This is a genomic window from Brevundimonas sp. GW822-FHT03E11, assembly GCF_058801445.1.
On record NZ_JBXANG010000001.1, the window covers coordinates 110,635 to 333,675 of the forward strand.

The 223,041-nt window shown below is 66.9% G+C and carries 215 protein-coding genes and 8 tRNA genes (2 of these 223 cut by a window edge); 85 read left to right on the top strand and 138 right to left on the bottom strand.

Annotated features, from left to right (window positions below):
* From AC1RKE_RS00580 to AC1RKE_RS00605, 6 genes are all read right to left on the bottom strand, one after another.
* Positions 1-95, bottom strand: partial view of a MerR family transcriptional regulator gene (locus AC1RKE_RS00580; protein ID WP_201462735.1) — the beginning only. 325 nt of this gene lie to the left of the window's left edge; only the first 95 of its 420 coding nucleotides appear in the window; its start codon is at positions 93-95; its stop codon lies beyond the left edge, outside the window.
* A 5-nt stretch (positions 96-100) separates the two neighbouring features.
* Positions 101-406 carry an integration host factor subunit alpha gene (locus AC1RKE_RS00585; protein ID WP_054766969.1) on the bottom strand — a complete coding sequence of 102 codons (306 nt, stop codon included), beginning with the start codon at positions 404-406 and terminating at the stop codon, positions 101-103.
* A 77-nt stretch (positions 407-483) separates the two neighbouring features.
* Positions 484-1,461 (bottom strand): beta-ketoacyl-ACP synthase III, encoded by a 978-nt coding sequence (locus tag AC1RKE_RS00590; protein ID WP_152950515.1) that lies wholly within the window; start codon positions 1,459-1,461, stop codon positions 484-486.
* A complete protein-coding gene (gene plsX / locus AC1RKE_RS00595; protein ID WP_395942197.1) occupies positions 1,458-2,534 on the bottom strand; it encodes a phosphate acyltransferase PlsX in 1,077 nt (358 codons plus the stop codon). The genes AC1RKE_RS00590 and plsX overlap by 4 nt, the downstream gene beginning before the upstream one ends.
* 106 nt (positions 2,535-2,640) lie before the next feature.
* On the bottom strand, positions 2,641-3,159 hold the full coding sequence (locus tag AC1RKE_RS00600) for a YceD family protein (protein WP_082382706.1): 519 nt from the start codon (positions 3,157-3,159) through the stop codon (positions 2,641-2,643).
* 4 nt (positions 3,160-3,163) lie between these two features.
* On the bottom strand, positions 3,164-3,688 hold the full coding sequence (locus AC1RKE_RS00605) for a ubiquinol-cytochrome C chaperone family protein (RefSeq protein WP_054765965.1): 525 nt from the start codon (positions 3,686-3,688) through the stop codon (positions 3,164-3,166).
* A gap of 91 nt (positions 3,689-3,779) precedes the next feature.
* Here AC1RKE_RS00605 and AC1RKE_RS00610 point away from each other — a divergent pair, with 91 nt between their 5' ends.
* Positions 3,780-4,259 carry an outer membrane protein assembly factor BamE gene (locus tag AC1RKE_RS00610; protein ID WP_054765966.1) on the top strand — a complete coding sequence of 160 codons (480 nt, stop codon included), beginning with the start codon at positions 3,780-3,782 and terminating at the stop codon, positions 4,257-4,259.
* 61 nt (positions 4,260-4,320) lie between these two features.
* Here AC1RKE_RS00610 and AC1RKE_RS00615 read toward each other — a convergent pair whose 3' ends face one another.
* The 14 genes from AC1RKE_RS00615 to AC1RKE_RS00680 all read right to left on the bottom strand — a co-directional run bounded on the left by AC1RKE_RS00615 (position 4,321) and on the right by AC1RKE_RS00680 (position 16,059).
* Positions 4,321-6,468: a sodium-translocating pyrophosphatase gene (locus AC1RKE_RS00615; RefSeq protein WP_054765967.1), complete on the bottom strand. Its 2,148-nt coding sequence runs from the start codon at positions 6,466-6,468 to the stop codon at positions 4,321-4,323.
* A gap of 177 nt (positions 6,469-6,645) precedes the next feature.
* Positions 6,646-7,077, bottom strand: a complete 432-nt coding sequence (locus AC1RKE_RS00620; protein WP_348683677.1) for a hypothetical protein — start codon at positions 7,075-7,077, stop codon at positions 6,646-6,648.
* A 46-nt stretch (positions 7,078-7,123) separates the two neighbouring features.
* On the bottom strand, positions 7,124-8,113 hold the full coding sequence (gene thiL / locus AC1RKE_RS00625) for a thiamine-phosphate kinase (RefSeq protein WP_348683678.1): 990 nt from the start codon (positions 8,111-8,113) through the stop codon (positions 7,124-7,126).
* On the bottom strand, positions 8,113-8,637 hold the full coding sequence (gene nusB / locus AC1RKE_RS00630) for a transcription antitermination factor NusB (protein ID WP_054765970.1): 525 nt from the start codon (positions 8,635-8,637) through the stop codon (positions 8,113-8,115). The genes thiL and nusB overlap by 1 nt, the downstream gene beginning before the upstream one ends.
* Entirely contained in the window at positions 8,634-9,095 is a 462-nt protein-coding gene (gene ribH, locus AC1RKE_RS00635; RefSeq protein ID WP_191558565.1) for a 6,7-dimethyl-8-ribityllumazine synthase, read from the bottom strand. Before ribH ends, nusB begins: the two co-directional genes overlap by 4 nt.
* Positions 9,092-10,240, bottom strand: coding sequence for a 3,4-dihydroxy-2-butanone-4-phosphate synthase (gene ribB / locus AC1RKE_RS00640; RefSeq protein WP_224762204.1), 1,149 nt, complete (start codon positions 10,238-10,240; stop codon positions 9,092-9,094). Before ribB ends, ribH begins: the two co-directional genes overlap by 4 nt.
* The gene (locus AC1RKE_RS00645; RefSeq protein ID WP_183217193.1) at positions 10,240-10,830 is read right to left on the bottom strand and encodes a riboflavin synthase; all 591 of its coding nucleotides are present in this window, start codon (positions 10,828-10,830) and stop codon (positions 10,240-10,242) included. The genes ribB and AC1RKE_RS00645 overlap by 1 nt, the downstream gene beginning before the upstream one ends.
* A 121-nt stretch (positions 10,831-10,951) precedes the next feature.
* The gene (locus AC1RKE_RS00650) at positions 10,952-11,572 is read right to left on the bottom strand and encodes a RibD family protein (RefSeq protein WP_348683679.1); all 621 of its coding nucleotides are present in this window, start codon (positions 11,570-11,572) and stop codon (positions 10,952-10,954) included.
* Positions 11,572-12,042 (bottom strand): transcriptional regulator NrdR, encoded by a 471-nt coding sequence (gene nrdR, locus AC1RKE_RS00655; protein ID WP_191558567.1) that lies wholly within the window; start codon positions 12,040-12,042, stop codon positions 11,572-11,574. The genes AC1RKE_RS00650 and nrdR overlap by 1 nt, the downstream gene beginning before the upstream one ends.
* 8 nt (positions 12,043-12,050) lie before the next feature.
* Positions 12,051-13,334: a serine hydroxymethyltransferase gene (gene glyA / locus AC1RKE_RS00660; RefSeq protein WP_348683680.1), complete on the bottom strand. Its 1,284-nt coding sequence runs from the start codon at positions 13,332-13,334 to the stop codon at positions 12,051-12,053.
* A gap of 33 nt (positions 13,335-13,367) precedes the next feature.
* The gene (locus AC1RKE_RS00665) at positions 13,368-13,931 is read right to left on the bottom strand and encodes a GNAT family N-acetyltransferase (RefSeq protein ID WP_054765976.1); all 564 of its coding nucleotides are present in this window, start codon (positions 13,929-13,931) and stop codon (positions 13,368-13,370) included.
* Positions 13,932-13,963: 32 nt separating this feature from the next.
* Complete coding sequence (locus AC1RKE_RS00670; protein WP_054765977.1) at positions 13,964-14,152, bottom strand: DUF6898 family protein; 189 nt, start codon at positions 14,150-14,152, stop codon at positions 13,964-13,966.
* The gene (gene hemA, locus AC1RKE_RS00675) at positions 14,149-15,375 is read right to left on the bottom strand and encodes a 5-aminolevulinate synthase (RefSeq protein ID WP_348683681.1); all 1,227 of its coding nucleotides are present in this window, start codon (positions 15,373-15,375) and stop codon (positions 14,149-14,151) included. Before hemA ends, AC1RKE_RS00670 begins: the two co-directional genes overlap by 4 nt.
* A 162-nt stretch (positions 15,376-15,537) precedes the next feature.
* A complete protein-coding gene (locus AC1RKE_RS00680) occupies positions 15,538-16,059 on the bottom strand; it encodes a DinB family protein (protein WP_197273304.1) in 522 nt (173 codons plus the stop codon).
* A 29-nt stretch (positions 16,060-16,088) separates the two neighbouring features.
* Between AC1RKE_RS00680 and AC1RKE_RS00685 the strand changes: the two genes are divergently transcribed.
* Positions 16,089-16,769 (top strand): TetR/AcrR family transcriptional regulator, encoded by a 681-nt coding sequence (locus AC1RKE_RS00685; protein WP_224761196.1) that lies wholly within the window; start codon positions 16,089-16,091, stop codon positions 16,767-16,769.
* A 258-nt stretch (positions 16,770-17,027) separates the two neighbouring features.
* Here AC1RKE_RS00685 and tuf read toward each other — a convergent pair whose 3' ends face one another.
* The 6 genes from tuf to AC1RKE_RS00715 all read right to left on the bottom strand — a co-directional run bounded on the left by tuf (position 17,028) and on the right by AC1RKE_RS00715 (position 22,700).
* Entirely contained in the window at positions 17,028-18,218 is a 1,191-nt protein-coding gene (gene tuf, locus AC1RKE_RS00690) for an elongation factor Tu (RefSeq protein ID WP_183217189.1), read from the bottom strand.
* 107 nt (positions 18,219-18,325) lie between these two features.
* Positions 18,326-20,404, bottom strand: a complete 2,079-nt coding sequence (fusA, locus tag AC1RKE_RS00695) for an elongation factor G (protein ID WP_054765981.1) — start codon at positions 20,402-20,404, stop codon at positions 18,326-18,328.
* 149 nt (positions 20,405-20,553) lie between these two features.
* Positions 20,554-21,027 carry a 30S ribosomal protein S7 gene (gene rpsG / locus AC1RKE_RS00700; protein WP_054765982.1) on the bottom strand — a complete coding sequence of 158 codons (474 nt, stop codon included), beginning with the start codon at positions 21,025-21,027 and terminating at the stop codon, positions 20,554-20,556.
* A gap of 81 nt (positions 21,028-21,108) precedes the next feature.
* Complete coding sequence (gene rpsL, locus AC1RKE_RS00705) at positions 21,109-21,483, bottom strand: 30S ribosomal protein S12 (RefSeq protein ID WP_008260482.1); 375 nt, start codon at positions 21,481-21,483, stop codon at positions 21,109-21,111.
* Positions 21,484-21,758: 275 nt separating this feature from the next.
* Positions 21,759-22,079, bottom strand: coding sequence for an energy transducer TonB (locus tag AC1RKE_RS00710; protein ID WP_152950526.1), 321 nt, complete (start codon positions 22,077-22,079; stop codon positions 21,759-21,761).
* 30 nt (positions 22,080-22,109) lie between these two features.
* The gene (locus tag AC1RKE_RS00715) at positions 22,110-22,700 is read right to left on the bottom strand and encodes a hypothetical protein (protein WP_152950527.1); all 591 of its coding nucleotides are present in this window, start codon (positions 22,698-22,700) and stop codon (positions 22,110-22,112) included.
* Between the two features lie 116 nt (positions 22,701-22,816).
* Between AC1RKE_RS00715 and AC1RKE_RS00720 the strand changes: the two genes are divergently transcribed.
* Both AC1RKE_RS00720 and AC1RKE_RS00725 read left to right on the top strand, forming a co-directional pair.
* Positions 22,817-23,482: a hypothetical protein gene (locus tag AC1RKE_RS00720; protein ID WP_348684339.1), complete on the top strand. Its 666-nt coding sequence runs from the start codon at positions 22,817-22,819 to the stop codon at positions 23,480-23,482.
* On the top strand, positions 23,479-24,303 hold the full coding sequence (locus tag AC1RKE_RS00725; RefSeq protein WP_183217180.1) for a hypothetical protein: 825 nt from the start codon (positions 23,479-23,481) through the stop codon (positions 24,301-24,303). The genes AC1RKE_RS00720 and AC1RKE_RS00725 overlap by 4 nt, the downstream gene beginning before the upstream one ends.
* A gap of 69 nt (positions 24,304-24,372) precedes the next feature.
* Here AC1RKE_RS00725 and rpoC read toward each other — a convergent pair whose 3' ends face one another.
* From rpoC to AC1RKE_RS00740, 3 genes are all read right to left on the bottom strand, one after another.
* Positions 24,373-28,569 carry a DNA-directed RNA polymerase subunit beta' gene (gene rpoC / locus AC1RKE_RS00730; protein ID WP_228184299.1) on the bottom strand — a complete coding sequence of 1,399 codons (4,197 nt, stop codon included), beginning with the start codon at positions 28,567-28,569 and terminating at the stop codon, positions 24,373-24,375.
* Positions 28,570-28,718: 149 nt separating this feature from the next.
* Positions 28,719-32,834: a DNA-directed RNA polymerase subunit beta gene (gene rpoB, locus AC1RKE_RS00735; RefSeq protein WP_183217176.1), complete on the bottom strand. Its 4,116-nt coding sequence runs from the start codon at positions 32,832-32,834 to the stop codon at positions 28,719-28,721.
* 370 nt (positions 32,835-33,204) lie between these two features.
* Positions 33,205-33,885 (bottom strand): type 1 glutamine amidotransferase domain-containing protein, encoded by a 681-nt coding sequence (locus AC1RKE_RS00740; protein WP_054765988.1) that lies wholly within the window; start codon positions 33,883-33,885, stop codon positions 33,205-33,207.
* 124 nt (positions 33,886-34,009) lie between these two features.
* Between AC1RKE_RS00740 and AC1RKE_RS00745 the strand changes: the two genes are divergently transcribed.
* Positions 34,010-34,927 (top strand): CE1 family esterase, encoded by a 918-nt coding sequence (locus AC1RKE_RS00745; protein ID WP_348684379.1) that lies wholly within the window; start codon positions 34,010-34,012, stop codon positions 34,925-34,927.
* Positions 34,928-35,051: 124 nt separating this feature from the next.
* Here the strand turns inward: AC1RKE_RS00745 and rplL are convergent, their stop codons facing one another.
* The 5 genes from rplL to AC1RKE_RS00770 all read right to left on the bottom strand — a co-directional run bounded on the left by rplL (position 35,052) and on the right by AC1RKE_RS00770 (position 38,528).
* The gene (gene rplL, locus AC1RKE_RS00750; protein WP_152950534.1) at positions 35,052-35,438 is read right to left on the bottom strand and encodes a 50S ribosomal protein L7/L12; all 387 of its coding nucleotides are present in this window, start codon (positions 35,436-35,438) and stop codon (positions 35,052-35,054) included.
* Positions 35,439-35,500: 62 nt separating this feature from the next.
* On the bottom strand, positions 35,501-36,016 hold the full coding sequence (gene rplJ / locus AC1RKE_RS00755) for a 50S ribosomal protein L10 (RefSeq protein WP_054765990.1): 516 nt from the start codon (positions 36,014-36,016) through the stop codon (positions 35,501-35,503).
* A gap of 303 nt (positions 36,017-36,319) precedes the next feature.
* Positions 36,320-36,781 (bottom strand): NUDIX hydrolase, encoded by a 462-nt coding sequence (locus AC1RKE_RS00760; RefSeq protein ID WP_054765991.1) that lies wholly within the window; start codon positions 36,779-36,781, stop codon positions 36,320-36,322.
* A gap of 161 nt (positions 36,782-36,942) precedes the next feature.
* A complete protein-coding gene (locus AC1RKE_RS00765; protein ID WP_348684378.1) occupies positions 36,943-38,028 on the bottom strand; it encodes an AI-2E family transporter in 1,086 nt (361 codons plus the stop codon).
* 89 nt (positions 38,029-38,117) lie between these two features.
* Positions 38,118-38,528, bottom strand: coding sequence for a winged helix-turn-helix transcriptional regulator (locus AC1RKE_RS00770; protein WP_183217165.1), 411 nt, complete (start codon positions 38,526-38,528; stop codon positions 38,118-38,120).
* A 52-nt stretch (positions 38,529-38,580) separates the two neighbouring features.
* On the opposite strand from AC1RKE_RS00770, the gene AC1RKE_RS00775 reads away from it, so the two are divergent.
* A complete protein-coding gene (locus tag AC1RKE_RS00775) occupies positions 38,581-39,189 on the top strand; it encodes an NAD(P)-dependent oxidoreductase (RefSeq protein ID WP_348684377.1) in 609 nt (202 codons plus the stop codon).
* A gap of 78 nt (positions 39,190-39,267) precedes the next feature.
* On the opposite strand, the gene AC1RKE_RS00780 is transcribed toward AC1RKE_RS00775, so the two are convergent.
* The 8 genes from AC1RKE_RS00780 to AC1RKE_RS00815 form a co-directional block, all read right to left on the bottom strand.
* Positions 39,268-39,795 (bottom strand): DUF2059 domain-containing protein, encoded by a 528-nt coding sequence (locus AC1RKE_RS00780; protein ID WP_348684376.1) that lies wholly within the window; start codon positions 39,793-39,795, stop codon positions 39,268-39,270.
* 117 nt (positions 39,796-39,912) lie between these two features.
* Positions 39,913-40,602 carry a 50S ribosomal protein L1 gene (gene rplA, locus AC1RKE_RS00785; protein ID WP_054765995.1) on the bottom strand — a complete coding sequence of 230 codons (690 nt, stop codon included), beginning with the start codon at positions 40,600-40,602 and terminating at the stop codon, positions 39,913-39,915.
* Positions 40,603-40,606: 4 nt separating this feature from the next.
* The gene (gene rplK / locus AC1RKE_RS00790) at positions 40,607-41,038 is read right to left on the bottom strand and encodes a 50S ribosomal protein L11 (protein ID WP_054765996.1); all 432 of its coding nucleotides are present in this window, start codon (positions 41,036-41,038) and stop codon (positions 40,607-40,609) included.
* Between the two features lie 360 nt (positions 41,039-41,398).
* Positions 41,399-41,974 (bottom strand): transcription termination/antitermination protein NusG, encoded by a 576-nt coding sequence (gene nusG, locus AC1RKE_RS00795; RefSeq protein ID WP_054765997.1) that lies wholly within the window; start codon positions 41,972-41,974, stop codon positions 41,399-41,401.
* Positions 41,975-41,987: 13 nt separating this feature from the next.
* A complete protein-coding gene (gene secE, locus AC1RKE_RS00800; protein ID WP_182714526.1) occupies positions 41,988-42,287 on the bottom strand; it encodes a preprotein translocase subunit SecE in 300 nt (99 codons plus the stop codon).
* Positions 42,288-42,357: 70 nt separating this feature from the next.
* Positions 42,358-42,433: transfer RNA gene (locus tag AC1RKE_RS00805), tRNA-Trp, on the bottom strand.
* Positions 42,434-42,529: 96 nt separating this feature from the next.
* Positions 42,530-43,864, bottom strand: a complete 1,335-nt coding sequence (locus AC1RKE_RS00810) for a hemolysin family protein (RefSeq protein WP_191554085.1) — start codon at positions 43,862-43,864, stop codon at positions 42,530-42,532.
* A gap of 95 nt (positions 43,865-43,959) precedes the next feature.
* A complete protein-coding gene (locus AC1RKE_RS00815; RefSeq protein WP_255478917.1) occupies positions 43,960-44,094 on the bottom strand; it encodes a hypothetical protein in 135 nt (44 codons plus the stop codon).
* Between the two features lie 132 nt (positions 44,095-44,226).
* On the opposite strand from AC1RKE_RS00815, the gene AC1RKE_RS00820 reads away from it, so the two are divergent.
* Positions 44,227-44,880 carry a DUF938 domain-containing protein gene (locus tag AC1RKE_RS00820; protein ID WP_054766975.1) on the top strand — a complete coding sequence of 218 codons (654 nt, stop codon included), beginning with the start codon at positions 44,227-44,229 and terminating at the stop codon, positions 44,878-44,880.
* On the opposite strand, the gene AC1RKE_RS00825 is transcribed toward AC1RKE_RS00820, so the two are convergent.
* Entirely contained in the window at positions 44,881-45,282 is a 402-nt protein-coding gene (locus tag AC1RKE_RS00825) for a hypothetical protein (protein WP_007445689.1), read from the bottom strand.
* Between the two features lie 421 nt (positions 45,283-45,703).
* Between AC1RKE_RS00825 and AC1RKE_RS00830 the strand changes: the two genes are divergently transcribed.
* On the top strand, positions 45,704-46,474 hold the full coding sequence (locus AC1RKE_RS00830; protein ID WP_152950537.1) for a pseudouridine synthase: 771 nt from the start codon (positions 45,704-45,706) through the stop codon (positions 46,472-46,474).
* On the opposite strand, the gene AC1RKE_RS00835 is transcribed toward AC1RKE_RS00830, so the two are convergent.
* From AC1RKE_RS00835 to crcB, 5 genes are all read right to left on the bottom strand, one after another.
* On the bottom strand, positions 46,460-46,768 hold the full coding sequence (locus AC1RKE_RS00835; protein ID WP_227975960.1) for a transcriptional regulator: 309 nt from the start codon (positions 46,766-46,768) through the stop codon (positions 46,460-46,462). The genes AC1RKE_RS00830 and AC1RKE_RS00835 overlap by 15 nt on opposite strands.
* Positions 46,765-47,217 (bottom strand): hypothetical protein, encoded by a 453-nt coding sequence (locus AC1RKE_RS00840; RefSeq protein WP_227975961.1) that lies wholly within the window; start codon positions 47,215-47,217, stop codon positions 46,765-46,767. The genes AC1RKE_RS00835 and AC1RKE_RS00840 overlap by 4 nt, the downstream gene beginning before the upstream one ends.
* A 79-nt stretch (positions 47,218-47,296) precedes the next feature.
* Complete coding sequence (locus AC1RKE_RS00845) at positions 47,297-48,061, bottom strand: ATP12 family chaperone protein (protein WP_287396098.1); 765 nt, start codon at positions 48,059-48,061, stop codon at positions 47,297-47,299.
* Positions 48,058-49,080 (bottom strand): RluA family pseudouridine synthase, encoded by a 1,023-nt coding sequence (locus AC1RKE_RS00850; RefSeq protein ID WP_336967283.1) that lies wholly within the window; start codon positions 49,078-49,080, stop codon positions 48,058-48,060. Before AC1RKE_RS00850 ends, AC1RKE_RS00845 begins: the two co-directional genes overlap by 4 nt.
* Positions 49,077-49,472 carry a fluoride efflux transporter CrcB gene (gene crcB, locus AC1RKE_RS00855; RefSeq protein ID WP_333897332.1) on the bottom strand — a complete coding sequence of 132 codons (396 nt, stop codon included), beginning with the start codon at positions 49,470-49,472 and terminating at the stop codon, positions 49,077-49,079. Before crcB ends, AC1RKE_RS00850 begins: the two co-directional genes overlap by 4 nt.
* A 139-nt stretch (positions 49,473-49,611) precedes the next feature.
* On the opposite strand from crcB, the gene AC1RKE_RS00860 reads away from it, so the two are divergent.
* Positions 49,612-50,805, top strand: a complete 1,194-nt coding sequence (locus AC1RKE_RS00860; protein WP_333897334.1) for a hypothetical protein — start codon at positions 49,612-49,614, stop codon at positions 50,803-50,805.
* Here the strand turns inward: AC1RKE_RS00860 and AC1RKE_RS00865 are convergent, their stop codons facing one another.
* The 3 genes from AC1RKE_RS00865 to AC1RKE_RS00875 all read right to left on the bottom strand — a co-directional run bounded on the left by AC1RKE_RS00865 (position 50,806) and on the right by AC1RKE_RS00875 (position 53,442).
* The gene (locus AC1RKE_RS00865) at positions 50,806-51,294 is read right to left on the bottom strand and encodes a CC0125/CC1285 family lipoprotein (RefSeq protein ID WP_054766006.1); all 489 of its coding nucleotides are present in this window, start codon (positions 51,292-51,294) and stop codon (positions 50,806-50,808) included.
* 77 nt (positions 51,295-51,371) lie between these two features.
* Positions 51,372-52,097 (bottom strand): RluA family pseudouridine synthase, encoded by a 726-nt coding sequence (locus AC1RKE_RS00870; RefSeq protein ID WP_348684065.1) that lies wholly within the window; start codon positions 52,095-52,097, stop codon positions 51,372-51,374.
* Between the two features lie 16 nt (positions 52,098-52,113).
* The gene (locus tag AC1RKE_RS00875) at positions 52,114-53,442 is read right to left on the bottom strand and encodes a replication-associated recombination protein A (protein ID WP_348684063.1); all 1,329 of its coding nucleotides are present in this window, start codon (positions 53,440-53,442) and stop codon (positions 52,114-52,116) included.
* A 70-nt stretch (positions 53,443-53,512) separates the two neighbouring features.
* Between AC1RKE_RS00875 and AC1RKE_RS00880 the strand changes: the two genes are divergently transcribed.
* Positions 53,513-53,935, top strand: coding sequence for a VOC family protein (locus AC1RKE_RS00880; RefSeq protein WP_348684062.1), 423 nt, complete (start codon positions 53,513-53,515; stop codon positions 53,933-53,935).
* A 500-nt stretch (positions 53,936-54,435) separates the two neighbouring features.
* Here AC1RKE_RS00880 and AC1RKE_RS00885 read toward each other — a convergent pair whose 3' ends face one another.
* From AC1RKE_RS00885 to AC1RKE_RS00900, 4 genes are all read right to left on the bottom strand, one after another.
* Complete coding sequence (locus AC1RKE_RS00885) at positions 54,436-55,839, bottom strand: Do family serine endopeptidase (RefSeq protein WP_182714518.1); 1,404 nt, start codon at positions 55,837-55,839, stop codon at positions 54,436-54,438.
* 74 nt (positions 55,840-55,913) lie between these two features.
* Positions 55,914-56,813 (bottom strand): enoyl-CoA hydratase-related protein, encoded by a 900-nt coding sequence (locus AC1RKE_RS00890; RefSeq protein ID WP_182714517.1) that lies wholly within the window; start codon positions 56,811-56,813, stop codon positions 55,914-55,916.
* Positions 56,814-56,920: 107 nt separating this feature from the next.
* Positions 56,921-58,138: a hypothetical protein gene (locus AC1RKE_RS00895; RefSeq protein WP_152950545.1), complete on the bottom strand. Its 1,218-nt coding sequence runs from the start codon at positions 58,136-58,138 to the stop codon at positions 56,921-56,923.
* A 234-nt stretch (positions 58,139-58,372) separates the two neighbouring features.
* A complete protein-coding gene (locus AC1RKE_RS00900; protein ID WP_483458114.1) occupies positions 58,373-59,965 on the bottom strand; it encodes a carboxyl transferase domain-containing protein in 1,593 nt (530 codons plus the stop codon).
* A gap of 285 nt (positions 59,966-60,250) precedes the next feature.
* Between AC1RKE_RS00900 and rpsF the strand changes: the two genes are divergently transcribed.
* From rpsF to AC1RKE_RS00955, 11 genes are all read left to right on the top strand, one after another.
* Complete coding sequence (rpsF, locus tag AC1RKE_RS00905; protein WP_054766976.1) at positions 60,251-60,640, top strand: 30S ribosomal protein S6; 390 nt, start codon at positions 60,251-60,253, stop codon at positions 60,638-60,640.
* A gap of 12 nt (positions 60,641-60,652) precedes the next feature.
* Positions 60,653-60,931: a 30S ribosomal protein S18 gene (gene rpsR / locus AC1RKE_RS00910; protein WP_054766014.1), complete on the top strand. Its 279-nt coding sequence runs from the start codon at positions 60,653-60,655 to the stop codon at positions 60,929-60,931.
* Between the two features lies 1 nt (position 60,932).
* Positions 60,933-61,517 (top strand): 50S ribosomal protein L9, encoded by a 585-nt coding sequence (gene rplI / locus AC1RKE_RS00915; RefSeq protein WP_183217132.1) that lies wholly within the window; start codon positions 60,933-60,935, stop codon positions 61,515-61,517.
* 347 nt (positions 61,518-61,864) lie between these two features.
* Positions 61,865-64,339, top strand: coding sequence for a TonB-dependent receptor plug domain-containing protein (locus AC1RKE_RS00920; RefSeq protein ID WP_395941951.1), 2,475 nt, complete (start codon positions 61,865-61,867; stop codon positions 64,337-64,339).
* Between the two features lie 160 nt (positions 64,340-64,499).
* Positions 64,500-65,990, top strand: a complete 1,491-nt coding sequence (locus AC1RKE_RS00925) for a replicative DNA helicase (RefSeq protein ID WP_348684734.1) — start codon at positions 64,500-64,502, stop codon at positions 65,988-65,990.
* Between the two features lie 39 nt (positions 65,991-66,029).
* Positions 66,030-67,061, top strand: a complete 1,032-nt coding sequence (alr, locus tag AC1RKE_RS00930) for an alanine racemase (protein WP_191558459.1) — start codon at positions 66,030-66,032, stop codon at positions 67,059-67,061.
* 93 nt (positions 67,062-67,154) lie between these two features.
* On the top strand, positions 67,155-68,534 hold the full coding sequence (gene radA, locus AC1RKE_RS00935) for a DNA repair protein RadA (RefSeq protein ID WP_182715072.1): 1,380 nt from the start codon (positions 67,155-67,157) through the stop codon (positions 68,532-68,534).
* Positions 68,535-68,562: 28 nt separating this feature from the next.
* Entirely contained in the window at positions 68,563-69,159 is a 597-nt protein-coding gene (locus AC1RKE_RS00940; protein WP_054766020.1) for a CvpA family protein, read from the top strand.
* Between the two features lie 27 nt (positions 69,160-69,186).
* The gene (gene purF / locus AC1RKE_RS00945) at positions 69,187-70,692 is read left to right on the top strand and encodes an amidophosphoribosyltransferase (protein ID WP_054766021.1); all 1,506 of its coding nucleotides are present in this window, start codon (positions 69,187-69,189) and stop codon (positions 70,690-70,692) included.
* 10 nt (positions 70,693-70,702) lie between these two features.
* Positions 70,703-71,017 (top strand): hypothetical protein, encoded by a 315-nt coding sequence (locus tag AC1RKE_RS00950; RefSeq protein WP_191558461.1) that lies wholly within the window; start codon positions 70,703-70,705, stop codon positions 71,015-71,017.
* An 88-nt stretch (positions 71,018-71,105) separates the two neighbouring features.
* On the top strand, positions 71,106-71,858 hold the full coding sequence (locus AC1RKE_RS00955) for an SDR family NAD(P)-dependent oxidoreductase (protein WP_348684910.1): 753 nt from the start codon (positions 71,106-71,108) through the stop codon (positions 71,856-71,858).
* A gap of 37 nt (positions 71,859-71,895) precedes the next feature.
* On the opposite strand, the gene AC1RKE_RS00960 is transcribed toward AC1RKE_RS00955, so the two are convergent.
* The 9 genes from AC1RKE_RS00960 to AC1RKE_RS01000 all read right to left on the bottom strand — a co-directional run bounded on the left by AC1RKE_RS00960 (position 71,896) and on the right by AC1RKE_RS01000 (position 79,351).
* Complete coding sequence (locus AC1RKE_RS00960) at positions 71,896-72,522, bottom strand: methyltransferase family protein (protein WP_348684908.1); 627 nt, start codon at positions 72,520-72,522, stop codon at positions 71,896-71,898.
* Positions 72,523-72,730: 208 nt separating this feature from the next.
* Positions 72,731-73,222, bottom strand: a complete 492-nt coding sequence (locus AC1RKE_RS00965) for an NUDIX hydrolase (RefSeq protein ID WP_333897623.1) — start codon at positions 73,220-73,222, stop codon at positions 72,731-72,733.
* 4 nt (positions 73,223-73,226) lie between these two features.
* Positions 73,227-74,846: a ribosome biogenesis GTPase Der gene (der, locus tag AC1RKE_RS00970; protein WP_054766026.1), complete on the bottom strand. Its 1,620-nt coding sequence runs from the start codon at positions 74,844-74,846 to the stop codon at positions 73,227-73,229.
* A 31-nt stretch (positions 74,847-74,877) separates the two neighbouring features.
* A complete protein-coding gene (locus tag AC1RKE_RS00975) occupies positions 74,878-76,257 on the bottom strand; it encodes a PQQ-binding-like beta-propeller repeat protein (protein WP_333897081.1) in 1,380 nt (459 codons plus the stop codon).
* A gap of 23 nt (positions 76,258-76,280) precedes the next feature.
* On the bottom strand, positions 76,281-77,015 hold the full coding sequence (locus tag AC1RKE_RS00980) for a tetratricopeptide repeat protein (protein ID WP_333897080.1): 735 nt from the start codon (positions 77,013-77,015) through the stop codon (positions 76,281-76,283).
* A gap of 79 nt (positions 77,016-77,094) precedes the next feature.
* Entirely contained in the window at positions 77,095-77,931 is an 837-nt protein-coding gene (gene panB / locus AC1RKE_RS00985) for a 3-methyl-2-oxobutanoate hydroxymethyltransferase (RefSeq protein ID WP_333897079.1), read from the bottom strand.
* Between the two features lie 57 nt (positions 77,932-77,988).
* A complete protein-coding gene (locus AC1RKE_RS00990; RefSeq protein ID WP_054766030.1) occupies positions 77,989-78,390 on the bottom strand; it encodes a hypothetical protein in 402 nt (133 codons plus the stop codon).
* Positions 78,380-78,934, bottom strand: a complete 555-nt coding sequence (locus AC1RKE_RS00995) for an RNA polymerase sigma factor (protein ID WP_348684758.1) — start codon at positions 78,932-78,934, stop codon at positions 78,380-78,382. Before AC1RKE_RS00995 ends, AC1RKE_RS00990 begins: the two co-directional genes overlap by 11 nt.
* A 21-nt stretch (positions 78,935-78,955) precedes the next feature.
* Positions 78,956-79,351 (bottom strand): DUF6249 domain-containing protein, encoded by a 396-nt coding sequence (locus AC1RKE_RS01000; protein WP_054766032.1) that lies wholly within the window; start codon positions 79,349-79,351, stop codon positions 78,956-78,958.
* A 185-nt stretch (positions 79,352-79,536) separates the two neighbouring features.
* Here AC1RKE_RS01000 and AC1RKE_RS01005 point away from each other — a divergent pair, with 185 nt between their 5' ends.
* Both AC1RKE_RS01005 and AC1RKE_RS01010 read left to right on the top strand, forming a co-directional pair.
* Positions 79,537-79,776, top strand: coding sequence for a DUF2188 domain-containing protein (locus tag AC1RKE_RS01005; RefSeq protein ID WP_054766033.1), 240 nt, complete (start codon positions 79,537-79,539; stop codon positions 79,774-79,776).
* A 13-nt stretch (positions 79,777-79,789) separates the two neighbouring features.
* The gene (locus AC1RKE_RS01010) at positions 79,790-80,620 is read left to right on the top strand and encodes an endonuclease/exonuclease/phosphatase family protein (protein ID WP_287395128.1); all 831 of its coding nucleotides are present in this window, start codon (positions 79,790-79,792) and stop codon (positions 80,618-80,620) included.
* On the opposite strand, the gene AC1RKE_RS01015 is transcribed toward AC1RKE_RS01010, so the two are convergent.
* Both AC1RKE_RS01015 and AC1RKE_RS01020 read right to left on the bottom strand, forming a co-directional pair.
* Entirely contained in the window at positions 80,613-80,960 is a 348-nt protein-coding gene (locus AC1RKE_RS01015) for an ArsC family reductase (RefSeq protein WP_054766034.1), read from the bottom strand. The two genes, AC1RKE_RS01010 and AC1RKE_RS01015, sit on opposite strands and share 8 nt — an antisense overlap.
* A gap of 65 nt (positions 80,961-81,025) precedes the next feature.
* Positions 81,026-83,641: a TonB-dependent receptor domain-containing protein gene (locus AC1RKE_RS01020; RefSeq protein ID WP_395941954.1), complete on the bottom strand. Its 2,616-nt coding sequence runs from the start codon at positions 83,639-83,641 to the stop codon at positions 81,026-81,028.
* Between the two features lie 178 nt (positions 83,642-83,819).
* On the opposite strand from AC1RKE_RS01020, the gene AC1RKE_RS01025 reads away from it, so the two are divergent.
* Positions 83,820-84,908, top strand: coding sequence for an ABC transporter ATP-binding protein (locus AC1RKE_RS01025; protein ID WP_348684304.1), 1,089 nt, complete (start codon positions 83,820-83,822; stop codon positions 84,906-84,908).
* A gap of 21 nt (positions 84,909-84,929) precedes the next feature.
* Here the strand turns inward: AC1RKE_RS01025 and AC1RKE_RS01030 are convergent, their stop codons facing one another.
* The gene (locus AC1RKE_RS01030; RefSeq protein WP_348684303.1) at positions 84,930-85,286 is read right to left on the bottom strand and encodes a phage holin family protein; all 357 of its coding nucleotides are present in this window, start codon (positions 85,284-85,286) and stop codon (positions 84,930-84,932) included.
* A gap of 110 nt (positions 85,287-85,396) precedes the next feature.
* Between AC1RKE_RS01030 and AC1RKE_RS01035 the strand changes: the two genes are divergently transcribed.
* The 3 genes from AC1RKE_RS01035 (at position 85,397) to AC1RKE_RS01045 (ending at position 87,053) form a co-directional block, all read left to right on the top strand.
* Entirely contained in the window at positions 85,397-85,834 is a 438-nt protein-coding gene (locus AC1RKE_RS01035) for an HIT family protein (protein ID WP_348684302.1), read from the top strand.
* A gap of 71 nt (positions 85,835-85,905) precedes the next feature.
* Positions 85,906-85,981 (top strand) — tRNA-Thr (locus AC1RKE_RS01040).
* A gap of 73 nt (positions 85,982-86,054) precedes the next feature.
* Positions 86,055-87,053 (top strand): SMP-30/gluconolactonase/LRE family protein, encoded by a 999-nt coding sequence (locus tag AC1RKE_RS01045; protein ID WP_348684301.1) that lies wholly within the window; start codon positions 86,055-86,057, stop codon positions 87,051-87,053.
* A 26-nt stretch (positions 87,054-87,079) separates the two neighbouring features.
* On the opposite strand, the gene AC1RKE_RS01050 is transcribed toward AC1RKE_RS01045, so the two are convergent.
* The 15 genes from AC1RKE_RS01050 to AC1RKE_RS01120 form a co-directional block, all read right to left on the bottom strand.
* A complete protein-coding gene (locus tag AC1RKE_RS01050) occupies positions 87,080-87,553 on the bottom strand; it encodes a type II secretion system protein M (protein WP_348684300.1) in 474 nt (157 codons plus the stop codon).
* Positions 87,550-88,659, bottom strand: a complete 1,110-nt coding sequence (gene gspL / locus AC1RKE_RS01055; RefSeq protein WP_348684299.1) for a type II secretion system protein GspL — start codon at positions 88,657-88,659, stop codon at positions 87,550-87,552. Before gspL ends, AC1RKE_RS01050 begins: the two co-directional genes overlap by 4 nt.
* On the bottom strand, positions 88,656-89,612 hold the full coding sequence (gene gspK, locus AC1RKE_RS01060) for a type II secretion system minor pseudopilin GspK (protein WP_263596074.1): 957 nt from the start codon (positions 89,610-89,612) through the stop codon (positions 88,656-88,658). The genes gspL and gspK overlap by 4 nt, the downstream gene beginning before the upstream one ends.
* Before the next feature lie 26 nt (positions 89,613-89,638).
* Complete coding sequence (gspJ, locus tag AC1RKE_RS01065) at positions 89,639-90,238, bottom strand: type II secretion system minor pseudopilin GspJ (RefSeq protein ID WP_224764314.1); 600 nt, start codon at positions 90,236-90,238, stop codon at positions 89,639-89,641.
* Positions 90,239-90,243: 5 nt separating this feature from the next.
* On the bottom strand, positions 90,244-90,624 hold the full coding sequence (gspI, locus tag AC1RKE_RS01070) for a type II secretion system minor pseudopilin GspI (protein WP_191554109.1): 381 nt from the start codon (positions 90,622-90,624) through the stop codon (positions 90,244-90,246).
* Positions 90,617-91,117 (bottom strand): GspH/FimT family pseudopilin, encoded by a 501-nt coding sequence (locus tag AC1RKE_RS01075; protein ID WP_395941956.1) that lies wholly within the window; start codon positions 91,115-91,117, stop codon positions 90,617-90,619. The genes gspI and AC1RKE_RS01075 overlap by 8 nt, the downstream gene beginning before the upstream one ends.
* Positions 91,086-91,535 (bottom strand): type II secretion system major pseudopilin GspG, encoded by a 450-nt coding sequence (gene gspG, locus AC1RKE_RS01080; RefSeq protein WP_054766045.1) that lies wholly within the window; start codon positions 91,533-91,535, stop codon positions 91,086-91,088. The genes AC1RKE_RS01075 and gspG overlap by 32 nt, the downstream gene beginning before the upstream one ends.
* A gap of 13 nt (positions 91,536-91,548) precedes the next feature.
* The gene (gene gspF / locus AC1RKE_RS01085) at positions 91,549-92,766 is read right to left on the bottom strand and encodes a type II secretion system inner membrane protein GspF (RefSeq protein ID WP_348684878.1); all 1,218 of its coding nucleotides are present in this window, start codon (positions 92,764-92,766) and stop codon (positions 91,549-91,551) included.
* Positions 92,766-94,262: a type II secretion system ATPase GspE gene (gene gspE, locus AC1RKE_RS01090; protein ID WP_348684876.1), complete on the bottom strand. Its 1,497-nt coding sequence runs from the start codon at positions 94,260-94,262 to the stop codon at positions 92,766-92,768. The genes gspF and gspE overlap by 1 nt, the downstream gene beginning before the upstream one ends.
* A 4-nt stretch (positions 94,263-94,266) precedes the next feature.
* Complete coding sequence (gene gspD, locus AC1RKE_RS01095) at positions 94,267-96,420, bottom strand: type II secretion system secretin GspD (RefSeq protein ID WP_395941957.1); 2,154 nt, start codon at positions 96,418-96,420, stop codon at positions 94,267-94,269.
* The gene (locus AC1RKE_RS01100) at positions 96,417-97,268 is read right to left on the bottom strand and encodes a type II secretion system protein N (protein ID WP_395941958.1); all 852 of its coding nucleotides are present in this window, start codon (positions 97,266-97,268) and stop codon (positions 96,417-96,419) included. Before AC1RKE_RS01100 ends, gspD begins: the two co-directional genes overlap by 4 nt.
* Positions 97,269-97,457: 189 nt before the next feature.
* Positions 97,458-100,124: a TonB-dependent receptor domain-containing protein gene (locus tag AC1RKE_RS01105; protein ID WP_492896188.1), complete on the bottom strand. Its 2,667-nt coding sequence runs from the start codon at positions 100,122-100,124 to the stop codon at positions 97,458-97,460.
* A 76-nt stretch (positions 100,125-100,200) separates the two neighbouring features.
* Positions 100,201-101,733 (bottom strand): beta-helix domain-containing protein, encoded by a 1,533-nt coding sequence (locus AC1RKE_RS01110; protein WP_183217085.1) that lies wholly within the window; start codon positions 101,731-101,733, stop codon positions 100,201-100,203.
* A 460-nt stretch (positions 101,734-102,193) separates the two neighbouring features.
* On the bottom strand, positions 102,194-102,709 hold the full coding sequence (locus AC1RKE_RS01115; RefSeq protein WP_395942129.1) for a hypothetical protein: 516 nt from the start codon (positions 102,707-102,709) through the stop codon (positions 102,194-102,196).
* Positions 102,709-103,677, bottom strand: coding sequence for a M20/M25/M40 family metallo-hydrolase (locus AC1RKE_RS01120; RefSeq protein ID WP_183217084.1), 969 nt, complete (start codon positions 103,675-103,677; stop codon positions 102,709-102,711). The genes AC1RKE_RS01115 and AC1RKE_RS01120 overlap by 1 nt, the downstream gene beginning before the upstream one ends.
* 117 nt (positions 103,678-103,794) lie before the next feature.
* Between AC1RKE_RS01120 and ligA the strand changes: the two genes are divergently transcribed.
* Positions 103,795-106,128, top strand: coding sequence for an NAD-dependent DNA ligase LigA (gene ligA / locus AC1RKE_RS01125; RefSeq protein ID WP_395942130.1), 2,334 nt, complete (start codon positions 103,795-103,797; stop codon positions 106,126-106,128).
* A gap of 173 nt (positions 106,129-106,301) precedes the next feature.
* Complete coding sequence (locus AC1RKE_RS01130; protein ID WP_054766053.1) at positions 106,302-106,724, top strand: DUF2147 domain-containing protein; 423 nt, start codon at positions 106,302-106,304, stop codon at positions 106,722-106,724.
* A 78-nt stretch (positions 106,725-106,802) separates the two neighbouring features.
* Here AC1RKE_RS01130 and AC1RKE_RS01135 read toward each other — a convergent pair whose 3' ends face one another.
* The 14 genes from AC1RKE_RS01135 to AC1RKE_RS01200 form a co-directional block, all read right to left on the bottom strand.
* Entirely contained in the window at positions 106,803-107,789 is a 987-nt protein-coding gene (locus AC1RKE_RS01135; protein ID WP_054766054.1) for an aldo/keto reductase, read from the bottom strand.
* 110 nt (positions 107,790-107,899) lie between these two features.
* Positions 107,900-107,976: transfer RNA gene (locus tag AC1RKE_RS01140), tRNA-His, on the bottom strand.
* Between the two features lie 137 nt (positions 107,977-108,113).
* Entirely contained in the window at positions 108,114-108,827 is a 714-nt protein-coding gene (locus AC1RKE_RS01145; protein WP_054766055.1) for an energy transducer TonB, read from the bottom strand.
* Positions 108,828-108,841: 14 nt separating this feature from the next.
* Positions 108,842-109,276 carry a biopolymer transporter ExbD gene (locus AC1RKE_RS01150; RefSeq protein ID WP_054766056.1) on the bottom strand — a complete coding sequence of 145 codons (435 nt, stop codon included), beginning with the start codon at positions 109,274-109,276 and terminating at the stop codon, positions 108,842-108,844.
* A 5-nt stretch (positions 109,277-109,281) separates the two neighbouring features.
* Positions 109,282-110,169, bottom strand: coding sequence for a tonB-system energizer ExbB (exbB, locus tag AC1RKE_RS01155; protein ID WP_054766057.1), 888 nt, complete (start codon positions 110,167-110,169; stop codon positions 109,282-109,284).
* 535 nt (positions 110,170-110,704) lie between these two features.
* A tRNA-Phe gene (locus AC1RKE_RS01160) sits at positions 110,705-110,780 on the bottom strand.
* Positions 110,781-110,843: 63 nt separating this feature from the next.
* A complete protein-coding gene (locus AC1RKE_RS01165; protein ID WP_082382714.1) occupies positions 110,844-111,008 on the bottom strand; it encodes a DNA gyrase inhibitor YacG in 165 nt (54 codons plus the stop codon).
* A 3-nt stretch (positions 111,009-111,011) separates the two neighbouring features.
* A complete protein-coding gene (locus tag AC1RKE_RS01170; RefSeq protein ID WP_183217080.1) occupies positions 111,012-112,043 on the bottom strand; it encodes a ribonuclease E/G in 1,032 nt (343 codons plus the stop codon).
* Positions 112,040-112,621: a Maf family protein gene (locus tag AC1RKE_RS01175; RefSeq protein WP_054766059.1), complete on the bottom strand. Its 582-nt coding sequence runs from the start codon at positions 112,619-112,621 to the stop codon at positions 112,040-112,042. The genes AC1RKE_RS01170 and AC1RKE_RS01175 overlap by 4 nt, the downstream gene beginning before the upstream one ends.
* 17 nt (positions 112,622-112,638) lie before the next feature.
* Positions 112,639-112,857, bottom strand: a complete 219-nt coding sequence (gene infA, locus AC1RKE_RS01180; RefSeq protein WP_008261544.1) for a translation initiation factor IF-1 — start codon at positions 112,855-112,857, stop codon at positions 112,639-112,641.
* Between the two features lie 103 nt (positions 112,858-112,960).
* Entirely contained in the window at positions 112,961-113,428 is a 468-nt protein-coding gene (locus AC1RKE_RS01185; protein WP_287396506.1) for a UPF0262 family protein, read from the bottom strand.
* Positions 113,425-113,910: a DUF2948 family protein gene (locus tag AC1RKE_RS01190; protein ID WP_348683852.1), complete on the bottom strand. Its 486-nt coding sequence runs from the start codon at positions 113,908-113,910 to the stop codon at positions 113,425-113,427. Before AC1RKE_RS01190 ends, AC1RKE_RS01185 begins: the two co-directional genes overlap by 4 nt.
* Positions 113,910-115,202 (bottom strand): UDP-N-acetylglucosamine 1-carboxyvinyltransferase, encoded by a 1,293-nt coding sequence (gene murA, locus AC1RKE_RS01195; protein ID WP_287396509.1) that lies wholly within the window; start codon positions 115,200-115,202, stop codon positions 113,910-113,912. The genes AC1RKE_RS01190 and murA overlap by 1 nt, the downstream gene beginning before the upstream one ends.
* A gap of 103 nt (positions 115,203-115,305) precedes the next feature.
* Positions 115,306-115,503: a hypothetical protein gene (locus AC1RKE_RS01200; RefSeq protein ID WP_182715012.1), complete on the bottom strand. Its 198-nt coding sequence runs from the start codon at positions 115,501-115,503 to the stop codon at positions 115,306-115,308.
* Positions 115,504-115,613: 110 nt separating this feature from the next.
* Here AC1RKE_RS01200 and AC1RKE_RS01205 point away from each other — a divergent pair.
* Positions 115,614-115,688: transfer RNA gene (locus tag AC1RKE_RS01205), tRNA-Thr, on the top strand.
* Between the two features lie 61 nt (positions 115,689-115,749).
* Here the strand turns inward: AC1RKE_RS01205 and AC1RKE_RS01210 are convergent.
* The 4 genes from AC1RKE_RS01210 to lipB form a co-directional block, all read right to left on the bottom strand.
* The gene (locus AC1RKE_RS01210; protein ID WP_287396510.1) at positions 115,750-116,346 is read right to left on the bottom strand and encodes a hypothetical protein; all 597 of its coding nucleotides are present in this window, start codon (positions 116,344-116,346) and stop codon (positions 115,750-115,752) included.
* Positions 116,347-116,393: 47 nt separating this feature from the next.
* The gene (gene msrB / locus AC1RKE_RS01215; RefSeq protein ID WP_287396518.1) at positions 116,394-116,894 is read right to left on the bottom strand and encodes a peptide-methionine (R)-S-oxide reductase MsrB; all 501 of its coding nucleotides are present in this window, start codon (positions 116,892-116,894) and stop codon (positions 116,394-116,396) included.
* Between the two features lie 74 nt (positions 116,895-116,968).
* Positions 116,969-118,453 (bottom strand): hypothetical protein, encoded by a 1,485-nt coding sequence (locus tag AC1RKE_RS01220; protein WP_348685207.1) that lies wholly within the window; start codon positions 118,451-118,453, stop codon positions 116,969-116,971.
* A gap of 126 nt (positions 118,454-118,579) precedes the next feature.
* Positions 118,580-119,296 (bottom strand): lipoyl(octanoyl) transferase LipB, encoded by a 717-nt coding sequence (gene lipB, locus AC1RKE_RS01225; RefSeq protein ID WP_201462792.1) that lies wholly within the window; start codon positions 119,294-119,296, stop codon positions 118,580-118,582.
* Positions 119,297-119,361: 65 nt separating this feature from the next.
* Here lipB and AC1RKE_RS01230 point away from each other — a divergent pair, with 65 nt between their 5' ends.
* The 7 genes from AC1RKE_RS01230 to AC1RKE_RS01260 all read left to right on the top strand — a co-directional run bounded on the left by AC1RKE_RS01230 (position 119,362) and on the right by AC1RKE_RS01260 (position 125,392).
* Positions 119,362-119,613 (top strand): FliM/FliN family flagellar motor switch protein, encoded by a 252-nt coding sequence (locus AC1RKE_RS01230; protein WP_183217073.1) that lies wholly within the window; start codon positions 119,362-119,364, stop codon positions 119,611-119,613.
* Positions 119,614-119,709: 96 nt separating this feature from the next.
* Positions 119,710-119,794: transfer RNA gene (locus AC1RKE_RS01235), tRNA-Leu, on the top strand.
* Positions 119,795-119,859: 65 nt separating this feature from the next.
* Positions 119,860-121,278, top strand: coding sequence for a magnesium transporter (gene mgtE, locus AC1RKE_RS01240; RefSeq protein WP_054766068.1), 1,419 nt, complete (start codon positions 119,860-119,862; stop codon positions 121,276-121,278).
* A 69-nt stretch (positions 121,279-121,347) separates the two neighbouring features.
* The gene (locus AC1RKE_RS01245) at positions 121,348-123,189 is read left to right on the top strand and encodes a lysozyme (RefSeq protein WP_348684871.1); all 1,842 of its coding nucleotides are present in this window, start codon (positions 121,348-121,350) and stop codon (positions 123,187-123,189) included.
* Positions 123,190-123,270: 81 nt separating this feature from the next.
* The gene (locus AC1RKE_RS01250) at positions 123,271-124,434 is read left to right on the top strand and encodes an isovaleryl-CoA dehydrogenase (RefSeq protein ID WP_395942394.1); all 1,164 of its coding nucleotides are present in this window, start codon (positions 123,271-123,273) and stop codon (positions 124,432-124,434) included.
* A 29-nt stretch (positions 124,435-124,463) separates the two neighbouring features.
* Entirely contained in the window at positions 124,464-124,652 is a 189-nt protein-coding gene (locus tag AC1RKE_RS01255; protein WP_228184363.1) for a DUF3008 family protein, read from the top strand.
* Between the two features lie 101 nt (positions 124,653-124,753).
* Positions 124,754-125,392 (top strand): exopolysaccharide biosynthesis protein, encoded by a 639-nt coding sequence (locus tag AC1RKE_RS01260; RefSeq protein WP_228184364.1) that lies wholly within the window; start codon positions 124,754-124,756, stop codon positions 125,390-125,392.
* A gap of 245 nt (positions 125,393-125,637) precedes the next feature.
* Here the strand turns inward: AC1RKE_RS01260 and flaF are convergent, their stop codons facing one another.
* The gene (gene flaF, locus AC1RKE_RS01265; RefSeq protein ID WP_054766073.1) at positions 125,638-126,003 is read right to left on the bottom strand and encodes a flagellar biosynthesis regulator FlaF; all 366 of its coding nucleotides are present in this window, start codon (positions 126,001-126,003) and stop codon (positions 125,638-125,640) included.
* Entirely contained in the window at positions 125,963-126,385 is a 423-nt protein-coding gene (flbT, locus tag AC1RKE_RS01270) for a flagellar biosynthesis repressor FlbT (RefSeq protein ID WP_348683592.1), read from the bottom strand. The genes flaF and flbT overlap by 41 nt, the downstream gene beginning before the upstream one ends.
* Positions 126,386-126,542: 157 nt before the next feature.
* On the opposite strand from flbT, the gene AC1RKE_RS01275 reads away from it, so the two are divergent.
* The 7 genes from AC1RKE_RS01275 (at position 126,543) to AC1RKE_RS01305 (ending at position 130,851) form a co-directional block, all read left to right on the top strand.
* On the top strand, positions 126,543-126,980 hold the full coding sequence (locus AC1RKE_RS01275) for a hypothetical protein (protein WP_054766075.1): 438 nt from the start codon (positions 126,543-126,545) through the stop codon (positions 126,978-126,980).
* A gap of 11 nt (positions 126,981-126,991) precedes the next feature.
* Complete coding sequence (locus AC1RKE_RS01280; RefSeq protein ID WP_054766076.1) at positions 126,992-127,189, top strand: hypothetical protein; 198 nt, start codon at positions 126,992-126,994, stop codon at positions 127,187-127,189.
* 64 nt (positions 127,190-127,253) lie between these two features.
* Positions 127,254-128,114, top strand: coding sequence for an AAA family ATPase (locus tag AC1RKE_RS01285; RefSeq protein ID WP_348683594.1), 861 nt, complete (start codon positions 127,254-127,256; stop codon positions 128,112-128,114).
* A 57-nt stretch (positions 128,115-128,171) separates the two neighbouring features.
* Positions 128,172-128,984, top strand: a complete 813-nt coding sequence (locus AC1RKE_RS01290) for a methyltransferase type 11 (RefSeq protein WP_348683596.1) — start codon at positions 128,172-128,174, stop codon at positions 128,982-128,984.
* Between the two features lie 144 nt (positions 128,985-129,128).
* Positions 129,129-129,722 (top strand): YfbR-like 5'-deoxynucleotidase, encoded by a 594-nt coding sequence (locus AC1RKE_RS01295; RefSeq protein ID WP_054766983.1) that lies wholly within the window; start codon positions 129,129-129,131, stop codon positions 129,720-129,722.
* Between the two features lie 55 nt (positions 129,723-129,777).
* Positions 129,778-130,674, top strand: a complete 897-nt coding sequence (locus AC1RKE_RS01300; protein ID WP_348683603.1) for an NUDIX hydrolase — start codon at positions 129,778-129,780, stop codon at positions 130,672-130,674.
* A gap of 87 nt (positions 130,675-130,761) precedes the next feature.
* Positions 130,762-130,851, top strand: a tRNA-Ser gene (locus AC1RKE_RS01305).
* Positions 130,852-130,976: 125 nt separating this feature from the next.
* Here the strand turns inward: AC1RKE_RS01305 and AC1RKE_RS01310 are convergent.
* The 8 genes from AC1RKE_RS01310 to AC1RKE_RS01345 form a co-directional block, all read right to left on the bottom strand.
* On the bottom strand, positions 130,977-132,803 hold the full coding sequence (locus AC1RKE_RS01310) for a Ca2+-dependent phosphoinositide-specific phospholipase C (protein WP_348683598.1): 1,827 nt from the start codon (positions 132,801-132,803) through the stop codon (positions 130,977-130,979).
* Between the two features lie 39 nt (positions 132,804-132,842).
* On the bottom strand, positions 132,843-135,818 hold the full coding sequence (locus AC1RKE_RS01315; protein WP_348683600.1) for a TonB-dependent receptor: 2,976 nt from the start codon (positions 135,816-135,818) through the stop codon (positions 132,843-132,845).
* Between the two features lie 80 nt (positions 135,819-135,898).
* Entirely contained in the window at positions 135,899-136,906 is a 1,008-nt protein-coding gene (locus tag AC1RKE_RS01320) for a FecR family protein (protein WP_348683601.1), read from the bottom strand.
* 84 nt (positions 136,907-136,990) lie between these two features.
* Positions 136,991-137,494: an RNA polymerase sigma factor gene (locus AC1RKE_RS01325; protein WP_054766082.1), complete on the bottom strand. Its 504-nt coding sequence runs from the start codon at positions 137,492-137,494 to the stop codon at positions 136,991-136,993.
* A gap of 166 nt (positions 137,495-137,660) precedes the next feature.
* Positions 137,661-140,420: a TonB-dependent receptor gene (locus AC1RKE_RS01330; RefSeq protein WP_395942237.1), complete on the bottom strand. Its 2,760-nt coding sequence runs from the start codon at positions 140,418-140,420 to the stop codon at positions 137,661-137,663.
* 179 nt (positions 140,421-140,599) lie between these two features.
* Complete coding sequence (locus AC1RKE_RS01335; RefSeq protein ID WP_191554127.1) at positions 140,600-141,226, bottom strand: DUF1190 domain-containing protein; 627 nt, start codon at positions 141,224-141,226, stop codon at positions 140,600-140,602.
* A 5-nt stretch (positions 141,227-141,231) separates the two neighbouring features.
* Positions 141,232-141,645, bottom strand: coding sequence for a DUF350 domain-containing protein (locus AC1RKE_RS01340; RefSeq protein ID WP_348683654.1), 414 nt, complete (start codon positions 141,643-141,645; stop codon positions 141,232-141,234).
* Between the two features lie 27 nt (positions 141,646-141,672).
* Positions 141,673-142,320, bottom strand: coding sequence for a DUF2491 family protein (locus AC1RKE_RS01345; protein ID WP_348683657.1), 648 nt, complete (start codon positions 142,318-142,320; stop codon positions 141,673-141,675).
* 113 nt (positions 142,321-142,433) lie between these two features.
* Here AC1RKE_RS01345 and AC1RKE_RS01350 point away from each other — a divergent pair, with 113 nt between their 5' ends.
* From AC1RKE_RS01350 to AC1RKE_RS01365, 4 genes are all read left to right on the top strand, one after another.
* Entirely contained in the window at positions 142,434-143,138 is a 705-nt protein-coding gene (locus AC1RKE_RS01350) for a YjfI family protein (protein WP_348683659.1), read from the top strand.
* Positions 143,139-143,154: 16 nt separating this feature from the next.
* Positions 143,155-143,910, top strand: a complete 756-nt coding sequence (locus AC1RKE_RS01355; protein ID WP_191554129.1) for a PspA/IM30 family protein — start codon at positions 143,155-143,157, stop codon at positions 143,908-143,910.
* A gap of 3 nt (positions 143,911-143,913) precedes the next feature.
* The gene (locus tag AC1RKE_RS01360; protein WP_348683661.1) at positions 143,914-145,080 is read left to right on the top strand and encodes a glutathionylspermidine synthase family protein; all 1,167 of its coding nucleotides are present in this window, start codon (positions 143,914-143,916) and stop codon (positions 145,078-145,080) included.
* Between the two features lie 68 nt (positions 145,081-145,148).
* Positions 145,149-145,754 carry a biliverdin-producing heme oxygenase gene (locus AC1RKE_RS01365; RefSeq protein ID WP_348683663.1) on the top strand — a complete coding sequence of 202 codons (606 nt, stop codon included), beginning with the start codon at positions 145,149-145,151 and terminating at the stop codon, positions 145,752-145,754.
* Between the two features lie 21 nt (positions 145,755-145,775).
* On the opposite strand, the gene AC1RKE_RS01370 is transcribed toward AC1RKE_RS01365, so the two are convergent.
* Complete coding sequence (locus AC1RKE_RS01370; protein WP_348683664.1) at positions 145,776-147,065, bottom strand: PQQ-dependent sugar dehydrogenase; 1,290 nt, start codon at positions 147,063-147,065, stop codon at positions 145,776-145,778.
* Complete coding sequence (locus tag AC1RKE_RS01375) at positions 147,062-147,499, bottom strand: DUF2231 domain-containing protein (protein WP_152950584.1); 438 nt, start codon at positions 147,497-147,499, stop codon at positions 147,062-147,064. The genes AC1RKE_RS01370 and AC1RKE_RS01375 overlap by 4 nt, the downstream gene beginning before the upstream one ends.
* A gap of 252 nt (positions 147,500-147,751) precedes the next feature.
* On the opposite strand from AC1RKE_RS01375, the gene AC1RKE_RS01380 reads away from it, so the two are divergent.
* The 5 genes from AC1RKE_RS01380 to AC1RKE_RS01400 all read left to right on the top strand — a co-directional run bounded on the left by AC1RKE_RS01380 (position 147,752) and on the right by AC1RKE_RS01400 (position 155,242).
* Positions 147,752-149,002, top strand: coding sequence for a TetR/AcrR family transcriptional regulator (locus AC1RKE_RS01380; protein ID WP_348683665.1), 1,251 nt, complete (start codon positions 147,752-147,754; stop codon positions 149,000-149,002).
* A 268-nt stretch (positions 149,003-149,270) separates the two neighbouring features.
* Entirely contained in the window at positions 149,271-151,496 is a 2,226-nt protein-coding gene (locus AC1RKE_RS01385) for a TonB-dependent receptor (RefSeq protein WP_348683666.1), read from the top strand.
* A 61-nt stretch (positions 151,497-151,557) separates the two neighbouring features.
* Entirely contained in the window at positions 151,558-152,868 is a 1,311-nt protein-coding gene (locus AC1RKE_RS01390; RefSeq protein ID WP_395942014.1) for a metallophosphoesterase family protein, read from the top strand.
* The gene (locus AC1RKE_RS01395) at positions 152,865-154,433 is read left to right on the top strand and encodes an alkaline phosphatase D family protein (protein ID WP_348684515.1); all 1,569 of its coding nucleotides are present in this window, start codon (positions 152,865-152,867) and stop codon (positions 154,431-154,433) included. The genes AC1RKE_RS01390 and AC1RKE_RS01395 overlap by 4 nt, the downstream gene beginning before the upstream one ends.
* 20 nt (positions 154,434-154,453) lie before the next feature.
* A complete protein-coding gene (locus tag AC1RKE_RS01400; RefSeq protein WP_348684516.1) occupies positions 154,454-155,242 on the top strand; it encodes an acid phosphatase in 789 nt (262 codons plus the stop codon).
* Positions 155,243-155,304: 62 nt separating this feature from the next.
* Here AC1RKE_RS01400 and AC1RKE_RS01405 read toward each other — a convergent pair.
* A tRNA-Ser gene (locus AC1RKE_RS01405) sits at positions 155,305-155,396 on the bottom strand.
* Between the two features lie 123 nt (positions 155,397-155,519).
* Between AC1RKE_RS01405 and AC1RKE_RS01410 the strand changes: the two genes are divergently transcribed.
* Genes AC1RKE_RS01410 through AC1RKE_RS01425 form a run of 4 tightly spaced genes read left to right on the top strand, consistent with a single transcriptional unit; the run spans position 155,520 to position 160,349 of the window.
* Positions 155,520-157,025 (top strand): exopolysaccharide biosynthesis polyprenyl glycosylphosphotransferase, encoded by a 1,506-nt coding sequence (locus tag AC1RKE_RS01410; protein WP_348684517.1) that lies wholly within the window; start codon positions 155,520-155,522, stop codon positions 157,023-157,025.
* Between the two features lie 11 nt (positions 157,026-157,036).
* Entirely contained in the window at positions 157,037-158,482 is a 1,446-nt protein-coding gene (locus tag AC1RKE_RS01415) for a lipopolysaccharide biosynthesis protein (protein WP_348684518.1), read from the top strand.
* Positions 158,479-159,420, top strand: a complete 942-nt coding sequence (locus tag AC1RKE_RS01420) for a glycosyltransferase (protein WP_395942016.1) — start codon at positions 158,479-158,481, stop codon at positions 159,418-159,420. Before AC1RKE_RS01415 ends, AC1RKE_RS01420 begins: the two co-directional genes overlap by 4 nt.
* Positions 159,420-160,349: a glycosyltransferase family 2 protein gene (locus AC1RKE_RS01425; RefSeq protein ID WP_348685184.1), complete on the top strand. Its 930-nt coding sequence runs from the start codon at positions 159,420-159,422 to the stop codon at positions 160,347-160,349. Before AC1RKE_RS01420 ends, AC1RKE_RS01425 begins: the two co-directional genes overlap by 1 nt.
* Here AC1RKE_RS01425 and AC1RKE_RS01430 read toward each other — a convergent pair.
* On the bottom strand, positions 160,346-161,047 hold the full coding sequence (locus AC1RKE_RS01430) for a P-loop NTPase family protein (protein ID WP_054766102.1): 702 nt from the start codon (positions 161,045-161,047) through the stop codon (positions 160,346-160,348). The two genes, AC1RKE_RS01425 and AC1RKE_RS01430, sit on opposite strands and share 4 nt — an antisense overlap.
* Positions 161,048-161,112: 65 nt before the next feature.
* The gene (locus tag AC1RKE_RS01435) at positions 161,113-162,552 is read right to left on the bottom strand and encodes a GumC family protein (RefSeq protein WP_395942017.1); all 1,440 of its coding nucleotides are present in this window, start codon (positions 162,550-162,552) and stop codon (positions 161,113-161,115) included.
* Between the two features lie 121 nt (positions 162,553-162,673).
* On the opposite strand from AC1RKE_RS01435, the gene AC1RKE_RS01440 reads away from it, so the two are divergent.
* Positions 162,674-163,435 (top strand): polysaccharide biosynthesis/export family protein, encoded by a 762-nt coding sequence (locus AC1RKE_RS01440; RefSeq protein WP_152950593.1) that lies wholly within the window; start codon positions 162,674-162,676, stop codon positions 163,433-163,435.
* Positions 163,436-163,454: 19 nt separating this feature from the next.
* Here AC1RKE_RS01440 and AC1RKE_RS01445 read toward each other — a convergent pair whose 3' ends face one another.
* Both AC1RKE_RS01445 and AC1RKE_RS01450 read right to left on the bottom strand, forming a co-directional pair.
* Positions 163,455-163,766, bottom strand: coding sequence for a sel1 repeat family protein (locus AC1RKE_RS01445; protein WP_152950594.1), 312 nt, complete (start codon positions 163,764-163,766; stop codon positions 163,455-163,457).
* A 172-nt stretch (positions 163,767-163,938) separates the two neighbouring features.
* Positions 163,939-164,664 (bottom strand): glutathione S-transferase N-terminal domain-containing protein, encoded by a 726-nt coding sequence (locus AC1RKE_RS01450; protein ID WP_348684363.1) that lies wholly within the window; start codon positions 164,662-164,664, stop codon positions 163,939-163,941.
* Positions 164,665-164,840: 176 nt separating this feature from the next.
* On the opposite strand from AC1RKE_RS01450, the gene AC1RKE_RS01455 reads away from it, so the two are divergent.
* Positions 164,841-165,428 carry an RcnB family protein gene (locus AC1RKE_RS01455; protein ID WP_201462814.1) on the top strand — a complete coding sequence of 196 codons (588 nt, stop codon included), beginning with the start codon at positions 164,841-164,843 and terminating at the stop codon, positions 165,426-165,428.
* Between the two features lie 99 nt (positions 165,429-165,527).
* On the opposite strand, the gene gatB is transcribed toward AC1RKE_RS01455, so the two are convergent.
* Positions 165,528-167,030: an Asp-tRNA(Asn)/Glu-tRNA(Gln) amidotransferase subunit GatB gene (gatB, locus tag AC1RKE_RS01460; RefSeq protein WP_348684362.1), complete on the bottom strand. Its 1,503-nt coding sequence runs from the start codon at positions 167,028-167,030 to the stop codon at positions 165,528-165,530.
* A 97-nt stretch (positions 167,031-167,127) separates the two neighbouring features.
* Between gatB and AC1RKE_RS01465 the strand changes: the two genes are divergently transcribed.
* A complete protein-coding gene (locus AC1RKE_RS01465) occupies positions 167,128-167,475 on the top strand; it encodes a hypothetical protein (protein WP_348684361.1) in 348 nt (115 codons plus the stop codon).
* A 144-nt stretch (positions 167,476-167,619) separates the two neighbouring features.
* Entirely contained in the window at positions 167,620-168,003 is a 384-nt protein-coding gene (locus AC1RKE_RS01470) for an endonuclease domain-containing protein (RefSeq protein WP_191554203.1), read from the top strand.
* A 41-nt stretch (positions 168,004-168,044) separates the two neighbouring features.
* Here AC1RKE_RS01470 and gatA read toward each other — a convergent pair whose 3' ends face one another.
* Complete coding sequence (gene gatA / locus AC1RKE_RS01475; RefSeq protein ID WP_395942018.1) at positions 168,045-169,523, bottom strand: Asp-tRNA(Asn)/Glu-tRNA(Gln) amidotransferase subunit GatA; 1,479 nt, start codon at positions 169,521-169,523, stop codon at positions 168,045-168,047.
* 2 nt (positions 169,524-169,525) lie between these two features.
* On the bottom strand, positions 169,526-169,813 hold the full coding sequence (gatC, locus tag AC1RKE_RS01480) for an Asp-tRNA(Asn)/Glu-tRNA(Gln) amidotransferase subunit GatC (protein ID WP_008261275.1): 288 nt from the start codon (positions 169,811-169,813) through the stop codon (positions 169,526-169,528).
* 112 nt (positions 169,814-169,925) lie between these two features.
* Here gatC and ruvX point away from each other — a divergent pair, with 112 nt between their 5' ends.
* The 4 genes from ruvX (at position 169,926) to pyrC (ending at position 173,786) form a co-directional block, all read left to right on the top strand.
* Positions 169,926-170,405, top strand: coding sequence for a Holliday junction resolvase RuvX (gene ruvX, locus AC1RKE_RS01485; RefSeq protein WP_348685498.1), 480 nt, complete (start codon positions 169,926-169,928; stop codon positions 170,403-170,405).
* Positions 170,402-171,325 (top strand): AEC family transporter, encoded by a 924-nt coding sequence (locus tag AC1RKE_RS01490; RefSeq protein WP_395942020.1) that lies wholly within the window; start codon positions 170,402-170,404, stop codon positions 171,323-171,325. Before ruvX ends, AC1RKE_RS01490 begins: the two co-directional genes overlap by 4 nt.
* Positions 171,326-171,388: 63 nt before the next feature.
* A complete protein-coding gene (locus AC1RKE_RS01495; RefSeq protein WP_183214727.1) occupies positions 171,389-172,369 on the top strand; it encodes an aspartate carbamoyltransferase catalytic subunit in 981 nt (326 codons plus the stop codon).
* Between the two features lie 145 nt (positions 172,370-172,514).
* Entirely contained in the window at positions 172,515-173,786 is a 1,272-nt protein-coding gene (gene pyrC, locus AC1RKE_RS01500) for a dihydroorotase (protein ID WP_395942021.1), read from the top strand.
* 165 nt (positions 173,787-173,951) lie between these two features.
* Here the strand turns inward: pyrC and ubiM are convergent, their stop codons facing one another.
* Positions 173,952-175,133 (bottom strand): 5-demethoxyubiquinol-8 5-hydroxylase UbiM, encoded by a 1,182-nt coding sequence (ubiM, locus tag AC1RKE_RS01505; protein ID WP_348684235.1) that lies wholly within the window; start codon positions 175,131-175,133, stop codon positions 173,952-173,954.
* Positions 175,134-175,201: 68 nt separating this feature from the next.
* Complete coding sequence (locus AC1RKE_RS01510) at positions 175,202-176,137, bottom strand: glycerophosphodiester phosphodiesterase family protein (RefSeq protein ID WP_348684236.1); 936 nt, start codon at positions 176,135-176,137, stop codon at positions 175,202-175,204.
* A gap of 127 nt (positions 176,138-176,264) precedes the next feature.
* On the opposite strand from AC1RKE_RS01510, the gene plsY reads away from it, so the two are divergent.
* From plsY to topA, 3 genes are all read left to right on the top strand, one after another.
* Positions 176,265-176,903, top strand: coding sequence for a glycerol-3-phosphate 1-O-acyltransferase PlsY (gene plsY, locus AC1RKE_RS01515; RefSeq protein WP_348684237.1), 639 nt, complete (start codon positions 176,265-176,267; stop codon positions 176,901-176,903).
* The gene (gene dprA / locus AC1RKE_RS01520) at positions 176,900-177,970 is read left to right on the top strand and encodes a DNA-processing protein DprA (RefSeq protein ID WP_395941932.1); all 1,071 of its coding nucleotides are present in this window, start codon (positions 176,900-176,902) and stop codon (positions 177,968-177,970) included. The genes plsY and dprA overlap by 4 nt, the downstream gene beginning before the upstream one ends.
* A 138-nt stretch (positions 177,971-178,108) precedes the next feature.
* The gene (gene topA / locus AC1RKE_RS01525; RefSeq protein WP_395941931.1) at positions 178,109-180,736 is read left to right on the top strand and encodes a type I DNA topoisomerase; all 2,628 of its coding nucleotides are present in this window, start codon (positions 178,109-178,111) and stop codon (positions 180,734-180,736) included.
* 165 nt (positions 180,737-180,901) lie between these two features.
* Here the strand turns inward: topA and AC1RKE_RS01530 are convergent, their stop codons facing one another.
* The 7 genes from AC1RKE_RS01530 to AC1RKE_RS01560 all read right to left on the bottom strand — a co-directional run bounded on the left by AC1RKE_RS01530 (position 180,902) and on the right by AC1RKE_RS01560 (position 193,125).
* Complete coding sequence (locus AC1RKE_RS01530; RefSeq protein ID WP_348684435.1) at positions 180,902-184,105, bottom strand: discoidin domain-containing protein; 3,204 nt, start codon at positions 184,103-184,105, stop codon at positions 180,902-180,904.
* 152 nt (positions 184,106-184,257) lie between these two features.
* Positions 184,258-185,073, bottom strand: coding sequence for a carbohydrate ABC transporter permease (locus AC1RKE_RS01535; protein ID WP_348684434.1), 816 nt, complete (start codon positions 185,071-185,073; stop codon positions 184,258-184,260).
* Positions 185,074-185,269: 196 nt separating this feature from the next.
* Positions 185,270-186,202 carry a carbohydrate ABC transporter permease gene (locus tag AC1RKE_RS01540; RefSeq protein WP_348684433.1) on the bottom strand — a complete coding sequence of 311 codons (933 nt, stop codon included), beginning with the start codon at positions 186,200-186,202 and terminating at the stop codon, positions 185,270-185,272.
* Complete coding sequence (locus AC1RKE_RS01545) at positions 186,199-187,467, bottom strand: sugar ABC transporter substrate-binding protein (protein WP_395941930.1); 1,269 nt, start codon at positions 187,465-187,467, stop codon at positions 186,199-186,201. The genes AC1RKE_RS01540 and AC1RKE_RS01545 overlap by 4 nt, the downstream gene beginning before the upstream one ends.
* Positions 187,464-188,933 (bottom strand): glucoamylase family protein, encoded by a 1,470-nt coding sequence (locus AC1RKE_RS01550; protein ID WP_348684366.1) that lies wholly within the window; start codon positions 188,931-188,933, stop codon positions 187,464-187,466. The genes AC1RKE_RS01545 and AC1RKE_RS01550 overlap by 4 nt, the downstream gene beginning before the upstream one ends.
* A 75-nt stretch (positions 188,934-189,008) precedes the next feature.
* Positions 189,009-192,011, bottom strand: coding sequence for a TonB-dependent receptor (locus AC1RKE_RS01555; RefSeq protein ID WP_182713513.1), 3,003 nt, complete (start codon positions 192,009-192,011; stop codon positions 189,009-189,011).
* Between the two features lie 28 nt (positions 192,012-192,039).
* Positions 192,040-193,125 (bottom strand): LacI family DNA-binding transcriptional regulator, encoded by a 1,086-nt coding sequence (locus tag AC1RKE_RS01560; protein ID WP_197273308.1) that lies wholly within the window; start codon positions 193,123-193,125, stop codon positions 192,040-192,042.
* 305 nt (positions 193,126-193,430) lie between these two features.
* On the opposite strand from AC1RKE_RS01560, the gene AC1RKE_RS01565 reads away from it, so the two are divergent.
* The 3 genes from AC1RKE_RS01565 (at position 193,431) to AC1RKE_RS01575 (ending at position 197,609) form a co-directional block, all read left to right on the top strand.
* Positions 193,431-196,082, top strand: coding sequence for a TSCPD domain-containing protein (locus tag AC1RKE_RS01565; RefSeq protein WP_395941928.1), 2,652 nt, complete (start codon positions 193,431-193,433; stop codon positions 196,080-196,082).
* A 57-nt stretch (positions 196,083-196,139) separates the two neighbouring features.
* Positions 196,140-196,634 carry a pentapeptide repeat-containing protein gene (locus tag AC1RKE_RS01570; protein WP_348682942.1) on the top strand — a complete coding sequence of 165 codons (495 nt, stop codon included), beginning with the start codon at positions 196,140-196,142 and terminating at the stop codon, positions 196,632-196,634.
* Positions 196,635-196,715: 81 nt separating this feature from the next.
* The gene (locus AC1RKE_RS01575) at positions 196,716-197,609 is read left to right on the top strand and encodes a pentapeptide repeat-containing protein (protein ID WP_183214744.1); all 894 of its coding nucleotides are present in this window, start codon (positions 196,716-196,718) and stop codon (positions 197,607-197,609) included.
* Between the two features lie 74 nt (positions 197,610-197,683).
* Here the strand turns inward: AC1RKE_RS01575 and aspS are convergent, their stop codons facing one another.
* On the bottom strand, positions 197,684-199,516 hold the full coding sequence (aspS, locus tag AC1RKE_RS01580) for an aspartate--tRNA ligase (protein ID WP_348682941.1): 1,833 nt from the start codon (positions 199,514-199,516) through the stop codon (positions 197,684-197,686).
* A gap of 159 nt (positions 199,517-199,675) precedes the next feature.
* Between aspS and AC1RKE_RS01585 the strand changes: the two genes are divergently transcribed.
* The 4 genes from AC1RKE_RS01585 (at position 199,676) to AC1RKE_RS01600 (ending at position 204,543) form a co-directional block, all read left to right on the top strand.
* The gene (locus tag AC1RKE_RS01585) at positions 199,676-199,963 is read left to right on the top strand and encodes a YciI family protein (protein ID WP_348682940.1); all 288 of its coding nucleotides are present in this window, start codon (positions 199,676-199,678) and stop codon (positions 199,961-199,963) included.
* A gap of 86 nt (positions 199,964-200,049) precedes the next feature.
* Positions 200,050-200,730 (top strand): P-loop NTPase family protein, encoded by a 681-nt coding sequence (locus AC1RKE_RS01590; protein WP_348682939.1) that lies wholly within the window; start codon positions 200,050-200,052, stop codon positions 200,728-200,730.
* Between the two features lie 88 nt (positions 200,731-200,818).
* A complete protein-coding gene (locus AC1RKE_RS01595; protein WP_348682938.1) occupies positions 200,819-203,035 on the top strand; it encodes an RNA degradosome polyphosphate kinase in 2,217 nt (738 codons plus the stop codon).
* The gene (locus AC1RKE_RS01600; protein ID WP_348682937.1) at positions 203,035-204,543 is read left to right on the top strand and encodes a Ppx/GppA phosphatase family protein; all 1,509 of its coding nucleotides are present in this window, start codon (positions 203,035-203,037) and stop codon (positions 204,541-204,543) included. The genes AC1RKE_RS01595 and AC1RKE_RS01600 overlap by 1 nt, the downstream gene beginning before the upstream one ends.
* A gap of 29 nt (positions 204,544-204,572) precedes the next feature.
* On the opposite strand, the gene rnd is transcribed toward AC1RKE_RS01600, so the two are convergent.
* The gene (rnd, locus tag AC1RKE_RS01605) at positions 204,573-205,724 is read right to left on the bottom strand and encodes a ribonuclease D (protein WP_054766133.1); all 1,152 of its coding nucleotides are present in this window, start codon (positions 205,722-205,724) and stop codon (positions 204,573-204,575) included.
* Between the two features lie 79 nt (positions 205,725-205,803).
* Here rnd and purM point away from each other — a divergent pair, with 79 nt between their 5' ends.
* Positions 205,804-206,841 carry a phosphoribosylformylglycinamidine cyclo-ligase gene (gene purM / locus AC1RKE_RS01610; RefSeq protein WP_348682936.1) on the top strand — a complete coding sequence of 346 codons (1,038 nt, stop codon included), beginning with the start codon at positions 205,804-205,806 and terminating at the stop codon, positions 206,839-206,841.
* Positions 206,842-206,909: 68 nt separating this feature from the next.
* Here the strand turns inward: purM and AC1RKE_RS01615 are convergent, their stop codons facing one another.
* Positions 206,910-208,508: a S10 family peptidase gene (locus tag AC1RKE_RS01615; RefSeq protein ID WP_348682935.1), complete on the bottom strand. Its 1,599-nt coding sequence runs from the start codon at positions 208,506-208,508 to the stop codon at positions 206,910-206,912.
* 144 nt (positions 208,509-208,652) lie between these two features.
* On the opposite strand from AC1RKE_RS01615, the gene purN reads away from it, so the two are divergent.
* On the top strand, positions 208,653-209,255 hold the full coding sequence (gene purN, locus AC1RKE_RS01620; protein WP_287103893.1) for a phosphoribosylglycinamide formyltransferase: 603 nt from the start codon (positions 208,653-208,655) through the stop codon (positions 209,253-209,255).
* A 169-nt stretch (positions 209,256-209,424) separates the two neighbouring features.
* A complete protein-coding gene (locus AC1RKE_RS01625; RefSeq protein WP_395941926.1) occupies positions 209,425-211,491 on the top strand; it encodes a M13 family metallopeptidase in 2,067 nt (688 codons plus the stop codon).
* A gap of 75 nt (positions 211,492-211,566) precedes the next feature.
* Here the strand turns inward: AC1RKE_RS01625 and AC1RKE_RS01630 are convergent, their stop codons facing one another.
* Entirely contained in the window at positions 211,567-211,767 is a 201-nt protein-coding gene (locus AC1RKE_RS01630) for a YMGG-like glycine zipper-containing protein (protein WP_054766136.1), read from the bottom strand.
* Between the two features lie 124 nt (positions 211,768-211,891).
* Complete coding sequence (gene ndk / locus AC1RKE_RS01635) at positions 211,892-212,311, bottom strand: nucleoside-diphosphate kinase (RefSeq protein ID WP_054766137.1); 420 nt, start codon at positions 212,309-212,311, stop codon at positions 211,892-211,894.
* A gap of 147 nt (positions 212,312-212,458) precedes the next feature.
* On the opposite strand from ndk, the gene AC1RKE_RS01640 reads away from it, so the two are divergent.
* On the top strand, positions 212,459-214,345 hold the full coding sequence (locus AC1RKE_RS01640) for an ABC-F family ATP-binding cassette domain-containing protein (protein ID WP_348682933.1): 1,887 nt from the start codon (positions 212,459-212,461) through the stop codon (positions 214,343-214,345).
* Positions 214,345-214,599 carry a DUF2164 domain-containing protein gene (locus AC1RKE_RS01645; RefSeq protein WP_197273309.1) on the top strand — a complete coding sequence of 85 codons (255 nt, stop codon included), beginning with the start codon at positions 214,345-214,347 and terminating at the stop codon, positions 214,597-214,599. Before AC1RKE_RS01640 ends, AC1RKE_RS01645 begins: the two co-directional genes overlap by 1 nt.
* A gap of 3 nt (positions 214,600-214,602) precedes the next feature.
* Here AC1RKE_RS01645 and AC1RKE_RS01650 read toward each other — a convergent pair whose 3' ends face one another.
* The gene (locus AC1RKE_RS01650; protein ID WP_348682932.1) at positions 214,603-215,421 is read right to left on the bottom strand and encodes a hypothetical protein; all 819 of its coding nucleotides are present in this window, start codon (positions 215,419-215,421) and stop codon (positions 214,603-214,605) included.
* A gap of 74 nt (positions 215,422-215,495) precedes the next feature.
* Between AC1RKE_RS01650 and trmFO the strand changes: the two genes are divergently transcribed.
* Positions 215,496-216,893, top strand: coding sequence for a methylenetetrahydrofolate--tRNA-(uracil(54)-C(5))-methyltransferase (FADH(2)-oxidizing) TrmFO (gene trmFO / locus AC1RKE_RS01655; protein ID WP_348682931.1), 1,398 nt, complete (start codon positions 215,496-215,498; stop codon positions 216,891-216,893).
* Here the strand turns inward: trmFO and AC1RKE_RS01660 are convergent.
* Both AC1RKE_RS01660 and AC1RKE_RS01665 read right to left on the bottom strand, forming a co-directional pair.
* A complete protein-coding gene (locus AC1RKE_RS01660) occupies positions 216,890-217,543 on the bottom strand; it encodes a squalene/phytoene synthase family protein (protein WP_348682929.1) in 654 nt (217 codons plus the stop codon). The genes trmFO and AC1RKE_RS01660 overlap by 4 nt on opposite strands.
* Positions 217,544-217,547: 4 nt before the next feature.
* Entirely contained in the window at positions 217,548-218,564 is a 1,017-nt protein-coding gene (locus AC1RKE_RS01665) for a polyprenyl synthetase family protein (protein ID WP_395941925.1), read from the bottom strand.
* A gap of 125 nt (positions 218,565-218,689) precedes the next feature.
* Between AC1RKE_RS01665 and AC1RKE_RS01670 the strand changes: the two genes are divergently transcribed.
* The 3 genes from AC1RKE_RS01670 to AC1RKE_RS01680 all read left to right on the top strand — a co-directional run bounded on the left by AC1RKE_RS01670 (position 218,690) and on the right by AC1RKE_RS01680 (position 222,198).
* Positions 218,690-219,445 carry a tRNA1(Val) (adenine(37)-N6)-methyltransferase gene (locus tag AC1RKE_RS01670; RefSeq protein WP_348682928.1) on the top strand — a complete coding sequence of 252 codons (756 nt, stop codon included), beginning with the start codon at positions 218,690-218,692 and terminating at the stop codon, positions 219,443-219,445.
* Positions 219,446-219,574: 129 nt separating this feature from the next.
* Positions 219,575-221,242, top strand: a complete 1,668-nt coding sequence (gene ettA, locus AC1RKE_RS01675) for an energy-dependent translational throttle protein EttA (RefSeq protein WP_395942354.1) — start codon at positions 219,575-219,577, stop codon at positions 221,240-221,242.
* Positions 221,243-221,271: 29 nt separating this feature from the next.
* On the top strand, positions 221,272-222,198 hold the full coding sequence (locus AC1RKE_RS01680) for a 2-hydroxyacid dehydrogenase (protein ID WP_348683389.1): 927 nt from the start codon (positions 221,272-221,274) through the stop codon (positions 222,196-222,198).
* On the opposite strand, the gene AC1RKE_RS01685 is transcribed toward AC1RKE_RS01680, so the two are convergent.
* Positions 222,199-222,603: an EF-hand domain-containing protein gene (locus AC1RKE_RS01685; RefSeq protein ID WP_348683391.1), complete on the bottom strand. Its 405-nt coding sequence runs from the start codon at positions 222,601-222,603 to the stop codon at positions 222,199-222,201.
* A gap of 117 nt (positions 222,604-222,720) precedes the next feature.
* On the opposite strand from AC1RKE_RS01685, the gene AC1RKE_RS01690 reads away from it, so the two are divergent.
* On the top strand, positions 222,721-223,041 hold the 5' end (the start) of the coding sequence (locus AC1RKE_RS01690) for an ArsR/SmtB family transcription factor (protein ID WP_054766150.1). It continues 654 nt past the right edge of the window; the window shows 321 of its 975 coding nt (coding positions 1-321); the start codon lies at positions 222,721-222,723; its stop codon lies beyond the right edge, outside the window.

A 223,041-nucleotide genomic window follows, 5' to 3' on the forward strand; every position in this document is an offset into this window, starting at 1 on the left:
AACTTGGTTTCCCAGAACCGCAGAACGTGCTGCGGGGCTCCGACCTCCTCGGCCGCCTCAGAAATGGTGCGGAAGGCGTCGGCGCTCTTGGCCAAGCGAATCAGGCCTCGACGACGGCGTCGTGAACCCGGCTCTTCATGATCTGAGAGGCGCGGAAGCTGATGACGCGACGGGGGTTGATCGCCGCCGGTTCACCGGTCTTGGGGTTGCGGCCCATGCGGGCCCGCTTCTCACGCACCTGGAAGACGCCGAAACCCGACAGCTTTACGGTATCGCCCTTTTCCAGGGCCTCCACGATCAGCTCCAGCGTCCGTTCGACCAGGGACGAACACTCCTGGCGGGACAGACCGACCTCTTCATGCACGGCTTCGCAAAGGTCGGCGCGCGTTACGGTGTGGTTGCCCATCATAGTCCCGTCTGGAAACGATCTTCTGGGCGCATAGGGGCGCAAACTTCTCAGAAAATCAATGCCCGGCGCAGCGGTTAAAGCCTCAAGGCGCAGGCGCCCCAGGTCAGGCCGCCGCCCATGGCTTCCAACAGCACCATGTCGCCCTTCTTGATCCGCCCGTCCTGGATCGCCGCATCCAGCGCCAGGGGAATTGAGGCGGCGGAGGTGTTGGCGTGAAGAGCCACGGTCGAGATCACCTTGTTCTCGTCCAGACCCAATCGGTCGCCGACGCCCTTGATGATCCGCTGATTGGCCTGGTGCGGCACGAACCAATCGACGTCGGCCACCTCTATCCCGGCGGCCTCACAGGCCGCAGTGATGCCTTCGGCGATGTTGACCACCGCATGGCGGAACACCTGATTGCCCGCCATCCGCAGATGGCCGACGGTTCCGGTCGACGCCGGCCCGCCGTCGACATAGAGCAGGTCCGTTTTCGACCCGTCGGCGCGCAGGGCGAAGCCCAGCATGCCCTGGTCGGCGGCCGTCCCCTGCCCCTCGCGCGGCTCAAGCACCACGGCGCCGGCGCCGTCGCCGAACAGGACACAGGTGGTCCGGTCGGTCCAGTCCATCAGCCGCGTCATTTCCTCGGCGCCGATCACCAGGGCGCATTTCGACAGGCCGCGGGCGACGAAGCCGTCGGCGACGCTCAACGCATAGACGAAGCCGGAACAGACCGCCTGAACGTCAAAGGCCACGCCGACGCCGGCGCCCAGCTTGTGCTGAACGATGGAGGCGACGGCGGGGAAGGTCATGTCGGGCGTGGTCGTCGCCACGATGATCAGGTCCACATCCGCCGCCGTCTTGCCGGCGTCGGCCAGGGCCTTCCTGGCGGCCTCGACCGCGAGATCGCTGGTCGGCTGGTCGTCGCGCGCCTTGTGGCGCTGTTTGATCCCCGTTCGCTCCTGGATCCATTCGTCGGAGGTGTCGACGATCTGGGCCAGGTCGGCGTTGGTGACGATCTGCTCCGGCAGGTAGGAGCCGACGCCGGTCACGGCGCTGCGGGTGACGCTCACTGAAGGGGTTCTCCGGCGGGGGCGGCGGGCGGGCTGGAATGGTCGAACACGGCGTCCAGCTTGCCCAGATTGGCGCCGACCTTGGTCATATAGTCGCTGCGGGCCAGATCCACCGCGATACGGATCGCATTGCCGAATCCCTTAGCGTCGGCGCCGCCGTGGCTCTTCACCACGATCCCGTTCAGCCCCAGCAGGGGGCCGCCGTTGATGGCGCTGGGGTCGATCTTCTCGCGCATCTTCTTCAGGGCCGGCATGGCGATGGCGGCGCCCAGCTTGGCCTGTAGATTCGAGGTCAGGGCCTCGCGCAGCAGGGCCGATATATAGCGGGCCGTGCCTTCGGCCGTCTTCAGGGCGATATTGCCGGTGAAGCCGTCGGTGACGACCACGTCCACCGTGCCCTTGGCGATGTCGTCGCCCTCGACGAAGCCGTAATAGTTCAGATCGAACGGCCCGTCGCGCAGGATGGCGTGCGCCTCCTTGACCTGTTCGTTGCCCTTCATGTCCTCGGAGCCGACGTTCAGCAGGCCGATGGTGGGCCGCGCCACCCCGCGCACCGCCGTCTGGAAGGCCTCGCCCATGATGGCGAACTCGACCAGCTGCTCGGCGTCGCTGCCGATGTTGGCGCCGACGTCCAGAACCGCCGTATGGCCCTTGAAGGTCGGCCAGCTGGCGACGATGGCCGGCCGCTCCAGGCCCGGCGCCGACATGCGCAGAATCAGTTTGGAGATGGCCATCAGGGCGCCGGTGTTGCCCGCCGAGACCATGCCGCGGGCCTCGCCGGTCTTCACCGCCTCGACGGCGTTCCACAGGCTGGAGCCCTTGCCCCGGCGCATGGCCTGGGCGGGCTTTTCGTCCATGGCCACGATCTTGTCGGTATGACGGATGTCGACCGTATCGGTCGGCAGGCTGCAATGCGCCAATTCGGCGCGAATCCGGGTCTCGTCCCCATGCAGCAGGAAGCGGGCTCCCTCCCCGCCATGGGTGCGGACATAGCTCTGGATGCCCGGAACGACGACGGATGGGCCGAGATCGCCGCCCATGGCGTCAAGCGAGATCGTAACTGGGGCTGGCAAATGGACCTCGACTAGCCGCGTCGTCTTGTCGCACGACACTTGATATAGGGCGCTGGACGATAGCGCCGACGCCGGGGGATGCAACCGCACGGACCCTGCGTCAACCTCAGCCTTGGTCGTCCTGGGGCTTCAGGGCCTTCAAAGCCGCAAACGGAGAGATTTCGGCGGGCTCTTCCGGTTGCACGAACTGCGCTCCCGGCTTGCGTGGGAAGGGGTCCAGAGACAGGACCAACTGCTCGACTGCATACTGCCCCAGGTCGATCTTGCCGTCCTCGATCAGGTCGGCGTCCTCCTCCTCCAGGGTGACTTCGATCTCGTCGGTCTGCTGCGGCTCGGCCTCGGCCAACTGAATCGAGAAGCGGCGGTCCACCTCGACCGGCAGGGGTTCCAAGGTCAGGCCGCAGGTCTGGATCGCATGGGCCGTGACGCGCCCCTTCATCGTCCACTCGCTGCTCGACGGGGTCGGCTTGACCTCGATCTCTACGGCGAAGGCGTCCAGGCCCTGCAGATCCAGGGCGCGCGCAATTCGCTGACGCGCCTCCGCGTCGGGCTCCAGGCGTCGGCTCAGCCCCGCGCCGATCTGATTGACCCGCACCGTCTCGCTGTAGGGGAGGCTTGCGCTCATGGTCTCAAACATCCGTCCAGGCCGGCTTCACCAGCACATCATTGAATTCCTGCGCCGCCAGGGCGGCTCGCGCGGCCAGGGCGTAGCGCGCCAAATCAGCCGCCTGTTCCGCCCGCGTCTCGCCATAGACATTGCGCGCCAGAGCTTCGGTCAGAGCCGCCGCATCGCCGTCGCGCAGCGGCGGCTCATAGGCGTTCATCCGGCCGTACAGGGCCTCGCCCAGCTTGCGCATCTTCTTGCCCACCGAAATGTCGCCGACGCCTTCTTCCCGCAACGCATGGTCCAGCGCCGAGACATAGACGTCGAACAGAGCCTGGGCCGCGTCTCGACCGCTCGGCGTGTTCTCATCGCGCAGCCGCAGCACCAGCAGCAGCACGTGCAGCGTATAAAGTTCGAACCGCGCGTCGATCCGGTCAGCCACGCCCAGTCGCGTATAAAGTCCCGGCCGGCGCGCCTGCTCCACCGCCAGGGCGTACAGGGCGTCGCCAATGCGGACGCCTTCGCGGGGTTTGAACAGGTTTTTCAGCATGGCTTTAAACGGCCCCTTTTCCGCCGCGCCGTTGAACTAGGACGCAGGTCCGTCTAGGTCAAAGATCTTGTTCTCTCGCAGGCGCCCGATCATGTCTCGTTTCGTCCCGCTTTTCGTCGCCGTTTCCCTGGGCGGCCTGTCCGCCGCCTGCGCGCCGATGGTCGGCTCCAACGGCTTTCAGGTGATCGACGCCAAGCCCCAGGACGTGGTCGCCGGAACCGACACCAAGGAGACGGTGCTGGCGCGGCTGGGCTCGCCCTCGACCACCTCGACCTTCGAACCGGACAAGGTCTGGTACTACATCAGCCAGACCACTGAGAAATACACCTACAATCTGCCGGTCGTTTCCAGCCGCACGGTGACCGAAATCACCTTCGAGCCGAACGGCGACAAGGTCGCCGCCGTGCGCACCCTGGGGCTGGCGGACGGCGAACAGATCGCGATGAACAGCCGCGAAACCCCGACGCGCGGCCGCGCCCTGACGGTTCTGGAGCAGCTGCTGGGCAACGTCGGCCGCGGCCAGCTGCCGCGCACCGAGGACGACACTCCCGGTCAACGCCGCCCGGACTGATCCCCGGCGCATCGCCCAAGGAAAAACGCCCCGGAGAATCGCTCTCCGGGGCGTTTTCACGTCAGCCGACCGTCCCGCTGGCCAGCACCGCCAGCAGCAGCAGGGCCACGATATTGGTGATCTTGATCATCGGATTCACCGCCGGCCCCGAGGTGTCCTTATAGGGGTCGCCCACGGTGTCGCCCGTGACGGCCGCCTTGTGGGCCTCCGATCCCTTGCCGTGCACCACGCCGTTCTTGTCGGTGAAGCCCTCCTCGATCACCTTCTTGGCGTTGTCCCAAGCGCCGCCGCCCGAAGTCATCGACACGGCCACGAACAGGCCGGTGACGATCACGCCCATCAGCATGGCGCCCAAGGCCGCAAAGGCGTTGGCCTTGTCCGAGATGGCCATGACGGCGACGAACAGGACGATGGGCGACAGGACCGGCAGCAGCGACGGCGCGATCATCTCGCGAATCGCCGCCTTGGTCAGGATGTCGACCGCCCGTCCGTACTCGGGCTTGACCTGATAGGTCATGATGCCGGGGTTCTCGCGGAACTGGCGCCGCACCTCGGCCACGACAGACTCGGCGGCGCGCCCGACCGCCATCATCGACATGCCGCCGAACAGGAAGGGCAACAGCCCCCCGAACAGCAGGCCCACGACCACATAGGGGTTGGTCAGGTCGAAAGCGACCGTCCCCATGTCGGCGAAGAAGGGATAGTCGGACGGATTGGCCGAGAAATATTGCAGGTCCGACGTATAGGCCGCGAACAGCACCAGCGCCCCCAGGCCCGCCGAGCCGATGGCGTAGCCCTTGGTCACGGCCTTGGTCGTGTTGCCCACGGCATCCAGCGCATCGGTCGAATGCCGCACCTCGCTGGGCAGGCCCGCCATTTCGGCGATCCCCCCGGCGTTGTCCGTCACCGGCCCAAAGGCGTCCAGGGCCACGATCATCCCCGCCACGCCCAGCATGGTGGTGGTGGCGATGGCGATGCCGAACAGGCCCGCCAACTGGAAGCTGGCCACAATGCCGACGATGATGGTCAGGGCCGGCAGCGCCGTGGCCTCCAGCGACACCGCCAGCCCTTGGATGACGTTGGTCCCATGACCCGACACCGAGGCGTTGGCCACCGACCGCACCGGCCGGAAGCCCGAGCCGGTGTAGTATTCCGTGACCACCACGATCGCTGCGGTCACCGCCAGCCCGACCATTCCGGACCAGAACAGGGCCATTGGCTGGATGACCAGACCGCCAGTCGTCGTCACCGGCCCGCTCACCATCTGGTCAATGACCCACCAGACCGCGCCGATGGACAGGACGCCGGTCACGATCAGCCCCTGATACAGGGCGCCCATGATGTTCTGGCTCTTGCCCAGCCGCACGAAGAAGCTGCCGATGATCGAGGTCACGATACAGACCGCGCAGATCGCCAGCGGCAGCACCATCAGCATGTCCACATAGGGCTGGCCGCGGAAGAAGATGGCCGCCAGCACCATGGTCGCCACGGTCGTCACCGCATAGGTTTCGAACAGGTCCGCCGCCATGCCGGCGCAGTCGCCGACATTGTCGCCGACGTTGTCGGCGATGGTGGCGGCGTTGCGGGGATCGTCCTCAGGGATGCCGGCCTCGACCTTGCCCACCATGTCGCCGCCCACGTCGGCGCCCTTGGTGAAGATGCCGCCGCCCAGTCGTGCGAAGATCGAGATCAGCGAGGCGCCGAAGCCCAGGGCCACCAGGCCGTCGATCACCTCGCGGCCGACCGGGTTCAAACCGAGGTGGTGGGTCAGGACGATATAATAGCCCGACACCCCGATCAGGGCGCCGCCCGCCACGAACATGCCGGTGATCGCGCCCGACCGGAAGGCCAGGTTCAGCCCCTTGGACAGGCTTTCGGAGGCCGCCTGGGCCGTGCGAACATTGGCCCGCACCGAGATCAGCATCCCGGCGTAACCGGCCGCGCCCGACAGGACCGCCCCGATCAGAAAGCCCACGGCCGCATAGGGGCCGATCAGCAGATAGGCGGCGATCAGGATCACAATCCCCACCAGGCCGATGGTCAGATATTGCCGCTTCAGATAGGCCGAGGCGCCTTCCTGAATGGCGGCGGCGATCTCTCGCATCTTGTCGTTGCCGGTGCTCGCCTTCATCAGGGCGGCGGTCTGAACGGCGCCGTAAAGCACCGCCAGAACACCGGCCGCGAAGACCAGCGTGAGATAGGTCGTCATTGGCGTTTCCATGCCCTTGCAAACAGGCGCGCAGGCCTGGCGCGGCGGGCGGGCCTTAGAGCCTCTGTCCGCCTTCCGGTCCCCCCGCACGCGGCGAGCGCGTCATTGCGCCCCTTGGGATTTTGCAGAGGGAGCGTGTCACGGGCGTCAAGTTGACGCAACCGTGATCGTTGACCGCTAGTGAGCGGTCGGCATGCCGGAGCGACGGCGTGGGCTCTGGGCGATGATCTCGACGCCGGTCACCGAGCCCCGTCCGGAGATGGTGTTGGCGGCAGCGACCAGGGCGGCCGACATGCGACGCTCGTCCAGGCGCGTCCAGTCGCCGGGAACGGTGAAGGGGGTCCGGTGCGCGGCCTTCACCAGGGCGTCGCGGAAGAAGGCCTCCTTCAGCCGCATCTGATCGGCGGTCTTGCCCGCGCCGAGCATCAGGCGGAGCGAGACGAAGACATAGTTCCGCAGCCGACCGTCAGCGATGACGGGCAGACCCACCCCGGCTATGCCGAGTGTCGCAGGGCCTTCGGCCGCCTTCTCGGAGGAGGCGGCGGCGGAGCCGGCGGCGCTCCCGGCGAGGGCGACGGTTCCGGCGGCGATGAAGCTTCTGCGATCCATGCGGCCAGCCTTAGCGGTCTTGGGTTAGGATTCCCTTGCGAAAGGCCTAGCCATGGGTCCAGCCGGCGCGCCCCGGCGTCAGGGGCCGGCCGGCGTAGGAGACCGTGACCCCGGCGCCGGCCCGCACCTCACCCAGCAGGGTCAGGCGAACCCGCCGCCGGTCCGCCTCTCGGCGCAGCGTCTCCACCAGCCGGGCGGGGGCGGTGAAGACGATCTGGTAGTCGTCGCCCCCGGTCGCCAGATCCTCCAGCGCCGCCTGAGGGTCGACGCGGGCTTCGAACCAGGCCCTTGCGGCCGCCGACAGGGGCAGGCTGTCCAGGGTAAGGTCTATGGCGACGCCGCTGGCGCCGGCGATATGCGTCAGATCGGCGACCAGCCCGTCGGAGACGTCGGCCGCCGCAGTGGCGTGGGCGGCGATCACCTCGGCGAAATCCTGTTGAGGCGTCGGCTGGCGGTAATGGTCGATCAGAAAGGCCAGCCGCTCGGGATCGAGCGTCAACTGGCCCCGCGCCGCCTGAAGCCCCAGGAGGCCGTCGCCGATCGTGCCGGTCACGAAGACCAGATCCCCCGCCTCGGCTCCGGCGCGCGACACCGCCCCCCCGGCCGGCACCCAGCCCAGGGCGGTCAGGGAGAAGGCGGCCGGACCCGGTGTCCTGACCGTGTCCCCGCCCATCAGAAAGACGCCGAAGCGCGCCTGATCCTGGGCCAGGCCCGCGGCGAAGGCCTCGCGCTCCGGCCAGCCGCAACGTTCGGACCAGGCGCAGGCCAGCAGATAGCCGAAGGCTTCAGCCCCCTTGGCCGCCAAGTCCGACAGGTTCACACGCAGCAGCTTTCTGGCCACCGTATCCAGGGGGTCGTCGGGCAGGAAATGGACGCCTTCGACGATGGCGTCCTTGGTCAGGACCAGATCATAGCCGGGCCGGGACGGCAGGACCGCCACATCATCGACCAGCCCCCTGCCCCACTCCGGATGGGCCAGGGGCCGCAGCAGCGTCTCGATCGTCTCGAACTCGCCCGCGACGTCGAGCGCGGGCATCAGCGGCGGACGTCTCTGGCGACGCCGTCCAGAGCAGCGTTGACGAACCGGGCCTCGGAGTCGTCGAAGAAGGCCTTGGCCAGTTCGACATATTCGTCGATCACCACTTCGCGCGGCGTCTCCGGATGTTTGATCAGTTCCCAGGCGCCCGAGCGCAGCAGGGCGCGCAGGGTGGCGTCGATCCGCTCCAACCGCCAGTTGGACGCCAGCCGGGCCTTGATCGCCGCGTCGATCTCGCGCTGGCTTTCGATCACACCGCGCACGATGTCGGCGAAATAGGCTTCATCCGCCTCGGCCAGGGCCTCGCCCTCGATGTCGGCGTCAAAGCGGAAGTTGGAGAATTCGGTGATCACCGTCTCCACCCCCTCGCCCGCCAGCTCCATCTGGTACAGGGCCTGGACGGCGGCGAGGCGCGACACGGTGCGCGCCCGGCGCTGTTTGGAGCTCAGATGGGGCTCGGCCCGCTGTTTCTCGGCTTCGGCCAGTTGTTCGAGGACGGCCTTGACGCTGTTCGGTTCAGTCATGCGCCGAGGCCTAGCCGCAACCGCTTCTTCAATGCAATGAGGTCCAGACAGGCTTTGGCCGCTCCGCCGCCCTTATCCCCTTCGGAAAGCCGCGCCCGGGCCCAGGCCTGATGCTCGTCCTCGGTCGTCAGAATGCCGTTGCCGACGATCAGCCCCTTGACGCCCAGCGCCATCAGCCCGGCCGCCGACTGGTCCGAGACGATCTCGAAATGATAGGTCTCGCCGCGGATCACGCAGCCCAGGGCCACATAGCCGTCATAACGCGGCGCGGTCGGGAAGCGACCGGCCTCCTCGGCCATGGCGATGACCGCCGGGATCTCCAGGGCGCCCGGCACGGTGACGACGTCGAACGCGGCGCCGTACGCCTTCAGCGTCTCCTTGGCGCCCTCCAGCAGAGCGTCGGCTAGTTCGTCGTAGAAGCGCGCCTCGACGATCAGAATACGGGGTGCGTCGGTCACGCCTTGTCTTCTCCATCCATGTCGCGCCAGCCGACGATGCGCAGGCCATAGCCTTCCAGCGCCGTCGGTTCAGGTCTCGTCGAACTCATCACGATCATATCCTTGACGCCCAGGTCCAGCAGGATCTGCGCCCCCACGCCATAGGCCCGCAGCGACCGATCCACCGCGGCCGGCTTGTCCACCCCCGCCAGACGTTCCGCCAGCGAGTTCAGGGCCGGGTCGCGCAGGAAGACGACGACGCCCGGACCGTCATGCTCGGTGATCTGCTTCAGGGCCTTGGGCACATAGTCCTGGCGCGCCTCGACATGGCCCAGCAGGTCGCAGGCGAAGTCCACCTGGTGCATCCGCACCAGGGTCGGTTTGGACGGGTCGATCCGACCATGGACCAGGGCGACGTGTTCCGCCCCCTCGATCGTATTCTTATAGAGCATCAAGCGGAACGGCCCGCCGTGAACACTCTCGAACGGCGTATCCATGATCCGTTCGACGAACCGCTCGGTGCGGCGGCGATAGGCGATCAGGTCGGCGATGGTGCCGATCTTCAGCCCGTGCAGCTGGGCGAAGGCGACCAGATCCGGCATCCGCGCCATCTCGCCGTCGTCCTTGATGATCTCGCAGATCACCGCCGCCGGGGTCAGGCCGGCCATGCGGCTGATGTCGACGGAAGCCTCGGTATGGCCGGCGCGGACCAGCACCCCGCCGTCACGCGCCACCAGGGGAAAGATGTGGCCGGGCGAGACGATGTCGTCCATGCCCTTCGAGGCGTCGGTCGCCACCTGGATGGTCCGCGACCGGTCGGCCGCCGAAATACCCGTCGTCACGCCTTCCTTGGCCTCGATCGAGACGGTGAAGGCGGTCTTCATGCTCTCGCGATTGTCGGCGGCCATCGGCGGCAGCCGCAGCTGCTGCGCCCGCTCGGCCGTCAGGGCCAGGCAGACCAGACCGCGGGCCTGTTTGATCATGAAGTTGATCTGATCCGGGGTGGCGAACTGGGCGGGGATGATGATGTCCCCCTCGTTCTCGCGATCCTCGGCGTCCACCAGGATGTAGGGACGGCCGTTGCGGGCGTCCTCCAATATGTCCTCGATGGGACTGATCGGGCTGTCGTTCATGTTCGCGGCCAGCATCTGGCGTTCCTTCGGCATCAGGCCGTCTCCTGCCACCGCGCCAGGTAGCGCGCCAGCATGTCGATCTCGAGATTGACCGGATCGCCGACCTTCAGGCGGCCCAGGGTCGTCACTTCCCACGTATGCGGAATGATATTCAACGAAAAGACCCGGTCTTGCACGGCGTTGACCGTGAGCGACACCCCGTCCACCGTGATCGAACCCTTGGCGGCGATGTAGCGGTGCAGCGGCGCCGGGGCCTCGACCTCGATCCGGTGCGAGCCCCCTTCGGGCGTGATGGAGACGACCCGGCCCAGGCCGTCGACATGACCCGACACCACATGGCCGCCCATCTCGTCGCCCAGGCGGGCGGCCCGTTCCAGATTGACGCCGTCGCCGGCCTTCCAGCCGCCCAGCGTCGTCTTGGACAGGGTCTCGTTCGACACCTCGACGGCGAACCAGTCGGGGCCCTTCTCCGTCACGGTCAGGCAGCAGCCCGCATGGCTGATTGAGGCGCCCAGGTCGATGGAGGCCACGTCCCAGGCGGTCTCAATCTCATAGCGGCGGTCGCGCTCGGTCTCGCGGACGTCGCGGACGCGGCCGATGTCGGTGACGATGCCTGTGAACATGAGACGACCGGTCCCCCTTCGGACCCGAAAAAATACAGTCTAATGTGTCCAGATCGTCCGAAACAGTCCGATCCGGACACCGAAAAACAGTGTCCAAAGTGTCCGATCTGTCCGATCGCCGTCAGATGCGGGCGTAGCTTTCCCACAGGTCGTCCCCGACGGGCCGGACATCCAGGCGTCGGAAGTTGGGGGCCTCGGCCAGCTTTGCAAGGGCCAGGGAAGCCACGCACGGCCGCCCCTCCCCGCCCAACAGGATCGGCGCCCGGAACCATTCCAGACGATCCACCGCCCCCGCGCGCAGAAAGGCGGCGGTCACCTGGCCTCCGCCCTCGATCAGGACCGAGGCGACGCCGACCGCCTGCAGCGCCTTGAGCACGGCCGGCACGGCGGGGCGTCCGTCCTGTGTCTCGACCTGCCGCACCTCCGCGCCTCCGACCGGGCGGGGCGCGACGGCGGTCAGGATCAGACTGTTCGGCCCCGCCAGTTTCGCCGTCGCCGGGGTTCTGAGCCGGCTGTCCAACACCACCCGCAGCGGCTGATCGACGCTGCGGCCCGGCAGGCGGGTGGTCAGTTCGGGGTCGTCGTGGAGCACGGTCTCGACCCCCACCAGAATGGCGTCATGGGCGGCCCGCAGCCTGTGCCCTTCCAGCCGGGCCGCCTCGCCGGTGATCCAGCGGCTTTCGCCCGAGGCCGTGGCGATGCGGCCGTCGAGCGAGGTGGCCAGCTTCAGGGTGACGCGCATCAGCTCTTGCCGGACGGCTCTTCAAAGCCTTCATCGCCCAGGAATTTGGCGAAGTCGCCCGTGTGCCGAAAGTCCTTATAGACCGAGGCGTAGCGGACATAGGCCACCTCATCCACGCCCTTCAGCGCCTTCATGATGAAGTCGCCGACGACGCTGGAAGCGATTTCGGTCTCGCCCAGGCTTTCAAGCTGGCGGACGATCCGATTGACCATCTGTTCGACCTGTTCGGCCTGGACCGGGCGTTTGCGCAGGGCCACGCCCAGCGACCGCTCCAGCTTGTCCCGGTCGAACGGGGTGCGCCGACCGTTGCGTTTCAGGATCACCAGTTCGCGCAGCTGGACCCGCTCGAAGGTGGTGAAGCGCCCGTTGCAGTTCGGACAGGACCGCCGCCGTCGGATCGCCGAGCCGTCGTCCGACGGCCGGCTGTCCTTTACCTGGGTGTCCTGATGACCGCAGAAGGGGCACTTCATCGGTCAGATCATCCGTAGATGGGGAAGCGGTTCGTCAGTTCGCGCACCTGGGCCGCCACGCCCGCGACCACGGCCGGATCAGCCTCGTCCCCGCCGTTCATCGAGGAGACGACGTCGGCGATCCAGTGACCGATCTGCTTGAACTCGGCCTCGCCGAAGCCCCGCGTCGTGCCGGCGGGCGTGCCCAGGCGAACGCCCGAGGTGACGGTGAAGGGGGCCGTGTCGAACGGCACGCCGTTCTTGTTGCAGGTCATCAGCGCCTTTTCGAGCTCGTGCTCGGTCGCCTTGCCGGTCACGCCCTTGGGCCGCAGATCGACCAGCATCAGATGGCTGTCGGTGCCGCCCGAGACGATGGCCAGGCCGCGCTCGACCAGGACGCCGGCCAGGGCCTGGGCGTTCTTGACCACCTGCTGGGCGTACATCTTGAATTCTGGTTGCAGCGCCTCGCCGAAGGCCACGGCCTTGGCCGCGATCACATGCTCCAGCGGCCCGCCCTGCAGGCCGGGGAAGACGGCCGAATTGATCTTCTTGCCCAGTTCGACGTCGTTGGACAGGATCATGCCGCCGCGCGGCCCGCGCAGGGTCTTGTGCGTCGTCGTGGTCACGACGTGGGCGTGCGGGATCGGATCGGGATAGGCGCCCCCGGCGACCAGACCCGCATAGTGGGCCATGTCCACCATCAGATAGGCGCCGACGCTGTCGGCGATCTCGCGGAACCGCTTGAAGTCGATGTGACGGCTGTAGGCGCTGGCGCCGGCCAGGATCAGCTTGGGCTTCTCGCGCTCGGCCATTTCGGCCACATGGTCATAGTCGATCAGATGGGTGTCTTCGGTGACCTTGTAGGTCACCGGGCGGAACCACTTGCCCGACTGGTTCGCCGGCGACCCGTGGGTCAGGTGCCCGCCGCAGGCCAGGTCCATGCCCAAAAAGGTGTCGCCCGGCTGCAAGAGCGTAAAGAAGACCGCCTGGTTGGCCTGGGCGCCCGAGTGGGGCTGCACATTGGCGAAGGCCGCGCCGAACAGCTTTTTCGCCCGTTCGCGCGCCAGATCCTCGGTCACGTCCACATATTCGCAGCCGCCGTAGTAGCGGCGCCCCGGATAACCCTCGGCGTATTTGTTCGTCAGAACCGAGCCTTGGGCGTCCAGCACCGCCTGGGAGACGATGTTCTCGGACGCGATCAGCTCGATCTGCTCCTTCTGCCGGCCCAGCTCCCCTTGAATGCCCTTGAAGACGTCCGGATCGGCGTCGGCCAGGGTCTTGGTGAAATAGGCGTCATGGGTAAAGGCGGTCACGTCGGAATCCCCGCATCTGAGAAGGCCGCCTATCTAGTCCCCAGCGGAGCGAACCACAATATCTTGTGTCCCAGCCGCCCATTCACGCCGCAGCAGGCCGTAGACCAGCATGTCGCACAGGCCCTTGTGCGTGGTTTCATGCTCCCGCAACCGTCCTTCCAAGGAAAAGCCCAGGCGCTCGGCCAAGCCGGCGGACGGCCGGTTGTCCGCATCGATCTCCGCATAGATCCGACGGCACGACGGATCGGTGAAGAGATGGGACACCAGGGCCGTCATGCACTCCCGAGCCACGCCCTGCCCCTGGCGGTCGACGACGGTGACATAGCCGACCTCCAGAACGCCCTCGTCGCGTCCTGGAAAGGCGACGTAGCGTCCAGCGACCGCGCCGGTTTCGCGGTCCACCGCCGTCCAGCTTCGGCCCGGCCAGGTCGGATCGACCAGCCAATCGGCCAGATCGGCCTCGCTACGGAAGGCGGGTCGCGACATATACAGACACTGGTCGTCGCGCGAGAGGGTTGGAAACAGCGCCGCCGCGTCCTCGCGGACCAACGGCCGCATCAGGAAGCGGGGCGTATGAAGGGTGGGCGTCGGGCGCATGCCGCCGCTATAGGGTCAAGAGAGCGGCTGCGCTATCGCCCAGCCTCCAAAGCTCGCCTCAGCTTGGCGATCGCCACCCGCTCGACGGCCTTGGGTTCGTTCGCCGGCCCCATGGCGCTGACCTCGCGGCCGGTCGCGACGTGGATGGCCGAGCATTTGACATAGGGACCGTTGCGGACGAACTCGACGATGATCTCGCCGAGGTCGTCGCCGGTCGTCATGCGGCGACGGGCCGGCGCGCCACGTTGCAGTGGGAGAAGAGCTTGTCCATCGCCTGGACCAGATGATCCATCATCGCGTCCGTATGGTTGGGCGAGGGCGTGAAGCGCAGCCGCTCGGTGCCCTTGGGCACGGTCGGATAGTTGATCGGCTGCACATAGACGCCGAAGTCTTCCAGCAGCATGTCCGAGATCATCTTGCAGTGGACCGGATCACCGACATGAACCGGGACGATGTGGCTCTCGGACTCCATCACCGGAATGCCGACGGCGGCGAAACGGGCCTTCAGGGTCGCCGCGCGTTCCTGATGGCGTTCGCGCAGTTCGGGATGGGCCTTCAGATGGCGCACCGAGGCCAGGGCCCCCGCCGTCAGGGCCGGCGGCAGGCTGGTGGTGAAGATGAAGCCCGAGGCCCAGCTGCGCACCGCATCCACGATCACGGCGTCGGCGGCGATATAGCCGCCCATGACGCCCACGGCCTTGCCCAGGGTGCATTCGATGATGTCGATCTGGTCCAGCACCCCGTCCCGCTCGGCGACGCCGGCGCCGGTCGCGCCGTACAGGCCCACGGCGTGGACCTCGTCCAGATAGGTCATGGCGCCGTATTTCCGGGCCAGGGCGATGGTGCCGGCCAGGTCGGCGATGTCGCCGTCCATCGAATAGACGCTTTCGAAGGCGATCAGCTTGGGCGCCTCGGCCGGGGCTGAGGCCAGGAGCTGCTCCAGATGCGCCAGGTCGTTGTGGCGGAACACATGCCGCTCGCCGCCGCCGTGGCGGATGCCAGCGATCATCGAGGCGTGGTTCAGGGCGTCGGAGAAGATGATCAGGCCCGGCAGGATCTTCTGCAGGGTCGACAGGGTCGCCTCATTGCCGACGTAGCCGGAGGTGAACAGCAGGGCCGCCTCCTTCTGGTGCCAGTGGGCCAGTTCGGTCTCCAGATCCACAGCCGAGCGAGTGGTGCCCGAGATGTTGCGCGTACCGCCGGCCCCGGCGCCGGTCGCCGCGATCTCGTCCTGCATGGCCTTCAGCACGTCCGGATGCTGGCCCATGCCCAGATAGTCGTTGGAGCACCAGATCACGACGTCCTGTTCGGACCCGTCTTCCCGACGGCGCACCGCCTGGGGAAAGGCGCCGCTCACCCGCTTCAGATCGGCGAAGACACGATACCGGCCTTCGCTGCGCACCTGCTCCACCGAGCTTTCAAAGGCGGCCTTATAGTCGAACACGATAGTCGTTCTTTCGCTTATGGCGTGTCTGACGGTTTATTTGCGCCCGACGGCCTGGCTTGTCCATGTCTTCCGTATGGACAAATCGCCCAAGCCCTTAATTGATAACGCTTCTCAGAACGAAGGCGTCAGCTCGTCTCCAGCTCGGTATGCTGCCCAGGATCAGCCTGCGCCGGACCCGTCTTGACTGAATCCCTTGTCTCGCCGCGCGGGCTCGTTCTGGTGAAGATACACCGCAAGCGTGTCCCAGGGCGGCGTGACGGATGCTTGAGTGAGAAGGCGGCCGATCTCGCCTCTGTGATAGCCGGCGTGCAGCGAGACATGAACCAGCATCTCCTCACGCGTCATCGAGCCGCGGTCGCCGTCAGTGAAGGTGAAGGCGACGGGCTCGATCCGAGCTTCGGCAGACAGAGCATCCACATAGTCGATGTACCACTGGTCGGTCGCTGCAACGGCCTCCCTCAACTGGCCGAGCGGCAACGCCGTTTCGAAATTTGTAGAGGTGAAGCCGTGCGTCTCTCCTTGCAGATGTCCTGCGAAAATCCGGCTCACAACGTGAAGGTGGCCGATGAGTCGCCGCGCGATCAGCAATTCCGCCTCCCATTGCACAGCATCAAGAGCGTCCAGTTTGTCAAACAGCTCCTGATTGGCCCAGGCAGAATAGCGAACCAACATCTGCAGCATATTTCCCATTGTCAGGCCTTACTTTGCTGGTGACGAATGCGAGCAATCCGCACACATTTTCAGAAGGAGCGGCGTTCCTGTCTATTCGCATTGAAAATCCGCAAGCGGCGACCCGCAAAACCCCGCGTCAGGCGCGCTCGCGCGCCACGGTCGATGCCATCATCGAAGCCGGTGCTCGCATTCTCAGCGATGACGGATGGGCGGGGTTCACGACGAACCGCGTCGCTGAGAGGGCCGGCGTCAGCATCGGCTCGCTTTACCAGTATTTTGAGGACAAGTTTTCACTGGTCGACGCCATCCGTCAGACCCATCTGGAAAACGGTATGCAAGCGATGCGAAGGGTTCGTGCCGTAGGATTGACGCCACATGAACTGGCGGTCCGGATCGTCGCAGCGAGGATCGAAGCCCATTCCATTCATCCTGGCCTTCATCCCGTCCTACTTCAAGAGATCCCGACAGCGAGGGCGCGCCGCAACCCGGCGAGCGACTATGAAGTCGCCTACCTGTCGTTATACGCGAAAATCGTGGCGGACTTCCGCAGCAGACAGGGTAGTCCCGCTGACGCGGTTGCGGGGCGTGTCCTCTCGGACGCCGTTGACGGCGTGATCCACAATGCGGCGAGTCGCAGCGCCCTCGACGACGAGCGGATGCGCGAGGAGTTGATCCGCTTGATCGCGCTCTATCTATCACCTGGAACTGATTTGCCGTGAAAGGCTGCCTTGTCCAGAGGCGCCTTCCTGGATTCAAGGCTGTCACCCTCACCCCATTGCTGTAGCCCCGCATCACGGACCTCAAGGCGGCGTGGGATCCGCCGCGCGTAAGACAGTCGCCCAAAGCAAAACGGCCCCCGGATTTCTCCGGGGGCCGTTCTTTTTGTAGCCTACGCTCGCCTCGCGGAGGCTCGCCGCTTGAGGTCGAAGCGCTCAAGAAGCGAGCGACCGCTCGCGCGCGTTAGCGCACCAAGAGGCTTACTCGACGATCTTGGCCACGACGCCGGCGCCGACGGTGCGGCCGCCTTCACGGATGGCGAAGCGCAGGCCCTGGTCCATGGCGATCGGGGTGATCAGTTCGACGTTCAGCTCGGCGTTGTCGCCGGGCATGATCATCTCGACGCCTTCCTTCAGCTTCACGATGCCGGTCACGTCGGTCGTGCGGAAGTAGAACTGCGGACGATAGTTGGTGAAGAACGGGGTGTGACGGCCGCCCTCTTCCTTGGTCAGGATATAGGCCTCGGCCACGAACTTGGTGTGCGGGGTGATCGAACCCGGCTTGCACAGAACCTGACCGCGCTCGACGTCTTCACGCTTGGTGCCGCGCAGCAGAACGCCGACGTTGTCGCCCGCCTGGCCCTGATCCAGCAGCTTGCGGAACATTTCGACGCCCGTGCAGGTCGTCTTCTGGACCGGACGGATGCCGACGATCTCGACTTCTTCACCGACCTTGATGATGCCCTTCTCGACGCGACCGGTCACCACGGTGCCGCGGCCCGAGATCGAGAAGACGTCTTCCACCGGCATCAGGAACGGCAGGTCCACCGGACGTTCCGGCTGCGGGATGTAGCTGTCGACGGTTTCCATCAGGGCCAGGATGCGCTGCTCGCCGATCTCCGGGTTCACGCCGTCGGTCGCGGCCTTGGCCGACCCCTTGGTGATCGGGATCTCGTCGCCCGGGAACTGGTACGAGCTCAAGAGCTCGCGCACTTCCATCTCGACCAGCTCCAGCAGCTCTTCGTCGTCGACCAGGTCGACCTTGTTCATGAAGACCACCAGGGCCGGCACGCCGACCTGACGGGCCAGCAGGATGTGCTCGCGCGTCTGCGGCATCGGACCGTCCGCGGCCGAAACCACCAGGATCGCGCCGTCCATCTGCGCCGCGCCGGTGATCATGTTCTTCACATAGTCGGCGTGGCCGGGGCAGTCGACGTGCGCATAGTGACGGTTCGCCGTCTCATATTCCACGTGCGCCGTGTTGATCGTGATGCCGCGCGCCTTCTCTTCCGGCGCGGCGTCGATGTCGGCGTAGTTCATCGCCTTGGCGCCGCCGGCCTTCGCCAGCGTCATCGTGATCGCCGCCGTCAGCGTCGTCTTGCCGTGGTCAACGTGACCAATCGTGCCGATGTTGCAGTGCGGCTTCGTGCGTTCGAACTTTTCCTTGGCCATTCTCTAGCTCCTAGGTCCCCGAACCGGGGGTTCCTGCAGTCTGGGGGTTAAGGGCGCCCGGTCTTGGGACCGGGCGCTTTTAGGTGCGCTTTTCCGAAAGGAAAAGCTTAGGCGTACTTCTTGATCACTTCGTCGGCGACGTGCTGCGGCACCGGCTCATAGTGGTCGTACTGCATGGTGAACTGGGCGCGGCCCTGCGACATGCCGCGCAGCGTGTTCACATAGCCGAACATGTTGGCCAGCGGCACGAAGGCGTTCACGACGGTGGCGTTGCCGCGCATGTCCTGACCCTGGATCATGCCGCGACGGCCGTTCAGGTCGCCGATCACCGAACCCAGATACTCTTCCGGGGTCACGACCTCGACGGCCATGATCGGCTCCAGCAGCTTGGGTCCGCCCTTCTCGCGCAGTTCCTTGAAGGCGGCGCGAGCGGCGATTTCGAAGGCCAGGACCGAGGAGTCGACGTCGTGGAAGGCGCCGTCCACCAGGGTGGCCTTGACGTCGATCACCGGGAAGCCGGCCAGCAGGCCGTTGTCCTTGGCCGACTTCAGGCCCTTTTCGACGCCCGGGATGTATTCCTTGGGCACCGCGCCGCCGACGATGGCGGATTCGAAGACGAAGTCCGTACCCGGCTCGCCCGGCTCGAACACCAGTTTGACGCGGGCGAACTGGCCCGTACCGCCGGTCTGCTTCTTGTGGGTGTAGTCGATCTCGGCCTTGCGGCTGATGGACTCGCGATAGGCCACCTGCGGCGCGCCGATATTGGCCTCGACCTTATAGGTGCGCTTCAGGATGTCGATCTTGATGTCCAGGTGCAGCTCGCCCATGCCCTTCAGGATCGTCTGGCCCGACTCGTGGTCGGTCGAGACGGTGAAGGAGGGGTCTTCCGAGGCCAGCTTGGCCAGGGCGACGCCCAGCTTCTCCTGGTCGGCCTTGGACTTGGGCTCGACGGCGATCTCGATCACCGGGGCCGGGAATTCCATCCGCTCCAGGATGACCGGCGACTTGATCGGGTCGCACAGGGTGTCGCCGGTGCGGGTGTCCTTCAGGCCGGCCAGGGCGACGATGTCGCCGGCATAGGCTTCCTTGATGTCCTCGCGGTTGTTGGAGTGCATCAGCAGCATGCGGCCGACGCGTTCCTTCTTGTCGCGGGTCGAGTTCAACAGGCCCATGCCGGTTTCCATCTTGCCGGAATACAAGCGGCAGAAGGTCAGCGAACCGACGAAGGGGTCGTCCATGATCTTGAACGCCAGAACCGACAGGGGCTCGTCGTCGGACGCCTTGCGCTCGACCTCGGCCTCGGTCTTGTAGTCGATGCCCTTGGTCGGGGGGATGTCCACCGGCGACGGCAGATAGTCGACGACGGCGTCCAGCAGGGTCTGCACGCCCTTGTTCTTGAAGGCCGAGCCGCAGAGGATCGGGTAGAAGGCGCCGGTCAGAACGGCCTTACGGATGCACTTCTTGATCGTCTCTTCCGAGGGCTCTTCGCCGCCCAGATAGGCTTCCATGGCCTCGTCGTCGAGTTCCACGGCGTTGTCGATCAGGTACTGGCGGGCCTCGACGGCCTTGTCCATCAGGTCGGCGGGGATTTCCTCGTCCTGGTAGGAGGCGCCCAGGCCGTCATTGTCCCAGACCACGGCCTTCATGCGGACCAGGTCCACCAGGCCCTTCAGGTTCGACTCGGCGCCGATCGGGAACTGGATCGGCACGGCCTTGGCGCCCAGGCGGTCGCGGATCGATTCGACCGACTTGTCGAAGTCGGCGCCGATCTTGTCCATCTTGTTGACGAAGACGATGCGCGGAACCTTGTACTTGTCGGCCTGACGCCAGACGGTCTCGGTCTGCGGTTCGACGCCGGCGTTGCCGTCCAGAACGGTCACGGCGCCGTCGAGGACGCGCAAGGAACGCTCGACCTCGATGGTGAAGTCCACGTGGCCGGGGGTGTCGATGATGTTGAGGCGCTTTTCTTTCCAGAAGGCGGTCGTCGCGGCCGACGTAATGGTGATGCCGCGTTCCTGCTCCTGGTCCATCCAGTCCATGGTGGCGGCGCCGTCGTGAACTTCGCCGATCTTATGCGACTTGCCCGTGTAGTACAGGATCCGCTCGGTCGTCGTCGTCTTGCCCGCGTCGATGTGGGCCATGATGCCGAAGTTGCGGTAGTCTTCGATTTTATGCGTGCGGGGCATTAGAGCGTCCCTTGAGGGCTTCGGACGCGAATGCGCCCTTCGAAATGTCGGATATGACGGCGCGGGCGATTTAGCTGAAACCGCCCGCGCCGGATAGTCTTAGATAGGAACCGCCCCATACCTTCGAAAGGGAGACGGTTTTAAGACATTTACCAGCGGTAATGGCTGAAGGCGCGGTTCGCCTCGGCCATCTTGTGGGTGTCTTCGCGCTTCTTGACCGCAGTGCCGCGGTTGTTCGAGGCGTCCAGCAGTTCGGCGGCCAGCTTCTCGGTCATGGTGTTCTCGCCGCGCTTGCGGGCGGCGTTGACCAGCCAGCGGATGGCCAGGGCGCGACGACGGTCGGGACGAACCTCGACCGGCACCTGATAGGTGGCGCCGCCGACGCGACGCGAGCGGACTTCGACCGCCGGGGCGACGTTGTCGAGGGCGGAGTGGAAGGTCTCGACTGCAGTCTGGTCCTTCTTCTTCTCGGCCAGGATGTCGAAGGCGCCGTAGACGATGTTCTCGGCGACGGCCTTCTTACCTTCGTACATGACGTAGTTCATGAACTTGGTGACGACCAGGTCGCCGAACTTGGGATCCGGCAGGACTTCACGTTTCTGGGCGCGGTGACGACGCGACATGGGTTATTCCTCTTGGGGCCCGGCCGACGCCGGGAAGATCTCGAAAAGGCCTCCGGGCGCGACGGCCCGGAAGCGAACGGCTTACTTCGGACGCTTGGCGCCGTAGTGCGAACGGCGCTGCTTGCGGTCCTTGACGCCTTGCGTGTCGAGCACGCCGCGCAGGATGTGGTAGCGAACGCCGGGCAAGTCCTTCACGCGGCCGCCGCGGATCAGAACAACAGAGTGTTCCTGCAGGTTGTGGCCTTCGCCGGGGATGTAGCACACGGCTTCATAGCCGTTCTTGGCCAGACGGACCTTGGCGACCTTACGCAGAGCCGAGTTCGGCTTCTTCGGGGTCGTGGTGTAGACGCGGGTGCAGACGCCGCGACGCTGGGGCGAACCCTCCAGGGCCGGCACCTTGTTGCGGGTGGGCTTGGGCTTGCGCGGCTTGCGGATCAGCTGGTTGATCGTAGGCATTGAGACAGGTCTCGACTTCTATGGGGGGCGTGTGTCTTTCGACCGAGGCGCCCCGCGCCTTCTTTTGTGAACGAGGGACCATTCCCCCGCCCGGGTGTCATCGAGACTGAGTGCGTGACGACCCAAACAGAAAAGCCGGAACGCGCGCTTTGGGCGTTCCGGCGGGCACAGCCCGTCCGTTCGATTGTCACGATCTCAGCGACCGGCGAACCGGCCACGCCTCGAAAGTGGGCGGCTTCTACGCGCCATGGGGGGAAAGGTCAAGGACAGGCCAACTACTGCAGTCTAAAGCGGGATGTGAACCGGACCTTCTGTCCCACCCGGCTCGGATCGGCCTGCACCCGCAGACCTCTTCTGGACATGGCGAGCGCCGCCTCGCCATAGCCCTGGTCGGACGGCTCCTCGGAGATCACCACGCAGTCCGTCAAAGCTCCGCCTTCGGCGAGAACGCATTCAAGCGTCACAGCCCCATCCTCTGAGCCGGGCGTGAAGCTGCGGCCGACGACAGGGGTTCCGTCCGGCAGGGACGCTACCGCCTCGGACGTCGCACAGGCGGCGAGAAGACCGCATATGACGACGACGATCGTATTCTTCATCCGTCCCTCCCCCGAATCCAGATTTCATTATCACCGGGCGGGGCCGGGCTCCACGGCACAGGCGGCGTCTGTCTGCGCCTCCATATAGGTCCGCTCGAAACAGCGGGACAGCCATGACAGGTTCCGGCCATTGTACCGGTCGCCTTCGTTGGGTGAGGTTCGCAACGTCTCAAGACGCGCGTCCAGCAGTCCCCGATCCTTGACCAGGAACCCATACAACCCCTCGACATAGGCGTTCCAGTCCAAGGCGATTTCGGCGGCCGTGCGCTGATCCGACCGCCGCGCTCCGCCCAGCGCCAGTGCGGCGCCCGCTTCGTCTCCGGCAAAGGCCAGATAGCGCGCCATGTGTAGGTGGGAGATGGCCGATTCCCGCACCCCCAACAGCGGCCCACGCGTCAGATACTCCCGACTGGCCTCGGCCGCTCGCCGGTAGCACCCCAGATCGGCGTACCACATCGGACTGCCGGGCTTGTCCGTCGAGAACTCAAAATCCTCCCAGTCGCGCTCGGCGTTGGCCTCATTGGGGACGGCCGGACAAGTCTCCAGGTCGTCGACAGGGGCCGGCCTGGCGACCTGCGAGCTTGCCTGAAGATACAAGACCAGGACCAACAGTATCGACATCAGCCGCCCCTCCCTCGGAGCCTCATCACACAGCCATGACGCGAACAAGTCAAACCAGCGCCTGAATCCAGCCATCCTTGCGGTCGAGCTTTGCGTTGAACGGTCAGGGGACGGGCATGGGGGCGACGGGCAGGATCGGCTGGGCGGGCGCGACCGCCGCCGCTCTCAGCGTCAACGTCCTGGTCATAGCCCTGCTGTCGATGGAGCACCGGCGAGAGCGGACGCCGCGCTCACGGGCTGCCGAACCGGTTTTGTATCTCGATATCGAGCCACGCGCCTCCTTGCCGAGGGATCGGTCCGTTCGGACGTCTCGCAGGCTCGGCCGTGCGCCCTCTCCTGTTGAACGTCCGGCCGCCGTTTCGCCCACGACCTCCAACCAGACGAAGGAGGCTGGGGTTTCCGTCGCGGCCGGCGCGTCCATCGATGAAGGCTGGCGCGTCACGACCGGCGTCGGGCGTACCAGCGACAGTTTCGCGTCCTGCGACGCGCCGCATCGTCTGTCCGTCGAAGGACGTCGTCGATGCGAGGACCGGTGGATGCGCCTGGGCCAGGAGGTCCGTTCCATAACCGGCTCGGGCGACGCCGAACGGGAGGCGGTCTTCGCGCGCCAGGGCGCCAGACGCCTGGCGGCATGGGAGGCGAAGCGCGCTGAGCCGTCGCGGGGCGACCCGCCTTGCGAAAATCCCAATCCCGTGGCCGGTTGCGAAGGGGTCAACATCAGCGTTGAGCTATTCTCCACACGCGACGGCGTCCTGCCCAACCTCAGAAAGCGCCGCCAATGAGCGTGTCCGCCCAGCCTCGTCCACCGTTCCAGCGTCCCGACTGGCGCAAGGCGGGTCTGGCCGCGTTGGCCGCCGCCATCAACATCGCCCTGATCGCCGCCCTGTCCGTCACGGCGCTGGGGATCGACGGGGAAGACTTCGCCGCCGAGCCGCCGCCGATCTATCTGGACATCGAGCCTCGCCCCCTGCTGCCCGACGAACGCCCTCGCGCCCCCGCCAGAGCCGCGCCGGACGTCGAGCCCGCAGCGGCTCCGACAGCCTCGTCTTCCCCCTCGGTTCGCGCTCCCGCTGCTGAGGCCCAGGCCGTTCCCCGCCCTGCCCCCCTGCGTCCCCGCCTCGCCGCCCCGACGCCGCCGGGCGCGCCGCCGCCGGCCGACGTCTGGCGGGTCGATCCTTCAAACCGCAGCGGGGCCATGGCCCGCACCCTGCGCCAGGGCCTGCCCGGCTGCGCCTCGCCCGATCTGCTGAACGAGATGGAACGTCAGCATTGCCGCAATGAGTTCGCCCGAAGGGCCGAGAACGCGGCGCCCATCACCGGCTCGGGCAACCCCGAGCGCGACGCCCGCTTCGCCCGCGAGGGCGCGCGCCGTTTGGCGGAGTGGGAGGCGACGCGCCGTCCCCTGTCCGGCGGGGTCGGAGTCGTCGGTCCGGCGGACTGTGTCGGCTCGAACTTCGGCACGGGCTGTGCGGGCGCCCACCTGGACCCGTCCCTGGCGCCGGATTCCCGCCAGAACGTACAGACAGGCCGCGACGGCCACCGCGCCGCCGGCGCCCCTGTCACCCCCGGCGCCTCGGCCCCTAGGGAGCGCTGGAAGGACTGACGCATAAAAGAAGGGGCGGCCCCGTCGCCGGCGCCGCCCTCTTCAGTTCATCAAATCCGAACCCGGAGATCAGCCTTCGCTGCTCTCCAGCTCCAGTTGCAGATCGGCCGGCAGGGGCTCGATCGCGTCTTCGCGGGCCTGGGTCAGTTCGGCGTCGCGCTCGTTGGCGATCTTCTGCAGCGAGCGCAGATAGGCGCCCGTGCCCGCCGGGATCAGGCGGCCGACGATGACGTTCTCCTTCAGGCCTTCCAGCATGTCCTTCTTGCCGTGGACCGAAGCCTCGGTGAGGACGCGCGTAGTCTCCTGGAAAGAGGCCGCCGAGATGAAGCTGCGGGTCTGCAGCGACGCCTTGGTGATGCCCAGCAGAACCGGCTGGGTGATGGCCGGACGACCGCCGCGCTTCTCGACCTTGGCGTTCTCCAGAGCCGCCTCGGCCACCTCGACCGTGTCGCCGCGGATCAGGGTGGTTTCACCGGCGTCGATCACTTCGACCTTCTGCAGCATCTGACGCACGATGACTTCGATGTGCTTGTCGTTGATCGGCACGCCCTGCAGTCGGTAGACCTCCTGCACTTCGTTCACCAGATACTCAGCCAGCGCCTCGACGCCCTGAATGCGCAGCAGATCGTGCGGATCCGGGTTGCCGTCGATGATGTAGTCGCCCTTCTGGATCAGATCGCCGTCGTGGACGGAGATGTGCTTGCCCTTCGGGATCAGGAACTCGACGGGTTCGCCCTGGACGCCGTCGGCGTTGGGCTCCGGCGTGATCTTGATGCGGCGCTTGTTCTTGTAGTCGCGACCGAACTCCACGCGACCGTCCATCTCGGCGATGACGGCGCAGTCCTTCGGACGACGGGCTTCGAACAGTTCGGCCACGCGCGGCAGACCGCCGGTGATGTCGCGGGTCTTGGCGCCTTCGGTCGGAACGCGGGCGATGATCTCGCCCGGCTTGACCTCGTCGCCGTTCGCCACGGACAGAACCGCGCCGACGGGCAGCAGATAGCGGGCGTCGGAGCCCGACGACAGCTTGGCGTAGGCGTCGCCCAGGGTGATGCCCATGGCCGGACGCAGGTCCGAACCGCGCGGGCTGGCTCGCCAGTCGCTGACGACGCGCTGGGCGATGCCGGTGGCTTCGTCGGTCTCTTCCTTGACCGACAGGCCCTCGACCAGGTCCTCGAAGCGCACCACGCCGCCGACTTCCGTCAGGATCGGGGTGGTGTAGGGGTCCCACTCGGCCAGGCGTTGGCCCTTCTTGACCGGATCGCCGTCCTTGACGCGGATGCGGGCGCCGTAAGGGGCCTTGTGCGTCTCGCGGTCCTTGCCGTCCACGACCACGGTCACGATGACGTTGCGGCTCATCGCCACCAGGTCGCCGTGGGCCGCGACGACGGTCGGGCCGGTGACCTTGGCCGTACCGGCGTTGGTCGCCTCCATGAAGGAGGTTTCCGCCACCTGGGCCGTGCCGCCGATGTGGAAGGTCCGCATGGTCAGCTGGGTGCCGGGCTCGCCGATCGACTGGGCGGCGATGACGCCGACCGCTTCGCCGATATTGACGTTGGTGCCGCGCGCCAGGTCACGGCCGTAGCAGTGGGCGCAGATGCCGGCTTCGGCTTCGCAGGTCAGGGCCGAACGCACCTTCACCGACTGGACGCCGGCGGCTTCGATGGCCTCGACCACCTCTTCCACCAGATAGGTGTCGGCGGGGAACAGGACGGTGTCCGTACCCGGCTCCTTGATGTCCTCGGCCGCATAACGGCCCAGGATACGGGCGCCCAGAGAGACCAGGACGTCGCCGCCCTCCATCACCGCGCGCAGGGTGATGCCGCGCGTCGAGCCGCAGTCCTGTTCGGTGACGATCGAGTCCTGCGCCACGTCCACCAGACGGCGGGTCAGATAACCCGAGTTGGCGGTCTTCAGCGCGGTGTCGGCCAGACCCTTACGGGCGCCGTGGGTCGAGTTGAAGTATTCAAGGACGGTCAGACCTTCCTTGAAGTTCGAGGTGATCGGCGTCTCGATGATCTCGCCGGAGGGCTTGGCCATCAGGCCGCGCATGCCGCCCAGTTGCTTCATCTGGGCCTGCGAACCCCGGGCGCCGGAGTTGGCCATCATATAGACCGAGTTGATGTCGGGGTTTTCGCCCTCGATCAGCACGCGCGGCTGCGCGATCTCGCCCATCATGGCGTCGGCGATCCGGTCCGTGGCCTTGGCCCAGGCGTCGACGACCTTGTTGTACTTCTCGCCGCGCGTGATCAGGCCGTCGGCGTACTGTTGTTCGTACTCCTCGACCTGGGTGCGGGTTTCGGCGACCAGCTCGGCCTTCTTCGCCGGAATGACGATGTCGTCCTTGCCGAAGGAGATGCCCGCCTTGGCGGCCTCGCGGAAGCCCAGGCCCATCATCTGGTCGGCGAAGATGACCGTCGCCTTCTGACCGCAGTGGCGATAGACCACGTCGATCAGGTTCCCGATCTCCTTCTTGGTCAGGTTCTTCTCGAGCAGGCGATAGCCGACGTTCGGGTTGCGCGGCAGCAGGGCGGCCAGCTTCATCCGGCCCGGCGTGGTGTCGATGACCTTGGTCACCTCCTTGCCCTCGGCGTCCAGCTCGGTCCAGCGCGCCTTGATGCGGCTGTGCAGGGTCACGACCTTGGCGTCCAGCGCCGCGTCGATCTCGCCGATGTTGGCGAACAGCTTGCCTTCACCCGGCTCGCCGTCCTTGACCAGCGACAGGTAGTACAGGCCCAGGACGATGTCCTGCGACGGCACGATGATCGGCTTGCCGTTGGCGGGCGACAGGATGTTGTTGGTCGACATCATCAGGACGCGCGCTTCCAACTGGGCCTCAAGGCTCAGCGGGACGTGAACGGCCATCTGGTCGCCGTCGAAGTCGGCGTTGAAGGCGGTGCAGACCAGGGGGTGCAGGCGGATGGCCTTGCCCTCAATCAGCTTGGGCTCGAACGCCTGGATGCCCAGACGGTGCAGCGTCGGCGCGCGGTTCAGCAGAACCGGGTGCTCGCGGATCACCTCGTCCAGGATGTCCCAGACGGCGGGTTGCTCGCGCTCGACCATGCGCTTGGACTGTTTGACGGTGCCCGACAGGCCCTTGGCGTCCAGGCGCGCGTAGATGAAGGGCTTGAACAGCTCCAGCGCCATCTTCTTGGGCAGGCCGCACTCGTGCAGCTTCAGTTCCGGACCCACGGTGATCACCGAACGGCCCGAATAGTCGACGCGCTTGCCCAGCAGGTTCTGACGGAAGCGGCCCTGCTTGCCCTTCAGCATGTCGGCCAGCGACTTGAGGGGCCGCTTGTTGGCGCCCGTGATCACGCGGCCGCGACGGCCGTTGTCGAACAGGGCGTCGACGGACTCCTGCAGCATCCGCTTTTCGTTACGGATGATGATGTCCGGCGCCCGCAGCTCCATCAGGCGCTTCAGACGGTTGTTCCGGTTGATGACCCGGCGATACAGGTCGTTCAGGTCGGAGGTCGCGAAACGACCGCCGTCCAGCGGCACCAGCGGACGCAGTTCCGGCGGGATGACCGGCACGATGGTCAGGATCATCCACTCGGGCTTGTTGCCCGATTCCAGGAAGGCTTCGATCAGCTTCAGGCGCTTGGACGCCTTCTTGGCCTTCATTTCCGACGGATTGTCGGCCAGTTCGGCGCGGTGCTTCTCGGCCTCGGCGTTCAGGTCGATGCCCATCAGCAGGTTGCGGACGGCCTCGGCGCCGATTTCGGCGGTGAAGCCGTCGTCGCCGTATTCTTCCTGGTAGCGATAGAACTCGTCTTCCGTCAGCAGCTGGTTCTGCTTCAGCGGGGTCAGGCCCGGCTCGGTGACGATGTAGTTCTCGAAGTACAGGACGCGCTCGACGTCCTTCAGCGCCATGTCCAGCATCAGCGAGATGCGGCTGGGCAGCGACTTCAGGAACCAGATGTGGGCCACCGGCGCGGCCAGGTCGATGTGGCCCATCCGCTCGCGGCGAACGCGGGCCAGGGTGACCTCGACGCCGCACTTCTCGCAGATGATGCCCTTGTACTTCATGCGCTTGTACTTGCCGCACAGGCATTCGTAGTCCTTGGTCGGGCCAAAGATGCGGGCGCAGAACAGGCCGTCACGCTCGGGCTTGAACGTGCGGTAGTTGATGGTTTCCGGCTTCTTGATCTCGCCGAACGACCACGACCGGATCTTCTCCGGCGAGGCCAGGGCGATCTTGATCTGGTCGAAGGTCGGGGTGACCGGGACCGGGTTGAAGATGTTCAGGACTTCCTGGTTCATCTTGGGTTCCTTGCTGCGGTCGGAGACCGCGAAAAACTTAGTGGCGAGTGGCGAGTGGTGAGTGGCGAGGAAGAAGGGCAAGGGCGACGCTGAATTTCTTCACTCGCCACTCGCCACTCATTACTCGCCACTCTGAGGCGCTACGCGCCTCAGCTGTTCTCCAGCTCCACGTTCAGACCCAGCGAACGCATTTCCTTGATGAGCACGTTGAAGCTCTCGGGAATGCCGGCCTCGAAGCTGTCGTCGCCGCGGACGATGGCCTCGTAGACCTTGGTCCGGCCGGCCACGTCGTCGGACTTCACCGTCAGCATCTCCTGCAGGGTGTAGGCGGCGCCGTAGGCTTCCAGAGCCCAGACCTCCATTTCCCCGAAGCGCTGACCGCCGAACTGCGCCTTGCCGCCCAGCGGCTGCTGGGTGACCAGCGAGTACGGGCCGATCGAGCGGGCGTGGATCTTGTCGTCGACCAGGTGGTGCAGCTTCAGCATATAGATGTAGCCGACCGTGACCGGACGCTTGAACTGCTCGCCGGTCTGACCGTCGTACAGGATCGACTGGGCCGACTTGTGCAGGCCGGCCTCTTCCAACAGACGCTCGATGTCGCCGATGTGCGCGCCGTCGAAGACCGGAGTCGCGAAGGGCACGCCCTTGGACAGGTTCTTCGCCAGTTCGATCAGCTCTTCCTCGTCTTCCGGCAGCGGGGTTTCCGGGCCGTAGATTTCGGTCAGACGATCGATCAGAGCCTGCTTCTGTCCACCCTGCTGCCAGGCTTCCAGCAGACCGGAGATCTGCTTGCCCAGGCCGGCGGCGGCCCAACCCAGGTGGGTTTCGAAGATCTGGCCGATGTTCATGCGCGACGGCACGCCCAGCGGGTTCAGAACCACGTCCACGTGGGTGCCGTCTTCCAGGTGCGGCATGTCCTCGATCGGCAGGATCTTGGAGATGACGCCCTTGTTGCCGTGACGGCCGGCCATCTTGTCGCCGGGCTGAAGCTTGCGCTTCACGGCCACGAAGACCTTGACCATCTTCATCACGCCGGGGGGCAGTTCGTCGCCGCGTTGCAGCTTCTCGACCTTGTCTTCGAAACGACGGTCCAGTTGCTTACGCGCGTCCTCGAACTGGCGCTTCATCGCCTCCAGCTCGCCCATGGCCTTTTCGTCGTCCAGGGCGATCTGCCACCACAGGCCGCGGCTGACCTCGGCCAGCTTCTCTTCGGTCAGCTCGCCGCGACCGATGCCCTTCGGACCCGACACGGCGGTCTTGCCCAGCAGCAGCGGCTTCAGACGGCCGTAGACGTTGCGCTCCAGGATCTTGAGCTCGTCGTCGCGGTCCTTGCCCAGGCGTTCGATCTCGGCGCGTTCGATGGCCAGGGCGCGTTCATCCTTGTCCACGCCGTGACGGTTGAAGACGCGGACGTCGACGATCGTGCCGGCGACGCCGGGCGGCAGGCGCAGGGAGGTGTCGCGCACGTCGGAAGCCTTCTCGCCGAAGATGGCGCGCAGCAGCTTCTCTTCCGGGGTCATGGGCGACTCACCCTTCGGCGTCACCTTGCCGACCAGGATGTCGCCCGGCTGGACCTCGGCGCCGATGGCCACAATGCCCGCCTCGTCGAGGTTGCGCAGGGCTTCCTCGCCGACGTTGGGGATGTCGCGGGTGATTTCTTCCGGCCCGAGCTTCGTATCCCGCGCCATCACCTCGAACTCCTCGAGGTGGATGGAGGTGAAGACGTCGTCGCGCACGATGCGCTCGGAGATCAGGATGGAGTCTTCGAAGTTGTAGCCGTTCCAGGGCATGAAGGCGACCAGGGCGTTGCGTCCCAGGGCCAGTTCGCCCAGGTCCGTCGACGGACCGTCGGCGATCACGTCGCCGGCCTTCACCGCATCGCCCACGCGCACGATCGGGCGCTGGTTGATGCAGGTCGACTGGTTCGAACGCTGGAACTTCGACAGCCGGTAGATGTCGACGCCCGAGCGGGCGGCGTCCACCTCGCCGGTGGCGCGCACGACGATCCGGGTGCCGTCGATCTGTTCGACGACGCCGTCACGCCGGGCGACCACGACGGCGCCGGAGTCCACGGCCACGACCGCTTCCATGCCGGTGCCGACCAGGGGCGCGTCGGACTGCACCAGAGGCACGGCCTGACGCTGCATGTTCGCGCCCATCAGTGCGCGGTTGGCGTCGTCGTTTTCGAGGAACGGGATCAGGGCGGCGGCGACCGAAACGACCTGTTTCGGCGACACGTCCATCATGTCCACCGCGTCCTTGTTCAGGAGCTGGGATTCGCCGTTGATCCGGCCGGGGACCAGGTCCTCGACGATCACCCCGTCCTTCAGTTCGATGTTCGCCTGGGCGATCGTGTACTTCGACTCCTCCATGGCGGAGATGTAGACCACCTCGCCCTGGGCCTTGCCGTCCTTCACGCGGCGGTACGGGCTCTCGATGAAGCCGTACTTGTTGACGCGGGCGTGGGTGGCCAGGGAGTTGATCAGGCCGATGTTCGGGCCTTCCGGCGTTTCGATCGGGCAGATGCGGCCATAGTGGGTCGGGTGGACGTCGCGGACTTCGAAGCCCGCGCGCTCACGCGTCAGACCGCCCGGGCCAAGCGCCGACAAACGACGCTTGTGGGTGATTTCCGACAGCGGGTTCGTCTGGTCCATGAACTGCGACAGCTGCGACGAGCCGAAGAATTCGCGAACCGCGGCGGCGGCCGGCTTGGCGTTGATCAGGTCGTGCGGCATGACCGTGTCGATATCGACCGAGGACATGCGCTCCTTGATGGCGCGCTCCATCCGCAGCAGGCCGACGCGGTACTGGTTCTCCAGCAGTTCGCCGACCGAACGGACCCGGCGGTTGCCCAGGTTGTCGATGTCGTCGATCTCGCCGCGGCCGTCCTTCAGCCCGACCAGGATCTGCAACACCTTCAGCACGTCCTCCTTGCGCAGGACGCGGATCTCGTCCGAGACCTCGGGAGTCTCCAGACGCATGTTCATCTTGACCCGGCCCACGGCCGACAGGTCGTAGCGCTCGCTGTCGAAGAACAGCGAGTTGAACATGGCTTCGGCGGCTTCCGGGGTGGGCGGCTCGCCCGGACGCATCACGCGATAGACGTCGAACAGGGCGTCCTCGCGGTTGTCGTTCTTGTCGATGCGCAGGGTGTTGCGCATATAGGCGCCGACCGTGACGTGGTCGATGTCGAGCACCTCGATGGTGGTGAAGCCGTTCTCTTCCAGCACCGCGATGGTGGCGGCGTCCAGCTCGTCGCCGGCTTCGGCGAAGATTTCGCCGGTCTCGAAGTTGACGGCGTCGTTCGCCAGATACTTGGTCACCAGGGCGTCGGCGGCCAGCGACAGCGACTTGACCGTTTCACCCAGCTTCTTGGCGGCGCGGGCGCTGATTTTCTGGCCTGCCTGGGCGACCACTTCGCCGGTGTCGGCGTCGATCAGGTCGAACTCCGGCTTCACGCCGCGCCAGCGCTCGGCCTTGTACGGGGTGACCCAGCCCTCGCCGCGCTTCTCGTAAGGCACGGTCTCGTAGAAGGTCTTCAGGATCTCTTCGCCGTCCATGCCCAGACCCATCAGGAAGGTCGTGGCCGGCAGCTTGCGGCGGCGGTCGATGCGGACATAGACCACGTCCTTGGCGTCGAACTCGAAGTCCAGCCAGGAGCCGCGGTAGGGGATGACGCGCGCGGCGAACAGCAGCTTGCCCGAGCTGTGCGTCTTGCCCTTGTCGTGGTCGAAGAAGACGCCCGGCGAACGGTGCATCTGCGAGACGATCACGCGCTCGGTGCCGTTGACGATGAAGGTGCCCTTGTCCGTCATGAGCGGGATGTCGCCCATGTAGACGTCCTGCTCCTTGATGTCCTTGACCGAACGGGCTCCCGTTTCCTCGTCGGTCTCAAAGACGATCAGGCGCAGCTTGACCTTCAGCGGCGCGGCATAGGTCATGTCGCGCTGAATGCACTCCTCGACGTCGTACTTCGGATCTTCGAACTCGTAGGAGACGTATTCCAGGATGGCGCGTTCGTTGAAGTCCTTGATCGGGAACACCGACTTGAAGACCGCCTCGATGCCCTGCTCCTTGCGCTGGCCCGGACGGACCTCGCGTTGCAGGAACTGCTCGTAGGAGGCGCGCTGGACCTCGATCAGGTTCGGCATCTGCACCGCTTCGGGAATACGTCCGAAGGATTTGCGGATGCGCTTCTTGCCGGTGAACGAAGTGGCGGAAGCGATCTGACCGTTGATGGCGAGATCGTGGGCGACGTCAGTCATTCAGTGTTTCCCATGACGCACGACCCGGGGAAGTCGCGCGCGAAATGCAGCAGCCACGGCGCGCGTTTTCAGCGTCCGCAGCCAGGTTTTCGGCGTCCACCCTCGACCCGCTGCCGGGCCAGGACGCCTGAAATGTACCGGCTCCCTGGGGAAGGAGCCGCGCCTTCGCTCCGGTCGGAGGGCGACGGACCGGGCCTCGGCGCTTGCGCGCAGACTCTTTAGGAGTGTTGCGGAACGCGGACATATACTCGCTTCCGCGGCGAAATAAAGGCCCCTGCCCCATATTTTCGCGCCCCTTCGCCAAGGCGTCTAAGGCGGATTGACGGACCGGCGAGTCGCCGCCCTGGATGGGCTCTGACGGCCCTAGGTCTCAGGACTTCAGCAGTTGCAGCAGGGCCTCCGCCGCGTCGCGCGAGGAGGCGGGATTCTGACCGGTAACCAGCTTGCCGTCCACGACGACATGGGAGCCCCAGTCGGGGCCGCGCGAATAGTCGCCGCCGTTGGCGCTCAGCACGTTCTCGACCAGGAAGGGCACCACGGCCGTCAGGCCGACAGCCTCCTCCTCGGTATTGGTGAAGCCCGTGACCTTGCGGCCGTTGACCAAGGGCTGTCCGTCCGGACCGTTGACCGACTTCAGAACGCCCGGCGCGTGGCAGACCAAGCCCGTCGGCTTGTCCGCCTTGGCGAAGGCTTCGATCAGGGCGATTGAGGCCGGATCGTTGGCGAGGTCCCACAGCGGTCCGTGGCCGCCCGGATAGAAGACCGCGTCGAAATCCTCGGCCTTGACCGACGACAGTTCGACGGTCGAGCCCAGGGCGGCCTGGGCCTCGGCATCGGCCTTGAAGCGGCGCGTGTCCTCGGTCTGTGCGTCGGGATCGTCGCTCTTGGGGTCCAGCGGCGGCTGACCGCCCTTGGGCGAGGCCAGGACGATCTCGGCCCCGGCGTCCTTGAGCGCATAATAGGGGGCGGCCAGTTCCTCCAGCCAGAAACCGGTCTTCTTGCCGGTGTCGCCGAGCTGGTCGTGCGAGGTCAGCACCATCAGGATCTTCATTTCGGGGGCTCCTTTTCAGGCGTAACAGATGGGAAGCCGAACCGATCCGCCAAGGCCGCGCTTGCGACGCCTGTCGGCCTGGGGCAAGCCTGCCCCCTTCCCTGCCCCCAATGGAGACGGACGGATGAGAGCGTGGATCGCGGCCCTGGCCCTGCCTCTTGTGATGGGTGTATTGGCGTCGGCTTCAGCCGCTCGGGCCGATTGCGGCCTGGCGCCGGCCGGAACGACCCGCGCCCTGGCCCTGGGTCCGAACGGTCGGACGGTTCAGCTTCATACGCCGCGCGGATTTGACCCGAACCGCCCCGCTCCCCTGATCTTTCTGCTGCACGGCAGCGGCGGCACGGGCGCCGAAATTCTGGCGTCCTCGGGTTTGGCCGAGACGGCGGATCGGCACGGCTTCATCGTCATTGCGCCCGACGGCGGCATTCCGGTGGAGCGCGGCTTCGTCTGGAACGTGCCGGGCGTGCCCACCATAGCGGGGACGATTCCCGGCCCGAACGACGCCGACGATGTCGCCTTCATGACCGAGACCATCGACGCCCTGGCCGATCAGGGCTGTATTGACCCGTCCAGGGTCTATGCGACCGGCCTGTCGGGCGGCGGCCGGATGACCTCCTGGCTGGGCTGCGCGGCCGCGGACCGGTTCGCCGCCATCGCTCCCGTGGTCGGGCTGCGCGCCGGACGGCCCGATCGGCGTGATCCTCAGCGCCCTGATCCCGCCACCTGCCGGCCGTCGCGCCCCATGCCGGTGATGGCCTTCGCCGGCGACGCCGACACCACCAATCCGATCCAGGGCGGCGGCGCCCCATATTGGAGCTACACCATGCATGCGGCCGAACAGCGCTGGGCCCAGTTGAACGGCTGCGCGGCCCCGCGTCCCACCGTCTGGGTCACGGCCCAGGTCTATGAAGAAGGCTATGCCGCCTGCCGAGACGGCGCCGACGTCGTCGGCCGCATCACCGCCGGCGGGGGCCACAGCTGGGTCGCCGACAACGACGCCATGTGGGCCTTCTTCGCCGCGCGGACACGCCCGCAGAACTGATACGGACTAGGCCCCAGCCATAGCGCTCACGGGCCTCAAGCAGCGCGAAGCGCGGTAGGCCAACAAAAAAGCCCGGCGGTTTCCCGCCGGGCCTTTCCGATCTTCAGCGGAGCTGAGACCCAGATTACTTGATCTGGACCTTGGCGCCGGCTTCCGTCAGCTTCTTGGCGATCTCGTCGGCTTGTTGCTTGGAGACGTTCTCGACGACGTTCTGCGGAGCGCCTTCGACCAGGTCCTTGGCTTCCTTCAGACCCAGGTCCGAACGGACGCCGCGGACTTCCTTGATGACGTTGATCTTCTTGTCGCCGCCGTCGACCAGGACGACGGTGAACTCGGTTTGCTCTTCGGCGGCTTCAGCCGGAGCAGCGGCGCCGCCGCCGGCCGGCATGGCCATGGCGACAGGAGCAGCAGCAGAGACGCCCCACTTTTCTTCGAGCAGCTTGGACAGTTCAGCGGCTTCCAGAACGGTCAGGGCGGACAGGTCTTCGACGATCTTGGCGAGGTCAGCCATTGTCAGTTTTCCTTCGGAGGATTGGTTTTAGAGAGTGATGCAGAGATGAAAGGGTCCGCCGCTTACGCGGCTTCCTTGGTGGCGTAGGCGTTGAACACGCGAGCCAGCTGACCAGCGGGCGCTTGCAGCACGCCGGCGACCTTGGTCGCGGGCGCATTGAGCAGGCCGATGAGCTGAGCGCGGACTTCGTCGAGCGTCGGGAGTTTCGAGAGAGCCTCGACACCCTTCTGATCGACGACGGTTTCGCCCATGAAGCCGCCGATGATCTTGAAGCGATCATTGGCCTTGGCGAACTCGGTGGCGACCTTGGCGGCCGTACCGGGGTTCTCGGCATAGGCGATGCCCACGGGGCCCTTGAACAGGCCGTGGTAGCCGCTGCCTTCTTCGGCTTCGAGCGCCTTCAGCGCCAGGCGGTTCTTGACCACCTTGAACGCGCCGCCTTCTTTGCGAAGACGGCCGCGCAGATCTTCCATTTCCGCAACGGTCAGACCCAGGTTGTGGGTCACGACCACGGAGCCGGCGTCGGCGAATACGCCCTTGAGCGTCTCGATCGACTCGGCCTTTTGTGCGCGGTCCATTGCGGTCTCCAGTCTTGGTATTCGCCGCCGGGCTTATTCCCGACGACGGATTGGCCAAAGCGCCGCGCATGGCTGCGAAGCGTTCAGGCCGGTCGTATTGTCCGAAGGATGCGTCTGACGGCGTCCGTCCCGGAATGCGGGCTGACATCGGCAAGGTCGCGTCCCCATCTCCCCACGGCGCCAGAGGGCTCTCTGACAGTTACGGCCTGGGTGACCCCCACGCCCCGAAGTTCTCGGACAGGACCGTCAAAGGCGTGAACCTGTGACGGGAAGGCGCGCTCATACAGGCGCGGCCCGGCGAAATCAAGCCGGCTGTTCGTCCGTCGGCAGGGTTGCGGCGAATTCGAGGATCAAGGCCGCCAGATCCGGTTCGTTGACCGCCGCCGCCGCGGCTTGCGGCGTCATCCATCGCCGCTGGCGCTGATGGTCCTCAGGCCAGGCTCCGAGCTGGATCAGCACCTGCAGCGGATAGACGGAGACCACGCATTTGCGCTGCCCACCGTCCTTCAGGGTCTTGGCGTAGCGAAAGACGCCGATGGGCGCGTCTTCGACCGCCCCCTTGACGCCCGCCTCCTCCAGAGCCTCCTGCACCGCCGCCTGGGCGTCGGTCTTGCCGGCCATACGGCCGCCCTTGGGTATGACCCAGCGTCCGGTCTGGCGCGACGTGATCATGAGGATTCGGCGCTCGCCCTCCTCTACCCGCCAGGGCAGGGCCGCCACCTGACGCATTTCCGAGCGCGCCGTGCGCTTGGCTCCGCTGGCCATACGTCAGATCCCTTCCACCGCAGAAGGCCGAAAGACCGGTCGAGACCCCTTGTCTCGTCGCCGGCTCGCCCGACCATCCGTACCAAGACGGTCGATCGACCACATCTCCCCAAACGTCATCCGGCAAGCGGCGTCAAGACACTGGTAAGCCCGATAAGGAATCAGGTTTGGCCAGGCGCCGTCGCCTCCTCGTCGCCCAGAATGTCCTGTCGGTAAATCATGGTGATGACGGTGTGCAGAACCAGGGCCAGGGGCGTTGCGAACAGGACCCCCAGCGGCCCGAAAAGCGTACCTATGCCCACGACGGCGAAGATGCCCAGGACCACCGGCAGATTGGCGACGTTCTTCTGCACCATGGGGGTGATGAAGTTGCTCTCCAGCTGGGAAACGGCGACGTAAAGCCCCAGGGTCATCAAGGCGGTCTCCCAGCCCTGGGTCGCGCCCACCAGGACCGCCGGGATGGTGGAGACGATGGGGCCGACGATCGGCACGAACTGCGCCACGCCCGTCAGCAGCCCCAGACCCACCGCCGAGGGCACGCCGATCAGCGCCAGTCCCGTCCCCGTCAAGACCCCGACCAGCACCATGGAGAACAGCTGCGCCTTCAACCAGCCCTTCAAGGCGCGGCCGCAGCTGTCCAGCACCTCGCGCAGGCGCGGCCGGTGAGTCTTGGGAGCCAGGGACAGAAGTCCCTCGCGCGATTTGGCGGGCTCGATGGCCAGGAAAACCCCGGCCACCATCACCAGAACCAAGGTGGTGGCCCCGGAGGCGAAGCCCATTGCGAACTTCTGCGCCACTTGCAGCGCCTGCCCCGTCTGTCCGCCCAGACTCTTCAGCTGGTCCAGCAGTTGGGCGGCGTAGGGCTGGGCCTGGATCCAGGACTGCACCCGATCCCAGCCCTGAGGCAGCACCGCCACAAGGGCCGCGATCTGTTCGGCGATCTGGGCGCCAAAGAGGGTCAGAACCCCCGCCAGGATCGAAATGACGATCAACAGGGACAGCAGAACCGCAGCCGGATCGGGCAGCTTGAACCACCGGACGATGGGGTCGGCTAGGGCCCTCAGAACGACCGCAGCCAGTATTGCACCGAAAATCAACAACCATAGGGTGTGTAGCGTGACAATCAACTGGCCTGCGAAATAGACGCCCACCAGCATCACGGCGCCGAAGGCCAGCCTTCCCCTCCAGGGATCGCGTCCGCCCTCATTCGCCGACGCGCCGTGCGCCGCTCTTCCCAAACCGAACATTCGCTTCCCTTGTTTCGCCTGCCTACAACGCCACCGGACCGGCGCCGTTCGAAGCGATGACGAAAAGAGTTCGACCAGGTCCGTGGAACTCAGGGACGGTCGCGCCCGTCATAGGCGGCCTGGGCCGCCTCCACCTCGTCCATATGGGTCTCCGCCCAGTCTATCATCGACTGCAGAGCCGCCAGAAGCGATCGGCCCAGGGGCGTCATGGCGTAGGTTACGGAGACCGGCACGGTCGGCGCGACTGATCGGGAGACCAGCCCGTCGCGCTCCAGGGCCTTCAGGGTCTGGCTCAACATCTTTTGGGACACGCCGTCGATCCTATGCCTCAGCGCATTGAAACGCATCGGCCCGTCGCCCAGGACGATCAGGATCAGGGTGCTCCATTTGTCGGCGATCCGATCCAGCAGCTGGCGCGTCGGACAGGCGGCGCAAAAGACGTCGCCGCGCAGTCGGGTTTCCAGTGGGTGACCAGGTGAGAGAAAGGTGCCGTCTTGCATAGCCGATTTCCATAACGCACCTGGTCTCCATTGGAAACCTATGGAGACTTTCATGAAGATCGCAGTCTTGGGCGCCAGCGGTCGCGCCGGATCGGAAATCACCAAGGAGCTGGCCTCTCGCGGCCATTCAGTCGTGGCGATCGCCCGCAAGCCGGAAGCCATTCCCGTAGCGCCCGGCGTGACGGCGCTTGGGGGCGACGCCTCGGACGCTGCGGCCCTGGCGAACCTCATCAGGGGATGCGACGCCGTAATCAGCGCCCTGCACCACGACATCAAGGCCGAGACCCTGCTGCAGGCGCTGAAGACTGCGGGCGTGCCGCGCCTTCTGGTCACCGGCGGCGCGGGCAGCCTGGAGGTCGCGCCCGGTCTTCGCCTGATCGACACTCCCGATTTTCCGGAAGAATTCAAACCCTACGCCCTGCCCGGCGTCGCCTTCCTGGAGGATCTGCGGGGCGAGACCGAAACCGACTGGACCTTCTTCTCCCCTGCGGCCTTCATCGAGGAAGGACCGCGCCTGGGCGTCTTCCGCACGGGAACCGATCGGTTGATCGTCGACGCCGACGGACAGAGCCGCATCAGCTTCGCCGACTACGCCATCGCCATGGTGGATGAGTTGGAGCAGCACAACCATTCGCGATCGCGTTTCACGGCGGCCTATTGAGGGCTGGGCGGCGGGTCTTGATCCGCCGCCGTCTTCCAGGTCACAGATGAAACAGTCCCCGTGATCGTCGCCCGAAAGTCACCGCCCAACGGCCTGGGACATCGCCGCCTTCATTTCACGGCGCTGTTCGGCTGTGCATTCGAACTCGTCGCAGAGCACATTGCCCATCTCGGCCATGATTTCCGGCATGATCGCCTGGACCGCCTCCGCCAAACGCGGCGCGGCTTGATAGCTCTTGGTCACCATGGAGCGGCCGACGTCGCTCTGATAGAAGTCGACCAGGGCCTGGAGTTCTTCCAGGGTGAAGATGTCGGCGTAGATCGGCGCCATGGCCTCGAACATGCGCGGCATCATGCGAGCCGTCACCTCCCCCATGACCGCACGGAACTTGGCGGCCTCATCTTCGGACATGCCTTCGAGCTCGGCGGGCATCATCATCGACGTCATCTGACTTAGGGCGGCGCCCAGTTCCTCTCCTTGCATCAAGGAGACGAACTTGTTTGCGAGCGCCAGCCGCGCCGCGCCGTCATCGCGCGTCTCGGCCAGGGCGGCCGGCGCGCAGAACAGTGTCAGGGCCAACATCAGCCCGCCGAAAAAGTGTCTCATCCTAAACCCCCGGTTAGACGCCCACCCTGCCGGGCCGTCCGGTTAGAGACAAGAAAAAAGCGGCGGGGATCGCTCCCCGCCGCTCTTCGATACCGATCGTCTTTCGACGCAGACGGCTTAGGCGCCCAGCGAGGCCGGATCGACCTTGAAGCCCGGGCCCATCGTCGACGACAGGCTGATGCGCTTCACATAGGTGCCCTTGGCGCCCGACGGCTTGGCGCGGACCAGGGCGTCCACGATGGCCTTGACGTTGGCCTCCAGAGCTTCCTGGGTGAAGGAGACCTTGCCGACGCCGGCGTGGACGATGCCCGCCTTCTCGACGCGGAACTCGACCGCGCCGCCCTTGGCGTCCTTGACGGCCTGGGCGACGTTCGGGGTCACGGTGCCGACCTTGGGGTTCGGCATCAGGCCGCGCGGGCCCAGCACCTTACCCAGACGGCCGACCAGGGCCATCATGTCCGGCGAGGCGATCACGCGGTCGAACTCCATGAAGCCGCCGGCGATCTTCTCGTACAGGTCTTCGGCGCCGACGTGCTCGGCGCCGGCCGCGACGGCTTCAGCGGCCTTGGCGTCCTTGGCGAAGACGGCGACGCGGACGTCACGGCCGGTGCCGGACGGCAGGTTGACCACACCGCGGACCTGCTGGTCGGCGTGACGCGGATCGACGCCCAGGTTGACGGCGATTTCCAGGGACTCGTCGAACTTGGCCTTGGCGTTTTCCTTGGCCAGCTTGATGGCGTCGGAGAAAGGCAGCAGGTCTTGGGTGACGCCGGTGCGGGCCTTCTGGGCCTTGGTTTGCTTGGCCATGTGCTTAGCCCTCCACCACTTCGAGGCCCATCGCGCGGGCGGAGCCTTCGATGATCTTGGTCGCCGCGTCCAGGTCGTTGGCGTTCAGATCCTTCATCTTCTTCTCGGCGATCTCGCGCAGCTGGGCCACGGTGATCTTGCCGGCCACTTCACGGCCGACCAGCTTGGAGCCCGACTTCAGGCCGGTGGCCTGCTTCAGGTACCAGGTCGCCGGCGGCGTCTTGGTGACGAAGGTGAACGACTTGTCCTGATAGACGGTGATGACGGTCGGAAGCGGGGTGCCCTTGGCTTCCTTCTCGGTGCGCGCATTGAACTCCTTGCAGAAGCCCATGATGTTCACGCCGCGCTGACCCAGCGCCGGGCCGATCGGGGGCGAAGGCGTGGCCGAACCGGCCGGCACTTGCAGCTTGATATAGCCGAGAATCTTCTTGGCCATTGGTCTCTCCTATGAATGACCCGACGAACGAACGACGAGCCGGTGAGCCGTGGTGCGGCATGGCGGCCTCCCACGGATTTGACGCTCCACGAGCCGAGGCCCGCCGAGCGAAGGCGCGCGTGTAACAGAGCGGGGCTGGAAAGGCAAACGCGACTGGCGCTCCCATCCCCCGCTTCGTCGTCTCGGGCTTTACCCGAAGTCCGGATGCGGATCGGGCTGTGCGTCGTCCGAGGCGCAATGCGACTGACGATCCGATCCTCGGATCAAGCCCGAGGATGACGGCGGGAAACGATCCACACGCCACAACAAAAAAGCCGCGCCCAGTCGGACGCGGCTTCAAATCCCGGCAGGGGCGCGGCTTCAGCCCGCGACCTTCTCCACCTGGCCGTATTCCAGCTCGACCGGCGTGGCGCGGCCGAAGATGGAGACGGCGACGCGCAGGCGGGCCTGTTCTTCGTCGACGCTCTCGACCGAGCCGTCGAAGCTGGCGAACGGACCGTCGATGACCTTGACCTTCTCGCCGATGTCGAAGCGGATGGTGGGCTTGGGACGTTCGACGCCCTCTTCCACCTGGCCGATGATGTTCTGGACCTCACGTTCCGAGACCGGCAGGGGCTTGGTGCCGCCAGCGGCGCCCAGGAAGCCGGTGACCTTCGGCGTGTTCTTGACCAGGTGATAAGCCTGGTCGGTCATTTCCATCTTCACCAGCACATAGCCGGGGAAGAACTTGCGTTCCGAGTTCACCTTGCGGCCGCGACGGATCTCGACGACATCCTCGGTCGGCACCAGGATTTCGGAGAAGGCGTCTTCCAGCCCCTGTTGCTTGGCCTGCTCACGCAGTTGCTCCGCCACCTTCTTCTCGAAGTTCGAGTAGGCGTTGACGATATACCATTTGTGGCGCGGGTTGGCGGGCTTTGCGGGCGCTGCATCGGTCATGGGCGCGTCTTTCTCAGGATCCGAGAGCGATGATGTAGCGGAAGGCGAAACCAAGGCCGGTGTCCACGACCCAGAAGAAGATCGAGGCGATCACCACCATGATGAAGACCATCACCGAGGTGATCCAGGTCTCCTTGCGGGTCGGCCAGACGATCTTGCGGCCCTCGGCGCGAACCTGGCTGAAGAACTGCGCCGGGCTGGTGCGGGGCTTCTTGGGCTCGATCGGATCGACGACGACGGTGGCGCCGGCCGCGACGGCCTGGGGCTTGGAGCCGGCCTGGGGCCGCTTGCCGGGTGATTTGGCCTTGGCCATCAGTTGCTCTTCACACAATTGTTCCTGTCGCCCCAGATGGGTAGTCCCATCCGGAAGCGACAGGGGGGATTGGCAGGAGTTGGGGGACTCGAACCCACGACCCCCGGTTTTGGAGACCGGTGCTCTACCAGCTGAGCTAAACTCCTAGACAATCGCGCGAACCGTCCGGCCCGCGCGTTCGCCAGAGGGGGGCGTATGCCCCACGCCGCCCGTCATTTCAAGGGCGATGTCGCAGTTCCGCTTCAGTCTTCCAGATGGGCGGCGATGGCTTCCCGCTCGGCCTCGGCCTTCACCAGTTCCTTGAAGATCAGCTTGTCGATGCGGCGGTCGTCCATATCGACCACCTCGACCTCGAATCGGCCGACCTGCAGAATCTCGCCCTCGTCCGGGACGCGCGAAATCTGATGCAGAATCAGGCCCGCGACGGTGTGGAAACCCTCATGCTCGCCGAAGTCCTCGCCCAGGGTATCGGCGAGATCGTCGAGATCGGTCTGTCCGTCCACCAGCCAGCTGCCGTCTGGGCGCTGATGAATCCAGGCGTCGTCTTCATCGTGGCCCTCGTTGAAGTCGCCCGCGATCATTTCCAGAATGTCGGTGGCGGTGACGACGCCTTCGAAGGCGCCGAACTCATCGACGATGAAGGCCATATGAACCCGGGACCCCTTCAGGATCTCCAGGGCCTTCAGGACCGAGGTCGATTGGGGAATAAAGGCCGGTTCGGCCACCAGGGGTTCGATGTCGAACGTGCCGTCGGTCAGCAGGGCGTCCAGCAGATCCTTCTTGTGCACCACCCCAAGGGGATTATCGACGTCGCTCTCACGCGCCACCACGATCCGGGAATAGGGGCAGGTGCGGATCTCTTCGCGCAACACCGCCTCGGGATCGTCCAGGGCGATCCAGAAGACTTCGTGGCGCGGCGTCATGGCCACCCGCACGGGCCGGTCGCCCAGGCGCAGGATTTCCTCGATCATCACCTGTTCTTCGGGCTCGATCAGGCCAGCGGAGGTGCCTTCGGCCAGGATCGTCGCCACCTCTTCCTGGGTGACGTCCGAACCGTCACGATCCTTGACGCCCAGAATCTTCAGAATGCCCGAGGTCGAGGCCGTCAGCAGCAGAACAAAAGGTTTCAGAGCGACGGCCAGGGTGGAGATGGGCGCGGCCATCTTCGCCGCAATGGTTTCAGGGAAGATGAGGGCCAGCCGCTTGGGCACCAGTTCGCCGACGATCAGCGAAACATAGGTGATGCAGACCACGACCAGGGCCGTGGACACGATTTCCGTGTAGGCCGACAGGGCCGGGAAGCTGACTTCCAGAATATGGTCCAGTTCGGCGGCGATGGTGGCCTGACCATAGGCGCCGGCCAGAATGCCGATCAGGGTGATGCCCACCTGGACCGCCGACAGGAACTGCGTCGGCTCCTCTGACAGTTTCAGCGCCTTGCGCGCCCCGCGATCGCCTTTTTCAGCCCGGCTTTGGAGGCGGGATTTTCGCGAGGAGACCACGGCCAACTCGGTCATGGCGAACAGGCCGTTGAGCACCACAAGGAGCAGAACGACGGCAATAGCGATGAGTAACATCTAGGGGTTTTTGGGGACCGACGCGGCGCGACATTCGGCGTCCGCGCGCCTATACTATGACAGGTTGGCGCGCGACGCCACGTTTTCCTTGATCTTCAGCCGGTCCGGCCGACCTCTATCGCCCCATAGGCGCCGGACGTCGAGGCGCGACCGGCGTCATGGGCGCCGGCGCAGGCGCTCATGCCCAAAAGCGTGCCGATGAACAGTCCGGTGCGAAGCGCGCGTCGCATAAGGTTACCAATCGCTTAATACTGACGACCGTCATAAACGATGGATTAAGATTTGGTTCAAGCCGACACCCGCCGGAAGCGAAAAAGAGACGCCACAGCCCGAGCGGCGTCTACAGGATCGAGATGCAGACCATGGATTCCCTCGTCGCCACAGACGGCGCCGCCCTTCCGCCCGGCGCCCTGTCCTCTCCGGCGGCGCGTCGCAACGCCGCGCCGATTCTCGGCGTGCTGAAGGCCCATATGCCCAAGAAAGGCCGCGTGCTGGAGGTCGCCGCCGGATCGGGCGAGCACGCCCTGATCTTCGCCTGCGCCCTTCCCGGCGTGACCTGGACGCCCAGTGATCCGAGCCGTGAGGCGCGCGACAGCATCGACGCCTGGCGGCGGGATGGACCGTCGAATCTGCGGAAGCCCCTTCCGCTGGACGCCGCCGACCCGGCGACATGGCCCCCGACGGCGGGTCCCGAAACGGCTTGGGATGCGGTCTATTGCGCGAACATGGCGCACATCAGCCCCTGGTCGGCGACCGAGGGGCTGATGGTTCTGGCGGGACGGATGCTGCGCGGCCCCGGCGGTCTCTTGGCGCTTTACGGCCCCTATCGCGAGGCCGACCTCCCCCTGTCCCCGTCGAACGCCGCCTTCGACGAGAGTCTGAAGGCGCGAAACCCGAGCTGGGGCTTGAGGGCGCGCGAGGACGTGGAGGATCTGGCCCGGTCGCAGGGGCTGGTCGCGACGCGCCGGGTCCAGATGCCGTCGAACAATCTGATGCTGCTGTTCAGGCGCGCCTGATCAGAGGGCGGCGACCACGGCCGCCAGATCCGGACGGGCGTTCACCAGCTGGACCTGTTCGCCGTTGAACAGGGCGCCGGGCGCCTGTGCGGCCACGCCGAAACGATCGGCCGCCACATCCACGCCGTCGGCGAATGCGATCACGGGCAGTTGGTTTGCCCGCGCCAGATCGATCAGAGCCCGAACGGCCGCCAGGCCCGTCGCGTCCTGCGCGCCGCCCGGCACGATCAAACCCTTCAAACGCCCCTCGGCGATGTCGGATGCGGTTGCGGTCGCCAAGACCGTCACCCCGCCCGCAACCAAACTGGCGTCGCCGGTCGAAATGGGCGCCAGTCCCACGCCTTCAGCCCGCAGTGCGCCCTCGACATCGCCCATTTCACCGAAGTCCATGTCCCGGCGCATCACCAACCCCATCCGAAGACGGGTGGGCACGGGACGACTATAGCTCGAACGACGAGGACCGGAGGAAGATTTACGTTGTGCGTACAAGACGTCTCCTTTTCAATTTCAATATGTCATCAGATCGCGTCGCCGAATCCGAAGACGCTTCTGGAAAATTTCCAGAGAAACGAAAATGATCGGGATCGGCCGTGGCCGCCCCGCAATCTGCATCGTTTGTGGAATGAGGTCTGATATAGTCGGATCGTCGGCAATATCAACCTTCGCCGGCTCGGAACGTCCTGATCATGGTCATTCACGACCCCCGCGATTTTCTCATACGGCCGCCCCGCCTGGAGCCTGATGCGGTGAGGAGGAACGGCTTCGCGGTTCCGTCCGAAGCGGTCATGCTCTAGACAGCCGCATCCTTTGACGACGGACCGTAATGGCTTTTTCCCGCACCTATGACGGCGACGCGCCGGTCCGGATCAACAAGTGGCTGGGCCAGACCGGCGTCTGTTCGCGCCGGGAGGCCGAGAGCCTGATCGCAGACGGACTGGTGACCATCGACGGAGAGGTGGTGCGAGACGCAGGCCGCAAGATCGAGCCGGGCCAGACCCTGACCCTGAACGACACGGCCCAGTCGGCCCTGGCGGCGGGCATGACCATACTGCTGCACAAGCCGGTCGGCTATGTCTCGGGCCAGCCTGATCCCGGCAAGATCCCGGCCGTGCGGCTGTTGAAGGCCCCCAACCGCGTCGGCGAGGGCGAGGTCCCGGCGCGCGACGCCTCCCTGCCCCCGATCGGCCGGCTGGACGAGGATTCGCGCGGCCTGCTGCTGCTGTCGTCGGACGGGGTGGTGGCCAAGGCGGTGATCGGGCCGCAGTCCGAACTGGACAAGGAATATCTGGTGGTCGTCGACGGCCAGATCACCGAGGCCAAGCTGGGCAAGCTGCGCCACGGACTGGAGCTGAACGGCAAGCCGCTGAAGCCCGCCCGCGTCACCCAGATCGAACCCCAGCGACTGCGCTTCATCCTGACCGAAGGCAAATACCGCCAGATCCGCCGAATGTGCGAACTGGTCGGGCTGGAGGTCACAGACCTGTACCGCATCCGCGTGGGGCCGCTGTTGCTGGGCGACCTGCCCGAGGGCCGATGGCGTCACCTGACGCCGGACGAGCGCGAGGCGCTGATCCGGCAGTCAGCCGGGAACTGATACGCCCGCCAAACCGGCCAAGCGGGTCAGCTCCGCCACATGGTCGGCGAAGGCCTTGCGCCCCGACCCCGTCAGCGCCAGCCAGGTGCGCTGCCGCCCGCCCAAGGCCGCCTTGCGCAGCTTCACATAGCCGGCCTCTTCCAGCTGTTTGACGTGTTTGGACATGACGGAATCGGACACGCCGATCCCGTCGCGGACCACGCCGAACTCGACCTCGTCCGCCGCCGACAGCATGGCGCAGATCTGCAGACGGCCGGGGGCGTGGATGACGGCGTCCAGGACCGGGGCGCTCACGGTCGCGTCACCGTTTCTGCGCGATAAACCCGCATCCAAAGGCGCGAGAAGACCAGAGCGAGGACAAAGGCGGCGGCAATCAGCGGCAGAACCCAGACATACTGGCCCGTCCGTCCATAATAGACGCTGGCCAGGGCCAGAACGAGGAAGACGACGCCCAGGGCGATGGCGATCCAGCGTGCGCGGCGTGGCGACAGGCCGGTGACGCTGACGCCGGTCTTCTCGGACCATCGCCGCCAAAGGATGGCGAAGGCCAGGGTCGCTGCTGCCGAGGCCAATACGTTGAAGGGCATCGGCGCAGCCTGGCCGCCGACAAAGGCGGCCGCGACCGCCGAATAGACGAGGTCATAGGACCAGGAACTCTTGCCGACGCGCTCGCGCACCAGGTCCTGGGAACGCCGGATCTCGGCCAGCATCTGTTCGTGGGTTTCAGGGTCGTTCTGGGACATGGCGGCTTTCTCACTTTCCACAATGGAAAATGATGGAGACTTTCCATATCGTCAAGTCATAAGTTTCCAAATTGGAAAATCAACCCAGCGCCTCGAACCACCGCTGGAGCAGTTCGGCCTCGGCCCGGCGCGCCTCGGTGCGTTCCGCAGCCTCTGCATCGACGCCCCACTGCTCCTCCTGAAACTGCTCATCGATCCGCGACAGGTCGAAGGCGACGCCGCCCTCCAGAGCGCCCTGCTCCAGCGCCAGGGCCAGGACCGCCGAACCGAACAGGGGCACGGCGGTCGCCAGGCCGGTCAGGCGGAAGTCGTCCAGCGACAGGGCGTGGGCCTTCACCCGGGCGACGGCCTCGGGCGACTGGGGCTGGTGAACGATGCCGGAGACGGGCGCCAGGACCACCCCCATCTCGCGCGCCGCCCAATCGCGCCACGGCCCCCATTCGCGCGTCTGACGCTCGACCAAGGGGGTGGGGTGTTCAGCCAGATAGCAGACCACGTCGGAGCCGGCGTAGGCGGCGATCTCGTCCGCCACCGCCTCGCGCGCCTGGCCGATCCGGTCGATGGCGGTCGAGGCCAGACGGGTGGCGGGCATGGTCGAGGGCTCGACCACCTCGCCCTGTGCGGCCCACTCGTCGGCGACGAGCCGGGCGGCGGCCTCAGTCGGCAGCACCAGGGGCGCCTTGGCGGGGGTCTTGGGCGTACGCCCGTCCAGCAGCACGGCCCAGCCGCCGTCGGAATGGGGGCCGACGGTCACATCGCTCCAGAAGCGGCGCACCGTCTCCTGGGCCTCGCGAAAGCCCTTGCGGGCGGCGACGATGGGGTCGAGCGGCGGAATATGGCTCATCGAATTCTCTTCACGCCCAGGAAGGGATCGTCTTCGGCCTCGTCCTCGGAGAAGCCGAAATGGGCGAAGCCGGCCTTCATTTCGGGGCTGAGCGGCGCGGTGACCTTCAGCAGGCCGCCGCGCGGGTGGTCCAGTTCGATGCTGCGGGCGTGGAGCTGAAGCTTCAGCGGGCCGGACAGTTCGCGGGACTTGTCGTCGCCGTATTTGGGATCGCCCAGGATCGGATGGCCGATACCGGCCATATGGGCGCGCAGCTGGTGGGTGCGGCCGGTGAAGGGGCGCAGGGCCATCCAGGCGGCGCGATCGGAGGCGCGGGAGATGGTGCTGAAGGCCGTCTCGGCCGGTTCGGCCTTGGGATCCTTGCGATCGGCCGGGCGCATCATCTCGAAGTCGTTGATGCCGGTCTTCTTCAGCGGCATGTCGATCTGGCCCGAATAGGGTTTCGGATTGCCGATGACGATGGCCCAATAGGTCTTCTTGGCCTGACGGCGGGCGAAGGCCCCGGCCAGACGCTTGGCCGCCTCAGGCCCCTTGCCCAGCAGGAGGACGCCGGAGGTGTCGCGGTCCAGGCGGTGGACCAGGCGCGGCCGCTCCATCCCCTCGCCCCAGGCTCCCAACAGGCGGTCCACGTGACGGCTGGTCTTGGTGCCGCCCTGGACGGCCAGGCCATGCGGCTTGTTCAGGGCGATGACCATGTCGTCCTCATAGAGGACCAGAGACTTGGCGAAGGCGATGTCGCGTTCAGACAGGGTGTGGGGATCGCCGGCCTGGCGCGAGGTGTCGTCGGGGATCGGCGGCACGCGCACGGCGGCGCCGGCGGTCAGACGGCCCTCGGGCTTGATACGGGCGCCGTCCACGCGAATCTGGCCGCTGCGGGCCATCTTCTGGACCTGGATGTTGGACAGGTGGGGCCAACGCCTGCGGAACCAGCGGTCCAGCCGGATGCCGTCCTCGTCTTCCGCCACATAGAGGGTCAGGACTTCGCGCTTGGGCGCGTCTGCGGGCGGTTGGTCGGTCAAAGGGCGGCTCCGAAAGCGCGGCGGGCGACCATCAGGCCGATAAAGAGAGCGGCGACGGCCAGGATCACCGAACCGACCACATAGGCGGCGGCCAGGGCGTAATCTCGGCGTTCGATCATCATCACCGCCTCCAGCGAATAGGAGGAGAAGGTGGTGAACCCGCCCAGCACGCCGACAGCGGCGAACAGGCGGATCGTCTCCTGATGCGCTCCGCCCTTGAAGGCCAGCCAGCCGACCAGCAGGCCCATGGCCAGGCCGCCCAGGAGATTGGCCGTGAAGGTGCCCATCGGCCAGGCCGTATTGGGCGCCAGCCGCGCGGCGAGGAGACCCAGGCCGAAGCGCGCCATGGACCCCAGGGCGCCGCCGGCGGCGACGAGAAGAAACCGTGTCATGATCCGGGCCTATATACGCCGCCGCCGCCGAAAGCGAAGTCTCCCTGCCCTCGCCGCCCGTCTGACCGAAACTTCACTTGCCCTCGGACGTGGTTAACGGCGATATCCGAAACAGCCTAGTTCAGGTCGGGGATGTTTCATGTCGCAGGAAGACAGCCAGAGCCCGGCGATCACGCCGACGATGACCCCGCCGCCGCCCGTCGTCGAACCCGAAGCGCCGGCGGCCGAGCAGCCGCACGATCTGGCCGAAGCCCCGGCGGAGGCCCCGCGCGCCGCGCCGCCGACGCCGACCCCCAGCGACACCCCCGCCATATCGGACGAAGGGGTTCTGCGCCCGATCCAGGAAAGCGACTATTTCACCCTGGACGACGCGGCGATCGCGCGCATCTCCGGCAACATCGACCTCTATTTCAACCAGCCCCTCGACATCTTTCCCTTCTGGGAAAACGAGAAGAAGCCCGACCGCTTCCACGTCCTGTTCTCACGCCAGATCGAGGAGCGGTTTCCGGCGGATCGCGACATCCGCGGCCGGGTTCACGCCTATGGGCGGCGCATCTTCCGCGCCCTGTGCGTCCATGTGGGTATCAAGCGGCTGACCCAGGCCCTGGCCCTGATCGCCTTCGCCGTCCTGGCCGAGATGGGGCCGACCCTGTTCGCCGAATGGGCGGGCGGCCAGCCGGCCGGTCTGGGTCTGGGGGTGCTGGCCATGCTGGCGACGGGCGGGATCTTCTTCGGCGTCTCGACCATACTGTTCATCCAGTACCGGTTCCGGCTGGAGAACGACTCCTATGAGCTGTCGCGCGAGATCGTGCAGCGAACGCGGGAGCTGCAAAACCTGTTCACCAACGCCCGCGCCCTGTCGGACCAGGCGGAGACCACCTATCAGATGGACGGCAAGGCCTGGGGCCAGCGCGCCCTCTATCTGACGCGTCTGGTCATGTGGATCGGGGCGCGGATGGAGTATCTGGAGAAGTTCATCCAGATGGAGCTGTGGCGTGTGCGGCGCGAACGCTACTGGATGCGCTGGTTCGGGCGGATCACCACCCCGGCGGTTCTGTTGATCTGGCTCATCGCCTTCGCCCTCTTTCCGGCGCCGCAGGCGAACGAGGTCGGGTTCCGCGTCCTTCAACTGGTCGCCGTCGTTCTGGCGTTCGGCGTGTCCTGGCTGTCCTACTTCCGCTGGCAGACCCCGGCAAACGCCATTCAGGACAAGCTGGGCGCTGACGGCTGGGTCCGCTACGCCTCGCTGGACGTGGACAACACGGTCGGCGACCAGGTGCGGCGCGACAAGGAACGGCTTGTCGAATACCGCGCCCTGACCAGGGGGCGCTGATCAGCGTGGGATGGAGGCCTGGACCGAGCGGGCGTCATAGGCGTTCGGACGGTCGGGCTTCTGACCCCGTCCCATGACGATCTCCAGAGAAGTCGAGGTCGGGCTGGGGCCGCTGAAATTCAGGCCCAGGCCGACGCCGACGCCCGAGGCGGAATAGCCGCCGTACCGGCTGGAGCCGCCGCCGATGGAGACGCTGGGCCGCACCCCGCCCGCGCCGCCGGGACGACCGTCGGTCCAGCTCTGGGTCACCTCGAACCAGTCATAGCCCTGTTCGGTCGTCAGGTCGGCGGCCCGCAACAGGGCGAAGTCGGCTACGGCGCCGGGGGCGCCCACGCCGTTGTAGGTCACCCGATAGCGGTTCGATTCGATCCTCTGGTCGGAATAGCCCTGACCGCCCGGCCCGCGCTGGGCGCCGTAGGGCGCCAGACTGGCGCAGGCCGCAAGCGCCAAGGTCGAGGCGGCGAGGCTGAGAACGGCGAGGCGCTTCATGGCGGGGTCTCCTTTGGCTGAGATAGCGTTGTTTGAGCCGGAGCGTTCCGTCCAGAGGCCCAGACTAGAGGCCCCGACTACAGGCCAAGCGCCGCGCGCAAACCCGCAAAGTCGGCGGGCGGCGGCGCCTCGACCGTGGTGGTCCCGCCTTCGGGATGGGGGAAGCTCAGCTTGGCGGCGTGCAGCATCAGGCGCGGCGCCGGCCCGACCTCTGTCGTCAGGGCGCCGCCATAGCGGACGTCGCCGATCAGCGGACGGCCCAGATGGGCCATATGGACCCGCAGCTGGTGCATCCGCCCGGTCAGCGGCTCCAGCTCGACCACCGCGCCCTGATCATTGGCGGCCAGGGTCCGATAGCGGGTCTGCGCCCCTTGGGCGCCGGGCGCGTCGAAGGCGACGACCCGCATATAGGACTCGCGCCCGATCTCCTCGCGCCGCAACGGGGCGTCGATGGAGCCGGATTTCGGGTCCGGCGCGGCGGACAGCAGGGCCAGATACTGTTTGCGGAACCGCCGCATCTGCAAGGCCTTGCCCAAAAAACCCGCCGCCGGCTTGGTCTTGGCCGCCAGGATCACGCCCGAGGTGTCGCGATCCAGCCGATGCACCAGTTCCGGCCGCTTTCCGTTGGACCGGACGAAGGCCCACAGCAGATCGTCCAGCGTATGGGCCTTGATGCGCCCGCCCTGGCTGGACAGGCCGGACGGCTTGGAAAAGGCGATGAGATGGGCGTCCTCGTGGATCACCCAGGACCGGACGGCGGCGATCTCATCCTCGGACAGGGCGACGGGGGTGCGGGCGGTCATTGGGGGCTTCTAGAGGTCAGTCCCCCGCCCCGTCCACCGCCGCCTCTTTCGCCATTCGCGCCCGCATCTCGGCCCAGCGTTCCAGCCGCGCCTTGATCTTCTCCTCATGCCCCTCGCCCTTGGGCCTGTAGAAGGTGCGGCGCTCCATCTCGTCGGGGAAGAAGTCGGCGCCCGAGAAGCCCTCGGGCGTGTCGGGGTCGTACTGGTAGCCCTTGCCGTAGCCGAGTTGCTTCATCAGCTTGGTCGGGGCGTTGCGGATATGGGCGGGCGGCGCCAGCGAGCCGGTCTCATAGGCCGCCTTCTTCGCCGCCTTGAAGGCTTCGTACACCCCCACCGACTTGGGCGCAGTGGCCAGGTGGACCACGGCCTGGGCCAGGGCCAGTTCGCCCTCCGGGCTGCCCAGGAAATCATACGCATCCTTGGCGGCGTTGGCGACCAGGATCGACAGGGGGTCCGCCTCGCCGATGTCCTCGACCGCCATCCGCACGATGCGCCGCGCCAGATACAGCGGATCTTCGCCCCCATTCAGCATTCGCGCCAGCCAGTAGAGGGCCGCGTCCGGGTCCGACCCCCGCACCGATTTATGCAGGGCGGATATGAGGTTGTAGTGTTCTTCTCGCGACTTGTCGTAAGCGGGCGCGCGGCGTTGCAGCACCCCCGCCAGCCCTTGCACATCCAGGGTCTCGCCCTTGGGCAGGTCGAACAACACCTCTGACATGGTCAGCAGATAGCGGCCGTCGCCGTCGGCCAGGGCCAGCATGGCCTGACGCGCCTCGGGCGACAGAGGCAGGGCGCGCTCCATATGGGCCTCCGCCCGCTGCAACAGTTGATCCAGCGCCGCGTCGTCCAACCGCTTCAGCACATAGACCTGGGACCGCGACAGCAGCGCCCCGTTCAGTTCGAAACTGGGGTTCTCGGTCGTGGCCCCCACCAGGGTCACGATCCCCGCCTCGACGAAGGGCAGGAAGCCGTCCTGCTGGGCGCGGTTGAAGCGGTGGATCTCGTCGACGAACAACAGGGTGCTCTGCCCCGCCGCTCGCCGCATCCGCGCCGCCTCGAACGCCTTCTTCAGGTCGGCGACGCCGGAGAAGACGGCGCTGATCGACTGGTATTCATAGCCCGCCGCCTGGGCCAGCAGCCGGGCGATGGTGGTCTTGCCGGTGCCGGGCGGACCCCACAGGATCATCGAGCCCAGCCGCCCCGCCTCGATCATCCGCCGGATCGGCCCGCCCTGCCCCAACAGATGATCCTGGCCCACCACCTCCTCCAACGTGCGCGGTCGCAGCCGGTCCGCCAGGGGGGCGTCGGGGGGCAATATGCCGGAGGCTTCGAAAAGATCGCTCATTGCGACCTATGTAGTCGTGCCTAAAGCGGTTTTCACCCGTTAGTATGGGTCAGCGCCACAGAGAGCCCTTATGACCGACGCCCATCCGAACCAAGGCCCGACTGGCGGCCTGACCCCGCACCTGACCATTCCGTCGCGGGGCGCCGCCGCCGCCGTCGATTTCTACACCATCGCCTTCGGCGCGGAAGTGCTGGATCGGCGGCTGGCGGACGACGGGGAACGGTTGATGCACGCCCATCTGAGGATCAACGGCGCCAGCCTGATGCTGAACGACGAGTTCCCGGAATATACGGGCAGCCAGGACGTCCGCCCCGCCGGCGTCACCCTGCACCTTCAGGTCGACGACCCGGACGCCTGGTGGACCCGCGCCCTGACCGTCGGGGGCGCAGAACCGGTTTTGGACATGGCGAACCAGTTCTGGGGCGACCGCTACGGCGTCCTGCGCGACCCCTTCGGCCACACCTGGTCGATCGGCGGGCCGACGAAGGGCTGAGACGATCAGGCTCTCCCCGGTCCGGTCGGCGGGAGACCTCGCAGCGCTCGATCCCCAGCCCTCCGCCTGCCGGCCATCCCTGGGTTTCTCGTCCAATGTCGCGAAAACCCGCTCCTTGTTTCAACGGCTTGCGGCTTCGCCCGTCGAACTACCCGGCGCCCCTCCCGAGGGCCCTATAATGACGCCCGGTCTTTGACATCGCAGAAGGAGCAGAGCGCGGCGGCAGCCGGACAGTCCGATCAGCGTCCGGCCATTTCTCATTAGATAACAAAACCCGTCGGACAGATCGGACACATCGGACACCTTTTTTTCGTGTCCGATCGGACGGACGTCTCAGTATTCGGCGCGCCGCTGCCGGCCGAGCCCAGGCCTCAGCCCGCTCCTGGCCCCATCCTCGGACAGCCCAATCGGCGTCGGGGAAATTCCCCCCGCAAAAACAAAGGCCGTCGGACAGATCGGACACATCGGACACCTTTTTTCGCGTCCAATGGCGGAGCGGCCTAGCGCAGAACGCCTCGGATTTGCCGACCGCCGCGATTGATGACCACCTCCCACGGGCCGCGACCGGCCCCGGCGGCTTCGACGTCGCGCGCCGTGGCGATGGGGCGACCGTTGATGCTGACGATCAGGTCGTTCTGGCGGAAGCCCGCACGCGCGGCGTAGCCCCGGCCGGATACGCCCGTGACGATGACGCCCGAAGCGAAAGGGTCGCCGCCCAGGCGGTCGGCCAGGGCCGGGTTCAGCGCCACGACCTCGGCGCCGGCGAAAGGTCCGGTCTGGATCATCACGCCATTGTCGGGATCAGCCTCGCCCGGCAGGGTTTGCACCCGCGCCGTCAGCGTCTGGGCCCGTCCGTCGCGCAGGATGGCCACCTGCACCTGATCATTGGGCGCGCGGGAGCCGATGCGGTAGTTCAGCCCGCCCTGGTCATTGATCTCCTGGCCGTCGATCGCCGTGATCACGTCGCCCTGACGCACTCCCGCACGGGCGGCGGGGCTGTTCGGATAGACGTCGGTGACCACCAGCCCCTGCGGGCGGGAAAGGCCCAGGCTGCCGGCGATGTCGCCGGTGACGGTGTCGCCCTTCACGCCCAGCCAGGGCCGCACCACCGTCTTGGCGCCGCCCAGGGCTGAATCCACCACCCGCTTGACCATGGCGGCCGGCACGGCGAAGCCGACCCCGGCCGACGAGCCCGAGCGCGAGAAGATGGCGGTGTTGATGCCGATCAGGTCGCCGTCCATGTCCACCAGCGCCCCGCCCGAATTGCCCGGGTTGATGGCCGCATCGGTCTGGATGAAGGAGCCTGAGTCGGAAATGCCCGTCTCGGTCCGGTTCAGGGCCGAGATGATGCCGTTGGTCACGGTCTGGCCCACGCCGAAGGGATTGCCGATGGCCAGGACCAGATCGCCGACCTGCTGTTCTTCCTGATCGTCGATGGCCAGGACCGGCAGGCGGTCGTTGACGTTCTCCAGCCGCAGCACGGCGATGTCGCTGCGCTCGTCAGCCAGGATGACGGTGGCGGGAAACTCGCGCCGATCGTTCAGCACGACCTTGATCTGCTGGGCGCCGTCGATGACGTGGTTGTTGGTCACCACGATCCCGTCAGAACGGACGATGACCCCCGACCCCACGGATTCGGCCACCCGCGCCTGGGGGATGCCGCCGCCGAAGAACTGGAAGAAGGGATCGACCTGAACCCGCTGCACGCTGCGCGCCGAAATATTGACCACAGCCGGAGCGGCCGAGCGCACCACAGGGGCGAAGCTGGACTTCATCCCCGCCGCATCGCTGGGGGCGGTGCGCGTGGGCTGGGCAAACTCGCCCTCCTGCGCCTTGGTCGAGGTGGGATTGCCGCAGGCCGAAAGGGCCAGGGCGGCGACGAGCACGATCGGTCGGGTCTTCATCGTCATCCAAGGAATGGAGGCTTCAAGCCGGGCTATACCGCATGGCTTTTCTGGCGGCATCAAGGCGATGGCGGTCAGACCGTCCAGCTCGGCTTGCGCTTGTCCAGAAAGGCGCGAACCCCCTCCTGCCCCTCGGCCGAGACGCGCGCCCGGGCGATCCGTCTGGCTGTATCGTCCATCAGGCCGTGATCGATCCTGTGGCCGGCGATGTCGTTGACCAGCCGCTTGGCCTCGCCCATGGCGCCGGGCGCATTGCCGCCCAGGCTGTCGGTCAACATGGTGATGAACTCATCGACCGACCCCTGGGGCAGGACCAGGTCGATCAGTCCCGCATGGGCGGCGTAGTCGGCGTCGAAACTGTTGGCGGTCAGGAAGAGTTGGCGGGCGCGGCGGGCCCCGACGGCCTCAATGACATAGGGGGCGATGGTGGCCGGGATCAGGCCCAGCTTGACCTCGGAAAAGGCGAAACGCGCCCCCTCCACCGCCACGGCCATGTCGCAGGCGGCGACGATTCCGGCCCCGCCGCCCATGGCCGCGCCCTCGACGACGGCGCAGGTCAGGGCGGGGACGTCGTGGAGGGCCTTCAGCATCCGCGCCAGCCCCAGTGCGTCGTCGCGATTGTCGGCCTCGGACCAGTCCGCCGCGTCACGCATCCAGTTCAGATCGGCCCCGGCGCTGAAGGTTCCGCCCGCCCCGCGAACGAAGACCGCGCGCACATGGTCGGCGCCGTGCAGGGTCTCGAACGCCTCATGCAGGGCGGCGATGGTGGCGGCGTCGAAGGCGTTCTTCTTTTCCGGCCGGTTGAGGGTGACGAAGACGACGCCGTCGGTGGTGGCGTCGATCCGAACCAGATCATCGTTCGCATCCGGCGCGGGGTCCGCGACCAGGGGATGGGCGATGCTGTTGATCTCCGCCGCCTCCGCGTCGGTGACGTCCAGAGCGTTGATGTCGGCGTCGTTCGGTTGATCGGCCATGTCTTGATCTCGGATATTCGATTTACGAGAGCCTAACGCGCTCCACGTCAAACGGAAACGCAACCCTCCTCGATTCGATCGCCAACTCGCTCAGCCTTCATGGGAAACTAGCCCGTGGAGTTGCCGCAATAGAAGGAGCTGGACCGACACGGCACGCCTGGCTGGGTGTTGAGGCCCATGGCGATGACTTCCAAAGTCAGACTGAAATACATATCGGGGCCGGTTATATTATAGGTGAACTGCGTGCCGGACACTGTTGTTGTCAGAATGCAGGCGTCGTTCCTATACAGGTTGAGCACATATGATGTGGCCTGTGGCACAGCCGCCCACGAGGCCGTAATCGGCGTGCGTGGATAGACGTAAGTCCCTGGCGAGAGACTCCAGTTCACGCCGGTGGTGGGAGGCAGTTGCGGAGCTTGATTGTCCCTCCACTGCACGATCGGCGACTGGCCGTCTTTCGTTTCGGAGGTCCAATACCAGTGGAATGCCGGCCCCTGCGGCCCGTTCTTGAGATAGTTTTGAATGAAGCCGGACACGGTGATGTTGGCGCCCCACAAGCCGTTGTAGAAAACCCATGCTGGGCCGTCATCGGAAATGAAGGTGAGGTTTGGCGCCGTGTCCCAGACTGGCCCCACATCGTCTGTATAATCGTTCGCCGTAAAGCCGGTCTCCGTCCTCATATGGACGCCGGCGGTCGTGTAAAGCTCATGGCTGTGCCAAGCCGCATAGCCGTTCAGACGAGGCACTTGGTCAAGCGTCAGGTCTGAAAAATTCGAAGATGTGACAATGTTGGGATCGCCATGGGCTTCATAATCGACATAGAGCAACGACACCTTGTCCTGATTGATCTTCACCTTGGCGGTGAGACGAATCCAGTCCCCTATGTGAGCGCCGAATCCGGAGCCCGAACCCAGCGGCCGTGAGGCGTAAGACGTCTGCGGACCCAGCCCCCCATTATATGCAAAGAAGCCGAAGTAAGAAATAAGATAGTAGTCGTCCCGCATTGCGATGCGGACGTACATCGGCGCGGTGATCGTTCTATTTGTAGGTCCATGCTGACCTAAGAACGTTTCGAGCTGATAGTTATAGAAATGAGGGTCGGATACGGGGATCACCGACGGAGACGAGGGGAGAAGCTCGCCTATATCGCTGAAATAACCTTGCCAAAGCGACACCCAGCTCCAATCAGCGACCGGTGCTGAGCCCGGCGCAGCCGGAAGAGGAAACAATGAAATATTGTCGATCTCTCCACCGCCGAAGGCAGTGCTGGAGGATCCCGCTTTCAACTTATCCGGAGTCATCGGCCCGGCGTCGAGAACCGACATGCCTGAGGGTAAGTCAGCGCCCCCGGATGAAAGTTCTCCGCTACCGCTGACCAACTGGCAGCGGCTGAGAAATGTCTCGACAGCTATCGGCCGATGCGGATCCTGAGAATGCAAGCGAAGGATTGGAGCCAGCTTGGCTGCAACTTGGGCAGGCGTAACCGTCGGCATAAAAGATCCCCAAATCTGATAGACCGACGATATGAGGCGCCCTGCGAGAAGTACAGCTGTCTTATGCTACATCCTAAACAGGCCGAAGGTCGTCTCCGGGATCGGGGCGTTCAGGCTCGCCGATATAGCCAAACCGAGCACATCCCGGGTTTGCGCAGGATCAATGACGCCGTCGTCCCACAGGCGGGCGGTGGCGTAATAAGGATTGCCCTCGTCCTCATACTTCTGGCGGATCGGCGCCTTGAAGGCTTCGGCCTCCTCGGGCGACCAGGTCTCGGCGTCGCGATGGACGGTGGCCAGGACGCTGGCCGCCTGTTCGCCGCCCATGACGCCGATCCGGCTGTTGGGCCAGGTGAAGAGGAAGCGCGGCGAATAGGCGCGGCCGCACATACCGTAGTTTCCGGCCCCGAAGCTGCCGCCGATCAGGACGGTGAACTTCGGAACCTCGGCCGAGGCGACGGCCGTCACCAGCTTGGCGCCGTCCTTGGCGATGCCGCCCGCCTCATACTTGCCGCCGACCATGAAGCCCGAGATGTTTTGCAGGAACAGCAGCGGAATCTTGCGCTTGCAGGCCAGTTCGATGAAGTGGGCGCCCTTCTGGGCGCTCTCGGAGAAGATGACGCCGTTGTTGGCCAGGATGGCGACCGGATAGCCCCAGATGCGGGCGAAGCCGCACACCAGGGTGGAGCCGTAAAGGGCCTTGAACTCGTCGAACTCCGACCCGTCGACCAGACGGGCGATCACCTCGCGCACGTCATAGGGCGCGCGGACGTCCTCCGGGATCAGCCCATACAGTTCGGCCGGATCGAAGGCCGGCGCGCGGGGTTCGCGCACATCCAGCTCCACGGCCTTGGTCGTGTTCAGATTGGCGACGATCGACCGCACGATCTCCAGCGCGTGTTCGTCGTTCTCGGCGACATGATCGACCACGCCCGAGCGGCGGCCGTGCGTTTCGGCCCCGCCCAGTTCCTCGGCCGAGATGACCTCGCCGGTGGCGGCCTTCACCAGCGGCGGGCCGGCCAGGAAGATGGCGCCCTGGTTCCGCACGATCACGGTCTCGTCCGACATGGCCGGCACATAGGCGCCGCCGGCGGTGGACAGGCCCATGACGCAGGCGATCTGGGCGACGCCCTTGGCGCTCATCCGCGCCTGGTTGAAGAAGATGCGGCCGAAATGGTCGCGGTCGGGAAACACCTCGGCCTGGTGCGGCAGGTTGGCCCCGCCGGAGTCGACCAGATAGACGCACGGCAGTCGGTTCTGCTCGGCGATCTCCTGGGCGCGCAGGTGTTTCTTCACCGTCATGGGGAAGTAGGCGCCGCCCTTCACCGTCGGGTCGTTGGCGACGATCATGACCTCGCGCCCTGAGACCCGCCCGATCCCGGCGATGACGCCGGCGCCCGGCGCTTCGCCGTCATACATGCCGTGGGCGGCCAGCTGCCCGATCTCGAGGAAAGGCGAACCGGGATCCAACAACCGCTCGACCCGATCCCGCGGCAGCAACTTGCCGCGGGCGACGTGACGCTCGCGCGCCTTGTCGGAGCCGCCGCGCGCGGCCTTGGCCACATGGTCGTGAAGTTCGGCGACCAGGGCGCTGTTATGCGCGTGCAGGGACTTGTACTTGGGGCTTTGCGGATCGACCGCTGACGTCAGCTTCGGCATGGGGGTGGTTTAGGGGCGGTTGGCGAAAAGCGCTAGTGAGTGAGACGTGCGCTGAGGCGCGCGCTGAAGGCTCGCCTCCTGCTCACAGGCGCTTTTCACCCCGACGCCCCGCCGTTCTTGCCAGTTCCCGCCTTTTCCCCTATACGCCCCCGCTTTCCAGGGCTTCGGTCCTGACGCGGAACGCCAAAGGGTTGGACAACCGGTCCCGCCGCCGCGCCAGGAGCCATCGTGGAGATCGACTTACCCGGTCGTTTCCGCGCCGACGCCTACAAGGGAGACTACCGCATGGCTCTTTACGAGCACACGGTCATGACGCGCCAGGACATCTCGGCGCAACAGGCCGAAGCGCTGAACGACACCATCAAGGACCTGATCGTGCAAGGCGGCGGCTCCGTCGCCAAGATCGAGTACTGGGGTCTGCGCAACCTGACCTACCGCGTGAAGAAGAACCGCAAGGCTCACTATTCGCTGCTGGCCGTCGACGCCCCTCCCGCCGCCATGGCCGAGGTCGAGCGTCAGCTGTCGATCAACGAAGACGTGCTGCGCTGGCTGACCGTCCGCGTCGAGGAACTGGACCTGGAACTGTCGCCGCTTCTGGCCCGCCGCGAGCGCGAACGCGAGCGTGAACGCGAGCGCACCCCGCGTGACGACGCCGACGCCGCTGACGCCGAATAAGGAAACCGGATCATGACCGACACGACTGCCCCCACCCCGGGCGCCCCGGCCGGCTCCGGCTCCGCCGGCCGCCGCCCCTTCTATCGTCGCCGCAAGGTCTGCCCGTTCTCGGGCGCCAATGCGCCGAAGATTGACTACAAGGACGTCAAGCTGCTGCAGCGCTACGTCTCCGAACGCGGCAAGATCGTGCCTTCGCGCATCACCGCCGTCTCCCAGAAGAAGCAGCGCGAACTGGCCAAGGCCATCAAGCGCGCCCGCTATCTGGCCCTCCTGCCGTATGTGGTGAAGTAAGATGAAGGTCGTTCTGCTGGAACGCGTCGATAACCTCGGCGCCATCGGCGACGTCGTCACTGTCAAGGACGGCTTCGCCCGCAACTTCCTTCTGCCGCGCGACAAGGCCCGCCGGGCCACCGCCGCCAATCTGAAGGCCTTCGAACTCGACCGCGCCGCCATCGAGCAGCGCAACGAGAAGAACAAGGCCGAGGCTCAGAAGATCGCCGACAAGATCGACGGCCAGACCTACATCATGATCCGTCAGGCCGGTGAAACCGGCCAGCTGTACGGTTCGGTCGCCGGTCGCGACGTCGCCGAGGCCATCCAGGCCGAAGGCGGCAAGGTCGAACGTTCGCAGGTGGTCCTGAACACGGCGATCAAGACCCTGGGTGTCCACGAAGTGCCGGTCCGCCTGCACGCCGAGGTCCGCGCTACGGTCAAGATCAACATCGCCCGCTCCATGGACGAGGCCGAGCGCCAGGCCAAGGGCGAGGACGTGATCCGCAGCCAGTTCGACGATGAGCGCCAGGCCGCCGAGCAATCGGCCCAGGAACTGATCGAAGGCGGAGCCGGTCAACAGGAAGGCTTCGGCGACGAAGCCTGATCCTGGTCTCGCCGGATCGGGGCCCGCCCTGATCCATGGCGAGTCGTAGAGGCATCAAGGGCGCGTTCCGAACGGAGCGCGCCCTTTTTGCCGTCCGAGCGATCCGAACCAAGCTCTGGGCCCGCGCCCATCGTATGACAAGTTTGCAACAGATCGTCCCGCATCGGCATGACGGAACGCCATGCGCACGACCTTGCCTTGACCACTGACTATAGCGATGAACACATTCCAATCGGGCTGGATTTTTGGCTGTTTCCTTAGTGATTTTTTGCGCCGACTAAGCCCTGGACGTCGTTATCGCGGCCGTCGCCGTCCAAGACCACAGGTCGCTGTCATTGGGGATAGTCATGACGCTGATTTCCGGTCGTTCCGTTCTGCTGGCCTTCGCCTCCACCAGCGCGCTGATGTCGGCGCCGTGCGCCTTCGCCCAGGAGGCGCCGCCTTCGACCGATGATGCGGCGGATATCGGCGAGATCGTCGTGACCGGCACGCGCACGGCGGGGCGGACCAGGCTCGATACCATAGCGCCTGTGGACGTGATCACAGGCGAGACCCTGACCCGCACCGGCACGGGCACGGAAACAGCCGCCGCCCTCGCCGCCGCCGCCCCTTCGATCAACTTTCCACGCCCCGCCATCTCCGACGGCTCCGACCATGTTCGTCCCGCGACCCTGCGAGGCTTGGCGCCCGATCAGACCCTGGTGCTGATCAACGGCCAACGCGGCCACGTCGGCGCCCTAGTCAACGTCAACGGCGCCTTGGGGCGGGGCTCGACCGCCTTCGACCTGAACACCATCCCGTCCGTGACCTTGGGTTCGGTCGAGGTGCTGCGCGACGGCGCCTCGGCCCAGTACGGCTCGGACGCCATCGCCGGCGTGATCAACCTGCGCCTGCGACAGGCGCGCGAGGGCGGCGGACTGACCCTGAACTACGGTCGCTACGACACCGAATATGACACCGCACGCGGATCGCACGAGGCGACTGACGGTGAACAGACCTCCCTGTCCGGCTGGGTCGGCCTGCCATTGGGCGAGGACGGCTTCGTCACCGTATCCGGCGAGTTGCAAAAACGCGATCCGACCAACCGCTCCGACTATGCAGCCCCCTCGGCCGTCGTCGGCAACACCTCGACCACCACTGTGCTGGGCCGGTTCGGCGACCCGGCCGTGGAGTCGCAGTCGCTGTGGTTCAACGCCGGAAAACCGATCAGTGCGGACTGGGAAGCCTACGCCTTCGGCGGAATTCAGCACAAGGAAAGCGAATCCGGCGCCACCGCCCGCGCCTACAACAACGCTAACAATGTCGTCGCCATCTATCCGAACGGCTTTCTGCCTCTGATCAACACCGAGATCGTCGATCGCAATCTGTACGGCGGGGTCAAGGGCGAGGCGGCCGGGATCGAATGGGACCTGTCGGTGGGGTATGGCCGCAACTCGCTGGATTACCGCGTCACCAACTCCCTGAACGCCTCATACGGGGCGGGGTCCAAGCGAGAGTTCAACGCCGGCGGATTGAAATATGACCAGCTCACCCTGGGCATCGATGGCGTGAAACCGCTTGAGGTCGGACTGATCGAACCGCTGAACGTCGCGTTCGGGCTCGAATACAGAACCGAAAGTTTCGAAGTCTACGCTGGCGAACCGGCCTCCTATAATCGCGGAACGGGCGGGACAGGCGGCGCGGGCGCCCAGGGCTTCCCTGGTTTTGCCCCCTCGAACGAGGCCGATGAAGACCGCAATAACTGGAGCGCCTATGTTGATCTGGAAGGTCGGCTGACCCCGGCCCTGACCTTCGGCGTCGCCGGGCGTTACGAGGACTATTCCGATTTCGGCGACCAGTTCACCGGCAAGATCTCGGCGCGCTATGACTTCTCGCCCGCCTTCGCGCTGCGCGGCGCGGTTTCTACAGGCTTCCATGCCCCCGCGCTTCAGCAACAGTATTTCAGCTATACGGCGACCAATCTGGTTACACAGGTCATCGGCGGGGTGCCCACCACCAGCCTGATCCAGGCCGGGACCTTCCGCGTCGATGATCCGGTCGCCCTGGCTCTCGGCTCCAAGCCGCTAGAGCCGGAAACCTCGATCAACTATTCGCTGGGCGCCGTATTCCGCTCTGGCGGCTTCGAACTGACGGTTGACGCCTATCAGATCGAGGTGGAGGACAGGATCATCTATTCGGAAAGCCTGGGTACAACCCGCCCGAGCCAGTCGGCGGCCACGACTACGGCGGTCCAGACCCTGTTGGCGCCCTTTGGGGTCAGCGCGGCGCGCTTCTTCCTGAACGGGGTGGACACCACCACCCAGGGGGTCGATGTCGTCGGCCGTTATCGCTTGCCGACGGATTTCGGACGCTTCGACTTCACCCTGGCGGGGAACTACAATGAGACGACAGTAGACAAGACGCCGGGCACGCCCGCCGGCCTGTCGATCCCCGTTTCTCCCAACTTCCTGTTCGATCGGTCCAACATTCTGGCCTTCGAGGATGGCACGCCGAAGACCAAGGTGGTTGGAGGACTGGACTGGACCCTGGGCGATTGGGCGGTCTCGGCCAAGGCGACCTACTACGCCAGCGTCCTGGTCGCCAATAACGCCTCGACACTGGACTATGAGACCGGCGACCACACTCTCTTCGATCTGGAAGCCCGCTATCAGTTCCCCTACGGGGTCGGTCTGGCCGTCGGGGCGAACAATCTGTTCGACGAATACCCGACCTACACGCCGACCACTCTGAACGGCGCCACCGGCTCGGTCGGTTTCCCGAGCTATTCGCCCTTCGGCTTCAACGGGCGGTTCTTGTACGCTCGTCTCAGCTACAGCTTCTGAGGCGTTCGGCCGGGGCGCGCTCAGTTGCGCGCCCCGGCGTCGAATCCACGAGCCCCACAGACGACGGATTCACTTCACCCACAGGGGGGACGATCTGTCCACGGTCGTGGAGGCGTCCGCGACTGACGCAGGCGCGTGTCAGGGGTAAAGCGTTAAGACAATGAACGCCTTCGCCCCCCTGCCCTTCTCGTCCTCGCCGTTGGACTCCAACGGCGTCGCCTCCATGCCTCATAACCTGGAGGCCGAACAGGCTCTGCTCGGCGCCTTGATGTTCGACAACGGGGTGTTCGAGCGTCTCAGCGACCGTCTGCGCGGCTCCCACTTCTACGAGCCCTTCCACCAGCGGCTGTTCGACGCCATCGAGGATCATATCCGTCAGGGCATGCTGGCCGAGCCGACCATCCTGATGGAGCGGTTCAAACAGGACCCCGCCTTCCAGGAGTTCGGCGGCCTGCGCTATTTCGCCGATCTGGTGGACCGAGCCCCGCCGGCGGCCAACGCCCCAGACTACGCCCGCGTCGTCTATGACACGGCCCTGCGCCGCGACCTGATCCGCATCGGCGGTGAAATCATCAGGGAGGCGCCCAATCCGGACGTCCCTGCCGACGAACAGATCGAACAGGCCGAACAAACCCTTTATTCTCTGGCCGAGACGGGCAAGCCCTCGTCCGGTTTCGTCAGCTTCTCCCACGCCCTGTCCGGCGCCGTTCAGATGGCGGCGGAAGCCTATCAGCGCGAGGGCAAGCTGGCCGGTCTGGCCACCGGCCTGCACGATCTGGACCGGAAACTGGGCGGCCTGCACCCATCCGACCTGCTGATCCTCGCCGGACGCCCGTCGATGGGTAAGACGGCTCTGGCGACCAACATGGCCTTCAACGTGGCCCGCGCCTATCAATGGGAGCCGACGCCGGAGGGCCGCAAGACGGTCAACGGCGGGGTGGTCGCCTTCTATTCGCTGGAAATGAGCGCCGAACAGTTGGCCATGCGGATCCTGGCCGATGCGTCCGGCGTCTCCTCCGACAAGCTGCGCAAGGGCGAGATTGACGCTTCGGACTTCGGCAAGCTGCGCGATGCGGCGGTCGAAATCGGCGAGGCGCCCCTCTATATCGACGCCACCGGCGGCATCTCCATCTCCAAGCTGGCCGCCCGGGCGCGGCGGCTGAAGCGGATGGAGCACGGGCTGGACCTAATCATCGTCGACTATCTTCAGCTGGTGACCACCGGCGAAGGCGGCGGGCAAAAGAACCGCGTTCAGGAAGTGTCCGAGATCACCGGCGGCCTCAAGGCCCTGGCCAAGGAGCTGAACGTCCCGATCATCGCCCTGTCGCAGCTGTCGCGTCAGGTCGAACAGCGCGACGACAAGCGGCCCCAGCTGTCGGACCTGCGGGAGTCCGGCTCGATCGAACAGGACGCCGACTGCGTGATGTTCGTCTATCGCGAGAGCTACTATCTGGGCCGGGCCGAGCCGCGCGAAGGCACTGAGGAACACCTGCAATGGCAGCAGGACATGGACCGGCTGCAAGGCCAGGCCGAGGTCGTCATCGGCAAGCAGCGCCACGGCCCGATCGGCATCGTCAAACTGGCCTTCGACGCCGACACGGTCCGCTTCGGCAACCTGGCGCACGGCTATGAGGAAGTCAGCTACGAATAGGGCTCTTCCCTAACCGCCGACTTGCGCCATAAGGCCGCCATGCCCTCCCCCGCCCTGCTGTCCGTCGATCTGAACGCCCTGGCCCGCAACTTCCACACGCTGGAAGCCGTGACCGGCGCGCCGGTTCATCCGGTGGTCAAGGCCGACGCCTATGGGCTGGGCGCCGAGGCCTGTGCGACCCGGCTGATGACCGAGGGGGCGCGGACCTTCTTCGTCGCCCGCGCCGATGAAGGCCTGGCCTTGCGGGCGGCGCTGGGCGATGCGCCGGTCATCTATGTGCTGGACGGCTGCCACGACGGGGCGGCCGGCGTGCTGAAGGCGGCGGACCTGCGTCCAGTGCTGAACCAGCCCCGACAGATGCAGGCTTGGAGCCAGGTCGGCGGCGGCGCCTGCGGCATCCAGATCGACACCGGCCTGAACCGGCTGGGGTTCCGCCCCGAAGACGCGCCGGAGCCGTTCGAGGGCCTCCACCTTGTCATGAGTCACCTGGCCTGCGCCGACGAACCGGACCAGCCGATGAACCGGCGCCAGCGCGACGCCTTCACGGCGGCGGCCGCGCGATATCCGGGCATCACGCGATCGCTGGCCAATTCGGGCGGTTGCTTTCTGGGGCGGGACTACAGCTTCGACGCCGTGCGCCCCGGCGTCTGTCTCTATGGCGGCGGGCCGCAGGGTCGGCCGGACGACAGGATCGCCGCCGTCGCCACCCTGACCGCCGAGGTCTTGCAGGTCCGAGACGTCAGGGCGGAGGAAAGCATCGGCTATTCCAGAGGCTTCGTCGCTGACCGTCCCGTGCGAGCGGCCGTGGTGGCTGCGGGCTATGCCGACGGCGTCATGCGGGCCTATGGACAAGGCGGCGCCGCCTGGGTGTCGGGCGAGATCCGCCCTCTGCTGGGCCGGGTGTCGATGGACGTCTGTACCCTGGACATCACCGGCCTGGACGTCGCGGTCGGCGATCGGGTCGAGCTTTTCGGCGCGAACCGTCATCTGGATGAGGCGGCGGCCGCGGCCGGAACCATCAGCTATGAACTATTGACTGCAATCGGCGACCGGGTGCCTCGCGCCTATTGAGGCGAATGCGACCGCGACTGACGTAGAAGAGGCCGATGAAGGCCCGAAGCTCGGCCCGTCACCCGACGTCGGCTGTCTCTGCTAAGGAAGTCCATGGCTCGCGATTCCGCCCTCTACGTCTGTCAATCCTGCGGCTCGGTCCACGGCAAGTGGTCGGGTCAGTGTTCATCGTGCGGGCAGTGGAACACCCTGACCGAAGAGAGCCGTTCCGCGCCGCCGGGCGCGATCAAGCCTTCGGCGGCCGCTTCGGCGCGCGGACGCGGCCTGCAGTTTGAAACCCTTCAATCCGACACCCCCGAACCGCCCCGCATCACGACGGGCGTGGCCGAGTTCGACAGGGTCTGCGGCGGCGGGGTGGTGCCGGGTTCGGCCATCCTGCTAAGCGGCGATCCGGGCGTGGGCAAGTCCACCCTGCTGCTCGAGGTGGCGGCCAAGGCGGCGCTTCGCGGCGGGCGTATCGCCTATATCTCGGGCGAAGAGGCCGTCGAGCAGATCCGAGCGCGGGCCAAGCGGATGGGTCTGGAGCAGGCGCCGGTCAATCTGGCGGCGGCGACGGCGCTGCGCGACATCCTGGGCACGCTGAAGCGCGAACAGTTCGACATCGTCATCGTCGATTCGATCCAGACCCTGTGGTCCGACGTCCATGAGAGCGGACCGGGCTCCATCACCCAGGTCCGGGCCTGCGCCGGCGAAATGGTCCGACTGGCCAAGACGCAAGGGATCGCCGTTGTTCTGGTCGGCCACGTCACCAAGGACGGCCAGGTGGCCGGGCCGCGCGTGGTCGAACACCTGGTCGACGCCGTCATGACCTTCGAGGGCGAGCGCGGCTATCCGTTCCGCATCCTGCGCGCCGGCAAGAACCGGTTCGGCGCCACCGACGAAATCGGGGTGTTCGAAATGGGCGACAGCGGCCTGCGCGAAGTCGCCAATCCATCGGCCCTCTTCCTGGGCGAGGGCAAGGACCGGGCGCCCGGCGCCGCCGTCTTCGCCGGGATCGAAGGCTCGCGGCCCGTTCTGGTCGAGATCCAGGCCCTGGTGGCGCCGTCCGCCTATGGCACGCCGCGGCGGGCTGTGGTCGGTTGGGACTCCGGTCGGCTGGCCATGTTGCTGGCGGTGCTGGAGGCCCGGTGCGGCCTGGGCTTCGGGGACAAGGACGTCTATCTGAACGTGGCCGGGGGGCTGCGGATCAACGAGCCGGCGGCGGACCTGGCCGCAGCGGCGGCCCTGATCAGTTCGGCCCTGGACATGCCCCTGCCCCAAGGCTGCGTCGTCTTCGGCGAGATCGGCCTGTCGGGCGAGGTCCGCAGCGTGGGCCGAGCCGAGGCGCGGCTGCGCGAGGCTCAGAAGCTGGGCTTCGACCATCTGCTGTGCCCGCCCCTGCCCCAGAGCGCGGGGAAGACAAACGGGGTCAAGGTGACGTCGGCGACGCGGTTGACGGATGTGGTCGAACGAATCTCGCAAAACCGCTATTAGACGGGCGCAACAGTTTCTGGACCTCTGAGTGACCGGTTACGACGTCTTCGCCATAGTGGTGATCCTGTTCTCCGCCGCCGCCGGCTGGGTGCGCGGCGGGGTGCGCGAGATCATCACCCTGCTCAGCGCCCTGCTGGCGGCGCTGATCGCCCTGGTGACCCTGCCCTGGACGGCCATGCTGGGGCGGGCCCTGGTCAATCCCGACTGGGCCGGGACGATCCTGGCGGCGATCGTGACCTTCATGGTCGTCTATTTCGGCATCCGCATCTTCGGCTCCTTCCTGTCCAAACAGGCCCAGGCCCATCCGCAGTTGGGAGGAATCGACCGGTTCATCGGAGTGTTCGTCGGCGCAGGCCGGGCCTTGGTCCTGTTGGGCGCCGTCCATCTGGTCATCGTGGCCGCCATGCCGGGCGAACGGACGCCGAAATGGCTGACCCAGGCGGCGCTCTATAAGGTCAGCGCCGTCGGCGCCCGCGCCATTCAGATCGTCCTGCCCGGCATCGGGCGCGGCGCCGATGCGATCACGCCTGTGGTGGATTCATCCGTGCGCAAAGGGTTTTCGAACGACGAAGCCTTGCCTCGGACGCAATCCGAGACTAACTCGCCGCGCGAAGCCGCCCCGTAAGTTTCCCCCGGTCATCGGAGCCCCACGATGCGCCACCATATCGCCGATCCCGTCGTTCACCGCGAGCACTGGCGCGAGCCGGAGGATGATCAGCTCCGTCTGGAGTGCGGCGTCTGCGGCGTCTGGGGCGCGGACGAGGACGAGGGCTCCGCTGTCGTCGCCCTGGGCCTGCATGCGCTTCAGCATCGCGGTCAGGAAGCCTGCGGCATCGCCAGCATCAAGGACGAACGCTTTTACACCGAACGCCATCAGGGGCTGGTGGGCGAGGCCTTCGGCGGCGCCGACCTGATGACGCGCATGCCCGGTCGCGCGGCTGTCGGCCACACCCGTTACTCCACCGCCGGCGGCAGCTTCCTGCGCAACATCCAGCCGATGTTCGCCGACCTGGACCAGGGCGGCATCGCCATCGCCCACAACGGCAACCTGACCAACTTCAAATTCCTGCACAGCCAGCTGGTCAGCGAAGGCGCCATCTTTCAATCGACCTCGGACTCCGAAGTCATCCTTCACCTGATCGCCCGCAGCCGTAAGGCCAAGATCGTCGACCGCTTCATCGACGCTCTGGCGCGGATCGAGGGCGGCTACGCCCTGGTGGCCCAGACCCGTCACAAGATGATCGGCGCCCGCGACCCTCTGGGCATCCGCCCCCTGGTGCTGGGCCAGATGGGCGAGGCCTGGGTCCTGGCCTCCGAAACCTGCGCCCTGGACATGATGGGCGCCACCTTCGTGCGCGACGTCGAACACGGCGAGGTCGTGGTCATCGACGAGAACGGCGTCGAATCGATCAAACCCTTCCCCGCGCGCGCCGCTCGCCCCTGCCTGTTCGAATACGTCTATTTCTCGCGTCCCGACTCGGTCGTGAACGGCCGTTCGGTCTATGAGGTCCGCAAGGAAATGGGCCGGGGTCTGGCCCGCGAATGGGGCGTGGACGCCGATATCGTCGTGCCGGTGCCCGATTCCGGCGTGCCCGCCGCCCTGGGCTATGCCCAGGAGAGCGGCATCCCCTACGAGATGGGCATCATCCGCAGCCACTATCTGGGCCGCACCTTCATCCAGCCCAGCCAGGGCGCCCGGCAGAAGGGCGTGCGGATGAAGCACAGCCCCAACAAGTCTGCCCTGGCCGGCAAGCGGGTCGTGCTGATCGACGACTCCATCGTGCGGGGCACCACCTCGGTCAAACTGGTCCGCGCCGTCCGGGCGGCCGGGGCCAAGGAGGTTCATCTGCGTTCGGCTTCCCCGCAGATCCTTTTCCCCGACTTCTACGGCATCGACATGCCCGAGCGGGCGCAACTGCTGGCGGCCAACAAGACGCTGGAGGAGATGCGCGAAATGCTGGAGGTCGATTCCCTCGGCTTCCTGTCCATCGATGGCCTGTATCAGGCGATGGGCGAGCCCGGCCGCAACAATGACGCGCCCCAGTTCACCGACCACTATTTCACCGGCGACTATCCCACCCGCCTGCTGGACCGGGAGATCGAGGAAGGCGGCCGGGAGTTTTCGGCGCGACAACTTTCGCTGCTGGTCAGCGCATGATGATCACGGGTTGATGACGCACAACCCAGTTCAAAACAGCCAGCTGCAGGAGGGGAGGCTCTTCCTGATCAGGCTTGGCGGCCGCCTTCTGGCGATTGTCGGGATGTTCTTCGTCTTCAACCTGATCCTGGCGGCAAACCAGTCCGCCCTCTCGCCTTCCACCCTCGCTGGGTTGACGACGGGCTTGGGCGCCGGGCAGCTGCTCTTCGGCAAGCGCCGCTTTCGCGTGCCGTCGATGGTTTGGCAGGGCGTCGGGTCGGTGATGATCTTGGTCGCCGCTACGGCGTCATACGGCCTCGCTAAAGCGGCGTTCGGCGGAAACTGAGTCACATCAGGGCGTCAGCTTCAGCCTGTGATCGCCGCACGCTCGATCCCGCTTGGCGGCCGCCGCAAACGCACGCTAATCATGGCGGATGTCAGACCTGCCCCTCAAAGACCGTATCGCCCTCGTCGTCGGGGCCTCGCGCGGCATCGGCTATGAGAGCGCCCTCGCCCTGGCCAAGGCTGGCGCGCACGTGGTGGCTACAGCCCGGACACAAGGCGGGCTTGAGGAACTGGACGACGCCGTCTTCGCCGCGACGGGCAAGCACGCCACCCTCGTCCCGTTCGACCTGGTCGACGGGGGCGGCATCGACCGGCTGGGCGGAGCGATCTTCGAACGGTTCAAGAAGCTGGATGTCTGGGTCCAGGCGGCGGCGACCATGGGGCCGTCGGGCCTGACGCCGGTGGCCCACGCCGACCCGCGCGAGTTCGCCAAGGTGGAGAAGGTCAACTTCACGGCCGTCTACCGGCTGATCCGCTCGCTGGAGCCGCTGCTGCGCGCGTCGGACGCCGGGCGGGCGATCCATTTCACCAGCAGCGTGGCGACGACGCCCCGCGCCTTCTGGGGCATGTACGCCGCCACCAAGGCAGCCGCCGAAGCTCTGATCAAGGCTTGGGCGGACGAGGTGGAGAGCACCCCGATCCGCGTCAGCGTCGTCGATCCAGGTCGTATGCGCACCGCCATGCGGGCCCAGGCCTTTCCTGGAGAAGATCCCCAGACCCTGCCCCATCCATCGGAAATCGGTCCCCTGGTGGTCGAACTGGCGCGAGGCGACCTGACGCCTCCGCCGACGATCCGATTCCGTGACTGGAAGGCCGGGTTAACGACGGAAGCTCTGGTCTGAAGTCATGCGAGGCCAGAGCCCTTCTGATCGCCGCCAATCAGGGTAGGCGCACCAGCGTAGCCAACCAGCCCTGGGCCTGGGCCAGGTCGACGGCCTCAAACAGCGGTATGGCGAGCAGGAAAACCAGCCCGTCTCTAATCGTGGTCAGAAAGAAGTTGGGCCGCACCGACAGCTCTGGCTCGTCCCGCCAGAGGGAGAAGTCAGGCAGGAAACGAGGCGTCCGCAGCTTGTAATCGGCATAGGCGGCGCCGAAGGTCGCGCCCAGCCATGCCTCTTCGCGGCGAACGGTCAGATAGAAGACCGCCACGGATGCGAGGGTGAACAGCACCGCCAGCGTCAGGCTGCCGCTCTGGGCGCCGATGCCGAAGGCGCCGAAGAAGCTGAAGATATAGAGGGGATTGCGGCTGATCGAATAGGGGCCGCGCGAGACGATCTCGGCCTTCTTGCGCCCTCCGATATAGAGGGAACACCAGGCCCGGCCGACGATGGCGAAGACGATGGCGGCCAGACCCACGGCCTCGACGCCTTCGTGAAGCGGACTGTCCAAGCCCGTGGCGGACTGGGACACCATCGTCAGGCCCACCAGACCCAGCAGGGCGACGAGCACGGCGCCCTTACGCACCTTTTGCACCGCTTGAAGATCGAAGATCGGGGATGTCGCCATGGTGTTCTCCTATCCTCCAGGGATCAAGCGCCGCAGTGGGCCTTGCTGCAAGCCCTATGATTGCAAACGAATATCCCTCTCGAAAAAGGACGCCATCGGAGGGAACTTCAGACAGCCGCGACTCCCGTGCTTGCTCCGCACTCAGCCTATCCGATCCACAGGATGGCGACGATCAGGGCGGGCATGGCGAACGAGGCGGACCAAGACCCTAGCCTTGATCAACACCCCTCGCCATCGGCGTCAGCCGCTCCAGAATGTCCGCCAATTCCTGGGGCCAGATCGTCTCTGTCGAGGCGCGGATCTGGTCGAGGCTCCACCAGCGGTGCTCGGCCAGGACGCGCCGCTCCACCTCGGTCCAGCCGGCGGAGGACAGGTCGAAGCCGTCCCTGCGGAGCAGGAAGAAGCGCTGATCGACGTCGGCCATGCAGCCGTCGGGCAGGCGGAAGCTGACGCGGACGCGGGCGACCTGGGGGCCCGGATCAGCGACGATCAGGCCCGTCTCCTCGAACAGTTCGCGGCGTGCGGCGTCCTCGTAGGTCTCGCCCGGATCGCAGCCGCCGCCCGGCGTGGCCCAGAATTCGGATCCCGCAAGGGGGCCGTCGGCGAAGGCGAAACGGAACAGCAGCACCCGCCCCTGCCCGTCCAGGATCAGCCAGCGCGAGGTCGGCCGGTCGGGAAGGACGGACGCGACCTCGCTCATGAGGTCACTTCTTGGCGCCGCCCTTCTGGCCGGTGCGGATGCGGCCTGAGCGCGACACTTGACGGGCGCCGCCGCGCGCGCCCTTCTGGATCGCAACAGACGATCCGGCCTTCTTGGACGCGCTGGCCTTCAGGCCGCCCAGCACCTTGGGCTGGGCCTTGCGGGTCTTCTTCTGCTCCAGCGCCTTGCCGGGCAGCTTGGACAAGGCCTCTTCCTTCTCGGCCTTCTTGACGCGGCGCGGCGCGGTCTTGGCGTCGCCCTTGTAGCGTTCCGGGCCGGACTTGGCGCCGCCCTCGGCATAGGGATTGGCGCCGCTGGACTTGACGTTCAGGCGGATCGGCGTGCCCGGCAGGTCGAAGCTCTCCCGGATCGAATTGACCAGATAGCGCTTGTAGTGATCCGGCATGGCCTCGGCCCGATTGGCCATCAGCACGAAGGTGGGCGGACGGGCCTTGGTCTGGGCGATGTATTTCGGCTTGATCCGCTTGCCGTCCACGGCGGGCGGCGGGTGGCGCTGGGTCGCCATGGACAGCCAGGTGTTCAGATCCTTGGTCTTCACCTTGACCGACCAGGTGTCATAGGCCTGAAGCACCGCCGGCATCAGCCGATCGACGCCCCGCCCCGAGTGGGAAGACAGGGCCACAAAGGGCGAACCCTTCAACTGAGGCAGTTTGTCTTCCGCCAGGGTCTTCAGCTTGGCCAGCCGCGACTGGGGTTCGTCTTCCAGGTCCCATTTCGACGCGACATAGACGAGGGCGCGGCCTTCGCGCTCGACCAGATCGGCCAGCTGAAGATCCTGGGTGTCGAAGGCGTCGTCCTTGTCCATGACCAGGATCACCACCTCGGCGAAGGTGATGGCGCGGATGGTGTCGGCGACCGACAGCTTCTCCAGCTTCTCCTGAACACGGGCCTTGCGCCGCATCCCGGCCGTGTCGATCAGGCGGATGTTCTTGCCCTCGAACGTCCAGTCCACCGAGATGGAGTCGCGGGTGATCCCGGCTTCCGGCCCCGTCAGCAGCCGGTCGTCGCCGATCAGACGGTTGATCAGGGTGGACTTGCCCGCGTTGGGCCGACCGATCACGGCGATGCGGATCGGCTTGTCCGGCTCGTCGATCTCCTCGACGAAGATGTCCTCCGAACCGGCGCGAAGGGCGGCGTAGAGGTCGGCCATGCCCTCGCCGTGCTCTGCGGAGATAGCGACGGGCTCGCCAAAACCCAGGGCGTGCGCCTCGCCCACGCCGCCGCCGCTCTCCCGGCTCTCGGACTTGTTGGCCAGCAGGATGATCGGCTTGTGCACCTTGCGCAGGCGCTCGGCGAAGATCCGGTCCAGCGAAGTCACGCCTTCGCGGGCGTCCATCATGAACAGGATCAGTTCGGCGTCGTCGATAGCCGCCTCGGTCTGTTCGCGCATCCGCGCCTCGAGGCTTTCGTCGGTGACGTCCTCATAGCCGGCCGTGTCGATCAGCGTCAGGTCCATGTCGCCGATGTTGCCGTCGGCATAGCGCCGGTCGCGGGTCACGCCGGGCCGATCATCGACCAGCGCGAGGCGTTTGCCGACGAGACGATTGAACAGTGTCGATTTGCCCACATTGGGGCGGCCGACGATGGCGACCTTCAGAGCCATGTCGGCCTTCTAACGTAATTCTGGCTGAAAATCAGCGGATACAGATCAACTGACCGGTGTCGGTCAGCACATAGAGGGCGCCGTTATAGGCCGCAGGCGCGATATAGGCGGGCGCGCCCAGCTTCAACGTCGTCTGAGCGACGCCTGTCTTCGGATCGAAGGCGACCGCTTCGCCGTAGGAGTTGACCATCACCAGACGGTTCGAGGCCAGCAGCGGGCCGGACCACTGCGGCGTGATGGTGCGACGGCCGAAGCGCAGGAAGCCGCCGACCTTGCGGGCGCGGCCTTCATTCAGCTCGCGAGTCCAGTAGATCTGGCCGGTGTCGCGATTGGCGGTGATCAGCTCGCCGGACTTGGACACGACGAAGACCACGTCGCCGACCGGCAGGGGCGCGTTCACGCCCGTGACCGGCAGTTGCCATTTGGGTTGACCCGAGCGCAGGTCCAGAGCCGACAGCACGCCTGAATGGCTGACGCCATAGACCATGCCGCGGCTGATCACGGGGCGACCGGCCACGTCGCGAACCTCGGACAGGGCGCTGGTGCGGCTGGTGCGCGACAGGGTCTGTTCCCACAGGGACTGGCCGTTCAGGGCGCTCAGCGCCACCAGCTGACCCGAGGCGAAGGGAGCGATGACGGTGTTTCCGGTGACGGCCGGGCTGGAGGCGCGCATCACGCGAGCCGGCTCGGCGATGCCGCGATAGGTCCAGTCCTGGGCGCCGGTGTTGACGTCGAAGGCGAACAGCTGGCTGTCCACGTCCACGACGAAGACGTGCGAACCGACCACCGTCGGCGCGCCGTGAATGGGGGCGTCTACCGGCTGGGTCCAGGCGACGGTCCCGGTATTGGCGTCCAGCGCCGTCATGGAGCGATAGCCGGAGGAAACGAAGACCTTGCCGCCGGCCACGGCGACGCCACCGCCGAAGCCGCCGTTGCGGTCGCGCTCGCCGTTCTTCACGTCGGTCTTCCACAGAACCGCGCCCGTGTCGGCGGAAACGGCCGAGACGGTCGATTCGCCGTCCAGCACGAAGATTTTGCCGTCGGCCGCGACGACAGGCGCCATGACGTTGCCGACGCGGGCCGACCCGCGGCCGATGTCGCGCTTCCAAGCGATCTTGAAGTCCGGCGCGGCGATGACGTGTTCGACCAGGTTTTCCGCCGTCCCGCCCGGCTGGGTCCAGGCCGTCGCGGCCTGCGGACCCGGCAGGAAATAGGTCCGACCGGACAAGGCCGCCGAGGGCGCCAGCTGCTGTTCGAACTCCAGCACAGAGATGCGCTGACCTTCGGACGCCGTCGCTTTAGGATCGCCCTTCTTGCCCAAACCGAAGGGCAGGTTGCGACTGACGGCGCCGCAGGAGGCCATGGTGGCGGCGACGCCGCAGATCAGCGCGACTTTCAGAACTCGGTTCATCGGGGGCGTCCTGTCAGGGGTCGTCACTGTTGGGCGGGGGCGGTGGACGGAGCGGGGGCGGCCGGCGAAGGCGCCGTCTTGGCCGCATCGACGATGGCCTTGAGGGCGCCGGCCGTGCCCGCGTCGATCGTGGCGACGGCGATATTGGCGCGCTGGCGCACGTCGTCGGGCACGTCCTGGCCCAGTTGCAGCAGAACGAAGGCTTCACGCGCCTCCTTGGTCTTGCCGTGTTGCAGGCGCGCCAGGGCCAGTGCTTCCTGGGCGAAGGCGTGCAGCGGACGGTCGTCCTCGGCCAGGGGCGACAGGCGGGCCTCCAGGTCGGCCAGGGGCGCCGTGTCCATCACCAGAAAGGCGGCCTTGAGAGCGGGCGGGTCAGAAAGGATCGGATCGCCCGACACCTTGGCCGCTTCGTCAAACAGGCGAACCGCATCAGGAATCTTGTTGGCGCTGACCGCCAGGCCCGCCTGTTGTTGCAGGGCCAGAACCTTATAGGCGCCGTTGCCTTCCTTGGCGGCTTCCTCGAAGGCGGCGCGCGCATCGACCGGCTTGTCGGCCCGCAGGGCCTCCATGCCGCGATCATAGGCCTCGGCAGCCTTGGCGGCCTTGCTCGAGTTCAGGCTGTCCCAGCCCCACCAGCCCAGGGCGGCGACAAGGGCGACCACCAGAACGGCGCCCACGACGGGCAGCCAGGTGCGGGCCAGGCGCTTGTACCGGTCGGAGCGAAGCTCCTCCTCGACCTGTTCGAAGACATCAACCACGGAAACGTCGCCCCAAAATCGCAAAAAGCAAACCGGCGCGGACCCTAGAAGGTCGGCCCCTCGCCCGCAACGTCGTCCGTTACTGCGAAGCCGGCTTTTTCGAGAAGTAGGTCTCGACTTCGGCAGGAAAACGGCGGGTTTTCACATCATTGGCGAAAGCGGCGGCCGCACGGTCGATCTCGGTGCGCAGATCGGCGTATTTCCGCACGAACTTCGGCGCCCAGTCGAACAGGCCCAGCATGTCGTTGACCACCAGGACCTGGCCGTCGCAGGCGGCCGAGGCGCCGATGCCGATGGTGGGAACGTCCAGGGCCTCGGTGATCTCGCGCGCCAGCGATTCGGCGACGCCCTCGATGACGATGCAGAAGGCGCCAGCCTCGGCCGTGGCCCTGGCTTCCGCCAGGACCCGATCCCGCTCGACGTCTGTACGGCCCTTGGCTCGGAAACCGCCCTCGGCCAGCACCGCCTGAGGGCGCAGGCCGACATGCCCCATGACCGGAATGCCCCGCCTCACCAGAAAGGCTACGATTTCGGCCAGTTCGACGCTGGTCTCCAGCTTGACCGCCTGGGCGCCGGTTTCCTTCATCACCCGCACGCAGTTGGCGTAGGCCGCTTCGTTGCCCCCCTCATAGGAGCCGAAGGGCATGTCGACCACGACCAAGGCCCGGCGCGATCCACGCACCACCGCCTGACCGTGCAGGATCATCATGTCAAGGGTGACGCCGACGGTGTTGGGCAGGCCGTGCACCGCCATCCCCACGCTGTCGCCGACCAGAAGAACGTCGCAATGGGGGTCGAGCAGCCCCGCCATCGGAGCGTCATAGGCGGTCAGGCAGACGATCGGCTCGCCGCCCTTTCGTCCCGCGATATCGGGGACCGAAATCCGTTTGACGGTCTCTTGAACATGAACGGACATTGGGCGCCTCCTGACCTGAGGGGCGTCAGATAGGCGCGCCGAAGACGCAAGTCACCCTCAGACGTCCTGCGACAGCTTCACAGCTCCCGCCGCCAGCAGGGCCGCCACCGCGCCCGCCGCGATCCAGAAGGCCAGCATGCCTGAGCCGCCCATCAGGTCGATCGACCCAAGTCCCAGGCTGTCCAAGCCGGTCTGGGCCGCGCCCTGGGCCGCGGCTGCGGCGGTCCGCACCCCCTGCGTCAGGGTCGTGTCGGGGTCGCCGCTGAAGTTGAAGTTCACGCCCTCCCGCACGGCCAGGACGCCGCCGACCAAGCCGGCCGCCGTCAGAGCCAGACCGCGCCAGCGCGACCGCTTCTCCAGCCGGGCCTGCAAGGTGGCCACGAACAGCGCCTCATCCGCCAGAGTCGGAGTGCGCGAAAAAAGGCGCTCGATCATCGGATCGAATTCGTCAGCCGACATGGAGCGACCTCCCGTCCGCCGCCACGGGTTGCAACCGCGCGCGGAGTTTATCCAGACCACGTTTGACATGTGACTTCACCGTGCCGAGTGGCAAATTCATGGCTGCCGCAATCTCCGGGTGAGACATCCCCGCGCCGTGGCACAGGGACACGCAGACCCTTTCCGTTTCGCTGAGGGTCCTCAGCGCCTCGTCCAGATCCATGGAGCCGGCCTCATCCTGAGCCGGCGCCGCCTCATCGGCCTCAGCCTCGGCTACATAGCGGGCTTCGCGGGCGACGCGCTTCAGATAGAGGCGGGCGGCGATCTTCTTGATCCAGCCCGCAAAGGTCCCCTGCCCCCGAAATTCCGAACAGCGCTGAAAACCTTGCAGAAAGGCGTCCTGGGCGACGTCGTCGGCCAGGGACGGCGTCGCGCCCATGCGGCGCAGCAGCCCCCGAACCGCCGAACCGTGCCGCCGGACCAGTTCGCCATATTCCCGCCGTCCGCCGGCCGCCGCCTGGGCGGCCAGCTCCACGTCGTGCAGATCGCGTAAGGACTTGCTCATGACGTCCCCCTCCGGTCGACGTCAGGCCTTGTTCGGGTTGAAGAAGCCCAGGATGATGAAGGCGATCCCGATCGCGGCGGGGATGCAGGACAGACCGAGCAAGACTTCTTGGCCGTTTGAGCCAAAGTCGCGGTGCGCCGAACCGATTATCAGCGCGAAACCGGCCAAGCCTGCTCCGGCCGCCAGGCTCAGAACGCCCTTGCGAATGTCCTTGGTCCGCGACGGCAGGCTTTTCTGCACGTCCTTGGTCATGGCGTCGATCAGTTCGGGCGGCAGCGTCTGGCCCTTGTCCACAGCATGGCGGACGGTCAGCTGCATCTCGGTGCGCTCGCGGCTTTTCAGATAGGAGGGGCCCACGATCACGGCGACGATGGAGCCGAAGACGATGAAGACGATGAAGATGGGTGTCAGTTCCATGACAGACTCTCTTTGATCCGTTGTGACAGCCTGATGCGGCGGCCTTCTGATCACAAGAGGCGTCAGCCCGCGCAAACGGATGCGGAAACCCAGATGAAATATCGGTAAGCTGTCTCATGAAGGCGGCTGACGCATCCGGCCGAGGCCGCTAGGGTCGTCTTCATTGTCATTCTAAGGAGCGCCCCATGGCCCATGTCGTCTACCGGATCGTCGAACACGACGGGGGCTGGGCCTATAGGGTCGGCGACACCTATTCCGAAACCTATCCCACGCATGAGGCGGCCAAGGCCGCGGCCGTCCAGGCCTCGCGGGAACAGAAGGTTCCGGACGAGAACGCCGCCATCGAATATGAAACGGCCGACGGTCGCTGGGTGACTGAAACGGCGGACGGCCACGACCGGCCGGTCACCGATGTCGAAGATTGAGGCGAAGACGGTCTTGATCTCACGCCGCGTCCTCCTCGCCGCCGCAGCCGCCGCGCCGCTCGCCGCCTGCGCGTCCGACGGCGGCTTGGGCGGACGGTCCTCCGCTCCAGAGCCGACCGCGTCCTTGACCTTGGCGACCTTCAACATCTGGCACGACATGGGGAACTGGCCCGCGCGGCGGCCGCTTCTGATCGCGGCTCTCCGGGCTCAGAACGCCGATGTCATCGCCTTGCAGGAGGTGCTGGAGGACGCGGACAAGGGGCTGGAAAATCAGGCCGAAACCCTGGCGCGCGAACTGGGCGGCTATCAGGTCGCCTTCGTCTCCACCGATCCCGAAGGCGCGCGGCGCCGCTACGGCAGCGCGCTTCTGACTCGCCTGCCCGTACTGGCGCGCGATTCGGTGCGGCTGGAGCCCCTGGACGATTATCGCACGGCCCTGCGTCTGCGCCTGTCCGTCGGCGGCCGGCCCGTCGACGTCGTCGTGACCCACCTGGCTTGGCAGCAGGACGCCGGAGCCGTGCGCGCCCGCCAGATCGGTCATCTGCTGTCCTGGCTGCCTCAGGACGGGACGCCGCTGATCGTCATGGGTGATTTCAACGCCGCCCAGGACGATCCGGGATTGGCGGCTCTGACCGGCCCGCGTTTCACCAGCGCCCTGCCCGCCGGCGCGGCCGAGACGACCCTCAATCCGGCCAAGGGGCACCCGAACCGGGTCATCGACCACATCTTCGTGGAGCGGACCTTCTTCACCCCCGCCGCCGCCCATCTGTTCGGGGTTCAGCCCACCGGCGGAGAATATCCGTCAGACCATTTCGGGGTCGCCGCGACCGTCGCCTTCAACTGAAGACCTGGGAGTAAAGCTCTGGCTTGAACCCGACCAGCCGCCGATCCCCCAGGTCCAGGATGGGCCGTTTGATCATCGACGGCTGGGCGATCATCAGGGCGACGGCCTTGTCTCGGTTCAGGCCCGCCTTGTCGGAATCTGGCAGCTTCTTGAAGGTCGTGCCGGCGCGGTTCAGCACCGCCTCCCAGCCGTGTTCATCGACCCAGCCGCCCAGGCGCACGGGATCGATCCCCGCCTTCTTATAGTCGTGGAAAACATAATCGACGCCATGCTGTTCCAGCCAGACGCGCGCCTTTCTGACAGTGTCGCAGTTGGGTATGCCGTAAAGCGTCGGGGTCATGGCGAGTTCCTTCACCCCGCGCCTTAGCCGAGGAAAGAAGGCCGCGCCAGATGGGTCGGAAGCAGTCAGAAGCGCTTGGTAAAGCCCAGACTGATCACCCGACCACGTGGGTCGGCCACGACGGGGTCGTATCCGAAGGCGAACTGGGCCAGAGGCGGGGCCTTGTCGGCGATATTGACCGCGCCCAACGTCAGGTCGATGTCGGTCCCGACGGAGCGGGTGTAAAGCAGGTCGATGGTCGTTTGGCTGGCGATCGAGGCGTCGGTGATCCCGCTGCGGTCGTTGGCGTAGCCCGCCGTATAATGAACAAGGCCGGTCAAAGCCTGCCTTCCGTCGCGCCAGTCCAGAACCAACTCTCCCCGATTGCGCGGCAAGGATCGACCGATGTTGTTCAGATTGGTGGACCCCACGCCGGACACGGCGTCGGCGCTCGCATTCAGGCGGATGTCGTAGCGATCGACATAGGTCCAGTCCGCCGCCGCCGACGCCCGTCCGCCCCAAAGATCGCGGCCGTAGCGGGCCGACAGATCCACCCCCTGGGTTTCGATCGACGAGGCGTTGATGAAATAGAGCTGAACGAAGGTCAGGGCCCCGCTCGCGGACCGGGTCAGACGCGACTGGGCGTCCGTACCCGTCCGTCCCGCCAAATCATCGGCCGCCGCCTGGTTGATCACAGCCTGGGCCGATTCCTTGACCACCTGATCTCTATAGTCGAACCGCCAGGCGTCGAGGGACAGCTCCAGCCCGTCCAGCGGACGCCACTGCGCGCCAAAGGTCAGGCTTTCCGACTTCTCAGGCTTCAGCTCCGGATCGCCGGAAGTCAGGGTGTTGACGAAGACGAAGGCGCCGCGATCCAGCACCGAAGGCTGTGCCGCCTGAGCGCCGGACTGGGCGTAGACCGAGGGCGCCCGATAGCCCTGGCCCCAGGACGCCCTCAGGGCGAGGGCGTCCACCACCTCCCAGCGAACGGCCGCCTTGGGATTGAACCGGCCTTCCCCGTCATAGGCTTCATAGCGGCCGGCCAGTTGGGCCTCGATCTGGTCTCCCAGATGCAGACGCGCCTCGGCATAGGCGGCCAAAGCCTGCTGGTCGCCGTCGAAGTCGGGCGAATAGCCGGCCGTCAGCAGGTCGCCGCGGTTGACGAGGTCGTTCCAGTCGTGGCGGAAAGCGCTGCGGCGATACTGAAGCCCCATGGCGAGATCGACAGAGCCGCCGTCCCAGCCCAGGGCCTGACCCGAGGTCGAGGCGTCGGCGGTCGTCAGGCTGGCGGCGCCGCGCAGACCCGCAGAGCCGATCAGACTGTCGATCAGGGCGGCGCTGTTGGGCGCGCCGGTCCCCAGATAGGCGCTTCCGAACGGGTTGAAATATCGGCAGGCGCCGACGCCGGGCGTCCCAGTCGCCGGGTCGCACCCCGGACCGCCCAGGCCGTTCAGGGCGTTTTGCAGGGCGCTGCCGATCACGTCCGGCTTGTCATAGGCGACGTGCTGGCGGCTGGCCGTGGCGGCCAGACTCCAGCGCCAGCCGCCGGAGAAATCGCCGTCCAGCTCCGCGGCGACCCGCCAGGTGCGATAGTCGAACTGAGCCTTCGCCGCCCCGGCCTCGGCGCCGAGAAGCCGACCGCGAAACAGGACGTCTTCTCCGAACGGATTGTCGGGATGGGACGCGGAGACGCTCAGGGACCGCGCCAGAATGGGCAGGGACGGCGTCTGGCGCGCCGTGGTCGAGGTGGCCGAGCCCGCCGCCTGCAAGGACAGGCGCATGTCCCCCACGGGGCGTCGATAATCGGCGAAAACCTGGGTCCGCGTCTCTTCCGGCGCCAGGTCGAAAAAGTCCGAATAGTCCAGTCGGCAGAAGGCGTCGGTCGCTGAGTTGAGATAGGCGGACTGGAAGGCAGGGTCGCCGCAGCTCGGATCGGGCGAATAGGCGCGGCGGCTGGGCCGGTAATAGGAGCCGGGCTGGCCGTAGCTGGTCACGGCGGTCCAGGCGGCCCGGCCATAGGTCTGCGCCTGGGCGAAATCCCTTTCATCCGTGCTCAGGGCCGAACGGTGGAAGCGGGACGCCGCGACCGTCAGATCGCCGCCCAGCAGCGTCCAGCCCCCGAGCCCCTGGACCAGGGTTTCGTCCGATCCGTCGGCGAAGGCGTAACGGGCGCTTAATTCCGGATGATCGACCGCGGTGCGGGTGATGAAGTTGACGACCCCGGCGACCGCGTCCGATCCATAGACGGCCGAGGCGCCGTCCTTGACCACTTCGATCCGCTCCAGGGCGATCAGGGGGACGAGGGCGTTGATGTCCACGAAGGCCGAACCGTCGGTGGCGACCACGGCGCTGGAGGTCCAACGCTGGCCGTCCACCAGGACCAGGGTCGAACCCAGGCCGAGGTTTCGCAGATTGAACTGCGCCGTGCCCGAGCTTTGCGGCTGATTCAGCTGATCGACCTGCGCCTCAGAACCCGAATTGGCCGTCACGAGCCGGGTGAGCTGACCCGCATCGCCTACTCCTGCGGCGGCGATCACCGTGCGGTTCACGGTTTCCACCGACGCAACCCGATCTCCCCCGGCCAGACGCGATCCCGTCACCACGACCTCTTGCACCTGAGCGGGCTGCTGCGCCTGGGCCGCGCCCGCGACGGCGACGGCCCAGCCGGCGGCGGTCGCCATCCAGAGTCTGCGCTTCGTCATATCGGTCTTCCCCCGTGGTCCAAGCCGGGGCTTTTACCGACACTTCGCTGCTTGTGAAGACTCAATTTTGCAATTTTGCAGATTTGCCCCACTGCGTTGGCCGAAGCGAACCTCGCCCATTGATCCCGCCATGTAACCGGTTACGGTGGGCCAAAACGCAGCGACCTAGGGAAGAAGCATGGCGGACGTCCGTCTGATCGACGTGAAGAAGGCGTTCGGCGCCGTAGAGGTGCTGAAGGGCGTCGATCTGGAGATCGCGGACGGCGAATTCGTCGTCTTCGTCGGCCCGTCCGGCTGCGGCAAATCCACCCTGCTTCGCACCATCGCCGGCCTGGAAGAGGCGACGACGGGGGACGTCTGGATCGGCGGGCGCCGGGTCAACGCCCTGTCGCCCTCGGATCGCGGCGTGGCCATGGTCTTTCAGTCCTACGCCCTTTATCCGCACATGACGGCCTATGAAAACATGGCCTTCGGACTGAAACTGGCCAAGACGGACAAGGGCGAGATCGATCGGCGCGTGCGCGCGGCGGCCGAGGCCCTGAGCATTACCGACTATCTGGATCGCAAACCCAAGGCCATGTCCGGCGGCCAACGGCAGCGCGTCGCCATCGGCCGCGCCATCGTGCGCGAGCCCCAGGTGTTTCTGTTCGACGAGCCTCTGTCCAACCTGGACGCCGCACTACGGGTGCGGATGCGCTACGAGTTCGCGCGGCTGCACGGCGAGCTTAAGACGACCATGATCTACGTCACCCATGATCAGGTCGAGGCCATGACCCTGGCGGACCGCATCGTGGTCTTGAACGGGGGGCGGATCGAACAGGTCGGGGCGCCGATGGCGCTTTATCAGCATCCGGCCAATCTGTTCGTCGCCGGATTCATCGGCAGCCCGAAGATGAACCTTCTGAAGGCCGAGATCGTCGAGGCTTCGCGAGAAGGCTCGGTCGTCAAGACGGCTGGAGGCGAAAGGGTGCGGGCGGCGGTGGACGCCTCGACCGCCCAGCCGGGCGCCGCCGTCACCCTGGGGATACGGCCCGAACATATCGTCCTGAACGGCGGTCGCGACAGCCTGTCGGCCCAGGTCCTGTTCGTCGAAACCCTGGGCGCAGTCACCATGGCCCATCTGAAACATCCCGCCTCTGACGAGACCCTGACGGTCCAGACGCCCGGCGAGCGCCGTCTGACGGTCGGCGAAACCGTCAGCCTGTCGGCGGCGCCCGCAGACGTCCATCTGTTCGACGCAGAGGGTTGCGCCTTCCCCCGCCTGTGACCGAGGCTGGACCGCGCGGCGTCAGCCGCGCTTTTCCTCGTCGCCGATGAAGGCGCCGGCGATCCAGCTCACCACGCCCGTCACGATGGCGGCGCCGATCCCCGCCCACAGGCCGTTCACGGCGAAACCGCCCAGGAACATGGCGGTCAGGCCGATCATGGCGGCGTTCACCACCAGCAGAAACAGCCCCAGGGTCACGATGGTGATCGGGAAGGTCACAATCACCATGAAGGGCCGCACCACCGCATTGACCAGGCCCAGAATCAGGGCGGCCGCGATCAAAGAGCCGGTGTTGGTGAAGGCGACGCCGGGCACCACCTGGGCCGACAGCCAAAGGCCGATCATGGTGACGACGGCCTGAATGATGAAGCGGATCATGATGTCCTCAGGGCTGGAAGCGTCACCATAACGCGCGATCCCGGCAAAAGGCTCCCCTCGATCCGTCGCGCCTGCTAGATTCGCGAAACGACCCGAGACGGAGACTGCAGATGAGCCTTCACGGCGCCTATGACCCCGACAATGTCTTCGCAAAAATCCTTCGCGGCGAACTGCCCTCGGTGAAGGTCTGGGAGGACGACCATGTCCTGGCCTTCATGGACGTCTTTCCTCAGTCGGAGGGCCACGTCCTGATCATCGCCAAACAGTCCCAGGCGCGGAACCTGCTGGAGGTCGAGCCCGACGTTTTGGCCCATATGACGGCGGCGCTTCAACGCACGGCGCGCGCGGTTGAAAGGGCGCTGTCGCCAGACGGCCTGTCGATCATGCAGTTCAACGGCGACGCCGGCGGCCAGACGGTCTTCCATCTGCATTTCCACATCATCCCGCGCTGGGCGGACCGACCGATGAAGGGGCACGGTCACGCCCCCATGGCCGATGCGGCGACGCTTCAGCCTCTCGCGGACAGGATCGCCGCCGCCCTGGACTGAGGCCGCGCGAGGCGTCTTGCGTCCGGCGCGATCCGTCCGCATAAGGCGCGCAGTTCCGTCATACGGACGCGGCCGGTTTAGCTCAGTTGGTAGAGCGCCAGTTTTGTAAACTGGATGTCGCGGGTTCGATTCCTGCAACCGGCACCATTCCCCTTCTTTGAAGACGGATGGCCTTGGACCTGAGGATCGCTACAGTGTCCGCTCTTTTCAGGAGTGCGTCTTGCCTGCTTCTCGTCGTCTGGTGCTCGTCGGCGGTCTCGCCGCTGCGGGCTGCTCCTCCCTCGCCGTGACAGCGGGCGGTGTCCGCCGTATGGACCCGGCCTTAGACGGGGTGGTCGCTCCGGATGCGCGGCTCGAGCGTCTGGCGTCGGGCTTCACCTGGTCCGAAGGCCCGGTCTGGATTGCCGACGGGGACTATCTGCTCTTCAGCGACGTGCCGGAGAACCGCATCCATCGTTGGTCGCGGATGGAAGGTCTCTCGGTCTTCATGGCGCCGTCCGGCTATGACGGGCCCGATCCGTCGGTCTTCCGCGAGCCGGGGTCGAACGGCCTGATCGTCGGCCCGGCGGGGACGATTTTGATGGCGGATCACGGCAATCGGGCGATCGCCCGCGTGGATTTGGCGACCCGGGTCAAGACCTTGCTGGCGACCCATTACCGCAGCGCGCGGTTCAACTCGCCCAATGATCTGGTCCAGGCGTCGAACGGCGCGATCTTCTTCACCGACCCGCCCTATGGCCTCAAGGACATGGACCGTTCGCCGCTGAAGGAGATGGCGGAGAACGGCGTTTATCGCCTCGATCCCGACGGCGGCGTGCATCGTCTGATCGATGATCTGACCTTCCCCAACGGCCTCGCCCTATCCCCGGATCAGCGCACCCTCTATGTCTCGGTCTCCGATCCGGCGCGACCGGTCCTGATGGCCTATGAGCTGGACGGCGCGGGCGGGATCACGGGCAGCCGGGTGTTCAAGGATTTCGCCGCCCTGGCCGGCCCTTCGGCGCCGGGCCTGCCGGACGGGATGGCGGTCGATCGGGACGGACGCCTGTTCGCCACCGGTCCGGGCGGCGTCCATGTGCTGACGCCGGACGGCCGCAGCCTGGGTCTGATCGACACGGCGGGCGCGGCGGCAAACTGCACCTTCGGCGAAGACGGCCGCACCCTGTTCATCACCGCCGGCGACCGACTGCTGCGGCTTGAGACCCTGACGCGGGGCTGACGAGGCGGGTTAACGACGCGGCGGATTCAAGGCGCGGCGGTCAGCGTCCCCTCCAGGCTGATCGTGGCGTCGGCGTTCTCGACCACATTCAGGGTCGTCGCCTCGACCTTGCGGTCATGCAGGGCCGCCAGCCAGCCGAAGGCGGCGGTGGTCGAGACATTGGTCAGGCTGAACCCCAGCCCCCCCTCGGCCGACATCCCCATCTGGGGCGTCAGACCGGTCGCCGCCTCGACCTCGGCGACGGCGGCGGAGACGTCGACCTCTCCTGCCTTCGCCTCGCCGACGGCCAGGCTCCCCGTCCCGCGCTCGATGGCCGTCAGTTCGGCCTCGGCCGTCGCGCGCGTCCGCGCGGCCTCATCGCGCCAACTCGCCAGCGGCCGAACGATCAGCAACCAGGCCAGGACTGCGGCGATCGCCACGCCCATCACGGTCAGCATGCGCCGTTCGCGCAAGGTGCGGCCGTCCCACCAGGCGGCGGCTTGAGCGATCAGGCCGTTCATTGCATCCCTCCAATGATCACTTCGCTGACCACCCGACCGCCGTCCTCGACCGTGGACTGGTCCGTCATTGACAGCCCAGAGGCGGTCAGGGTCGCGCGGATCGCGTCCAGATCCGAAAAGGCGGGATAGCTGAGCGTCGCCCGCACCCCCTTGCCGGGCCCGGCGCTGAGACTGTCCAGTTCGGCCCCCTCCACCTGTTCGACTGCCGCGAACAAGGCCGCGGAGACCGCCGCCAGCCCGCCCGGCGGCGGCGCGACGTCGATCAACCGACGCGCCTCCTGAACGGGATCGGGGGCGCCGGCCGCCTCCGGCAGCCGGGCCTCGATCAAGGCCAGGGTCTGGCGTTCGGCGTCCCGCGCTGCGGCCTGATCGCGCAAGCCGCCCGCTGCGGTCAGGATCAGGGGCGAGACCAGCAGGGCCGCCGCCAAGGCCGCCGCCAGACGCCAGTCGCCCCGGCCCGGTTCGCGCTTGCGTTCCTGGCCCGACAGCAGATCGACGGCCGGCGCGACGGCGGCGGCGGCCAGCCAGCGCTCCAGGGTCTCGGCGTCCTCGATCCGCACCAGGCGGCGATCGCCGGCGATCAGGGCCACCAGATCGGACTGCACTGTGGCCGCAAAGCCTTCACCCCGCAGGGCCGTATCCCCGCCGAAGGCGGCGGCGACCAGTTCATCGCCCGACGGCGGCGGCGCAAGAAGACAGTCGGGCGTGACCGCGACCGGCCGAACCCCAAGGGCGGCCAGATAGTCGATCCAGGCTTCCAATAGACCCGCGCTGACGGCGGCGACCAGTCGTGGGGCGGTCTCTTCGCCGCGCGCCGCCGGCGCCACGGCCACGACCGTTCTTTCGGGATCGCCGGCCAGTTCGTCCTTCAAGGCCCAGCGCGCAGCGGCCCGCACCTGAGCCGCGCCGCCGACCGGCAGATCCAGCCAGCGCACCAGAACATCAGCGCCCGGCGCCACGGCGACGGTGCGGACATCGGGCGTCGTCTGGGGGTCTTCGAGCAACAGCGACCCGCGCTGCAACACCCGCCCGCCTTCGTCGAAGGTCAGGAAGGGCGCGGGCATGGAGGCGGCCGGCGGGATGATGACGATACGGGTCTGGCTCATTCTTCAGGGGTCCAGCGGCGAATGACGGTGCGCACCGCGCCGTCGGGCGCGGCGTGGATCAAGGCGGTTCGGACGGCGCGACCGCCCGCATAGTCGACGTCGACCGTCAGATCGAAATAGCGCGTGACCAGCGTCACCTGCTCACGGGTCTGATCATCCGGCGAATAGGTTTGCAGGGCCGGCTGCCCCCAGAAGGCGTCCGTAGAGGCCCAGCCCTGGCGCGGTCGGGCGGCGATGGCGGCCCGCGCGCCCTGAACCCCGACCGCGCCCCCGGTCAGCATGGTCAGAAGCGGCGCCTGATCCGGCGTCAAGGTGTTGACGTTCAACTTGGCCGGTTGGGCCGTCGGCAGGGCGCAGACATAGGGTCGAAGCCGATCATAGAGACCGGCGTCGATGTGGGCGACCGCCCGCATCTCGCTGACGTCGGCCAGCATGATTCCGCCGGTCCGGTAGGGCGTGGCGAGGCCGGCGTAACGCGCGTCCTCGGCCCCGCCCGGCGCGGCCTCCGCATCGGCGTCCATCCAGTCGGTCAGGGCGGCGGCGGCGGCGGCCATCCGGGCGCGCGACACGCCCAGGGCGGCCCCCAGGGCGATGAACTGGGCCGCGCCCTCGGGCCGGGCGAACAGATCTTCCCTCTGGCCATAGACCAGCGAGTTCAGGTTGAAACAGGCCTGACCGTCGGTGACGACGGCGCGGATCGCCCCCTCTTCGATCGGGAAGTTCAGCACCCGGCCGTTCCAGCGCGGCTCCAGAGGGGTGCGCAGCGGATCGGCCTTGATCAGGTCGGCGATCTGGCGACGGGCCAGGCTCTCGGCCCCGGCGGCGTACCACTGGGCCTGGGCCTGGACGTCGGCGTTGGTGGTGCGACGCACGGAAAAGCGCACGTCGTCCAACAGGACGACCGCCACGGCGGCCATGACGGCCACCAGCAGCAGGACGGTCAGCAGGGCCATCCCTTCGCGCGACGTCCGCCCCCGCCTCATGCCGATGCGACCAGAAAAAGCTGCTCCAGCCGTCCCACCCCGTCCAGGGTCATGACGATACGAACCGCATCGGGCAGCGGTCGGTCGCTGGAGGTGATGAAGGCCTGGGCTTCCGACCCATCCTGAATAAAGGTCACGGCGGCGTCCTTGACCCCGCGACAGAGGACTTGAGGCGGTCCCGGGCGCGCGCCGTCCAGATAGGGGAAGACCCGGCGCTCCAGACGCCCCTCCACCACCCGATATTCGACCCGCTGCAACGACGCCCGCGGGGCCTGGCCGGGATTGGACCAGCCGTTCCGAACCAGGGTCAGGATCGGATCGCCGGGCTGCTCCTGCCCCATCAGGGCGCGCGGCAGAGGCCGCCCGGTCGGGGCGCGAACGCGGCGCGGCGCAGCCTGGGCCAGGTCGGCCTTCAACAGGGCGTGCATGCGCTGAAGATCGCCGATCCGGTCGGTCTCGGCGCGCAGAGCGAACCGGGTGTCGATCGTCTGGCTCAGCACCAGGGCGCCCGCACCGGCCAGGAGGGCGAAGATCGCCAAGGCGACCAGCACCTCCACCAGGGTGAAGCCGCCGCGCCTCCCAAGCCTGTGGCCCACGCGCCTCATGCCGCAGCCGCGCGGAACAGGACCCGGTCGGCGACCTGGCCTTCGTCGGTGAAGACGCGAACGTCGATCCGGCCCAGGCCGGGAACCTCGGTTCCCGTCACCACCCGCCGCCAGCGCCAGACGCGGCCCGCCAGCTCGACCTGGCCTGAGGTTTCACCGGTCGGCAGGCTGGACGCCAGCATGGCCTGTGCCGCCACGTTTTCGGCGACGACCCCGCCCAGGGTGCGGGCTTCCAGCCGGACCGCAGAGCGCGTGGCTTCTCCCGACAGGTTCAGCAGGGCCATCGCCGCCAGGGCGAAGACCGCCAGAGCCACCAGCATTTCGATCAGGGTGAAGCCGGCGCGGCCCGCCGCTGACGATCGGACGGCCTCAACCATTGATCGACACCTCGCCCGCGCCGTCGATCGAGATGGTGCGGACCTGCTCGTCGCGGCTCAGCCGAACCTGCGCCGGATCGGCGATTCCCGTGGGATCGAAGACGATGCGAACAGGACCGGCGGACGCCGCGACGCCCTCCGCCCAGGTTCGAGGCGTGAAGACGCCGGTCAGCGGCGTCCAGGTCGCCCCGTCGAACTGCGCGAACCGATAGCCGGAGCCGTCCGCCTCGACCGCCACCGGACGGTTGGTCATGATCGCCTCTTCTCGGGCGCGCGCCAGCCGAGCGGCGAACTGCTCGGCCTCCACCCCGACGGCCGGTCGAGGATCGGGCATGGAGAGCACCACCGCCCCAGCCGCCAGCCCGATCACCGCGATCGTGACCATCAGCTCGACCAGGGTGAAGCCGGATTTTCTTTTGGCGCTACCGCTCGCCGCGCGGCGGCGCGCTGCTTGAGCTCGGTCAGCCCTGCCAGTTGCCGAGGTCCGCATCATTGCCCTCGCCCCCTTCCTTCCCGTCCGCCCCCAGGGAGAAGACGTCGAACGGCTGGCCGTGCGTGCTCTGGCGGCGGTAGCGATAGGGATTGCCCCAAGGATCTTCGGGCAGACGACGCACATAGCCGCCCTGGCGATAGCGTTCCGGCTGGGCCAGGCCGGCCGGCGCCGACACCAGCGCTTGCAGCCCCTGCTGATCGGTGGGGAAGTTCAGATTGTCGAGGCGATAGGTCTCGATCGCCTGTTCCAGAACCGCGATGTCCGCCTTGGCCTTGGCCACCATGGCCCGGTCCTGGCTGGGCAGGACATTGATGGCCACGACCGTCGCCAACAGGCCGATGATGACGATGACCACCATCAGCTCGACCAGGGTGAAACCTTGACGTTTCCGCCGCTTGTTCTGATTTTCTGAAGTCATCACTAAACGCTCCTCACCCCATCGCCAGGGTGTTGATCTGAAGAATGGGCAGCAGGATCGACAGGACGATCAGGGCCACTACCCCGCCCATGACGACGATGATGGCCGGCTCCAGCAGGCTCAGCATCACGGCGGTGAAGGTGGCGAACTCTCGCTCCAGATAGTCGGCGGCGCGCTCCAGCATGGGCTCCAGCCGGCCGCTGCTCTCGCCCGAAGCGGTCATATAGACCAGCAGCGGCGGGAAGACGCCGGCGCGGCGCATAGCGGCCGACAGGCCCCCGCCCTCGCGCACGGCCTCGGCCATGGTCTCTGTCGCGCGTCTCAGGCCCCGGTTCGACACCGTGCGGGCGGTGATCGTCAGCCCCTCCAGCACGGGCAGGCCGGCCTGGATCATGGTCGACAGGGTCCGCGCCATGCGCGCGCCGTGCAGGTCGCGCGTCAGCCGGCCGACGACCGGCAATCTCAACATCGCCTCATCCATGCGCAGACGGGTTGCAGGATGGCGCCGCGCGGCCACGCCCCCGCCGATCAGGGCCGCCAGGATCAGGATCAGCAGCCAGCCCCAGTGCCGCATCAGCGTCGACAGGCCGATCACCATCCGGGTCAACAGCGGCAGGGTCTGGTTCATGCTTTCGAACTGATCGACCACCTTGGGCACGACAAAGGTCATCAGCACCGCGATGACGCCCAACGCTACCACCGCCAAGACGGCGGGATAGACGATCGCCGTGATCACCTTGCCCCGCACCTGCTGGTCCCGCTCCAGCCCGTCGGCCAACCGTTCCAGAATGGGTTGCAGCGCGCCGGACTGTTCGCCGGCCGAGACCATGGCCCGGTAGAGCGGCGGAAAGGCGCGGCCCTGCACCGACATGGCGTCGGACAACCGCCGCCCCTCCATCACCCCGGCATGAACGCCTTCCAGCACGCGACGCACGGCCGGCCGATCCGCCTGGAGGGCCAACGTCCGAAGCGCCTCCTCGACCGGAGAGACGGAAATCAGCGTCGCCAGCTGCCGGGTCGTCAGGGCCAAGGTCTTCGCCCCCAGACGGACGCCGGCGCCGCCCTGTAGGGGCCGTTCGCCCCGCGACCCGACACGAGCCGGCGTGAGTTCCAACGCCATCAAGCCGCGACGGCTCAACTGTCCCCTCGCCGCCGTCTCGTCCGCAGCGGTCAGGGCGCCGGACACGGTCCGGCCGACCGCATCGACGGCGACATAGTCGAAGCCCGCCATCAGGCCGCCTCCGCCGGGTCGGCCGCCGTTTCCTGGCGAGCCACGCGCACCGCCTCCTCGACCGAGGTGACACCCTCAAGCACCAGGGCCCGCGCCCGATGCCCCAGGGTTCCCGCCCCATCGAAGGCGGCGGCGACCAGAGCGTCCTCGTCCGCCTCAGCGGCGATCAGGCGACGCAGGCGGTTGCCGACCTTCATCACCTCATAAAGGCCGATCCGACCGATATAGCCGGAGCCGCCGCAGTGGCTGCACCCCTGCGGGCGCCAAACCGTGACCCCGGCCTTGGCGCCGATCAGCTTGGCGGTCTTCTTGTCGGCGACCTCGGGCGTGCGGCAATGGTCGCACAGGCGTCGCACCAGTCGCTGGGCCACGATCAACCGCAGGGTCGAGGCCAGGAGGAAGGGCTCCACCCCCATGTCGCGCAGACGCGTCACCGCCCCCGCCGCGTCGTTGGTGTGGACGGTGGACAGGACCAGATGGCCGGTCAGGGCGGCCTGGACAGCGATGGCGGCGGTTTCGACGTCGCGGATTTCGCCCACCATGACCACGTCCGGGTCCTGGCGCAGAATGGCCCGCAGGCCCGCAGCGAAGGTCATGCCGACCTTGGTGTTGACCTGGGTCTGGCCGACACCGTCGATGGCGTATTCGACCGGGTCTTCGACCGTCAGTATGTTGCGCGTCTGGTCGTTCAACAGGGCCAGGCCCGCATACAGGCTGGTGGTTTTGCCCGAACCCGTCGGCCCGGTGACCAGGATGATTCCGTTCGGCTCGGCCAGGGCCGCGCGGAAGGCGGCCAGGGCGTCGGGCGCCATGCCCAGGCGGTCCAGGGTAAGACCCGCCTGATCCTTGTCCAGGATCCGCATAACCACCCGCTCGCCGCCGCGCGACGGCAGGGTCGAGACCCGCACGTCCAACGTCTTGCCGCCCAGAGCCAGGGGGATGCGCCCGTCCTGGGGCACCCGCTTCTCGGCGATGTCCAGGCGGGCCATGACCTTGATCCGCGACACCAGAAGCGGCGCGATGCGCGGGTTCAGGCTCAGGGCCTCGCGCAGCACACCGTCGATCCGCATCCGCACCAGAAGCGCGCTCTCATAGGTCTCCAGGTGGATGTCCGAGGCGCCGGTCCGCACCGCCTCGGCGATGATCCCGTTGATCAGCCGGATCACCGGGGCGTCGTCGGCCGTATCCAGCAGGTCGGCCGCCGCCGGGATGTCGTCGATCAGACTGTCCAGCCCGGCCGGCATGTCCAGATCCTCGCCGTCCGCCGCCGCCAGATGATCGCCCGCATAGATCTCGGACAGCTGCCGGTCGAAGGCGGCCTGGCTGAGGGGCTCCACCGCCAGCGGCCGACCCAGCACCCGCCGCGCCTCGATCAGTCCCTTGGGGTCGGCGCCCTCGCGCAGACCCACCCGCGCCACATCGCCGGCGTCCAGCAGCAGGACGCCGTGCCGTTTGGCGAAGCCGTAGGGCAGGCTTGGGCCGACCAAGGTGATCATGGCGTCAGTGTCCCGCCGACGGCAGGGGCGCGGCCTCGACCGGGGCCACAGGCGCGGTCACGCCGGTGGGCGCGATCACCATCGGCTCGCCCGTCGCCGGGGCGGCCGGAGCCTGGGTCCGCATATAGTCCCGCACCAGAGCGTCCAGGCTGGGCTCGCGATCCGGCTGAACCGCCTGCTGCTGGTCGCGGATATAGCCCCAACGGTCGGCAGCCAGGCCTTGGGCCTCTTCACGGGTGCGGATGATGGTGGGGCGCAGGAAGACCATCAGATTGGTCCGCCCGCGCTGACGGCTGTTCGAGCGGAACAGGGCGCCGACGCCGGGCAGGTCGCCCAGGCCGGGGATCTTGTCCGCCTGAATGATGTCGTTCTGGTCCAGCAGCCCCCCGGCCACCGCAATGTCGCCGTCGTCGACGACAAGGGTCGTCTGCAGCTCGCGCTTGTCGAACACCAAATCCGTCGTGCTGCTGGTCAGACCGCCGTTGATGGCCGACACCTCCTGACGCAGCGTCAGGGTGATGGAGCCCCCGGCGTTGATCTGGGGCCGCACCGTCAGCCGCACCCCGATGTCCTTGCGGTCGGTGGTGGTGAAGGGGTTGGAGTTTCCGTCCAGCAGGGTCTGGCCCGTGGTGATCGGCACCTCCTGCCCGACCAGGAAGGTGGCTTCTTCGTTGTCCAGCGTCATGATCGACGGCGTCTGGAGCAGGTTGGAGCCCTTGTCGGTCTTGGCCGCATTGATGATGAAGCCGAACAGGCCGTCTCCGACCTCGAACCCGCCGCCGCCGACGAAGCCGTTGGCGCCCACCAGACTGTTCAGGGCCAGGGTCTGCAGCTGTTCGCGCAGAGGATCGTCCTCGTCCAGCTGCCCCGCATAGGCGCCGCCGGCCATTTTCACCAACGGGGTGGCGTTGTCAGTATAGTTGGTCAGGCCGACGCCGTTCTCCCCGCCGTACAGCCACTGGACGCCCAGTTCGCGCACGGCGTTGTCGCTCAGCTCGACCACAATGGCCTCGATCAGCACCTGCTGGCGGCGCACGTCCAGACGACGGATGACGTCGGCCAGGGTGCGCTGCATGTCGGCCGGACCGGAAATCACCAGGGCGTTGGCGCCGGGGAAACGGGCGATGGTGGCGCGCTGGCCGGTGGCGGTCACGGTGGACGAGCCGATGGCGCCGCCCTCGGCCTCCGCGCCGCCCAGACCGGCGGAAGCGCGCGACAGGCCGCTGGACGCGCCGCTGGTCGAACCGGTCGGCGCCGTGCGCAAGCCCTGACTGGCGCTGCTCGAGGCCGTGACCGGCTGGCCCACCACCTGTTGCAACACCGGCAGCAACTGTTCGGCGTTGGCGTGTTCCAGGAAGACGACGTTCACATCCTGGTTCGCCCTCGACCGGCCGTCCAGGTCGTGGATCAGGCCGCGCACCCGCGCCAGGGCCTGGCCGTCGCCGCGCAGGACGATGGAGTTGGAGCTTTCGACCGGCGTGACCGTGACCATGCCCTGCCCGCCGCCGGGCGCGGCCATCACCTGTTGCAGTACCCCGGCGATCTCGCGCGCGGAGGCGTTCTCCAGGGCGACCACCTCATAGCTGGACCGATCCACGTCGATCCGGCCGATCAGCGAGCGGATGCGCGCCAGATTGTCCGAGAAATCGGCCACCACCACGCTGTTGGCGCCGGGATTGGCCAGGACCTGGCCCTGGGCCCCGACCAGGGGCCGAATGGTCTCGGCGGCCGAGGCCGCGTCAATGTTGCGCAGTTGGAAGACCTCGGTCGAGAACCGCTCGGCCCCGACGGTGGACGGTCCCTGGGCCGCGCCCTGGGCGGGACTAATCCGATAGGCGCCTGACTGGGTCGGCGTCACCACCAGGCCGTTGGCCCGCAGGGTGGACAAAAAGACTTCAAACAGTTGGGCCCGACCCAGCGGGCGCTCACTGGTCACCGTCACCGTACCGGTCACGGCCGGGTCGACGATGAAGGTGCGGCCGGTGGTGCGGGCCACGTCCTGGATGAAGGCGCGAATGTCGGCGCCCTGGACGTTCAGGGTCTGGCGCGCCTCCTGGGCCAGGACCGGCGAGGCCGCGACCGGCGCCTGAAAAGCCAGAACCAGGGCCAGCGCCCCGACGCCGGAGCGCATCAGCCGGTGGCGCAGAGAGACGGTCATGGTCGCGTCCTTATGGTGGTGGTGCGGGTCTGCCCCCCGCGCTCATACTGGATTTCGGCAGAGGAAGCGTCGGCCAGCTGACTTCTCAGGTCGCCGACCGCTTGAGGGCTGTTCAGGGCCACGCCGTTGACCGACAGAATGACGTCGCCCGCCTGAAGACCCGCGCTGCGAAGCTCCGACCCGTCTCCGGCGGACGAGACGGTCAGGCCTTTGACGCCCAGCCCCTGCAGCCTTGGGCGCAAAGCGGCCTGAGCGATCAGGCGTTGGGGATTGACGACTGCGGCTGCGGCCGCGTTCGAGGCGGGGGAAGCGGCGGGCGGGGTCACGATCTGGGGGGTCGAGGGCGGCGGCGGGGGCGACGCGGCCCCGGCAGGCGCATCCGTAAACTCCAACCGGGTCAGGGACTGGCCCCGCGCCAGGGTCACGAAGTCGGGAGCGACAGACTGCAACACCAGTCCGGGCTCGACCTCCTCTCCGACGCCGACGGAAATCTGACGCCCGTCAGCCAGGCCTATGATGGCCGAGCCGCCGCCCACGCCGCCCGCGCGGACGCCGAACAGACGCATCTGACTGGCCTCCGCGCCCGAGGCGCCGGCCAGGGCCCCCTGCCCTCCGGTGCGGAAGAAGGCGTCAAACCGCGACAGTATGCTGACGTCGACAGGCCTAGCCGCAGCGGCGGCGGCCGGCGCCTCAGCCTGGGGCCTGGGCGCGGCGAACAGCCAGATCAGACGGCCGGCCTGCACCAGCAGCAGGGCGATCAGAAGGAGTTCCACGAGGCGGCGCAGCGGCAGACGACGCCCCCTGTCCAGGGCGGCGGAGAGGCTGAGGTTGCGGATGTCAGCAATCACGACGCCAAGCCCGTGCCGGCCCCCGACGGCCGCGAATGGCGTGTAGAACAATCGTCCGTATGCGGGCCTCACCGAAGTGTGAAGACGCGGATAACTTCTCGTGACAGTTCCACTGTGTACGGACATTTAGATCGAAACGGCCGGGAGGCGTTCGCCTCCCGGCCGTCGATGGCTTGCGGTTCTGACAGATCAGAAGCGCGCGGTCAGGCTCACCGAGGCGCTCTGACCCAGGTCATAGTTGTTGACCCGTATCTTGGCGCCCCGCTCCTGGTACTCGTCGAAGTCGGTTCCCAGCAGGTTCCGCAGTTCCAGGGCGAAGCCCATGTCGCGGTCCATGACGGTGAAGTCCTTGCGATACACGAAGTCGAGGAAGACGCCCGGCTCCTGGATGAAGTCCGGTTCGCGGCTCGAACCGATGCCGGCGCCGCGGGCGGTGATGCGATCGCTGACATAGTTGAGGATGATCGTCGCCTGCGACCGGGCCGTATCGTCTTCCCAACCCAGTTGCAGATTGGCGACGTGATCCGACTGGCCTTGCAGACGGCTGCCGTCCTGAATGAAGAAGGAAGCCTGTTCCGGCGTACCGGCGCCGCCCAGGGTCAGCACCGTATCGCTCGAGCTCACCTTCACCTCAGAGTCGGAGTAGGTGTAATTGGCCTGGACCAACCAACGCTTGTTGGCGATGAAGGCCATGGGCTGGTCGGGGAACTCGAAATACTTCTTCACCTCGACCTCGGCGCCCATGATGGTCGCCTTGGGCGCGTTCAGGAAGGACTGCTGGCGCTGGTTGCCGACGTCGACGATGACGGATTCAACCGGCTTGTCCATGTCCTTGTAGAAGACGCCGGCCGTGATGAACTGCTGGCGGGCGAAGTACCATTCGTATCGCGCGTCCAGGTTCAGCAGTTCGGTGTCCACCAGATAGGGGTTGCCGATGAAGATGCGGTCGCTTTCCGGATCGGTATAGGCCTGGGGGGCCAGTTCGCGGAACTGCGGGCGACCGATCGTCTTGGACGCGCCGAACCGCAGTTGCTGATCCTCAGCGAAGTTCCACGTGGCCGTGAAGGAGGGCAGCCAATACTGCTCCTCGATTTCGGTGGCCTTATAGGTCGAGGCGCCGCCGAAAACGTCGCGCGGGGTGACGCTCTGCTGCCCGTCCTCGAAACGGACGCCGACCGTCGTGCGGACCAGCGGGATGATTTCCGCATCGATCATCGCATAGGCCGCATTGACCTGAAGCTCGGCGTCATAGGCGCTGGCGCCGTTGCTGCCGGCGATTTCGCGCAGCTGCAGCGTGTTCGGATTGATGTTGTAGTCCGAGAACAGATAATCGACCCGCGCGTGACGCTGGCTGTCGGTCAGGCCGTTGACGGCTTCGAACTGCAGATCGTGACGGGTGGCTTCGCGATTGTTGTCGAACGAGGCCACGCCGGCGCTGATGATCGCCTCGCGGATCGAGGACAACGGCAGGGTGTAAGCCACATCCACGCCGCCCGAGACGATGTCGTCGTCCAGTTCGCTGAACGAGATCAGATTGCCCTGAACGTTGTGGATGTAGTCGCCGGCGGCGTCCACGCCGTATTGGAAGCGGGACTCATAGGGCGCGTCCCGCGACGTCTTGGCGTAGGCGGCCCGCCAGTCGATCTCCAGGGCGCCGTCCATGAACTGGTGTTCGCCAGCCAGCTGGCTCGTGAACAGCTGGCGCACGAACCATTCCGTATAGTCGTTGCGGATGACGCTTCCGCCCGCGTCGAAGTCCGGGCCGGCGGCCGAACGCGCTTCCTTGGTGGTGTTGCGGACGTACAGGTTGGTCCACTTCAGCTCATGATCGACCGTCTTCAGCGACAGGCCGCCGAGCATGTTCAACCGGATGTCGTTCTGGTTCGATTCGACGTCATAGGAAGAGGAGACCTCCAGGGCGTCGCCCTGGAACTGGCCCTCTTGCTGAACGCCGCGACGGGCGCGCCAGCTGTTGTCATAGCCGGCGACCGCGATAAGGCCCAGCGTCCCCAGGCCGGTGTCCTGCGAGAACCCGCCGGCCAGCTCGACGCCGCCGTCGATCGGGGTCTTCTCGCGTTGCAACAGCCGAAGCGGGGCGTTCTCCAACGACTGCCCCATGGCCTGAAGCTGGGCGGCCGAGAAGTTGGCGGTGTTGATCTGCTTGCCCTGGTCGAAGGCGATGCGGATGGCGCCAGGCACGTCGCGGGTGTCGTCGTCGAAGCCGGTGAAGTCGGTGCGCGACCCGTAGTAGATCAGGCTTTCCTTGCCCGTCGATTCCGTGTTGCCGCCCAGCGACAGCTTCATGTTGAAGAAGGGTTCGTTCGGGGCGTCGATCGTGTGCAGATCGATCACGCCGCCGCCGAATTCGCCGGGAAAGTTGGGCGAATAGGTCTTCTGAACCGTCACGCCGTCCAGGATGCTGGAGGGAAACAGGTCCAGGGGCACGACCCGTTGCAGAGGCTCGGGGCTGGGCAGTGGCGAACCGTTCAGCAGGGCCGACGAATAGCGCTCGCCCAGGCCGCGGACGTAGATGAACCGGCCCTCGACGATCGACAGGCCGGTGACGCGGGTCAGGGCGGCGGCGGCGTTGCTGTCGCCGGTGCGCTCCAGGTCTTCCGAGGTCAGGAAGGCGGCGACTTCAGAGCTTTCGCGGTTTGGCTCGGGGATATAGCGCCCCAGGACGACGATCTCGCCGACTTCGGCGGGCTCTTGATCGACTTGTTCCGCCGAGGTCTGGGCCGGATTCTGGGCCGTCGGGGCGGTTTCAGGTGCGGCTTGGGCGAACGCCAGGCAGGGCGCAATCAGCGCGCTGGTGGCGAGAAGGACCCCGCTCAGGGTCAGAGAAAGTCTATTCATGGTCTGCGCCTTGAAGGGGTCAGGAAACGCGAAGAACCGGCGGCGACCCTGAAGGCCGCCGCCGGCGCTGTCGTCATCAGCAGGGAGAGCCGGCCGTCAGGCCGCAGGTCCAACCCTGCCACCAGGTGTCCTGGGCGTTCCGCACAGCGCCGATGTAGTTGACGCTGTCGAAGAAGCTGTAGACCGTCTTCGGATCGATCGCCGTCACGGCGTTCTCATTGGCGCCGTTGATGAAGGCCAGGTTCTGGTTGGCGATGGTCGTGCCGGAAGCCGGGGCCGTCAGGGTCGAAGTTCCCGCCGCCGTCACATTGGTGTTGCGGGCGTTGGTGAACACCGCCGTCGAACGGGCGACGTTGGCCGGACGGTAGGAGACCGAGCAGGACATGTAGATCGAACGCAGCGAAGGCGTCGTGCCCCCGTCGAAGCTCGTCTGGGTGTCGGCGTCAGCGATGTCGAAGCAGCCGGCGACCGAGCCCGTCGTCGAGGTGGCGACGATGTTGATCAGGGTCGGGTTGGTGCCGGTGTCGAAGTGCATGACCGTGTGGGCGTCGGTCGGGGCGTTGCGGCCGACCAGGGTCCAGTTGGCGATCTTCGGCTGCGACAGATAGCGCGAAGCATAAGGCGTCGAAGACGGAGCCGACGAGAACTCGAAGCCGGCCGACCGGCTGGTCGAGTTCGGGGCCCGCTGGGTCACGATGCCGAACTGGGCGCCGCCGCGCCAGCCGGTGTCGGTGTCCAGACCGTCGTCGTCGGCGCCGTTGATGACGATGTGCTTGAGGTTGGCGTTGCCGCCGAAGATCTCGATGCCGTCGTCGGAGCTGTTGTAAGACTGGATGTACTCCAGAACCGTGCCGGAGCCGACGCCGGCCAGGGTCAGGGCCTGCAGCTCATTTCCGGTCGAGATTTCAAAGCCGGAATATTTGATCTGAACGTAGCGCAGACGGCCCGAGTTGTCGGTCGCCGTATTGCCGCCGTAGAAGGCGTTGGTGCCCTCGACCTGGCCGGTGCAGGTGACCGGCGCCGTCAGCTGGCAGTTGGCCTGGGGCGCGCGGCCGGCCAGGACGATCCCGCCCCACTGACCTTGCGAGGTCGCCGTGGCCGTGCCCTCGACGTCCTGGCGGCTGGTGAAGATGATCGGCTTGGTGGAGGTGCCCTCGGCGTAGATTTGCGAGCCGCGGTTGACCAGCAGATAGTCACCGCCGCTGGAGGCGAAGATCTTGACGCCCGGTTCGATGGTCAGGATGCCCTGCGTGCCCGTGGTCGAGGCGGGATCGATGCCGCGGTCGGTGCCCACCTCGGTGCGGCCGCTGATCGAATAGATGGTGCCGGCGCGGACGGCCAGGCTGAGGTTGCCCAGAATCTGCTGCGGCAGTTGGCAAACGCGCAGCGAGCCGTTGGCGATGGTGCCGACATTGGCCAGGCCGGTCGGGCAATCCGCAGCGGGCGTGCCGGGGGCCGGCGTGTTGCCGCCACCGTTGTTGCCGCCGTTGTTGCCGCCGTTGCCGAAGTTGCCTTCGCCGGGCGAAGCCACTTCCGCCGAGCCGCAGGCGGCGAGCGCGAGGGCGCTGGCCGCCGTCACGAGCAGGGTTTTCATCTGAAGGCCGGTCATCGTCAGTCCACCGTGTCTGGTCAAAGAGCTATGACAGGGGGCGCCCGAGCCCATGCCCGGCCGCAAAGACGTGATCGCCCCTCCTGCCCGAGTGGAGTCATTAGGGATGCTGTGTGAAGGCGCATGCGCTGTTGCGTGAAGCTTCAGCGGAGCTTTTGCTGCGGATTGCGATCCATTTTACGACAAACGATCTGCCTTCGGATCACTGGCTCTCGTCCAAGGCCCTGCGGCGGCGCGCCTTCTTCGGTCTGGCCTTGACCCAATCTGGAAATCTATCTTAGGTTGCAACGTGTCGCGCGATCCCGAAATAAAATCCGGACCTCCACGTCCCGCGCAAGACCGGCGCGCCGCCGACCCAGGGCGGCGACGCGGGTCGATCATCTTGGCTGGCGCCGTCGGCGCCTTCATCTGGCTGACGATCGCCGGCGCGGCCTGGCTGGCGGCGCGGGCCCTCGGTTGATCAGTCGCCGTTCCACCACGTCAGGCTGACGGGGAACCGGCGATCGCCCACCTGAACGGCCCCGCTCATAACCGGCGTCTGGTCGCCCAGATTGCGTCTGGCGGTCGCCAGGGCGCCCTGGTCGATCCGCAGATCCAGACGCACCGCCTCTCCGCGCGCAGCGGTTCCCGTCATCCGCAGCCTATCGTCCTTGATCTCATAGGCCTGCAGCGACACCGGCGGCGAGCCGTCCGAGCCGGCGAGGGTCAGGATCAAAGGCGCGCCCGCCCGCGATCCCCGCTCCCACGCTTCAAAAGCCGCGATCTGGCCGACGAACAGCCCGGCCAACTCCCCCCGTGCAGCCCCGCCCCCAACCGGCCGATACTGGCCCGAGACGTCGCCGCTCAGATGGTGGCGGAAGGCCGCCTCAACCGGCGCCCGCTCTGCGGTCTCCGTCCCCCGACGCACTCCGCCCTCCCGGCCTTCGCACGCCGCCAGGGCTGCAATACAGAGAAGAATCCCGCCCAGGCGCCGCATCAGCGATCCAACGACCGGTCCAGAGCCCGGAATCCGGCGATGGCCAGTTCGGTCGAGGCGGCGAAGACCTCCGGCTTGATCCGCTCGAAGTCGTCGCTGGGGCGATGATAGTCGGGGTGATAATCGACCCCCATATAGAGGAAGGGAACCCCGGCCTCATGGAAGGGGGCGTGATCGGAGGCGTCCACCCAATTGTCCTCTCCCTCGTCCTGCGGCGTGTCCTTGCCGAAGGCGAGGCGGACCGGCCCTACCGGGGCGATCGGCTCCAGGATCGGGCGTAGACTCGGATTCTGATAGGTTCCCGTGACCCATAGCCGCCCATCGGTCTCGGCCCGCGCCGTCATGTCGAAGTTCAGGTTCAGGGCGACGGCGGACAGGGGCATGGGCGGGGCCTTGACGAACTCTTTCGCCCCCAGAAGCCCGCGCTCTTCCCCGTCGAAGAAGACGAGCAGAACGCTGTGCTCCGGCGCCTCGGCCTTCAGCCGCTTGGCCAGCTCCAGGGCGGTCGCGACGCCGGAGGCGTTGTCGTCGGCGCCGTTGTAGATTCGACCGCCGTGGACGCCGACGTGATCATAGTGGGCCGACACGACGATATAGCGGTCGCTGACCCGGCGGCCGGGGATCAGCCCCAGAATATTGACGCCGCGATAGGTCGTCGGCCCGTTGGGCGAGTCGCCCATGGCTTCGAACGGCTGCAGCCGCCCGAACGGCGCCGGCGCCACGTCCAGGGCCTCCAGCCGCGACACGAGATAGGCCCTGGCCCGCTCTCCGCCAGTCGAGCCGGTGTCGCGCCCCTCCATCTCGTCCGACGACAGGATCCGCACGTCCGCCAACAGCTGATCATAGACGGAGGCGAGCGGGGCGACCGGCTGGCCGGCCGGCGTCGCGGTCGGCGTGACACAGCCGGCCGCCCCAAGCGCGAGGCCCGCCGTCATGAGGGCGCTGACGAAAGAACGGACGGTCGGCATGGGCGGCTCCACGGGGTCGATACGGCAACTTAGCGCGGCGCTGCGGCGCCGTCAGCCGCGTTGACGGGATGAACCTGACGCTGCGCATGCTTTGAAACAGATGATAGGGAGTTCGACATGTCCAGCGCGATTCCCGCCTTTCCGCCCGTCGAAGACCTGACCGCCGAGACGGCGGCTGAGGAGTTGGCCTGGCTGGCCGCCGAAATGGCTCGCCACGACGCCCTCTATAATGAAGCGACGCCCGAGATTTCCGACGCGGACTACGACGCCCTGCGCGCCCGGAATCTGGCGGTCGAGGCCGCCTTTCCCGATCTGGTCCGCCCCGACTCCCCGTCGAACAAGGTCGGCGCCGTCGCCTCCAGCCAGTTCGCCGAGGTGCGCCACGGCGTCCCCATGCTGTCGCTGGACAACGCCTTCGACGAGGGGGAGGTGCGCGACTTCGTCGCCCGCATCGCCCGCTTCCTGAAACTGCCGGCCGACGAACCCATCGCCTTCGTCGCCGAGCCCAAGATCGACGGCCTGTCCGCCAACCTCCTCTATGTGGACGGCCGCCTGACCCTCGGCGCCACGCGCGGCGACGGGCGCACCGGCGAGGACGTCACCGCCAATCTGAACACCATCGCCGATGTGCGACAGACCCTGGCGGGCGACGACTGGCCCCACCGGATCGAGATCCGGGGCGAGGTTTACGCCCCCAATGACGCCTTCGCCGCCTTCAACGCCGCCGCAGAGGCCGAAGGCCGCCGCACCTACGCCAACCCCCGCAATTTCGCTGCGGGTTCCCTGCGCCAGAAGGACGCCCGGATCACGGGCAAAAGGCCGCTGAACTTCTTCGCCTACGCCTGGGGCGAACATTCCAGCGATTTCGCCGAGACCCAGTGGGAGGCCCTGCAAAAGCTCAAGGCCTGGGGCTTTCCCGTCAACGCCCGCTCGCGCCGGGTCGAGGGCGCCGAGGGCCTGATCGAAGTCTATCGCGAGCTGGAACGCGACCGCGCGACCCTGGGCTATGACATCGACGGCGTCGTCTACAAGGTCGACCGTATCGACTGGCAGCGCCGCCTGGGCTTCGTCGCCCGCAGCCCCCGCTGGGCCATCGCTCACAAGTTCCCCGCCCAACAGGCGACCACGGTGCTGGAGGGCATCGACATCCAGGTCGGCCGCACCGGCTCCCTGACCCCCGTGGCCCGGCTCCACCCCGTCACCGTCGGCGGGGTCGTCGTCAGGAACGCCACCCTGCACAATGAAGACGAGATCGAACGGCTGGACGTCCGCATCGGCGACACCGTGCGCCTGCAACGGGCCGGCGACGTCATTCCTCAGATTCTGGGCGTGGTCCCCGAGTTACGTCCCGCCGACGCCGTCCCCTACGTCTTCCCCGACAAATGCCCGGTCTGCGGCTCGGAGGCGGTGCGCGAGGGCGACGAGGTCAAGCGTCGCTGCACCGGCGGCCTGATCTGCGACGCCCAGATCGTCGAACGGCTGAAGCATTTCGTCAGCCGCCGCGCCTTCGACATCGAGGGCCTGGGCGAGAAGCAGCTGGTCGCTTTCCACGCGCGCGGCTGGATCAAGGAGCCGGCCGACATCTTCCGCCTGGCACGCGACGAGGCGCGGCTGAAGGAGTTGGAGCGCGAAGACGGCTATGGCGAGACCAGCATCCGCAACCTGATCGCCGGCATCGACGCCCGGCGCGTCATTGCGCTGGACCGGTTCCTGTTCGGCCTGGGCATCCGCGACATCGGCGAACAGACCTCCATCGTCCTGGCCCGCGCCTTCGAGAGCTGGTCCGCGCTGAAGGCCGCCTGCCTCCTGGCCGCCTCGGGCGTCCCGTCCGACGCCTGGACCACGCTCGCCTCCGCCCACGCCATATCGCCGCGCGTCCTGACCCTGATGGCCGAGGCGACGCCCCCCGCCGTCGATCCCTGGCCCGAGGCGACGATGGACATGAAGATCAGCCAGGCCTTCCCCGGCATGGCCGCTCCCGCCCGCCGGTCCCTGGCGACGATGACGGACGACTGGTCCGGCCTGGTCGAACTGGCCCGGGTGGCGCGCGAGGAAGGCCCGTCGGAAATCCTGAACCAGATCGCCGGCGTCACCGGCGTCGGCCCCGTCGCCGCCCTAGCCCTGGCCCACTTCTTCCACGAGCCGCACAATCTGAAGGTCGTCGCCGCGCTCGAGGCCGAACTGACCCAGATTCTCGACGCCGAACGGCCCAAGTCCGACACCCCGGTCGCCGGCAAGACCGTCGTCTTCACCGGCGCCCTGGAACGCTTCACCCGCGACGAAGCCAAGGCCCGCGCCGAAAGCCTGGGCGCCAAGGTCTCGGGCTCGGTCTCCAAGAAGACCGACTATCTCGTAGCCGGCCCCGGCGCCGGTTCCAAACTGAAAGACGCCGAAAAGCACGGGGTTCAGGTGCTGACCGAGGATGAGTGGCTGGCTCTGATCGGCGGATAGGTGCGGGCTTAGCCGGTCGGCGCGCGAACGCCGCTGCTCCAGCCGTCGAAAGCTTCCCTAAGGTCCGGTTTTTGTTGGCGATAAGGTGATCGGCAGAGCCTTGTTTTGATCCAAAACCGGGATCACCTTGCGCTCAACGGGCGGCGTCGCCGACCCGAACAGAGGAAACGACGATGAAGACCAAGATCATGCTGGCCGCCGCCGCCCTGGCGACCGCCCTCGCCTCCCCCGCCCTGGCCGGCGATCCGACCGGCCTGTGGCAGACACCGACCAACGGCGGCCAGGTGCGGATCAGCCGCTGTGGCCAGGCCCTGTGCGGAACCCTGGTGACCTCGAACCACATCCGCGCCGACCCCAATGTTCGCGACGAGCACAATCGTGACGCCAGCCTGCGGGGCCGGACCCTGCGCAATCTGCCCATGCTTTCGGGCTTTACCGGCGGCCCCACGGAATGGCGCAACGGCTCGGTCTATAATCCGGCTGACGGCCGCACCTATCGCGGCACCATCACCATGAACGGGGACAACAGCCTGAACCTGCGTGGCTGTGTCGTCGCTCCCCTGTGCAAGACCCAGACCTGGACCCGCATCCAGTAATCCTCTTCGGCGCAGAACAGCAAAGGCCCGGCCGGATCGCTCCGGCCGGGCCTTTTCATAGCGTTCAGAGCCAGAACCTCAGCGGTTCAGGGCCGCCCGCGCCGCCTCGGCGTAGCGATGGCCCACCGCCGCTCCCTTGGGGAAGACGGCGTCGATTCGCGCCAGATCCTGGGGCGTCAGCGCCAGGTCCACGGCGGCGACGTTCTGCTCCAGGGTCGCGACGCGGCGGGTGCCGGGAATGGGGATCAGATCGTCCCCCTGAGCCAGGACCCAGGCCAGGGCCAGTTGGGCGGCCGTGACGCCCCTGTCGGCCGCGATCGCCTTCACCGCCTCGACCAGATCCAGGTTCTTCTGGAAATTCTCGCCCATGAAGCGCGGATTGGTGCGGCGGAAGTCGTCGGGGGCCAGATCGTCCACCGACCTGATCTCGCCGGACAAGAAGCCCCGGCCCAGCGGGCTGTAGGGCACGAAACCGATCCCCAGCTCGCGCGTGACGGCGAACAGCTCGTCTTCGGGCTCGCGGCTCCACAACGAATACTCCGTCTGAAGCGCCGTGATCGGATGGGTGGCGTGGGCCTTGCGCAGGGTCTCAGGCGACGCCTCTGACAGCCCCAGGAAACGGACCTTGCCCTCGGTCACCAGCTCCGCCATCGCTCCGACCGTCTCTTCGATCGGCGTGTCGGGATCGACCCGGTGGAGATAGTAGAGATCGACGTGATCGACGCCCAGCCGCTGGAGACTGCCCTCAATGGCCCGGCGGACGTTGGCGGGGCTGCCGTCCACCATCAGCTTCGACCGGTCCGCGTTGTAATTGATGCCGAACTTGGTGGCGATAAAGGCTTGGTTGCGCCGATCCTTCAGCGCCTTGCCGAGGAGGATCTCGTTCGTATGGGGCCCATACATCTCGGCCGTATCAAACAGGGTCACGCCCAGGTCCAGGGCCCGGTGGATGACGGCGGTGGACTGGGCCTCGTCGGCGCCGCCGTAGAAGGCGCTCATGCCCATACAGCCCAGGCCGATGGCCGAGACTTCGGGTCCGCTTGGACCCAGTTTGCGCGTCTTCATCTGCGCTCTCCTGTCGATGTGGGGGATCGGCCCAAAAACGGAAAATGGAGGCCGACGATCAGGAGATGGGAGCTACAGGCCGGGGCATCAAGCCCGCCCGGCCTCTGCGATGGTACCGCCTCTCAGGCTTGAACTGAGGACCTCCGGTTCCACAAACCGGCGCTCTAACCAACTGAGCTAAGGCGGCCCGCGCATCGCGAGGCGCGTTCTCTACCGGTCCTGCGACAGGGGATCAAGCGGCTTGATGCGATTTCGTGGCGACGCGGGACAAAAGAAAACGCCCCGGAGATGGCTCTCCGGGGCGTCTGGTTCTGGCTGGCCAGCTTACTGAAGGCGGAAGCGAACCGTGAAGCGCGCTTGGCCGCCTTGGGCAACCCCGTCAACTGTGCCCGGCGAAAATCTCGCCGACCGCATTGAAGACAGGGCTTCACGACCGAAGCCCGCGCCAGCAGGCGTTTCGGAAACGATGCTGCAGTTCGTGGCCGACCCGTTGGCTTGAACCGAGCACAGCAACACGACCGTGCCTTCCTCAATCCCACGCTCTTGGGCTCGGGCGGGGAATTCAGGACGAGGCTGCCGCGACCAGCTGACACTGGTGATCGTCGAAGGCCGAACCGGCGCCGGCGGAGCCGGAGGCGGCGGCGGGCCGGGAACGACGACGGGCGGACCGGTGTACTCGACCCGATCTTCCTTCTTCGTCGGCGTGATGTTCACCGGCGGAGGCGGAACGATGTTCGGGACGGGCGCAGGCACGCGAACCTGAAGCTTCGGCGGCGGAGGCGTGTCCGTCGGCGGAGGCGGCGGAGGCGGAGGCGGCGGAGGCGGCGGGACCGGCTCGACCAACTCGACCTCGACGGACTCGTCGACGTAGTTGAACTCCTTGAGCTTAAACTTCGACTGCTGAAGGAAGAAGATCAGCAGGGCGAACAGGAGGGTGACGATCAGCAGGCACACGATCAGCACGGGGTAGGAAACCCCCATGAAGCCCTTGGCCTTGGGTACGTCGTAACGACTGCGATGATAAGTGACGTCTGTCATACTATCTCCGCCATCTAGCTCGTCGCCTGGTCTTCGCCGACCAGTGCAACGCTGTAGAAGCCGTTATCCTGCAAGGCGTTCATGACCTGCATGAAGTCGCCGTAGCGGGTGTTTTGGTCAGCCCGAATGAAAATCCGCTCATCGGCCGGGTTCCGGGAGCCGATCTGTTTGGTCAGATCTTCTCCCAGCGTCCCGATGCTGGTCTGGAAGTCGCCCACAAAGACGTCGCCGTCGTTCTGGATCGAAATATAGACCGGCTTGGGCGGGTTCGGGGCCGCCTTGGCGACGGCGATCGGCAACTCTACCGGCACCGACACGGATGCGAGCGGAGCCGCAACCATGAAGATGATGAGCAGGACGAGCATGATATCAACGAAAGGCGTGACGTTGATATCGCTGTTGGCCTCGACCTGGCTGCCGCCGCCGCCTGATTTAATCTTGGCGGCCATCCGTCTTACGCCCCCTTGTCGAGTTGACGCGAGATGCCGTTCAGCAGCTCAGCGGCGAAACCGTCGGCGCGGGTGCCGTAGGCGGCGATGCGGGTGTTGAAGTAGTTATAGAAGACCACGGCCGGGATAGCGGCGAACAGGCCGATACCGGTGGCCAGCAGGGCCTCGGCGATACCCGGAGCAACGACGGCCAGGTTGGTCGTATTGGATTCCGCGATGCCGATGAAGGAGTTCATGATGCCGTAAACGGTACCGAACAGACCGACGAACGGACCGGTCGAACCGACCGAGGCCAGGAACTGCTGACCGCCCGACAGGCGCTTGGCCAGGCCCGACTGAACGGCAGCGACGGCGGCGGTGGCGCGGCCCATGGCGTTGTCCAGGTGGTCGCCGGTGACCGAAAGGCCAGCTTGACGCGACATTTCGATTTCGTCGGTGGCGGCGGCGGCCATGTCGGCCAGCGGGTTGCCGTCATATTCTTCCTGGGTGGCGACGGCGCGCATGTCCGCGATGGTGCGGGCGCCGCGGAAGTTTTCCAGGAAGTTGTCGGTCTTGCGGTTCAGGGCGCCGAACTCGAACAGCTTGATGAGCAGCAGGGTCCACGACAGGATCGAGGCCAGCAGCAGGCCGATCATCACGACCTTAACGATGATCGTGGCTTCCATGAACATGGAGATCGGGGTGATGCCGCCCGAATGACCGCCGCCGACGGATTCGCCGACGGTTGAGGGGTTGGCCGCATCGGCGGCCGGAGCCATGGCCGTCGGGGCTTCGGCGGGCGCGGCGGCCGGGGTCGGCTCGGCCGGGGCCTGGGCCAGAACCGGCGAGCTCGCCATCAGGACGGCCGCGCCGGCCGCGGCGAGAAGGATGTTCGTCTTTTTGCTGTTCAGCATAGTTCGCCAGTTCCTGCTTGGTCTGACTCGTGGAACCAAAGGTGCGGCCGTGTCAAAGGGCCGCCCCCCAACCTGAAATGTTTCCTTCAGAGGCCATGTCCCTGCGGGATCGCCGGCCGCTGAATTCTTGGATGGAGACATATGCGGTCGCCCGTACTGCCTCCGATGTTCGAACCGCGGGAGAACACGCCTCCTAGAATCCGTTTGACGCCTTAATGGGAGGGCGTCCCAACCCCTTTGACGAACCCTTACCGGAGCGTCAAGGGACAACAGCCGGATTTCGCCCTTGGGGAGAAGGTTCATGAGAATCTCGCCCTTTTGTCGCGCCCAGAATGGCGCAGCACGACATTTTTGTGATGCTAATCTGTAGATTAGGGGAAGCTTGTTCGAAAACGCGCCTCCGCGCAGTTTTTAACTCTTTCAGCAGCCTTCCGTAGGTCATCCGCCCCACGAGTCGCCGATTGCACGCGATGATCGCACGCATGAAGGCGCTTGCCGGGAAAAGATATGAAGTCTGGGAGCCCCAAAGGGAAAATGGTGCCTGGAGGCGGATTCGAACCACCGACACGCGGATTTTCAATCCGCTGCTCTACCAACTGAGCTATCCAGGCGCCGACGCGGCGTCGCGAGAGGCGGGTCTATAGGCGACACTTTTCGCACTGTCCAGCGCCGTTTCAGTCCTTTTCGTCATCCTCCTTCAGCCCCTCTTCCAAGGGAACCGGAATGACGTAAGCCCCACTGAACCAGCGTTGCAGATCCACCTCTGAACAGCGGCGCGAGCAGAAGGGCCGATATTTGGGATCGGCCTCGGCCTTTCGGCAAATGGGACAGGCGCTCATGGTTCAGCCTTCTTCTATATGGCCCCGGCCGGGCGGCAGTGCGTCGTCGGACCGCAGGCCGGCCCTCGGCCCCAGCCGGGCGATCAGGGGCGCGGCCAAGGCGGCTTCCTCGGGCGCGCAGCGGACGCTCAGCCTCGGCGTCGTCGTTTCGCTCAGCAGCCGCCGACGCAGCGCCCGAACCAGGGCCAGGGCGCGCGTGGCGACCGACGGTCCGCCGCCGTCGAACAGTCGTTCCTCGACCGGCGTCATGCGCCAGGGCAGCGACATCTGCAGCAGGCCGAACCGGCTGATCGGGCCGAAGACAGCCTGCGGTTCATGGGAAAAGGCGGCGCGGGCGATGCGGGCTTGAGCCTCCGCGTCCTGCCCGTCCCCAACCAGGTCGATGACCACCAGCCCGCCCCACTGTCTGAGACCGATCAGCCGCGCGGCCTGATGGAGCCCCTCTCGGTTGGCGGCCGCCCGCCCCTGCCGCGCGTCTCGACCGGGACTGGGCGCATAGTCGATGTCGACGGCCACCAGGGCGCGCGTCCTTTCCAAGGCGAGATCGACGCCATGGGCCGCGCTGCCCCATCGGGCGGCTAAGGCCTCTTCCTCCGCTTCCACAGCGGCGTCGATGGCGGCGACGCCCTCGATCAAGTGACTATTCGGAGCCAGGGCCTGGAGACGTTCCGCCACGCCGGGCGCGGCTTGCAGCAGACGCGGCGCGCCCTCCCCCGGCCCCAGACGACGCACGACCGGCCCCTTGCCGGCGCGGGGTTCGGCGATCACCACCACCTCCAACCGCTCGCCCTGATCGACGCGATCCTTCCGATTCAGCGGCAGGAAGGCCGGCGGGCCGGCGCCCAGGTCCATGAAGGCGCCGCGAAGGCCTGGAATGACGTCGGTCACACGGCCTACGGCCCGCGCGCCCAAACGGCACTGAGCGACGTCGTCGTCGCGATGGATGATCAGATGGGTGTAGCGGCCGTTCCGGGACGCCACGCCGCGGATTTCGCCAGGCGTGTCGTCGAGGAAGACCTCGACCGCGCCGCTCATGCGCGCCAGCCGACGCCGTGCAACAGTTGGACGGCTTCGTACAGGGGCAGCCCCATGACCGAGGGATGGCTGCCGACGATCCGCTGAACGAAGGCGCCGGCCGGGCCCTGGATGCCGTAGCCGCCGGCCTTGCCGCGCCAGTCGCCCGTCGCGACATAGGTCGCGATCTCATGATCGGACAGCGGTTTGAAGGTGACGCGGGTCTCATTGACCCGCACGGCCGTCCTGCCGTCGCGCACCACCGCCACCCCTGTGAAGACGCGATGGTTGCGCCCGGACAGCAGTTTGAGGAAACGTGCGGCCTCGGCCTCGTCCGCCGCCTTTTCAAGAAACCGACGACCGACCGCGACCACCGTGTCGGCGGCCAGAACGACGGCCTGGGGGCGACGCGAAGCGACCACCTGGGCCTTGGAGGTCGCCAGCCGCTCGGCCAGACGCGGCGGCGTCTCCCCCTTCAGCGGGGTTTCGTCGATATCGGCAGGGTCGATGTGATCCGGCTTGATTCCCACCTGCGCCAGCAATTCGATGCGGCGTGGGCTGGACGAGGCCAGCACAAGCTCCAGACGCCCTTCCGACACGAAAACGACGCCGCTCCTTATTTGAAGCGGTAGGTGATGCGACCCTTTGTCAGGTCGTAGGGGGTCATTTCCACCAGAACCTTGTCGCCCGCCAGCACGCGGATACGATTCTTGCGCATCTTGCCGGCGGTGTGGGCGATGATCTCGTGGTCGTTCTCGAGCGTCACGCGGAAGGTGGCGTTCGGCAGCAGTTCGCTGACGGTGCCGGGAAACTCAAGCAGTTCTTCCTTAGCCATGCGGCCTCTCGCGCCCGGTTGATATGCGTTCAGCCCCACGCCGGGCGGGCGCGAGGGGCGGAATGGAGGGGCCTAATGCCTCAAAACGGCAAGATAGTCGAGGTCAGCCGCGACGGTAGAGGGCGCACAGCAGGGTGAAGAGCCGCCGCGCCGTCTCCTGATCGACTGCGATCTTGCCTTCCAGGCGGTTCATCAGCTGTTCCGCCCCTTCGTTATGCAGTCCCCTTCGACCCATATCGACAGATTCGATCTGGCTGGGCGAGGAGCCGCGCAGGGCTTCATAATAGCTGTCGCAGATCAGTAGATAGTCTTTGATGACGCCCTTCAGCGGCGTCAGGCTGATGGCGTAGGTGCGGGCGAAGGCCTCGCCCGTGACGTCGAACACCAGACGATTGTCCTGAAGCGACAGCTTCAGCCGGTAGGACCCGCCCTCTGCGCCGACGGGTTCGAAACTGTTTCGTTCGACCAGATCGAAGATGGCGACGCGCCGCTCGTGCTCGATCTCGGCCGTCGCCGCCGGCAGGGTGGCGGCGTCCAGCTCGACGGACGCCAGCTTGTGGGGGCCGCTCATACCGTCTTCCCTTCTTCCAGCCCTGCGTCGTCCAAATGTGTCGGCGCCATTCGGGCCGGCCAGCGCTCGGATATGTCAGTGACGACGGCGTCCAGGCATTCGACGTCGATTCTCAGATCACCGCCCCCGGCGAACATCAGTATGACCCGACCGCTCGGCGCCTCGGTCGGGATGAAGTCGAGCGCCAGCAGTTCCAGCGTGGCGTCCGGATTGCGCGGCAACCGCCGGCTCTTTACCCCCATGACATCGCCGAACTGCATGGCGGACATGACGCGGGTTCCGCCGCATTCCCAACAGAAGCGGCTGAAGGCGATGGTCAGGGTGCGCGCGCCCTTTTCCCAGACGATGTCGATCGGCCGGAGTATGGCGTCCTGAAGGGCGGCCGAGATGATCTGCAGATCGTCGGCGTCCTCGGCCAGCAGACGCAGCGGTTCGACCGCCGTCTTGGCTTCGGACAGGGCGCCGTCGATCTCCGCTGTCATCACTCCATCCCTTCGCTGTGACCCTTGATCCGCCGAATCTCCGCGCCGCAGGCGCCGAGCTTTTGTTCCAAACGCTCGAACCCGCGATCCAGATGATAAACGCGACCGACGGTCGTTTCGCCTTCGGCGACCAGGCCGGCGATGATCAGGCACATCGAGGCGCGCAGATCGGTGGCCATGACCTGGGCGCCGTGCAGCGCCTCGACGCCGTGCACCCGGGCCTCGCCCGCATGGACGGAGATGTCGGCGCCCAGCCGCGCCAGTTCCGGCACATGCATGAAGCGGTTCTCGAAGATCGTCTCCCGCACCGTGCTGACGCCCTCAGCCGTGGTCATCAGAGCCATGAACTGGGCTTGCAGATCGGTGGCGAAGCCCGGATAGATCGCCGTCTCGACATCGACCGCCTTCAGCCGGACCTTGGGGTCGCGCTTGATCAGGACGCCGTCGTCCGTCGGCGACACCTCGACTCCGGCCTCGATCATCTTGTCGGTCAGGGCGCCGATCAGATCAGCCCTGGCCTTGGTCAACCGGACTTCGCCCCCGGCCATGGCGGCGGCGACGGCGTAGGAGCCCATCTCGATACGGTCGGGAATCACCGACCAGGTCGTCCCGGTCAGGGACGAGACGCCGGTGATGGTCAGGACGTCGGTGTCGATCCCCTCGATCTTGGCGCCCATGGCGGTCAGACAGCGCGCCAGATCGCCGATCTCGGGTTCACGCGCGGCGCGGCGCAGCACCGTCGTGCCCTGGGCCAGAACGGCGGCCAGCAGGGCGTGTTCGGTCGCCCCGACGGAGACGAACGGAAACTCGATCTCGGCGCCCTTCAGGCCGGACGGCGCCTTGGCGGTCACATAGCCTTCCTCCAGCTCGATCTCAGCGCCCAGGGTCGTGAGCGCCTGAAGATGCAGATCAACCGGCCGGGCGCCGATGGTGCAGCCGCCGGGTAGGGACACCTTGGCCTCGCCGGTGCGGGCCAAGAGCGGCCCCAGCACATTGAAGGAGGCCCGCATCTGGCGGACCAGGTCATAGGGAGCGAAGGTCGAGGTCAGGGTCTGGGCGTGGAACAGGCTTTCCTGCCCATCGGCGCCGTCGCGCTCGGTCACCTCAATGCCGAACTGGCGCAGCAACTGACCCAAGAAGCGGGTGTCGGCCAGCCTCGGCATATTGGTCAGCAGCAGGGGTTGATCCGTCAGGATCGAGGCGGCCATCAGCTTGATGGCGGAATTCTTGGCGCCGCTGACGGGGATCTCCCCGAAGAGCTGAGCGCCGCCCTGAATGGCGATACTGTCCATGACGTCCTTGAAGCGCGCCCGAAGGAAACGCCTCGGGGGGAGGGTTCTCTAGCAAGCCGGCGCGCGCTTGCCAAAGGGCGGAGCGTCCGCCGGGCGATGACTTTCAGTTGCTGTCCTTGGGCGCCGCCGGGGTTCGGGCGGGCGCTTTGCGGCGTCTCAGGTTGGCGCGCAGGGCCGCCGCCAGGCGAATGGCGCGTTCGGCCTTGGCCCGCGCCGCCTCGGACGACGCGCCGCCCTCTGGCGTCAAGCTGGGCGATGTCTCGACGGGCGGGGTGTCGGTGTCGTGCGGCGGACGAGTCATGGGCTTAGAATGCCGTGATAACGGGGCTTGTCCAAACTTTCTTTCAGATCGTCAAAAAGCCGCTTCCCTCCCCCGAACGGTTTGGCTATACGGCCGCTTCCTCAGTCGGGGCCGCCGTAGCTCAGTGGTAGAGCGCATCCTTGGTAAGGCTGAGGTCGTGGGTTCGATTCCCCCCGGCGGCACCATCTGAGACGAAAAAGGCCCGGCGAAAGCCGGGCCTTTTGCTTGATGGAAGGCCGCGCCGCTTCAGTCCGAAGCCGTCGCGCCTCGCGGCCAGACCGCGCCGTCTTCAGCGTCCCGGTCCTTGCTCCAGCTGAAGCCCATCGACAGGGACTTGCGGCTCGAATCGCCGCCGTAGCCGCGCACCCGCCCGTAAGGCGGATAGAAACCAGGCCCCCGAAGTCCATAGCCGTAGGCCTCATAGCCGTACCCCCAGGGTTCGTTGCGCCCCTCGCGATAGGCCAGGTCCAGACGCCCGTTTTCGCCGATCGGCATCGAGACGGCGGCGCCATAGCTGCGATAGCCGCCGGTGCCGACACCCGCCTCGACCATGCCGTGCATCTGGCGGTCGTCCATGGGGCCTTCAGGGAGGGGCTCCTGAAAATCCACGCCGGGCGTTCTGTTGCTGAGCCAGGCCTGGATCTGCTGTTCCGTCGTCATCCCATGGGGTTGAGCGTCCTGCGCGGTCGGCGCAGGCGCAGCGGCTTCCGGGGCGGCGGCCATGGCCTGGGCCAGGGTCGGGGCGTTGGTCGGGGCGGTCGCGACGACGCCGTCAGGATCGCCGTCCGCGCCTGCGCCCGAAGCTGCGAGCGCCAAGCTCGCCACAAGTCCTGCCATCAGCATGGGCCGTCTCCTTCCGCCTCATCCTAGCACGCCGATTGCGGCCATGGTCAGGCGTTTCCGTCGCCCCGTCGCAACGGGTCCGGCAAGGGTTCGCCTTCGGGCACGAAGGTCAGAGCGACCGAGTTGATGCAATAGCGGTTTCCCGTCGGCGGCGGGCCGTCGGGGAAGACGTGGCCCTGGTGGCTGCCGCAGCGGGCGCACAGGGTCTCGATGCGAATCATGCCGTAGCTGGTGTCGCGCACCTCATGGACGTGGGCCGGATCGACAGGTTCGGTGAAGCTGGGCCAGCCGGTTCCGCTTTCGAACTTGGTGCGGCTGCGGAACAGGGGCAGGCCGCATTCCCGGCAACAGAAGACGCCCGCGCGCTTTTCGCCCAGCAAGGTTCCGCAGAACGGCGCCTCCGTGCCGTGGGACAGGAGGACGCGCTTCTCCTCGGGGTTCAGGTCCGCCTCCAGCCGGGCGCGTTCCTGATCATCGGGCGGCGTCAGATCATAGCCGGCCGAGGAGTGTCGGGGGGCTCGGGAATCGGAAAGGTCGATATCGGTCATGACCCCGAAATAGGAAGGGGCGGGCCGAGGTTCCACCCCGACCCGCCCCCTTCAGATCCGATCGCCGAGACGTCCTATTGGAACAGGCTGGCGACCCAGGCGCGCACGGCCGTCTCGTCGGCCGCATCACCCGCGTAAGCCAGGCCCTGCGTCGGCGTGTACGGGGCGTCATTGCCGCGCTGGCGGGTGGTCCAGGCCTTATGGCCATAGGTCAGTTCCGCGTAGTTCGACGGCAGACGCAGCACGGTCGGCTCGATGAAGATGGTGTCCTCAGCCGTGGTCGATCCCGCCAGACGCACGTTCGGCAGGCGGGTCAGCAGGTCCAGGGTGTCCAGGCAGCCCCCGCTGCAGCCGGCGTCCACCAGCACGACCACGGGTCCGGCGACCGGATTGACCGCGCCGGTGTCCGGCACGGACGGACGACCCGGCATGGTGAAGGTCGCCTGGTTGGCCGCCAGGGCCGAATCGAAGGCCGCCACGATGGCCTGGGTCTGGTCGATCACTGCGCTGGATTCCTGCACGAAGCGAGGATCGGCCTGCATGCGGCCCAGGGTGTCGACGAACCACTGGCGATTGGCCGGGGTGGCGCGATAGGTGATGGAGCCGGCTTCCGGCTGGCGGCTGACGGTGAACTCCGGCGTCCAGATGCGGTTGGCCAGGCCGTAGCCCCGGCTGGTGGCGTTCAGCGACGAGCCGTTGGCGCCGCGCAGATCGATCACCAGGCCCTGCGATCCGCGAATGGCCGGCAATTGCGCCTCGACGGCGGCGAAGAAGGCGTCCCAGCCGGCGTCGTCGGCCAGACTGTGGACATGGACCCAGGGACGACCGTTGACGGTCTCGACAGCCAGCGGCGTCGCCGGCGGCATATAGACGGTCGCGCGATAGGCGGCTTCCAGCGACGCCGCGTCGGCGGGTTGGGGCTGCATCTGGAACTCGCGCTCCCGACGCCCGACCTTGAAGCTGCACAGCGACGGCACCCCGCCGGTGAAGGGGTTGTTGCGGTTCCACAGCAGATAGGGGGCGGTGCGGACGCGCCCGGCTTCCGTCGTCAGATCGCCTTCCCAACGGTCCAGCCGCTCATCGGCCAGTTGAGCCGCAGTCTTGTCGCCGCACTTGACCAGGGTCGAGCCGACAGGCGGCAGGTTCCGAACGCCCGGCTTGACGTAGGAAACCACATATTCGCCGTTGCGCCAGGCAGTCGTCACGCCCGGCCAGCCGATGGCGAAGAAGGGCCCCTGCCCTTCATAGGTCGGCCGGATCGCGGTGTTGGAATCGCGGAATCCGTTCGCATAGTAGCGCAACAGATAGGCGTGGCTGTCCCCGCTGTTGACGCGGCCGACGCGGCCCATGGCGTCCTGATAACCGGCGTCGATCCAGTTGCGGAAGGCTTCGCCCGGCGCGCCGGGAATGACGGCGGCCGGATGGTTGGCGGCCAGGGCGTCACGGGCGGCCTGAAGGTCTTGCTGGGCCAGGGCGCGGAAATCCTGGGCCGATGCGGCTCCAGCCGCCAGACTGAGGGACATGACGGCGGCCGAGGCGGCGGCGATCAAGCGGTTCATGGAGGCTCCTGGGCTCGGATTCTAAAGCGAGGTGGCGCCGTTAAACCTTATGGCCGCCGGGCTTGCCAACCCCCATCGGCGCCCTTTGGCGCGATTGTCGCATCCCTCGCCGAGCGCCGATACGGCTCAGAGTGGCGGGGAACTTTCCGTTACCGGACCGAATATCTGTCGGAAGCTGTTCTTCAACGCCGCATCCGCCTCATCCATCGTGGCCAGGATTCCCAGGTCCACCAGGCTGGTCACCCCGTGGTCCTGGATGCCGCACGGCACGATGCCGCCGAAATGCTCCAGGTCGGGCTCCACGTTCAGGCTGATCCCGTGGAAGCTGACCCATTTGCGGACCTTGACGCCGATGGCGGCGATCTTGTCCTCGCGCGACCAGCCGGCGCCCTTGCGCTCGACCCAGACCCCGACCCGGCCCTCGCGCACCCCGGCCTCCACGCCGAACCGGTCCAAGGCGCCGATCAGCCATTGCTCCAACCCACGCACGAAACCGCGCACGTCCTTGCCGCGCTGGTTCAGGTCCAGCATCACATAGGCCACGCGCTGACCCGGTCCGTGATAGGTGAACTGCCCGCCGCGCCCCGTGCGATGAACGGGAAAGCGCGCCGCATCGAGCAGATCCTCGTCCTTGGCCGACACTCCGGCCGTATAGAGGGGCGGATGCTCCAAGAGCCACACCAGCTCCGCCGCCTCCCCCGCCGCGATGGCGGCGACGCGAGCCTCCATGAACGACTCGGCGGCGGCGTAATCGACATAGGTCGAAGAGACGGTCCATTCGACCGGGCGGCCGTCGCCGCGACGCAGCTTCTGAAGGTCGGGACTTAACGGGTCGGCAAGCATAAGGCTTCAATGTGCAGGCGGAGGCGTTTCCGCAAGGGACGACCTCTTAGTGAACGAGAGCGCCCGTGTCCCAGATCAACGCCGTAAACGTCGAAATCTCAGTCGTGCTGGGGCGTATGGTGCTGCCGATGTCCCAACTGCTGAAGATGGGTCGGGGCGCGGTGATTCCGCTGGACGCCTCCGAGGGCGACGAGGTTTGGATCCTGGCGAACAACCACCCCGTCGCGCGCGGCGAGATCGAGATTCGCGACGACCGGATCGCCATCACCGTCACCCGGCCCGCCGACGTCTATGACTTCATGGCCGGCGCGGCCTGACGTCCGAACGGCGTCAACCGCACAAAGCGCGCTCGGCTCAAAAGAGAGACTTTCCTTTTCCAGCGGCTTCGTCTATTCGCCGCCGCTCCGATGCGAGCGGTCGTGGCGGAATTGGTAGACGCGCAGCGTTGAGGTCGCTGTGGGGCAACCCGTGGAAGTTCGAGTCTTCTCGACCGCACCATCTGGCTAAACAGGGCGATTCATCGGCTAACTACGGCTGGACATTCTACCAAGGGAGGCGACCACGTGAGCACCACGGACACCGCCTTTGCTCCAGCCGAAGCGCCTGAAACCGAAGACCACGCCGCCCTGGACGAGGACTATGTCCTCACGCCCCAATTCGTCGAAAAAGTCGTGGACGCCGCCGACGACGGCGACGGCATGCGACTGCGGTCGCTGCTGGAGGATCTGCACCCCGCCGACGTCGCCGATCTGATGGGCTTCCTGACGGCTGAGCACCGCGCGGTCGTGGTGCTGTGGCTGCCGCCGGAACTGTTGGCCGAGACCCTGCCGGAGCTGGACGACGGGATTCGGGAAGAAGTGCTGGAGCGGGTGCCGCACGGCACCCTGGCCGAGGCCCTACAGGAACTGGATTCCGACGACGCCGCCGCCGTGGTCGAGGATCTGGAAGACGACCAGCGCGAACGCGTCCTGGCCGCCATGCCCGACGTCGACCGCGCCGCGATCGAGAGCAGCCTGGGCTATGAGGAAGAGTCCGCCGGCCGCCTGATGCAGCGCGAGGTGATGGCGGCGCCCCAGTTCTGGAGCGTGGGCGACACCATCGACCATATCCGCAAACAGGGCGACGACCTGCCGGAGCTGTTCTTCGACATCTATGTGGTCGATCCGCTGAACCGCCCCGTCGGCGGGGTGCCGATTAGCGGCCTGTTGCGCGCCCCCCGCAGCGCCGCCCTGTCCGACCTGATGGAGCCGATCAATGAGATCGCGGTCGATCAGGACCAGGAAGAGGTCGCCTACATCTTCGAAAAATACCATCTGATCTCGGCGCCGGTCGTGGACGCGGCCGGCCGGTTGGTCGGCCAGATCACTGTCGATGACATCGTCAACATCATTCAGGAAGAGAACCGCGAGGACATCCTGCGTCTGGCCGGTGTCTCCGACGAGGATCGCGGCTCGTCCGTGACCGAGATCGTGCGCGGTCGCGTGCCCTGGCTGGCCATCAACCTGGCGACCGCCGCCCTGGGCGCCAGCGTGATCGGCCTGTTCGAGGGCACGATCCAACAAATTGTGGCCCTGGCGGTCCTGATGCCCATCGTCTCGGCCATCGGCGGCAATGCAGGCACCCAGGCTCTGACCGTCACTGTCCGCGCCCTCGCGACCCGCGAACTGAACTCCGCCAACGCCACCCGCACGTTTTTCCGCGAACTGGTCGTGGGCCTGGCCAACGGCCTGATCCTGGCGCCCCTGATCGGCGTCGCCGCGGGGATCTGGTTCCGAGATGAGGACTGGAAGATCGGCGTCGTCATCGCCGCCGCCATGATCCTGAACCTGCTGGTCGCGGCCTGTATCGGGGTTCTGACGCCCCTGACCCTGTCGAAGCTGAAGTTCGACCCCGCCGTCTCCTCGGCGGTGTTCGTGACCGCCACGACCGATTTCTTCGGCTTCCTCATATTCCTGGGTCTTGCGACGATCGTTCTGTTGTAAACGCTTGGCCCCAGGCTTGCTGCGGGACGGCTCAGGGCCGAGCCGTCGTCTCGCTTTGGGGCAACACCTGTGTCAGACACGTTGAAACCGACCAAGATCTCCCGCGAGGGTGTCATTCTGATCAAGAGCTTCGAGGGTTTCCGTCCTCGGGCGATCCAGCGCGACGACGGCCGCTGGATGATCGGTTATGGCCATACGGCGTCCGCCCGCGAGGGGCTGACCGTTTCGGAAGTCGATGCTGAACTGCTGTTGCAGTACGACCTGCTGCCTGTCGTCAAGGCGATCGACGAAGTCCAGGCGCCGCTGAACCAGCACCAGTACGACGCCCTCGCCAGTTTCGTCTTCTCCATCGGGGTGGATCGCTTCCGCTCCTCCGAGGTCTTGAGGCGACTGAACGCTGGTGAGACCCAGGCTGCGGCCGAAGCCCTGGCCGCCTGGATCGACGACGGCGGCCCCTTGTCGCCCCCGCGTCGCCGCGCGACCGAACGGGCCCTGTTCGTCGCCAATCCGGACGCCCCGGTCTCCCTTGCCGATCTGCTGTCCGCTCCCCTGCCCCCGGCGACGGCGACGATCTTGGAGACGACGGAGGCGGCCGGTTCGACCGGTTTCGACGCGGTCGATGTCGCGCCTTTTCCGGCCCATGACGCGTCGGAGCCCATGACGTGGGAAAGCGCAATATCCGCCCTGCTGAACGAGTCGGATCTCAAGCAAGCGGATGAAGAGGTCGACGAAGGTCCCGATCAGGCGTCTCATCCTGCAGACGACGCCGCGGACGCACCTGCGAGCCAGGACGCCGAAACCCCCATGGCGAACGGCGAAGCTCAACCGGTGGAAGCCGAGCCGGTGACGACGGTCGAACCTTCGGTCGATGCGGGCAAGCCGTGCGCAGACTCCGCCTCGCCCCCTGCCGAATCCTCTGTTGCGCTTCTTCTGGACGAGCCGGCCGTCGAGGCGGAACCCGAAGAGGCCAAGGCCGTGCCTAGGCCTGCCGAATCTTCAGATGGTGAGGCGGAAACAAGCGAGCCCCCGGTCGAGGCCGACGCAGGAGAATTCGTCGCTCCGGCCCTCGAACAGCCCACAGCGTCGGACGAACCCGAGCCTGCCTCATCGGAGCCGGCTTCAGCGTCCCCTGCCGCCCGCCCGGCGCCCAGCGCGGCCGTCTTCTATTCTCCCTACGCGATCCGGGTGACCGGACCGCTCGCCCTCCTCTCCTCGCCCCCCCCGTCGCCCCCGGCTGCCTCCGCCTCAGCCGTCCCGGCGCCCCTGACGCCCGTCCCGCTTGAGACCCTTGCCGCAGAAGCGGAGCCGGCGAACGACGACGGCGTGAGCGTTCCGGAGGAGGCTGTGGCGGCGCCGGCCGCCGAGGCGGAAGCGGCCTCCGTCGATCAGCCCGCCTTCGAGCCGTCCAACGCCCCGAGCCCCACGCCGACCCTGGCATCCGCCGATGCGCCCGACGTGGAGGAACAGACGGTTCAGGTGCCCATGTTCTTGATCGCCCCGACCGAGCCGCCCCCCGAGCCGGACAGCGAGCAGGCGTCGGCGGGGCGTTTGGAGGCCGCTCCGCCTCCCCACGCCGCGACCGATGCGACGGGATTCACCGACCTCGATCAGACCGCCCTGTTCGACGCGGAGGTCCAACGGGAGGACGGCCTGCATCCGTCGATCGACCAGGAGGCGACGCCCGACAAACGGTTCGACTGGAGCGAAACCGCGACCTTCCTGGTGATGGGCGGCATAGGCATGCTGGCCTTCGGCGCGGCCATGGCGGCCTTCCGACAGGCGTCGAATTCGACGGGGGGCGAGACCGCCGTCATCGGCTGGGTTCTGGCGATCATCGCCTTGGCGTGCGTCGGGGTTTCGGGCTACAACCTGTTCCAGCGCTGGGGCCGCCCGACGGATCCGACGGCCTGACGGACGGAATCGTCACAGGCTGAAACGGACAGGTCGTCCTGCGCTTTGCGAAAGGCCGTGCGCGATGCTACGCCGAATGGCATGAGCATTCCCTTCGCACCCCAATCCATGGAATTCGGCCTCGGCGAGAACGCGGACGCCATTCGCGACACCACCGCGCGCTGGGCGGCCGACCGACTGGCGCCCTTGGCCGCCGAGATTGACGAGACCAACGCCTTCCGCCGCGAACTCTGGCCCGAGATGGGCGAACTGGGCCTGCACGGGATCACGGTCGAGGAAGAGTTCGGCGGCCTTGGCCTGGGCTATCTGGAACATGTCGTGGCGATGGAGGAGGTGTCGCGGGCCTCGGCCTCGATCGGCCTCAGCTACGGCGCCCACTCCAATCTGTGCGTCAACCAGATCCGCCGCTGGGGCACGCCTGAGCAGAAACAGAAATATCTGCCCAAACTGATCAGCGGCGAACACGTCGGATCGCTCGCCATGTCCGAGGCCGGTTCGGGCTCGGACGTCATGTCCATGCGCACCCGGGCCGAAAAGCGGGGCGACCGGTACGTCCTGAACGGGACCAAATTCTGGATCACCAACGCCCCCCACGCCGAGACCCTGGTGGTCTACGCCCGCACCGGCGACGGCAACGGCGGGGTGACCGCCTTCCTGATCGAAAAAGGCATGAAGGGGTTCAGCGTCTCCAAGAAGCTGGACAAGATGGGCATGCGCGGCTCCGACACCGCCGAACTGGTGTTCGAAGACTGCGAGGTTCCCGAGGAGAACGTCATGGGCCCGGTCGGCGGCGGGGCCGGCGTGCTGATGAGCGGCCTGGACTATGAGCGCGCTGTGCTGGCCGCCGGCCCTCTGGGCATCATGCAGGCCGCCCTGGACGTGGTGCTGCCCTATGTCCGCGACCGCAAACAGTTCGGCAAGCCGATCGGCAGCTTCCAACTGATGCAGGGCAAGGTGGCCGACATGTACGTCGCCCTGAACAGCGCGCGAGCCTATGTCTATTCGGTCGCCCGCGCCTGCGACGCCGGTCTGACCACCCGTTACGACGCCGCCGGCGCCATTCTGCTGGCGTCCGAAAATGCGGTGAAGGTCACGCTTGAGGCGGTTCAGGCCCTGGGCGGCGCGGGCTACACCAAGGAGTGGCCGGTCGAACGCCTGGTCCGCGACGCCAAGCTGTACGACATCGGCGCCGGCACCAACGAGATTCGTCGCTTCCTGATCGGTCGGGAACTGCTGGGCGGCTGACGGCTTCTTCCGGACGGAAGGAGACACCCATGCCCGCAAAATCCGCAGCCCAGCAGAAGGCCGCCGGCGCCGCCCTGTCGGCCAAGCGCGGCGACACGCCCAAGTCGGAGCTGAAGGGCGCGTCCAAGTCCATGGCCGAGTCCATGACGGAAAAACAGCTGGAAGACTTCGCCCACACCGAACGCAAGGGCAAACCCGAACACGCGGCCGAGAAATAGCCGGTTCGGCGCGATTCTTCGGCATTGTTGCCGTTCCGTAAGTGGCGGTGAAACCTCTGTGCGCCTAAATGGGCGAACTCCTTTCGCCGAGCCCGCCGCTGATGCCCGCCCAAGACAAGCCGAACGACGACCTGCGGCTCTTCTCCGACGTGATCGAGGAACTGGGCGAAGGCGACGACCCCAAACTGAAGCTGGAAGAGCTGGTCGCCGCTTTCGGCGAACGGGGCTTCGGGGCCATGATACTGATCCTGTCGATGCTGGCCCTGCTGCCGTGGCCGCCGGGCGGCAAGGCGGTGTTCGCCGTGCCCATCATTCTGATGTCGCTGGAACTGGCCTTTCAGCGCAGTTCGATCTGGCTGCCGCGCTGGGCGCTGCGCACCTCCATCAGCCGTCCCGCCTATCGCGCGGGGGTGTCGCGGATCATGAAGACGGTGCGCTATGTCGAAAACCTGACCCAGCCGCGCCTTCCCCTTCTGACCGGTGAAGTCGCCGATACCGTCACCGGCCTCGTCTGCGTCCTGCTGGCGCTGATCATGGCCCTGCCGATTCCGTTCGGAGACGCCCTGCCGGGCATCGCCCTGGTCTTCTTCGCCCTGGGCATGATGCAGAGAGACGGTATCGCCATTCTTCTAGGCGCTCTGGCGACCGGCGCCTGCGGCCTCTACCTGTTCCTCATCTGGCACACGGTGTCAGAGATCGCCCATCACGCGGCCGGATGGTTCTCGGGCGTTCTGCCCTGAACGACAAAAGGGCCGCCGCGTCGCCGCGACGGCCCTTCATTGTCTGACCGCGAACGGCCGGACCGCAACTCAGCCCGAAAGGATCAGGCCAGGCCTCCAACGAGGACCAGGGTCGCGGCCACCGCACGCGATTGATGACAATGAGACACTGGATCACCTCCTTTCGACTGTTGAACAGGGACTCGAAAGGTAAGACGCCTCAAGGCCTTGCGCCAATAGGCTTCGCGATTTCGTGAAGTCGGTCGTCAGGCCGCCTGCTGCGCGCCGGGCGCCAGGCCCTGCATCATCATGCGATTGATGTCGATCAGGTCCTCGAACGACTCCTCTCCGCGCATGACCAAAGAAGAGTGACGATTGACGAACAGGCTCAACGAGATGATCTGGGCGCGCACGGCCTGCGGCAGGACATTGGCGGAATCGCCGCAGTCCGCCGCCAAGGTCGACCACAGACGCCGGTTCCAATCCAGGGCGTCGATCCGGGTCGCCAGATCGCGCTCATCAGACTTGGAAGCCTGAACCAAGGCCCGGGTGACCTGACCGAACAGCCGGTATTCCAGGTCGCGGGGCGTCTCAGCCCGCGTCGCCGCCGCTGTGTACGCCTGAAGCGACATTGAGCACCTTCTCTTCGTAATCGACAATCTTACGGGCGGCCATCAAGGCCTTATAGTATTCGCGTTGCAGCACATAGCGCGAGGCGGCGACACATTCGGCCAAGACGTCCGGGTTCTTGGTCGCCCCCATGAATTCGGTGATGCGGAGGGCCATCTCGTCGTAGAATTTCGACGCCGACGCCTCGTCCAGATACATCATCATGATCGGGAAATAGATGCGGCGCGCAGGGGTCGTGACCTCATCGGCCTGCATGATGTCCTTTTCACGCAAAACACTGGCGCGGTTTTGCAGGATGAGAACGCCGCGACGGTCGCCGTTTTGAACCACCGCGCCGTTCAACACGAATTTTTCGCCGGGTTTCAACGACAGTTTCAAAGCCATTGACGACCGAACTCCTTCAGCAGGTCGGAACCGATCGAAGATGGACCGCCCCTAACGATTCGAAACCTTAAAGGCTGAGGGTTAATCATCCCTTGTCCCCAGCCTGCGCGGAACACCTGCCTCGGGGCGACGTTTCGTCACCAGACAGGAGGCGACCATGCCCGACATGGACTATCAGGACGATCAGGGACAGGCCGAGGTCTTTGACGAAACCCATCTGGACGATGAAGGCGAAGGCGACCTTCTGCTGGATGAGGCTGACCAAATTCTTGACGTCACCCAGGCCGACGGCGATGCGGACGAAGACGCCTTCGACGAGGACGACCTCGACATCGACGATCAACTGGCCCTGGACGGGATCGAGCGCGAGGCGGACGCCCTGCTCGGCATGGACGGCGAAAAGGTCAATCAGTCCGACGCCGACAGCAATGATCTGGCGGCCGAGGGCGAAGTCGAACTGGTCTACTCGGGCCTGATGGAAAATGAGCGCGGCGCCCAGGCCAGTGCGGCGCACTGGGAGGCGCGACGCCTCGACGACGACGATATCGAACAGCTCGGCTACGGCGCCGACGACGCCCGCACGCAAGAATCCTGAAAGGAGCGCACATGCAGGACGCGAACGCTAAACAAGACGCCTCGACGGACACACCCCACGCCAAAAGGGTCGAACCGCGCGAAGGCAAGCCCGACCAGTTGGAACACCGCGTAAATCCGGAAGAAGGGCGCGAGGAGGCGCTGATCGACGAGAGCGTGGAAGAGACCTTCCCCGCCAGCGATCCCATCTCGCCAAAACATATCACCTGATCGCTGTTCAGGCGATTGCCGATCGGCTAACCCGCTTCGTGGCACTCACGAGGCGGGTTTTTTCATGAGCCGGTTTGAAGGCACTGATCGCTATATCGCAACGGCCGACCTGAAGGTCGCCGTCAATGCGGCCGTGGCCTTGGAACGTCCGCTGCTGATCAAGGGGGAACCGGGAACGGGCAAGACCGTGCTGGCCTATGAGGTCGCCAAGGCCTTCGATGCGCCCCTGATCACCTGGCACGTCAAATCGACCACCAAGGCCCATAACGGACTCTATGAGTACGACGCCGTCAGCCGGCTGCGCGACAGCCAGCTCGGCGAGGCGCGGGTTCAGGACGTCCGCAACTATCTGAAGAAGGGCAAGTTGTGGGAGGCTTTCACATCCCCGACGCGCCCCGTCCTGCTGATCGACGAGATCGACAAGGCGGACATCGAATTCCCCAATGACCTGTTGCAGGAACTCGACCGGATGGAGTTCTATGTTCAGGAGATCGACGAGACGATCCGCGCCGAGGTCCGGCCCATCGTCATCATCACCTCGAACAATGAGAAGGAGCTGCCGGACGCCTTCCTGCGCCGCTGCTTCTTCCACTATATCCGCTTTCCCGACGCCGAGACCCTGGCGGCCATCGTCGACGTCCATTTTCCGGGCATCAAACCGCGCCTGGTCGCGGAAGCGTTGAAGACCTTCTACGAGATCCGCGACACGCCCGGCCTGAAGAAGAAGCCCTCCACCTCCGAACTGTTGGATTGGCTGAAGCTGCTGCTGGTCGAAGACATTGACGCGGAAACCCTGCGCGAAAAGACGCCCAACAAGCTGATCCCGCCCCTGCACGGCGCCCTGCTCAAGAACGAGCAGGACATTCACCTGTTCGAACGCCTGGCCTTCCTGGGCCGCAGAGACGGCGCGCGCCCGGGCGGCTGAGCGGCATTACCGCGATTTCACTGGACCACTCTCTTCGATGGCTCAAAAATAGAGACCATGAGCGTTACACTCCCGTATCGTTTGCTGACCGCCGGCGTGGCGATCGTCGGGCTCGGTGCAGGCCTGGTCGCCTGTGACGGCGAAAACGCGGTTCGGATCACCAAGACCACGACGACCAGCGCCTCCAATGACGTGGAGCCCGGCGTGCTCAAGGTCGTCGAAGGTCTGAAATGCCCCGAAACGCTGGGCGTGCTGACGCGCAAGGGCTTTGCAGACCCCGGCGGGGCCGCCTGCACCTACGGCGGCCCCCGCGGCGCCGAGGTGGTGCTCTATCTGGTCAAGCTTGAAGATCGGTCCGCCGAGGACGTGCTGCGCGAATACGAACGCCGCGTCTCGTCGGACATGCCCCAGGCGGCGGTGCGTATCGACGCCCGCCAGACGGAAAACGGAGCGGAAGAGGCCACTGTCGCCGCGCCCGGCGTGAACATCCAGGCCAAGGGCGATGACGCCTCGGTCAAGCTTCCGGGGCTTCAGATCGAGACCCGGGGCGACAGCGCGAGCGTTCGCATCGCGGGCATCAACATCCAGTCCAAGGACGGCGAAGGCGTCCGCACCGAAAAGAGCAGCGTCAAGATCGACTCTAACGGCGAAACCACCCAGATTCGCACCCAGGCGCCAGGGGACGCCACGCGGGCCAGCTTCATCCTGGCGGACGACGACGTGCCGGCGGGCGCATGGCGTCAGGTCGGCTTCGAGGCGCGTGGGCCCGCCGGCGGCCCGCTCGTCATCGCCACGGTTCGCTCCAAGTCACGGCACGACCGGGTGTTCGAAACGGCCAAGGATCTGATCGCCCTGAACGTCGGAGACTGAAATCCACGCCGAAAACAAGCGCCGACGGCCGGACGCCTTGATCCTGACGGCGCTTTGCGTCACCTGACCAGCCCACCAGCGAGCAGGATCGACGATTTGGCCGAGCGCCCCAAGAAGAAGACCGAAGTCCGCGCCTGGCAGCGCATGCTGTCGGGCCGACGCCTGGATCTGCTCGACCCCTCTCCTTTTGACATTGAGATCGAAGACATCGCCCACGGCCTGGCCCGGGTGGCGCGGTGGAACGGCCAGACCATCGGCGAGCACGCTTTTTCGGTGGCCCAGCACAGCGTCGTGGTCGAGGAGATCGCCGCCCACATCAAGCCGGGGCTGGATCCCAAATGGCGCCTCGCCGCCCTGCTGCACGACGCCTCAGAATATGTCATCGGCGACATGATCTCGCCTTTCAAGGCGGCCCTGGGGTCCGGCTACAAGGATTTCGAGGCGCGGCTGGAAGCCGCCATCCACGTCCGCTACGGCCTGCCGCCCAAGACGCCCCAAACGATCAAGACCCTGATCAAGAAGGCGGACAAGGCCTGCGCCTATTTCGAGGCGACGCAGTTGGCGGGTTTCAGCGAGAAGGAATCGCTCGGCTTCTTCGGCGCGCCGCCGCCCGGATACAGCCTGACCATAGAGCCACTGCCGGCCTCTCTCGCCCAGGCGCGCTATCTGGAGCGGTATCAGGTGCTGGCCAAGGCCGTGGGCCTTCTGCCCGCCGACGACGCCTGGCACACGGAATAGAGCTGTGACCGGGCCGACGGATCAGGGCGTGAGAATCGGTCTGTCGGCCGTCGTCATGACGCTGAAGGACCGTCGGGCCGTGGTCCTGACCACCCAGACGGAAGACGGCGTCCGCGCCCTGCCGTTCGGGCCTTTCGACCCGGCGCGGGACCGCACCTTTGAGCGCGCGCTGCGCGACTTCGTGACCGATCAGACGGGGTTCCGGCTCGGCTTCGTCGAACAGCTCTACACCTTCGGCGACGCGGGCCGCGCCTCGCCCCGCGCAGCGCCCGGCCCCGACCAGATGCGCGAGGTGTCGGTCGGCTATCTGGCCCTGACCTCGGAAGCCGCCACCCCGCCGGCCCATGACGCCCAATGGACCCCCGTCTTCGACATCTTCCCCTGGGAGGATCGGCGTTGCGGCCGATCGACTCTGCATGGCTCGGTGATCGACGCCCTTCTTCGCTGGGCCGGGGCGGATGAACGCCGCCTGGGCCGCGCCCGGGCCCTCTTCGCCCTGACGCCGGATCATCGCTGGAACGAGGAGCGCGTTCTGGAGCGCTATGAACTTCTTTATGAGGCGCGCCTGGTTGCGGAGGCTTGGCGCGACGCCCGACAGACGCCGCACGATCTCCCGCCCCTCCCCGGCGCCGTCATGGGCTCCGACCACCGGCGCATTCTCGCCACGGGCCTCGGTCGGCTGCGCAGCAAGCTGAAGTACCGGCCCGTCCTGTTCGACCTGACGCCGGAGGCCTTCACCCTTTCCGAGCTTCAGGCGGCCGCCGAGGCCGTCTCCGGTCTCACACTGCACAAGCAGAACTTCCGCCGCGCCGTGGAACGCGCGGGCCTGGTCGAGCCCACCGGCCGGATGTCGTCGGCCACGGGCGGCCGCCCCGCCGAGCTGTTTCGTTTCAAAGGCCTGGACCCGGAAACCGGCGCCGCGCCCGGCCTGTCGCTGCCGGCGCAAAGATAGGTTCGGATTTCTTTCACAGACAGCTTGCGGCGCCGCCGCTCTGCCATTAGAGAAGCCGCTCGCTCGACCAAGCGACTGATGCGCCGCGGAGAGGTGGCAGAGTGGTCGAATGTACCGCACTCGAAATGCGGCGTGCCTGGAAGGGTACCGTGGGTTCGAATCCCACCCTCTCCGCCATCATCCTGCCGTCCCGAGGCGAGGCGGGCCCCGCCTCACCGAACAGAAGAACTGCATTCGAACACTGCATGTTTCGGAGCCCTGCGCCCAGGGAGCCGCCGGTCTTTCGACCGGCGGGGCTGCCCCTATTGCGCCAGGCTGGCCCGCGCCAACGCGGCCTGGACCTCGGCGCGCGCGGCCTCCATGTCGCGGCGGAAGACGTCCGAGCGTTGTTCCGCGCCGTAAATGACCATGCCCGACAATATGCCGGCCTCGACGGCGCTGTAGCTGTGAGAACCGCAGATGTAACGGCTCTCGGCGAAAGCGCGGCCGCGGGCGTAGAGGGCGTCGGCGCGCTGGGGCGCCAGTTCCGCCAGGATCATGGCCACGTGAGCGCCGTGGGCCGAATGGCCGGACGGATAGTCGGGGTTGCCCGCCAGATGTTCGGTCTTGGCTTCGCAGATCGGCTGGTCCGTGCCGATGTAGGGCCGTTTCGTTCCCCAGTGGGTCTTGGCGTCGCCGACCACGGACCGGTCCTCGCCCGCCCGATCCAGCAAGGCGGTCAGAACCGGCGCGGTCTCTGGCGTCAGCCGCATCCCCAGGGCCTCTGCGAAGTCGTCATAGATTTCGCCCGACACGTCCGAGGTCGCCAGCGCCCAACGCGGGGTGCCCCTCAGGGCGCGGGTCTGACGGAACACGCCCTGGTCGGCGACGGCGCGGGGCGAACCCGGTGGGGGCGGCGGAGCCAGCACCTGGGTCAGATCCGGTCGTTCCACCGGGGTCAGATAGCCCCGCTCCGTCCCTTCGTCGGTCAGCTCCACGGCGAGCCCGTCGCACCGTTTTTCGGTCCGCAACGGATTGCAGACGGCCGCCGCACCCCCGGTCAGTCGCACCTGATAGGCAGGGAAACGCGGATCCGCCGTCATATAGTCGGTAGACACATACTGCGCCCCGCTGGCGAAGGCGGCGCTGCGCCGAGTCACGTCCCCCGTTCGCGCTTCCAGAGTGTCGGCGTCGGCGCGGGTGCGGACAATGAAGCCGGCGCGGACGGCCGTCTGGATGCGCCCCTGCTCGGCCACTGGATCGTTCAGGGTCAGATAGGCGGCGGCGGGCGAGGTCTCATCGGTGTTGACGAAGAAGACCCGGCCTTCCAGCGAGCGCCGCGCGCCGCGATAGGCGGCGACCTTCTCGGGCCCTTCGTCCAGGGCGAAGAAGACCTTGCCGCGCGCTTCGCCCAGCCGCGGCCAGCCTCCGGCTAAAACCCCTTCACGCAGGGTGGCGTACTCCCCCTGGACCTGATCGGGCGTGATCAGGTGATCGGCGTCGAACACCGACCGCACCTCGGCGTCCAGGGCGTCCCAGGCGGCGGCGTCGAAATCCAGCGGCGTCGTTCCGCCGGGCATGGCGGGGCCGCCCGTCTTGGCGTTCAGCATGATCAGAATGGGGGCATGGTCCCGATGGGCGCGCGACCAGTCGCGGATCTCCGTCAGACAGGCCACGAAGGTCAGGCAGGTGCTGCGGAAATCGACGTCGGGCATGTGCAGGGTCTTGAAGTCCGGCCGGGCCATGGCTTCCGCGAAGGCGGCGCTGACCGGCGCGCCCTGGCCCGGCCGTCCCAGGGCCGACAGGGGATGGGCGTAGCGCCCGCCCTGCGGATCGTTCAGCACGTCGATCTCGATCTGGCGCGCCCCGGCGTCCAACTGTTCCGTCAGGGGGCGATGGGAATAGTCCAGAGCCACGGCGCCGGGATTGACGGCGATCATGGCCTGAAGTTCGGCGGCCGGGATCGGCAGCTTGTAGCTGTTGTGGGCGCCCACCGCCGTCAAATCGTTCATGCCCAGATTGCGATCCATCCAGGCCGGGGCGCAGGGGTCGCCGCCGGCCGCGCGTAGATCGGCTGCGGTCAGGTCGCAGGCCGGCGCCGCGCCCGCCAGAGCGGAACCGGCCATCAGGGCCGCCATCAGATTGAGCATCGAAAATCCTCGGAAGTCACGAACGGAAGGGAAAAGGGATCACAGCGACCAGCGCAGGCTGGCGGTCAGGCTGGGGCCGACGCGGCCCAGTTGGAGCAGGCGCCGCGTGTCGTATTCGTAGGCGAGGTCGGTCGTATCGGTCAGGTTTGAGGCGGCGACGACCAGGGTTCCGCCGGACCCGATCTCGAACGAGGCCTGGGCGTCCAGATAGCCGGCGGGGCCGACGGTGAAATCCGTAACCCCTCCCCCCTGCATGTCCGCCTCGGACCGGAAGGCGGAGCGCCATGACCAAGACAGGCCGATCGCGACCGGCCCCCGCTCGAAGAAGGGATTGACCGAATAGGCCAGCCGCGACACCCCGGCCAGGCTGCGGCCCTCCGGCCCGTGTCCGTCGGTGAAGGTGCCGCTGGCCCACAGGCCGAAACCGGACGGAAGCCGCCGGTGGAGCCCCACCTCCACTCCCCGGCTGACCGCGCGCCCCAGATTGGCCGGCCGCGACATCATCACCTCGGCCCGCACCAGGGGACCGGCGCGGGTCTCGAACACCAGCATCTCCGGCGCCTCCACCAGCCCAATGAAGTCATCGATGCTCTTGTGGAAGACGGCGAGGCTGAGCGCGCCCTGCGGAAAGCTCCACTCATACGAGGCGTCGAGATTGGTCGACATATAGGGGCTGAGATCCGGGTTACCGCCGACCCCGGTGAAGATCGAGCCGGGCGACGGCGCGTCGATCTCCGCCTGCCCGCGCTCGTAGATGTTCGAGACAAGGGAGCTGGCGGGCACAGTTGCCAGGCGCAGGTCCGCCAGCGAAGGCCGCGTCATCGTGCGGGACGCCGCCAGCCGCAGGCGCCGGCCCCGATCCAGATCGAAGGCGATGTTGAAACTGGGCAGCAGGGCGGCGTCGGTCCCGACCTTGGAGACCGGACGAATGGCGGCGCCGCCGCTTTCTCCGGCGTTCAGAAAGGCGCCGTCCACCGCCGTGCGTGTCGCCACCAGACGAAGACCCAGATTGCCCGAGAAGGGGGCGCCGCCCGCCTCTCCCTCGAAATCCGTTCGCGCGTAAAGAGCCCCGACACGCTCGCCGACGCGATAGGAGTTCTGCAGATCAGCCCCCGTGGGAACCAGGGCGTCGGGCCCGACCGCCAGTTCCTCGCTTTCCCTTGGGATTCGAAAGGCCTGCTGAAACCGGTCGAAGTCGGCGGCGATCCAGGACCCCGGATGCCGGTCGATCAGGGAATCGAACACGTCGTCGGCCACGCGAAATCCGAGAAACTCGGGGGTCATAACGGCGCCCGGCCGAAGCGCGGCCTCACGGTCGCGTCTCTGGTAATCGCGGGACCGATCGCTGATCTGGGCGCCGAAGGCGATTTCGGTCAGGACCGTCCTGCCCAGATCGACGGACACGGGACGCCGCAGATCGAGGAGGCCCGTCAGGTCCTCGTCGACGGATTCGATGGCGCGCACGCCCAAACGCTTGAAGGCGAAGCCGGCCGGGTCGGTCAGGTCCAGATCGGTCGCAAGCAGAGCCGCCTGCCGGCCGCTCGCCGCCCCGTTGACGTCGAACGCATAGGCGGGGGCCTGTAACGAACGGAAGGAGATCCTCTCCAGCGGCGTATCCAGCTTTGATCGTGCGCGGGACAGGCTGAAACGCGGCGTCAGGCTCCAATCGCCCAGCACCACATCCGCCCTGCCCGACACCACGATGTTCAGATGCGCCTGGGCGGAGAACTCCGTGTTGTTGTCGATCACGCCCGCCCGGATCGAGCCGGCCGTGACCACGCCGTCCGTGACCGTGGCCGTGGCGCCGGGCGTCTCCAGAAGGGCGCCGACCCCATAGGCGATCCGGTCCTCGCGAATGGTGTTGTCGAAGGTGGAGACGAGGCTGTCGAACCGCAGCCTGAGCGAAGGCGACGCCCGCCACTCTCCGCCGAGGAAGAGGCTGCGCCTCAGCCGATCCTCGTGCTCGACCGTCGTCCTCACATCGCTGGGGGCGACCGCCGGCTGCCCCTCGACGACGACCGGCGTATAGCGTCCCACCTGAAAACGGTCGTAGAGGACCGACCGCCCCTCCTGGGACACGCCGCCGACCAAACCCCATGCGCCGCCTTGGGACACGAACCGGCCCGCGAGGGAGACGTCTGTTTCCGGCCGGCCCGTTCGCGCCTCCACGGAGGCGCCCGCCCTGAAGCTCAGGAAGGGATCCCCGTCCAGGCCGCCGATCGTCTCGATGTCGATGTTGGAGCCGATCCCGCCCTCGATCAGATCGGGCGTCGCCGACTTGGTGAGCTGAGCCCCCGCCAGGAGATCGGCCGACAGGGCGCGGAAGCGGAACTGCCGACCGCTCTGGGTCGAGTTGCGGATGTTCTCGTTGAAGGCGACTGGCCCTCCGTTCAGGGTCACCGACTGGAACAGCGGCCCCAGCCCCCGGACGCTGACGAACTGCCCCTCGCCCACCTCGCGTTCGATGGCCACGCCGGGCACTCTCTGGAGGGCCTCAGCCAGATTCGCCGCCGGAAGTTCGCCGATCCGGGTCGCGGACGCGCTGTCCAGGATGACGTCCGCCGCCGCCTTGCGTCGCAAGGATTCCTCGATCTGCTCCGACAGCCGCCCCACGACCGTGATCGACTCCAGCTCTGCGGCGGGAATGGGCGGGATCTCGGCGGGCTTTTGAGCCTCCATCCAGACCCGCAGCCCCCGGTCGCCGATGAAACGGTGCCGCAAGCCGGTGCCTTGGAGCATCTGGTCTGCCGCAGCGCGCCAGGACATTTGCCCGCGAACCGCTCGCGTGCGCCGCGCCTCGCCCATGGGCGTCAGAAAGGCCAGGTCACAGCCCGCCGAAACACAGAGCTGCACCAAGGCGCGACGCGCGTCCTGGGCGGGGATGTCGAAAACCTGCGCGCGATCCTGCGCCCGGGCGGCCGGGGCCCAGCCGCCGAGGGCGACGATCGCCAGAGCGGCGGCGGCGACGCCTCCCCGTAGCGCATCGAACGGCGTCGATCGTGCGGGCGGTTTCAAGCGAACGGCGCCTTGAGCCAGGGTAGCGAACAACGAAGACGCAACGCTTAGCGCGCTTGCGTGACAGCTCTGCGATAGACCTATTCGGGGCGGATCAGGACCCGGCCGTCCTCGCCGCGTTCGATCGAGATCGGCAACAGGGCGTCCAGCCGGTCGATCAGTTTCGCCTCGTCCGTCAGGGGCAAAACCGCCGTCACGCGCATCTCGGCGAGGGCGGGGTCGGCGATCACCAGGGGCGCGCCTGCGTAGCGCCCGGCCTCTTCGACCACGACCGACAGGGGCGCATCGTGGAAGACCAGTCTGCGCTCGCGCCAGGCGGTGGCCGCCTCGACGTCGATCCGACGAAGACTGACGCGGTTGACGCCCCGTTTGAAGACGGCCTGCTGCCCCGGAGCCAGGGCGACGGCGCGCTCCAGCGCGCGGGCGCGGCCGACGTCGGTCCGCCCGACGGCGACCCGTCCCTCCAGCAACGACACCTCCGCCTGATCGTTTCTCAACGCCGCCGCGAACCGCGTCCCTGTCACGATGACGTAGCGATCCTCGACCGCGACCTGGAAGGGTCGTTCGGCATTGTGGGCGACGTCGAAATAGGCCGCGCCCTGCATCAGGGTTAGGCGGCGGGCGTCACGGCGATAGGCGACCTGGATCCGCGTGTCGGAATCCAGGGTGACGCGTGACCCGTCTTCCAGCGTCACATCCGTGATCTGGCCCGGCGCGCTGGCGTAAACACGACCGGCCGCGACGGCGGGCTCCTGGCCAGCGCCGGGCAGGACCAGAGCGACGGCGGCCACCGCCGCCACCGCGCCTGTCGCCAGGCCGCCGGCGATCAGCATACGTCTCTGGGACACGACATTCCGTCGCCCCCGAAGACGCGCCAGATCGGCCGCAAAGACATCGCTCAACGGCGACAGTTCCGCCACCCCCCTCTTCGCGGCCTCGTACTGGTCCAGATGAGCCTCGTCCGCCTCCAGCCATTCGAGGAAGGCCGCCTGGTCGCGTGCGGAGACGTCCGGCCGTCGCATGCGCGCCAGCCAGGCTTCGGCGGTCAGCGGCCGACGATCAAACAGGGATGTCAGGCGCTGGATCATGCGCAAACAGAACGCTCCGGGACGCGGCGGGCGGATGGGGCGCCGACGCCTTCAAGACTCACAACGACAGTTTCGCCAAACCCCTCAGCCATCTCGTGAAATCTTCAGCTGACGGAGGGCTTCGGCAATGTGTTTTTCGACCATGCTGACCGACACGCCCAGACGTTTGGCGATCTGGGCGTAGGTCTGGTCCTCGAACCGGTGCAATAGAAAGGCGTCGCGGGTTCGCGGCGGCAGGGCGCGGATGACGCGGGCGGCCGCAGCCAGATTCTCCCTGCCGATCAGCTGCTGGTCGGCGGCAGGCGCCTCGCTGGCCACGGCGCGCGGCGAGGCGTCGAGGGCGTGGATGTCGTCCGTGCCGCGAACCCCCGTCCGACCGGCGGCCTTCCAACGATCCGCCTGAAGGTTTCGGGCGATGACGAACAACAGGGGGCGGGCGTCCGGCCCCGTCAGATCGTGGCCCGCGCGGTGGAAACGCGTGAAGGCTTCCTGCGCCACGTCCTCCGCGTCCTCGGCCGACAGGCCCCGGCGCTGCACATAGGCCATGAGATCGCGCCGCAGGCCGGCGAAGACCTGATCAAGCGACATGGTCGCCCCGCCCACCTGGACACTCAGACGCGACTAAGCGAAGACGCCCCCTCCTCGCGGAAGGGGCGTCGCGCCGGCCTCTGTCCCGGCGGGTTGGGCCGGGGAAGGCGAAGGACGACGTCGGTCGCCCCCCGCTTTCGACATGAGGTTCGCTTGTGGGAATGGATCAGAACTCCATCCGCAGGCCGAAGTTGATACGGCGTCCCGACTTTTCGTACATGGTCGGGAAGGAGGGATCCATCGTGTATCCCTTGGTCGCCTCGTCCGTGACGTTGATGCCTTCCACATTGATCTGGAGGCTGTCGGTCACGCGGTAGCTGGCCGACAGATCGACCTGGCCATAGCCCTCGCGCGTGATCGGGTACATCTCATAGCCGATGGCTTCGACGTACTCGTCCTTGTAGTTGTAGGAGGCGCGGGCCTGGACCTTGTCGTTCTCGTAGAACAGGGTGACGTTGTAGGTGTTGTCGGCCAGCCCGATGGGCGGCGTCGGGATGCCAAGAGTCGAGGAGCCGGTCAGCGAGCTGTCCAGCACCGTGTAGTTGGCGTTGATCCCGAAGCCTTCCAGCGGTGAGAAGAACTGGCCGAAGGGCACGACGGCGACCAGCTCCACGCCGCTGACCTCGTAGGAGCCGGGCTCGTTGATCGGCTGATAGACGTCGAAGGTGTAGACGCCGTCGATCGAGCCGTTGGCGTTGTACTTGGTCACGTTCGGCACCGTGCCCGTCAGGGCCTGACGCACGACGCCCTCGATCTCCTTCCAGAAGTAGGAGACCGCCAGCAGGCCGCCGTCGCCCAGATACTGTTCCAGACCGGCTTCCCACTGTTTGGCGTAGGTCGGCTTCAGGTTGGGGTTGCCGTCGGTGAAGCGGAACGAGTTCCAGCTGGCCGTGCGCTTGTAGGCCAGGTCCGTCAGGGCCGGACGGATCAGGGTCTCGGATGCTGCGGCGCGGAAGATCAGGCTGTCGGTCAGGTCGGCAGTGATGTTCAGGCTGGGCAGGACCTTGTCGTAGCTGCCGTCGCTGGACACCGGCTCCGGCGTATAGGTGGTGCCGCCGGTCGGCGTTTGAATCTGGTGATAGCCCGAAGAGGTGATCGAGGTGTCGATGTAGCGGGCGCCGCCGTTGACGGCGACCGGCACCGGTCCCAGGTCGAACTCCAGGTCAGCCATGGCGTAGGCGGCCAGAACCTCTTCCGTCACCTCGTAGTAGTCGCCGACGTTGAACGGAGTGAAGAAGCCGTCATAGCGGAAGGTGCGACGGGCGTAGTCGTTCGAGACCTGGCTCCAGTTCAGGTCGCGGATGCTGTAGTCGCCGCCGGGCACCAGAACGCCGATCGGCGTCAGTTCGCTCTGCGACATCGGGCGCCCCACATAGTCGACCTTGCCTGCGCCGGAGCCTTGGATGTTCAGCGAACCGTACTGACGCTCCTTGGACTTGTCCGTGTAGCGCGCGCCGACCTGGACGCTCTTCAGCGCCGGGAAGAAGCTGAAGTCGAGGTACTGGGTGAAGTCGATCTGGGCGGCGTACTTGTCGTCGTTGATCTCTTCGTAGGTGGTCTCATACGCCTCGAACAGATAGCGCGAGGGCGAGTTGTACATGTCGATCGAGGCCGGGTTGGCGCTCTGGATCGTCTCGCCGCCTTCGGCCGTCCAGCGCGTCCGCGACGGCGCATAGGCCACGTGCTTCAGGTTGGCGTAGTCCAGGGTCTTCTCGGCGCCGGAATAGCCGGCGATGGCGTGCAGTTTCCAGCTGTCGCCGCTCCAGTGCAGCTCGGTTCCGAACTGCTGGTAGTCGGTTTCGTTGATACGCTCCTTGCTGAGCATCTCGTGCTGGGTCGCGGTGTAGGAGACGTCGCGCAGCACCACCATGCCGTAGTCGGCCAGGGTGGTCTTGTCGAACTCGTGGATGGTCTCCAGGGTCGAGCGGCTGGAGGCCGAATAGGCCGCCGCATCATACTCGTCCTCGGTCGTGTCGTAGCTGCCGATCATGGCGTCGAAGGCTAGGCTGAAGTTCGACGACGGGCGATACTGCAGAGAGACGGTGCCGCCCCACTGATCCTGGGTGTTCAGATAGGCGCGGTCGCCGACCTTGTCCTGGAAGATGATCCGGTTGGTGACATTGGTGTCGGACCGGTTCGGAATGGCGATGCCGGCGTCTCGCAGCAGAACCGCCGCCGCCTGGGTCCCCCGGGCGCCGGTCGAGGTCGCCAGGAAGCGCGACATCGGGCGGAAGTTGATGCCCGATTCCGAGTCGGTGCGGTTGGTGCGGCGGGCCGTCGAGAAGGACACCAGGGCCCCGAAGTCGCCCCAGGTGTCGCTGGCCAGGAAGGCGATCTTGGGATCGATCTCTTCGGAGATGGAGTTGTAGGCGCCCTCCACCGAACCGACGACCCGGCGACCGGCGTAATCGAACGGACGGGCGGTCGAGATATTGACCGAACCGGCGATGCCGCCTTCTTCATCGGCGGCGCGCGGCGACTTCTGGACCGTCACCTGCTGGATGATTTCCGAGGCGAAGATGTCGAACTCGACGTCACGACCGCCGCTGCCCGAGGCGGTGGCCAGGCCGTTGATGCTGACGAAGGTGAAATCGCTGGGCAGGCCGCGCACGTTGACGCGCTGGCCCAGGCCGCGGTTGCGTTCGATGGTGACGCCTGGGATGCGCTGCAGTGCCTCGGCCAGGTTCTGTTCGGGGAAGTTGGCGACGTCGGTGGCGACGATGGAGTCCGAGAAGCCGACCGTCTTGCGCTTGATGTCGACCGCCTCTTCAAGGCTGCGGCGATAGGAGCCGGTGACGACGATCTCGTCCAGAGTGGCTGTGGCCTGGCTCGCGACGGCGGCCGGTTCGGCGGTCTGCGCCAAGGCGACGAACGGCGTTGCAGCGACCACGGCGAAGGCCGTCGTGCCCAGAATTCGGTTCTTCATGTGAGTAGCCCCCAGTGAGTTCTAGGCGCTTCAACGACGGGCTCTCAGGCCCCCTCAATGTGTGACAGGCCTTTTCATTCAAACTTCACGGCCCTGTCGCGTTCGACCTTCTCACACAAGCAAAACGGCCCGCAGGCGCAACCTGCGGGCCGTCGTCCGATCCTGGCGAAGGGACGAGTTCAGCCGCCGAAACTGCGCCCCCCGCCGCCGAAGCCGCCGCGCGAGACGACCGTGGTCCGGCTCTGTACCCGCGTCGGCGCCTGCTTCACGACATCTCCGTTGTCGCGCGTCGTCACCATCCGACCGGTGCGATAGTCGCGATAGGCGTAGCCGCCGCCGTATCCGTTCACATATCGATCCTCGCGGTCTCGATACAGCGGGCCGCCCCCGTAGTAGCGCCCGCCGTCCAGCATCTGGCCGATGACGAAGCCGGCCAGCAGCGGGGTGAAGAACGACCCGCCGCCCTGATTGTTCGGCTGGCACTGCGACGGGCCCCACTGGCCCTCGCACTCCTCGCGCGTGGCGTAGCGGGGCGCTGTGCGGGCGGCATCCTCCTGCGCCTTGGCCAGGGCCGCGTCGCACTGGGCGTCGGGTATGACGTCCGCCGCACGGCATTCATCCAGGGAGGCGTAGGCCAAGGCCGGTTCTGCTGCGGCGCGAGGCGCCGGCGCGTCCGGCGCGTCGCAGGCGGCCAGCGAGAAGCTCGCAGTGGCCATCAGGCCGCCGATATGCAAGGCGCGCGACCGTTTCAGTCGGCGCAGGGTCTTGGTTTGGGGCAGGTCGGCTTCCGGCTTGCGATCGGTCATGGCGGTCACGAGGTCATGCAGGCGGCGTTCAGCAGGCCGACGCAGATCGAGATGGAGGCCAGATAGACAGCCGCCGCGATCTCGCCCGCCTCGATCCGGGCCACCAGATTGCGGAAGGCCAGACGGCTGATGGTGACGAAGACCACGATCTGGATCACCCCGGCCAGCAGGGCCCAGGCGGCGAACTCCATCAGACTGACCGTATGCGACAAGGCGGAAGCCAGGGGCAGGACATAGCCGATGAGCGCGCCGCCCAACGCAATGGCGGCGGCCGTATTGCCCTGCCGGATCAGCGTATGCTCGTGGTACGGCGTGACCCACTGGTAGACCAGCTTGAACGCCAGGGTGAAGCCGCCCGCCACGGCGAAGGCGATCAGGAAGGCGATCGCCCCCTGCTGAAACAGGAACCAGTCGAACATTCGGTCTTCCCCTCTTCAAACACGCCCTCAGGCGCGGAACTCGGCCATTTCCAGCGGAATGCCGATCATGATTTCGTGCGTCGTCTCGCCGCCCTCGGGCTGCTGCTCCAGGGCGATCATCAGTTCGCGCCCGCCCGCCAGTTCTCGCGCATACAGCATGCAAGTCTGGAAGATTTTGGCGTAGGGTTTGGTTGCGGCCCGGTCGTCCCAGATGGTCTCCCACAGGGTGACCGGCGGCTGGATCGCATCGCTCTCGGAGAACCAGAAGCGCGGATAGTCAGGCAGGTCCTCGGCCGCCCCGTGGAAGACCGGCGCCGACAGCCGGTCGCGCCAGACCCGCCGTTCCCGCTCTCCCGGCGGATAGGCCGAGGTCCAGGGGATGAACAGGCTGAAGTCATAGTTCTCCAGCCCTGCCTCGTCGTCGCTCATGGCCTGAAGCATGACGTGGTCGTCGGTGTAGAAGCGATGGACGAACTGACCGCTTTCCAGACGGATCAGCCCCTGGGCCGAAATGTCGAGCACGTCGCGGTCCAGGGCGAAACGGGTCTCTTCGCCCAGCCGACGCCAGGCCAGCGGGTCCAGCGACACCGTGCGGCCCACAGTGATGTTGCGAACCGCCGCCAGCTTCGATGCGGACTCAGCCTTGTTCGACGATCCGAAGAGTTTCTTGAACATGGCGACTATCTAGGCCCCATGGACGCCAAGGGCGAGCCTCGGACGCAAGAGCGACGGAGCGAAGCGGTTCATGGGCGCACCCTCAGCCCGATCTTGCATCCTGTCAAGCGTTCATGTTACGCGTTTCATGTAACGCCATGCCGAACCGCTCGACACCCCCGTCCGCCGCCAACGACCGCATTCGCGCGTGGCGAAAGGCGCGCCGGGAAGCGGGCCTCGTCAAGCTGGAGCTCTGGGTGCCGGAGGCTGCGCGCGAAGACGTCAAGGCCGCCGTCCGCGCCATAGTCACGGACTCCACCCGCGGCCCGCGGCTTGCCGGGCGCCGCCGGATCCCCACTTCCGATTCCTTCACCCCTGGAGACGACCATCAGATGGACGCCGTGATCGAAACCCCCTGGACCGTGCCCGCCATCAAGGCGGCGCTGGACCAGTCCCCCCTGGTGCGCGAGGGCGAAATGACCCTGCGCGTGCTGGAGGGGGCGGACCCCGTGTTGCTGGCCACCATGCATGAATACGGCGACCTGCCGGTCTATCTCAGCGTCGGCGGCGCCCAGATCGTCTGTTCGGTCCTGCTGTGGCCGGTGTCGGAACAGGCCGATCGCCACGCCTTCAACGAATTCCTGCTGAAGGCTCAGCGCGTGGTGCCCCTGTCGAACTTCGCCATCACCAACGTCGGCGGCGAGGACGTGTACGAGTTGATGGGCGAACTGTCGTGCAAGACGACGCTTCAGACCATTCTGATCGAATTGCGCACCCTGGCCGAGAATGCGATCGACGCCACCGAACTGCGCGAAACCTTCGGCGCCGAAGCCGCCTGATCCGAAAGACCCGACCATGTCCATGCTCAGAAAACTCTCCGCCCTGTTCCGCGGCACGGCCCATGACGCAGCCCAGGGCCTCGTCGACGCCAACGCCCTGAAGATTCTCGATCAGGAAATCCGCGACGCCGACAACGCCCAGGGCAAGGCGCGCGACGACCTGGCCGGCCTGGTGGCGCGTCGCCGCATGGCCGAAAATGAAATGGCCAGCTTCCGCGACCAGATCGCCAAGTACGAAAGCTCGGCCCGCACCGCCCTGGCTCAAGGCAAGACCGATCTGGCCCGCGAGGTCGCCGCCCGCATCGCCGAGCTGGAGGTCGAGATCAACAGCCGCAGCCCGTTGATCGAGGACATGAAGACGGCCGAGACGCGTCTGCGAACGGCCATCGCCGCCACCGACCAGAAGATCGAGACGCTCCGTCGCGAGATCGACATCGTCAAGGTCAATGACTCGGTCCAGCGGGCCCAGACCTCGGTCGCCCTGAACTCGGCCGGCGCCCACTCGCGCATCGGCTCGGCGGCGGACAGTCTGCAACGGATCAAGCAGCGCCAGGCCATCCAGGAAGAAAAGCTGAACGCCAGCCAGGCGCTGGAGGATCGCCGCACCGGCGCCGATCTGGACGCCAAGCTGCGCGAGGCCGGCATCCTGCCCGGTCATTCGTCGGCCGACGACGTTTTGGCCCGCCTCAGCCAGCCGGAAGTGACCGTGGTCACGCCCCGCATCGGCCAATCCACCCCAGGCGTGGCCACGCCCGACAAGGACCCGGCCTAATCCATGGAGCGTCTGCGCTTCGAACCCCGTCCCGACTGGGAAGCCAAGGCCGACAGCCTCGGCTTCACCTGGCGCCACATCAACGGCGAAATCTACTGGGACGAGACGGCGGCCTACGCCTTCTCCATGGAGGAGGTCGAGGACGGGATCGAGGCGCCGACCGCCGAACTGCACGGCCTCTGCCTGGAGCTGGTGAAGGAGGCCGTCCAGTCCGAGCGGCTGATGGAGCAGCTGGATATCCCCGAACCCATGCGGGACTATGTGGCCGCCAGCTGGACGCGCGGGGATCCGTCCCTCTACGGCCGCTTCGACTTCGCCTATGACGGCAAGGGTCCGGCCAAGCTGTACGAATACAACGCCGACACCCCGACCAGCGTCTATGAGACGGCCGCCTTCCAATGGCTGTGGCTGGAGGATCAGATCCGGGCCGGCGTCCTGCCCGCCGAGGCCGACCAGTTCAACAGCCTGCACGAAAAACTGGTCGCCCGCTTCCGCGCCATCTTCCCGAACGGCGGCTTCGTCCATTTCTCGTCGGACGCCGACTTCGTGGAGGATCGCCAGACGGTGCGCTTCCTCGAAGACCTGGCCCAGCAGGCCGGGCTTGAGCCCCAGTTCGTCGCCATCGACCAGATCGGCCTGAACGCCGACGGCCGTTTCGTCGACCATGAGAACTGGATCATCCAGGCGATGTTCAAGCTCTACCCGTGGGAGCAGATGCTGCGCGACGACTACGCCGCCCCCCTGCCCACCGCCGACGTCACGGTGCTTGAACCCGCCTGGAAGAGCATTCTGTCCAACAAGGCCATCCTGCCCTTGTTGTGGGAACGCCACAAAGGCCATCCCAATCTGCTGGAGGCCTATTTCGAGGGCGATCCGGCGCAGGCTGCTCTCGGGGACTCCTACGTCCGCAAGCCGCTGTTTTCCCGCGAGGGCGCCAATGTCGAACTGATCGACCAGGGCGTCAGCGCGGAAGCGGTCGTGGACGGCGGCTACGGCCAGGGCCGTTTCATCCGTCAGGCCCTGCACGACACGCCCCGGTTCGACGACGCCCACGTCATCGTCGGCTCCTGGGTGGTCGGCGACGAGCCGGCGGGCATGAGCCTGCGCGAGGACGCGGGCCGGATCACCCGCGACACCTCACGCTTTGTCCCGCACTTCATCCGTGACTGAGGCTCAATCGAAAACAGCGATCGGCCCGCGCAACCACTCTCAGACCCACGCCTGGATGGCAGCTGCTGATGATCGAAACTGAGACAAGCCGAGCCAAAAGACTGAAGGCGGCGACGCAAGGCGTGCATCAGGGCCTGGACGAAGCCGTCATGGCCGCCCGCCCCTTCGAAAGTCGCGCGCGATATGCGGAGTTTCTGCGAATGCAGCAGATATTCCATCGCGACGTGGCGGCCCTCTATAAGAACGAGGCTCTGACGGCCCTGATCCCGGATCTGGCCGCGCGGCGAAGGTATGACGCGGTGATCGCAGACCTTGGCGACCTGGAGGCCGAACCCGGCGTCGAGTCTGACAGCCCCGTATTTGAGGATCAGATCGCCGACATTCCCACGGCGCTGGGCTGGCTTTACGTGGCGGAAGGATCGAATTTGGGCGCGGCGTTTTTGCTGAAGGCGGCGGCCGGCCTGGGCTTGTCAGAGGCGTTCGGCGCCCGGCATCTGGCCGCCTCTCCGGACGGTCGCGCCGACCACTGGCGCAGCTTCACCGCCGCCCTGGACGCGGCGGAGATGACGCAGGCTCAAGAGGATCGGGCAACGGCCGGCGCCACAGCCGCCTTCGCCCGCGTGCGCGCCCTGGTGGAGGCGCACCTCGGACCGGATCAGTCGGCGGCGGCCTGAACCCCGCCGACCGTCTCCGCCTTATTGCGGCGCGACCCGCCAGACGGTGTTCGACAGATCGTCGGCGATCAGCAGGATGCGACGTTGAGGGTCGAAGGTGACGCCGACCGGCCGTCCCCTCGCCTTGCCGTCCTTGATGAAGCCCGTAGCGAAATCGACGGGCTGTCCCGCCGGACGACCGGCGTTGAACGGCACCCAGCTCACCTTGTAGCCGGACAGGTCCTGGCGGTTCCAACTGCCGTGCTCGCCGATGAAGGCGCCCTGGCTGAAGGCGCCGCCGAAACCACCGTTGGTGGCGAAGCTCAGGCCAAGGGCCGCGACATGGGAGCCCAGGGCGTAGTCGGGCTTGACCGCCTCGGCCACCTTGTCCGGCCGCTGCGGATGGGCGCGCGGATCGACGTTCTGCCCCCAATAGCTGTAGGGCCAGCCGTAGAAGGCGCCGGGCCGCACCGAGGTCAAATAGTCGGGAGCCAGTTGCGGGCCCAATTCGTCGCGCTCATTGACCACGGCCCAGAGAGCGCTGGTGGTCGGCTCAATCGCCAGGGCCGTCGGATTGCGGATGCCGCTGGCGAGGATGCGGTGGGCGCCGGTCTGCCGGTCGATCGCCCAGACCACGGCGCGGTCCTGCTCCACCGCCATGCCGCGCTCGCCGACATTGCTGTTGGATCCGATGCCGACGTAAAGGGTCTGGCCGTCGGCGCTGGAGGTCAGTGACTTGGTCCAGTGGTGGTTGATGGCCGAGGGAAGCTCGGTCAGGACCGCGCCGGGCGCTGTGATCCGCGTCTGTCCAGGTTGATAGGGAAAGCGCAGCAAGGCGCCCTGCTCGGCGACGTAGAGGGCGCCGTCGACGAAGGCCAGGCCGTAGGGCGCATCCAGATTATCGATGAAGGTCGTGCGGAGTTCGGCCTGTCCGTCTCCGTCGGCGTCGCGCAGCAGGGTGATCCGATCCCCGCCCTTCACGCTGCTCTTGCCCTTGGCCTTGATGAGGCCGGCGATGACGTCCTTGGGACGCAGCTTGGGCGCATGGCCGCCGGACCCTTCCGCCACCAGAATGTCCCCGTTCGGCAGAACAAGAATCTGGCGCGGAATCTTCAGGTCAGTCGCCAGGGGCGTGATGGCGAAGCCGGCGGGAACGGCGGGCCGCTCGCCGTTCCAGCCCACGGGCTCGGCGATCTTCATCGGTGGAACCAGGGTCTGGTTCTGGGCCGGCAGATCGGGATTGGGACCGGTCTGTCTGAGGTTGGGATCGCTGCGACTGCAAGCCGTCAGGGCCAGGAGCACGGCGGTCGCGCCGAGAAGGTGTCTGATCATCGTGCAATCCCCCGAACCGGCGCGGCGCTATAGGCGAACCACCCTGCGACAAGGACGAAGAGGGTGGACAGGATGGACAGAGTCAGGCCCAGGGCCCCGACCGAGCTCCATGCGTCCTGGCTGTGCTTGAAGGCGTTGATCAGGCCGCAGAGCCAAGCCAAGGCCAAGGCGACGACATAAGTCAGGGTTGCCAGCCGCTGAGGGGTGCGCCAGGCCAGAACCAGTTGGACGATCGCCCACAGTCCTGCGACGCCGCCGAAAACCAGGGCGCCGACAATCAGCCAGGCCGAAAAATTCGACCACTGCATCTCGGCGGTCCGCAGATAGGCGATGTCGCTGATCAGGGCCGAGGTGAACAGGGCGATCGGAAAACACAGCAGTATGGCGTGGAGTGGATTATGGGCGGGGCGCTCCGACCCTGTGGCGGCGATCATCGACCTTCAATCTCCTCGTCCAGCCTTCGTCTGTCCGAGCCCAATCCTCCGTCGAGGAATTTGGTTTCATCAGATCATCGAGGGAGCGCGGCCCTGGGCGGAAAGGCTGTCGCCGCCGCCATCATCTCCGCTACACAATCCGAGATTAAGCCGCGCTCGGTCCGCGACGCTTCGTCGCTGAAGACAAGGCCGTCTTCCCCGAACGTCGCGCCGCGCACTCGACAGCTCATCCTCGAGACTTCATTGAAACCTATGTCTCAAGTCCAAGCGCCCGGCCGGGCCGCCGACGCCCTTCAGATCATCGAGGCCGCCATCGCCCAGGCGGCGGCCAACGGGCTCGACAGCCTCACGATGCGCGACCTCGCCCACGCTGTCGGCAAGAGCACGACGGTCATCGTCAACCTCTTCGGATCGAAGGCCGGGCTGATCCAGGCGGTGGGAGAAGAGGCGCTGCGGCAGGACGCGGCCTTTCACGCCGCCTTCTTCGCCCCCGTCGCCGGCCTGCCGCCCAGCCGAGACGCCCTTCTGGCCTTGTTGCGGCACTATCTGCGCCTGCGCGCCTCCGACAGCGCCGGTTTCGCGCGGATCTGGGAGGCGCTGTTGATCGACGGAGACGCCTGCGCCGAGCGTCGCGATCTCATTCGGCGCTGGGCCGCGATGCGGGAGACGGCGTGGGCCGACTATCTGGCGGCTGATCCCCGGCTGGTCGATTTCGCCTCCATCATCGTGGCCTGGACCACGATGGAGCAGTTCTACGCCGGAGCCCTGGGCGAACGCGCAGACTATGAGGTGATCGCGTCCGAAGGTCTGGGCGGCCTCGTCGACCGCGCCTTCGGCGAGACTGAAAGGCCGGCGACCGCGACCCTCTGGCACAGGGAAACCCTGATCATACCCCAGGCGCCGGCGGCCGGACTGGAACCGGATTCGATGAAGCTGAAGCTTCTGCATATCGCGGCGGATCAGATACTGGAGCGGGGTCTGGGCGCCCTGACCAACCGGTCCGTCAGCGCCGTGGCGGGGACCTCAACCTCGACCATCGCCTATCACTGGCCCGACATGCGCCGCTTCGTCCTGGATGCGGTCTGGCACAGCGTCTTCCGTGACATGCCGCTGTATCTGGCCGGTCAACGTCCAGAAGGCGACCCGGCGTCGGCGGACCTGGAGCGTTGGGCGCGGCTGATGGCGCCGACAGTCGCCATCACGCCCCAGGCAGAGGGCTTCTACGTCCGATACGCCAGGCTGATCGCGGGCGTGTGCATGGAGGCGCGGCGCGACCCCGCGCTGCGTGACCTGGCCATGTTGCTGCGCGGTCCCGAAGGCGGAGGCACCTATTACAATCAGGCCGGCGTCTGGCCGGCCGACTTCGATCTCAATCGGCTGGCGGCGACGCGGTTCGCCCTCTGGATCAAGGCCGCCGCCCTGACCGCTCGGGCGACCGGAGAGCCCCTCGACGGGGCGGCGCTCAAGGCGGCCGCAACCCGGCTGGTTGCGCGTCGTAGGTGACAGAACACACGTTATCGTCGTGCGCGCTCAGCCCTGACTACGGCTGACAAGAACAGTTCTAACAAGCTTCATAAAAGCATTGCGCGCGCAATCTAATGCCGCATCGTTGTCGAACATCTGTTTTTCCACGCGACGATGCGGCCGGACTTCTCCCCAGGGTCAGGGCCCGCTTCGATCAGGAGGCGACCAAACGGCTGTTCGACGACCTTCAGCAACACATCGACACGCGAGGGTGGGGGCCCCGCGCGTCGCCCGATGGATGGTCAACATGCAACGTCTTCTTCTCGGCGCCTCGGTCGCCGTCCTCACGGCGGCGGCCCTGCCCGCCTCCGCCCAAACCCAAACCGCCTCTCAAACGGCCTCGGTCGATGACGTCATCGTCACGGCCCAGCGTCGCTCCGAATCGTCGCAGAAGGTCGCCCTGGCCCTGACCGTGGTGTCCGGCGAAACGCTGGACGACCGCAACATCCAGACCGTGAACGATCTGGAAAACACCGTGCCCAGCCTGGAGGTCGACAGCCAGCTGGGCGGCGGCCAGCCCCAGTTCCGCATCCGCGGCGTCGGCCTGACCGACTACGCCGCCAACAACACCTCGACCGTCGGCATCTATGTGGACGAAGTCGCCTATCCCTACGGCGTGATGACCCAAGGGCTGCTGTACGACATCGCCCGCATCGAGGTGCTGCGCGGCCCGCAGGGCACGCTTTACGGCCGCAACACGACGGGCGGCGCGGTCAGCGTCATCACCAACGCCCCGACCGATCACGTCGCCGCAGGTCTGAACCTGAGCTACGGCAGCTATGACGCGGCCAAGATGGAAGCCTATGTCTCCGGCCCCGTCGTCGACACCCTGACCGCCCGCCTTTCGGTCGCGGCTGAATCGGGCGGGGCGTGGCAGTACAATCGCGACACCGGCGAGAGCCTGGGCGACAAGGACACCAAGGCCGCGCGCCTGCGCCTGACCTGGCGTCCCTCGGCCCAGACCGACGTCGATCTGAACCTGCACTACAGCCGCGACGAGTCCGACGGGCGGGGCCTGCGTCTGATCACCACCCCCTTCACCGCCGGCGGCGGGCGGGTCTATCCGATCGACACCGATCACCGCATCACCGGCTGGGGCATCTCGCCCTATTTCGCCCAGTTGATCGGCGCCTCGCCCAACGCCAAGCCCTTCCGGGACAATGAGGGCAAGGGCGTCAGCCTGCGGCTGAACCAGGATCTGAACTGGGCAACCCTGACCGCCATCGCCAGCTATGAGACCTTCGACCGCCAGGAGTTCAACGACTGGGACGCCACGGCATCGAACGAGGCGGGCACCTTCTTCTTCAACGACATCGACACCTCGTCCCAGGAGGTCCGCCTGGCCTCGCCGGCCGGCGGTCGGATCCAATGGCTGGCCGGCGTTTATCACGCCAATGAATCCGTGGACGGCGGCTTCTATTCGGACTTCTCCGAAGCCAAGAGCCTGGCCTTCTGGATGAGCACCACCTACGGCCAGAAGGTCGAGACCACCGGCGTATTCGGCAATGTGGACTATCGCCTGACCGACCGCCTGACCCTGGTCGGCGGCCTGCGCTATGAGGATGAAACCCGCGAACTGAACAACTTCAAGACCGAGGTCCTGGCCCCCACCCCGTCCGTCCGGGCCACCACCTCCAAGTCGCAAGAGATGGGCGAGTGGACCGGCAAACTGGGCGTCGAATACACCCTTAGCGACGACATACTGACCTACGCCAATGTTTCGCGTGGCGTGAAGTCGGGCGGTTTCACCACCTACAACAGCGGCCTGCCGGACCAGCTGGAGCCGTTCAAATTCGAAGAGCTGATCGCCTATGAGACCGGTCTGAAGTCCAGCTTCTTCCAGCGCAAGCTTCAGTTCAACGCCGCCGCCTTCTACTACGACTATCGCGATCAGCAGCTGCAGGGCATCCTCTACACCCGCACGGGCCGCGTGGGCCGTATGATCAACGTGCCCAAGTCCCACATCCAGGGCGCAGAGATCGAGGCCGTCTGGCGTCCCCTCCCCAATCTGACCGTCACCCAGGCCCTCGCCTACAAGTACGGCGAATACGACGAGTTCTTCTTCGTCAACGCCACCGCCACCGAGGTGGCGCGCGACAAGGTGACGGGCGAGTACAACACCATCGTCTACAGCGACCGGGCCGGCGAACGTCTGCCCTTCCCCAAATGGGACTACAAGGGTTCGATCGCCTATGACTGGCGGATGGGCGACTGGGGCGTGGAGGCCCAGACCAACTACGCCTTCCGTGACGAGAAGTTCAGCACCTCGGCCAACTCGATCATCGACTCCTTCTGGCTGGTCAACGCCGGCCTGACGGTGCGGCCGATGGACGGGAACTACGCCCTGGGCGTCTATGTGAACAATCTGACGGACGACTATTCCGAGGAGTCGCGCAACCGCTTCATCTCGGCCTCGACCGGTTCGCCGAACCCGCCCCGCACCTGGGGCGTGCGCCTGAGCTATCGGTACTGACGCCTTGCGGGCTTCGGTCGGTCGGCCGAAGCCCGCCCTTCTTCGTTGGGAGAGACACGCCTTGCAATTCCCCTGGAAACGTCTGGGCGGGACCGCCGCCGCCCTCGCCGCCTTGACCGCCTTGACCGCCGGAGCCGTCATGGCCGAACCGGCGCCGCAGCGGTTCACCATCGCCGTCATTCCCGACACTCAGAACTACGTCGACTTCACCCATCAGCGTGCGGAGGGCTTCGCCTTCGACGCCCGCGACCTGATGGATCAGCAGCTTCAATTCATCGCTGACAACGCCGTGTCGCGCGGCGGCGACATCGTCTTCGCGACCGCCGTGGGCGATGTCTGGCAGCACCCGATCATCGACATCGACCCGGACCATGCGGCCCGGGGCTTCCGCCCTCGCCCAGCGCCGGCAGGCGCGGGCGTCGCGGCCTGGGCGGACGGCGTGCGGAATGTCGAAATCCCGGCGGCCATCGCCGCCTACGACCGGATCGACGGCGTCCTGCCCTTCTCTGTCGTGTCAGGCAACCACGACTATGACGGCCAATGGTGGGACGAGCAGTGGCCCCAGGATCTGACGGCGCCGCCGGGCGACCTGCGTCGTCTGGGCATGATCCACATCGGCGGCCTGACCGCCTTCACCCAGGCCTTCGGCGCGACCTCGAAATATTTCAAGGACCGGCCCTGGTATGTGGCCTCTCATGACGACGGCGCCGACAGCGCCCAGGTCTTCGAGGCGGGCGGTTATCGCTTCCTGCACATCGGCCTGCAGATGGCGCCGTCCGACGCCAGCCTGAAATGGGCGGAGACGGTCATCCACGCCCATCCCGGCCTGCCGACCCTGATCACCACCCACGACTTCATCGACAAGACCGGCCAGCGCCGCGCCCATCCGGTCGTCGATCTGAACGCCCTCGACCCCTTCGACAACAGCGCCCAGGGGGTGTGGGACAAGCTGATCAGCCGCAATCCGCAGATCTTCATGGTCCTGAGCGGCCATCATAACGGCCAGGCCTTCCGCACCGACCTGAATCGACAGGGCGGCGCCGTCTATCAGCTTCTGTCCGACTATCAGGACCGCAATCAGACGGCGCTCGACGCCGGCCTGGCGCCGGGCCGCGCGCCGGGGATCGGCGACGGCTGGCTGCGTCTGATGGCCTTCGACATGGGCGGCGACGTCCCGACCGTGCGGGTCCGCACCTATTCGACCTATTATGGGGTCTATGCGTCCGACCAGGCCGAGTACGCCCGTCGCTACAAGCCCAATGAACAGCCCCAGATGACGGACGACGCCTTTGTCGCCGCCGACGACTTCGTCATCCGCCTGGAAGATTTCCGCGCCCGCTTCGGCCCCGGCGCCGACGAGGCCGGGCGATGACCGGCCTGAACGATCGACTGTCGCGCCGCGCCCTGATCGGGGGGCTGGTCGCCGCGCCGGTCGTCCTCCGGTTCGGCCGGGCCCAGGCGGGCGCCGATCTTTTCTCCCTCGGCGTCGCCAGCGGCGACCCTTGGCCGGACGGCTTCGTTCTGTGGACCCGCCTGGCCGCCGATCCCATAGCGCCGGACGGCCTGGGCGGTCTGGGCGAGCCGATGGAGGTTCTTTGGGAGGTCGCCGCCGACGAAGGTTTCAACCGCATCGTCGCTGCGGGCCGAACCACGGCCCAGCCCGCCGAGGCCCATTCGGTCCATGTCGAGGTTCAGGGCCTGCGTCCCGGTCGCCCCTATTGGTACCGTTTCACCGCCGCCGGTCAGCGCAGCCCCGTCGGCCTGGCGCGCACGGCGCCGGCGCCCTACGCCGAGGTGGATCGGCTGAAACTGGCCGTGGCCTCCTGTTCGAACTGGGAGGTCGGCTATTTCAGCGCCTATGGCCATATGGCCGATGAAGCCCCCGACCTGACTCTGTTCCTGGGCGACTATATCTATGAATACACCCGCACCGGCGCGCGAGCGGCCAATGTGGTGCGACACTACGGCTTTGAGGACGCCACCACCCTGGCCGGCTATCGCAACCGCTACGCCCTGCACCGCACCGATCCGGACCTTCAAAGTCTTCACGCCGCCGCTCCCTGTCTGGTGACCTGGGACGACCATGAGGTGCTGAACAACTATTCCGGCGTCTGGCCCGACGAGGGCGGGCGGCCCGACGACTTCCTGCGCCGCCGCGCCGCCGGCTATCAGGCCTTCTATGAAGCCATGCCGATCCGCCGCACGCGGCTGGACCGCCGGCTTCAGATGCCCATTCACAAGCGCGTCCGCTACGGCCGTTTGGCCGAGTTCTTCATGCTGGACGGACGCCAGTATCGGTCGCGCGGCGCCTGCGTCGATGAAGGCGGGGCCAAGGGCCAGATCGTGCCCGACAGCCTGTGCCTGGACCGCACCGACCCGTCGCGCACCTTCCTGGGCTTCGACCAGGAACGCTGGCTGTACGACGGTCTCGGGGGCGGCGACGCGCGCTGGACCATCCTGGGCCAGGACCTTGTCATGGCCGGGCTGCGGTTCGAAAACCCCGATGGCGAGACCCGCTACTGGACCGACACCTGGGACGGCTTCCCCGCCGCCCGCGACCGCATGACCCAGGCCCTGCATCAGCTGAAGCCGCGCAATCCCGTGGTCCTGTCCGGCGACTATCACTCCTTCTGGACCAATGACGTCCTGCTGGACAGCCGCGACGAGACCTCGCCGGTGGTGGCGACCGAGTTTGTGGGCACCTCCATCACCTCCGGCGGCCCGCCCTATGAGGGGCTGATGGCGGCCATGCCGGCCAATCCGCACATCCGCTTCTTCGAAAGCCGCGTGCGCGGCTATATGGCGATGGACGTCACCCCGGAGCGGATGATCACCCGCTATCAGGCGATCAGCGACGTGCGCGATCCCAAGGCGTCGATCTCCACCCTGAATCGCTGGGTCGTCGAGGATGGCCGCCCCGGCGCCCAACCGGCCTGATCCCGTCCAGAGTTGATTTCATGATTCGAATCCTGTCCCTGCGCGGCCGCGCCGTCGCGGCGGCCCTGGCGCTCGCCCCGTTGATCGTGCTGGCCGGATGCGCCTCCAGCCCCTCTCCCGCCCCGACCTTCTGGACCGGCTTCCGCGATCACCCGAAGGGTTATCTGACCGCAGGCGCGGCCCCTGACGCCTCCCGTTTCCTGCCGCCCCCGCCGGAGGCCGGGTCGCTGCGCGATCAGGATGACATCGACCGGTACCGCGCCACCCGCGCCTTGAAGGACACGCCCCGCTGGGATCAGGCCCGCGCCGACAATGAGATCGAGACGCCGACCGCCCCGCGCGTCTTCAATGAAGCCCTGGGCATCCGGTTCGAGCCCGCGCGCATGCCGACCCTGACCCGGCTCCTGGGCCGGATGCTGGGGGATCTGGAGACCATCCAGACCCCCGCCAAACGCGGCTTCTTCCGCCCTCGTCCCTTCGTCGCGGAACCGGCCGAAACCTGTTTCCCGCCCGAGCCCTGGCTGGCGAACAGCGGCTCCTACCCCTCCGGCCACGCCGCCCTGGGCTGGGCCTGGGCCCTGGTCCTGGCCGAAATGGCGCCGGACCGCGCCGACGCCGTCCTGGCCCGCGGCCTGGCCTATGGCGACAGCCGAATGATCTGCGGCGTCCACTACGCCAGCGACGTCGAGGCCGGCCGCCTGGTCGGCGCCGCCTTGGTCGCCGCCCTGAAGGCGGATCCCGCCTTCCAGGCCGACTTCAGCATAGCCCGCAACGAACTGGAGGCGGCGCGTCTAGAAGCGGAGCGTTGACGACTTGACGCAGGCGAACAGCTCCGGGGCGAGCTTCCGTTTCACTCATGCTTCCAAGGAGGTGGCGGAGACGGAGGGATTCGAACCCTCGGTACCCCTTACGGGGTACGACGATTTAGCAAACCGTTGCCTTCAGCCACTCGGCCACGTCTCCAGCGAAGGGCTCGATAGCGGAGCCTGATGCGTCGTGCAATCCGCTTCGCGCGAAACGACGATGTTAACGTCACATAGAGGGCCGAGCGTGCAGGGTGGCGACTGTACGACGCCACGGATATCCATGCCTGACTGCGCCTCCTCTCTCGCCGCGACCGCCGCCGCGACGCCGCCGGGCGACGCGGGTGAGGCGCGCGCCCAGCGGGGTCCGTTCCGGCCCGAGGTCTGGCTGAACGCGCGCCGTCGCTCCAGCGTGCGCCTGGCCGCCCACTGGTTTCGCGCCCTCGACGTGACGATCGCCGTCGGCCTGGCGGCGCTCGTCCTGTGGGCGCTGGAGTCGATTGATCTCCGCATCCTGCCGGTCGGCGCCGTCCTGCCCCTGGCCGTCGGAGTGACGACGGTTCTGGCCCTGCTGCGGGGCCTGGACCTGTATCGATTCGAGCCGGAGCGGTCGCCCCTGGTCCATCTGGCGGCGGTGCTCGCGGCCCTGGCGCTGGCGATCGCGGCCGCCGTGACTGTGGGCTGGGCGCTGCAAGGCGACGGGCTGGGTCCGGTCCTCCCCTGGGGCCTGACGGCGGCGGCGGCCCTGACCGGTCTCCACGGTCTGTGGCTGATCCTGGTCGGGCGTTGGCGCCGCCAGGGCGCCCTGTCGCCCAACATCGTCATCGTGGGAGCCACCCGAAACGCCCAGGCCCTGATCGAACGCGCGCTGGAGCGGCGGGACCTGAACGTCCTGGGCGTGTTCGACGATCGGCTGGCGCGTTCGCCCAGCCGGCTGGCCGGAGTGCCCGTGCTGGGCCGGGCCGACGCCCTGCTGAGCCACCGCATGCTGCCCTATGTCGATCATATCGTATTGGCCATCGACCCTGAGGCCGGGCCGCGCGGGCGCGACTTGGCCCGTCGGCTGGAGACCCTGCCCACGCCCGTGGCCATCCTGGTCGATTCCGAAGCCGGCCGCGACGATGCGCTCAAGCGGCTGGCCGGTGGCCGCCTGGCGCCGCTCGGCAACACGCCCAGCGACGAGCGCCGGGCCTTCGTCAAACGGCTTCAGGATCTGGTGATCGGCGGCCTGGCCCTGATCGCCTCGGCGCCTCTGATGATTCTGATCGCCCTGGCGGTGCGTCTGGACAGTCCTGGGCCGATCTTCTTCCGCCAGCGGCGACACGGCTTCAACCAGGAGGCCATCATAGTGTGGAAGTTCCGCTCGATGCGCCATGCCGCCGCCGACGCCACCGCAAGCCGCCAGGTGGCCGCCGACGACGACCGCGTCACCCGCGTCGGCCGCTTCATCCGCGCCACCAGCCTGGATGAGCTGCCCCAGATCTTCAATGTTCTGTCCGGCGAAATGTCTCTGGTCGGTCCCCGGCCCCACGCCATCGGCATGAAGACCGGCGAGACCGAATCCGCCCTTATGGTGGCCGAATACGCCCACCGTCACCGCATCAAGCCCGGCATCACCGGCTGGGCCGCCGTCAAAGGCTCGCGCGGCCCGGTCCACACCGAGGCCGAGGTGCGCCGCAGGGTCGAGCTGGACATCGACTATATCCAGCGCCAGTCCTTCTGGCTGGACCTGTGGATTCTCCTGGTCACCGTGCCCGTTCTTCTGGGCGACCGGGCCGCCGTCAGGTGAGCGAGAAACGTATGTTCTGGCGCGGCGTCTGGGGCTATCTGCCGGCCCAGATCGTTCAGGGCGTGGTCGGCTTCCTGACCATCGTCGTCTTCACCCGCCTGCTCAGCCCCGAGGATTTCGGCCGCTACGCCCTGGCCTTTTCGGTCACCAGCCTGGCCCATACCGTCAGCTTCAGCTGGCTGGAGGCGGCCATGGCCCGCTTCTGGGCGGCCGAGCGCACGCCGGGCGGCCTGGCGACCCATTTCGCCAGCCTGTACCGCACCTCCTTCGCCGTCATCGCCGTCTTCACGCCCGTCGCCGCCCTCGTCGTCTGGCTTCTGCCCCTAAGCCCGGCCTTCAAAATGGCCCTGGCCTTCGGCTTGGCCGGAGCGCCCATCCGCAACCTGGCCAAGCTGGCGCAGGAGCGGTATCGCGCGGCCGGCGAGGTGTCCAAGGCCGCAACCGTCGACATGGCCGTCGCCGTCCTGGGCTTTCTGGTCGGGGCCGGGTTCGCCCTGGCCGGCGCGGGCGCCGCCTCGCCCATGCTGGGGCTGATGATCGCCCCCCTGTTCGCCCTGCCCTTCATCCTGCCGGGCGAACTGCGCCAGTCGGCCGGCGGAACCGTGGATCGTGCGCGGCTGAAGGCCTACGCCGCCTACGGCTATCCCATCGCGGCGTCGCTGACCCTGGCCCTGGTCCTGGCCTCGACCGACCGGTTCCTGTTGGCGGCCTTCCTGGATGCGGCGGCGGTCGGCGCCTATCACGCCAGCTACAGCCTGGCGAACCGCACCCTGGACGTGATGTTCATCTGGCTGGGCGCGGCCGGCGCCCCGGCCATGGTCATGGCGCTGGAGCGCGGCGGTCGCGAGGCCCTGCGTCACACGGCCCTGGAACAGGGTTCGACCCTGATCCTGATCGGCCTGCCCGCCGCCGTTGGCCTGGCCCTGGTGGCCCGCCCTCTGGCCGAGCTGATGATCGGGCCCGAACTGCGCGTCGCCGCCGCCCTGGTCACCCCCTGGATTGCGGCCTCGGCCTTTCTGTCCGGCATTGTCACCTACTATTTCGGCTTCGGCTTCACCCTGGGCAAGAAGACCGGCCTGCTGCTGGTCACCATGGCCGTCCCCGCCGTCGCCAACGTCGTCCTGAACCTGGTGCTGATCCCCCGGCTGGGCGTGCTGGGCGCCGCCGTCGCCACGGCCCTCAGCTTCGCCATAGGCCTGGTCGCCTGTCTGCTCATAAGCCGCCGCGCCATCGCCCTGCCCATTCCGTGGGAGGCCCTGGTCCGTTGCGGCCTGGCCTCGACCGGCATGGCCCTGGTGGTCTGGCGCCTTCCGCCGCTGGGCGGTTTCATCGAACTGATGCTGGACGCGAGCGTCGGCGGACTGGTCTATGCGGCCCTGGCGCTGACGCTGAACGCCGCAGGGGTGCGCGACGTGCTGAACCGACTGATCAAGGCCCGACGGAGCGCGACGGCATGAGCGGCTCCCGCGCCGATATCCACGACAACCCCGGCTGGGTCGGCGCCCGGCCGGAACTGTCTGTGCTGATCCCCTTCCTGGGCGACGATCCCGCCCCCCTGCTGCGCCGGCTGGATACGGAAGGCGCCGCCGTCGCCGGCCGGGTCGAACTGATCCTGCTGGACGACGGCACGGGCGACCCTGGTTTGACCGCCCGGCTGAAGGCGGCGCTGGACGCCCTGGCCCTGCCCGCCCGCCTCGTCACCCTGTCCGCCAACGAAGGCCGGGCGCGCGGACGCAACCGACTGACCATCGCCGCCCGCGCCGGCGCCTGGCTGTTCCTCGACAGCGACATGAAGCCCGACAGCCCGCGCTTTCTCCAGACCTGGATCGAGCTGATCGCGCGCGACGACCCGGCCGTGGCCTTCGGCGGCTTTTCGCTGAAACAGGCGCCGCGCGACCGCCGATTCGCCGTCCATCGCGCCCTGTCCAGCGCCAGTGAATGCGTTCGCGCCGCCCAGCGCGCCAGAACGCCCGAGAAATACGTCTACACCTCCAATCTTTTGGTGCGCCGCGACGTCTTCGCCGTCGAATCCTTCGACCCTGGCTTCACCGGCTGGGGGTGGGAGGATGTCGAATGGGCCATGCGGGTCGCCCGCCGGTTCCAGGTGGTCCACATCGACAATCCCGCCACCCATATGGGCCTGGACACGGTGCCGGACCTGGCGCGAAAGTTCGACCAGGGCGCCGCCAACTTCGCCCGCGTCGTCGCCCTGCACCCCGAGATTGTCCAGACCTACCCCAGCTACAAGGCCGCCCGCGCCCTGAAACGCCTGCCGTCCCTGCCCCTGATCCGTCGCATGGCCAGAAGCGCGGCCCTGTCGCCTCTGTTGCCGCCCCGCACCCGCGCCTTCGCCCTGCGCCTGTACCGGGCGGCCGTCTATGCGGACGCGATCTGATGCGGGACGTCGCCGTCCTCATCCCCACCCTGCGCCGCCCCGCCACGCTGGAGCGCGCCCTGCGCTCGGTCTTCGCCCAGGTCGGGTCGCTGGACCGGATCGCCGCCGTGGTCGTCGCCGACAATGATCCCGACGGTTCGGCCTCGGCCGTGGTCGAGCGGCTGCGAGCCGAGGCGCCGGTTCCCTTGATCTACGCCCACGCGCCCGTCCCCGGCGTCGCCACCGCCCGCAATGTCGGTCTGGCCGCCACCGACGCCCCCCTGATCGCCTTTCTGGATGACGACGAGGCCGCCTCTCCCGGCTGGCTGGCCGCCCTGTTGCAGGCCCAGGCCCAGACCGGGGCCGACGTCCTGTTCGGCCCGATCCGGGGCCGCGTGCCCGAGGGCACGGGTTGGACCACCGCCTATCTGGAGCGGTTCTTTGGCCGCGACGGCCCGGCTGAGACCGGCCTGACCGACCAGATCCACGGGTGCGGCAACAGCCTGATGGTCCGCGCCACGGCCCTGCCCGGCGACGCCCCTTTCGACACGGCCATGAACGAGACCGGAGGCGAGGACGACCGCCTGTTCACCGCCCTGCAGGCGCGCGGCGGCCGGTTCGGCTGGGCCGCCGACGCCTGGGTGGACGAGTTCGCGCCCCCCGACCGCGCCACCCTGAACTACGCCCTGCTGCGCGCCTTCGCCTATGGCCAGAGCCCCAGCCAGATGGCCGCCGCCCGCCGCGACTGGCCTGGCGTCTCCCGCTGGATGCTGATCGGCGCCGCCCAGGCCGCCGTCTGGGGACTTGCGTCCCTGACCCTCGCCCTGCTCCGCCGCCCCGCCCGCGCCGAAACCTTGGACCGCATGGCGCGCGGCTTGGGCAAGGTCTTCTGGACAAAGGGGTTCGAGCCGAAGCTCTACGGCGCGGCCATGCTTCGCAAAGCCGCTTAACCCGCCAGCCGGGACAGGAATTTGGGCGGCTTATAGGTCGAACGGTTCATGACCACCCCGGCGATACGACCGCCGACAGCCTCGATCTCGTCGCGCAGGATCATCGGGGCGCTCGCGCTCGCCCCGCCGGCCGCGACCACCAGAACCGTCATGTCGACGAAGGGCGCCAGGATGATCGCCATGTCGTTGCGGTCCGCCGCCGGGCTGTCGATGACGATGGTGTCGGCGTGCGGCCTCAGGGCGTCCCAGTAGCGCGGCTCTCCCACCGCCTCGATGCGGTGCCCCGAGCGCAGGGCCTCCATGTGAAACCGCGTCGTCCACAGCCGTCCGCCCAGGCAGGGCCGCGCGGTCAGCAGGCGCGCCGGCGGAACCGGCTTGCCGTCCCGCCCCGTCGGCGCCGGCGTGACCGCGAAGAAGCTGGAGCCGTCGGGCGAGGCCTGGGCCGGCTTGCCTAGCTGCCCGAACCGGTCCGGTTCGGCGGCGATGGCTTCAAGCTGCCCTTGCTGCGCCAGATCGCCGTCCACCAACCAGACCGGCTTTCGCGCCCGCACGGCGGCCAGCCGGGCGTATTCGCGCGTGACCGTCGAGACGCCTTCGCCGGTCGTGGCGGCGGCGAACTGGATCACCCGGGCGCGATGCGCCGGGGCCGGCCCCAGCGCCGCCCACAGACCGGCCATTTCGGACGTCAGATCGACCATCGAATCGCTACGCGCGCTCCACCACGCGCCACAGTATCATGGCCGCCCGCCCAAGCCCCACCGACCTAGTGCGCCTTGGCGGGGGCGACCGCCAGGACCGGCACGTCCAGAGTACGGCGCACCGAGTCGGGCGTCGAAAATCCCCGCCGCGTGAAAATCCTCAGCAGGCCGATGCACAGGGCGGTGAAGGCGGCGAACAGGAAGACGGCGGCCAGGGCCGGCGCCTTCAGGCTCTTGCCCGTCGCCGGCGGCTGGGCCCGCTCGATGACGGTGACGTTGTCGGCGCCGGCCGCCACCAGGGCGTTGTCCGCTCGGCTCTGGCTTTCGCGCTGCTGGAACTCGCGGATATTGGCGGTCAGGACCTCGCGATTGCCCGCCAGGGTCGCATTCTCGGACTCCAGAGCCGTCAGCCGCGCCTGCCGCGACCGGATGTCCGAGAGCTGCCGATCCAGCGCCGCCAACCGGGCCGCCAGGGCGTCACGGTCGGCCTGGGTGTTGATTCGGGTCGTCTCCAGCTCGGTCCAGACCGGGTTGGGTCCGGTACGAACCTCCTTAGGCCCGACCGCCGTCCCGCTGGCGACATAGGCTTGCAGCTGGGCGATCCGCGCCTCGATGTCCTTCACCGGCTGGGCGTCGGGCTGATAGCGCGACAGCAGCTGCTGGCGTTCGGTGCGCAGTTGCAGCACCTGATCCTGGGCCGAGATGTTCAGGTCCTGCTGCAGGGCGACCTCGGCCGGCGTACTGGCCTGCAGCGCCACGAGCGTGCTCAGCCTCTGGCTGGTCTGGTTCAACTGGCTCTGCGTCGCCATCCGATCGGCGAAGGTCGTCTGATAGGTCGCCGCCAAGGTGGCCTTGGCGGCGGCGAAGTCGCCGATGTCGTTCGACGTCAGAAACTGCTCATAGGCCCGGTCCGCGGCGTTCAGATCCTCTTCAAACGCAAGGCGCTGGCTGGCGATGGCCGGGGTCTTGTCCTGAAAGACTTCGCGACGATAGGCCAGATACTGATCGATCACGCTGTTCAGGATGCGGGCCGCCTGCTGAGGATTATCCGCCTTGTAGCTGACGCGGATGACCGCGCTGCCCGGCGCCGTCGCGACTTGCAGACTGGAGCCCAGCACCTTGCTGGCCGCCGCCTTCGACTTTTCCGGCGCGCCCTTGGGCGCCCTGCCCAAAATGACCTGGGGCCCCAAGGCGTCGATGACGCGCTGGCGCACCTGGCCCGAACTGAGGATGGCCGCTTCGGAATTCGCCACCTCGTCGCCCTGCGGCGCCTGCCCCCGTTCGGCCGTGCCCACACGGGGTTGATAGACATATTCCTGGCCGACGCCTGCGAAGACGGCGCCCTGGGCCGTATAGGTCTTCTTCAGGGTGAAGACGGCGGCGGCTCCCAGGGCGAAGATCAGCAGGAAGACGACGACCATCAAGAGCAGTTCGCGGAACAGCAGTCCGACGACGTCCAGCACGCCGTAGCGCGGTCGGGTCGTGACATAGGCCGTCGAACGCATGGCGAGCGAATCCAGGAAACTCTTGATCGACGCAACCTTTCGCTGACCGGCGTTAACCATCGGTTACCCATAAGGGGCGAGGCTGTGATCCATCCTCTTTCCCGGCGGACCAACCGATTCCATGACGTCAGATCGCCGACTGTTCCTGCTGGCCCTCGGATCGGCCGCCGCCACCCTGGCGGCATGCGGCGGCGGGGCTGCGGGCCGAATGCCCCGCCCCAGCGACCGCGCGCAAAGGATCCAGCCTTCCAGCCGCGGGGATTTTCCCAACATCCCCTTCGCCGACTGGACCGACGAAGAGCCAGAATATCTGCTTTATCCCGGCGATGAGATCGAGGTGGCCCTGCCCACCGCCGCCGAACTGACGCGAACGCTGAAGGTCGGACCGGACGGCCGCGTCGCCCTGCCCCTGATCGGTCAGGTCATGGCGGCGGATCGGAGTCTCTCTGAGCTGGAACAGGCGGTGTCTGCGGCCTATGGGTCGCAACTGCTGCGCCCGACGGTGGAGGTGACCCTGCGCCAGGCCGGGCCCATTCGGGTCTGGGTGGATGGCGAGGTCCGCACGCCGGGCGTGATCGAAATGGTCGGAGACCTGGACGCGCACCAGGCCGTCATTCAGGCAGGCGGCCTGCTGCCCACAGGCAAGGCGGAACGGGCGGCCCTGATCCGGCGCGGCCCTGGCGGCGCGCGCATGATGCGGGTGATCGATCTGCGTCCCCGGCGGGGCGAGGTCGTCGCCCTGAGGCGCGGCGACATCATCTTCGTGCCGCGTTCGACCCTTGGCGAACTCGCCGCCTTCTTCACCCAGGTGCGCTCGGCCATGCCGATCGGCTTCAGCTATTCGATCAACGGCTCGAACGGCGCGGGTTACGCCAGCTTCTGAGGCGTAAGCGTCTCTGCGGTCAGGCGACCAGACGAACCACGCCGGTGTCGATGTAACGGCGCGCCGCCTTCTGGGCCTCGGCGATCTCTTCGCGATCCATCTCCTGGCTCATCTCGCGGCGGTAAACGCGCGCCTCGATCGAACCCTTCATGGCCGCCAAGTTGAAGATCATGTGGGCCGAGACCCGGTCCATCGGACAGCCGCCCGATCCGGCCGAATACATCATGCCCAGCTTGAACAGCTCGTCGCCCGACATGTCGGCAGTCGGCAGGGGCAGTTCATCCGTCTGCGCGCCGGCCGCCAGGTCGTGCGCCATTTCTTGCGCTTGCATCACCACATCTCCTGAACGAACGCCCTTCTGGGTCCGTCTCTGATGACGCATCAAATACCGCTGGTTTGAAGTTAAAGTTAACGCCGAAAGCCCGTGCAGGACTTTTCAGTAAAGCGAGAATGAATACTCCAGCCTCGATTCATAAATCCGAAATCGTTCGGAAACCTGTCGTTTACGCGGGGCGCGCTCGCTGGCCGAAGAGGATAGCCCGCGCCGCTTCGGCGGCCTTTCCAGACCCGCCGGCGTTTCCGCGCCGGTCTTCCAGCACCGCCCTGCCCGCCCTGACAGCCGGCCGGGCGCCGACCCGCTCAAGCCAAGCCGCCAGACGGGGGAACTCGGCCAGATCCTGACCTTGGAGACTGGGCAGTATCCAGGGCCAGGCGGCCATGTCGGCGATGGAATAGTCTCCGGCCAGATAGTCTCGATCCCGCAGGCGGCGATCCATGACGCCATAGAGACGATGGGTCTCGTTCGTATAGCGCCGGACGCCGTAGGCGATCTGGCGCTGATCCTTGATCATGGCCGGAGCATACTGGCGGAAATGATGGGTCTGTCCGGCCATCGGCCCGAGGCCGCCGACCTGCCAGAACAGCCATTGATCGACCTCTACCCGCGCTCGTGTCTCGGTCGGATAGAAGAGACCCGACTTGTTTCCCAGGTACTGGAGGATGGCGCCGGATTCGAAGATCGAGATCGGCGCGCCGCCGGGTCCGTCCGGATCGACGATGGCCGGCATCCGACCGTTGGGGCTGATCGCCTGGAAGGCCGGCTCGAACTGTTCGCCGACGCCGATGTTCACAGGCCTGACCTCATAGGCCAGGCCGATCTCCTCGAGCGCGATGGAGACCTTCCACCCATTGGGGGTGGGCCAGTACCAGAGCTGGATCGGCGCGTTCATTAGACGATCTCCATTGAGCCTTGCGGACATCTGGGTCGGCAGCCTCGCCTGCGCAACGTCCGCTCGATTAATCCTGACACGGTCATTCAGGAGGCGTTCAGACGCAAAGCCGGACTTTGACGTCATTAACGGGTGCTTTCGTCCTCTCGGCGGAAGGCCCAGATTGGAGCACGCTGATGAAACGCCTCACCAAGGCCGCCGTCGTCGCCCTCGCCCTCTCCGCTACCGCCGTTCCGATGATGGCCCAGGCGCAGAGCCGCGACGACCGGCGCGAATATCGCCAAGACCGCCGGGACGACCGCCGCGACTATCGCAACGAACGCCGCGACGATCGACGTGACTGGCGTCAGGGCGAATACCGGGATCGCCAGGAATACCGCCACGATCGCCGCGATGACCGCCGCGATTATCGCGTCGAACGCCGGGATGATCGTCGCGACTGGCGTAACGACCGCTGGGACCGCAACAATCGCGACTGGTGGCGAGGTCGGTCCGAGTTCCGCGGCTACAACGGGCCTCGGTCGGGCTACTGGTACGCCCCCAGCTACGGCTACTACCGCGTCGAGCCGCGCTACTACGGCTATCGGTGGCGGACCGGCGCCTATCTGCCGTCCCGGTATCGGACCTACTATGTCCGCGACCCCTATTTCTACGGCCTGCGTCCGGCGCCGCACGGCTATCGCTACGTCCATGCCGGCAGCGACATTCTGCTGGTCGCCGTCGCGACGGGTCTGATCGCCAGCGTCCTTTCGAACGTCTATTGATCCGACCCGGGGCTGAAGCGCGGTTCGAATGAAGAAGGCCCGGAGAGCGATCTCCGGGCCTTTTTTCAGAGGTTCCGTCAGACGGGGCGGAGGCGGAGGTCAAAGCCCCAGCTTGGCCTTCAGGATGTCGTTGACGGCGGCCGGATTGGCCTTGCCGCCCGTGGCCTTCATGACCTGGCCGACGAACCAGCCGAGAGCCTGAGGCTTTTCGGCGACGGCGGCGGCCTTGTCCGGATTGGCGGCGATGATCTCGTCGACCGCCTTCTCGATGGCGCCGGTGTCGGTCACCTGCTTCAGGCCGTGCTTCTCCACCACCTCGGCCGGCGAGCCTTCGCCGTTCCAGACGTGGTCGAACACCTCCTTGGCGATCTTGGAGGAGATGACGTTGGTCTCGATCAGTTCGACCAGCTGGGCCACATGGGCGGCCGGCAGCGGGTTCTCGCTGAAGTCCTTGCCGTCGGCGGCCAGACGCGCCGAGACCTCGTTCGTCACCCAGTTGGCGACAAGCTTGGCGTCGCGACCCTTCGCGGCGACCTCGAAATAGTCGGCCTTGGCCTGTTCCGAGATCAGCACGATGGCGTCGTACTGGGACAGGCCGTACTGGCTCATCAGACGTTTGCGCTTGTCGTCCGGCAGTTCGGGCAGGGACGCCTTGATCTCGGCGATCCAGGCCTCTTCCAGGTCCAGCGGCAGCAGGTCGGGGTCGGGGAAGTAGCGGTAGTCCTGCGCCTCTTCCTTGGAGCGCATCGACCGCGTTTCGCCCTTCACCGGATCGAACAGGCGGGTTTCCTGAATGATCGAACCGCCGTCCTCGAGGATCTCGATCTGGCGGCGCGCCTCGTACTGGATCGCCTGGGAGATGAAGCGGAACGAGTTGACGTTCTTGATCTCGCAGCGCGTGCCCAGGAAGCTGAAGTCGCCCGTGGCCTTGAACTTCTCATAGTTGCCGGCGCGGCAGACCGAGACGTTCACGTCGGCGCGGAGGTTGCCCTTCTCCATGTCGCCGTCGCAGGTGCCTAGATAGACCAGGATGGTCCGGATCTTCTTGACGTAGGCGACCGCCTCTTCCGGCGTGCGCAGGTCAGGCCGCGAGACGATCTCCATCAGGGCCGTGCCGGCCCGGTTCAGGTCGACATAGCTCTCGGTCGGCGACAGGTCGTGGATCAGCTTGCCCGCATCCTGCTCAAGGTGCAGCCGCTCGATGCCGACGTTGAAGAAGCTGCCGTCCTCGGCCTCCACCTCGACCACGCCTTCGCCGACGATGGGGTAATAGAGCTGGCTGATCTGATAGCCCGTCGGCAGGTCGGGGTAGAAGTAGTTCTTGCGGTCGAACTGGCTGCGCTTGTTGATCTGCGCACGCAGGCCCAGACCGGTCTTCACCGCCTGTTCGACGCAGTGCTTGTTCAGGGTCGGCAGCATGCCGGGGAAGCCGGCGTCCACCAGCGAGACCTGTTCGTTCGGCCCCGCGCCGAAGCCGACGGCGGCGCCGGAGAAGAGCTTGGCCTTGGAGGCCACCTGGGCGTGGATCTCCAGCCCCATGACGATTTCCCAATCGCCGGTGCGGCCCTTGATGGTTTTCGGGTTCGGAACAGTGTCGGTCATGGGGTCGTCCTAGCGCCGTCGGCGGCGGCGAGAAAGAGGCTGTCTTGAGGGTGTCGCGAAATCGCGCTCAACTTCGGTCGCCTCAATGGAGAATCCCATGTCCAAGACCCTGATCGCCGCCGCTGCGGCCTCCCTGCTGCTGGTCGGCGCCGCCTCGGCGCAGACCGCGCCGGCTACGGCCCCGGCCCCGGCCCCGGCCCAAGACCATGCTCATGCCGAGCATCACGCCCATCCGACCATCGACAGCCCGATCGAGGCCCTGGTGAACGATCCGGCGACCAAGGCCGTGCTGGAGAAGCACCTGCCCGGCATGGACAAGCATCCCGCCTATGGCCAGTTCAAGGGCATGAGCCTGCGCCAGCTGGCCCCCTACTCCCAGGGTGCCATCACCGACGAGAAGATCGCGGCCATCGACGCCGACCTGAAGGCGCTGCCGGCGGCCTGATTTTCCCCTCTCCCGGAGGGAGAGGGAGGGGCCCGCGCCGCAGGCGTGGGAGGGTGAGGGACAGACTGCGGCCGTCAATAGCATGGTCTTCCCTCACCCAAGCCTTTCGGCCGCCTTCTCCCTCCGGGGGATAGGGCCGCAACCATGACGAGACAAGAGCGAACGGATCGGGCGCGGACGCTGAGACAGACGTCCGGTCTGGCGGAACGACGTGCCTGGTCTCTGTTGCGCGGCGGGCGGTGCGACGGGTTCAAGTTCCGTCGGCAGCATCCGATCGATCGCTACTGTGCGGACTTCGCCTGCGAGGCGCTGAGGCTGGTCATCGAACTGGATGGCCCGGTCCATGAGCGGGACGAGGTAGTGCTGAACGACCATTATCGCCAGCTGGACATCGAAGCGCTGGGGTGGGTCGTCATAAGGTTTACCAATGCTCAGGCCCTGGGGGAGCCGCATCAGATCACCGATGCGGTCCGCGATCATGCGAGACGGGTGAGGTCGGTCCCTCACCCTCCCACTCAACTGCGTTGAGCGGGCCCCTCCCTCTCCCTCCGGGAGAGGGAAAGATCAGTTCACCACCACTGACCCGGCTTGGCCGTGAAGCCCGCCGCCCGTTCCAGCGCCGCGCCGACCTGGAAGACGGTCGCCTCGTCCAGGGCCTTGCCGATGACCTGGAGGCCCAGCGGGAGGCCGTTGGAATCGACGCCGGCGGGGACCGAAATGCCCGGCAGGCCGGCCAGGTTGGTCGTCACCGTGAAGACGTCGTTCAGATACATGGTCAGGGGATCGATCTGCTTGTCCCCCAGGGCGAAGGCGGCCGACGGGGTCGAGGGGGTCAGGATGGCGTCCACCCGGCCCCAGACATTGTCGAAGTCCTCGGCTATGCGGCGACGGACCTTCAGCGCCTTGACGTAGTAGGCGTCGTAGAAGCCGGCCGACAGCACATAGGCGCCGATGGTCAGGCGACGCTGGACCTCCTTGCCGAACCCTTCCGCGCGCGAGGCGGCGTAGAGGTCGTCCAGGGACTTGAAGTCATCCGCCCGGTGCCCGAACCGCATGCCGTCATAACGGGCCAGGTTGGACGAGGCCTCGGCCGGGGCGACGATATAGTAGGTCGGCAGGGCGTACTTCGTGTGCGGCAGGCTGATGTCCACGATCTCGCAGCCGGCGTCCTTCAGCCAGGCCACGCCCTGGTCCCACAGGGCCTGGATCTCGGCGGGCATGCCGTCCACCACATATTCGCGCGGCACGCCGATGCGCAGGCCCTTGACCGACTGGCCGACCGAAGCGGTCCAGTCGGGCGTCGGGACGTCCAGACTGGTCGAATCCTTAGCGTCGAACGAGCACATGGATTGCAGCAGCAGGGCCGCGTCCTCGACCGTCTTGGTGATCGGGCCGGCCTGGTCCAGCGAACTGGCGAAGGCCACCATGCCGAAGCGGCTGGCGCGGCCATAGGTGGGCTTGATCCCGACCGTGCCGGTGAAGGCCGCAGGCTGGCGGATCGAACCGCCGGTGTCGGAGGCGGTCGCGGCCAGGCACAGGTCGGCGGCGACGGCCGAGGCCGAACCGCCCGAGGATCCGCCCGGCGTCAGATCGGCGTTGGAGCCGGTCGATTTCCACGGGTTCTTGACCGGACCGAAGGCCGAGGTCTCGTTGGACGAGCCCATGGCGAACTCGTCCATGTTCAGCTTGCCCAGCATGACCGCCCCGTCGCGCCACAGATTGGCGGTGACGGTCGATTCATAGGGCGGCACGAAGCCGCGCAGCATGTTGGAGCCGGCCGTGGTCTGGACGCCCTCGGTGCAGAACAGGTCCTTGACGCCCAGGGGGGCGCCTTCCAGCACCCCGGCTTCGCCGGCCGCGATGCGGGCGTCGGAGGCGCGGGCCATGTCCATGGCCTTGTCCGCCGTCACCTCGACATAGGCGTTCAGCGTCGGATTGGCGGCCTCGATAGAGGTCAGGAAGGCCTGGGTGATTTCGGCCGAGGAAAAGTCCTTGGCCTTCAGGCCGTCGACGGCGGCCTTCAGGGTCAGTTTGGTCAGGTCGCTCATGATTATTCGACCACCTTGGGCACGACGAAGAAGCCGTCGGCGGACTTCGGGGCGTTGGACAGGACGGCGTCGATCTTGCCGCCGTCGGTGACCACGTCCTCGCGCAGGCGCAGGGGCTGGGCGACGTTCGAGGTCATGGGCTCGACGCCGTCGACATCGACCTCGTTCAGCTGCTCGATCCACTGCAGGATGCCGTTCAGCTCCTGGGCCAGCGGCTCCAGCCGATCCTCGGGGGTCTTGATGCGGGCGAGATGCGCGACCTTGCGCACCGTCGCAGCGTCGATGGCCATGCGGCCCTCCAATGCGCGTCGATAGGGAATGTATCGGCGGATTAGCCTTCCGACCTCGGATTCACAAGGTGACGCCTTTGACTTCCGCAGGATTGCGGCCTACCGCCCGGCCGTGCCTGTTCTCGACCTCCTCGACCTGCCCGCCACCTGCCCGCCCGAGACCCCGTGGATGGGGCTGGATCTGGGCGAGAAGACCGTTGGGGTGGCCGTGTCGGACGCCACGCGCCTGATCGCCTCGCCGCTGGAGCTGATCCGCAAGTCCAAGTTCACGCATGAAGCCGAACAGCTGTTCAAGCTGATGGCCCATCGCAAGGTCTCGGCCCTGGTGATCGGCCTGCCGGTCAATATGGACGGGACTGAAGGGCCGCGCGCCCAGTCGTGCCGCGCCTTCGCCCGCAATCTGGAGCGGCTGCGGCCCATCAACGTCGCCTTCTGGGACGAGCGGCTGTCCACCAGCGCGGTCGAGCGGTTCCTGATCGAGGACCTGGACCTGAACCGCAAGCGCCGGGCCGAGGTCGTGGACCGCACAGCCGCCGCCTGGATTCTGCAAGGCGCGCTGGACCGGGTGCGGGATCAGGCGAGCTGGATTTGACCGGCCTGATCGCCGGCGTCCTGCCGGTCTTTCTAATGATCGCCCTGGGCTACGGCTTGCGAAAGTCCGGCTTCCTGCCGGACGAGGCCTGGCGGCCGATCGAGAAGCTGTCGATCAATATCTTCTACCCCAGCTTCCTGATCCCGGCGATCTGGCACGCGGACCTGGCCGGCGGCGGGGCGACGGTGGCGGGGGCGGCGGCGGTCGGGGCGACCCTGATCGTGGCGGCGGCCACCTATGCGGCCAAGCCCCTGATCCCGCTGGACGGGCCGGCCTACACCAGCGTGTTCCAGGGGGTGATCCGCTGGAACAGCTTCGTCTTCGTGCCGGTGATCCAGTCGGTCTACGGCTCGACCGGGACGGCCATGGCGGCGGTGGCCATCGCCTTCATCATTCCGGTGACCAATATCACCTGTGTGGCGGTTCTGGCCAAATGGGGAGCGCTGAAGCGCGAGCCCTCGGTGCTGGGGCTGGCGAAGTCGATGATCGTCAATCCGATCCTGCTGGCCTGTCTGATCGGCCTGGGGCTGAACCTGCTGCGGGTCCCGCTGATCCCCGGCCTGTCGGACGCGATGGACCTGTTGGGCGTGGCCGCCCTGCCCCTGGGCCTGATCGTCGCCGGGGCGGGGTTGTCCTTCGCCGAGGTCAGGCGCCGCCAGGGGACCATCGCCGCCGTGACCCTGGTCAAGCTGGGGGTCATGCCGCCGCTGATGTGGCTGATCGCCTGGGCGCTCGGCGGCGACAGCCTGACCCAGGGGGTGGCCCTGATCTGCGGGGCGGTGCCGGGATCGGCCGCCTCCTATATGCTGGCGCGGCAGATGGGCGGTGATGCGCCCCTGATCGCTGGGATCATCGCCTCGACCACCGTCGGCAGCGCGGTGGTGATTCCGGTGCTTCTGGCCCTGTTCCACTTCGTTTGATCCGCGGCCCGGCCGGCCCCCGGTCTGGCCTTTGCGGCGACTCCCGCCTATAGGCGCGTCTCGATGACCCAGCCCCACGACGTCACCGACCAGACCATTCGAGAGCGGCTGATTCCGTTCCCCAAGGCCCATTTCCTGGCCGCCTCGGATCTGAACCCCTTCGTCACCCCGCAGCTGCTGGACCTGGGCGACGCCTTCGTCGACTTCAATCGCCAGTCGTCCAAGGCCCTGGATCTGCTGCACGGGCGCACGGTCGTGAACCTGTTCTTCGAGAACTCGACCCGCACCAGCTCCTCGTTCGAGATCGCCGCCAAGCGGCTGGGCGCAGACGTCGTCACCATGCCGGTGGCCTCCTCCTCGGTGAAGAAGGGCGAGACCCTGATCGATACCGCGGTGACGCTGAATGCGATGAAGCCGGACATTCTGGTCATCCGCCATTCGGCCTCGGGCGCGGCGGAGCTGCTGAGCCAGAAGGTCGGGTGCGCCGTCGTCAACGCCGGGGACGGCCGGCATGAGCATCCGACCCAAGCCCTGCTGGACCTGCTGTCGATGCGGCGCGCCTTCGGAGACGTGACCAGCCTGACGGTCGCCATCTGCGGCGACATCACCCACAGCCGGGTGGCGCGCTCGAACGTCGCCCTGTTGCAGATGATGGGGGCGCGGGTGCGCCTGATCGGGCCGCCGACCCTGGTGCCCGGCGACGCCGACCGCTGGGGCTGCGAGGTCTTCCACGACATGCGCGAGGGGCTGGCCGGCTGCGACGTGGTCATGATGCTGCGGCTTCAGTTGGAGCGGATGGCCGGCGCCCTGGTGCCCTCGACCCGCGAATATTTCCGCTTCTGGGGTCTGGACCGCGAGAAGCTGGCCTGGGCCAAGCCGGGCGCCCGGGTCATGCACCCCGGGCCGATGAACCGGGGGGTCGAGATCGATTCCGACGTGGCCGACGACCTGGACGTCTCCCTGATCCAGGATCAGGTCGAGATGGGCGTCGCCGCCCGCATGGCCGTGCTGGCCTCCCTGTCGGCCCGTTGGGGGGACAAGTGATGACGACGAACGCTCAAATCCTCCCCCGTTGGGGGAGGGGGATCGCGAAGCGGTGGAGGGGGCAGGCCCCAGACACCCTGTTCGCGGCAGGCCCCCTCCACCACCCTTCGGGCGGTCCCCCTCCCCCAACGGGGGAGGATTTCCGATGACCACCCTCGCCATCCTCAACGCCCGGCTGCTGGACCCCGCCAGCGACTACGACGGCCCCGGCGGCGTCCTGATCGAGAATGGCCGCATCGTGCGCGTCGTTCACGGTGCATCGCCCATCGACGCCGATCAGGTGATCGACGCCGACGGCCACTGCCTCGCGCCCGGCCTGATCGACATCCGGGTCAAGACCGGCGAACCTGGCGCTGAACCGAAAGAGACGCTGAAGTCCGCCAGCCTGGCCGCCGCAGCCGGGGGCGTGACGACCATCGTGGTCCAGCCCGACACCGATCCCGCCGTGGACGACCCGGCCATGGTCGACTTCATCCAGCGGCGCGGCGCGGCCCTGAATCTGGTCAATGTCCGAGCGGCCGGCGCCGCGACCAAGGCCCTGGACGGCCAGCGGATGGCCGAGATCGGCCTGATGGACGAGGCCGGCGCCCTTTATTTCACCGACGGCGACAAGGTGATCGTCAACAGCCGCACCCTGCAAAGGGTGATGAGCTACGCCGCCGCCTTCAACGCCCTGATCGCCTGCCGTCCGTCCGACCCCTGGCTGACCGAGGGGGGCGTCGCCGCCTCGGGCGAGCTGGCCACGCGGCTGGGCCTGCCGGGCAGCCCGGCCATCGCCGAGCGGATCGGGCTGGAGCGCGACCTGGCCCTGGTCGAACAGACGGGCGCGCGGTTCCTGGTCGATCAGATCTCGACCGAAGGCGCGCTGGAGACCCTGGCGCGGGCGCGGGCCAAGGGGCTGGAGGTCGCCGTCAGCGTCTCGATCAACCACCTGTGCTTCAACGAGGTGGATATCGGCGACTATCGCACCTTCTACCGGCTGGACCCGCCGCTGCGCTCCGAGGCCGATCGTCAGGCCCTGATCGAGGCGGTGCGTGAGGGGCTGATCGACGTCATCACCTCGGCCCACGCCCCCGCCCCGGCCGAGGACAAGCGCCGCCCCTTCGCCGAGGCCGCGCCCGGCGCCGTGGGCCTGGAGACCCTGCTGCCCGCCGCCCTGACCCTGCACCACGAGGACGGGCTGGACCTGCTGGACGTGCTGCGGCCCCTGACCCAGGGACCGGCCGCCCTGCTGGGCCTCGACGCCGGGGTGCTGGCGGAAGGCGCACCCGCCGACCTGGTGCTGTTCGACCCCGGGGCGCCGGTGATCGTGGATGCGGACAGGCTGCGCTCGAAGTCGAAGAACTCGCCCTTCGACGGGCGACGGCTGCAAGGCAAGGTGATCGGGACCTGGGTGGCGGGGCGGAAGGTTTTCTGACCCACCCTTCCCTCTCCCATCGGGAGAGGGCTTGAGCGCACGAGAGCGAAGCGATCGTCCTTGCGCGAAAGGGTGAGGGTAAGGTGGTGCGAACTGGCCCGCCGCCGGTCCCTCATCCGGCCCTTCGGGCCACCTTCTCCCCATGGGAGAAGGAAGAATAATAGATCACGCCGTCAGCATCCGTTTCACCACCCGTTTGAACGGCGCGGTCGCCTGGCCGGCGCGCAGGGCGGCGCCGCGCGCCAGACGGGCCGGGGGCGTTTCCTGGGTGAACAGGCGGACCAGGGCGTTGGTGCCTTGGTACAGGGGCCAGCTGGCGAGGCGGTGGTCGCGTTCATAGCGGGCCAGCAGGCGTTCCGAGCCGATGTCCCCCCCGCGCGCCGATCTCACCACCTTGGCCAGCGCAGCCTGCCCGCGCAGACCCAGGTTGAAGCCGTGGGCGGTGACCGGGTGCATGCCCACGGCGGCGTCGCCGATCAGGGCGAAACCCTCGCCCGCGAACCGGCGGCTCCAGGTGGTGGCCAGGGGATAGGCGTGGCGGGTTCCGATCAGTTCGAGGCCGGTCAGGCGGCCCTTGAGCCGCCGCTCCATCTCGACCGCAAAGGCCTCGTGCGACAGGCGCATCAGGTCGGCGATGGCCGGGGCGGCCAGAGTCAGGACGACGGATGAGACCCGCTCCTCAGCATCGGCGACGGGCAGCAGGGCGACGGTCTGGCGGTGGTCGAACCATTCGGTGGCGACATGGCCGTGCGCCTGGTCGTGACGCATCCGGCAGACCATCATCGACCGGCCCAGCCGGTTCATCCCAACCCCGACGCCCAACTGGTCGCGCACGCCGGAGAAGCGCGAGTCGGCCGCCACGATCAGCTTCGCCCGGAGCGTCGCGTCGTCGTCCAGCACGACCCGGCCCCGCGGGGCGGCGCCCTGGACGGCGCAGCTGGCCACCCGCCGTCCGGCCATCAGGGTCACGCCCGCCTGGCCTTCCACGACTTCGAACAGGGCGCGGCGGATCAGGTGGTTGGGGATCAGGACGCCCAGCCGGTCGGCGCCGCCGGCGTCGAAGGTCAGGGCGAAGGGCGAGCCGCCGTCCAGCACCCGCGCCTCGCGCAGGTCCGAAATCTCTTGCGCCGGAACCCGGTCCCAGGCGCCGAGGGACTTTAACAGGCGGATGGAGTTGTGGGTCAGGGCGATCTCGCGTCCGTCGAAGGCCGGGTCGCGCAAGGCCGCCTCGTCCTGTCCCTCGATCAGAGCGATCGTCAGCCCCGCCCCGGCCAGCGACCGGGTGAAGGCCAGGCCCGCCGGTCCGGCCCCGACCACGGCCACGTCGAACATCAGATCATCGCGCATGCTGAACTCCTGATCTTCCCCTGCCCTAGCCCGTTCGTCCGCTCCTTGATCGAGCGCAAATCGTCGCGTCAGCGCGGGCGGCGGCAGGCGGCGGCCTTGGCGACTTCCGCGCCCAGCACCGACTGGACGGCCAGGGGCGTGTCGGTGGCGATGACGGTCACGCCCTGGCGGAACAGGTCGCGGTATTCGGAGACGTCGCCGTCGGCGGCGTAGCGGTCATCGCGGCGGCGGCCCTCCGCCCCCAGGGTGCCGAACTGGACCTCGACCCCCGCCTGACGCAGGGCCGACCACAGGCCGGGCCGCTCCTCGCGCGTGCCGGTCCAGGCCAGGATCTGGGCCGGATTCAGACCGTCCAGATCCTCGACGCCGTCCAGACCGGCCGAAATCATCATCTCCGGCGCCAGGGCCGCCACGGCGCGGGCGTCGGCGTCATTATAGGTGATCAGGATCACCCGGTTCTGCGCGCCCGAGCGCCGCACCTCGGCAATGATGGCTTTCGCCAGATCGACCGTGGTCGCGCCTTCGGTCGGTTTCAGGTCCAGGCTGGCGATGGCGCCGACGCGGCCGGCGGCGTCCAGGGCCTCGGCCAGGGTCGGGGGCGCGGCCTCGGTCAAGGCGCCGTTCGAGGCCTTCAGCCGGGCGGCCTTGACCTGGGCCAGGGTCAGGTCGGCGACGCGGCCCCGGCCGGTCGTGGTCCGGTCCATCGTCTCGTCGTGCATCAGCACCAGATGGCCGTCCCTGGTCAGGATCGCGTCCAGTTCGAGGACGGCGCCGGGAATGGCTCGCCCGGTCGCCTCGATGGCCGCAATGGAGTTCTCAGGCTGATCCGGGGCCGAGACCGCCCGGTGGGCGGAGATGGCCACCCCGCCGTCGCGGACACAGTCGAAATAGGCGGCCATGGCCGGGCGGGACACGGCCCTCTCCCCGCCGGTCGGGGCGCCGACGCAGGCCGAGGCCGACATCAGCAGGATGGAGGCGGCGACGGCGGTGGAATATCGGCTCATGAGACTCTCCGGAAAGGCGCGCGGACCTGACCCTGCGTCATTCATCGGGTCAAGAGGCCGGATCGCCCTTGCTCCGTAAGGCGCGCCGACGCATTTTGCCGCTGCATTTCCCGGGGAGAGAATCAAAGTGCAGGATCTGGTGGGGCCCGCGGTCGGGACCTTGGCGCTGGTCGCGCTGGGCGGATATCTGCTCGGCTCGATCCCGTTCGGCGTGGTGATCACCCGCGCCGCCGGCGCCGGCGACGTACGCAACATCGGATCGGGCAATATCGGCGCGACCAATGTGCTGCGCACCGGGCGCAAGGACCTGGCCCTGGCCACCCTGCTGCTGGACGCCGGCAAGGGGGCCGTCGCCCTGTTGATCGCCCGCGCCCTGTTCGACAGCCAGGCTGCGGGCGCCATCGCCGGCGGCGCGGCCTTCCTGGGCCACCTGTTTCCCGTCTGGCTGAAGTTCAAGGGCGGCAAGGGGGTGGCGACCTTCTATGGCCTGCTGCTGGCCGCCGCCTGGCCCCTGGGCCTGATGGCCGGCGCCGTCTGGCTGATCAGCGCCTTCGCCTTCCGCTATTCGTCGCTGGCGGCCCTGATCTCCTCGGCGACTGCGCCCCTTCTGGCCCTGTTGCCGCTGGCCGCCGTGGGCCTGCCGGTGGACATGGCGATCCTGGCCCTGACCGTCTTCGCCGCCGTGCTGATCTGGGTCCGCCATCATCAGAACATCGCCCGCCTGCTGAAGGGCGAGGAGCCGCGCATCGGGGCCAAGAAGGCGTGACCCCGGCGGCGGACGAACGGTTCGCCCGGCTGCGGCTCGCCCGCACCGACCGCATCGGTCCCGTCGCCTTTTCCCAGCTGCTGGGCCGCTATGGCTCAGCCGTTCGCGTGCTGGAGGTTCTGCCCGATCTGGTCCGCAAGTCCGGCGCGGCCTCCATTCCTCCGCCCGTCGCAGACATCGAGCGCGAACTGGCCGATGGCGAGCGGATCGGCGCGCGCCTGCTGGTGCTGGGCGATCCCGACTATCCCGAAATGCTGGCGGCGCTCGACCCGCCGCCGCCGATCCTGTGGGCGCGGGGCCGGTTCGAACTGCTGAACGCGCCCTGTGTCGCCGTCGTCGGCGCCCGTATCGCCTCGGCGGGCGGACAGAGGATCGCGCGCGGCCTGGCGCTGCAACTGGGGCAGGCCGGTCATGTCGTCGTCTCGGGCATGGCGCGCGGCATCGACGCCGCCGCCCACGAAGGCGCCCTGGCGACGGGGACCGTGGCGGTCCTGGGCGGCGGGGTGGACGACGTCTATCCGCCCGAACACGCGGATCTTTACGCGCGGCTGATCGACCAGGGCTGCGTCGTGTCGGAAAGCCCCGTCGGCGCGCGGGCCCAGGCGCGGGACTTCCCCCGCCGCAACCGCATCATCTCGGGCCTGTCGCGCGGCGTCGTGGTGGTGGAGGCGGAGATCAAGTCGGGATCCCTGATCACCGCCCGACTGGCGGCCGAACAGGGGCGCGACGTCTTCGCCGTGCCGGGCTCGCCGCTGGACCCGCGCGCCAAGGGGCCGAACGAACTGCTGCGCCAGGGCGCCATCCTCTGCGAGGGGATCGAGGACATCGAGCGCGCCTTCAACACCCTGCGCAGCCTGCGCGCGCCGCCGTCGGAGCCGATGGATTATGGCGAGGTGGACGACGCCTTCCTGGACCGGGTCGCCGCCCTGCTCTCGCCCACCCCGACGCCGCGCGACGAGATCGCTCGCGCCCTGAACGCCCCCATGGGCCAGGTCGCCGCCGCCCTGCTGGAGCTGAGCCTGGCCGGCCGAGCCGAGCTGCTGCCGGGCGGTCTGGCGTCGATATAGTGAAGTCTCTTCCGGATTCGTCTTCGATCCGTGATAGTCACCCGATATTCCGCAAGTTTACGGGCGCCCGGCGGCCGGTGCATTGACACATGGCTCCGCTCCAACCACGTTCGCGCCCCTTCCCGAGACCGAACACGCATGAACCTCGTCATCGTCGAGAGCCCCGCAAAGGCCAAGACCATCAATAAGTATCTGGGTTCGGACTACGAGGTCCTGGCCTCATACGGCCACGTCCGGGACCTGCCGTCCAAGGACGGCTCGGTCCTGCCCGACGACGACTTCTCCATGCACTGGGAGGCCGACGCCAAGGGCGCCAAGCGCCTGTCCGAAATCGCCGAGGCCGCCAAGCGCGCCGACCGCATCATCCTGGCGACCGACCCCGACCGCGAAGGGGAAGCGATCAGCTGGCACGTGCTGGAGGTGCTGAACAAGAAGAAGGCGCTGAAGGACACCCACGTCGAACGCGTCACCTTCAACGCCATCACCAAGTCCGCCGTTCTGGAGGCGATGGCCAATCCGCGCCAGATCGACATGGAGCTGGTCGAGGCCTATCTGGCGCGCCGCGCCCTGGACTATCTGGTCGGCTTCACCCTGTCGCCCGTGCTATGGCGCAAGCTGCCGGGCGCGCGCTCGGCCGGTCGCGTCCAGTCGGTGGCGCTGCGCATCGTCGTCGATCGCGAGATGGAGATCGAGAAGTTCAAGCCTCAGGAATACTGGTCCATCGAGGCGGACCTGAACGCCGACAGCCCGCCCTTCACCGCCCGCCTGGTCAAGCACGCCGGCAAGCGGGTGCAGCGTCTGGACATCAAGGACGAGGCCACCGCCTCGGCCGCCCGCGCCGCCATCCAGGCCGGGGACTTCACCATCAACTCGGTCGAGAAGAAGCCGGTCCGTCGCAACCCGGCGCCGCCCTTCACCACCTCCACCCTGCAGCAGGAGGCCGCGCGCAAGCTGGGCTTCACCGCCCAGCGCACCATGCAGGCGGCGCAGAAACTGTATGAGGGCGTGGACGAGACCGGCGGCCTGATCACCTATATGCGGACCGACGGCGTGTCCGTCAGCCCCGAGGGTCTGGCCCAGGCGCGCGAGGTGATCGGCAAGGAGTACGGCCCCGCCTATGTCCCGGCCGAACCTCGCCATTACAAGGTGAAGGCGAAGAATGCTCAGGAAGCGCACGAAGCGATCCGGCCAACCAACATCGCCCGCCATCCCGACAGCCTGCGCCTCGAGTCCGATCTTCAGCGCCTCTATGAGCTGATCTGGAAGCGGATGGTCGCCTCGCAGATGGAGGCCGCGCGTCTGGACCGCACCACGGTCGAGATCGAGACCTCCGACGGGCTGACCGGCCTGCGCGCCACCGGCCAGGTGGTGACCTTCGACGGCTTCCTGGCCGTCTATGAGGAAGGCCGCGACGAGAAGCAGAAGGGCGCGGAAGGCGACGAGGGCGAAGACGACACCAGCCGCCTGCCGGCCCTGAAGGAGGGCGCCAAGGCCAAGGTCGACGCCATCCGCACCGATCAGCATTTCACCGAACCGCCCCCGCGCTATTCGGAAGCCACCCTGGTCAAGAAGCTGGAAGAACTGGGCATCGGCCGCCCCTCGACCTACGCCTCGACCCTGTCGACCCTGCGCGACAGGGAATATGTGCGGGTGGACAAGAACCGCTTCTATCCTGAGGACAAGGGGCGGCTGGTCACGGCCTTCCTGGAGCAGTTCTTCCGCAAATGGGTCGAGTACGACTTCACCGCCGCGCTTGAGACCCGGCTTGACGAGGTTTCGGCCGGCGATCTGAACTGGAAGGTGCTGCTGCGCGAGTTCTGGCAGGACTTCCACGCCGCGACCCAAGCCGCGGGCGAGCTGCGCACCACGGCCATTCTGGACGCCCTGAACGAGAGCCTGGGCGCCCATATCTTCCCCGACAAGGGCGACGGGTCCGACCCGCGCGAATGCCCCCTGTGCCACCAGGGCCAACTGAGCCTGAAGACCAGCCGGTTCGGCGCCTTCATCGGCTGCTCGCGCTATCCTGACTGCAAATACACCCGTCCCGTCGCCAGTCCTTCGGCCGAGGACGGGTCGGCCGAGAGCGGCGATCGCGAACTGGGGGTCGATCCGGCGACCGGACACCCCGTGCAGCTGAAGATCGGCCGCTTCGGCCCCTATGTCGAAATCGCGCCGCCGGACGGCGAGAAGCCAAAACGCTCGTCCCTGCCCAAGGGCTGGTCGCCCGCGTCCCTGACGCTGGACCAGGCTCTGCGCTTGCTGGCCCTGCCGCGCGAGGTCGGGGTTCACCCCGAGGACGGCAAGATGATCACGGCGGGCCTGGGCCGTTACGGTCCCTTCGTCCTGCACGCCGGCACCTACGCCAATGTCTCGGACATCGACGAGGTGTTCGAGGTCGGTCTGAACCGCGCCGTCGCCCTGCTGGCCGAGAAGCGCGCCGGTCGTCCCGGCCGCGGGGCGGCTGCGGCCCCGCTGAAGGACCTGGGCGCCCACCCCGAGACGGGCGAGCCGATCCACGTCATGGCCGGCCGCTTCGGCCCCTATGTCAAATCGGGCAAGATCAACGCCACCCTGCCGAAAGGCACGGCGCCCGAAGACCTGACCTTGGAAGCCGCCCTGCCCCTGCTCGCCGCCAAGGCCGGCGCGGCGCCGAAGAAGAAGGCGCCGGCGAAGAAAACGGCTGCGTCGAAGAAGGCTGCGGCTGCGAAGAAGCCCGCCGCCAAGAAGGCGCCGGCGAAGAAGGCCAAGGCGAAGGCGGAAGACTGACTCATAAGGCCCCTCTCCCGCCGGGAGAGGGCTTGAGCGCACGAGAGCGAAGCGATCGTTCTGGCGCGAAAGGGTGAGGGTTCGGCGGTGCGAACCGGCCCACCGGCCGGCCCTCATCCGGCCCTCCGGGCCACCTTCTCCCAATGGGAGAAGGAAGACCTTTCGTCAGCGCATCTCCACCCGTCGCGCGCCCACTGGGATCGCAAGCTCGTCGCCAGACCATTGCGCGGCCCGCCCGTCGATGCGGACCCGCTCCGGCCGCCCCTCGCCGGCGGGCCATTGCAGCACATAGCCGCCCGGCGGCGTCGCGCCCTCGCCCAGGGTCAGCACATAGGCCGCCCCCTGTTTGCGATAGGCGTAGGTCAGCGATCCATAGGCCGTGCGCAGGTCCGTCACCCCGACGCCCTCCTTCGTATCCAGCCAGGCCTCAGGCACGCCCGCCGCCAGCACCAGGGCGTGGTCGCGGTCCCGCTCGTAGGCGAACAGGTCCAGAGCCGAGCGGATATAGTCGGAGCTGATCCAGGCGTGGGGCATGTCACCGATGAAGCGCGGCTCGCGCTTGTCGCGCCCCACCACCTCGGCCCAGCCGTTCCAGGCCTCGGGCCGGCGGTCGGCCATCAGGAAGTCCAGCACCGCCAGGGCGCGGTCCTTCTGGCCCAGCCGCACATAGGCGCCGACCAGCCGCCATTCGTAGGGGGTGTAGTCCTTCCACCCCGTGCGATTGGTCAGCCGGTTCTGGAAGTTTTCCCAATAGAGGTCGAAGGTTCGCGCCATCAGTTCGGGCGGGAGATTATCCTGCTCGCCCGCCGGAGACAGGGCGATGGTGGTCGAGGTGGCGTCGAAATCGCCCCGGTCCGCGGCGCCGGCGATCCAGTCGATGTCGTGGTGTGCGGCTGTGGCGACAATGGAGGCGCGGATGTCGGCGGCGAACTGATCGCGCGCCGCAGCATAGCGGGCGGCGGCCTCGGCGTCGCCCAGGGTCTGGGCGATGAAGACGGCGTCCTTGTAGCCCAGCAGGCCCCAGAAATCGTCCCAGTAGGAATAGGCCGCCTTGTCCGAATAGCCCTCGTGGCTGATCGTCGGGGGCAGCAGACCGTACAGGTGGCGCTGGTCTGGGGCCTGGAAGGCGGCGGTGCGGGTGGAGGCGCGCAGTTCGTCCATATAGGCGATCGCCTTCTGGACCTGGGGCCAGACCTGACGCAGCAGAGCCTCGTCGCCGGTGTAGCGATAGGTCTCGGCGGCCAGGAAGATGAACTCGCCGTGGCTGTCGTTCTCGGGCACCGGATCGGCGCCCCGCGCGTCGACGCAGCAGGGAACCTTGCCGTTTTCAAAGACGTAGGGGGCGTACCAGCGCAGATAGTCGGCAGAGTGCTCGGCCATGCCCAGCCGGTTCAGCCCCTCGGCCATCATGGCCCCGTCGCGGATCCAGGAACGGTTGTAGCTGCGGGTGCCGGGCTGGAGGATCGGCCCCTGACGCGACATCAACATATGGGCCAGTGAGGATTTCAAAGCATCCTCGATCCTTTGGGCGGCGGGCGGGAGGGTCAGGTCCACCCGGTCCAGCTTCTCACGCCACTGCGCCGCCAGCGCCTGCTCGGCCTGATCCAGGGCGGCGACGCCCTGCCCGGCCTGCGACGGATCGCCCGCCAGCGGCGACAGGAAGCCGAAGGTGCGCGTCTCACCGGGCTGAAGCGTCACCTCGTACAGCAGGGCGCCGGCCGGCAGGTCCGTGGCGTCGGAGACGGCGACCGGCTCACCCACTGGGCGTCGCGCCGTAGGCAAAATCAATGATTGAGGATCGGCCCCGGCGTCGAAGCTCGAAGCCGCCACAGCGTCCGGCGCGGTCAGGGGCTGGACCCGGACGTCGTCGTTCAGCGTCAGGCTCGCGCCGTCCCAGGCGATCCGCTCGACCGGCGCCACCCCGCCCGGAATGGCCAGGAATTGCACCGGCCCATTCACCTGGAACGGCCGCGCCGTCAGGGCCAGGGTCAGGCTGCGCGGCCGGTTGGAGGTGTTGGTCAGGTCATAGCGGCCCCACAGACGCGCCTGGTCCGGTGAACCATCGGCGAAGCTGGTGATCTTCAGCGTCCAGTCGTCGGCGATCCAGGTTACCGAGGGAATGGGCAGATCGCCGTCCTTCAGCCCCTGTTCGATATTGACGTCGGCCCAAGTGATCAGCCGGCCGTTATCGACGACGAAGGGTTCGATGCTGGGGCCCGCGCGGCGCAGTTCGATGGCGCCGTCCTCGCCGATCAGACCGCTCTCCCCGCCCCCGTCCACGCCGACCAGGGTCCAGTAGGGCTGTTCGCCGAAGAAGCCGCGCGGATAGAGACCGCGTCGGTTCTCCCTGGCCACCGCCTCCACGAAGGCCGTGGCGTCCTCGCCGAAGGCCAGGGGTTCGACCTCGATCTCGTTCAGCGCATAGGTGGTCGCCTGCCCGGCGCCCAGCCGCTGGCCGGCGCCGGACGAGCCGACCACGTCCGAGGCGGGGACCGGCCTCAGCGGTTCCAGCCGCAGCCAGCGGGCGCTCGTCTCAGGCGTGCGCAGCCAGTCGACGCCGCCGTTGCCGCCCTTCACGGATGTCAGCTCACGCCAGTCGCGTCCGTCGAGAGACGCTGAAATCCTATAGTCCGCCGCCGCGCCCCGCTCGCCCCAGCGCAGGGTCAGGCCGCCGAACTCGCGTTCGTATCCCAGATCCAGGGTCAGGGCCGACGGCTCGCCCACAGGCGGGGTCCAGGCGGTCTTCGGGTCCAGGTCGACGGCGTTGGCAGCCGTCGTCTGCGCCCGCCCATCGGCGGCGATCGGCTGGGGCGGCGCGAGGGGCTCGACCGGCAGGGCGCGCAGGCTCAGTTGATCGATCTCGACCGCGCCCTTGCCGCCCTCAGCCGCCACCACGACGAACTCGACCCGTTCGGCGCGGCGCAGCACCGTCTCCGGGCTGGGGCCCCAGGCCTTGGACACTTGGCGGCGCTTGATGACGAACTTCGTCCATCCGTCGGGGAAGTCGTAGCGCGCCGTCTGTTTCCACCAGACGTTCTCGGCCGAGGCGTCGGTCAGCTTGACCTCGAAGGTGTTGGTCGGCCCGGCGCCGCGCACCCAGAAGCTGATCTCGTAATTGTCGGGCAGATCGACCGGCAGGGCGCGGCTGAGCACGGCGTAGCCGGCCTTGCCGTCGAAATCATAATCGAGCCGCACGGCGCGGCCGTCATGCCCCGCCACGGCGGAGACGGCGGCGTGGACGTCGGTCGAGGCGCTGGCCTGCCACCGCGAGGCGTCGTCCATGCTGTCGAGAACGCGCGTGTCCTGGGCGACGGCGGGGGCGGCCATCAGGGCGGCGCTGAGCGCGAGGGTGGAGGTCAGGATACGCATTGGATGACTCCAGCTTTCCCTCTCCGCGTCATCCTCGGGCTTGTCCCGAGGATCCAGACTCCCGGTATTGGACGGGGTGCATAGGGCGGCCGCACCGGGAGTCTGGATCCTCGCCACAAGGGCGAGGATGACGGCGTAGAGAGACGAGAAATTTACCCCTTCACGCTGCCCGCGAGCATGCCGCGGATGTAGTAGCGTTGCAGGGCGAGGAAGAGGATCAGCACAGGCGCGACCGTGACGACCGCGCCCGCCATCATCAGTTCGACATCCTGGACATGTTCGCGAGAGAGCGCCGCCAGGGCGACAGGCAGGGTGTAGTTCGACTGGTCCGTCAGGATGATCAACGGCCACAGGAAGTCGTTCCAGCTGCCCAGGAAGACGAACAGGCCCAGGGTAACGATGATCGGCTGCAGCGTCGGCAGGACGATGCGGCGGAAGATCTGGCCCTCGCCGGCGCCGTCGATCCGGGCCGCCTCCAGCATCTCGTCGGGAATGCTCAGCGCATATTGGCGCACCAGGAACAGGCCGAAGATCGAGGCCAGCCAGGGCACCAGTGCGCCGGCATAGGTGTTCACCAGCCCCATCCCCTTCAGCATCAGGAACAGCGGCAGGGTGCCGATCTGGGCCGGCACCACCAGGGCGGCGACCAGCAGCTGGAACAGGCGTTCGCGCCCCGTGAACTTCAGCTTGGCGAAGGCGTAGCCGGCCGGGACGGTGAAGCCGAGCGCCAGGATCGTCGCCAGGGTCGCCAGGGCGAAACTGTTCCACAGATAGCGGCCCATGCCCTGGTTCAGAAACAGGTCCTGATAATGCTCCAGCGTCCAGCGCGACGGGGCCAGCGGCGGCGGGAAGGTCGCCGCCTCGCCGGTCGGCATGAAGCTGACCGACGCCATCCAGACCAGCGGGAACAGAACGACGAGGGCGATCAGGGCGACGGCGAGGTTGAGGAGGATGGAACGGATATTCATAGGCATCCCTCCTCCATTGCCGTCTCCCCCCCTACCCCCTTCCCAAGCACCGTCATCCTCGGGCTTGTCCCGAGGATCCAGACTCCAGGTGTTTGAAGGGGGTGCATACTGCGGACACACCGGGAGTCTGGATCCTCGCCACGAGGGCGAGGATGACGCGCTCTTGATAGGGGAGACTGACCGCAGGAAAACGCCATCACTGATACGCCCCCACCCGCTTGGCCACGGCCAGCTGCACCAGGGTGATGGCCAGGATGCACAGGAACAGGACGAAGGCGACCGCGCTGGCGGAGCCCAGGTTCCACCATTTGAAGCCTTCCTCGTACATGAAATACAGCACCGTCACCGTGCTCTGGGCCGGGCCGCCTTGGGTCATGACATAGGGTTCGGCGAACAGCTGGAAGAAGCTGGCGACCGAGATGATCGAGACCAGCAAGATGGTCGGCGCGATGGCCGGAAGGGTGACATGGCGGAACTGTTTCCAGGGCCCGGCGCCGTCGATGCGGGCGGCCTCGTACAGGTCATCCGGCACGGTCTGAAGCACCGCCAGGAAGATCAGCATATTGTAGCCGAAGATCTTCCAGACCACGAACATCAGGATGGCGGGGATGGAGGTCGACGGTTGGCCCAGCCAGTCGACGGCGGGCAGGCCGATGCTCTCCAGCCCCCAGTTGATGACGCCGTAGCGGGTGTGCAGCAGATAGCGCCACACTACGGCCGTGGCGACCAGGGTGGTGACATAGGGGGCGAAGAACATGACCCGCCAAATCGGCCGCCACTTCACCACCCGCGCGTTCAGGATCACCGCCGCCGCCAGAGAGGCCGCAATGGACAGGGGCACGCCCAGGACCGCGAAGGTCAGCGTGTTCTTCATCGCGCCCCAGAACAGCGGATTGGTCATCAGCCGCTCGTAGTTCTGCAGGCCGACGAAGCGCAGATTGTCGAGGTCCGCCAGGGCGTAGATGTCGAAGTCGGTCAGGCTGAGCAGCAGGGCCGCGATCACCGGAAGGGCGAAGAACAGGCCGATGGCGATCATGGCCGGGGCGACGAAGCCCCAGGCGGCGCGTTCGCGGGCTGCGAGGCCACGTGAACGTCTGACGGCAGGTACTGCGGGATCGACGACGGTCATACGGCCCTGCCCTGCTCCATCATCCAGCGGCGCTTCTCCAGCAGTCGATCAGCACGGCGATCGATCTCGGCCGCCGCGGTCTCGGGCGTATATTCGCCGCGCACCATCCGTTCGGCGACGATCTGCATCTCTGTCACGATCCGCTCCCATTCGGGAACCTTGGGCACGGCCTTGGCGCGTTCCAGCTGGCCCCGGAAGGGCGCCAGCATAGGGTCGCGCTCGACCTGAGCGATATCCCAGGCGCTTTTCCGCGCCGGCAGGTCGCCGACGATGGTGTTGAACCGGGCCTGGACCGCCGGTTCGGACAGATAGCGCACCAGGGCCCAGGCCGCCTCCTGATGCGGCGAAGACTGGAAGACCGCCAGGCTGGAGCCGCCCGGCGCCGAGGCGCCCAGGCCGTTCGGCCCCGGCACGCCCGCCGTGGCCCAGCTGGACTGAAACGACGTCGGCAGACGGCTGCGGAAATCGCCCACGCTCCACGGGCCGGAGAAGTAGAAGCTGAAATAGCCGCGCGCGAACTCGGTCCAGACGTTGGAGATCTGCGCCGCCGACGCCAGGGGCGCCAGGCCCTCGGCGAACAGGCTGCGATAGAAGGCCAGGGCCGCGATGAAGCCAGGGTTGGAGAAGTTGCCGCGCGTATTCCTGTCCCGCAGCAAGGGCTCCTCGGTCTGAAGGCCGAAGGTCAGAAGCTGCTCGAACTCGTTCAGCGGCAGCAGGATGGCGTAGTTGTCGCCGCCCGCCACGCGCTTGATCCCGTGCATGGCCCGCTTCCACTCGGCCCAGGTCCGAGGCGGCGCGCCGAAGCCCGCGCGGGCCAGAAGGTCGGTGCGATAAAACAGCAGACGCGTATCGACGTACCAGGGCGTGGTCATGGCCCGGCCGGCCACCTCATTGGTCTCCAGCACCGCCTCGAACTGATCGGTCAGCAGGTCGGCGGCGGCCGGCGGGGTCGGCGACAGGGCGCCGATGGCGGTCAGTTCCGAAACCCAGGTGTTGCCGATCTGGCTGACGTCCGGCAGGGAGCCGCCAGCATAGGCTGTCAGCAGCTTCTCATGCGCCGCCGTCCAAGGCAGGGGCTGGACCGCGACGCGGACGCCGGGATTGCGCCGCTCGAACTCGGGCATCAGTTGGCCCACCGTCCCGCCCTCATTGCCCATGGCCCAGAAGCGCAGCACTGTCTCGCCGTCACGACGCGGCGTGCAGGCCGCCGCCGCCCCGCCCGCCAGCAGCGCCAGGGCACCCCGCCTGTGCGGGCCAGAGATCATGCGTTCAGCCAGCCGCCGGTGAAGCCCGCCGTCTCCAGGGCCTTACGGATGTGCGGCTCGCCGCGCATATAGCGCCAGATGAAGTCGGAGCGATGGTTCTCGGTCATGCCGACGATGGGGCCCTGGTCGATGCCCAGATAGTCGTCGGCCACCCAGCCCACCCCGTCAACGATCTTGCCGTGCTGCAAGGGCCCGTCGCGCTGGGTCAGGGTCGGGTTGAAGCTGTCGCGGAAGCCCCACTCGGTGTAAATCCCCGCGCCGAACCGGCTCTTCATCGCCTTGATGCAGGGCACGACGATCTCGGGCGCGAAGGCGATGGAGCTGGCCGCCGCCGTGGGGGCTATGGTGCCGTCGTCGCGGTCGCCGGGGCCGCGCGCCGAATAGCTGAAGAACTCGCGCTCGACCCCGTTGATCGTCTGTTTGAAATCGCCCGGCCCGTCGCAGGCCGTCAGGCCCCAGATTTCGGACGAATAGCCGGCCCACTGGCCCGGATTGTCGTGGCCGTATTTCTGCTGGGCATAGACGGCGCGGCGGCTGTTTTCGAAATAGTCCAAATACTCGCCCATCTGGGCCGACTGGCCCCGCATCCAGGCGTCCTGGATGCCGCGGAAGTCGACGTACATATGGCTGTACTGGTGGCCGAAGATCGGCGCGAAATTCAGGTGCCAACTGCCCCAGCGGTCGGTCCAGCTCTGGTCATAGCTGGCGGCCCATTCGTGCCAGACATTGACCGAAACCGGATGGGTCGGGCTGCCGATGGCCAGCAGCAGCACCAGCATGCCCTCGTTGTAGACGTGCCAGTCCGACGGGATGAAGCCGCTCTCCGGATGCCAGCCCATGGTGATCCGGTTGTCGCGCACGACGGCCCAGTCCCATTCGATCCGCTCATACAGGGCCTGGACCCGGCTGCGGATCTCGACCTCATCGGGGTGGTCGCCGTCGAAATAACGGGCGGCGAACAACATGCCGGCCATCAGCAGGGCCGTGTCCACGGTCGACAGCTCATTGGTCCGGTAACGAAGACCGGTCTCCATATCGAGGAAATGATAGAAGAAGCCCTTGTGCCCCGCCGTGCCGGCCGGCTCCGGCCCCTGGGGCAGGCTGTGGAAATAGCGGACGGTGATCAGGGTCCGCTCGCGCGCCTCGTCCCGGCTCATCCAGCGGCGCTCGACGCCGATGGGCCAGCAGGTCAGGGCGAAGCCGACCGCCGCGATGGAGCAGAAGGATTTGCTGGGCCAGCGATCCGGCGTCAGACCGGTGGCCCGGTCCGTGACCTTTTCGAACCAGCGGAAGGTGCGTTCCTGAAGCTCATCGACCTCGCGGTCCAGCCGCAGAGGCCGGCGCTGCGTGCCGTTTACCGCCCCAGTGACCGCCTGCTGCGCCGCCGCCTCGCCCACAACGAGGCCCCCGACCGCCAAGGCCGCAGCCCCTGCCGTGGTTCGCATCAGGAAGTCTCGGCGGATCATAGGCACGCTCACTGAATATCTGAAAAAAGAAGGCCGCCTTCCACGCAAGCGGAAGGCGGCCCAGGCTCAGGGTGGTTAGAAGGAGTAGCGCAGACCGACCTGGAAGCTGCGGGTCGGCGTGAAGACTCCGGTGCCAGCGCCGAAGCGCGGGCTGGTGTAGCTGCCTTCGAACGAGCTGTAGTTGGTGAAGTTGAACAGGTTGATGGCGTCAGCAATGAACTCCACTCGCTGTCCGCCAAACACTTCGAAGGCCTTCGTCAAGCGCAGATCCACTTGCCGATAGGCGAAGTTCAGGCCCGGCAGGAAGGCGCGCTTTTCGGGGTTCCCGGCATTCCAGCAGATGTTGGGACCACCCGCCGGCGCGTCAGGGCAGTTGAAAACATTATACGGCAGGCCTGAACCCAAGGTCACGATGCCGGACAGCAGGAAATCGGCCGGCAGACCCAGGGTGCCCGAGGCGACGATGCGGTGCCGCTCGTCCGTCGCCGATCGATATTCCGGCGATTGGCTGGGGACATTGTAGTCGAAGTCGAAGGCCGCATATCCGTTGTCACGGCTGCCGTTCTGGGTCGCGTCCATATAGGTGTAGGCCAGATTGAAGCCCCAGCCGTCCTGAGCGTTGTACGGCTTATCAGCGGTCAAATAGATCGCTTTATAGTCGCGTTCCTTGTCCGTGTTCTGGAAGAAGATGGTGTTCCGGAACTGCGGGAAGCCGACCGAGGTGGGCGACGGTCCGTTGAAGCGACCACCCGTCTCGGTCAGGGCGTTGGCGATGTACCAAGCAGATTCACCCTCCGTATGACCGGCCGCGAATGTAAGGGCCGTCTGCCATTGGCCGAACTTCTGGCGCACGCCGATATTGAACTGATCGGTGCGCGGCGGTTCGAAGTTGTTCTTGACAAGGAAGACCTCTCCGGCGCCCGGCGACGCGGCCAGCAGCGGATCAAGGCCGGCCGGCGTCAGATAGGCTGGGTTCCAGGCTACCGTCTGCTGCCCCCCGACGAGGCCGCCGGTGTTGGAGAAGTAGATAGTCTTGTTGAACTGGAACGGCTTGAACCGTTCATCGAAGGCGAAGTTGAAGCCGATCCGGTCGTAATAGCGCCCTGCACCGCCGAACAGCACAGTGCGTTCGTCGCCGAAAACGTCATAGGAGAAGCCGAAGCGAGGCTGGAAGGCGTCCTTGAAAGCAGGACGATCACCGTCGGAAATATAGTCAGCCGGATTGAAGTAGGACGGGAAATCGTAGCTCGGCAGGTTCTGAATCGCCGCCAGCATGTTCCGAATGGAGTCCGGCGTCCGGTAGTCGTTGTTGACCGCGTTGTCCTCGTAGTCCCAGCGGATGCCTAGGTTCAGTTCCAGCTTGTCGGTGATCTGCCAGTCGTCCTGAATGTACAGTCCGATGACATTGTTGTCAGCGTCAGCGGGAGGAACGGCCACGCCGAGGTCAACAGAGACCGGAATGGTTCGGCTTCCGTTGATTTCAGGACGCGCCTCGATGTCGTAGGTGAAGGTCGGGTTGCGGCCGAAGTCCTTCTGCACGAAGTAATTCTGCATCGAATACTTCGCACCCATCTTGATGGTGTGGGTACCCATCCAGGACAGGTCGGGGATAGTCAGGTCGTTCCGGATCGTCGTGCTCTTCTGCTCCAGGAACTGAGAGTCCGCGCGACCGCCAGCCGTGAAGACCGTCGCCTCGCGGTTGTTGATGTTGTACTGGAAGCCGGGCGTCGTCGGACTGTCGTCCCGGAAGATGACATACCGGCGGCCGTAGTCGCCGCCGTTGATCACCGACTGCTCATAGCTGGACTGCAGGTAATCGATCGCGAACTCATTCAGGAAGCGATCGCCCTGGTATTGGTGACGCAGGTTGAACGCCTTGTTCTCACCGCTGTTGCGCGCCGCGCGGCTGGGGGCGTTCTGGCCGCTGGCCCCACGGATATCCTCTTCGGTCTTGTACTCGGCGCTGAGTTCCAGACGCTGCCGGTCGTTGATCTGCCACGACAGCTTGCCGAAGAAGATGTCCTGTTCATACGGCGTCGAGGTTGTGCCCAGATCGGCGGCGAAGAAGTCATTGTATTCCGTGCGGTTCAGGAAGGACTGCGAAATCCGGTCCTCATCCTTGCGCTCGTAGGCGCCGAAGAAGTGCAGACGATCCTGGATGATCGGGCCACCCAGGCTGGCGCCGTATTGCAGTCGCTTCAGCGGCGCCTTCTCGGCTCCACGACGTTCCGAAATCTCATCCTGAGCGATCCAGTCGGGATCCTGATAGAAGACGAAGGCGTCACCGTGGAACTCGTTCGTGCCAGAGCGGGTCACGGCCGTAATGATGGCCGAACCGGCCTGTTCATACTCAGCCTTGAAGTTTTGGCTGATGACGCGGAACTCCTGAACCGCGCCCTGCGGGAAAGGGGTGCCGCGGCTGTCGTCCTGACCAGCCACGCCGCCGTCGTTGATCAGGGATTTTCGGTTCTGACCGTCGATGAAGACGTTGATGGCCTGAGCCGTCTGACCACCGGCCGAAATGGTCCGCTCCGTATCGTCTTCGCGAACACGCAAGCCGGGGGCCAGGGCGGCGAAGTTCAGGAAGTTGCGGCTGATCTGCGGCAGGTTGTTGATCTGCTGCTGGGTCACATTGGTGGCGACTTCGGGCGTGCGGACTTCAAACACCCGACGGCCGGTCACGACGATGTCGCCCAGCTCGGTCGCGCCGCTGGTCGCGGGCGCGGTCGAAGCGGCGGCGACGTCCAGATTGAGCGTGCCGACCTGGCCCAGGGCCAGGGTGACCGTTTCTTCAGCCGTCTGGCCGTCCGCGCTGGTCACTTGAACGCGATAAGTGCCGGGACGGAGACCGGAAAAGACGTAGCGGCCGTCGGCGCCGACGCGGGCGCGCGCCACATAGCCGGTCGCCACTTCCGTGGCTGTGACTTGCGCGCCGGCTTCAGCGGTCGCGCCGTCGTAAACGGCGCCGCGGAGCGTAGTCGTTGCGTTTTGGGCGCTCGCCGCCCCAGCGAAACCGGCCGCGATGGCCAGAGCCGACGCGGCCGCCAAGGCGGTGCTGCGTGTATTGAACTTTCTCATCCTGTTTTCCCCTCCTGATGGGCCCGTTTCACAACGGCTGTGCGGTTGGATTGACGGTGGTCGACCCGGCGGTTTCAGCCGCCGCGGTGGATTGTCGTTCGACCAGGAGCGGTCGAACGATTTCGCAGGCGGAATCCGGCGCCCCGTTCGGGCCGGCCTGGACCAGGCCGATCAGGCGCTCCACGCCCCTTCGGCCCATTTCCGCAATATTCACTCTCAACGTGGTCAGGGTCGGCCGGACCAGGGCCGCCAGCGGCACGTCGTCGAATCCGATCACGGCCACGTCCTCAGGGCAGCGCACGCCCGCCTCCTGGAAGGCCAGCATGGCGCCCAGGGCCATCATGTCGTTGGCCGCGAACACCGCGTCGGGGCGCTGGTCCAGAGCCAGCAACCGGGTGGCGGCGCGATGCCCGGCCGCCTGGGTGAAATCGCCCTCGACGATGATCGGTTCCTGGTCGACCAGGGCGCTGGCGTAGCCTTCGGCGCGGATGTCCGCCTCCAGGTTTCCGGCCGCGCCCCGAATGTGGGCGATGCGGCGCCGGCCCGTCGCGCGCAGATGCTCGACCGCCGTGACGGCCGCCCCGTGATTGTCGATCGCGATGGAGGGGCGGCCCGCCTCGTCCAGGCCGCCGTTCATCAACACCACCGGCATGCGGCCCGCCACGTCGGCGGCCAGGTTGGCGGCGCGCAGATGGGGCGACAGGACGATCATTCCATCGACCCGACCGCGCATCGATCGCAGGGCGGCCAGGGTTTCCTCGGTATCGCCGTGGGAGCTGGATACGATCAGATGTTTGCCGTGCGCGCGGGCGGCTAAATCCATGCCGCGGATCAGCTCGGAGAAGAACTCGCCGTACAGGTCCGGCAGGATGACGCCGATCGTGTCGGTCCGACTGGTAGACAGGCTGCGGGCGCCGACGTGAGGCACATACCGGAGATATTCGACCGCATCGAGCACCCGACGCCGGGTCGATTCCGTGATGGCGTCAGAGCCGTTAAGCACGCGCGACACTGAGGCGACGGACACCTGCGCCCGCTCCGCCACGTCACGGATCGTGGCGGCCTTGGCGGCCGGCGCATGTCCGTTAACGGCTGACGGGGTGGAGACGTCCACGGTTTCCTCTCTGAGCGTTCATCGTGCCGGCCCACTTATCGAAGGTCCGTCGATAACAAATGTAATCGGTTACATGACACAGGAGGCTCAGTCACCGCAAGCGGCGAGATGTCGCCCCTTCTCGATTTCTCCTCCCCCGACGGGTGTTCCCGTCCAGGCTTCGGCCGCCACCGCCCCTGGGTGCGATCCCTGGGGTCGGGCGGCATGATCCACCGCGAATTCAGCGGTTGATAACGACTACATCTAGTAGCGCGGGTCATCGCGACACCGTAATCTGGCGCCAGCTCTAAGGGGAGATGCGGTTTATGCGCTTTCAATCCGGCTTCGTCGCTCGCGCCGTGCGGGTCGCGATGGAGACCCGCGCCATAGAGCGCCCCTTCCTGGTCCAGGAGGTTCTGGCGCCCGCCGGCTGGTCCGACGCCCGGATCGAAGCCTGGCTGGACTGGGGCGATTCGCTCTCGCCCCCGCCGTCCGTCGCAGGCGGCTGGCTGAACGGCGCGCCGGACGCCTGGGCTGGGCGTTTGGCGGCCAAGGGATTGGCCGAGGGCGTCTTTGCCGACACCAAGGCGGCGGGCGCCTTTGCGGCGGAGCTGGCGGCTACGATGCAGCTCGGCCTGGCGACCCCGGTGGGACACGCGGCAACGGCCGGCGTCGTCGACCTCGCCGATCCATCCGCCGCCGCCCGGCTTTCCGCCCACAGGGCCGATCGGACGACCCAGCGGCTGGCGCGACAATCAGCGGAGGCCCTGACCGACGCCCTCTGCGCCGTCGCCGACGCGGTCGATCGTTGCGAGGGGGCCCGGGGGGATTGCGCCGACCCGATGCGAAATCCCGCGCTGGGCCGGGCCGCCGCCGCCGCCCGCGGCCGCGGGGCGACCGACGCCGACATCCTGCGCGCCGTCGATGGTGAGCGTCCCAGCCTGACGCTTCGCCCCTTGGCGGACGGTGCCCAGCTGGTGGTCCTGGCCGACCGGACCCAGACCGCCGCCGGCTCCCCTGAAGTTCTGGCCGCTGCAGAGGCCGCCCTGGACGGCGGCCTGGTCGTCGTCTTCGACCCGCGGGACGCTGAGGTTCTGGCCGAACCCGCCGCCAATCGGGTTCTGATCGACCTGGCTGCGGTCGCGACCCTGAGCGATGGGACGTTCGATCTTCTGCCCGATCTGGTTCGTCTGTGGGTGACGGCCCTGGACCTCCAATCGGACGACGCCGTGCTCGCGCTGGGACTGGAGGGGCTTTTGGACGCCCTGGCGCCGCTCGACGGCGATCCCGCCGCCCGCGCCGAGGCCTTGGGCGCCCTGACGGCGTCGGTCGCAGTCCAAACCTCGGTCGAGCTGGCGCGGCTGCGCAGTCCCTGTGGCGAGTGGGAGGGTTTGAAGGCCCAAATTGTCGATGTCGAAAAGGCGCGCCGCGACCGGCTGTCCGCCAATTCCTTCCCCCTCGCCGCCCAGGCGATCGAGATTCTGGATCGGACGTCCGGTCCCCGCCGCCACATCGCCTTGGGTCTGTTCGTCGACGACGCCGAGGCCCGCCTGCGTCTCGGCCGGGGCGCGCCCGCCGTCGTCGATCTATTCGAGACCGCAGACGGTGGGATCGGTCGCCGCCTGGCCCCGGCCCTGGCCGCCGCCCTGGTCCGCAGCGGAGGGGACGTCCAGGCGGCCGAGCGTCGCCTGTTCGGCCGACGCACCCTGGTCGAGGCGCCGGGCGTGGATCATTCCGCGCTCCGCGCCTTCGGCTTCACCGATGTGGAACTGGCCGCCGTGGAACAGGCTCTGGGTGCTGCGGAAAGCTTCGACGCCGTCTTCACCGCACCCGTCCTCGACCCCGGCTTCATCCGCGACGTTCTGGGACTGGAAGACGGCGACGGCCCCTTGTTGAACCTGCTGGGGGTGCCCGAAGAGGCTGAGGCCGCTGCGGCTCAATGGGTGTTCGGCCATGGTCATCTGAGGGATTGGGAGGGCGCGCCGACCGACCTCGCAGCCCTTCTCGCCGATCCCGCCGGCTTCGAGGGTCGCCTGCGTCTGGCGCTCGAACCCTTCAGCGACGCCCCGGACATCGCCCTTGAAACCCTCGACTGGCGCGCCACCGCCGCCCAGGCCGCGCGCACGCTCAGCCAGGCGGCGGATCACGGACGGCGCGCCATCCGCCTGAACCGCGCCGCGCCTCCCCCCGGCCCTCTGCTGACCCTGCCCAAGACCGACCCTGCGCCGCGCTTCGAAGCCGCACCCCAGACCGCCGCCGCACCCGCCCCCAAGGAGCGGATCATCGAACGGGTGGTGGAACGCGAACGCGCCCGCCGCAAACTGCCCGACCGTCGCAAGGGCTATATCCAGAAGGCGGCCGTAGGCGGCCACAAGGTCTATATCCACACCGGAGAATATGAAGACGGCGAACTGGGCGAGATCTTCATCGACATGCACAAGGAAGGCGCCGCCTTCCGCAGCCTGATGAACAACTTCGCCATCGCCATCTCTATCGGCCTGCAATACGGCGTGCCGCTGGACGAGTTCGTGGACGCCTTCGTCTTCACCCGCTTCGAGCCGGCGGGACGGGTCACCGGCAATGATTCCATCCGTTCGGCGACCTCGATCCTCGACTACATCTTCCGCGAACTGGGCGTCTCCTATCTGAGCCGCCAGGAGTTGGCCAACGCCCAGGCGGATCACACCCAGGCCGAGGGCCAAAACTGGGGCGAACTGGGCGATGGAAAGCCCAAGGACGGCGAGGCCGTCCCCGCCGCACGCTTTATATCCAAGGGGTTCGCGCGCGGCTCGGCGCCGGACAATCTGGTCGTCGTGCCCTTCGGCCGCAAGCTGGAGACGGAGCCTCGGCCAGGCGGCGAGACAGAGGCGGCGGCCTGTCCCTCCTGCGGGGACTTCAGCCTGCAACAACGCGGCGCCGGCTGGACCTGCGACACCTGCGGCGCGGCGCCGGCCCTGCAAGGCGGGGATCAGGGCTAAGTTAACGGGTCGCCCCTAGGCTCAGGATCAATGCGACGCCTTCGCCGGAGCGACCCCATGTCCCGCCTGACCGCCCTTTCCCTCGCCGCCGCCCTTCTCGCGACCCTGGCCGTCCCCGCCTCGGCCCAGAACGCCGGTCAGATCGCCTCGGTGCGTCGGGGCGCTTCCTGCGCGGGCTGCAACCTTTTTCAGGGCGACTTTTCCGGGCTTGAGGCGCGGGGCCTGAACCTGTCGCGGTCGCGTCTGCGCCAAGCCGACCTGAGCCTGAGCGTGATGAACCGCACCCGCTTCTCCAACGCCGATCTGCGCGACGTGGACGCCTATGGCGGGGTCTTTTCCGGCTCCAGCTTTTCAGGCGCGAACCTGACCAACGCCAGTTTCGTCGGCGCCTATCTGCAAGGGGCGAACTTCGCAGGGGCCACGCTCGAGGGAACCAATCTCTCCGGCGCCGATCTGTCGCGCGCCTCAGGTCTGACGCAGAGCCAGCTCAACCGAGCCTGCGGCGACGGCTCCACCGTCCTGCCGCACGGCCTGCGTATTCCGGCCTGCTGAAGGCCGCCAATCTTGCCGGCATTTAACGAAATTACCTCGATTTAAGTAGGTCCGGTCACGGTTTCAGGGCATTCAGGCGGTGTGAAACAGATCATCCGCCCTACCCTTTCGGTCCTTTTGCCCGCCTTGGCTGCGGCGAGCGGCCTTCTGCTGGCGCCGTCCGCCTTCGCCGGCGTCGAGATGACGGTGCAAGATCGCGACGTGGCCCGGTCAGTCTCGCTCGGCGGATCCTGCAATCGCTGCGAGCTGTCGGGGCGCAATCTTTCCGGTGCGACCTTCACCGGCGCCAGCTTCATGAACGCCACCCTGGTCGGGGCCAATCTGCGTGGCGCGGAAATGGTGGGGTCGAACTTCACGGGCAGCGACTTCAGCCGCGCCAATCTGACCGGAGTCGAGATCGTCGGCGCCGACTTCACCTCCACCAGCTTCGCAAACGCCGTCCTGACGGGAGCAGAGGCCCAGGGCGCCTCCTTCGTGCGCGCCAACCTTTCCCGCGCCAACCTTTCCGGAGGCGAGTTGCACGGGGTCAATTTCAACGGCGCCACCCTGATCGAGGCCGACTTTTCGGGCAGCGAGCTATTCGGCGCGACCCTGGCCAATGTCCGCGCCGCCGGGGCCGATTTCAGCGATGCCGAGATCAACGCCTCCAACCTGACCCACGGGGACTTCACCGGCGCCTCCTTCCGGGATTCCAGCCTGGACGGCGCGCGGCTGACCGGCGGCGTCTTTAGCCGGGCCGACTTCAGAGACGCCTCCCTGCGGCGCACCGATATTCGAGGCGCAGATTTGTCCGGCGCGCGCAATCTGACCCAGGATCAGGTGCGGGAAGCCTGCGGCGATGGATCGACCCGCCTTCCCGGCCGTCTGACGGCCCAGGCCTGCCGCGGCGCAATCCGCGTCATCCGCGCCGTTCCCGCGCCGCCGACGCCGCCCGCGCCGCCGCGCGTCCGCAACTTCGTGACTGCAGAGCGCTGACGCCCTGCTGAATGCGGTCGAATCGAAAAGGGCGCGCCTTTCGGCGCGCCCTTTCTTTCGCTCAGTCAGGCCGATCAGACCTTGATCGGCGGGGCCGTGCGGATGTGCAGCTCCTTCAGCTGGCGATCCTGCACCGAGGCCGGGGCGCTCATCAGCAGGTCTTCGCCTTGCTGGTTCAGCGGGAAGGCGATTACCTCGCGGATGGCCTGCTGACCGGCCAGCAGCATGACGATCCGGTCGATGCCGGGCGCCAGGCCGCCGTGCGGCGGGGCGCCGAAGCGGAAGGCGTTCAGCATGCCGCCGAACTGCTCTTCGACCACCGAGGCGTCGTAGCCCGCGATTTCGAAGGCCTTCAGCATGATCTCGGCCTTGTGGTTCCGGATCGCGCCCGAGCACAGCTCATAGCCGTTGCAGACGATGTCGTACTGATAGGCGCGGATGGTCAGCGGATCCTGGGTCTCCAGGGCCTCCAGCCCGCCCTGAGGCATCGAGAAGGGGTTGTGGCTGAAGTCGACCTTCTTCTCTTCTTCCGACCATTCGAACATGGGGAAGTCGACGATCCAGCAGAATTTGAACTGGTTCTCGTCCACCAGCTTCAGCTCCGTCCCCACGCGGGTGCGGGCAAGACCGGCGAATTTGGCGAAGGTCGACGGCAGGCCGGCGACGAAGAAGGCGGCGTCGCCCTGGCCCAGGCCCAGGGACTGCATCAGGGCCTCGGTCGGCTCCTGGCCCAGGTTCTTGGCGATGGGGCCGCCCCAGGCGCCCTGGTCGTCGGACCAGAAGATATAGCCCAGGCCCGGCTGGCCTTCGCCCTGAGCCCAGCTGTTCATGCGGTCGCAGAAGGCGCGCGATCCGCCGGTCGGCGCCGGAATGGCCCAGACGGCGTTCTTCTCGTCCGCGCCCAGGATCTTGGCGAACAGGCCGAAACCGCCGTCGCGGAAATGGTCGGACACGACCTGCATCTTGATCGGGTTGCGCAGATCCGGCTTGTCGGAGCCGTACCAGGCCATTGACTGGGCGTAGGTCAGGCGTTCGAAGCCCTTGTGTTCGAAGCTCTGACCGAAGTCGTTGGTGAAGGTGTGGGTCTGGTCGATGGGCGAGACCGGCTTGCCCTCGCCGAACTCTTCGAAGACGCCGTGCATGACGGGTTCGATGGCGGCGAAGACGTCTTCCTGGGTCACGAAGCTCATCTCGACGTCGAGCTGGTAGAACTCCAGCGATCGGTCGGCGCGCAGGTCTTCATCGCGGAAACAGGGCGCGATCTGGAAATAGCGGTCGAAGCCCGAGACCATCAGCAGCTGTTTGAACTGCTGGGGCGCCTGCGGCAGGGCGTAGAACTTCTCGGGGTGCAGGCGGCTGGGCACCAGGAAGTCGCGCGCGCCCTCGGGCGACGAGGCCGTCAGGATCGGCGTCTGATATTCCAGGAAGCCCTGGTCGAACATGCGGTTGCGGATCGACTGGATCACGCGCGAGCGCAGCACGATGTTCTTGTGCAGGGTCTCGCGACGGAGATCCAGGTAGCGGTGCTTGAGACGGATCTCCTCAGGATACTCCGGCTCGCCGAAGACCGGCAGCGGCAGTTCGGCGGCTTCCGACAGAACCTCGACGCCCTGGACCCGGACCTCGATCTCGCCGGTCGGCAGGTTCGGATTGATGACGGCGGCGTCGCGGGCGATCACTTCGCCGTCCACCCGGATCACGCTCTCGGCGCGCAGACGCTCCACGGCGGCGAAGCCCGGCGTCTCGGGGTGCAGCACCAGCTGGGTCAGGCCATAGTGGTCGCGCAGGTCGATGAACAGCAGACCGCCGTGGTCGCGCTTCCGGTGGACCCAGCCGGACAGGCGAACGGCGGAACCGGCGTCGGAGGCGCGCAGGGCGCCGCAGGTATGGGAGCGGTAGGCGTGCATGAACAGACCGTCTGGAAATCTGGCGGTGGAATCTGACGCCTTCGGCGCCTGAAATCGAAGCGGCGTAGGGCGCATCATCGCCCCGGAAAGTCAAGGTTTCAGCCGTTGCAAACCCCGCTGCGGCGCGCAATAGCGGTTCCAGTAAAGCTGAAGGCGCCCATGTTCATCGTCACCATCACCTATACCCAGCCGATCGAGGCCATTGAGCAAAAGACGGTCGAGCACCGCGCCTGGCTGGACCAACACGTCGCCAGCGGCCTGATCCTCGCCGCCGGCCCGATGGTTCCTCGCACCGGCGGCATTCTGGTCGTCCGTGGCGGCGGAACGAAGGAGGCGCTGGAAACCCTGCTGAAGGACGATCCTTTCCAGGTCCACGGCCTGGCCGATTACAAGGTGACCGAGTTCAAGGCGGGCAAGCTGAACCCCGTCCTGGCCGAACTCGCCTGAAACGCTCCACAGGGTCTGACGTCCCTCCCCATTACCAACAGGCCCGCTCTGACACAGGCCGACCGGGCCTCTGCTATGACAGAACCATGTCCGCGCCGAGCGCCCTGAGCCCAAAGCCCGCCGAACAGCTGCGTCTGCCGCTGGAACGCCCCGTAGGCGACGCCTTCGTGGTCTCAGACAGCAACGCCGAGGCCGCGCGGGTGCTGGCGGCCTGGCCGGACGGCGTGGGTTCTGTCCTGGCGCTCTATGGACCGGCGGGAGCCGGCAAGAGCCGTTTGGCCGCCGACTGGGCCGAACGGGTCGGCGCCCTGCCCCTGCACGGCGTGGAAGCGGCTCTGATCGACCCCCTGGAGCTGGAAGGCCGCCCCGTCCTGCTGGATTCGGCCTCTGATGCGGATGATGAAAGCCTGTTTCATCTGATCAATCTGGCGAACCTCTCCGGCGGCGCCCTCCTGCTGGTGGATCGGGCGGCCCCGCGGCGATGGCGAGCAGCCCTGCCCGACCTGCGCTCGCGTCTGGATGCGGTGCGGGCCGTGGCCGTCGAGGCGCCGGATGACAAGGTGCTGTCGGCCATTCTTCGCGCCCGCTTCGCAGAGCGCAGCATCGCCCCCGCCGACGACGTCATCGACTATCTGGTGCGACGCCTAGACCGTTCGGCGGACATGGCCGTGCAGGTGGTGGATCGGCTGGACGCCCTGCATCGCCCGGTGACCCGCCCCCTGGCCCGCGAGGTTCTGGACCAGCTCGGCGACGCAGACGCCGCCTGAAGCGCCCCCTCCCTACGATCTTACCCGCCCCTGCAAATTTCCGGCTCGTCCGCTTGCGGCCGTCACAGTCGCGCGCGACAACCGGCGCATGACCGACGCTGCGATTCAAGACGACACCCGGGGCGAGGAAGTTCCAGCCTCCCGCGCGCCTCAGCTGGCCCTGAACGAAGATCTGATGATCTCGCCGTCGCGCTTCTTCAATCGCGAGATTTCCTGGCTGGCCTTCAACGAACGCGTGTTGGAAGAGGCGGCCAATCCGAACCATCCGCTGCTGGAGCGGCTGCGGTTCGTCTCGATCTCGGCGAACAATCTCGACGAGTTCTTCATGACGCGCGTCGCAGGCCTGAAGGGCCAGTTGCGCGAGCGACTCAGAATCCTGTCCGCGGACGGTCTGACCCCGGCCGAACAGCTGGAGCGCATCAATATCGCAGCGGGCCAGTTGATGGCCGAACAACAGGTCCGCTGGCGTCAGCTGAAGAAGGAATTGGCTGCGGCGGGGATCGAGGTGGTCGATCGCAACCGCCTGACCAAGACCGAAAGGGAGCGGCTGGAGCCCGAGTTCCTGAACCAGCTGTTCGCCGTTCTGACGCCTCTCGCCATTGATCCGGCTCACCCCTTCCCCTTCCTGCCCAACCTCGGCTTTTCCCTGGCGCTGAAGCTGAAGCGCAAGGGCGAGGCCAAGACCTTCTACGCCCTGGTGCCGGTGCCGACCCAAGTGCGCCGCTTCTGGGAATTGCCGACCGACGGTCGCTCGGCGCCGGGTCGCAAGCGGTTCATTACCCTCGAGAACGTGCTTCTGCTCTTCATCAACCACCTCTTCCCGGGCTGCGAGGTCTTGGAAAAGGGCCTGCTCCGTCTGATCCGCGACAGCGACATCGAGATCGAGGAAGAGGCCGAAGACCTGGTGCTGGAGTTCGAGGAGGCCTTGAAGCAGCGACGCCTCGGCTCGGTGGTGCGCGTCAAGATCGAGGCCTCGATGCCCGCCGATCTGCGCGACTTCATCATCGGCGAGTTGGAGGCGACGCCCCAGGACGTGGTGCTGGTGGACGGCATGCTGGGCCTGGCTCAGCTGTCGGACCTGATACCCGGCGGCCATCCCGACCTGAAGTTCAAAGGCTATGAGCCGCGCTATCCGGAACGGGTTCGCGACAACGGCGGCGACATCTTCGCGGCCGTGCGCGAAAAGGACATGCTGATCCACCACCCGTTCGAGAGCTTCGACGTGGTGGTGCAGTTCCTGCGTCAGGCGGCGCGTGACCCGAACGTCATCGCCATCAAACAGACCCTGTACCGCACCTCCAAGGACAGCCCCATCGTCGCCGCCCTGATCGAGGCGGCCGAGAACGGCAAGAACGTCACCGCCCTGGTCGAGCTGAAGGCCCGTTTCGACGAAGAAGCCAACCTGCGCTGGGCGCGAGCGATGGAGCGGGCCGGCGTCCACGTCGTGTTCGGCTTTGTCGAATACAAGACCCACGCCAAGCTGAGCGTCGTGGTGCGACGTGAAGGGGACGGCCTGCGAACCTATTGCCACTACGGCACCGGCAACTATCACCCGGTCACGGCCAAGGTTTACACCGACCTGTCCCTTTTCAGCTGTGATCCGGCTCTGGCGCGCGACGCCAGCCGGGTGTTCAACTACATCACCGGCTACGCCACCCCGGACGAGTTGGAGGCGTTGATCGTCTCCCCGCTCAACATGAAGGCCAAGCTGATCGAACTGATCGGCAAGGAGATGTCGGCCGCCGCCATGGGCAAGCCGGCGGCCATCTGGGTGAAGCTGAACGCCCTGGTCGATCCCGAGATCATCGACGCCCTGTACCGGGCCAGCCAATGGGGCGTGCGTATCGACCTGGTGGTGCGCGGCATCTGCTGTCTGCGTCCCGGGGTACCGGGCCTGTCGGAGAACATCCGGGTCAAGTCCATCGTCGGCCGCTTCCTGGAACACAGCCGGATCGTCTGTTTCGCCAACGGCAAGGATCTGCCGCACGACAAGGCCAAGGTCTTCATCTCGTCAGCCGACTGGATGACGCGGAACCTGAATCGACGGGTGGAGGTGATGACCCCCATCCTCAACGCCACCGTCCATGATCAGGTGCTGGATCAAATCATGGTCGCCAATCTGAAGGATGATGCGCAAAGCTGGGTCTTGGACGCCGACGGGCGCTATACGCGCGTTTCCCCCGCCGATCCGGAACGCCCCTTCTCCGCCCATGATTACTTCATGACCAATCCCAGCCTGTCGGGCCGCGGCCGCAAGGTGAAGACCTTGCCGGCCGTCCTCCGCTACGAGCGCCCCGGCCGTTGATGGGTGACATAGCCCCAGCCGGCCGCGACATCGCCGCCATCGACATCGGCTCCAACTCGGTTCGCCTGGTCCTGTACCATCTGGAAGGCCGCGCCGTTTGGACGGTCTTCAACGAAAAGGTCCTGGCGGGCCTTGGCCGCGACCTGCCCGTCACCGGCCGGCTGTCGCCCGAGGGCGTCGCCATGGCCCTGACGGCGCTTCGCCGTTTCGCCGCCGTTCTGGAAGGCGTGCGTCCGGACGCGACCCTGATCGCTGCCACAGCTGCGGTGCGAGAAGCCGAAGACGGGCCTGACTTCTGCCAGAGGGTGGCGGCGGAGACCGGGCTGAACATCCGCGTATTGAGCGGCGAGGAAGAGGCGAAGTACGCCGCCATGGGCGTGCTGGCGGGCGCTCCGACCGCCCAGGGCGTTTCGGCCGATATGGGGGGCTCCAGCCTGGAGCTGACTCAGTTGAAGGGTCTGAAGACGCTGAAATGGACTCGAGGACAGGGCCTGACCCTGCCGCTCGGACCCTTCGCCCTGGCCGAGGGAAGCGGTTTCGACGCTGAACGGATCAGGGGCCGCATCGACCAGAAGCTGAAGCCGGTCGCTTCACGGTTCCGAACGGACCGGCTCTACGCCGTCGGCGGCGCCTGGCGCACCCTGGCCCAGGTTCACATGGGGCTGAAGTCCTATCCGCTGAAGGTGGTGCATCAATATCGGATGTCGGCGGACGAGGCGTTGGAGACCGCGCGGCTGGTGTCCCGACAATCCGCGGTCAGCCTGGCCAAACTGCCCGGCGTCTCGAAAACCCGCGCAGAAACCCTGCCCTACGCCGGACTGGTGCTGGAGGGGCTGATCAATCATCTGGGCCTCAAACACATTGAAATGTCGGCCTGGGGCGTGCGTGAGGGCCTCCTGTTCGAAACCCTGGACAAGGCCACCCGGACGGCTGATCCTCTTCTTGCCGGCTGCGCGGCCCTGGGCGGTCGTCAGGGGGTGGCGCCCGCCCTGCCGGGCGCTCTGAAGGGATGGATCGCCGAGATCGTCGCAGCGCTTCCCTCCGTCTTCGGCGCCAAGCGCGACGACGTGCTGGTCGCCGCCGCCTGCCGTCTGGCGGACCTGGGCGCGCGGCTGCATCCTGATCACCGTTTGGAGTTGGTGTTCGACCAGGTGCTGCGCGCGCCCGTGGCGGGGATCAGCCACGATGAACGCGCCTTCCTGGCCAGCGCCCTCAACGCCCGATACGGCGGCGGTCCGGCCACGCCCCAGCCCGAGGTCGTTGATCGTCTGCTGGACGCCACAGCCGCCAGACGCGCCCGAGCCCTGGGGCTGGCCATCCGCCTGGCCTGCGATCTGTCCGGCCGCTCGCCGCAACTTCTCGCCAACGCCACGGCGCGTGTGAAGGGCGGAGAGCTTCGGCTGACGGCGACGGAAGGCTATGCCGACGTTCTGCTGGGCGAACAGACGCGCAAACGCGCCAAGGCTCTGGCCGAGGCGATGGACCTGGGCCTGAAGATCCAGACCTAGAGGATCGACGGCGCGTCGAGCCCCGGCCTCTAGCCTTCGATCTCGACCACCTCGACCCGGGCGCCGCTCAGCACCAGGGCGATCTCGCCCCGTTTCAGCTTCAGCGCGTCCTCGCCGAAGATCTGGCGCCGCCAGCCCTTCAGCGCATCCACGTCGGCGTCGTCCGTAACGGCGATCTTCTCCAGGTCGGAAACCGTGGCGATCAGCTTGGGCGCGACGCCGGCGTTGTCGCTCTTGGCCTTCAGCAGCACCTTAAGCAACTCGACCACCGACGGAGGCGCCGGCTGGCGATGGGCAGGGCGCTCCATCTCGGGCGCATGGGATTCCGGATCGGCCAGAACGCGTTTCAGCTCCTCGGCCAGTTCCAGCCCCAACCGCGATCCGCCGAACCCCTTGGGCACCGAACGCAGCCGGTTGAAGGCGTCGGGGTCGGTCGGCGCCTGTTGCGCGACCTCGTCGATGCCCTCGTCCTTGAGGATGCGGCCGCGCGGCTGGTCGCGCTCCTGGGCCGCCCGCTCGCGCCAGACGGCCACGGCCTTGAAGGCCGCCAGATATTTGGCTGAGAACTTCTTGGGCTTCAGCCGCTTCCAGGCGTTCTCGGGATTGGTGTCGTAAAGGGCCGGATCGACCAGGCTCTCCATCTCCGCCATCACCCAGTCCAGCCGACCTTCCTTCTTCAGCCGGTCGCGCAGCTTCGGATACAGGGCCGCCAAATGCGTCACGTCGCCCAGGGCGTAGACCAGCTGGCTGTCCGACAGGGGGCGTCGCGCCCAGTCGGTGAAGCGGCTGCCCTTGTCCAGTTCGACGCGCAGCATCTGCCGCACCAGGGAATCATAGGCGACCTGCTCGCCGAACCCGGCCGCCATGGCCGCCACCTGGGTGTCGAACATCGGCTTGGGCATGGCGCCCAGGCGCACGAAGATTTCGACGTCCTGTCGACAGGCGTGGAAGACCTTGATGATCTTCGGGTCGCGCAGCAGATCCAGGAAGGGCTCCAGGTCCAGGCCTTCCGCCATCGGATCGATGATGCCGGCGTGATCGGCGGACGCGGCCTGGATCAGGCACAGCCTGGGCCAGTAGGTCGTTTCCCGCATGAACTCGGTGTCGACCGTGATGAACGGGGCGGTGGCGAGGCGGGCGCAGAAATCGGCCAGCGCCTCATTGGTGGTGATCGGCGTCATTCCGATGCTATAGCCCCCCGCAACCCACCTGTGGCAAGAGCCGCGCTGCATTTCCGCCCCGATTCCAGGCCCGAGACCCATGAGCGACACCCAAAAACCTCTCGAAAACGGCCTGACCTACGCCGACGCCGGCGTGGACATCGACGCAGGCGAGATGTTGGTCGAACATATCAAGCCCCTGGCCAAGTCCACGGCGCGCCCCGGATCCGAGCCTTCGCTGGGCGGTTTCGGCGCCCTGTTCGATCTGAAGGCGGCCGGATTCGAGGATCCGCTGATCGTCACCACGACCGACGGCGTCGGCACCAAGCTAAAAATCGCCATCGAGACCGGGCGTCATGACGGCGTGGGCGTCGACCTGGTCGCCATGTGCGTCAACGACCTCCTGGCCCAGGGCGCCGAGCCCCTGCTGTTCCTCGACTATTACGCCACCGGCCGCCTGGAGATCGACGCCGCCCGCCGCGTGGTCGCCGGCATCGCCGAGGGCTGCCGCCAGGCGGGCTGCGCCCTGGTGGGCGGCGAGACGGCGGAAATGCCGGGCATGTACACCGAGGGCGACTATGACCTGGCCGGCTTCAGCCTGGGCGCGGTCGAGCGCGGCCATGCCCTGCCCTATCTGGACCGCCAGGCGGCCGGCGACATCATCATCGGCCTGGGCTCCACCGGTCCGCACTCGAACGGCTATTCGCTGGTTCGCAAGGTGGTCGAGAAGTCCGGCCTGGCCTGGGGCGACGACGCCCCCTTCGCCAAGGACCGCTCCCTGGCCCAGGCCCTGATGGAGCCGACCCGCATCTATGTGAAGCCGGTCCTGCCCCTGATGAAGGCGGGCCTGGTCAAGGGCGCGGCCCACATCACCGGCGGAGGCCTGATCGAAAACCCGCCGCGCTGCATCGCCGAGGGGCTGAAAGCCGCGTTCGACTGGGACGCCTGGCCCATGCCCCACGTCTTCCAGTGGCTGGCCGAGGCCGGCGGCATCAGCGACCACGAGATGCGCCGCACCTTCAACTGCGGCGTCGGCTTTATCCTGATCGTCTCGCCCGAGAACGCCGAGCCGGTGCTGGCCGCCCTGCTCAACGCGGGCGAGGTCGCCTTCGTCTGCGGACAGCTGGAAGCGGCCTGATCCTTCGACCCGCCGATTTCGAATGAAACAAGGGCAGGAGGCGGCGACGCCTCCGGCCCTTTTGCGTATCAGCGCGCCCCGCCGTTCGCCGTTTCGCTGTAGAAGCGCGACAGGTCGGCGTGGAGCTTCACCAGGGCCTCGTGGCTCAGGTACATCATGTGCCCGCCCTCATAGTAAGTGAACTCCAGGTTCGGCCTCAGGTTCGGCTCCAGCATCATCTGGGCCAGGTCGAACTCGGTCGAGAAGAAGGGCGTCGCGGCGTCGTAGTAACCGTTCAGCGACATCACCTTCAGATAGGGATTGCGCCGCATCGCCGTGGCCAGATCGACCGCCGTGTTCGGCGTCGTCTGCGGCCCGCCGACCGGCGGACGGTGGCTCCAGTTCCAGTTGAAGCCCGGCAGGCCCCGCGCCGACATCCGGTATTCGACGTCGGTCTTGTAGTTCAGCTCATTGGCCACATAGTCGCGGAAGACGCCGAAATAGGCCCCCGTCACGGCCGAGCTGGACGGATCGTCCTCGGGCTCGTCGCCGGAGGCGTCGTCGTCCAGGCCCAGATAGCGGGTGTCCAGCCGCCCGATGGTCTGGCGCCGGTCGCGCAGCAGCTCCTTGCGGAAACTGCTCAGCTCCACCCGCATATTGGCGTTGTCGATGAAGGTGGGCGACAGGCCGGTCAGTTCGCTCATCTGACGCACGATCTCGGCCCGTTCGGCGTCTGAGATCATATGCCCCTTGGCCAGGGCCGAGGCGTAGGGCCCGAGCGCGAAGTCGCGCGCCCGCTGAACCTGTTCCCCCACCGTCGCCGCCGGATGGGCCAGCTTGCGGTGATACCAGGCCGTCGCCGAATAGGTCGGCAGCAGGGTGACGAAATTCTGCGGATAGCCCGGCTGACGCACGCCGTAGTTCATGATCGAGGACAGCAGCACCACCCCGTTCAGGGACATGCCCCGGTCTTCCAGCTGGAAGGCCACGGCCCCGGTCCGCAGGGTGCCGTAGGACTCGCCGATGATGTATTTCGGGCTCGACCAGCGGCTGAACTTGGTCGTGTAGCGCATGATGGCGCGGGCGAAGGCGTCGGCGTCCTGGTCCACCCCCCAGAAGGTCGAACCGGACGTCTCGCCCAGAGGCCGCGAAAAGCCCGCCCCCACCATGTCGATGAAGACCAGATCCGTCTGGTCCAGCAGGGTCATGTCATTGGGCCCGAAGGCGAAGGGCGCCGGGCGCACCACGGTCGGCTCGTCGGTCTGGACCCGCATCGGCCCGAACGAGCCCATGTGCAGCCAGACCGTCGGCGAGCCCGGCCCGCCGTTGTACAGATAGGTCACAGGCCGCGTCCCGACGGGCTGACCGTCCAGCGTATAGGCGGTGTAGAACAGGCTGGCGGTCGGCATGCCCGCGTCGTCGCGGATCGTCAGCGTGCCCGCCGTCGCGTGATAGCGCAGGGTCTTGCCATGGGCGTTGACCGAATGGGCCGTCGTGACCTCGGTCTCCTCGACCGGCGCGCGCGCCCAGTCTTTCTCGATGGCCTCGGCGTTGGCGTTGCGGAATCGGTCGCTCGCCGAGCGCATCGCGCCGCCGCCGTTGCCGCTCGAACCGCTCTCCTGGGCGAAGGCCGCTACGGGCGCGCCCAGCATCGCGGCCATGGCCGCAAGGCAGATCAGTCTCTTCATGCGATAATCCCCTGTACGCGCCGGCCCTTAAGACCCCTCGTCGAACGGGCGGCGTTATACAGTAACGTCCGAACACGACGAACAACAAGAGCCGATCGTGTTTGAACCTTGCCAAGCGTCGCCCGCCCCGCCATGGGGGCGGCCATGTCGTCCCAAGCCGCTTCTCCCGTCCGTGTCGCCGTCCTGATCTCGGGAACCGGCTCCAATATGGCCGCCCTGATCGACGCAGGTCAGACTGCCGACAGCGGCTATGACGTCGCCTTGGTGATTTCGAACATCGAGGACGCCGGCGGCCTGGCCGTCGCTGCGGCCAAGGGGGTCCAGACCCTGTCCATCCCTCACAAGCCGTTCGGCAAGGACCGCGAGGCGCATGAGCGGGCGGTGGATGCAGCCCTGCGCGCGGCCGGCGTCGAGGTGGTCGCCCTGGCCGGCTATATGCGCATCCTGACCCCCTGGCTGGTGCGGGCTTGGGAGGGTCGGATGCTGAACATCCACCCCAGCCTCCTGCCCCTCTATCCGGGCCTGGACACCCACGCCCGCGCCCTCGCCGCCGGCGACGCCGAGGCCGGTTGCACCGTGCATCTGGTCACCGAGGGCGTGGATGAAGGCCCGGTCCTGGGCCAGGCCCGCGTGCGGATCATCGACGGCGACACGCCCGCCGCCCTGGCCGAACGGGTCAAGACGGCGGAGCACAGGCTGTATCCGCAGGTGCTGAGGAACTTCTGCCAGGGCCTGGTGCGGGACTGAAACCCTCTGCCTAAACCCGTCATCCTAGGCACGAGGCCTGGATGAGGGAGCCAAGGGTGTGCGGTCCCCTCCTCGACAGTTCTTCCGTCCCAAGATTACGAAAACTTCATGGGACACTACGCCAGACCGGCGCAAAGGTGCCGCCGATTCCAATCAGGACTGTCTCTCCATGCAACGTATCCGCCTGATGGCCGCCTGTTCGGCCTGTATCGTGGTCGCCCTGACCGGCGGCGCCTCGGCCCAGGACCACGCGCACGGCGCGCACGGCGCCCCCGCCCCCCTCGGCGCCGGTGCTTTCGGGGAATGGGGCTTCGACCTCGCCGGTCGCAACACGTCGGTGAAGCCGGGCGACAACTTCAACGAATACGCTAACGGAACCTATCTCCGCACCACCGAGATCCCGGCCGACAAGGCCCGGTTCGGCCCTTTCGACGTCCTCTATGAAAACGCCCAGGCCCAGCTGCGCGCGATCATCGAGGCCAGCGCCGCCAATCCGGTCAACGCCAACGCCCAGAAGGTCGGCGCCCTCTACGCCAGCTTCATGGACGAGGCCCGCGTCGAACAGCTGGGCGCGGCCCCCATGGCCGCCGACCTGGCCGCCGTGAAGGCTGTGACCGACCACGCCGCCATGGCCCGCCTGATGGGCGCCAGCCATTCGGGCTTCGGCGGCTCGCTGTTCGGCGTCGCGGTCTTCGAGGATCTGCAGAACCCGAACATCAACTCGGCCTATCTGGGTCAGGGCGGCCTGGGCCTGCCCGACCGCGACTATTATCTGAAGCCGGACTTCGCCGCCCAGCGCGAGGCCTATCTGGCCTATTTGACCCAGACCCTGACCGCCATCGGCTGGACCGAGCCGGCCAAGACCGCCGCCGACATCCTGGCCTTCGAGACCAAGGTCGCGGAGAAGCACTGGACCACGGTCGAGCGTCGCCAGATCGACAAGCTCTACAACCCCAGCAAGGTCGCCGACCTGGCCGCCCTGGCCCCCGGCTTCGACTGGGCCGCCTTCCTCGACGGCGCCCAGGTCGGAAACCTCGACACCCTGGTGCTGATGGAGAACACGGCCATCCCCGGCATCGCCCAGGTCTTCGCCGACACCCCGATCGAGACCCTGAAGGCGTGGGAGGCCACCCAGATCGTCGATCAGGCCAGCCCCTATCTATCCAAGGCCTTCGTCGACGCCCGCTTCGAATTCCGCGGCAAGACCCTGCGCGGCCAGCCCGAGAACCGGCCGCGCTGGAACCGGGGCGTAGCCCTGGTCGACGGTCAGCTGGGCGAGGTCCTGGCCCAGGAATATGTCCGTCTGCACTTCCCCGCCTCATCCAAGGCTCAGATGGAGACCCTGGTCGACAACATCCGCGCGGCCATGACCGAGCGGCTGAAGACCCTGGACTGGATGAGCGAGGCGACCCGCGAACAGGCCCTCTACAAGATGTCCAAGTTCGGGGTGAAGATCGGCTACCCCGACAAGTGGCGGTCTTATGACGGTCTCGAACTGACCCCCGGCGACCTGTACGGCAATGTCGAACGCTCCAGCGCTTTCGAGTGGGCGTATCAGCGCGGCAAGATCGGCAAGCCGGTCGATCCGCTGGAATGGGGCATGACGCCCCAGACGGTGAACGCCTATTACAACCCGCCGCGCAACGAGATCGTCTTCCCGGCCGCCATCCTGCAGGCGCCCTTCTTCGATCCGAACGCGGACCCGGCCGTCAACTACGGCGGCATCGGCGCCGTCATCGGCCATGAGATCACCCACGGCTTCGACGACCAGGGCCGCAAGTCCGACGGCGACGGCGTGCTGCGCGACTGGTGGACGCCGGAAGACGCCGCCCGCTTCGAGGCGCGCGCCAAGGTGCTGGGCGACATCTACAACTCGCTGGAGCCCATCCCCGGCGTCCACGTGAACGGCGACCTGACCATGGGCGAGAACATCGCCGATCTGGGCGGCCTGCTGCTGGCTCTGGACGCCTATCACAAGTCGCTGAACGGCCAGCCGGCGCCGGTGATCGACGGCCTGACCGGCGACCAGCGCGTCTTCCTGGGCTGGGCCCAGGTCTGGCGCGAGAAGTCGCGTGAGGCGGCCCTGAAGGAACAGCTGACCACCGACCCGCATTCGCCCGGTTCGGTCCGGGCCGCCACATCGCCGCGCAACATCGACGCTTGGTACGCCGCCTTCGGCGTCTCGCCCGACCAGAAGGAATATATCGCCCCCGAGGCCCGCGCCCGCATCTGGTAGGCGGTCCGCAGCCCAAACGGAAAAGGCCCGGAGCGTCGCTCCGGGCCTTTCTTTTTCAGCCGTTAGGCTGAGGTCTTACTTCGGCGTCGTCGCAGCGCCGGCGACAGCGCCGATGGCGGCGCCGGCGACAGTTGAGCCGGTGTTGCCGCCGACCACCTGACCGGCGACGGCGCCGCCCAGGGCGCCGGTGGCGGCACGTTGTTCCATGGTCTGGCCGCAAGCGGCCAGCAGGGCCACGGCGCCGATGACGGGGGTCAGTTTCAGGATGGTCTTCATGGGTCTGCTCCGAGAGGGGGACGATACGAGACTGACCCAACGAAAAGGCCCGCGTCCGGTTCCGGACGCGGGCCTCTGTCTCTTCGCGCTACGCTCGGGGCGCGGCCCCTCGCGACTTGAGCGCTTAGCCGACGATCTGGTCTTCGGTGAAGAACTGCTCGATTTCGATCTTGGCGTTGTCCAGGCTGTCCGAGCCGTGGACCGAGTTCTCGCCGATCGACAGGGCGAATTGCTTGCGGATCGTGCCTTCGGCGGCCTGTTCCGGGTTGGTGGCGCCCATGACTTCACGGTACTTGGCCACGGCGTTCTCGCCTTCCAGAACCTGGACGACGACCGGCTCGGCGGTCATCTGCTCGACCAGTTCGCCGTAGAAGGGACGCTCGGCGTGGACTTCGTAGAACTTCTTGGCCTGGTCGGTGGTCAGCTTGACGCGGCGCTGGGCCACGATGCGCAGGCCGGCGCCTTCGATCACGGCGTTGATCGCGCCGGTCAGGTTGCGGCGCGTGGCGTCGGGCTTGATGATCGAGAAGGTGCGTTCGGTCATGGAGAGTGACTTCTTGTTTGGGAGATTGAGTGTCGCGGGCTTATAGCGACGACCTCCCGAGTTTCCAACTGTCCCTTTTTTCATGTCTGACGGCCCCTCGCCCGGCGATAGGCGGCCTTCGGACGATTTCAGATTTCGACCGCCCACATGCTCCAGATCAACAACCTGACCCTGAACGCCTGGGGCCGCCAGTTTCTGGACGACGCCTCGGTCAGCCTGCCACCCGGCTCCAAGGTGGGTCTGGTCGGCCGAAACGGCATCGGCAAATCGACCCTGTTCAAGGTGATCCTGGGCGAACTGGCCGCCAACGGCGACGAGATCAGCCTGCCCAAGACCGCCCGCATCGCCTCGGTGGATCAGGAACACCCCGCCACCCCCGTCAGCGTGCTGGAGACCATCCTTGAGGCCGACGTCGAGCGCCACGAGCTGATGACGCGGCTGGAAACCGCCGATCCCGAGGAGATGGGCGAAATCTGGGGCCGGCTGATCGAGATCGATGCCGAGAGCGCCCCGGCGCGCGCCTCGGAAATCCTGGTCGGCCTGGGCTTCAGCCAGGAAGACATCCAACGGCCCATGTCGCACTTCTCGGGCGGTTGGCGGATGCGCGTGGCCCTGGCCGCCGCCCTGTTCGCCGAACCGGACATGCTGCTGCTGGACGAACCGACCAACTACCTCGATCTGGAAGGCGCCCTGTGGCTGGAGGCGCGGCTGAAGAAATACCCGCACACGGCCCTGATGATCTCGCACGACCGCGACCTGCTGAACTCGGTCTGCACCCACATCCTTCAGCTCTCGAACCGCAAGCTGGAGCTCTACACCGGCAACTACGACACCTTCGAGCGCACCCGAGCCGAAAAGCTGCGGCTGATGGAGGCCACCAAGTCCAAGCAGGACGCCGAGCGCGCCCACCTTCAGAAGTTCATCGACCGCTTCAAGGCCAAGGCGTCCAAGGCCACCCAGGCCCAGTCGCGCGTCAAGAAGCTGGAGAAGATGGAGCGGATCGAGCTGCCGCCCGAGGAGCGCGTCGCCCCCTTCGTCCTGCCCTCGCCGGAACGCCCCCTGCCCCCGCCCCTGATCCGACTGGAGAAGGCCAGCGTCGGCTATGAGCCGGGCAAGCCGATCCTCAAGAACCTGAACCTGCGGATGGACCTGGACGACCGCATCGGCCTCTTGGGCGTCAACGGCGCCGGCAAGTCCACCTTCGCCAAGCTGATCGCCAAGGCCCTGACCGTCGACGCCGGAGAATTCCACCGCGACGGCAAGATGCGGGTCGGCTGGTTCCACCAGCATCAGATCGAGGCGATGGACCCCGAGGACACGCCGTTGCAGATCATCCTGCGCGCCATGCCCGAAGCGTCCGAAAGCAGCCGGCGCAGCCGCCTGGCCCAGTTCGGCCTGCCCTATCAGAAGCAGGACACCAAGGTGGGGGCCCTGTCCGGGGGCGAGCGCGCGCGTCTTCTGCTGAACCTGGTGGCCATGGATGCGCCCCACATCCTGATCCTCGACGAACCGACCAACCACCTGGACATCGACAGCCGTCGCGCCCTGCTGGACGCCCTGAACCAGTACACGGGCGCCGTCATCCTGATCACCCACGATCGGTCGCTGATGGAGCTGGTCGCCGACCGGCTGTGGCTGGCCGCCGACGGTACGGTGAAGCCGTTCGAAGGCGACATGGACGACTACGCCAAGTTCGTCCTCGACCGCGCCAAACAAGCCGGGATGAAGCCCAGTCAGCTCAAGCCCGAGCCCGTGGCCGAAGCGGCGCCTGTCGCTGCGCCCAAGGCGGAGAAGAAGAAGTCAGGCCCCTCCCCCTCTACCCTACGCCATGCGGTGAAGAAGGCAGAAGAGGAGATGGCGCGCCTGACCGCCGACCTGGCCCGTATCGACACCGACCTCGCCGCTGCGGCAGCCGCCAATGACTCGAAAAAGCTGGAAAGCCTGGGCCGCGCCCGCGCCAAGACCCAGGCCGATCTGGACGCCGCTGAAACCGCCTGGATCGCGGCGGAAGAGGCGCTGGCCGAGGTGGCGTGATGATCAAGCCCGTTCAACTGTCCAAGGATCAGCGCGCGGCCGCCACGGCCAGGCTGCGCGCCTATTTCCGCGACGAGCTGGAGCAGGAGCTGGCTCAACTGCCGGCCGAGATGTTGCTGGACTTCATCGGCAAGGAAATCGGCGCGATCTTCTACAATCGCGGCGTTCAGGACGCCCAGCAGTTGGTCCAGCAGAAGGCGGAGGACGTGGTCGAGGCCCTGTATGGCCTGGAACGCTCAGTTTCGATCCGTTAGGCGTCAGCCCGGATCGCGCGCGTCCGGAGCCCAATATTCCAGCCGCTGATAGGCTTCGCCCAGGAAGACGGCGGCCAAGGGCGCCTCCAGCCCCGACAGGACCAGGGCGGATGCCACGTCCCTGGCGGCGCCGGACAGCAAGCCCGCAGCGGAGAGCCCGATCAGGACCAGCTTGGGCAGGCCGACCACGATCAGCCCGCCCAGCAGGGGCCAGAAACTGCCCTCGGCGACGCCCATGCTGTTCAGCGAGACCATATGCCCGCGCCCCAGGGTGGCCGGGGCGAACAAGGACAGCCGCACGGCCATCACTAGAACCCCATAGGCCACCAGCAGGGTCACGACCGCGAGCAGGACCAGCTTCCACACCGGACCGACCGCAACCCAGTTCCGCTGGTTGATCGCCTCAGCGTCCAGCCCCGCCATGCCGAACAGGGCCAGAAGCAGCAGGGCCGCGACCGAGAGGATCATGGCCATGAAGACCGCGCACAGCAGGGCGGCGCCCAGCAGCCGCAGTTCCGGCCATCCGAACTGAAGACCGGCAGGACCCAGTCCGCGTCGCCGCGCCTCTTCCAGATCCGCGCTGACCGCAATCCGCGTCAGGCCGCCCGCCAGGGCCAAGCCGGCGACGAGGCCGGCGATCTGGCCGACACCCCGCCCGATCATCGCCCACGAGGCTTCAACCGCATGGGCGCTCCACCCGGCGACGCTCCAAACGACGGCGCAGACCAGGATCGCGCCCCACGCGCTCCGCCAGGCCAGCGGCAGCTTTGCGAAGGCGGCCTTCAGGGTCTCGCCTAACGGCAATTGTCTGTGACGGTTCACGCGCACCCCCTCATCCCCGCCGCGACATAGCAGGGGATCATGACATCACGCCAGACGGCCGCTAGAAGGCCGCGATGAACGCTTCCCCCACATCTCCTTCCCCTGTTCACGTCATCGGCGGCGGCCTGGCCGGCTCAGAAGCCGCCTGGCAGATCGCTCAGGCCGGCGTGCCCGTCATCCTGCACGAGATGCGAGGCGTGCCCGGCGTGAAGACCGACGCCCACCAGACGGACGGACTGGCCGAACTGGTCTGCTCCAACTCCTTCCGCTCGGATGATTGGGAGTACAATGCGGTCGGTCTGCTGCACGCCGAGATGCGCGCGCTGGACTCGGTCATCATGGCATGCGGCGACGCCCATCAGGTGCCGGCGGGCGGCGCCCTGGCGGTGGATCGCGACGGCTTTTCCCAGGCGGTCACGGCGAAGCTGGAGGCCCACCCTCTGATCACCGTCGTGCGTGAGGAGATCGTCGGCCTGCCGCCTGAGGATTGGGACAATGTGATTGTCGCCACCGGCCCCCTGACCTCGCCCGCCCTGGCCGACGCCATCCTGAAGGCGACGGGCGAGGAGAGCCTGAGCTTCTTCGACGCCATCGCCCCCATCGTCCACGCTGACTCGATCGACTTCGACATCGCCTGGCGGCAGTCGCGCTATGACAAGGAAGGTCCCGGCGGAGACGCGGCCGCCTACGTCAACTGTCCGATGGACAAGGACCAGTACGAGGCCTTCATCGACGCCCTGCTGAACGGCCCCAAGGCCGAGTTCAAGGACTGGGAGCACGTCCCCTATTTCGACGGCTGTCTGCCGATCGAGGTCATGGCCGAGCGGGGGCGCGAGACCCTGCGACACGGCCCGATGAAGCCCGTCGGCCTGACCAATCCGCGCAATCCGACGGTCAAGCCTCACGCCATCGTCCAGCTGCGTCAGGACAACGCCTTGGGCACCCTGTTCAACATGGTCGGCTTCCAGACCAAGCTGAAGCACGGGGCGCAGGCCGAGGTCTTCCGCATGATCCCCGGCTTGCAGAACGCCCAGTTCGCGCGTCTGGGCGGCCTGCACCGCAACACCTATCTGAACAGTCCCCAGTTGCTGGACAAGCAGTTGCGGCTCAAGGCCATGCCCCGGCTGCGCTTCGCCGGCCAGGTCACGGGGGTCGAGGGCTATGTCGAGAGCGCCGCCATGGGCCTGCTGACCGGCCGCCTCGCCGCGGCGCAAGCTCTGGGCCGCGACCTGTCGCCGCCCCCGCCCGAGACCGCCATGGGCGCCCTGGTCGAACACATCACCGGGGGCCATCTGGAAGGCTCCAAGTTCCAGCCGATGAACATCAACTACGGCCTGCTGCCCCCGCTGGAGGCCCCCAAGGTCGATGAGGACGGCAAGCGCATCCATCCCAAGGAACGCGGACGGGCCAAGAAGCGGCTGCAGAGCCTTCGTGCGATGGCGAGCCTGAAGGCGTGGCGGGACGCGGGCTAAACCCGTCCGCGGACCGTCGCCCAGAGCAGTCGCAAACGCTTGAGCGGCTCCGGCTGATCGGGCGTCGTCAGGGCGGCCGAGGCCACGGCCGGGAAGGCTTCGGCGGGCAAGCTCTTCAAGGCCGCGTTCGCCGTCCGGCGCCCCGCCCGCGCCTCCTCCGTCCGCCCGACCTGCCCCAGCCCCCGCACCCGACCCGCCTCGACCACCTTGTCCCCGTGGCCCGGACCGGCCAGCACATGAACCGCCGTCTGCATCGGGCCGACGTAAAAGGCGTCCAGATCGTGGGGCTCGCCGTGGACGCGGCCGATATGAGCCTCGATCAGGGCGTCGAAGGGCGCGCGGTCCAGGGCGTGGCGGGCGACCAGATCGGTCAGGGCCTCCAGCACCGGGTGACCCTTGCGGGCGACCCCAGCGAAGACCCCGTCCAACTGCTCGGCCCACCAAGTGTAGCGCATCTCGGCCAGAAGCGGCTGGGTCACCCGCGTGGGTATGGCCATCAGCTCGGCCTCGAAGGCGTAGAGGGCGATCAGGTCGGCGCGGGCGCGCTCATCGGCGACCAGGCGGCTGGACAGCCAGCGGTCCAGATCGGCGGCGTGAACCTGGGCGTCCAGACTCGCTGCGACCGTCGCCGTCGGAGCGGGTTCATTCACAGGTTCAGGCGGCACGCGAAACGGCGAAATCGGCCAGGTCTTCCAGGGCCGCGCGCCAGTCGGACGCCGGCAGGACCGACAGGGCGGCCTTGGCCTGATCGGCATAGTCGCCGGCCAGGTCCAGGGTCGCGCCGATGGCGCCGGAGCCGACGACCAGTTCACGGGCGCGGGCGAAGTCCTCGGGCGTGCGCTCGCCCTTGGTCACGGTCCGCTCCCAGAAGGCGTCCTCGCGGCCTTTTGTGCGGGCCACGGCCAGCAGCAGCGGCAGGGTGGCCTTGCCCTCGTTGAAATCGTCGCCGGCGTTCTTGCCCAGGGCCTCGGCAGTCGCGCCGTAATCCAGGGCGTCATCGGCCAGCTGGAAGGCGATGCCCAGGGCCATGCCGTAATCGCGCAGGGCCTTGACCGCCCCGGCCGACGCCCCGGCGCCCACGGCCCCCGCCTCGGCGGCGGCGGCGAACAGTTCGGCGGTCTTGGCCGAGATGATCTGAAGATAGGTGGCCTGGTCCAGGTTCAGGTCGTGGGCGCGGGTCAGCTGCAGCACCTCGCCTTCCGAGATCACGCGCGAGGCCTCGGCCAGAATGCCCAGAGCCCGCATCGAATCCGTTTCGACCATCAGTTCGAAGGCGCGGGCGAACAGGAAGTCGCCGACCAGGACGCTGGTCGGCGCGCCCCAGATCAGATGAGCGGCGACCTTGCCTCGACGCAGCTCCGACGCATCGACGATGTCGTCGTGCAGCAGGGTGGCTGTGTGGATGAACTCCACCGCCGCCGCCAGCTTCTTGGGCGACAGAATGTCCCCCTGCGCGCCCGTGGCCCTGGCGGCGGCGACTGTGAGCAGGGGCCGCAGCCGTTTGCCCCCTGCCGAGACCAGATGTTCGGCCAGTTTTGGGATGATCGGCACGTCCGACTGCATCCGGTCGATGATCAGGGCGTCCACCTCGGCCATATCGGTTCCGGCCAGCCGGACGAGGGCGTTCACATCCCCCTTCGGACGGGGAAACACGGCAGGGGCGAGGTCCAAGGGGATACTCTTTCGCAGGTCGCGCAACGTCCGCCGCGCAGCTAATTCCGACCGCGATCCGCTTGCCGGATCGCGATGGCGCGCACAATGGTGATCACCCCCCGGAGGGTCAAGGAGATTGAGGCTTGGACAGCGTTCCCGCCGCGCCGGAAGTCGTCGAGAACGCCCTGTTAGGCGGGCGCGTGCGCTTGCGACAGCCCGCGCGGGGTTATCGCGCCGGCATGGACGCGGCCATTTTGGCCGCCGCCGTCGCGCCACGGCCGGGCGAGCGGCTGTTCGAAGCCGGCTGCGGCACGGGGGCGGTCCTGATGCAGATCGCCGCCCGTCATGAGGGGGCTTTCCTGACGGGGCTGGAGCGCGACTCGCTCGCCGCCGATCTGGCGCGTCAGAATGCGGCGCTGAACGGTTTCACGGACCGTATGACCGTCATCGACGGCGAAGTGGCGGCGGGCTTCCGCCCCCTGGAGCTGCCGGCCTTCGACTGGGCCGTATCCAATCCCCCCTTCTTCGACGACCCGGGCGCCCTGCGCGCGCCGGCCCCGGGCAAGCACGGCGCCTGGATGGCCGACGACGGTCTGGCGGCGTGGACCGGCCTGCTGCTGAAAGCGGTGCGCGAGGGCGGCCGGATCGTGATCATCCACCGCGCCGACCGCCTGGCCGATCTTCTGGCCCTGCTGGGAGACAAGGCCGGGTCCTTCGCCATTCGACCGATCCAGCCCTTCGCCGAGGAACCGGCCAAACGGGTGCTGGTCCGGGCGATCAAGACCGGCAAGGCGCCGTTGCGCCTCCTGCCGCCGCTGGTGCTGCACAACCGATCGGGCGCCAAACACACGCCCGAATCCGAAGCCCTTCTGAGAGGCGAAGCCGCTCTGGACTGGTGAGAGGCCCCGTTCCGACACAGGGCGCCCGACCCGCCAATACTCGCCTTATTTGCTCTCGCGCCTCAGGATCGCTACATCCGCGGCAACCTCCCCCATTCGACGAAAACCCCAAGGGCGAAATCGCACCTCATGGCGCAACAATATATTTTCCAGATGCAGGGTCTGACCAAGACCTTCCCCGGCGGCCGCAAGATCTTCGAGAACATCTGGCTCAGCTTCTACAACGACGCCAAGATCGGCGTCGTCGGGGTCAACGGCTCGGGTAAGTCCACCCTGCTGAAGATCATGGCCGGCCTGGACACCGAGTTCACCGGCGAGGCCCGCGCCGCCGACGGAATCAAGCGCGGCTATCTGGAGCAGGAGCCCCAACTCGACCCCGCCCTGAACGTTCGCCAGAACGTCGAGGCCTGGTGCGAGGAGAAGCAGTGGGTCAACCGCTTCAATGAAGTCGCCGCCGAACTTGGCGAAAACTACACCGACGAACTGATGGAGGAGATGACCGCCCTCCAGGAGAAGATCGACGCCGGCGACGTCTGGGACATCGACGCTCGGATCGACCAGGCCATGGGCGCCCTGCGCTGCCCGCCCGACGACTGGGAAGTCACCAACCTGTCCGGCGGTGAGAAGCGCCGCGTGGCCCTGGCCCGCCTGCTGCTGTCCAAGCCCGACATGCTGCTGATGGACGAACCGACCAACCACTTGGACGCCGAATCCGTCGCCTGGCTGCAGCACCATCTGGAAAACTTCCCGGGCTGCGTCATCCTGGTCACCCACGACCGCTACTTCCTGGACCAGGTCACCAAGTGGACGCTGGAGCTGGACCGCGGCAAGGGCCATCCGCACGAGGGCAACTATTCCTCCTGGCTGGAAGCCAAGACCAAGCGCGTCATTCAGGAACAGTCGGAATCCGAAGCCCGCCAGCGCGCCCTCTCGCGCGAACTGGAATGGGTCCGTTCGGGCGCCAAGGCCCGTCAGGCCAAGTCCAAGGCCCGTCTGGCCGCCTACGAGCGGATGGTCGAGGAACAGGAGTCGATGCGCGGCGCCCAGACCCACGCCCACATCCAGATCCCGCCCGGACCGCGCCTCGGCAATGTCGTGCTGGAGGTCGAAGGCCTGCAGAAGTCCTACGGCGACAAGACCCTGTTCGACAACCTGACCTTCAAACTGCCGCCCAACGGCATCGTCGGCGTCATCGGCCCCAACGGCGCCGGCAAGTCGACCATGTTCAAGCTGATCACAGGCCAGGAAAAGCCCGACGGCGGCTCGATCCGTGTCGGCGAGACGGTCAAGCTGGCCTATGTCGACCAGTCGCGTGATGATCTGAAGCCGGACGAGACCATCTGGCAGGCCATCTCCGGCGGCACCGACGTGATGATGGTCGGCAAGCGCGAGATCAACACCCGCGCCTACGTCGGCAGCTTCAACTTCAAGGGCGGCGACCAGCAGAAGAAGGTCGGTCAGCTGTCCGGCGGCGAGCGCAACCGCGTCCATCTGGCCAAGACCCTGGCCGCCGGCGGGAATCTGATCCTGCTCGACGAACCGACCAACGACCTGGATATCGAGACCCTGCAGAACCTCGAGGAGGCTCTGGAGGAGTTCGCCGGCTGCGCCGTGGTCATCTCCCACGACCGCTGGTTCCTGGACCGTCTGGCCACCCACATCCTCGCCTTTGAAGGCGACGGCCATGTGGAATGGTTCGAAGGGAACTTCGAGGCCTACGAACAGGACAAGATGCGCCGCCTGGGCGCCGACAGCATCATTCCCAAGCGCCTGCAACACCAGAAGTTCGGGCGCTGATCGCCTGATCTAAAAAGAGGAGCCGCTGCATGACCCAACGCCCCGCCGTTCTCATCATGCAGCGGCATCTCGCCCCGCTCTCGCCGATCCTAGAGAGCGCCTATGACGTCTACCGCTTCTGGGAAGGCCCGCCCATTGAGGCCGCCCATGACATCCGCGCCCTGATCGTCGCCGGCGAGGCGCCGCTGGACAAGGGGCTGATCGAACGCCTCCCCGCCCTCGATCTGATCGCCTGTTTCACCTCGGGCTATGACGGGATCGACATCGACTGGTGTCGTGAACGCGGCCTGCCCGTCACCCATGCGCCGGGGGTCAACCATGAAGACGTGGCCGACCACGCCCTGGGCCTGATCCTGGCCGCGCGTCGGCAGATCGTCTCGGGCGATCGTCAGGTCCGGTCGGGCGGCTGGACCGCCGAGACCCGCAGCATCACCCCCTCGCTCGGCGGCCAGAAACTGGGCGTCGTCGGCCTGGGCGCCATAGGCGCGGCCGTGGCCCGGCGCGCCGAGACGTTCCGCATGGATGTGAGCTGGTGGGGCCCTCGCCCCAAGGGCGCCGAATGGCCGCGGGCCGACAGTCTGTCGGCCCTGGCCAAGGCCAGCGACATCCTGGTCGTCGCCTGCAAGGCCGATGAAACCAATCGCGGCCTGATCTCTCGCGAGGTGCTTCAGGCCCTGGGGCCGGACGGCCTGCTGGTCAATGTCGCGCGCGGTCAGTTGGTCGATGAGGACGCCCTGATCGACATGCTGAAATCCGGCGCCCTGGGTCAGGCGGCCTTGGACGTCTTCATGGAGGAGCCGACCGAGCCTTCACGCTGGGCCGATGTTCCGAACCTCGTCCTGACGCCCCACACCGCCGGCGCGACGACCGCCGGGGTGCAGGGCATGCTGATGCTGCTGATGCAGAATCTTCAGGCGCATTTCGCGGGCCAGCCGCTGAAGACGCCGGTCGAGTGATCAGTCCGGGCGTTGCGGACGCTGGGGGCGTTCATCGGCCGTGACGACGCCGTCGCCGTTCTTGTCCATGGTCTTGAACATGGCTTCGGCGGCGGCCTCCATCTCGGCCTTGGTGATGAGTCCGTTCCCATCCGCATCGGCGCGGCTCAGCATCCGACCGCCCGGCGAGGCGGCCAGCTCCGAGGCGTTGATCGCGCCGTCATGGTTGGCGTCGATACGGTCGAACATGGCGCCCATCCTCGCCTTCATGTCAGCGAGGGTCTCGCGCTCCGGCGGACGCATCCCGCCCATCGGCGGCGGGCCGGACATCTGCCCCCCGCCCATCGGCGGCTCAGGAAAATCGCTCTGCGCCAGGGCGGGTCCGGCGACGAGGAGGGCGAAGGTTGAGATCAGAAGACTGCGCATGGAACCACTCCAAAGGGATTGCATCTCCTTCAACGGCGAACGGAAGCCTTCCCGTCGCGGCCTTCGCGAGCAGGTTTTTGCTTGCCAAATCATATAAAGATATCTTTATATGATCATATGAGCTTGAACGCCGATCAGACTGTCGAAGCGCTTCGCGCCGCCGGCGAACCCACCCGCCTGCGCATCCTGTCTCTGCTGGCCAGTGAAGAGCTGTCGGTCATGGAGATGTCGCGCATTCTGGACCAGAGCCAGCCCCGCGTCTCCCGTCACCTGAAGCTGATGACCGATTCCGGGCTGATCGAGCGGTTTCCCGACGGCGCCCGTGTCTATTACCGCCTGTCGCACGATCCCCATGCGCGGCGGCTGATCGACACCGTTCTGGACATCCTGGCCGACGACGCCGGAGAGGCCGACCATCGGCGACTGAGCGAGGTGCAG

What these genes read in the sequence shown, in the direction of transcription:
- AC1RKE_RS01455 (WP_201462814.1), top strand. Translation starts at nt 164,841, where the DNA reads ATGAAACGCCTCACCAAGGCCGCCGTCGTCGCCCTCGCCCTCTCCGCT.
- AC1RKE_RS00810 (WP_191554085.1), bottom strand. Translation starts at nt 43,864, where the DNA reads ATGTTACTCATCGCTATTGCCGTCGTTCTGCTCCTTGTGGTGCTCAAC.
- AC1RKE_RS01290 (WP_348683596.1), top strand. Translation starts at nt 128,172, where the DNA reads ATGAGCGTTACACTCCCGTATCGTTTGCTGACCGCCGGCGTGGCGATC.
- AC1RKE_RS01615 (WP_348682935.1), bottom strand. Translation starts at nt 208,508, where the DNA reads ATGAAGAGACTGATCTGCCTTGCGGCCATGGCCGCGATGCTGGGCGCG.
- rplL (WP_152950534.1), bottom strand. Translation starts at nt 35,438, where the DNA reads ATGGCTGACCTCGCCAAGATCGTCGAAGACCTGTCCGCCCTGACCGTT.
- rnd (WP_054766133.1), bottom strand. Translation starts at nt 205,724, where the DNA reads ATGACGCCGATCACCACCAATGAGGCGCTGGCCGATTTCTGCGCCCGC.
- AC1RKE_RS01190 (WP_348683852.1), bottom strand. Translation starts at nt 113,910, where the DNA reads ATGACAGCGGAGATCGACGGCGCCCTGTCCGAAGCCAAGACGGCGGTC.
- AC1RKE_RS01115 (WP_395942129.1), bottom strand. Translation starts at nt 102,709, where the DNA reads ATGCGGCGCCTGGGCGGGATTCTTCTCTGTATTGCAGCCCTGGCGGCG.
- rpsG (WP_054765982.1), bottom strand. Translation starts at nt 21,027, where the DNA reads ATGTCGCGTCGTCACCGCGCCCAGAAACGTGAAGTCCTGCCGGATCCC.
- ndk (WP_054766137.1), bottom strand. Translation starts at nt 212,311, where the DNA reads ATGACCGAACGCACCTTCTCGATCATCAAGCCCGACGCCACGCGCCGC.
- AC1RKE_RS00880 (WP_348684062.1), top strand. Translation starts at nt 53,513, where the DNA reads ATGACCGACGCCCATCCGAACCAAGGCCCGACTGGCGGCCTGACCCCG.
- AC1RKE_RS01050 (WP_348684300.1), bottom strand. Translation starts at nt 87,553, where the DNA reads ATGAACGGCCTGATCGCTCAAGCCGCCGCCTGGTGGGACGGCCGCACC.
- gspK (WP_263596074.1), bottom strand. Translation starts at nt 89,612, where the DNA reads ATGGCCCTGCTGACCGTCCTGCTGCTGGTGGCCGTCATGGCCGCCGTG.
- AC1RKE_RS01015 (WP_054766034.1), bottom strand. Translation starts at nt 80,960, where the DNA reads ATGACCCCGACGCTTTACGGCATACCCAACTGCGACACTGTCAGAAAG.
- AC1RKE_RS01465 (WP_348684361.1), top strand. Translation starts at nt 167,128, where the DNA reads ATGTCCAAGACCCTGATCGCCGCCGCTGCGGCCTCCCTGCTGCTGGTC.
- AC1RKE_RS01260 (WP_228184364.1), top strand. Translation starts at nt 124,754, where the DNA reads ATGCCCGCCCAAGACAAGCCGAACGACGACCTGCGGCTCTTCTCCGAC.
- AC1RKE_RS01380 (WP_348683665.1), top strand. Translation starts at nt 147,752, where the DNA reads ATGTCTCAAGTCCAAGCGCCCGGCCGGGCCGCCGACGCCCTTCAGATC.
- AC1RKE_RS00615 (WP_054765967.1), bottom strand. Translation starts at nt 6,468, where the DNA reads ATGACGACCTATCTCACGCTGGTCTTCGCGGCCGGTGTTCTGGCGGTG.
- AC1RKE_RS00925 (WP_348684734.1), top strand. Translation starts at nt 64,500, where the DNA reads ATGAACGCCTTCGCCCCCCTGCCCTTCTCGTCCTCGCCGTTGGACTCC.
- AC1RKE_RS01645 (WP_197273309.1), top strand. Translation starts at nt 214,345, where the DNA reads ATGATCAAGCCCGTTCAACTGTCCAAGGATCAGCGCGCGGCCGCCACG.
- AC1RKE_RS01685 (WP_348683391.1), bottom strand. Translation starts at nt 222,603, where the DNA reads ATGCGCAGTCTTCTGATCTCAACCTTCGCCCTCCTCGTCGCCGGACCC.
- AC1RKE_RS01625 (WP_395941926.1), top strand. Translation starts at nt 209,425, where the DNA reads ATGCAACGTATCCGCCTGATGGCCGCCTGTTCGGCCTGTATCGTGGTC.
- AC1RKE_RS00765 (WP_348684378.1), bottom strand. Translation starts at nt 38,028, where the DNA reads ATGTTCGGTTTGGGAAGAGCGGCGCACGGCGCGTCGGCGAATGAGGGC.
- AC1RKE_RS01590 (WP_348682939.1), top strand. Translation starts at nt 200,050, where the DNA reads ATGTCCGCGCCGAGCGCCCTGAGCCCAAAGCCCGCCGAACAGCTGCGT.
- AC1RKE_RS01335 (WP_191554127.1), bottom strand. Translation starts at nt 141,226, where the DNA reads ATGACCGATCGCAAGCCGGAAGCCGACCTGCCCCAAACCAAGACCCTG.
- AC1RKE_RS01170 (WP_183217080.1), bottom strand. Translation starts at nt 112,043, where the DNA reads ATGAGCGGCGCGGTCGAGGTCTTCCTCGACGACACGCCTGGCGAAATC.
- AC1RKE_RS01000 (WP_054766032.1), bottom strand. Translation starts at nt 79,351, where the DNA reads ATGGAACTGACACCCATCTTCATCGTCTTCATCGTCTTCGGCTCCATC.
- gspG (WP_054766045.1), bottom strand. Translation starts at nt 91,535, where the DNA reads ATGACTTCAGAAAATCAGAACAAGCGGCGGAAACGTCAAGGTTTCACC.
- ubiM (WP_348684235.1), bottom strand. Translation starts at nt 175,133, where the DNA reads ATGCGCGATGATCTGATGTTCGACGTGGCCGTGGTCGGGGCCGGACCG.
- rpoB (WP_183217176.1), bottom strand. Translation starts at nt 32,834, where the DNA reads ATGACTGACGTCGCCCACGATCTCGCCATCAACGGTCAGATCGCTTCC.
- radA (WP_182715072.1), top strand. Translation starts at nt 67,155, where the DNA reads ATGGCTCGCGATTCCGCCCTCTACGTCTGTCAATCCTGCGGCTCGGTC.
- AC1RKE_RS01395 (WP_348684515.1), top strand. Translation starts at nt 152,865, where the DNA reads ATGACCGGCCTGAACGATCGACTGTCGCGCCGCGCCCTGATCGGGGGG.
- rplA (WP_054765995.1), bottom strand. Translation starts at nt 40,602, where the DNA reads ATGGCCAAGCAAACCAAGGCCCAGAAGGCCCGCACCGGCGTCACCCAA.
- AC1RKE_RS01075 (WP_395941956.1), bottom strand. Translation starts at nt 91,117, where the DNA reads ATGATGCGGACCTCGGCAACTGGCAGGGCTGACCGAGCTCAAGCAGCG.
- rplJ (WP_054765990.1), bottom strand. Translation starts at nt 36,016, where the DNA reads ATGGACCGCGCACAAAAGGCCGAGTCGATCGAGACGCTCAAGGGCGTA.
- aspS (WP_348682941.1), bottom strand. Translation starts at nt 199,516, where the DNA reads ATGCACGCCTACCGCTCCCATACCTGCGGCGCCCTGCGCGCCTCCGAC.
- exbB (WP_054766057.1), bottom strand. Translation starts at nt 110,169, where the DNA reads ATGCTGAACAGCAAAAAGACGAACATCCTTCTCGCCGCGGCCGGCGCG.
- AC1RKE_RS01355 (WP_191554129.1), top strand. Translation starts at nt 143,155, where the DNA reads ATGTCCATGCTCAGAAAACTCTCCGCCCTGTTCCGCGGCACGGCCCAT.
- thiL (WP_348683678.1), bottom strand. Translation starts at nt 8,113, where the DNA reads ATGCCCGCGCTCGACGTCGCGGGCGAGTTCGAGACGATCGAGACGCTG.
- AC1RKE_RS01385 (WP_348683666.1), top strand. Translation starts at nt 149,271, where the DNA reads ATGCAACGTCTTCTTCTCGGCGCCTCGGTCGCCGTCCTCACGGCGGCG.
- AC1RKE_RS00665 (WP_054765976.1), bottom strand. Translation starts at nt 13,931, where the DNA reads ATGCGCCCGACGCCCACCCTTCATACGCCCCGCTTCCTGATGCGGCCG.
- AC1RKE_RS00585 (WP_054766969.1), bottom strand. Translation starts at nt 406, where the DNA reads ATGGGCAACCACACCGTAACGCGCGCCGACCTTTGCGAAGCCGTGCAT.
- AC1RKE_RS00825 (WP_007445689.1), bottom strand. Translation starts at nt 45,282, where the DNA reads ATGCGCCGGGACATGGACTTCGGTGAAATGGGCGATGTCGAGGGCGCA.
- AC1RKE_RS00975 (WP_333897081.1), bottom strand. Translation starts at nt 76,257, where the DNA reads ATGAACCGAGTTCTGAAAGTCGCGCTGATCTGCGGCGTCGCCGCCACC.
- AC1RKE_RS01005 (WP_054766033.1), top strand. Translation starts at nt 79,537, where the DNA reads ATGGCCCATGTCGTCTACCGGATCGTCGAACACGACGGGGGCTGGGCC.
- AC1RKE_RS01375 (WP_152950584.1), bottom strand. Translation starts at nt 147,499, where the DNA reads ATGATCGCCGCCACAGGGTCGGAGCGCCCCGCCCATAATCCACTCCAC.
- AC1RKE_RS01545 (WP_395941930.1), bottom strand. Translation starts at nt 187,467, where the DNA reads ATGATCTCTGGCCCGCACAGGCGGGGTGCCCTGGCGCTGCTGGCGGGC.
- AC1RKE_RS00760 (WP_054765991.1), bottom strand. Translation starts at nt 36,781, where the DNA reads ATGGCCAGCGGAGCCAAGCGCACGGCGCGCTCGGAAATGCGTCAGGTG.
- AC1RKE_RS00965 (WP_333897623.1), bottom strand. Translation starts at nt 73,222, where the DNA reads ATGAGCGAGGTCGCGTCCGTCCTTCCCGACCGGCCGACCTCGCGCTGG.
- AC1RKE_RS01365 (WP_348683663.1), top strand. Translation starts at nt 145,149, where the DNA reads ATGATCGAAACTGAGACAAGCCGAGCCAAAAGACTGAAGGCGGCGACG.
- AC1RKE_RS01350 (WP_348683659.1), top strand. Translation starts at nt 142,434, where the DNA reads ATGTTACGCGTTTCATGTAACGCCATGCCGAACCGCTCGACACCCCCG.
- trmFO (WP_348682931.1), top strand. Translation starts at nt 215,496, where the DNA reads ATGAACGCTTCCCCCACATCTCCTTCCCCTGTTCACGTCATCGGCGGC.
- AC1RKE_RS01220 (WP_348685207.1), bottom strand. Translation starts at nt 118,453, where the DNA reads ATGAACCGCTTGATCGCCGCCGCCTCGGCCGCCGTCATGTCCCTCAGT.
- AC1RKE_RS00770 (WP_183217165.1), bottom strand. Translation starts at nt 38,528, where the DNA reads ATGCAAGACGGCACCTTTCTCTCACCTGGTCACCCACTGGAAACCCGA.
- AC1RKE_RS00895 (WP_152950545.1), bottom strand. Translation starts at nt 58,138, where the DNA reads ATGTCGGTTCTCGACGCCGGGCCGATGACTCCGGATAAGTTGAAAGCG.
- ettA (WP_395942354.1), top strand. Translation starts at nt 219,575, where the DNA reads ATGGCGCAACAATATATTTTCCAGATGCAGGGTCTGACCAAGACCTTC.
- AC1RKE_RS01105 (WP_492896188.1), bottom strand. Translation starts at nt 100,124, where the DNA reads ATGAATAGACTTTCTCTGACCCTGAGCGGGGTCCTTCTCGCCACCAGC.
- AC1RKE_RS01435 (WP_395942017.1), bottom strand. Translation starts at nt 162,552, where the DNA reads ATGCGTTCGACGGCCTATGTCACGACCCGACCGCGCTACGGCGTGCTG.
- AC1RKE_RS01345 (WP_348683657.1), bottom strand. Translation starts at nt 142,320, where the DNA reads ATGTTCAAGAAACTCTTCGGATCGTCGAACAAGGCTGAGTCCGCATCG.
- msrB (WP_287396518.1), bottom strand. Translation starts at nt 116,894, where the DNA reads ATGACCGATATCGACCTTTCCGATTCCCGAGCCCCCCGACACTCCTCG.
- AC1RKE_RS01535 (WP_348684434.1), bottom strand. Translation starts at nt 185,073, where the DNA reads ATGAATATCCGTTCCATCCTCCTCAACCTCGCCGTCGCCCTGATCGCC.
- lipB (WP_201462792.1), bottom strand. Translation starts at nt 119,296, where the DNA reads ATGCTTGCCGACCCGTTAAGTCCCGACCTTCAGAAGCTGCGTCGCGGC.
- AC1RKE_RS01110 (WP_183217085.1), bottom strand. Translation starts at nt 101,733, where the DNA reads ATGACCGGCCTTCAGATGAAAACCCTGCTCGTGACGGCGGCCAGCGCC.
- rplI (WP_183217132.1), top strand. Translation starts at nt 60,933, where the DNA reads ATGAAGGTCGTTCTGCTGGAACGCGTCGATAACCTCGGCGCCATCGGC.
- AC1RKE_RS01340 (WP_348683654.1), bottom strand. Translation starts at nt 141,645, where the DNA reads ATGTTCGACTGGTTCCTGTTTCAGCAGGGGGCGATCGCCTTCCTGATC.
- nrdR (WP_191558567.1), bottom strand. Translation starts at nt 12,042, where the DNA reads ATGAAGTGCCCCTTCTGCGGTCATCAGGACACCCAGGTAAAGGACAGC.
- nusG (WP_054765997.1), bottom strand. Translation starts at nt 41,974, where the DNA reads ATGACCGATGCAGCGCCCGCAAAGCCCGCCAACCCGCGCCACAAATGG.
- AC1RKE_RS01370 (WP_348683664.1), bottom strand. Translation starts at nt 147,065, where the DNA reads ATGATCAGACACCTTCTCGGCGCGACCGCCGTGCTCCTGGCCCTGACG.
- AC1RKE_RS01255 (WP_228184363.1), top strand. Translation starts at nt 124,464, where the DNA reads ATGCCCGCAAAATCCGCAGCCCAGCAGAAGGCCGCCGGCGCCGCCCTG.
- der (WP_054766026.1), bottom strand. Translation starts at nt 74,846, where the DNA reads ATGGCTCTGAAGGTCGCCATCGTCGGCCGCCCCAATGTGGGCAAATCG.
- ribB (WP_224762204.1), bottom strand. Translation starts at nt 10,240, where the DNA reads ATGCCGAAGGAACGCCAGATGCTGGCCGCGAACATGAACGACAGCCCG.
- AC1RKE_RS00710 (WP_152950526.1), bottom strand. Translation starts at nt 22,079, where the DNA reads ATGAAGAATACGATCGTCGTCGTCATATGCGGTCTTCTCGCCGCCTGT.
- gspL (WP_348684299.1), bottom strand. Translation starts at nt 88,659, where the DNA reads ATGAGCCAGACCCGTATCGTCATCATCCCGCCGGCCGCCTCCATGCCC.
- AC1RKE_RS00620 (WP_348683677.1), bottom strand. Translation starts at nt 7,077, where the DNA reads ATGGATCGCAGAAGCTTCATCGCCGCCGGAACCGTCGCCCTCGCCGGG.
- AC1RKE_RS01495 (WP_183214727.1), top strand. Translation starts at nt 171,389, where the DNA reads ATGACCCAGCCCCACGACGTCACCGACCAGACCATTCGAGAGCGGCTG.
- rpoC (WP_228184299.1), bottom strand. Translation starts at nt 28,569, where the DNA reads ATGAACCAGGAAGTCCTGAACATCTTCAACCCGGTCCCGGTCACCCCG.
- AC1RKE_RS01400 (WP_348684516.1), top strand. Translation starts at nt 154,454, where the DNA reads ATGATTCGAATCCTGTCCCTGCGCGGCCGCGCCGTCGCGGCGGCCCTG.
- AC1RKE_RS01025 (WP_348684304.1), top strand. Translation starts at nt 83,820, where the DNA reads ATGGCGGACGTCCGTCTGATCGACGTGAAGAAGGCGTTCGGCGCCGTA.
- gatB (WP_348684362.1), bottom strand. Translation starts at nt 167,030, where the DNA reads ATGACCGACACTGTTCCGAACCCGAAAACCATCAAGGGCCGCACCGGC.
- murA (WP_287396509.1), bottom strand. Translation starts at nt 115,202, where the DNA reads ATGGACAGTATCGCCATTCAGGGCGGCGCTCAGCTCTTCGGGGAGATC.
- AC1RKE_RS01595 (WP_348682938.1), top strand. Translation starts at nt 200,819, where the DNA reads ATGACCGACGCTGCGATTCAAGACGACACCCGGGGCGAGGAAGTTCCA.
- AC1RKE_RS01310 (WP_348683598.1), bottom strand. Translation starts at nt 132,803, where the DNA reads ATGCTCAATCTGATGGCGGCCCTGATGGCCGGTTCCGCTCTGGCGGGC.
- nusB (WP_054765970.1), bottom strand. Translation starts at nt 8,637, where the DNA reads ATGACTGAACCGAACAGCGTCAAGGCCGTCCTCGAACAACTGGCCGAA.
- AC1RKE_RS01300 (WP_348683603.1), top strand. Translation starts at nt 129,778, where the DNA reads ATGACGCTGAAGGACCGTCGGGCCGTGGTCCTGACCACCCAGACGGAA.
- AC1RKE_RS00610 (WP_054765966.1), top strand. Translation starts at nt 3,780, where the DNA reads ATGTCTCGTTTCGTCCCGCTTTTCGTCGCCGTTTCCCTGGGCGGCCTG.
- AC1RKE_RS00920 (WP_395941951.1), top strand. Translation starts at nt 61,865, where the DNA reads ATGACGCTGATTTCCGGTCGTTCCGTTCTGCTGGCCTTCGCCTCCACC.
- AC1RKE_RS01280 (WP_054766076.1), top strand. Translation starts at nt 126,992, where the DNA reads ATGCAGGACGCGAACGCTAAACAAGACGCCTCGACGGACACACCCCAC.
- AC1RKE_RS01135 (WP_054766054.1), bottom strand. Translation starts at nt 107,789, where the DNA reads ATGAAGACGCGCAAACTGGGTCCAAGCGGACCCGAAGTCTCGGCCATC.
- fusA (WP_054765981.1), bottom strand. Translation starts at nt 20,404, where the DNA reads ATGCCCCGCACGCATAAAATCGAAGACTACCGCAACTTCGGCATCATG.
- ligA (WP_395942130.1), top strand. Translation starts at nt 103,795, where the DNA reads ATGTCCAGCGCGATTCCCGCCTTTCCGCCCGTCGAAGACCTGACCGCC.
- gspF (WP_348684878.1), bottom strand. Translation starts at nt 92,766, where the DNA reads ATGGCGGGCTTCGACTATGTCGCCGTCGATGCGGTCGGCCGGACCGTG.
- AC1RKE_RS00745 (WP_348684379.1), top strand. Translation starts at nt 34,010, where the DNA reads ATGAGAGCGTGGATCGCGGCCCTGGCCCTGCCTCTTGTGATGGGTGTA.
- AC1RKE_RS00820 (WP_054766975.1), top strand. Translation starts at nt 44,227, where the DNA reads ATGGATTCCCTCGTCGCCACAGACGGCGCCGCCCTTCCGCCCGGCGCC.
- pyrC (WP_395942021.1), top strand. Translation starts at nt 172,515, where the DNA reads ATGACCACCCTCGCCATCCTCAACGCCCGGCTGCTGGACCCCGCCAGC.
- AC1RKE_RS01360 (WP_348683661.1), top strand. Translation starts at nt 143,914, where the DNA reads ATGGAGCGTCTGCGCTTCGAACCCCGTCCCGACTGGGAAGCCAAGGCC.
- AC1RKE_RS00780 (WP_348684376.1), bottom strand. Translation starts at nt 39,795, where the DNA reads ATGAGACACTTTTTCGGCGGGCTGATGTTGGCCCTGACACTGTTCTGC.
- tuf (WP_183217189.1), bottom strand. Translation starts at nt 18,218, where the DNA reads ATGGCCAAGGAAAAGTTCGAACGCACGAAGCCGCACTGCAACATCGGC.
- AC1RKE_RS01200 (WP_182715012.1), bottom strand. Translation starts at nt 115,503, where the DNA reads ATGACTCGTCCGCCGCACGACACCGACACCCCGCCCGTCGAGACATCG.
- AC1RKE_RS01550 (WP_348684366.1), bottom strand. Translation starts at nt 188,933, where the DNA reads ATGATCCGCCGAGACTTCCTGATGCGAACCACGGCAGGGGCTGCGGCC.
- AC1RKE_RS01145 (WP_054766055.1), bottom strand. Translation starts at nt 108,827, where the DNA reads ATGACAGACGTCACTTATCATCGCAGTCGTTACGACGTACCCAAGGCC.
- AC1RKE_RS01320 (WP_348683601.1), bottom strand. Translation starts at nt 136,906, where the DNA reads ATGATCCAGCGCCTGACATCCCTGTTTGATCGTCGGCCGCTGACCGCC.
- AC1RKE_RS00645 (WP_183217193.1), bottom strand. Translation starts at nt 10,830, where the DNA reads ATGTTCACAGGCATCGTCACCGACATCGGCCGCGTCCGCGACGTCCGC.
- AC1RKE_RS01030 (WP_348684303.1), bottom strand. Translation starts at nt 85,286, where the DNA reads ATGATCCGCTTCATCATTCAGGCCGTCGTCACCATGATCGGCCTTTGG.
- AC1RKE_RS01470 (WP_191554203.1), top strand. Translation starts at nt 167,620, where the DNA reads ATGACGAGACAAGAGCGAACGGATCGGGCGCGGACGCTGAGACAGACG.
- AC1RKE_RS00775 (WP_348684377.1), top strand. Translation starts at nt 38,581, where the DNA reads ATGAAGATCGCAGTCTTGGGCGCCAGCGGTCGCGCCGGATCGGAAATC.
- AC1RKE_RS01585 (WP_348682940.1), top strand. Translation starts at nt 199,676, where the DNA reads ATGTTCATCGTCACCATCACCTATACCCAGCCGATCGAGGCCATTGAG.
- AC1RKE_RS01165 (WP_082382714.1), bottom strand. Translation starts at nt 111,008, where the DNA reads ATGAGCGCCTGTCCCATTTGCCGAAAGGCCGAGGCCGATCCCAAATAT.
- AC1RKE_RS00815 (WP_255478917.1), bottom strand. Translation starts at nt 44,094, where the DNA reads ATGCGACGCGCGCTTCGCACCGGACTGTTCATCGGCACGCTTTTGGGC.
- AC1RKE_RS01630 (WP_054766136.1), bottom strand. Translation starts at nt 211,767, where the DNA reads ATGAAGACCATCCTGAAACTGACCCCCGTCATCGGCGCCGTGGCCCTG.
- topA (WP_395941931.1), top strand. Translation starts at nt 178,109, where the DNA reads ATGAACCTCGTCATCGTCGAGAGCCCCGCAAAGGCCAAGACCATCAAT.
- purM (WP_348682936.1), top strand. Translation starts at nt 205,804, where the DNA reads ATGAGCGACACCCAAAAACCTCTCGAAAACGGCCTGACCTACGCCGAC.
- AC1RKE_RS00720 (WP_348684339.1), top strand. Translation starts at nt 22,817, where the DNA reads ATGGGGGCGACGGGCAGGATCGGCTGGGCGGGCGCGACCGCCGCCGCT.
- AC1RKE_RS01530 (WP_348684435.1), bottom strand. Translation starts at nt 184,105, where the DNA reads ATGCGTATCCTGACCTCCACCCTCGCGCTCAGCGCCGCCCTGATGGCC.
- crcB (WP_333897332.1), bottom strand. Translation starts at nt 49,472, where the DNA reads ATGACACGGTTTCTTCTCGTCGCCGCCGGCGGCGCCCTGGGGTCCATG.
- AC1RKE_RS00600 (WP_082382706.1), bottom strand. Translation starts at nt 3,159, where the DNA reads ATGAGCGCAAGCCTCCCCTACAGCGAGACGGTGCGGGTCAATCAGATC.
- rpsF (WP_054766976.1), top strand. Translation starts at nt 60,251, where the DNA reads ATGGCTCTTTACGAGCACACGGTCATGACGCGCCAGGACATCTCGGCG.
- AC1RKE_RS01640 (WP_348682933.1), top strand. Translation starts at nt 212,459, where the DNA reads ATGCTCCAGATCAACAACCTGACCCTGAACGCCTGGGGCCGCCAGTTT.
- AC1RKE_RS01680 (WP_348683389.1), top strand. Translation starts at nt 221,272, where the DNA reads ATGACCCAACGCCCCGCCGTTCTCATCATGCAGCGGCATCTCGCCCCG.
- AC1RKE_RS00740 (WP_054765988.1), bottom strand. Translation starts at nt 33,885, where the DNA reads ATGAAGATCCTGATGGTGCTGACCTCGCACGACCAGCTCGGCGACACC.
- AC1RKE_RS00860 (WP_333897334.1), top strand. Translation starts at nt 49,612, where the DNA reads ATGTCGCAGGAAGACAGCCAGAGCCCGGCGATCACGCCGACGATGACC.
- AC1RKE_RS01120 (WP_183217084.1), bottom strand. Translation starts at nt 103,677, where the DNA reads ATGCCGACCGTCCGTTCTTTCGTCAGCGCCCTCATGACGGCGGGCCTC.
- AC1RKE_RS01150 (WP_054766056.1), bottom strand. Translation starts at nt 109,276, where the DNA reads ATGGCCGCCAAGATTAAATCAGGCGGCGGCGGCAGCCAGGTCGAGGCC.
- AC1RKE_RS01450 (WP_348684363.1), bottom strand. Translation starts at nt 164,664, where the DNA reads ATGAACGCGCCGATCCAGCTCTGGTACTGGCCCACCCCCAATGGGTGG.
- gatA (WP_395942018.1), bottom strand. Translation starts at nt 169,523, where the DNA reads ATGAGCGACCTGACCAAACTGACCCTGAAGGCCGCCGTCGACGGCCTG.
- AC1RKE_RS01600 (WP_348682937.1), top strand. Translation starts at nt 203,035, where the DNA reads ATGGGTGACATAGCCCCAGCCGGCCGCGACATCGCCGCCATCGACATC.
- AC1RKE_RS01420 (WP_395942016.1), top strand. Translation starts at nt 158,479, where the DNA reads ATGAGCGGCTCCCGCGCCGATATCCACGACAACCCCGGCTGGGTCGGC.
- AC1RKE_RS01430 (WP_054766102.1), bottom strand. Translation starts at nt 161,047, where the DNA reads ATGGTCGATCTGACGTCCGAAATGGCCGGTCTGTGGGCGGCGCTGGGG.
- AC1RKE_RS00890 (WP_182714517.1), bottom strand. Translation starts at nt 56,813, where the DNA reads ATGGCCGATCAACCGAACGACGCCGACATCAACGCTCTGGACGTCACC.
- rplK (WP_054765996.1), bottom strand. Translation starts at nt 41,038, where the DNA reads ATGGCCAAGAAGATTCTCGGCTATATCAAGCTGCAAGTGCCGGCCGGT.
- AC1RKE_RS00650 (WP_348683679.1), bottom strand. Translation starts at nt 11,572, where the DNA reads ATGCGCGTCACCCTGAAGCTGGCCACCTCGCTCGACGGCCGCATCGCC.
- AC1RKE_RS01250 (WP_395942394.1), top strand. Translation starts at nt 123,271, where the DNA reads ATGAGCATTCCCTTCGCACCCCAATCCATGGAATTCGGCCTCGGCGAG.
- AC1RKE_RS00960 (WP_348684908.1), bottom strand. Translation starts at nt 72,522, where the DNA reads ATGGCGACATCCCCGATCTTCGATCTTCAAGCGGTGCAAAAGGTGCGT.
- AC1RKE_RS00875 (WP_348684063.1), bottom strand. Translation starts at nt 53,442, where the DNA reads ATGAGCGATCTTTTCGAAGCCTCCGGCATATTGCCCCCCGACGCCCCC.
- AC1RKE_RS00845 (WP_287396098.1), bottom strand. Translation starts at nt 48,061, where the DNA reads ATGAGCCATATTCCGCCGCTCGACCCCATCGTCGCCGCCCGCAAGGGC.
- AC1RKE_RS00885 (WP_182714518.1), bottom strand. Translation starts at nt 55,839, where the DNA reads ATGAAGACCCGACCGATCGTGCTCGTCGCCGCCCTGGCCCTTTCGGCC.
- gspE (WP_348684876.1), bottom strand. Translation starts at nt 94,262, where the DNA reads ATGATCACCTTGGTCGGCCCAAGCCTGCCCTACGGCTTCGCCAAACGG.
- gatC (WP_008261275.1), bottom strand. Translation starts at nt 169,813, where the DNA reads ATGGCCATCGACGCTGCGACGGTGCGCAAGGTCGCGCATCTCGCCCGC.
- AC1RKE_RS01540 (WP_348684433.1), bottom strand. Translation starts at nt 186,202, where the DNA reads ATGACCGTCGTCGATCCCGCAGTACCTGCCGTCAGACGTTCACGTGGC.
- AC1RKE_RS00840 (WP_227975961.1), bottom strand. Translation starts at nt 47,217, where the DNA reads ATGTCCCAGAACGACCCTGAAACCCACGAACAGATGCTGGCCGAGATC.
- AC1RKE_RS01425 (WP_348685184.1), top strand. Translation starts at nt 159,420, where the DNA reads ATGCGGGACGTCGCCGTCCTCATCCCCACCCTGCGCCGCCCCGCCACG.
- AC1RKE_RS01510 (WP_348684236.1), bottom strand. Translation starts at nt 176,137, where the DNA reads ATGAGCCGATATTCCACCGCCGTCGCCGCCTCCATCCTGCTGATGTCG.
- AC1RKE_RS00900 (WP_483458114.1), bottom strand. Translation starts at nt 59,965, where the DNA reads ATGCCGAAGCTGACGTCAGCGGTCGATCCGCAAAGCCCCAAGTACAAG.
- AC1RKE_RS00605 (WP_054765965.1), bottom strand. Translation starts at nt 3,688, where the DNA reads ATGCTGAAAAACCTGTTCAAACCCCGCGAAGGCGTCCGCATTGGCGAC.
- purF (WP_054766021.1), top strand. Translation starts at nt 69,187, where the DNA reads ATGCGCCACCATATCGCCGATCCCGTCGTTCACCGCGAGCACTGGCGC.
- rpsR (WP_054766014.1), top strand. Translation starts at nt 60,653, where the DNA reads ATGACCGACACGACTGCCCCCACCCCGGGCGCCCCGGCCGGCTCCGGC.
- panB (WP_333897079.1), bottom strand. Translation starts at nt 77,931, where the DNA reads ATGTCCGTTCATGTTCAAGAGACCGTCAAACGGATTTCGGTCCCCGAT.
- gspD (WP_395941957.1), bottom strand. Translation starts at nt 96,420, where the DNA reads ATGACCGTCTCTCTGCGCCACCGGCTGATGCGCTCCGGCGTCGGGGCG.
- AC1RKE_RS00670 (WP_054765977.1), bottom strand. Translation starts at nt 14,152, where the DNA reads ATGACGACCGGCGACGACCTCGGCGAGATCATCGTCGAGTTCGTCCGC.
- AC1RKE_RS01185 (WP_287396506.1), bottom strand. Translation starts at nt 113,428, where the DNA reads ATGAGCGGCCCCCACAAGCTGGCGTCCGTCGAGCTGGACGCCGCCACC.
- AC1RKE_RS00830 (WP_152950537.1), top strand. Translation starts at nt 45,704, where the DNA reads ATGGCTTTTTCCCGCACCTATGACGGCGACGCGCCGGTCCGGATCAAC.
- AC1RKE_RS01440 (WP_152950593.1), top strand. Translation starts at nt 162,674, where the DNA reads ATGACGTCAGATCGCCGACTGTTCCTGCTGGCCCTCGGATCGGCCGCC.
- AC1RKE_RS01325 (WP_054766082.1), bottom strand. Translation starts at nt 137,494, where the DNA reads ATGTCGCTTGATCAGGTCTTCGCCGGCCTGCGGCGCGATCTCATGGCC.
- rpsL (WP_008260482.1), bottom strand. Translation starts at nt 21,483, where the DNA reads ATGCCTACGATCAACCAGCTGATCCGCAAGCCGCGCAAGCCCAAGCCC.
- AC1RKE_RS01130 (WP_054766053.1), top strand. Translation starts at nt 106,302, where the DNA reads ATGAAGACCAAGATCATGCTGGCCGCCGCCGCCCTGGCGACCGCCCTC.
- AC1RKE_RS00995 (WP_348684758.1), bottom strand. Translation starts at nt 78,934, where the DNA reads ATGAGCAAGTCCTTACGCGATCTGCACGACGTGGAGCTGGCCGCCCAG.
- AC1RKE_RS01285 (WP_348683594.1), top strand. Translation starts at nt 127,254, where the DNA reads ATGAGCCGGTTTGAAGGCACTGATCGCTATATCGCAACGGCCGACCTG.
- alr (WP_191558459.1), top strand. Translation starts at nt 66,030, where the DNA reads ATGCCCTCCCCCGCCCTGCTGTCCGTCGATCTGAACGCCCTGGCCCGC.
- AC1RKE_RS01555 (WP_182713513.1), bottom strand. Translation starts at nt 192,011, where the DNA reads ATGAGAAAGTTCAATACACGCAGCACCGCCTTGGCGGCCGCGTCGGCT.
- AC1RKE_RS00865 (WP_054766006.1), bottom strand. Translation starts at nt 51,294, where the DNA reads ATGAAGCGCCTCGCCGTTCTCAGCCTCGCCGCCTCGACCTTGGCGCTT.
- AC1RKE_RS01020 (WP_395941954.1), bottom strand. Translation starts at nt 83,641, where the DNA reads ATGACGAAGCGCAGACTCTGGATGGCGACCGCCGCCGGCTGGGCCGTC.
- AC1RKE_RS00990 (WP_054766030.1), bottom strand. Translation starts at nt 78,390, where the DNA reads ATGTCGGCTGACGAATTCGATCCGATGATCGAGCGCCTTTTTTCGCGC.
- AC1RKE_RS00680 (WP_197273304.1), bottom strand. Translation starts at nt 16,059, where the DNA reads ATGCTGCAGATGTTGGTTCGCTATTCTGCCTGGGCCAATCAGGAGCTG.
- AC1RKE_RS01275 (WP_054766075.1), top strand. Translation starts at nt 126,543, where the DNA reads ATGCCCGACATGGACTATCAGGACGATCAGGGACAGGCCGAGGTCTTT.
- AC1RKE_RS00725 (WP_183217180.1), top strand. Translation starts at nt 23,479, where the DNA reads ATGAGCGTGTCCGCCCAGCCTCGTCCACCGTTCCAGCGTCCCGACTGG.
- AC1RKE_RS00870 (WP_348684065.1), bottom strand. Translation starts at nt 52,097, where the DNA reads ATGACCGCCCGCACCCCCGTCGCCCTGTCCGAGGATGAGATCGCCGCC.
- AC1RKE_RS01445 (WP_152950594.1), bottom strand. Translation starts at nt 163,766, where the DNA reads ATGCAAGCGCAAGAAATGGCGCACGACCTGGCGGCCGGCGCGCAGACG.
- AC1RKE_RS01035 (WP_348684302.1), top strand. Translation starts at nt 85,397, where the DNA reads ATGAGCCTTCACGGCGCCTATGACCCCGACAATGTCTTCGCAAAAATC.
- AC1RKE_RS01295 (WP_054766983.1), top strand. Translation starts at nt 129,129, where the DNA reads ATGCTGTCGGGCCGACGCCTGGATCTGCTCGACCCCTCTCCTTTTGAC.
- flaF (WP_054766073.1), bottom strand. Translation starts at nt 126,003, where the DNA reads ATGTCGCTTCAGGCGTACACAGCGGCGGCGACGCGGGCTGAGACGCCC.
- secE (WP_182714526.1), bottom strand. Translation starts at nt 42,287, where the DNA reads ATGGCCAAGGCCAAATCACCCGGCAAGCGGCCCCAGGCCGGCTCCAAG.
- purN (WP_287103893.1), top strand. Translation starts at nt 208,653, where the DNA reads ATGTCGTCCCAAGCCGCTTCTCCCGTCCGTGTCGCCGTCCTGATCTCG.
- AC1RKE_RS00955 (WP_348684910.1), top strand. Translation starts at nt 71,106, where the DNA reads ATGTCAGACCTGCCCCTCAAAGACCGTATCGCCCTCGTCGTCGGGGCC.
- flbT (WP_348683592.1), bottom strand. Translation starts at nt 126,385, where the DNA reads ATGGCTTTGAAACTGTCGTTGAAACCCGGCGAAAAATTCGTGTTGAAC.
- AC1RKE_RS01210 (WP_287396510.1), bottom strand. Translation starts at nt 116,346, where the DNA reads ATGCTGATGGCAGGACTTGTGGCGAGCTTGGCGCTCGCAGCTTCGGGC.
- gspI (WP_191554109.1), bottom strand. Translation starts at nt 90,624, where the DNA reads ATGGTTGAGGCCGTCCGATCGTCAGCGGCGGGCCGCGCCGGCTTCACC.
- AC1RKE_RS01565 (WP_395941928.1), top strand. Translation starts at nt 193,431, where the DNA reads ATGCGCTTTCAATCCGGCTTCGTCGCTCGCGCCGTGCGGGTCGCGATG.
- infA (WP_008261544.1), bottom strand. Translation starts at nt 112,857, where the DNA reads ATGGCTAAGGAAGAACTGCTTGAGTTTCCCGGCACCGTCAGCGAACTG.
- AC1RKE_RS00715 (WP_152950527.1), bottom strand. Translation starts at nt 22,700, where the DNA reads ATGTCGATACTGTTGGTCCTGGTCTTGTATCTTCAGGCAAGCTCGCAG.
- AC1RKE_RS01415 (WP_348684518.1), top strand. Translation starts at nt 157,037, where the DNA reads ATGTTCTGGCGCGGCGTCTGGGGCTATCTGCCGGCCCAGATCGTTCAG.
- AC1RKE_RS01410 (WP_348684517.1), top strand. Translation starts at nt 155,520, where the DNA reads ATGCCTGACTGCGCCTCCTCTCTCGCCGCGACCGCCGCCGCGACGCCG.
- AC1RKE_RS01330 (WP_395942237.1), bottom strand. Translation starts at nt 140,420, where the DNA reads ATGAAGAACCGAATTCTGGGCACGACGGCCTTCGCCGTGGTCGCTGCA.
- AC1RKE_RS01570 (WP_348682942.1), top strand. Translation starts at nt 196,140, where the DNA reads ATGTCCCGCCTGACCGCCCTTTCCCTCGCCGCCGCCCTTCTCGCGACC.